The 222,624-nt window shown below is 63.0% G+C and carries 227 protein-coding genes, 2 pseudogenes and 2 riboswitches (1 of these 231 running past the window's edge); of the genes and pseudogenes, 143 read left to right on the top strand and 86 right to left on the bottom strand.

What is annotated here, in order from left to right; translation table 11 throughout:
- The first annotated feature begins 217 nt into the window (after window positions 1-217).
- The gene (locus IB267_RS03900) at window positions 218-940 is read left to right on the top strand and encodes a hypothetical protein (protein ID WP_192446480.1); all 723 of its coding nucleotides are present in this window, start codon (window positions 218-220) and stop codon (window positions 938-940) included.
- Window positions 941-955: 15 nt separating this feature from the next.
- On the opposite strand, the gene IB267_RS03895 is transcribed toward IB267_RS03900, so the two are convergent.
- The 3 genes from IB267_RS03895 to IB267_RS03885 all read right to left on the bottom strand — a co-directional run bounded on the left by IB267_RS03895 (window position 956) and on the right by IB267_RS03885 (window position 2,098).
- Window positions 956-1,252, bottom strand: a complete 297-nt coding sequence (locus tag IB267_RS03895; RefSeq protein WP_192446479.1) for a hypothetical protein — start codon at window positions 1,250-1,252, stop codon at window positions 956-958.
- Window positions 1,249-1,572 carry a hypothetical protein gene (locus IB267_RS03890; protein ID WP_192446478.1) on the bottom strand — a complete coding sequence of 108 codons (324 nt, stop codon included), beginning with the start codon at window positions 1,570-1,572 and terminating at the stop codon, window positions 1,249-1,251. The genes IB267_RS03895 and IB267_RS03890 overlap by 4 nt, the downstream gene beginning before the upstream one ends.
- A gap of 133 nt (window positions 1,573-1,705) precedes the next feature.
- Window positions 1,706-2,098, bottom strand: a complete 393-nt coding sequence (locus IB267_RS03885) for a hypothetical protein (RefSeq protein WP_192446477.1) — start codon at window positions 2,096-2,098, stop codon at window positions 1,706-1,708.
- A gap of 283 nt (window positions 2,099-2,381) precedes the next feature.
- Between IB267_RS03885 and IB267_RS03880 the strand changes: the two genes are divergently transcribed.
- From IB267_RS03880 to IB267_RS03770, 25 genes and pseudogenes are all read left to right on the top strand, one after another.
- Window positions 2,382-2,618: a hypothetical protein gene (locus IB267_RS03880; RefSeq protein WP_192446476.1), complete on the top strand. Its 237-nt coding sequence runs from the start codon at window positions 2,382-2,384 to the stop codon at window positions 2,616-2,618.
- Between the two features lie 79 nt (window positions 2,619-2,697).
- Entirely contained in the window at window positions 2,698-3,651 is a 954-nt protein-coding gene (locus tag IB267_RS03875; RefSeq protein WP_192446475.1) for a hypothetical protein, read from the top strand.
- A gap of 186 nt (window positions 3,652-3,837) precedes the next feature.
- Window positions 3,838-4,833: a DUF5309 domain-containing protein gene (locus tag IB267_RS03870; RefSeq protein WP_192446474.1), complete on the top strand. Its 996-nt coding sequence runs from the start codon at window positions 3,838-3,840 to the stop codon at window positions 4,831-4,833.
- A 155-nt stretch (window positions 4,834-4,988) separates the two neighbouring features.
- Complete coding sequence (locus IB267_RS03865) at window positions 4,989-5,786, top strand: phage tail tip lysozyme (RefSeq protein ID WP_192446473.1); 798 nt, start codon at window positions 4,989-4,991, stop codon at window positions 5,784-5,786.
- Between the two features lie 195 nt (window positions 5,787-5,981).
- The gene (locus IB267_RS03860) at window positions 5,982-7,097 is read left to right on the top strand and encodes a hypothetical protein (RefSeq protein ID WP_192446472.1); all 1,116 of its coding nucleotides are present in this window, start codon (window positions 5,982-5,984) and stop codon (window positions 7,095-7,097) included.
- A 3-nt stretch (window positions 7,098-7,100) separates the two neighbouring features.
- Window positions 7,101-7,214: pseudogene (locus tag IB267_RS33855) on the top strand (head protein); the annotation flags it as partial.
- 210 nt (window positions 7,215-7,424) lie between these two features.
- The gene (locus IB267_RS03855) at window positions 7,425-7,970 is read left to right on the top strand and encodes a hypothetical protein (RefSeq protein ID WP_192446471.1); all 546 of its coding nucleotides are present in this window, start codon (window positions 7,425-7,427) and stop codon (window positions 7,968-7,970) included.
- Window positions 7,967-8,427: pseudogene (locus IB267_RS03850) on the top strand (DUF5309 family protein); the annotation flags it as partial. The gene IB267_RS03855 and the pseudogene IB267_RS03850, both read left to right, overlap by 4 nt.
- Window positions 8,428-8,705: 278 nt before the next feature.
- Window positions 8,706-9,887, top strand: coding sequence for a hypothetical protein (locus tag IB267_RS03845; RefSeq protein WP_192446470.1), 1,182 nt, complete (start codon window positions 8,706-8,708; stop codon window positions 9,885-9,887).
- Between the two features lie 162 nt (window positions 9,888-10,049).
- The gene (locus IB267_RS03840; protein ID WP_192446469.1) at window positions 10,050-10,667 is read left to right on the top strand and encodes a hypothetical protein; all 618 of its coding nucleotides are present in this window, start codon (window positions 10,050-10,052) and stop codon (window positions 10,665-10,667) included.
- A gap of 16 nt (window positions 10,668-10,683) precedes the next feature.
- On the top strand, window positions 10,684-11,868 hold the full coding sequence (locus tag IB267_RS03835; protein WP_192446468.1) for a hypothetical protein: 1,185 nt from the start codon (window positions 10,684-10,686) through the stop codon (window positions 11,866-11,868).
- A 312-nt stretch (window positions 11,869-12,180) separates the two neighbouring features.
- Window positions 12,181-12,348, top strand: a complete 168-nt coding sequence (locus tag IB267_RS03830) for a hypothetical protein (RefSeq protein ID WP_192446467.1) — start codon at window positions 12,181-12,183, stop codon at window positions 12,346-12,348.
- A gap of 3 nt (window positions 12,349-12,351) precedes the next feature.
- A complete protein-coding gene (locus IB267_RS03825; protein ID WP_192446466.1) occupies window positions 12,352-12,675 on the top strand; it encodes a hypothetical protein in 324 nt (107 codons plus the stop codon).
- Window positions 12,672-13,271 (top strand): hypothetical protein, encoded by a 600-nt coding sequence (locus IB267_RS03820; protein ID WP_192446465.1) that lies wholly within the window; start codon window positions 12,672-12,674, stop codon window positions 13,269-13,271. The genes IB267_RS03825 and IB267_RS03820 overlap by 4 nt, the downstream gene beginning before the upstream one ends.
- The gene (locus tag IB267_RS03815; RefSeq protein ID WP_192446464.1) at window positions 13,268-13,870 is read left to right on the top strand and encodes a hypothetical protein; all 603 of its coding nucleotides are present in this window, start codon (window positions 13,268-13,270) and stop codon (window positions 13,868-13,870) included. The genes IB267_RS03820 and IB267_RS03815 overlap by 4 nt, the downstream gene beginning before the upstream one ends.
- Entirely contained in the window at window positions 13,867-15,483 is a 1,617-nt protein-coding gene (locus tag IB267_RS03810) for a hypothetical protein (protein ID WP_192446463.1), read from the top strand. The genes IB267_RS03815 and IB267_RS03810 overlap by 4 nt, the downstream gene beginning before the upstream one ends.
- Window positions 15,480-15,926: a GNAT family N-acetyltransferase gene (locus IB267_RS03805; protein ID WP_192446462.1), complete on the top strand. Its 447-nt coding sequence runs from the start codon at window positions 15,480-15,482 to the stop codon at window positions 15,924-15,926. The genes IB267_RS03810 and IB267_RS03805 overlap by 4 nt, the downstream gene beginning before the upstream one ends.
- 5 nt (window positions 15,927-15,931) lie before the next feature.
- Window positions 15,932-17,458 carry a tail fiber domain-containing protein gene (locus tag IB267_RS03800; protein WP_192446461.1) on the top strand — a complete coding sequence of 509 codons (1,527 nt, stop codon included), beginning with the start codon at window positions 15,932-15,934 and terminating at the stop codon, window positions 17,456-17,458.
- Between the two features lie 111 nt (window positions 17,459-17,569).
- Window positions 17,570-19,228, top strand: a complete 1,659-nt coding sequence (locus tag IB267_RS33210; protein WP_246810537.1) for a hypothetical protein — start codon at window positions 17,570-17,572, stop codon at window positions 19,226-19,228.
- A 54-nt stretch (window positions 19,229-19,282) separates the two neighbouring features.
- A complete protein-coding gene (locus IB267_RS03790) occupies window positions 19,283-19,705 on the top strand; it encodes a hypothetical protein (RefSeq protein ID WP_371742491.1) in 423 nt (140 codons plus the stop codon).
- A gap of 25 nt (window positions 19,706-19,730) precedes the next feature.
- Window positions 19,731-20,567, top strand: coding sequence for a hypothetical protein (locus IB267_RS03785; RefSeq protein WP_192446459.1), 837 nt, complete (start codon window positions 19,731-19,733; stop codon window positions 20,565-20,567).
- Window positions 20,564-20,767, top strand: a complete 204-nt coding sequence (locus IB267_RS03780; protein WP_192446458.1) for a hypothetical protein — start codon at window positions 20,564-20,566, stop codon at window positions 20,765-20,767. Before IB267_RS03785 ends, IB267_RS03780 begins: the two co-directional genes overlap by 4 nt.
- Window positions 20,767-21,009 carry a hypothetical protein gene (locus IB267_RS03775; protein WP_192446457.1) on the top strand — a complete coding sequence of 81 codons (243 nt, stop codon included), beginning with the start codon at window positions 20,767-20,769 and terminating at the stop codon, window positions 21,007-21,009. The genes IB267_RS03780 and IB267_RS03775 overlap by 1 nt, the downstream gene beginning before the upstream one ends.
- Window positions 20,942-21,145: a hypothetical protein gene (locus IB267_RS33205; RefSeq protein WP_246765042.1), complete on the top strand. Its 204-nt coding sequence runs from the start codon at window positions 20,942-20,944 to the stop codon at window positions 21,143-21,145. Before IB267_RS03775 ends, IB267_RS33205 begins: the two co-directional genes overlap by 68 nt.
- Entirely contained in the window at window positions 21,132-21,506 is a 375-nt protein-coding gene (locus IB267_RS03770; protein WP_043621993.1) for a DUF1515 family protein, read from the top strand. Before IB267_RS33205 ends, IB267_RS03770 begins: the two co-directional genes overlap by 14 nt.
- A 109-nt stretch (window positions 21,507-21,615) precedes the next feature.
- Here IB267_RS03770 and IB267_RS03765 read toward each other — a convergent pair whose 3' ends face one another.
- Window positions 21,616-22,644: a GlxA family transcriptional regulator gene (locus tag IB267_RS03765; protein ID WP_371742490.1), complete on the bottom strand. Its 1,029-nt coding sequence runs from the start codon at window positions 22,642-22,644 to the stop codon at window positions 21,616-21,618.
- A gap of 118 nt (window positions 22,645-22,762) precedes the next feature.
- Between IB267_RS03765 and IB267_RS03760 the strand changes: the two genes are divergently transcribed.
- Window positions 22,763-23,779, top strand: a complete 1,017-nt coding sequence (locus IB267_RS03760) for an alpha/beta fold hydrolase (RefSeq protein ID WP_192446455.1) — start codon at window positions 22,763-22,765, stop codon at window positions 23,777-23,779.
- 74 nt (window positions 23,780-23,853) lie between these two features.
- On the top strand, window positions 23,854-24,819 hold the full coding sequence (locus IB267_RS03755; protein ID WP_192446454.1) for an MBL fold metallo-hydrolase: 966 nt from the start codon (window positions 23,854-23,856) through the stop codon (window positions 24,817-24,819).
- 72 nt (window positions 24,820-24,891) lie between these two features.
- On the opposite strand, the gene IB267_RS03750 is transcribed toward IB267_RS03755, so the two are convergent.
- Window positions 24,892-26,004, bottom strand: a complete 1,113-nt coding sequence (locus IB267_RS03750) for an NADH:flavin oxidoreductase (protein WP_192446453.1) — start codon at window positions 26,002-26,004, stop codon at window positions 24,892-24,894.
- A 1-nt stretch (window position 26,005) separates the two neighbouring features.
- Complete coding sequence (locus IB267_RS03745) at window positions 26,006-26,398, bottom strand: RidA family protein (protein WP_192446452.1); 393 nt, start codon at window positions 26,396-26,398, stop codon at window positions 26,006-26,008.
- A 141-nt stretch (window positions 26,399-26,539) separates the two neighbouring features.
- Between IB267_RS03745 and IB267_RS03740 the strand changes: the two genes are divergently transcribed.
- Entirely contained in the window at window positions 26,540-27,433 is an 894-nt protein-coding gene (locus IB267_RS03740) for a LysR substrate-binding domain-containing protein (RefSeq protein ID WP_192446451.1), read from the top strand.
- Window positions 27,434-27,451: 18 nt separating this feature from the next.
- Here IB267_RS03740 and IB267_RS03735 read toward each other — a convergent pair whose 3' ends face one another.
- Window positions 27,452-27,754, bottom strand: coding sequence for a hypothetical protein (locus IB267_RS03735; RefSeq protein ID WP_043626645.1), 303 nt, complete (start codon window positions 27,752-27,754; stop codon window positions 27,452-27,454).
- A gap of 284 nt (window positions 27,755-28,038) precedes the next feature.
- Here IB267_RS03735 and IB267_RS03730 point away from each other — a divergent pair, with 284 nt between their 5' ends.
- The 4 genes from IB267_RS03730 to IB267_RS03715 all read left to right on the top strand — a co-directional run bounded on the left by IB267_RS03730 (window position 28,039) and on the right by IB267_RS03715 (window position 33,189).
- Window positions 28,039-29,283: an RDD family protein gene (locus IB267_RS03730; protein ID WP_192446450.1), complete on the top strand. Its 1,245-nt coding sequence runs from the start codon at window positions 28,039-28,041 to the stop codon at window positions 29,281-29,283.
- Window positions 29,284-29,368: 85 nt separating this feature from the next.
- Entirely contained in the window at window positions 29,369-30,595 is a 1,227-nt protein-coding gene (locus IB267_RS03725) for an RDD family protein (RefSeq protein WP_192446449.1), read from the top strand.
- A 209-nt stretch (window positions 30,596-30,804) separates the two neighbouring features.
- The gene (locus IB267_RS03720) at window positions 30,805-32,580 is read left to right on the top strand and encodes an SLC13 family permease (protein WP_192446448.1); all 1,776 of its coding nucleotides are present in this window, start codon (window positions 30,805-30,807) and stop codon (window positions 32,578-32,580) included.
- Window positions 32,581-32,709: 129 nt separating this feature from the next.
- Window positions 32,710-33,189 carry an SRPBCC family protein gene (locus tag IB267_RS03715; protein WP_192446447.1) on the top strand — a complete coding sequence of 160 codons (480 nt, stop codon included), beginning with the start codon at window positions 32,710-32,712 and terminating at the stop codon, window positions 33,187-33,189.
- Window positions 33,190-33,362: 173 nt separating this feature from the next.
- Here IB267_RS03715 and IB267_RS03710 read toward each other — a convergent pair whose 3' ends face one another.
- From IB267_RS03710 to aspT, 3 genes are all read right to left on the bottom strand, one after another.
- A complete protein-coding gene (locus IB267_RS03710; RefSeq protein ID WP_192446446.1) occupies window positions 33,363-35,042 on the bottom strand; it encodes an aspartate-alanine antiporter in 1,680 nt (559 codons plus the stop codon).
- A gap of 176 nt (window positions 35,043-35,218) precedes the next feature.
- A complete protein-coding gene (locus IB267_RS03705; protein WP_192446445.1) occupies window positions 35,219-36,871 on the bottom strand; it encodes a bifunctional aspartate transaminase/aspartate 4-decarboxylase in 1,653 nt (550 codons plus the stop codon).
- Between the two features lie 57 nt (window positions 36,872-36,928).
- Window positions 36,929-38,617, bottom strand: a complete 1,689-nt coding sequence (gene aspT / locus IB267_RS03700) for an aspartate-alanine antiporter (RefSeq protein ID WP_371742489.1) — start codon at window positions 38,615-38,617, stop codon at window positions 36,929-36,931.
- A 487-nt stretch (window positions 38,618-39,104) separates the two neighbouring features.
- On the opposite strand from aspT, the gene IB267_RS03695 reads away from it, so the two are divergent.
- The 11 genes from IB267_RS03695 to IB267_RS03645 all read left to right on the top strand — a co-directional run bounded on the left by IB267_RS03695 (window position 39,105) and on the right by IB267_RS03645 (window position 52,078).
- The gene (locus tag IB267_RS03695; protein WP_197067167.1) at window positions 39,105-39,581 is read left to right on the top strand and encodes a RidA family protein; all 477 of its coding nucleotides are present in this window, start codon (window positions 39,105-39,107) and stop codon (window positions 39,579-39,581) included.
- A gap of 184 nt (window positions 39,582-39,765) precedes the next feature.
- A riboswitch (cobalamin riboswitch) is annotated at window positions 39,766-39,982 on the top strand.
- A gap of 104 nt (window positions 39,983-40,086) precedes the next feature.
- On the top strand, window positions 40,087-40,500 hold the full coding sequence (locus tag IB267_RS03690) for a DUF1636 domain-containing protein (protein WP_043619724.1): 414 nt from the start codon (window positions 40,087-40,089) through the stop codon (window positions 40,498-40,500).
- 22 nt (window positions 40,501-40,522) lie between these two features.
- Window positions 40,523-41,326 (top strand): ABC transporter ATP-binding protein, encoded by an 804-nt coding sequence (locus tag IB267_RS03685; protein ID WP_192446444.1) that lies wholly within the window; start codon window positions 40,523-40,525, stop codon window positions 41,324-41,326.
- Window positions 41,323-42,276: an ABC transporter substrate-binding protein gene (locus IB267_RS03680; RefSeq protein WP_192446443.1), complete on the top strand. Its 954-nt coding sequence runs from the start codon at window positions 41,323-41,325 to the stop codon at window positions 42,274-42,276. The genes IB267_RS03685 and IB267_RS03680 overlap by 4 nt, the downstream gene beginning before the upstream one ends.
- A gap of 3 nt (window positions 42,277-42,279) precedes the next feature.
- Complete coding sequence (locus IB267_RS03675) at window positions 42,280-43,347, top strand: iron ABC transporter permease (RefSeq protein ID WP_192446442.1); 1,068 nt, start codon at window positions 42,280-42,282, stop codon at window positions 43,345-43,347.
- Between the two features lie 92 nt (window positions 43,348-43,439).
- The gene (locus IB267_RS03670; RefSeq protein ID WP_192446441.1) at window positions 43,440-44,000 is read left to right on the top strand and encodes a DUF924 family protein; all 561 of its coding nucleotides are present in this window, start codon (window positions 43,440-43,442) and stop codon (window positions 43,998-44,000) included.
- Between the two features lie 126 nt (window positions 44,001-44,126).
- Window positions 44,127-46,934 (top strand): mechanosensitive ion channel family protein, encoded by a 2,808-nt coding sequence (locus IB267_RS03665; protein WP_192446440.1) that lies wholly within the window; start codon window positions 44,127-44,129, stop codon window positions 46,932-46,934.
- A 167-nt stretch (window positions 46,935-47,101) separates the two neighbouring features.
- The gene (locus IB267_RS03660; protein WP_034788099.1) at window positions 47,102-47,380 is read left to right on the top strand and encodes a hypothetical protein; all 279 of its coding nucleotides are present in this window, start codon (window positions 47,102-47,104) and stop codon (window positions 47,378-47,380) included.
- Between the two features lie 308 nt (window positions 47,381-47,688).
- Window positions 47,689-49,245 carry a caspase family protein gene (locus tag IB267_RS03655; protein ID WP_192446439.1) on the top strand — a complete coding sequence of 519 codons (1,557 nt, stop codon included), beginning with the start codon at window positions 47,689-47,691 and terminating at the stop codon, window positions 49,243-49,245.
- A gap of 149 nt (window positions 49,246-49,394) precedes the next feature.
- A complete protein-coding gene (locus IB267_RS03650; protein ID WP_192446438.1) occupies window positions 49,395-50,156 on the top strand; it encodes an MBL fold metallo-hydrolase in 762 nt (253 codons plus the stop codon).
- A 164-nt stretch (window positions 50,157-50,320) separates the two neighbouring features.
- On the top strand, window positions 50,321-52,078 hold the full coding sequence (locus IB267_RS03645; protein ID WP_192446437.1) for an adenylate/guanylate cyclase domain-containing protein: 1,758 nt from the start codon (window positions 50,321-50,323) through the stop codon (window positions 52,076-52,078).
- Window positions 52,079-52,119: 41 nt separating this feature from the next.
- Here the strand turns inward: IB267_RS03645 and IB267_RS03640 are convergent, their stop codons facing one another.
- Window positions 52,120-53,529, bottom strand: a complete 1,410-nt coding sequence (locus IB267_RS03640; protein WP_192446436.1) for an adenylate/guanylate cyclase domain-containing protein — start codon at window positions 53,527-53,529, stop codon at window positions 52,120-52,122.
- 168 nt (window positions 53,530-53,697) lie between these two features.
- On the opposite strand from IB267_RS03640, the gene IB267_RS03635 reads away from it, so the two are divergent.
- From IB267_RS03635 to IB267_RS33850, 7 genes are all read left to right on the top strand, one after another.
- A complete protein-coding gene (locus IB267_RS03635; protein ID WP_192446435.1) occupies window positions 53,698-54,108 on the top strand; it encodes a GFA family protein in 411 nt (136 codons plus the stop codon).
- Between the two features lie 128 nt (window positions 54,109-54,236).
- Window positions 54,237-55,310: a cyclic nucleotide-gated ion channel gene (locus tag IB267_RS03630; RefSeq protein WP_192446434.1), complete on the top strand. Its 1,074-nt coding sequence runs from the start codon at window positions 54,237-54,239 to the stop codon at window positions 55,308-55,310.
- A gap of 185 nt (window positions 55,311-55,495) precedes the next feature.
- Entirely contained in the window at window positions 55,496-56,329 is an 834-nt protein-coding gene (locus IB267_RS03625; protein WP_192446433.1) for a response regulator, read from the top strand.
- Between the two features lie 292 nt (window positions 56,330-56,621).
- The gene (locus tag IB267_RS03620; protein ID WP_371742488.1) at window positions 56,622-57,914 is read left to right on the top strand and encodes a diguanylate cyclase; all 1,293 of its coding nucleotides are present in this window, start codon (window positions 56,622-56,624) and stop codon (window positions 57,912-57,914) included.
- Window positions 57,915-58,026: 112 nt separating this feature from the next.
- Window positions 58,027-58,503, top strand: coding sequence for a VOC family protein (locus IB267_RS03615; protein ID WP_192446431.1), 477 nt, complete (start codon window positions 58,027-58,029; stop codon window positions 58,501-58,503).
- A 134-nt stretch (window positions 58,504-58,637) separates the two neighbouring features.
- Window positions 58,638-59,150: a DUF805 domain-containing protein gene (locus tag IB267_RS03610; RefSeq protein ID WP_192446430.1), complete on the top strand. Its 513-nt coding sequence runs from the start codon at window positions 58,638-58,640 to the stop codon at window positions 59,148-59,150.
- 345 nt (window positions 59,151-59,495) lie between these two features.
- Window positions 59,496-59,933 carry a DUF805 domain-containing protein gene (locus tag IB267_RS33850; RefSeq protein WP_371742514.1) on the top strand — a complete coding sequence of 146 codons (438 nt, stop codon included), beginning with the start codon at window positions 59,496-59,498 and terminating at the stop codon, window positions 59,931-59,933.
- A 2-nt stretch (window positions 59,934-59,935) separates the two neighbouring features.
- Here the strand turns inward: IB267_RS33850 and IB267_RS03600 are convergent, their stop codons facing one another.
- The 5 genes from IB267_RS03600 to IB267_RS03580 all read right to left on the bottom strand — a co-directional run bounded on the left by IB267_RS03600 (window position 59,936) and on the right by IB267_RS03580 (window position 63,665).
- On the bottom strand, window positions 59,936-60,535 hold the full coding sequence (locus tag IB267_RS03600; RefSeq protein ID WP_192446428.1) for a YdeI family protein: 600 nt from the start codon (window positions 60,533-60,535) through the stop codon (window positions 59,936-59,938).
- Between the two features lie 414 nt (window positions 60,536-60,949).
- Complete coding sequence (locus IB267_RS03595; RefSeq protein WP_034788530.1) at window positions 60,950-61,954, bottom strand: GlxA family transcriptional regulator; 1,005 nt, start codon at window positions 61,952-61,954, stop codon at window positions 60,950-60,952.
- Between the two features lie 446 nt (window positions 61,955-62,400).
- On the bottom strand, window positions 62,401-62,712 hold the full coding sequence (locus IB267_RS03590; RefSeq protein WP_192446427.1) for a T6SS immunity protein Tdi1 domain-containing protein: 312 nt from the start codon (window positions 62,710-62,712) through the stop codon (window positions 62,401-62,403).
- Between the two features lie 374 nt (window positions 62,713-63,086).
- A complete protein-coding gene (locus tag IB267_RS03585) occupies window positions 63,087-63,290 on the bottom strand; it encodes a hypothetical protein (RefSeq protein ID WP_043619754.1) in 204 nt (67 codons plus the stop codon).
- A gap of 99 nt (window positions 63,291-63,389) precedes the next feature.
- Window positions 63,390-63,665: a hypothetical protein gene (locus IB267_RS03580; RefSeq protein WP_192446426.1), complete on the bottom strand. Its 276-nt coding sequence runs from the start codon at window positions 63,663-63,665 to the stop codon at window positions 63,390-63,392.
- A 112-nt stretch (window positions 63,666-63,777) separates the two neighbouring features.
- On the opposite strand from IB267_RS03580, the gene IB267_RS03575 reads away from it, so the two are divergent.
- Window positions 63,778-64,668 carry a LysR substrate-binding domain-containing protein gene (locus tag IB267_RS03575; RefSeq protein WP_034788138.1) on the top strand — a complete coding sequence of 297 codons (891 nt, stop codon included), beginning with the start codon at window positions 63,778-63,780 and terminating at the stop codon, window positions 64,666-64,668.
- An 83-nt stretch (window positions 64,669-64,751) separates the two neighbouring features.
- Entirely contained in the window at window positions 64,752-65,396 is a 645-nt protein-coding gene (locus IB267_RS03570) for a VIT1/CCC1 transporter family protein (protein ID WP_192446425.1), read from the top strand.
- A 24-nt stretch (window positions 65,397-65,420) separates the two neighbouring features.
- On the opposite strand, the gene IB267_RS03565 is transcribed toward IB267_RS03570, so the two are convergent.
- Window positions 65,421-66,077, bottom strand: coding sequence for a GntR family transcriptional regulator (locus IB267_RS03565; protein WP_192446424.1), 657 nt, complete (start codon window positions 66,075-66,077; stop codon window positions 65,421-65,423).
- Between the two features lie 293 nt (window positions 66,078-66,370).
- Between IB267_RS03565 and IB267_RS03560 the strand changes: the two genes are divergently transcribed.
- The 5 genes from IB267_RS03560 (at window position 66,371) to IB267_RS03540 (ending at window position 70,970) form a co-directional block, all read left to right on the top strand.
- Entirely contained in the window at window positions 66,371-67,795 is a 1,425-nt protein-coding gene (locus IB267_RS03560) for a M20 family metallopeptidase (RefSeq protein WP_192446423.1), read from the top strand.
- A gap of 32 nt (window positions 67,796-67,827) precedes the next feature.
- Window positions 67,828-68,547 (top strand): ABC transporter permease, encoded by a 720-nt coding sequence (locus IB267_RS03555; RefSeq protein WP_192446422.1) that lies wholly within the window; start codon window positions 67,828-67,830, stop codon window positions 68,545-68,547.
- A complete protein-coding gene (locus tag IB267_RS03550; RefSeq protein ID WP_192446421.1) occupies window positions 68,547-69,269 on the top strand; it encodes an ABC transporter permease in 723 nt (240 codons plus the stop codon). The genes IB267_RS03555 and IB267_RS03550 overlap by 1 nt, the downstream gene beginning before the upstream one ends.
- A gap of 2 nt (window positions 69,270-69,271) precedes the next feature.
- Window positions 69,272-70,048: an ABC transporter ATP-binding protein gene (locus IB267_RS03545; protein ID WP_192447166.1), complete on the top strand. Its 777-nt coding sequence runs from the start codon at window positions 69,272-69,274 to the stop codon at window positions 70,046-70,048.
- Between the two features lie 64 nt (window positions 70,049-70,112).
- Window positions 70,113-70,970: a transporter substrate-binding domain-containing protein gene (locus tag IB267_RS03540; protein WP_192446420.1), complete on the top strand. Its 858-nt coding sequence runs from the start codon at window positions 70,113-70,115 to the stop codon at window positions 70,968-70,970.
- Between the two features lie 336 nt (window positions 70,971-71,306).
- On the opposite strand, the gene acpP is transcribed toward IB267_RS03540, so the two are convergent.
- From acpP to IB267_RS03470, 15 genes are all read right to left on the bottom strand, one after another.
- Window positions 71,307-71,561, bottom strand: coding sequence for an acyl carrier protein (acpP, locus tag IB267_RS03535; protein WP_192446419.1), 255 nt, complete (start codon window positions 71,559-71,561; stop codon window positions 71,307-71,309).
- 312 nt (window positions 71,562-71,873) lie between these two features.
- Window positions 71,874-72,191, bottom strand: a complete 318-nt coding sequence (locus IB267_RS03530) for a hypothetical protein (RefSeq protein WP_034788160.1) — start codon at window positions 72,189-72,191, stop codon at window positions 71,874-71,876.
- Window positions 72,192-72,390: 199 nt separating this feature from the next.
- Window positions 72,391-72,594, bottom strand: coding sequence for a hypothetical protein (locus IB267_RS03525; protein WP_192446418.1), 204 nt, complete (start codon window positions 72,592-72,594; stop codon window positions 72,391-72,393).
- A 135-nt stretch (window positions 72,595-72,729) separates the two neighbouring features.
- A complete protein-coding gene (locus tag IB267_RS03520) occupies window positions 72,730-74,802 on the bottom strand; it encodes an ASKHA domain-containing protein (protein ID WP_192447165.1) in 2,073 nt (690 codons plus the stop codon).
- A 189-nt stretch (window positions 74,803-74,991) separates the two neighbouring features.
- Complete coding sequence (locus IB267_RS03515; protein WP_043619775.1) at window positions 74,992-75,330, bottom strand: hypothetical protein; 339 nt, start codon at window positions 75,328-75,330, stop codon at window positions 74,992-74,994.
- A 159-nt stretch (window positions 75,331-75,489) separates the two neighbouring features.
- A complete protein-coding gene (locus IB267_RS03510; protein ID WP_192446417.1) occupies window positions 75,490-76,455 on the bottom strand; it encodes a methyltetrahydrofolate cobalamin methyltransferase in 966 nt (321 codons plus the stop codon).
- A 95-nt stretch (window positions 76,456-76,550) separates the two neighbouring features.
- Window positions 76,551-77,642, bottom strand: a complete 1,092-nt coding sequence (locus tag IB267_RS03505) for a methylenetetrahydrofolate reductase (RefSeq protein WP_192446416.1) — start codon at window positions 77,640-77,642, stop codon at window positions 76,551-76,553.
- Window positions 77,639-78,241: a methylenetetrahydrofolate reductase C-terminal domain-containing protein gene (locus tag IB267_RS03500; RefSeq protein ID WP_246764998.1), complete on the bottom strand. Its 603-nt coding sequence runs from the start codon at window positions 78,239-78,241 to the stop codon at window positions 77,639-77,641. Before IB267_RS03500 ends, IB267_RS03505 begins: the two co-directional genes overlap by 4 nt.
- On the bottom strand, window positions 78,234-78,536 hold the full coding sequence (locus IB267_RS03495) for a virulence factor (RefSeq protein WP_060520592.1): 303 nt from the start codon (window positions 78,534-78,536) through the stop codon (window positions 78,234-78,236). The genes IB267_RS03500 and IB267_RS03495 overlap by 8 nt, the downstream gene beginning before the upstream one ends.
- A gap of 340 nt (window positions 78,537-78,876) precedes the next feature.
- Window positions 78,877-79,680: a formyl transferase gene (locus IB267_RS03490; RefSeq protein WP_192446415.1), complete on the bottom strand. Its 804-nt coding sequence runs from the start codon at window positions 79,678-79,680 to the stop codon at window positions 78,877-78,879.
- A gap of 45 nt (window positions 79,681-79,725) precedes the next feature.
- On the bottom strand, window positions 79,726-79,905 hold the full coding sequence (locus IB267_RS03485) for a hypothetical protein (RefSeq protein WP_060601062.1): 180 nt from the start codon (window positions 79,903-79,905) through the stop codon (window positions 79,726-79,728).
- A gap of 193 nt (window positions 79,906-80,098) precedes the next feature.
- Window positions 80,099-80,872 carry a pyrroline-5-carboxylate reductase gene (locus IB267_RS03480; protein ID WP_192446414.1) on the bottom strand — a complete coding sequence of 258 codons (774 nt, stop codon included), beginning with the start codon at window positions 80,870-80,872 and terminating at the stop codon, window positions 80,099-80,101.
- Window positions 80,873-81,147: 275 nt separating this feature from the next.
- Window positions 81,148-81,411 (bottom strand): DUF1488 domain-containing protein, encoded by a 264-nt coding sequence (locus tag IB267_RS03475; RefSeq protein ID WP_192446413.1) that lies wholly within the window; start codon window positions 81,409-81,411, stop codon window positions 81,148-81,150.
- A gap of 47 nt (window positions 81,412-81,458) precedes the next feature.
- Window positions 81,459-81,581, bottom strand: a complete 123-nt coding sequence (locus IB267_RS33665; protein WP_034788190.1) for a hypothetical protein — start codon at window positions 81,579-81,581, stop codon at window positions 81,459-81,461.
- A gap of 42 nt (window positions 81,582-81,623) precedes the next feature.
- Complete coding sequence (locus tag IB267_RS03470; protein WP_192446412.1) at window positions 81,624-81,929, bottom strand: hypothetical protein; 306 nt, start codon at window positions 81,927-81,929, stop codon at window positions 81,624-81,626.
- Between the two features lie 414 nt (window positions 81,930-82,343).
- On the opposite strand from IB267_RS03470, the gene IB267_RS03465 reads away from it, so the two are divergent.
- Entirely contained in the window at window positions 82,344-82,517 is a 174-nt protein-coding gene (locus tag IB267_RS03465; RefSeq protein ID WP_156552966.1) for a hypothetical protein, read from the top strand.
- A 43-nt stretch (window positions 82,518-82,560) separates the two neighbouring features.
- Window positions 82,561-82,719 carry a hypothetical protein gene (locus IB267_RS03460; RefSeq protein ID WP_192446411.1) on the top strand — a complete coding sequence of 53 codons (159 nt, stop codon included), beginning with the start codon at window positions 82,561-82,563 and terminating at the stop codon, window positions 82,717-82,719.
- A gap of 8 nt (window positions 82,720-82,727) precedes the next feature.
- Here IB267_RS03460 and IB267_RS03455 read toward each other — a convergent pair whose 3' ends face one another.
- From IB267_RS03455 to IB267_RS03430, 6 genes are all read right to left on the bottom strand, one after another.
- Window positions 82,728-82,955, bottom strand: coding sequence for a hypothetical protein (locus IB267_RS03455; RefSeq protein WP_192446410.1), 228 nt, complete (start codon window positions 82,953-82,955; stop codon window positions 82,728-82,730).
- Window positions 82,956-82,964: 9 nt separating this feature from the next.
- Window positions 82,965-83,267 carry a hypothetical protein gene (locus IB267_RS03450; RefSeq protein WP_192446409.1) on the bottom strand — a complete coding sequence of 101 codons (303 nt, stop codon included), beginning with the start codon at window positions 83,265-83,267 and terminating at the stop codon, window positions 82,965-82,967.
- A 116-nt stretch (window positions 83,268-83,383) separates the two neighbouring features.
- Complete coding sequence (locus IB267_RS03445) at window positions 83,384-83,617, bottom strand: hypothetical protein (RefSeq protein ID WP_192446408.1); 234 nt, start codon at window positions 83,615-83,617, stop codon at window positions 83,384-83,386.
- Window positions 83,618-84,001: 384 nt separating this feature from the next.
- Window positions 84,002-84,277: a metal/formaldehyde-sensitive transcriptional repressor gene (locus IB267_RS03440; protein ID WP_192446407.1), complete on the bottom strand. Its 276-nt coding sequence runs from the start codon at window positions 84,275-84,277 to the stop codon at window positions 84,002-84,004.
- 21 nt (window positions 84,278-84,298) lie between these two features.
- Window positions 84,299-85,222 carry a CDF family Co(II)/Ni(II) efflux transporter DmeF gene (gene dmeF / locus IB267_RS03435; protein WP_246810581.1) on the bottom strand — a complete coding sequence of 308 codons (924 nt, stop codon included), beginning with the start codon at window positions 85,220-85,222 and terminating at the stop codon, window positions 84,299-84,301.
- Window positions 85,223-85,390: 168 nt separating this feature from the next.
- On the bottom strand, window positions 85,391-86,011 hold the full coding sequence (locus IB267_RS03430) for a DUF1638 domain-containing protein (RefSeq protein ID WP_192446405.1): 621 nt from the start codon (window positions 86,009-86,011) through the stop codon (window positions 85,391-85,393).
- A gap of 39 nt (window positions 86,012-86,050) precedes the next feature.
- On the opposite strand from IB267_RS03430, the gene IB267_RS03425 reads away from it, so the two are divergent.
- Window positions 86,051-86,209, top strand: coding sequence for a hypothetical protein (locus IB267_RS03425; RefSeq protein WP_034788206.1), 159 nt, complete (start codon window positions 86,051-86,053; stop codon window positions 86,207-86,209).
- A 96-nt stretch (window positions 86,210-86,305) separates the two neighbouring features.
- Here the strand turns inward: IB267_RS03425 and IB267_RS03420 are convergent, their stop codons facing one another.
- On the bottom strand, window positions 86,306-87,001 hold the full coding sequence (locus tag IB267_RS03420) for a B12-binding domain-containing protein (protein ID WP_034788208.1): 696 nt from the start codon (window positions 86,999-87,001) through the stop codon (window positions 86,306-86,308).
- Between the two features lie 334 nt (window positions 87,002-87,335).
- Between IB267_RS03420 and IB267_RS03415 the strand changes: the two genes are divergently transcribed.
- From IB267_RS03415 to IB267_RS03390, 6 genes are all read left to right on the top strand, one after another.
- Window positions 87,336-88,910, top strand: a complete 1,575-nt coding sequence (locus tag IB267_RS03415; RefSeq protein ID WP_192446404.1) for a trimethylamine methyltransferase family protein — start codon at window positions 87,336-87,338, stop codon at window positions 88,908-88,910.
- A 107-nt stretch (window positions 88,911-89,017) separates the two neighbouring features.
- Window positions 89,018-89,722, top strand: a complete 705-nt coding sequence (locus tag IB267_RS03410) for a 4Fe-4S dicluster domain-containing protein (protein ID WP_192446403.1) — start codon at window positions 89,018-89,020, stop codon at window positions 89,720-89,722.
- A gap of 153 nt (window positions 89,723-89,875) precedes the next feature.
- Window positions 89,876-90,403, top strand: a complete 528-nt coding sequence (locus IB267_RS03405) for a hypothetical protein (RefSeq protein ID WP_192446402.1) — start codon at window positions 89,876-89,878, stop codon at window positions 90,401-90,403.
- Window positions 90,404-90,494: 91 nt separating this feature from the next.
- Complete coding sequence (locus IB267_RS03400) at window positions 90,495-91,244, top strand: phosphodiester glycosidase family protein (RefSeq protein WP_192446401.1); 750 nt, start codon at window positions 90,495-90,497, stop codon at window positions 91,242-91,244.
- A 102-nt stretch (window positions 91,245-91,346) separates the two neighbouring features.
- Window positions 91,347-91,874 (top strand): RNA polymerase sigma factor, encoded by a 528-nt coding sequence (locus tag IB267_RS03395; RefSeq protein ID WP_192446400.1) that lies wholly within the window; start codon window positions 91,347-91,349, stop codon window positions 91,872-91,874.
- A 2-nt stretch (window positions 91,875-91,876) separates the two neighbouring features.
- The gene (locus IB267_RS03390; protein ID WP_210335739.1) at window positions 91,877-94,039 is read left to right on the top strand and encodes a VWA domain-containing protein; all 2,163 of its coding nucleotides are present in this window, start codon (window positions 91,877-91,879) and stop codon (window positions 94,037-94,039) included.
- Between the two features lie 337 nt (window positions 94,040-94,376).
- Here the strand turns inward: IB267_RS03390 and IB267_RS03385 are convergent, their stop codons facing one another.
- Window positions 94,377-94,724: a hypothetical protein gene (locus tag IB267_RS03385; protein WP_192446398.1), complete on the bottom strand. Its 348-nt coding sequence runs from the start codon at window positions 94,722-94,724 to the stop codon at window positions 94,377-94,379.
- Window positions 94,725-94,958: 234 nt separating this feature from the next.
- On the opposite strand from IB267_RS03385, the gene IB267_RS03380 reads away from it, so the two are divergent.
- The 3 genes from IB267_RS03380 to IB267_RS03370 all read left to right on the top strand — a co-directional run bounded on the left by IB267_RS03380 (window position 94,959) and on the right by IB267_RS03370 (window position 98,967).
- On the top strand, window positions 94,959-95,594 hold the full coding sequence (locus IB267_RS03380; protein ID WP_192446397.1) for a transcriptional regulator: 636 nt from the start codon (window positions 94,959-94,961) through the stop codon (window positions 95,592-95,594).
- Window positions 95,595-95,699: 105 nt separating this feature from the next.
- Entirely contained in the window at window positions 95,700-96,830 is a 1,131-nt protein-coding gene (locus IB267_RS03375; RefSeq protein ID WP_192446396.1) for an aminotransferase class I/II-fold pyridoxal phosphate-dependent enzyme, read from the top strand.
- A 169-nt stretch (window positions 96,831-96,999) separates the two neighbouring features.
- Complete coding sequence (locus tag IB267_RS03370) at window positions 97,000-98,967, top strand: acyltransferase family protein (RefSeq protein ID WP_192446395.1); 1,968 nt, start codon at window positions 97,000-97,002, stop codon at window positions 98,965-98,967.
- Between the two features lie 90 nt (window positions 98,968-99,057).
- Here IB267_RS03370 and bmt read toward each other — a convergent pair whose 3' ends face one another.
- Together bmt and IB267_RS03360 are read right to left on the bottom strand one after the other, a co-directional pair.
- Complete coding sequence (gene bmt / locus IB267_RS03365; protein ID WP_192446394.1) at window positions 99,058-100,074, bottom strand: betaine--homocysteine S-methyltransferase; 1,017 nt, start codon at window positions 100,072-100,074, stop codon at window positions 99,058-99,060.
- Between the two features lie 139 nt (window positions 100,075-100,213).
- Window positions 100,214-101,569: an O-antigen ligase gene (locus IB267_RS03360; protein ID WP_192446393.1), complete on the bottom strand. Its 1,356-nt coding sequence runs from the start codon at window positions 101,567-101,569 to the stop codon at window positions 100,214-100,216.
- A 381-nt stretch (window positions 101,570-101,950) separates the two neighbouring features.
- On the opposite strand from IB267_RS03360, the gene IB267_RS03355 reads away from it, so the two are divergent.
- Together IB267_RS03355 and IB267_RS03350 are read left to right on the top strand one after the other, a co-directional pair.
- Complete coding sequence (locus IB267_RS03355) at window positions 101,951-102,802, top strand: D-alanyl-D-alanine carboxypeptidase family protein (RefSeq protein WP_371742513.1); 852 nt, start codon at window positions 101,951-101,953, stop codon at window positions 102,800-102,802.
- Between the two features lie 237 nt (window positions 102,803-103,039).
- Window positions 103,040-103,270, top strand: a complete 231-nt coding sequence (locus tag IB267_RS03350) for a hypothetical protein (protein WP_192446391.1) — start codon at window positions 103,040-103,042, stop codon at window positions 103,268-103,270.
- 111 nt (window positions 103,271-103,381) lie between these two features.
- Here the strand turns inward: IB267_RS03350 and IB267_RS03345 are convergent, their stop codons facing one another.
- The 4 genes from IB267_RS03345 to IB267_RS03330 form a co-directional block, all read right to left on the bottom strand.
- Entirely contained in the window at window positions 103,382-104,428 is a 1,047-nt protein-coding gene (locus IB267_RS03345) for a glycine betaine/L-proline ABC transporter ATP-binding protein (protein ID WP_192446390.1), read from the bottom strand.
- Window positions 104,421-105,329: a proline/glycine betaine ABC transporter permease gene (locus IB267_RS03340; RefSeq protein ID WP_192446389.1), complete on the bottom strand. Its 909-nt coding sequence runs from the start codon at window positions 105,327-105,329 to the stop codon at window positions 104,421-104,423. Before IB267_RS03340 ends, IB267_RS03345 begins: the two co-directional genes overlap by 8 nt.
- A gap of 292 nt (window positions 105,330-105,621) precedes the next feature.
- Entirely contained in the window at window positions 105,622-106,620 is a 999-nt protein-coding gene (locus IB267_RS03335; RefSeq protein WP_192446388.1) for an ABC transporter substrate-binding protein, read from the bottom strand.
- A gap of 785 nt (window positions 106,621-107,405) precedes the next feature.
- On the bottom strand, window positions 107,406-107,549 hold the full coding sequence (locus IB267_RS03330; RefSeq protein WP_089044242.1) for a hypothetical protein: 144 nt from the start codon (window positions 107,547-107,549) through the stop codon (window positions 107,406-107,408).
- Window positions 107,550-107,799: 250 nt separating this feature from the next.
- On the opposite strand from IB267_RS03330, the gene IB267_RS03325 reads away from it, so the two are divergent.
- Window positions 107,800-109,257 (top strand): cobyric acid synthase, encoded by a 1,458-nt coding sequence (locus IB267_RS03325; RefSeq protein WP_192447163.1) that lies wholly within the window; start codon window positions 107,800-107,802, stop codon window positions 109,255-109,257.
- A 157-nt stretch (window positions 109,258-109,414) separates the two neighbouring features.
- A complete protein-coding gene (locus IB267_RS03320; RefSeq protein ID WP_192446387.1) occupies window positions 109,415-110,035 on the top strand; it encodes a trans-aconitate 2-methyltransferase in 621 nt (206 codons plus the stop codon).
- Window positions 110,036-110,060: 25 nt separating this feature from the next.
- Here the strand turns inward: IB267_RS03320 and IB267_RS33845 are convergent, their stop codons facing one another.
- Entirely contained in the window at window positions 110,061-110,576 is a 516-nt protein-coding gene (locus tag IB267_RS33845; RefSeq protein ID WP_192446386.1) for a CGNR zinc finger domain-containing protein, read from the bottom strand.
- A 116-nt stretch (window positions 110,577-110,692) separates the two neighbouring features.
- On the opposite strand from IB267_RS33845, the gene IB267_RS03310 reads away from it, so the two are divergent.
- From IB267_RS03310 to IB267_RS03275, 8 genes are all read left to right on the top strand, one after another.
- The gene (locus IB267_RS03310; protein WP_192446385.1) at window positions 110,693-111,865 is read left to right on the top strand and encodes an MFS transporter; all 1,173 of its coding nucleotides are present in this window, start codon (window positions 110,693-110,695) and stop codon (window positions 111,863-111,865) included.
- Window positions 111,866-112,195: 330 nt separating this feature from the next.
- Window positions 112,196-112,650: riboswitch (cobalamin riboswitch) on the top strand.
- Window positions 112,651-112,784: 134 nt separating this feature from the next.
- Window positions 112,785-113,309: a bifunctional adenosylcobinamide kinase/adenosylcobinamide-phosphate guanylyltransferase gene (gene cobU, locus IB267_RS03305; protein WP_192446384.1), complete on the top strand. Its 525-nt coding sequence runs from the start codon at window positions 112,785-112,787 to the stop codon at window positions 113,307-113,309.
- Between the two features lie 3 nt (window positions 113,310-113,312).
- Entirely contained in the window at window positions 113,313-114,377 is a 1,065-nt protein-coding gene (gene cobW, locus IB267_RS03300; RefSeq protein ID WP_192446383.1) for a cobalamin biosynthesis protein CobW, read from the top strand.
- Between the two features lie 103 nt (window positions 114,378-114,480).
- Window positions 114,481-118,263, top strand: coding sequence for a cobaltochelatase subunit CobN (gene cobN, locus IB267_RS03295; RefSeq protein WP_192446382.1), 3,783 nt, complete (start codon window positions 114,481-114,483; stop codon window positions 118,261-118,263).
- A 136-nt stretch (window positions 118,264-118,399) separates the two neighbouring features.
- Window positions 118,400-119,044, top strand: a complete 645-nt coding sequence (gene cobO, locus IB267_RS03290; protein WP_043617391.1) for a cob(I)yrinic acid a,c-diamide adenosyltransferase — start codon at window positions 118,400-118,402, stop codon at window positions 119,042-119,044.
- Window positions 119,044-119,469: an EamA family transporter gene (locus IB267_RS03285; RefSeq protein ID WP_192446381.1), complete on the top strand. Its 426-nt coding sequence runs from the start codon at window positions 119,044-119,046 to the stop codon at window positions 119,467-119,469. The genes cobO and IB267_RS03285 overlap by 1 nt, the downstream gene beginning before the upstream one ends.
- Before the next feature lie 100 nt (window positions 119,470-119,569).
- Window positions 119,570-121,030, top strand: coding sequence for a hypothetical protein (locus tag IB267_RS03280; RefSeq protein WP_192446380.1), 1,461 nt, complete (start codon window positions 119,570-119,572; stop codon window positions 121,028-121,030).
- An 81-nt stretch (window positions 121,031-121,111) separates the two neighbouring features.
- On the top strand, window positions 121,112-122,572 hold the full coding sequence (locus tag IB267_RS03275) for a hypothetical protein (RefSeq protein ID WP_192446379.1): 1,461 nt from the start codon (window positions 121,112-121,114) through the stop codon (window positions 122,570-122,572).
- Window positions 122,573-122,590: 18 nt separating this feature from the next.
- On the opposite strand, the gene IB267_RS03270 is transcribed toward IB267_RS03275, so the two are convergent.
- The gene (locus IB267_RS03270; RefSeq protein ID WP_246810536.1) at window positions 122,591-123,211 is read right to left on the bottom strand and encodes an isoprenylcysteine carboxylmethyltransferase family protein; all 621 of its coding nucleotides are present in this window, start codon (window positions 123,209-123,211) and stop codon (window positions 122,591-122,593) included.
- Between the two features lie 729 nt (window positions 123,212-123,940).
- On the opposite strand from IB267_RS03270, the gene IB267_RS03265 reads away from it, so the two are divergent.
- Complete coding sequence (locus tag IB267_RS03265; protein WP_246810579.1) at window positions 123,941-124,468, top strand: HD domain-containing protein; 528 nt, start codon at window positions 123,941-123,943, stop codon at window positions 124,466-124,468.
- A gap of 181 nt (window positions 124,469-124,649) precedes the next feature.
- On the opposite strand, the gene IB267_RS03260 is transcribed toward IB267_RS03265, so the two are convergent.
- Window positions 124,650-125,435, bottom strand: a complete 786-nt coding sequence (locus IB267_RS03260; RefSeq protein WP_192446377.1) for a TSUP family transporter — start codon at window positions 125,433-125,435, stop codon at window positions 124,650-124,652.
- A 460-nt stretch (window positions 125,436-125,895) separates the two neighbouring features.
- Here IB267_RS03260 and IB267_RS03255 point away from each other — a divergent pair, with 460 nt between their 5' ends.
- The 6 genes from IB267_RS03255 to IB267_RS03230 all read left to right on the top strand — a co-directional run bounded on the left by IB267_RS03255 (window position 125,896) and on the right by IB267_RS03230 (window position 131,160).
- Entirely contained in the window at window positions 125,896-126,360 is a 465-nt protein-coding gene (locus tag IB267_RS03255; protein ID WP_192446376.1) for a cobalamin biosynthesis protein, read from the top strand.
- Window positions 126,361-126,490: 130 nt separating this feature from the next.
- Entirely contained in the window at window positions 126,491-127,330 is an 840-nt protein-coding gene (cobA, locus tag IB267_RS03250; protein WP_371258872.1) for a uroporphyrinogen-III C-methyltransferase, read from the top strand.
- Window positions 127,327-128,631 (top strand): cobyrinate a,c-diamide synthase, encoded by a 1,305-nt coding sequence (locus tag IB267_RS03245; RefSeq protein ID WP_192446375.1) that lies wholly within the window; start codon window positions 127,327-127,329, stop codon window positions 128,629-128,631. Before cobA ends, IB267_RS03245 begins: the two co-directional genes overlap by 4 nt.
- Window positions 128,628-129,629 (top strand): threonine-phosphate decarboxylase CobD, encoded by a 1,002-nt coding sequence (gene cobD, locus IB267_RS03240; RefSeq protein WP_192446374.1) that lies wholly within the window; start codon window positions 128,628-128,630, stop codon window positions 129,627-129,629. The genes IB267_RS03245 and cobD overlap by 4 nt, the downstream gene beginning before the upstream one ends.
- A gap of 1 nt (window position 129,630) precedes the next feature.
- Window positions 129,631-130,602: an adenosylcobinamide-phosphate synthase CbiB gene (gene cbiB / locus IB267_RS03235; protein WP_192446373.1), complete on the top strand. Its 972-nt coding sequence runs from the start codon at window positions 129,631-129,633 to the stop codon at window positions 130,600-130,602.
- 129 nt (window positions 130,603-130,731) lie between these two features.
- Window positions 130,732-131,160, top strand: coding sequence for a L,D-transpeptidase (locus IB267_RS03230; protein ID WP_192446372.1), 429 nt, complete (start codon window positions 130,732-130,734; stop codon window positions 131,158-131,160).
- A 294-nt stretch (window positions 131,161-131,454) separates the two neighbouring features.
- Here the strand turns inward: IB267_RS03230 and IB267_RS03225 are convergent, their stop codons facing one another.
- Entirely contained in the window at window positions 131,455-132,192 is a 738-nt protein-coding gene (locus IB267_RS03225; protein ID WP_052201805.1) for a Crp/Fnr family transcriptional regulator, read from the bottom strand.
- A 216-nt stretch (window positions 132,193-132,408) separates the two neighbouring features.
- Between IB267_RS03225 and hemN the strand changes: the two genes are divergently transcribed.
- The 8 genes from hemN (at window position 132,409) to IB267_RS03185 (ending at window position 140,589) form a co-directional block, all read left to right on the top strand.
- Window positions 132,409-133,758, top strand: a complete 1,350-nt coding sequence (gene hemN, locus IB267_RS03220) for an oxygen-independent coproporphyrinogen III oxidase (protein ID WP_192446371.1) — start codon at window positions 132,409-132,411, stop codon at window positions 133,756-133,758.
- A gap of 118 nt (window positions 133,759-133,876) precedes the next feature.
- Complete coding sequence (locus IB267_RS03215) at window positions 133,877-134,161, top strand: acyl carrier protein (protein WP_089044188.1); 285 nt, start codon at window positions 133,877-133,879, stop codon at window positions 134,159-134,161.
- A gap of 115 nt (window positions 134,162-134,276) precedes the next feature.
- Window positions 134,277-134,762, top strand: coding sequence for a 3-hydroxyacyl-ACP dehydratase FabZ family protein (locus IB267_RS03210; protein WP_192446370.1), 486 nt, complete (start codon window positions 134,277-134,279; stop codon window positions 134,760-134,762).
- 1 nt (window position 134,763) lies between these two features.
- Window positions 134,764-135,966, top strand: a complete 1,203-nt coding sequence (locus IB267_RS03205) for a beta-ketoacyl-ACP synthase (RefSeq protein WP_192446369.1) — start codon at window positions 134,764-134,766, stop codon at window positions 135,964-135,966.
- Window positions 135,967-135,978: 12 nt separating this feature from the next.
- Entirely contained in the window at window positions 135,979-137,262 is a 1,284-nt protein-coding gene (locus IB267_RS03200; RefSeq protein WP_043617343.1) for a beta-ketoacyl-ACP synthase, read from the top strand.
- A gap of 275 nt (window positions 137,263-137,537) precedes the next feature.
- Window positions 137,538-138,566 (top strand): zinc-binding dehydrogenase, encoded by a 1,029-nt coding sequence (locus tag IB267_RS03195; RefSeq protein WP_043617339.1) that lies wholly within the window; start codon window positions 137,538-137,540, stop codon window positions 138,564-138,566.
- A 12-nt stretch (window positions 138,567-138,578) separates the two neighbouring features.
- Entirely contained in the window at window positions 138,579-139,508 is a 930-nt protein-coding gene (locus IB267_RS03190) for a lipid A biosynthesis lauroyl acyltransferase (protein WP_043617336.1), read from the top strand.
- Window positions 139,509-139,878: 370 nt separating this feature from the next.
- Entirely contained in the window at window positions 139,879-140,589 is a 711-nt protein-coding gene (locus IB267_RS03185) for a PAS domain-containing protein (RefSeq protein ID WP_192446368.1), read from the top strand.
- Window positions 140,590-140,691: 102 nt separating this feature from the next.
- On the opposite strand, the gene IB267_RS03180 is transcribed toward IB267_RS03185, so the two are convergent.
- Window positions 140,692-141,126 carry a hemerythrin domain-containing protein gene (locus tag IB267_RS03180; protein ID WP_371258871.1) on the bottom strand — a complete coding sequence of 145 codons (435 nt, stop codon included), beginning with the start codon at window positions 141,124-141,126 and terminating at the stop codon, window positions 140,692-140,694.
- A 253-nt stretch (window positions 141,127-141,379) separates the two neighbouring features.
- Between IB267_RS03180 and ccoN the strand changes: the two genes are divergently transcribed.
- From ccoN to ccoP, 4 genes are read left to right on the top strand one after another with little or no spacing between them, the layout of a single operon-like run.
- Window positions 141,380-143,008: a cytochrome-c oxidase, cbb3-type subunit I gene (ccoN, locus tag IB267_RS03175; protein WP_043617330.1), complete on the top strand. Its 1,629-nt coding sequence runs from the start codon at window positions 141,380-141,382 to the stop codon at window positions 143,006-143,008.
- A gap of 13 nt (window positions 143,009-143,021) precedes the next feature.
- Complete coding sequence (ccoO, locus tag IB267_RS03170) at window positions 143,022-143,753, top strand: cytochrome-c oxidase, cbb3-type subunit II (RefSeq protein ID WP_034788367.1); 732 nt, start codon at window positions 143,022-143,024, stop codon at window positions 143,751-143,753.
- 12 nt (window positions 143,754-143,765) lie between these two features.
- Window positions 143,766-143,918, top strand: coding sequence for a CcoQ/FixQ family Cbb3-type cytochrome c oxidase assembly chaperone (locus IB267_RS03165; protein WP_034788377.1), 153 nt, complete (start codon window positions 143,766-143,768; stop codon window positions 143,916-143,918).
- Window positions 143,919-143,922: 4 nt separating this feature from the next.
- Window positions 143,923-144,786: a cytochrome-c oxidase, cbb3-type subunit III gene (gene ccoP / locus IB267_RS03160; protein ID WP_192446367.1), complete on the top strand. Its 864-nt coding sequence runs from the start codon at window positions 143,923-143,925 to the stop codon at window positions 144,784-144,786.
- A gap of 356 nt (window positions 144,787-145,142) precedes the next feature.
- Here the strand turns inward: ccoP and IB267_RS03155 are convergent, their stop codons facing one another.
- A complete protein-coding gene (locus IB267_RS03155; protein WP_192447161.1) occupies window positions 145,143-146,702 on the bottom strand; it encodes an MFS transporter in 1,560 nt (519 codons plus the stop codon).
- Window positions 146,703-146,812: 110 nt separating this feature from the next.
- Here IB267_RS03155 and IB267_RS03150 point away from each other — a divergent pair, with 110 nt between their 5' ends.
- Complete coding sequence (locus IB267_RS03150; RefSeq protein ID WP_192446366.1) at window positions 146,813-147,625, top strand: helix-turn-helix domain-containing protein; 813 nt, start codon at window positions 146,813-146,815, stop codon at window positions 147,623-147,625.
- Between the two features lie 28 nt (window positions 147,626-147,653).
- On the opposite strand, the gene IB267_RS03145 is transcribed toward IB267_RS03150, so the two are convergent.
- From IB267_RS03145 to IB267_RS03125, 5 genes are all read right to left on the bottom strand, one after another.
- Window positions 147,654-148,550: a hypothetical protein gene (locus IB267_RS03145; protein WP_192446365.1), complete on the bottom strand. Its 897-nt coding sequence runs from the start codon at window positions 148,548-148,550 to the stop codon at window positions 147,654-147,656.
- 319 nt (window positions 148,551-148,869) lie between these two features.
- Entirely contained in the window at window positions 148,870-149,223 is a 354-nt protein-coding gene (locus IB267_RS03140; RefSeq protein WP_192446364.1) for a VOC family protein, read from the bottom strand.
- 1 nt (window position 149,224) lies between these two features.
- Complete coding sequence (locus tag IB267_RS03135; RefSeq protein ID WP_192446363.1) at window positions 149,225-149,635, bottom strand: SRPBCC family protein; 411 nt, start codon at window positions 149,633-149,635, stop codon at window positions 149,225-149,227.
- A gap of 64 nt (window positions 149,636-149,699) precedes the next feature.
- Window positions 149,700-150,530 (bottom strand): helix-turn-helix domain-containing protein, encoded by an 831-nt coding sequence (locus IB267_RS03130; RefSeq protein WP_192446362.1) that lies wholly within the window; start codon window positions 150,528-150,530, stop codon window positions 149,700-149,702.
- The gene (locus IB267_RS03125) at window positions 150,506-151,984 is read right to left on the bottom strand and encodes a sodium:alanine symporter family protein (protein WP_192446361.1); all 1,479 of its coding nucleotides are present in this window, start codon (window positions 151,982-151,984) and stop codon (window positions 150,506-150,508) included. Before IB267_RS03125 ends, IB267_RS03130 begins: the two co-directional genes overlap by 25 nt.
- A 225-nt stretch (window positions 151,985-152,209) precedes the next feature.
- Between IB267_RS03125 and ccoG the strand changes: the two genes are divergently transcribed.
- From ccoG to gndA, 5 genes are all read left to right on the top strand, one after another.
- A complete protein-coding gene (ccoG, locus tag IB267_RS03120) occupies window positions 152,210-153,784 on the top strand; it encodes a cytochrome c oxidase accessory protein CcoG (RefSeq protein ID WP_043615050.1) in 1,575 nt (524 codons plus the stop codon).
- The gene (locus IB267_RS03115; RefSeq protein WP_192446360.1) at window positions 153,781-154,293 is read left to right on the top strand and encodes a FixH family protein; all 513 of its coding nucleotides are present in this window, start codon (window positions 153,781-153,783) and stop codon (window positions 154,291-154,293) included. Before ccoG ends, IB267_RS03115 begins: the two co-directional genes overlap by 4 nt.
- Entirely contained in the window at window positions 154,290-156,578 is a 2,289-nt protein-coding gene (locus tag IB267_RS03110) for a cation-translocating P-type ATPase (protein WP_192446359.1), read from the top strand. The genes IB267_RS03115 and IB267_RS03110 overlap by 4 nt, the downstream gene beginning before the upstream one ends.
- Complete coding sequence (gene ccoS / locus IB267_RS03105) at window positions 156,575-156,733, top strand: cbb3-type cytochrome oxidase assembly protein CcoS (protein WP_043615060.1); 159 nt, start codon at window positions 156,575-156,577, stop codon at window positions 156,731-156,733. Before IB267_RS03110 ends, ccoS begins: the two co-directional genes overlap by 4 nt.
- 179 nt (window positions 156,734-156,912) lie before the next feature.
- Window positions 156,913-158,343, top strand: a complete 1,431-nt coding sequence (gene gndA, locus IB267_RS03100) for an NADP-dependent phosphogluconate dehydrogenase (protein ID WP_192446358.1) — start codon at window positions 156,913-156,915, stop codon at window positions 158,341-158,343.
- A gap of 82 nt (window positions 158,344-158,425) precedes the next feature.
- Here the strand turns inward: gndA and IB267_RS03095 are convergent, their stop codons facing one another.
- The 4 genes from IB267_RS03095 to IB267_RS03080 all read right to left on the bottom strand — a co-directional run bounded on the left by IB267_RS03095 (window position 158,426) and on the right by IB267_RS03080 (window position 162,273).
- Window positions 158,426-158,623, bottom strand: coding sequence for a hypothetical protein (locus IB267_RS03095; RefSeq protein ID WP_192446357.1), 198 nt, complete (start codon window positions 158,621-158,623; stop codon window positions 158,426-158,428).
- Window positions 158,624-158,793: 170 nt separating this feature from the next.
- Window positions 158,794-159,147 (bottom strand): hypothetical protein, encoded by a 354-nt coding sequence (locus IB267_RS03090; RefSeq protein WP_192446356.1) that lies wholly within the window; start codon window positions 159,145-159,147, stop codon window positions 158,794-158,796.
- 335 nt (window positions 159,148-159,482) lie between these two features.
- Window positions 159,483-161,105, bottom strand: coding sequence for an ABC-F family ATP-binding cassette domain-containing protein (locus IB267_RS03085; protein WP_192446355.1), 1,623 nt, complete (start codon window positions 161,103-161,105; stop codon window positions 159,483-159,485).
- Between the two features lie 112 nt (window positions 161,106-161,217).
- A complete protein-coding gene (locus tag IB267_RS03080; protein ID WP_192446354.1) occupies window positions 161,218-162,273 on the bottom strand; it encodes a LacI family transcriptional regulator in 1,056 nt (351 codons plus the stop codon).
- Between the two features lie 520 nt (window positions 162,274-162,793).
- Here IB267_RS03080 and IB267_RS03075 point away from each other — a divergent pair.
- From IB267_RS03075 to IB267_RS03025, 11 genes are all read left to right on the top strand, one after another.
- Window positions 162,794-164,029 carry an ABC transporter substrate-binding protein gene (locus tag IB267_RS03075; RefSeq protein WP_192446353.1) on the top strand — a complete coding sequence of 412 codons (1,236 nt, stop codon included), beginning with the start codon at window positions 162,794-162,796 and terminating at the stop codon, window positions 164,027-164,029.
- Between the two features lie 195 nt (window positions 164,030-164,224).
- On the top strand, window positions 164,225-165,133 hold the full coding sequence (locus IB267_RS03070) for a carbohydrate ABC transporter permease (RefSeq protein ID WP_192446352.1): 909 nt from the start codon (window positions 164,225-164,227) through the stop codon (window positions 165,131-165,133).
- On the top strand, window positions 165,126-166,076 hold the full coding sequence (locus tag IB267_RS03065) for a carbohydrate ABC transporter permease (RefSeq protein WP_192446351.1): 951 nt from the start codon (window positions 165,126-165,128) through the stop codon (window positions 166,074-166,076). Before IB267_RS03070 ends, IB267_RS03065 begins: the two co-directional genes overlap by 8 nt.
- Before the next feature lie 4 nt (window positions 166,077-166,080).
- Window positions 166,081-167,175: an ABC transporter ATP-binding protein gene (locus tag IB267_RS03060; RefSeq protein WP_192446350.1), complete on the top strand. Its 1,095-nt coding sequence runs from the start codon at window positions 166,081-166,083 to the stop codon at window positions 167,173-167,175.
- A 90-nt stretch (window positions 167,176-167,265) separates the two neighbouring features.
- Window positions 167,266-169,740, top strand: coding sequence for a glycoside hydrolase family 2 protein (locus tag IB267_RS03055; RefSeq protein WP_192446349.1), 2,475 nt, complete (start codon window positions 167,266-167,268; stop codon window positions 169,738-169,740).
- A 5-nt stretch (window positions 169,741-169,745) separates the two neighbouring features.
- On the top strand, window positions 169,746-170,435 hold the full coding sequence (locus tag IB267_RS03050) for a D-lyxose/D-mannose family sugar isomerase (RefSeq protein ID WP_192446348.1): 690 nt from the start codon (window positions 169,746-169,748) through the stop codon (window positions 170,433-170,435).
- Window positions 170,436-170,504: 69 nt separating this feature from the next.
- Window positions 170,505-171,266 carry a sugar phosphate isomerase/epimerase gene (locus IB267_RS03045; protein WP_192446347.1) on the top strand — a complete coding sequence of 254 codons (762 nt, stop codon included), beginning with the start codon at window positions 170,505-170,507 and terminating at the stop codon, window positions 171,264-171,266.
- Between the two features lie 14 nt (window positions 171,267-171,280).
- Complete coding sequence (locus tag IB267_RS03040; RefSeq protein WP_192446346.1) at window positions 171,281-172,459, top strand: Gfo/Idh/MocA family protein; 1,179 nt, start codon at window positions 171,281-171,283, stop codon at window positions 172,457-172,459.
- A 129-nt stretch (window positions 172,460-172,588) separates the two neighbouring features.
- A complete protein-coding gene (mgrA, locus tag IB267_RS03035; RefSeq protein ID WP_043625145.1) occupies window positions 172,589-173,617 on the top strand; it encodes an L-glyceraldehyde 3-phosphate reductase in 1,029 nt (342 codons plus the stop codon).
- Between the two features lie 278 nt (window positions 173,618-173,895).
- A complete protein-coding gene (locus IB267_RS03030) occupies window positions 173,896-175,002 on the top strand; it encodes a TRAP transporter substrate-binding protein (RefSeq protein WP_192446345.1) in 1,107 nt (368 codons plus the stop codon).
- Between the two features lie 143 nt (window positions 175,003-175,145).
- Window positions 175,146-175,559 (top strand): cupin domain-containing protein, encoded by a 414-nt coding sequence (locus IB267_RS03025; RefSeq protein WP_192446344.1) that lies wholly within the window; start codon window positions 175,146-175,148, stop codon window positions 175,557-175,559.
- A gap of 314 nt (window positions 175,560-175,873) precedes the next feature.
- On the opposite strand, the gene IB267_RS03020 is transcribed toward IB267_RS03025, so the two are convergent.
- Both IB267_RS03020 and IB267_RS03015 read right to left on the bottom strand, forming a co-directional pair.
- Complete coding sequence (locus IB267_RS03020) at window positions 175,874-177,718, bottom strand: TRAP transporter large permease subunit (RefSeq protein ID WP_192446343.1); 1,845 nt, start codon at window positions 177,716-177,718, stop codon at window positions 175,874-175,876.
- The gene (locus tag IB267_RS03015; RefSeq protein ID WP_192446342.1) at window positions 177,715-178,290 is read right to left on the bottom strand and encodes a TRAP transporter small permease subunit; all 576 of its coding nucleotides are present in this window, start codon (window positions 178,288-178,290) and stop codon (window positions 177,715-177,717) included. The genes IB267_RS03020 and IB267_RS03015 overlap by 4 nt, the downstream gene beginning before the upstream one ends.
- 345 nt (window positions 178,291-178,635) lie before the next feature.
- Between IB267_RS03015 and IB267_RS03010 the strand changes: the two genes are divergently transcribed.
- Together IB267_RS03010 and IB267_RS03005 are read left to right on the top strand one after the other, a co-directional pair.
- Complete coding sequence (locus tag IB267_RS03010; protein ID WP_192446341.1) at window positions 178,636-180,264, top strand: glycoside hydrolase family 43 protein; 1,629 nt, start codon at window positions 178,636-178,638, stop codon at window positions 180,262-180,264.
- A gap of 124 nt (window positions 180,265-180,388) precedes the next feature.
- Window positions 180,389-180,790: an RcnB family protein gene (locus IB267_RS03005; RefSeq protein ID WP_034788451.1), complete on the top strand. Its 402-nt coding sequence runs from the start codon at window positions 180,389-180,391 to the stop codon at window positions 180,788-180,790.
- A gap of 34 nt (window positions 180,791-180,824) precedes the next feature.
- On the opposite strand, the gene IB267_RS03000 is transcribed toward IB267_RS03005, so the two are convergent.
- The 3 genes from IB267_RS03000 to znuA all read right to left on the bottom strand — a co-directional run bounded on the left by IB267_RS03000 (window position 180,825) and on the right by znuA (window position 183,513).
- Entirely contained in the window at window positions 180,825-181,037 is a 213-nt protein-coding gene (locus IB267_RS03000) for a hypothetical protein (protein WP_192446340.1), read from the bottom strand.
- Window positions 181,037-182,239 carry a GTP-binding protein gene (locus IB267_RS02995; protein ID WP_192446339.1) on the bottom strand — a complete coding sequence of 401 codons (1,203 nt, stop codon included), beginning with the start codon at window positions 182,237-182,239 and terminating at the stop codon, window positions 181,037-181,039. The genes IB267_RS03000 and IB267_RS02995 overlap by 1 nt, the downstream gene beginning before the upstream one ends.
- Before the next feature lie 287 nt (window positions 182,240-182,526).
- On the bottom strand, window positions 182,527-183,513 hold the full coding sequence (gene znuA, locus IB267_RS02990; protein WP_192446338.1) for a zinc ABC transporter substrate-binding protein ZnuA: 987 nt from the start codon (window positions 183,511-183,513) through the stop codon (window positions 182,527-182,529).
- A 185-nt stretch (window positions 183,514-183,698) separates the two neighbouring features.
- Here znuA and IB267_RS02985 point away from each other — a divergent pair, with 185 nt between their 5' ends.
- Genes IB267_RS02985 through IB267_RS02975 form a run of 3 tightly spaced genes read left to right on the top strand, consistent with a single transcriptional unit; the run spans window position 183,699 to window position 185,822 of the window.
- On the top strand, window positions 183,699-184,604 hold the full coding sequence (locus IB267_RS02985; RefSeq protein WP_192446337.1) for a metal ABC transporter ATP-binding protein: 906 nt from the start codon (window positions 183,699-183,701) through the stop codon (window positions 184,602-184,604).
- A complete protein-coding gene (gene znuB / locus IB267_RS02980; protein WP_192446336.1) occupies window positions 184,597-185,427 on the top strand; it encodes a zinc ABC transporter permease subunit ZnuB in 831 nt (276 codons plus the stop codon). The genes IB267_RS02985 and znuB overlap by 8 nt, the downstream gene beginning before the upstream one ends.
- Complete coding sequence (locus tag IB267_RS02975; protein ID WP_192446335.1) at window positions 185,427-185,822, top strand: Fur family transcriptional regulator; 396 nt, start codon at window positions 185,427-185,429, stop codon at window positions 185,820-185,822. The genes znuB and IB267_RS02975 overlap by 1 nt, the downstream gene beginning before the upstream one ends.
- A gap of 50 nt (window positions 185,823-185,872) precedes the next feature.
- Here the strand turns inward: IB267_RS02975 and IB267_RS02970 are convergent, their stop codons facing one another.
- The 7 genes from IB267_RS02970 to IB267_RS33660 all read right to left on the bottom strand — a co-directional run bounded on the left by IB267_RS02970 (window position 185,873) and on the right by IB267_RS33660 (window position 189,436).
- Window positions 185,873-186,403: a gamma carbonic anhydrase family protein gene (locus IB267_RS02970; RefSeq protein WP_192446334.1), complete on the bottom strand. Its 531-nt coding sequence runs from the start codon at window positions 186,401-186,403 to the stop codon at window positions 185,873-185,875.
- Window positions 186,404-186,478: 75 nt separating this feature from the next.
- The gene (locus IB267_RS02965; protein WP_192446333.1) at window positions 186,479-187,165 is read right to left on the bottom strand and encodes a fumarylacetoacetate hydrolase family protein; all 687 of its coding nucleotides are present in this window, start codon (window positions 187,163-187,165) and stop codon (window positions 186,479-186,481) included.
- A gap of 254 nt (window positions 187,166-187,419) precedes the next feature.
- Window positions 187,420-187,626, bottom strand: coding sequence for a hypothetical protein (locus tag IB267_RS02960; protein WP_034788476.1), 207 nt, complete (start codon window positions 187,624-187,626; stop codon window positions 187,420-187,422).
- Window positions 187,627-187,952: 326 nt separating this feature from the next.
- Window positions 187,953-188,189 carry a DUF982 domain-containing protein gene (locus IB267_RS02955; RefSeq protein ID WP_192446332.1) on the bottom strand — a complete coding sequence of 79 codons (237 nt, stop codon included), beginning with the start codon at window positions 188,187-188,189 and terminating at the stop codon, window positions 187,953-187,955.
- A gap of 196 nt (window positions 188,190-188,385) precedes the next feature.
- Complete coding sequence (locus IB267_RS02950) at window positions 188,386-188,622, bottom strand: hypothetical protein (RefSeq protein WP_246765000.1); 237 nt, start codon at window positions 188,620-188,622, stop codon at window positions 188,386-188,388.
- Window positions 188,623-188,732: 110 nt separating this feature from the next.
- Window positions 188,733-189,125, bottom strand: a complete 393-nt coding sequence (locus IB267_RS02945; RefSeq protein ID WP_192446331.1) for a hypothetical protein — start codon at window positions 189,123-189,125, stop codon at window positions 188,733-188,735.
- 188 nt (window positions 189,126-189,313) lie between these two features.
- The gene (locus IB267_RS33660) at window positions 189,314-189,436 is read right to left on the bottom strand and encodes a hypothetical protein (protein ID WP_256364300.1); all 123 of its coding nucleotides are present in this window, start codon (window positions 189,434-189,436) and stop codon (window positions 189,314-189,316) included.
- On the opposite strand from IB267_RS33660, the gene IB267_RS02940 reads away from it, so the two are divergent.
- Together IB267_RS02940 and IB267_RS02935 are read left to right on the top strand one after the other, a co-directional pair.
- The gene (locus tag IB267_RS02940) at window positions 189,435-189,668 is read left to right on the top strand and encodes a hypothetical protein (protein WP_192446330.1); all 234 of its coding nucleotides are present in this window, start codon (window positions 189,435-189,437) and stop codon (window positions 189,666-189,668) included. The genes IB267_RS33660 and IB267_RS02940 overlap by 2 nt on opposite strands.
- A gap of 163 nt (window positions 189,669-189,831) precedes the next feature.
- Entirely contained in the window at window positions 189,832-190,632 is an 801-nt protein-coding gene (locus IB267_RS02935) for a glycosyltransferase family 25 protein (protein WP_192446329.1), read from the top strand.
- Between the two features lie 115 nt (window positions 190,633-190,747).
- Here the strand turns inward: IB267_RS02935 and IB267_RS02930 are convergent, their stop codons facing one another.
- Complete coding sequence (locus tag IB267_RS02930) at window positions 190,748-191,503, bottom strand: galactosyltransferase Lgt5 (protein ID WP_192446328.1); 756 nt, start codon at window positions 191,501-191,503, stop codon at window positions 190,748-190,750.
- A 383-nt stretch (window positions 191,504-191,886) separates the two neighbouring features.
- Between IB267_RS02930 and dusA the strand changes: the two genes are divergently transcribed.
- Both dusA and IB267_RS02920 read left to right on the top strand, forming a co-directional pair.
- Window positions 191,887-192,984 carry a tRNA dihydrouridine(20/20a) synthase DusA gene (dusA, locus tag IB267_RS02925; protein WP_192446327.1) on the top strand — a complete coding sequence of 366 codons (1,098 nt, stop codon included), beginning with the start codon at window positions 191,887-191,889 and terminating at the stop codon, window positions 192,982-192,984.
- 24 nt (window positions 192,985-193,008) lie between these two features.
- Entirely contained in the window at window positions 193,009-193,326 is a 318-nt protein-coding gene (locus IB267_RS02920; RefSeq protein ID WP_192446326.1) for a hypothetical protein, read from the top strand.
- Between the two features lie 109 nt (window positions 193,327-193,435).
- On the opposite strand, the gene IB267_RS02915 is transcribed toward IB267_RS02920, so the two are convergent.
- A complete protein-coding gene (locus IB267_RS02915; protein WP_034788487.1) occupies window positions 193,436-193,648 on the bottom strand; it encodes a cold-shock protein in 213 nt (70 codons plus the stop codon).
- A gap of 622 nt (window positions 193,649-194,270) precedes the next feature.
- On the opposite strand from IB267_RS02915, the gene IB267_RS02910 reads away from it, so the two are divergent.
- The gene (locus tag IB267_RS02910; protein ID WP_192446325.1) at window positions 194,271-194,858 is read left to right on the top strand and encodes a J domain-containing protein; all 588 of its coding nucleotides are present in this window, start codon (window positions 194,271-194,273) and stop codon (window positions 194,856-194,858) included.
- Window positions 194,859-195,134: 276 nt separating this feature from the next.
- On the opposite strand, the gene IB267_RS02905 is transcribed toward IB267_RS02910, so the two are convergent.
- On the bottom strand, window positions 195,135-196,016 hold the full coding sequence (locus tag IB267_RS02905) for an NAD(P)-dependent oxidoreductase (RefSeq protein ID WP_192446324.1): 882 nt from the start codon (window positions 196,014-196,016) through the stop codon (window positions 195,135-195,137).
- A 162-nt stretch (window positions 196,017-196,178) separates the two neighbouring features.
- Between IB267_RS02905 and IB267_RS02900 the strand changes: the two genes are divergently transcribed.
- Complete coding sequence (locus IB267_RS02900; RefSeq protein WP_192446323.1) at window positions 196,179-196,526, top strand: helix-turn-helix domain-containing protein; 348 nt, start codon at window positions 196,179-196,181, stop codon at window positions 196,524-196,526.
- Between the two features lie 597 nt (window positions 196,527-197,123).
- Here the strand turns inward: IB267_RS02900 and tyrS are convergent.
- The 4 genes from tyrS to uvrB form a co-directional block, all read right to left on the bottom strand.
- The gene (gene tyrS, locus IB267_RS02895; protein WP_192446322.1) at window positions 197,124-198,383 is read right to left on the bottom strand and encodes a tyrosine--tRNA ligase; all 1,260 of its coding nucleotides are present in this window, start codon (window positions 198,381-198,383) and stop codon (window positions 197,124-197,126) included.
- A gap of 280 nt (window positions 198,384-198,663) precedes the next feature.
- Complete coding sequence (locus IB267_RS02890) at window positions 198,664-199,611, bottom strand: retron St85 family RNA-directed DNA polymerase (protein WP_192446321.1); 948 nt, start codon at window positions 199,609-199,611, stop codon at window positions 198,664-198,666.
- Between the two features lie 2 nt (window positions 199,612-199,613).
- Window positions 199,614-200,567, bottom strand: coding sequence for a retron St85 family effector protein (locus tag IB267_RS02885; RefSeq protein ID WP_192446320.1), 954 nt, complete (start codon window positions 200,565-200,567; stop codon window positions 199,614-199,616).
- Between the two features lie 289 nt (window positions 200,568-200,856).
- Window positions 200,857-203,811, bottom strand: a complete 2,955-nt coding sequence (uvrB, locus tag IB267_RS02880; RefSeq protein WP_192446319.1) for an excinuclease ABC subunit UvrB — start codon at window positions 203,809-203,811, stop codon at window positions 200,857-200,859.
- A gap of 145 nt (window positions 203,812-203,956) precedes the next feature.
- Here uvrB and IB267_RS02875 point away from each other — a divergent pair, with 145 nt between their 5' ends.
- The 3 genes from IB267_RS02875 (at window position 203,957) to IB267_RS02865 (ending at window position 206,638) form a co-directional block, all read left to right on the top strand.
- On the top strand, window positions 203,957-205,018 hold the full coding sequence (locus IB267_RS02875; protein ID WP_192446318.1) for a hypothetical protein: 1,062 nt from the start codon (window positions 203,957-203,959) through the stop codon (window positions 205,016-205,018).
- Window positions 205,019-205,069: 51 nt separating this feature from the next.
- Window positions 205,070-205,348, top strand: coding sequence for a hypothetical protein (locus tag IB267_RS02870; protein ID WP_192446317.1), 279 nt, complete (start codon window positions 205,070-205,072; stop codon window positions 205,346-205,348).
- A 282-nt stretch (window positions 205,349-205,630) separates the two neighbouring features.
- On the top strand, window positions 205,631-206,638 hold the full coding sequence (locus tag IB267_RS02865) for a FecR domain-containing protein (protein ID WP_192446316.1): 1,008 nt from the start codon (window positions 205,631-205,633) through the stop codon (window positions 206,636-206,638).
- 158 nt (window positions 206,639-206,796) lie between these two features.
- Here IB267_RS02865 and IB267_RS02860 read toward each other — a convergent pair whose 3' ends face one another.
- Together IB267_RS02860 and IB267_RS02855 are read right to left on the bottom strand one after the other, a co-directional pair.
- Window positions 206,797-208,968, bottom strand: coding sequence for a CHASE2 domain-containing protein (locus IB267_RS02860; RefSeq protein WP_192446315.1), 2,172 nt, complete (start codon window positions 208,966-208,968; stop codon window positions 206,797-206,799).
- Between the two features lie 6 nt (window positions 208,969-208,974).
- Window positions 208,975-210,729, bottom strand: coding sequence for an adenylate/guanylate cyclase domain-containing protein (locus tag IB267_RS02855; protein WP_192446314.1), 1,755 nt, complete (start codon window positions 210,727-210,729; stop codon window positions 208,975-208,977).
- A gap of 255 nt (window positions 210,730-210,984) precedes the next feature.
- Between IB267_RS02855 and IB267_RS02850 the strand changes: the two genes are divergently transcribed.
- The gene (locus IB267_RS02850; RefSeq protein ID WP_192446313.1) at window positions 210,985-211,482 is read left to right on the top strand and encodes a GNAT family N-acetyltransferase; all 498 of its coding nucleotides are present in this window, start codon (window positions 210,985-210,987) and stop codon (window positions 211,480-211,482) included.
- A gap of 72 nt (window positions 211,483-211,554) precedes the next feature.
- Window positions 211,555-212,070, top strand: a complete 516-nt coding sequence (locus IB267_RS02845; protein WP_192446312.1) for a GNAT family N-acetyltransferase — start codon at window positions 211,555-211,557, stop codon at window positions 212,068-212,070.
- Window positions 212,071-212,136: 66 nt separating this feature from the next.
- On the opposite strand, the gene IB267_RS02840 is transcribed toward IB267_RS02845, so the two are convergent.
- Window positions 212,137-212,580, bottom strand: a complete 444-nt coding sequence (locus IB267_RS02840; RefSeq protein ID WP_192446311.1) for a TIGR02594 family protein — start codon at window positions 212,578-212,580, stop codon at window positions 212,137-212,139.
- Window positions 212,581-213,065: 485 nt separating this feature from the next.
- Here IB267_RS02840 and IB267_RS02835 point away from each other — a divergent pair, with 485 nt between their 5' ends.
- Window positions 213,066-213,419 (top strand): DMT family protein, encoded by a 354-nt coding sequence (locus tag IB267_RS02835; protein ID WP_192446310.1) that lies wholly within the window; start codon window positions 213,066-213,068, stop codon window positions 213,417-213,419.
- 102 nt (window positions 213,420-213,521) lie between these two features.
- On the opposite strand, the gene IB267_RS02830 is transcribed toward IB267_RS02835, so the two are convergent.
- From IB267_RS02830 to IB267_RS02820, 3 genes are all read right to left on the bottom strand, one after another.
- A complete protein-coding gene (locus tag IB267_RS02830) occupies window positions 213,522-214,157 on the bottom strand; it encodes a TerC family protein (RefSeq protein ID WP_192446309.1) in 636 nt (211 codons plus the stop codon).
- 120 nt (window positions 214,158-214,277) lie between these two features.
- A complete protein-coding gene (locus IB267_RS02825; RefSeq protein WP_192446308.1) occupies window positions 214,278-214,868 on the bottom strand; it encodes a hypothetical protein in 591 nt (196 codons plus the stop codon).
- Window positions 214,869-214,879: 11 nt separating this feature from the next.
- Window positions 214,880-215,269: an acyl-CoA thioesterase gene (locus IB267_RS02820; RefSeq protein ID WP_192446307.1), complete on the bottom strand. Its 390-nt coding sequence runs from the start codon at window positions 215,267-215,269 to the stop codon at window positions 214,880-214,882.
- Between the two features lie 273 nt (window positions 215,270-215,542).
- Here IB267_RS02820 and IB267_RS02815 point away from each other — a divergent pair, with 273 nt between their 5' ends.
- The 8 genes from IB267_RS02815 to IB267_RS02780 all read left to right on the top strand — a co-directional run.
- A complete protein-coding gene (locus IB267_RS02815) occupies window positions 215,543-217,357 on the top strand; it encodes a methyl-accepting chemotaxis protein (protein WP_192446306.1) in 1,815 nt (604 codons plus the stop codon).
- 238 nt (window positions 217,358-217,595) lie between these two features.
- Complete coding sequence (locus tag IB267_RS02810; RefSeq protein WP_192446305.1) at window positions 217,596-218,147, top strand: Kazal-type serine protease inhibitor domain-containing protein; 552 nt, start codon at window positions 217,596-217,598, stop codon at window positions 218,145-218,147.
- A gap of 322 nt (window positions 218,148-218,469) precedes the next feature.
- Complete coding sequence (locus IB267_RS02805) at window positions 218,470-219,708, top strand: extensin family protein (RefSeq protein WP_192447160.1); 1,239 nt, start codon at window positions 218,470-218,472, stop codon at window positions 219,706-219,708.
- 616 nt (window positions 219,709-220,324) lie between these two features.
- Window positions 220,325-220,657 carry a metalloregulator ArsR/SmtB family transcription factor gene (locus IB267_RS02800; RefSeq protein WP_043626019.1) on the top strand — a complete coding sequence of 111 codons (333 nt, stop codon included), beginning with the start codon at window positions 220,325-220,327 and terminating at the stop codon, window positions 220,655-220,657.
- A complete protein-coding gene (locus IB267_RS02795) occupies window positions 220,654-221,061 on the top strand; it encodes a YeeE/YedE family protein (protein ID WP_192446304.1) in 408 nt (135 codons plus the stop codon). The genes IB267_RS02800 and IB267_RS02795 overlap by 4 nt, the downstream gene beginning before the upstream one ends.
- Window positions 221,058-221,543: a YeeE/YedE family protein gene (locus IB267_RS02790; RefSeq protein WP_192446303.1), complete on the top strand. Its 486-nt coding sequence runs from the start codon at window positions 221,058-221,060 to the stop codon at window positions 221,541-221,543. Before IB267_RS02795 ends, IB267_RS02790 begins: the two co-directional genes overlap by 4 nt.
- 106 nt (window positions 221,544-221,649) lie before the next feature.
- Entirely contained in the window at window positions 221,650-222,576 is a 927-nt protein-coding gene (locus IB267_RS02785; protein WP_192446302.1) for an ABC transporter ATP-binding protein, read from the top strand.
- On the top strand, window positions 222,573-222,624 hold the beginning of the coding sequence (locus tag IB267_RS02780; RefSeq protein WP_192446301.1) for an ABC transporter permease. It continues 710 nt past the right edge of the window; only the first 52 of its 762 coding nucleotides appear in the window; the start codon lies at window positions 222,573-222,575; the stop codon falls past the right edge of the window. Before IB267_RS02785 ends, IB267_RS02780 begins: the two co-directional genes overlap by 4 nt.

The following is a 222,624-nucleotide window of genomic DNA, read 5'->3' as shown; positions in this document are numbered from 1 at the left end:
TGGCCTGGCAATCTGACCCACAGGAGCGTTCGATACGGATCCGCAGTGCCGGGCGTGGCGACACAGATCGGACGCGTGCAGCCACGGCCTATTCTCGCGCATAGATCTCACTAGCGGAACGACGTTTTTGAGGCTTCACCCGTGGGGGCGGAAACCAGGAGATGCTCCGATCGGGAATTAACACTCAACCTTAATCCAGCAACAGGAAATTTGGACGATGTATCGTAGAAAGCAGGGTTTTGTGGGTCTGGACGACGAATACGTCTCTCCGGCCCGTCGAGCTGCACAGCCATATGACTTGCGCGCGCTTGTCGAGCCGCCCCGCGAGGTTATCGATTGGGATGACCGCAGCAATCTCGGAGCGTCCCGACCACCGAGCGAGTTGCGCAGTCTCAATCTGACGACCCGTCAGCGGCTGGCGCAGACACTGCGAGGTGATCAAAAGGCGACGTCTCCCTGGGGCCAATTCGTCGAGGATCTCACTGGTTCGTCCGGACTTGGAGAGAGCAAATTCGGGCTCATCGATATGGTCCCGTTTGCTAGTCAAGGGCTCGCGGCAGAAGAAGCGCTCGATGATGTCATACACGGCGATTACTTGGGCGCTATCGAAGGCGCTGCTGGCCTCATTCCTTGGGGAAAGGCCTTTAAAATGATCCGCAAAGGTCGAGCAGGTGGAGCGGGTAAGGCTAGGGCGCCCGATGGTTTCGGAACTTCAAGTCCTGCTCGCGACATGAAGTCGCCGAAGGACTATCCTCGGCGCATGACACTTCGTGAAGCGACTGATGATCCAAGCGTTCTGCCGCCGCATCAACAGCTTCTCTCCAAGGAAGACGATCTCAAACAGCTATATGGAATTAGCCGACAAGAATATGAGCGCAACAATATCCCAGGTCGAATTGATCGCGAGCGCCTCAATCGACCTCCGTTTTACGGCATGTAGCCGGCGCGTTTACCGCTAAAACCCGCGGGTGACCGCGAGGTAAGCGACGAGGCACAGAACCCAGAAAAGCGCGGCTGCGACCATGCTCATGTCGGAATTCAGGAGGAAGCGTCCGTCCTCTTGGCGCTTCAGGCCCAGCCAGTTGAAGCCGCTGCCCGAGGCATAGATATCTTCGACCTGTACCCGACCGAAGCTGAACAGTGGCACGATGAAACGTGCCACGCGGTGCAGCAAAAAGCCGACGACGATGATATCGAGAATATTGAAGGCGACCCCGGCGATCGCGTCCAATGCAACGCCTACTTTTTTCACGCTCCAAATCCCCTAACGGTAAAGCCGATGGCGGCGAGGCACAGTGCCCAGAAGCAGAGGGCCACGATCTTTGCGGCGTCTGCGCTCATCAACAGACGTCCACCCGCCTCACGTTTCAGACCGAACCGACTAAATCCGGGCTGATTGTCGTAGAAACCTTCGATGACAAGCCGGCCGAAGCTGAAAAGGCGAACAATGAGGCGGGTAGTTCCATAAAGGAAAAACTCGGCAACCAGCCAACCGATGTTGTCCATCGTCAGCCAGAAGGCGCTATCGAGCGCGAGCATTTCGAACCATCGCTTCTTGCTTTGCTTTTCCATCGCGAACTCCTGCTGGAAAAATCTTCAGGGCCTCACGGTTATGCCCGGTTAAGTGGCGTCTCTTCTTCGGCTTCGCATAACGGTAGCGCGGAACAAAAGCAGAATCAATCCCTCGCGCAGGCGGTCGTTCTGGCTAATGGAGGCTTTCGAGCGCGATGTAGAGTGTGCCGAGTTTCAGGCGGCCGGTGTCTGTCTTGTAATAGAGCGCTTCGCCATGAGGGCGGCCGCTTGCGACGGAGGTCTCGTAAGCTCCATCCGCGAAGAAGCAGCAGGGATTGTCGCCATCCCACGACGACGCAACACGCAGGCGGTAGCTTTCGTAGCCCATGAAGAAGCGCAAGCCGATTTCATAATCGCCGACCGTGAGGGTGCAGATGCTTTCATTGCCGCACCAGTTCGTCGCGTGATCGAAGGTCTTGTCGTCCTTGAGCAGGAAGGCCTTGACGAGGTAGCGCGGTTTGCCGAACTGGCCGTCCGCCGATGCGGGCGAAATCGCGGCGGCGAGAAACAGGGCTGACAATACCAAGCTCGATCGTCTTCTCATGGTTCCTCGTTCGATAGACGCGCACGTCTGTGACTGGTGCCGGCCATCCGCTCCGATCACCACTTGCGCCGGGACCGGCATCCGGACAGAGGCGTTTGATGCTGAAACGGCTGGGAAGGCATGTTCGTTTGGTTATTGCAATGTGACCTGGAGTGGCAAACTGCTCCAGCTCGCACAGCGGTGGCGCGGAACAAAAGCAGAATCAAGGCAGCGTTCGACGAAAATTTCGATCGAAAGCGACGGCTCTCCAACCGAGGTCAAAAGCATGAAACCAGAGGAACGGGCGGCGGCTGCGCGCGCCATTCTCGACGTGCGCTTTTTCGACGACATCATGAACGAGCTGGAATGGGCGGCGATCAACGGCTGCATCCATGCCGGCCTTACCGACGACACCGGCCGGGCGGCCTATGCCGCCGAGGCCCGCGCCATCCGAAACTTCCGGGCCAAGCTCAAGTTCCTGACGGAACAAGCCAAGGCCGACGGCAAGGGCGCACCCGCCTGACGGGCAAGCGCTTTTATTGGGCATTCCTAAGCGGAAGCAACCGCGTGCGAATGTCTTTTTTACTCAAGAAGGTCACGCCATGACGAACGATAGTGCCAACCTGCCATTTGGCGGGAGCAAAACCGTTGATCCCGCAACCGGGCTTGACGATGCCGACCTCGATTTCTGGGAGCCCGAAGACGACGAGGCCAACCTGGAGCAGGGAGAGCTGAACGAGTACGGAGCGGACGACATTCGCGGCGAAGGCCACGACGACCCGCAATATTCCGACGACGAGCCGAGCGAGCCTGACGAGGACGCGGCGGCCAACGACGCCGCGGATTTTCTGGTCGTGCTCAAGGGCGGCGAGGAGGTGCCGTTTTCCGAGTTGAAGCTCGGTTACATGCGGGACCGCGACTATCGCCACAAGACGCAGGACATCGCCAATCGCGGGCGGGCGCTCGAAGGCATGGCAAGCCGGGTGGCGCAATCGGCCAATGCCTTTGCCAATCTCATTGCCAGCCAGATCCCGCCGGAGCCGCCGGAACATATGGCGGCACTCGACCCGGACGGTTATCGCCGGCAATGGGCGCTGCACCAGGCGGGGCTCGACAGGATCGACGAGATCCTCTCGATTGCCGAGGCGCCGGCGACGGTGGTTGAGGCGCTGGCGGATGCGGCGAGCGACGAACAGCTCGAGGCGGAAAACGCCAAGCTGATCGAAGCGTTTCCCGAAACGGCCGATGGGGAGGGGCGGCTTTCCTTCTTCGCCGGCGCCTTCGACGTGGCCGAAGCGCTCGGCTTTTCCGAAGCCGAGGTGCGCGAGGTCACCGACCATCGCCTGTTCAAGCTCGCCCACTATGCCCGTCTCGGCCTTGCGGCCGAGCAGGCCAAGAAACGGGCGATGAGCAAGCTGCAGAGGGCGGCAGCGCCAGTGGCGCGGCCAAGGCCGGCCGGCAAGGCCGAGCGGGCGCCGGGGCGGAGCCGGGAAGCGATGAAGCGGCTCACAAAAAGCGGCTCGATCCGCGACGCGATGGGCGTCGACTTCGACTGATCCCCGTGAGGTCCTGCTGGAAATCCGTCACAAGCAGAGTCCGGAAACCGTTCCATCTCTTTGTTTTTGCTGACTTCTGTCGGTCGCCTTCTGCCAAAAATCTCCTGTCAAAATCGATCTGGCAGTGCGCGCGTCCTTTCCGGCGCGGGCGGTGCCGACCTATCTCAATCAATTAAGGACACTAGCATGGCTGTCGTAGCAAACACCTTCACGACCTCCCAGGCCGTCGGCAACCGCGAGGAGCTCTCGGACGTCGTTTCCCGCATCACGCCCGAGGATACGCCGATCTATTCGCTGATCGAAAAGGGCAAGTGCAACACGCACCACCCGGAATGGGAGACGGATGAACTGGCCGCTCCCGGCGAAAACATCCGCCAGGAAGGCGACGAATACACCTTCGGCGCCATCATCGCGCCGACCAGGCTCGGCAACTACACCCAGATTCTGCGCAAGGACTGGATCATCTCCGCGACCCAGGAGGTGGTGGCCGAAGCCGGCAACGTGCAGAAGCGGAAGTACCAGAAGCTGAAGAAGGGCGTGGAGATCCGCAAGGACCTCGAATATGCGATCGCCGACACCAATGCTTCGGTCTCCAGCGCCACCCGCGAGTTCGGCTCGCTGCCGACGTGGTTGACCACCAACGTTTCGCGCGGGGCAGGCGGCGCCAATGGCGGCTACAACCCGACGACGGGGCTGACGGTGGCCCCGACCGACGGCACGCAGCGACCGTTCACCAAGGCGATCCTCGACCAGGTGATGCAGACGGGCTACCAGAACGGCGCCAACTTCCGCCACGTCTCGGTCTCGCCTTACGTCAAGAGCGTGTTCGTCACCTTCATGTCCGACGCCAACGTGGCGCCGTTCCGCTACGCTGTTTCGCAAGGCGGCGAGCGCAACACGATCGTGGCGACCGCCGACTATTACGAAGGCCCGTTCGGCACCGTGATGATCCACCCGAACCGGGTGCAGGCGGGCAGTGCGAAACTCGCGCGCAACGCCTACTTCCTCGACACCGACATGCTCTCCTTCCTCTGGCTGCGCGGCATCCAGGAGGACAAGGCGGTGGCCAAGACCGGCGACGCCGACAAGGGCGTGATCATCGGCGAGGGCACGCTGAAGGTGCACAACGAAAAGGGGCTGGGCGTTGCGGCCGACCTGTTCGGCTTGAGTGCTGCGAGCTGATCGAAGAGCCCTCTCCCTCGCAGGCGTGAACCCGACCGCGGTGTTGGCAGCTTGAGCGGCTTCAAGGAGCCGCTCTTGTTCGTCGGCGCCTTTGCGGGCCACGCTCGCAATTGAAGGGACGCGTAAAAACGAAACCGAGCTATGAGAGGTACAATGTGACCAAGCAGGACAAACCGCTGAATTCGATGGGGCTACCCGTCAGAATCCAATCCGTTCGAGAGGCGATGGGGTACTTCGACGAGAACCCGATACTGACGGGCAACAAGACTTTTGCCGAAGTGGAGGCGCCGCGCGGTGAGAAAGCACGCTTCAAGCATCCGCCGCCTAGCGAACTTATGAGCGGTGATTTTCGCAAGGCGCCGATTCCCTATCGCGGTACGCTGACGGATACGACGAGGTTCCACAACAACGATCGAGTGTTGCCAGCCGACCGCCTCAAACCGACCGGTGCTCGCGACAAGCTCTCGGACAACATTGCCGAACGTTTGAAGCGTGATCTTCAGCAGAGGTTGAAGCTCAGTGAATATCAAGCGGCTGCCATCGTCGGAAACCTTGATCACGAAAGTGGCGGGTTTCGATACCACCAGGAGGTCGGTGTGGGCGACAGAGGCGGCGCCGGCTGGGGTCAGTGGACCGGGGATAGGCGCGACGCGTTCAAAAAATATAGCAAAGACCTCGATCCGAAATCTTATGAGGCCAATTACGGTTATCTGGAGAAGGAACTCACGGACGAAAACTGGGGTGAGTTCATGAATGCGCTCTATCAGACTGATGATCTTGAATCGGCAACGAAACTCGTGTCGGACAAATTTCTCGCTCCGAACAAGGATAAGGCGCACGCAGACAGGCGGCAGTATGCGGCTGCAAACGCGATGAAGCTGCCCGACCACGAAAACGACGTGCCCTACGATCATCGCCCTTGGAAGACACCGATACCCCGGGCGCGCCCATGACGCGATCGGTCGGGCGTTGCCCTTGATGGTTGTGGACGCCTGCGATGGGAAAGCTTGCGTGTGTTCGCTAAATGTTCTATTTTCCGGAAGTTGAATTTTGTCGATTGTCCCACTGCTTCAGGTGGCGTTTCTTCGCAGCGGACCAAGCGAAAGAGCTTGCCGGACCGAGATGCAGATAGTGTCCGAGGAGGGGCCTTGTTCAGATCTCTGTTGGCGGCTTTGGCCGTTTTCACCGCAATCGGCTTTACGTCACCCGTCGCGGCCTCGCCCGAGGCGGAGCGGATACTTGAAGCATTCCTGAGCTGCAAGCCGACGTTCTTTGACGTGCTGAAGAGCGAGCGCGCAGCATTTGGGCCTGTGAAGATCGAGGTGTTCGATGATACGGGTACGACGGCGCTTCACCCGGATCGAGGCAAGCTCACCTATGAACGCGTGACCTTTGGCCGGCCGCTTAAGGTCGGACCTTTCACGTTGCTGCGTTACGATCAGGATCGGTTCGTGGAAAACGCACAGCCGAGCCTAACTGAATGGGGCTTTGGGGTGGCGGAGGCTCCGGAAGCGGTGGCGCAACTCATCAATGCGCGGCTTGGAACTCGCTACGAGCAGGAAGAGGGATTGGAGACATGGCTCGATCAGTCGCTGGCCGAGCCATTCTCTGTGAGTGGTCTGCGGATCGAAGCCGACTATCGGACAGGCGCTCGCCAGGCTCTTGTTTTCTGCGAGATGCGGACGGATGACGCCCGTCGCATTTCCATGCCGGTGCCGATGGAGCTTTTCGGGCCGCCGCAGATCGGCGGTCCACCGCTGGTCGATCAGGATCGGCTCATGAAGGCGTTTCTCGCTTGCAGCGATGATTTCTTCGAGGCGCTGAAGGTCGAGAAAGCTGCCTTCGGCCCCGTCAAGGCGACCACCCGGAAGGTCAGAGACAACACGCCAGGATCTGGAGGAACGGTTGTGCGCGTAGATTTCCCCTGGATCGTTCACGCTTGGGGCATGCGGCTTAAAGGCTACGAGCGGCGTATCGGCCAACGGGCGCGCAAAGGGACGACCACATGGAGCCTTCACGTAGAGGAGAGCCCACGTGTGGTGGCATTTGTCATAGAAGGCAGGACAGAAAGTGTGAACGTCGACGGCCAATGGATCGTCAACCTGAACGAGGAGGAGAACGGTGGATATGCACCCGCAAAGACTTTCGCCGTTGCCGACGATAAGCCGGACGGTAGCGTTCTTTCCTGCTCTCGCCGCGATGCCTTGGACGATGCTGCAGGCGAAATGTCCGATCCCCACAGGCTTTTCAACGTAGTGCCTTAAGGTTCGATCTTCGTCACCTGCATGCCCCACGCCAACGTGGCGCCGCTCCGCTACGCCGTCTCGCAAGGCGGTGAGCGCAACACCATCGTGGCCGCCGCCGGCTACTATGAAAGGCCGGTTCTACGACTGATGCGTGCGATTTCGGTCTGCAAACACGCAGGCGGCATTGTTGAGGCGCTGTGCAATACAGCTTGGATTGTAGCGAAGGGCGCTCGGCGTCGGTGGGAGGAAACGTTGCTTCAAGTGATAGTGACGGCTTTGGTTGTCCTGTGGTTAACGGGTTTTGCGTCACCGGCCGCCGCTTGAGCAGAGCGAGCCGTTGAAGCCTTGCTTGCCTGCGACACCAATTTCTTCCAGGTGTTGAGCCGCGAGCGGGCGGCCTTTCGCTCTCGGGAAGTCAGGACAATCTTTTCAGAGAATCAGCGCATCGACATTGTTAAGTTGGATCCGCCAGTGGAGGTGCTTGGCCTTCGCCTTACCGGCTACCGGCAGCAGACAGGCTTTTGCTATGGCCCGCGGCCGACCTCTTTTGAATGGGGGTTTCAGGTTGATGAAACGCCTGCGGGCACTGTGCTCGCCCTTCGGGACCATTTTCCCGAAGGCTTTGAAGGCAGCGATGAGTCGCTGAGGGCGTTAAAGTTCCCGGTGCAAACCCAGAAAAACTTCTATGTTTCCAAGCCGCTGCCGGCCGGGGAAACCGGCGCCGATTTGCACTGCTCTGTGTCGCGAGCGAACCTCGACAACATCTGGGCGCTGCCGGAGGTCGTCAACCCGTTTTCCGAGGAATGGGACACCAAGGGCCGATGGTGGGCGCGGATCTTTGACTGGTTTCTCGTCCGAGGACGCGAGATTCAGGATCTCGTCGCTGGGTGATGCAGACGGGCTACCAGAACGGCGCCAACTTCCGCCACGTCTCGGTTTCTCGCTTCAAGTGAAATCGGTCTTCGTCACCTTCATGTCCGACGCCAACGTGGCGCCGTTCCGCTATGCCGTCTCGCAAGGCGGCGAGCGCAACACGATCGTGGCGACTGCCGACTACTATGAGGGCCCGTTCGGCACTGTGATGATCCACCCGAACCGGGTGCAGGCGGGCAGTGCCAAGCTCGCGCGCAACGCCTCCTTCCTCTGGCTGCGCGGCATCCAGGAGGACAAGGCGGTGGCCAAGACTGGCGACGTCGACAAGGGCGTGATCATCGGCGAGGGCACGCTGAAGGTGCGCAACGAAAAGGGCCTCGGCGTTGCGGCGGGCCTGTTCGGCTTAATGCTGCACGCTGATTGGAGGACACTCTCCCTCGCAGGCGTGATCCCGGCCGCAGTGTTGGCAGCGTGAGCGGCTTCAAGGAGCCGCTCTTGTTCGACGGCGCTCCCGTGGCCCCGCAAGTGGCACATAGAGCGCTGCCCCAGTGGTGGCGGTGGACGCCTGCGATTGATCGAGGCAGCTGCGTACGTCCGCTAAATGTTCTCCGGTGACGAGAGCCCATTCGCGCAGGTCATGACCCTGCGAGCCAGAACCTTCAGCTTGCAGATACTCGGCGCGGGCCGGGCAGAAACGTCAAACGACGGACTTCGGTCCGAACGTAATCGAAACATCTAACGGAGGAGCCCCTGATGGCCGAGCCGACTTCAAAGTTTCAGCCGGAGTCGCTGGATTTCATCGCCCGCAACGCGCGCGTCGCGGACCATGTAACAAAGATACTGGGTGTATCTCCGAGGGCGGTTTCAGGCGCACTTGCGAACGAGTACGACACCCGCCACAACAACAGCTTGCTCGCGAGCTGGTCTGGAGCGCCCGTGCAGTGGCTAGGGGATGTCTTCGCCAAGAGAAATTACTTTGGTGGCGTTGACCATGAAGCGCTCGAGGAGAGCTACCTTCGAACGAAAGATCTGCCCCTTCCGGAAGGTGAAGCCGGCAAGTTCTGGGACAAATTTAGTCACACCTACAGTCCCAGTGAAATTGATGTTGGCCCCGGAAACATCGACCTTAATACCGCTATCGATCTCTTGCAGGATTACTCAACGGAAAATCCCGACGATGACCCGCTCCGCTTAAAGCGCTACGTTGGACATTATGATCGATTACGTGACGATTTGCTCGACAACGAAAAGCCAGAGGCGAGCGTCGCGATCGCCGGATTGAAAATACGTAACGCCGATCGCTATTTTGCCAGCGAGGACGAGGCGGCCTGGAACCGCCTATCTCCCGACGAGCAGGATGCACTGCGCGTCATGTACTACAAGATGAGACCGGACAGCCTCTCAAGGAACATTGCCGCAAGCAAAGCCAAAGCAAAGGCGGAGGGGCGGCAGTTTAACTTCAACCCGTACGGGGATGGCGGCGAGCAGCATCTGAACAACGTCGATGGGATCAAGAATGCGATGAACGTGGGGCGCATCCAGGGCGAAAATGTTGTGCCTTACATTCCCGAGGACGAACTGGTAAAAACGCCTTCGATGAGAGGACCGGTCGTCCTGCGAGGCGCCTGGCAAGGGCCGGAGAGACCAAATCCGGAATTTACCTACGATGGACGCGCAGCCGTTTCCACGGCGCGCGGTGAACTGGCTCCCTACCGCGGCTTCGATACTCCCAAGGAACGGCAGGCGTTGGAACGAAAGGCGCCGCCGCCTTCTTTGGAACGCCTTCATGACAAGCGAGACGCGCTGCAAATGTGGCCGACCAGACGGGCGCCATCTATGACAGCGCCGCCAGTTTCAGGTCTCCAACGATATTGGCAGGACAGGATGCCGACTCGAGGTAGCCTTTTCGACGCGGTGCGGAATTGGTTTGAGTGATTTCGTCAAAGGCGTTGCGGCCGTGTTTGCGTCGCGTTACGCCCCTGTTTGAAGATTCATGCGAAGCCGGCGTGTCTCTTGCGCGTGTTCTTGTAATGTTCTACAAGCAAAACGGGAAACGCTGTGTGGGCACAATTCTTTTCATGGCGCCGCGGAGCGGTTTTGAACGGTGCATGGGGGTACTGGCTGATGTTAATTCGTTGTTTCGCAATCGGTCTGGCCATGGCTGGCGCCATGGCGCATGCGATGCCGGCACTGGCGAGCGGTGAGGGTCTTGGCGCGCAGAAGGCTTTCGACGCCTTCCTGGGCTGCAAGCCGGAGTTCTTCGCCGTGCTGCGGACCGAGAGGGCAGCATTCGGCGCAAGCGAGGTCGTTTCACCCGCGCCCGATCTTGCTGTCGAGGGTATGATGGAAACGGCCAGGGTAAGCTTTGCCGCACCGGTCGACATCAATGGAATTCGTCTTCTGAAGTACACACAGATGAAAGCCAGCGGTGAACCGGAGGCCTGGTGGTGGGGGTTCGTCACCGACCGAGCGCCGAGAGACCTCATCGACGCCATTCGTGGTCGGGAGCCGACGGCAGAGTTCATCGTTCAGGAGAACATGATCTTCCGCGTGATCGAAGAGGGAAATGTCCCGGGGGGCACGGCATCGGCGCGGACGATGATGATCAATGCGACGGAAAATCCGAATGAATCTCTCGTCTTGTGCATCGTCACGTCAGACCTGATGGATGGCTTGAAGACGCTGCCCGATGCCGCAGATCTGTTCAGGCAATAGGCTCCAGGAGCGGAAAGTGAAAGCGCAGGTCTTCAGCTTTGTCAGTTTCATACGCATTCTGACGCTCTGTACCTTGATCGGGTCCGCACCCGCTGCCGCAGAGGCTCAGCGCGCGAAGGTCGAGGAGGTGTTCGATGCCTTTCTGACCTGCAAGGTCGAATTCTTCAATCTCCTGGCCGGCGCTCACATGGACTTTCCGGCGAAGGAGTTCCGAGTGCATGAGGATTATGTAGGCCCTGTCTGGCAGGACCTGCGCGGCGTAACCTTTTCCGCCCAGGTAAATGTCGATGGCGTGCCTCTCACGGGCTACATGCAGCGACATACCGAGGCTGCGGGCGGCCCTGGCCTGACCTGGGGATTCGTCGCGAACCGGAAAGCGGCTGATGTCGCCAAGATGATCGAGGCGCGCCTTTCCGGCGCTCGGTTTGAGAACGGCGTACGTGGTTTTGAGCTGCGCCTCGAGCCTGGCTCTTCCGAGCCAAAGTCCGGGACACGAGCCGGGGAAGGCTATCGCAGCCTGTTTGTTCTCCAGGATGACCGGCCTGACCGTAGCCTGGTCCTGTGCAGCGCGAGCGAAGACATGATGCCGGAGCTGAAGACCGACGACAGGACCGGCCGGAAGCGGCTTCCGCCCACTACGAGCCTCTTCGTCTTGCCGAATACGGTGAACGAGGAGGATGTGCTTGAGGCGTTCTCCCGCTGCGATGCACAGTTTTTTGCGGTGCTCGGGCAGGCCAAGGCCCGTTTTGGACGGGTGAAGATCGAGCCGCTTTCGGTGACCGCGCCGGATGGTCGGACGGGCGAGGTATCGGGAAGTACCGTGACCTTTGCCGAGCCGATCAGAGCTTACGGGCTGGATCTGGCCGGGTACACCCAGATGCTGCACACGAGCGACGGCGAGCCTGTCGCCTTCTGGTGGGGGTTCCGTGCGCAGGAAGATGCGCGGCTTGCCGTCCATTGGCTCTCGACACGCGCCGAGATTCTCGGCCAGGCGCAGCGCACAGGTTGGGGCGAATGGGCGCTGGAGACGCGCGCTCGCGCGAAGGCGGAAGGCGCCGCGGCGGAGGAACTCTCCTATCGCGTCTTCAAGGTGGAACGGTCGAACATGCCCCTGCTCAGCAATGTGCTTTGTGGCGCAACGGCCGACATGATGGGCGATATGACGGTCTTTCCCGATCCCGAAGACCTGTTCAGGCAGTGAGAACAGAGCGTAAGGTCGGGGTGTAACTGTCCCGCTGTTCGCCCACATGCTCCAGTTTGCGACGGGTCACCATGCCGGCCGGCACCGTCGATCGGCGCGGTTCTCTTCCCTTGAGCGAGAACGCACATGCGAGCGGCAGCTTTCGCATCAGCTGTGACCGACACAGCCTGGCCCCATGCGGCCGAAGCACCAATGAACCCTTAGTGTTCGTGGATCTGGCGGCGCCACCGAGTTGGCGGCTGCCCTCTCCTGATATGCACAATTCTTGCCAAGGCGGCTCTTCGGAGCTGCCTCTTTTTTATGGAGACATCGATGTCCGAAGCAAAGAAACCCGTACCCGTCCGGCTCGTTTACGACGTTTGGTTCCGGGACGACGAACGTACGCCCGCCGGTGCTGTTGTTCCCGTCAGCCTCGATGAGGCCAAAGCGTTGATTTCAGCCGGCAAGGCCGAGCGCGCCGACCCGTTGCCGGGGGAATGAACCATGGTGATCCGTGATGGAGCCTGGACGCTCTACGATCATGACAGGGTGACTGGGCGCTCCGTCTGGCACCTCTTCGACGGGGAGAAGGACGTCTACCGCGTCGACTATCCCGTCGACAATCTTCTGAGCGAGAACCAGGCGGTGCGCAACAGCGCCGAGAAAGCCTGGCGCGGCGACTGGCATCGCGTCGCCTCGGTTCCGCTCAACGTTGCCCATGCCACGGGCCTGGTGAAGGCCCATTCCGACGGTGACGACCGCTTCGTCAAACGCTTCCTCAATGATGGCGACAACCGTGCCTGGCGCACCAAGGAGGGCAGGCTATGAGCATTGCCGATTACGCCGCATTGCTGGTCGACGCGGGTGAATACAGCGGGCGCAACGACATCGCCCATCTGTTTCCCCGGTTCGTCGGTCTTGCTGAATTGAAGCTCAACCGGATGCTGCGTGTCAGCGAGATGGAAGCGACGACAGCGCTCTCTGTCGTCGAGGGCGATGCGCCGCTGCCTGCGGACTATCTCGAGGCGCGGCAGGTTCTAACCGCAAGCGGCCGGCCGATCCGCGCCATGGCATTGCAGCAGCTGGCCGGGAACGGCTCTGCCGGCGCCGGCGCGCCGCTCGGTTATGCGGTTGTCGGCAATCGGATCAGAGCTTTTCCGCCCGGCAATTACGGCCTGACGATGATCCACTACGCCCGAATCCCGTCGCTTTCAGCCGCAAGCCCGACCAACTGGCTGCTGCAGAAGGCGCCGGATGTCTATCTCTATGGGCTCGTCGAGGAGATCGCCATCTGGGAGCGCGATGCCGGCAAGGCCGGGGCCGCGCAGCAACTGAAGATGGCGGCGCTTGGTGGTCTCGGCGTAGCCGACGAACGTGCCCGATGGGGCGATGCCCAAATGACCGTTGGAGGCATGACCCCATGACTTTGCTTTCCGCAATCAACGAGGTCTGCGACATCGTCGCGCTCGACCGCTTCGACAGCATTTACGGCTCGATCGATCCGAATGCACAGACCATGGTGGCGCTGGCACAGGAAAGCGGCGAGGAGATTTCCCGTCGCGGCGACTGGCGGCGCCTGTTGAAGCAGCAGGCGGCGATCATTTCGCCGATGACGTTGCCAGCGGACTACCAACGGCTGACACCGGGCGGCGCCGTCCGGGCCGGATCCGGCGAAAGCTTCCGGCCGATCACCAACGGTTCGCAATGGGCCGTCATCACGGCACAAGCGTCGGCGCAGCCGTTTTTCTTTCTGCGTGGCAACCAGCTGCTGTTTTCGCCGGCGTCGGCGGGCGTGGGCGCCGTCATCGACTACGTTTCCAGGAACTGGGTGCTTGGTGATCCCTATGAAGAACGCGACACGCTGACCGCGGATGACGATCGGACACTGTTTCCGGAGCGTCTGCTCGCCAAGGGTATTCTCTGGCGATGGAAACGGCAGAAGGGGCTGCCCTTCGACGACAGCCTCGCCGAATTCGAAGCCGATCTTCTTCAGGAAATCAATGCCGACCGGGGGGCCTCATGACGGTTGAACTGAAGCCCGGAAGAATCGGGCAGAGCAATCGTGGCGCCGTCAGCGTCGGCAGGGCTCAGACCTCGCAACCCATTACCTTTCCGGCGCCGAGGAGCGGTCTGGTGACGACAGCCGACATGGCCTCGCAACAGCCCGGCTCGGCGACCGTCCTTCGCAATTTTCTCCCGACGCTCGTTGGTTGCCGCATTCGCGGCGGCTCGCAGAAACGCGGACGCGCGGCAGATGGCGGCACGATCCGCAGTGCCTTCAAATACAAGTACGGTTCGTTCGAAAAGCTGTTCATGGCGACGGATACGGCGATCTACGATATGACATCGCCAGCCGCACCCCCGGCCGCGACGGCCGCCGCTGTCGCGGGGCTTTCCGGTGGCGACTGGTGCACCTTCCAGCACACCAATGCAGGCGGTTCGTTTCTCGTCTGCCTCAACGGCGCCGATCCGCGGCGGGTGTACAACGGCAGTACCTGGACGACAGCGCCGGAGATCACCTTTACCGACGAAACGACGATGGCGCAGCTGAACTACGGATGGCTGTTCAAGAACCGGCAGTTCGTCCTGAAGAACGCCACGCTCGACGCCTACTATCTGCCGGTCAATTTGGTCGGCGGCGCAGCCAAGCTGTTTCCACTCGGCGGGGTGATGAAAAAAGGCGGCTCGCTGCTCACGGGTTTTTCCTGGTCGCTCGAAAGCGGCGACGGGCTTTCCGATCTCTGCGTTTTCGTCTCGACTGAGGGAGAGGTTGCTGTCTATGCCGGATCTGACCCCGGCGACGCCAACAGCTTTGCACTGAAGGGTGTCTATCAGATCGGCCGGCCGCTTGGCAAAAACGCCTGGATCCGCGCCGGCGGCGATATCTTGATCGCCACCAGCGACGGGTTGACGCCGATCTCCCAAGTGTTTCAGCGTGATCGCCAGGCGTTGAGCCAGGTTTCGATTTCGCGGCCGATCGAAGACGACTGGCGGCGGGCGGCGAATGCGACCGGCGGGGGCTGGGTGGTGAAACAGTGGCCGGAGCAGAACCTCGTCTTCATCGCCTTTCCGGCCAACAGCGTCATTGTCGACACGACTTTTGTGCTCAACGTGCTCAGCGGTCGATGGTCGACGATCAGCAACTGGGAGGCAAGCTGCTACGAGACCCTGCAGGGCGGGCTGTTCTTCGGCTCGACCGGTGGCTTTTGCTGGCAGGGCGACACCACCGGGACCGATGACGGGCTTGCCTTTACCGCCGCCTATCTCTCGCAGTTTACGCCGGCGACGCAGTTTGGGCAGCGGGCGCGGGCCACGCTCGCCCACATGTTCTTCCGAGCGAAGAGCAAGCCGAAGGTGCGGCTCTTTGCCCGTGCCGATTTCGACAGGACGATCCCGCCATCCGACCAGGTCACGATCGGCGATGCGGCTGCATCGGAATGGGATGTCGGCCTATGGGACAGGGCGGTGTGGGATGCTCTGACGCAGCAGCTTCGCTACAGCTTTCGCCAGAATGTGCGGGCGGCGGGCGACATGCTGGCGGTTGGCTGCGCCGTCACTTCGGGCGGTGAGGTGAGGCTCGATCTCGAAGTGGACCTTGCCACATTGCAGGTGCAAGCCGGGGAGGCGAGCGCATGAGGATCGCCTGGGGTGGCGCCGCTAACCCCGAGGCGAACCGGACGATCGCCGATTTCGTCGCCAGCCACATTGCCGGCTGCGAGCGCGGCTTTGCCGATTTCACCACCATGGGCGTGCGGGAAAACGATGCGCTCGTCGCCGGCGTGGTGTTTCACAACTATGCGCCGGAGGCGGGCGTCATCGAGCTTTCGGCGGCCTCGACCAGCAAACGCTGGCTGACACGCCCGGTGCTCCGGGCGATGTTCGGCTACCCCTTCGATGAGATCGGCTGCCAGATGGTGGTTCTCAGGGTCTCCGAGCGCAATGCCGGCATGATCGCGATCGCCGAACGCTTCGGCTTTTCGCCGCATCGAATTCCGCGCCTTCGCGGGCGCGCGGAAGCGGAAATCATCTTCACACTCACGGACAACGACTGGCGGGCCCATCCCGCGAACCAGAGGTAGGCACCATGGGAAAGCCCAAAGCTCCGAAGCCGCCGGACCCGCGCGAAACCGCGTCGGCCCAGACTGCGACCAACATCGGGACCGCAATTGCGAATGGCACACTCGGCAACATCAACCAGGTGACGCCGGACGGGAGCCTGACCTATAGCCAAACAGGGTCGACCAAGTGGACCGACCCGATGAACGGCAAGGTCTACGATTTGCCGAACTGGACGGCAACGCAAACACTTTCGCCGGCGCAGCAGGCGATCAAGGACCAGACGGACGCCGCCGAAAAGAACATGGCGACGCTCGCCAACAACCAGTCGGCGCGGCTGAACGATCTTCTGGGGCGCCCGATCGACCTTTCCGGGGCGCCGGCCGCCGGCAATCCCAGTGCGATCAACCTACCGCAGTACCAGCAATATGGCCCTGGCCCGACGCTGCAGACGACGCTGCCCAACACTGGAAACGTGCAAGGGGCAGTTGCAAACTCCGGCGCAATCCAGACGTCGCTCGGCAATGCGGGGGAGGTCAAGCGAAACTACGAGACCAATTTCGACACCAAGCGCTACGAGGACGCGCTGATGGCGCGCATGAACCCGCAGCTCGACCGGGACCGCGCAGCCCTGGAGACGCAGCTTGCCAACCAGGGCCTGCAACCGGGCTCCGAGGCCTATAACCGGGCGATCGACCAGGCGAACCGCCAGGCGAACGACGCGCGCTTCGGCGCAATCCTCAACGCAGGGCAGGAGCAATCCCGTCTCGCCGGGCTCGCGCAGCAGGCGGCTTCCTTCGAGAACGCGGCGCAACAACAGGCCTATGGCCAGATGCTGCAGAACGGCCAGTTCGCCAACCAGGCGCAAAACCAGCAGTACACCCAGAACGCCAACAACATGCAGCTCGCCAATGCCGCGCAGCAGCAGAACTTCAACCAGGCACTCGCCGCTGCGGGCTTCAGCAACGACGCCCTGCAGCAGATGCACCAGAACAGCCAGTCGACGACGGCAGCCAACAATACGTTGAAGGACCAGACCTTCAACGCCCAGCAGGCCCAGCTCGCCGCTCAAAATGCGGCGCGGGCGCAGTATCTCAATGAGATGTATGCGCAGCGCAATCAGCCGATCAACGAGATCTCAAGCCTGCTTTCCGGCGCGCAGGTAAACAGCCCGAATTTTGTACCGACGCAGGGGCAGAGGATTGAGGCACCGGATTATGCCGGGCTGATTCAACAGGACTATCAGAACCGTGTCGCGGCGTACAATCAGAAGCGGGAAGGGCTATCGAGCATTCTCGGCGGTGTAACCGGCTTTCTTAATGCTCTTCCCTCTGACCGGCGTCTGAAAAAGGACATCAAGAAGGTCGGCAAGTTAGACGGTCACTCACTCTACGAATACCGCTACAAGGACGAACCAAGTCCGCGCCCTAAGCACATCGGCGTAATGGCGCAAGAGGTGGAGAAAACCCGTCCCGACGCCGTCAGTCGCGGCCCGGACGGCATGCGCCGCGTCGATTATGGCCGGTTGTTTTCTGCCGGGCGAAAGAAACGTTAGCGGCGGTCGATACGCGAATTTGTCCAGCCCCGACAGCTGAAGCACCGCCGCCCAGCGGCCCTTCCAATCAAACATTGAGCGCTCAGCGGAACGCTTTCCTGGAGAGATCCAATGCCCCGAACTGGCGGCGTTTATTCGCCCCCCGCCGGCACCAAAGGCGTGCCGAACACCACCATCCAAAGCGTGCCCTACAACACGCTGATCGACGACCTGACGGCAGATGCCAACGCGCCGCGGCCGGTTACGGCCGGCGGCACCGGCGCGACCTCGGCCAGCGGCGCGCGCACCGCTCTCGGCGTGGAGATCGGCTCGAACGTGCAGGCCTACGACGCTGCGTTGCAGTCCATCGCAGGCCAAACAACCGTCGCGAACCAGATCCTCTACACGACGGCGACCGACGCCTATGCGACGACGGCGCTTACCCCGCTCGCGCGCGATCTCGTTGGTGATGCCACCGCTGCCGCGATGAAGACGAGGCTCGGGCTCGCGGCCGTGGCCTCGTCCGGTTCGGCGACGGATCTCACCACGGGGACGCTTCCGGAGGTGCGGCTCCCGAATGTGATCAACGGCGCTAAGACCTGGACCGGGCTTCAAATAGTCTCGGTGGGGGCAGCCACCACGGCAACCGACTACATCCAGTTGAAGCCGATGGACTACGGCCCAGGCAAACCTCTTCTATTCCTCAAGAAAGACGCGGGTGCCAACACTTGGGGGGTCGGCCTTTGGGATGGCTCCGGTTCCGCGGGCATACTCAACGTTGCGGCCGGAACCGTCAATTTTGGCGGTGCCACACTCACGGCCGGCGTTGGCACGTTCTCCGGTAACCTCACTTCCAGCGGTGCAGTTACCGGTAACACCGGCCTCTATTCTTTGAACGGGGATATCGTCAACCGGGGGAGCGGCAACAAGCACATATGGTTCCAGACGCCGGCCGGCGTCGTTCGTGGCCTCTTGTACCACGACAATAACGGCACGATGAATATCAACGTCTACAATACTTCGGGAACGTTCCTCTATACCTTCAACGCTTCCGAAAACGGTTTCGCTGCGTGGACCGGTCAAGTTTTCATTATTGGCGGTGGTAACGGCTCTACGGAAAGCCGCATTTACACGAATGACGGCACCAAGAGCTATCGAACGATCGGGCTTTCCTCCGGCGAAATCCATATTCAGCGGTCAACCGATCGCTTTGTTGGTAACGCCACGTCGTTGCTCTATTTCAATGCCGCCAATGACGGGGTGTTCGCCAGCAACGTATATGGATCGACGTTCCAGGCATCCGCTAACGGCACGGGCGCGGCCTTCAAGGTGGGCGATGACGCTTGGATTGGAGATATCAACCTACCTAACACCATGTCCGTTAAGGGGGTTTCCGATTTCAGTTCCGGGTTTATCCGTTTCGGTGCAGGGATCGCCAGTCTCGGCGTTTTCTCGTGGGCAACCGATCGTCTCTATTATGGTCCCTCGTTCTTCATGCAAACCGACGGCAATATGTATTGCCCCATGTGGGGGGATACGCTCTACAACGTCGTCGGCGGTAAAGCTTCGGTCTACACCGGTGGCGCCCGAGACGAGCTGAATTTCCCGATCGGACATACCATTCTTGTAACGTCGTCATCCGGCTATGATCGCAACAGTGTCCTTACAGTTTACCTTGCGACCAACAATTCCCAATACGGTATGACCCCGAACGGTTCTCCTTTGGGGGGGACGTACAGAGCGCGCGGCGTGCACACAAGCGTCGGCCCTATGGTAGAAAGGACCGCATAAATGCCCCTTTCCCTTAATGAGGTTTATTCGGTTCGGGAGACTCCGGAACCGGGCGTGTTCGTTGTCCAATGCAACATCACCGATGTAGCCGATCGTACCTATGATTGCCCGTATGTATCGCGTCCCGGAGATTCGTTTGGCCTCGCACCGACCGTTCGCCAATGGTTGGAGGACAACCCCGAATTTCCGCAATTGCCCTGGGTACCCCCGACCGCCGACGAGATCCGTGCCAGCATACCGCCGCTTTCGGCGAGACAGCTGCGCCTAGGCCTGCTGAACGCCAATATCTCGCCTTCGACCGTTACGGCGACCATCGCCGCGATGCCGGCGGGTGTCGATCGCGACAAGGCACAAATCGAGTGGGAATTCGCCGCCACTTTCAATCGCACAAGTCCGCTGATCGCGACAGTTGCTGCCGCACTCGGCCTTACTGACGTCCAGATCGACGCCATGTGGGCGGCGGCCGTCAGCCTCTAATCGATCTCCTACAATTAGGTGAAACATGAACAGAGCAGCGTTTCACGCGGCGCTACGCCAGAGCACATGTGGTGTACTCGGAAATTCCTTCTCCAAAGCACAGGTCGAAGGCGTCGAGGTGATTCTCGACGAGGCGAAGCGACGAGGCACGAGCCTTCTGCACCTCGCGGCGATTTTCGCCGCGGCCAGTCACGAGACCGGCGGCGCGATGCAGCCGGTCACCGAAAACCTGAGTTATTCGGCGAAACGGCTGACCCAAGTCTGGCCCGGTCGGTTTCCGACGCTCGCCAGCGCGCAGCCTTTCGCCAATAACCCGCGCAAGCTTGCCAACAGGGTTTACGGCGGCCGGCTCGGCAATACCGACGATAACGACGGCTGGCTCTACCGTGGGCGCGGCCTCGCTCAGATCACTGGTAGAGCAAATTATGCGAAGTTCGGAATTGCTGGCGCGCCTGATAAGGCTTGCAAGACGGACGTCGCCGTCAAGATCCTCTTCGACGGCATGGAACGCGGTCTCTTCACCGGCAAGCGGCTGACCGATTTCGACACGGACGATAGCCGGACGGCGGTCGCGACCGGTTATCGTTATGCGGCCTCGCGCGCGATCATCAACGGCGACATCAGGCAGAACGGTCCGAAAATCGAGGCCTACGGCCGCGCGTTCGAGGCGGCGTTGCGTGCGGCCGGCTATGGGCGCGAGGTTGCTTCGACCGATCCGGCCATCGTTGTGGTCCTACGGCCCGGCGCGGTCGAGAAAACGCCCGGAGCAGAAGCCTTTAACGCGTCGCAAGGGGGCAGATCCAATCGCCTCCGCCGTCTCATCGAGGCGGCTGTCGCGTATCTTGCGCGGTGGGCGAAATGAGTGCCGTCGTCATCCGCATCCTGTTGCGATATGGCGCGGGCCTGCTCGTCGCCAAAGGATTGTTGGCGCCGGACGCAGGCCTGGTGCTTGCCGACGATCCGGACGTGCAGATGCTGATCGAGGTGGGTATCGGCCTTTGTGCGGGCCTTCTCTCCGAGTGCTGGTACGTGCTGGCGCGACGTCTTGGCTGGGCGAAGTGATGTTTGCCTGGCCGAAGCTCCTCATCGCCGGCCTCATCCTCGCAGGTCTCGTCTGGCTTATCCATGAGATCCGCGCGGACGGCGCCCGATCCTACGCCAATGCCATCGAAAGGCAGAACAATGACGCTCAGAGCCGCGCTCGCGAGAAGCGCCTTGATTACGATTCCTGCCTTGATGCTGGCGGGGTGTGGGACTTCACCTCCGGCCAGTGCTCCCGGGCTGCGCGGCGTGGTCGGGACTGATCTTGTCGGCGCGCGCGGAGCGTCGCCGGCCGACCAGCGCCGCATCGACCGCACGGTTGTCGGACTTTGTGCCGCGGATATCTGGACGAAGGCCGAATGCGCGAAGCACGGGGGCGACGATCATGTCGCAGGCTGAAATCGATATCGTCGTTCATCGCCAGTTGGGAGAACTGGTTGCCGGTATGCGCGGCCTGCAGGAATCCATTCATCGGATCGAGGATGGTGCCAGGCGGGCCGAGGACAAATCTTCTGCCAGTCAGGCCAGCGTTCACCGGCGCATGGATCAGCTTGCCGAGCGGGTCAACGAACTCGAAGCATCGGCTTCTGCTATCGGCGCCGAGATCTCGGACATGAAACCCGTGACCGACGATGTCAGGCGGTGGAAGCTCATGGGCATCGGTGCACTCGGGGTGACGGGCATTGCAGCGATGGCGCTCGGTGTGAGCTTTGCCGAAGCGATCCGGCGGGTCGTGTTCGTGATCGCCGGAAAAGCCTAGCGCTCAGGGCTGCTGGTCCCACCCATTTTTTGATCAAAGCGCCGCGCACCCGAAAGGGTGCGCGGCGTCTTTTGCGTTTGGTGCGCTAAAGGGGGCTGCCCGTCGATGATCACACGGCCGGTATCGGGCTTGCCGGAGCGCCCAAGGTGCGTCCGCTCTCCGAAACCGAGAAGCGAAGGCGATACTCCTTCGGTGACAGGCCCAGAATCTTGCGGAAGATCTTGCGGTAGGCGTTGGTGTCGTCATAGCCGCTCTGCCAGGCAACCTGCTCGATCGAGAGATGCGAGCGCTCAAGGAGGTCGCGGGATTTGGCGATCCTCAGCCGCTGGCAATATTCGGTCGGGTTGAAGCCCGTGGCCTTCTGGAAGCGACGCAGGAAAGTGCGGTCGCCGAGGCCGGCGCGCTCGGCCATCATCTGCAGCGTCACGCCCTTGGTGTTGGCGCCGTGCAGCCAGTGCTGGATCTTCAGGATGATGCTGTCGCCGTGGTCGAGCTTCGGCGCGAAGATGCTGTAATAGCTCTGTTCGCGCGCACCGGGATCGATGATCATGTAGCGTGCGGTCGCCAGCATGACGTCGGTTCCCAGAAACCGGTCGACGAGTTTCAGGCCGAGGTCGATCCAGGCCATCATGCCGCCGGCGGTGATGATGTCGCCCTCGTCGATCAGCAGTCTGTCGGTGTCTACGCGGATATCGCGGTAGCGGTCGGCGATCAGGTCCTGGTGCGACCAGTGGGTGGTGATGGTGCGGCCGGCGGCAAGCCCGGATTCCGCCAGCAGATAGGCGCCGCCGCAGACGGAGCAGATCGTCGTGCCGCGCTGATGCTGTTCACGCACGAAGGCGGGCAGGGCGCCGATGCGCTGGCCGACCGGCAGATCGGAGAGCGTCGGCGGCAGGATCAGCGCCACAAGGCTTGATGAGGCCCCCTCGTGGGTGTCGCGCGATTTTGCCACCGAACCGTCTTCCTGAAGCTTCCAATGGCTGATGCGGATCTGCGGCGCGTCCCTGCCGCTCTGTTCGACCGACTGCATGCTCGCTACCTGGAACATGTCAGTCAGCCCATGGATCGCCGACATCAGGGCGCGGGGATAGACGACGATACCGATCTCCGCCGGTTCGCTTGTCGATCGTTTTGTCACTTCTGCCCCCATCGTTGTCAGCTTTGCCGGTCGAGAGGTTAGGCCCGCCGATTTATCAATTCAACCATCGCTTCCACGGTTCGGAAGCCTGGGAACAAAGATCAAAGAGGTGAGGACAATGACACAGGCAAAGGCAATTTCCGCAAGCGTTTCCAACAGCATCTCCCGCCGCACGGTTCTCTCGGCCGCCTTTGGTGCAGCCGCCACGGCAGCCGCGGTCAATGCCATCAACACGCCGGCCAAGGCCGCATCCAACACCGCATCAACCGCCGGCGCGTCCGGCACGAAGGGGGCAAACACCATGGCCAGCCGCATCATCACCCGCGATGGCGTCGAGATCTATTACAAGGACTGGGGCCCGAAGGATGGCCCGGTCGTCGTGCTCAGCCACGGTTGGCCGCTGTCGTCGGACAGTTGGGAGGCGCAGGCCTTTCACCTGGCCAACCACGGCTTCCGCATCGTCACCCATGACCGCCGTGGCCATGGCCGCTCGTCGCAGCCCTGGGACGGAAACGACATGGATCACTATGCCGACGATCTGGCGGACCTGATCAACGCGCTCGATCTGAAGGGCATCTTCCTCGCCGGCTTTTCGACCGGCGGCGGCGAGATCAGCCGCTATATCGGCCGCCACGGCACCGGCCGGGTCGCCAAGGCCGGCCTGATCTCGGCGGTGCCGCCGCTGATGGTCAAGACCGGCAAGAACCCCGGCGGCCTGCCGAAGGAGGTGTTCGACGGCCTGCAGGCGGCAAGTCTCAAGGATCGCTCGAAGCTCTACCGCGACATCGCGTCCGGTCCGTTCTTCGGCTTCAACCGGCCGGGGGCTGTCGCCTCGCAAGGCATGATCGACAGCTTCTGGCTGCAGGGCATGATGGCCGGCCACAAGAATACCTATGACTCGATCGTCGCCTTCTCGCAGACCGACTTTACCGAGGACCTGAAGAAGTTCGACGTGCCGACGCTGATCATCCATGGCGATGACGACCAGATCGTGCCGATCGATGCGGCGGCACGGGCCTCGAAGACGCTGGTGCCGCATGCGGAGCTCAAGGTCTATGCCGGCGCACCGCACGGCATCACCGACACGCACAAGGACCAGCTCAACGCCGACCTGCTCACCTTCGCCAAGGCCTGATGGTTGTTCGCCGGTGCCGCCCAGCAGGCGGCGCCGGCGCCCTTTGTCAAACGCTTCAGCCAAGGATCAGAGACATGACCTCTTCCCACAATCCCACCGATGCTTCCGGCCCAGATCGTCGTGAATTTCTTGCAGGTTCCAGTGCGGTTGCCGCTGCCGCCCTTCTTCCGAAAGGCGCCCATGCCGCAGACATCAAACGTTTCCGGCATGGCGGCTTCGATATCTCGGTTGTCAGCGATGGTTTCATCATGCTGCCGGTCAGCATCGTTCTGCCGGATGCAACGGCGGAAGAGCGGCCGGAGATCATGCGCCGTCTCGGCGGCACGCCGGAACGCGCGCCGTTTCACACCAACATTCCGGTCATTCGCAGCGGCGACGATCTGATCGTGGTCGACGACGGCTCGGGCACTCGGTTTCAGGAAAGTGCCGGTAAGCTTCACGCCAACCTGCTCGCAGCCGGCATTGACCCGAGCGCTGTGACGAAGGTGGTGCTGACACACGCCCATCCCGATCATGCGGGCGGTACCGTTGGCGCCGATGGCAAGCTCACCTTTCCGAATGCGCAGTATTTTGTCTCGGAGGGCGAATGGCAGTTCTGGACCGATCCCAACTTCGAAAAGGTGATGCCGCAGGTGCTCCATGGCTTTGCCAAGGGCGCGCAGCGCGATCTCTTCGCGGTCAAGGACCGGCTGACCCTGGTCAAACCCGGCGACGAAATCGTCAGCGGCATGCGGGTGCTCGACACGCGGGGACACACGCCCGGCCATATCTCGCTTCAGCTTTCCGGCGGTGACGGCGCGGGACATCAGGGGCTGGTGATCACGGGCGATGCGGTCACCAGCAACATCGTCTTCTTCGAGCATCCCGATTGGCATTTCGGTTTCGACACGGATGCGGAGCTGGCCTTGAAAACCCGCAAGGCCCTGATCGACCGGGCGGCATCGGAGCGGCTGGCGCTGCTTGGCTATCACTGGGCCTATCCGGGTATCGGTCGGGCCGAGCGTAACGGGGCGGCCTATCGTTTCGTAGCGGCGGGATGACCGCCTGGATCCGGTCATCGCTGGGACAGTTGACGGGCGCGCCTCCTGCGAGGCGCGCCCGTTTCTTTGCTTTCAGAGAGCCAGTTCGCTGTCCTTGATGTCGCTGATCGGCGCAAGGAAGGACAGCTCGAACGGGCGCAGATCGCTGCGTTTGGCGGTGAGCCGCGGCCAGTCGGGATTGACGAGCGCACCGCGGCCAAGCGCGATCATGTCCGCTCCGGCAGCCATCACCTCCTCGGCGTGGACGAGATCGTGCAGGCTGCCGTTGGCGATGAGGAAGAGGCGCGGCGCGTGGCGGTGGGCCAGCGCGACGAGGGAGGCGTCGCCACCCTCGAAGGCCGGCTGCCAGGCTTCGAACTCTGTCACATGCACGAAGTCCGCCGGGCCTTCGGCGAGCGCCGCGAACACGCGGGCAGCACCTTGTTCGCGTTCTGCCCATTTGTGCCGGAAGTCGTTGACCTTACCCTGAGAGAGCCGAAGACCAAGCGGAACGTCGGGGCCGATCGCAGCGCGCACCGCCTTCAGCACTTCGAGCGACAGGCCGAGACGCTCAACGATATCCCCACCCCAGCGATCCGTCCGCCGGTTCGAAAAGTCGGTGAAGAACTGGTCGAGCAGGTAGCCATTGGCGCCGTGGATCTCGATGCCGTCGAAACCGGCAACCTCGATTGCAAGGCGAGCGGAACTGGCGAAACCCTCGATCGCCTCGGTGATTTCGGCGTCGCTGATCTCGCGCGGCAGGGCATAGGGTCCGTCGCCGTGATAGCCGGTCATCTGGCTGCCCTTTGGGCGCACGGCTGAAGGACCTACTGTCTCGGGCCGGTGCGGATTGCCTTGCGCCAACGCGCCGCCGTGCATGAGTTGCGCGAAGATGCGCCCGCCTTCCGCATGGACCGCCTCGATGATGGGTCGCCAGGCGAGGGCCTGTTCCTGGTCGGTCAGGCCTGGCTGGTCCTTATAGGTCTGGGAATAGGCCTTGTCGGTGTAGATGCCCTCGGTCGTGATCAGGCTGAAGCCCCCGCGGGCGAAGCGCTGGTAATAGCGCCGCATGCGTTCAGTGGGCACGCCGGCCGGAGAGGCGCTGATGCGGGTCATCGGCGCGACCGAGAGGCGATTGGCGAAATCAAGCCCCTTGAGACGAGTGCCGGTAAAGGCGGGGGACGCGATGCCAAATGGTGCGTTCATGTCACTTGCCCCCATCGAGCGCGATCGCTTCGATCTCGATCAGCGCGTCCGGTGAATAAAGCGAGGAGACCTCGATGATGCTGTCGGCCGGATAGGGGGCTGAAAACCACTTGCGGCGCAGTTCGATGATTTTTCCGAAATTTTCCATGGAACGCAGGAAGATCGTGACCTTGACGATCTTGTCGAGCCCGGATCCCGCGGCCTTCAGCGCCCGGTCGAGGTTACGGAAGGCCTGTTCGGCCTGGCGGTCGAAATCACCAACGCCGACCAGATTGCCGTCGTCGCCGATTGCCGCCTGACCGGAGACGAAGACGAAGCCATTGGCCTTGATCGCCTGGGAAAGCAGGAAGGGTGCATAGGGATCCGGCTGGGTGACGACCTGTTCGAGAGACATGGGATGTCCTTTCATGCTTGAGAGTTTCTCAGCTTGGCCCTGTTGCCTTGGCTGTTGATCCCAATATGCTAGTGCGAGCATCGGCTGACAAAGAGTGATTTCTCAGCCAATGGATGAGGTGAATTCATCTATGAGGTTGGAATGAGGAAGTTGCCGCCGCTCGGTGCACTCAGGGTTTTTGAAGCGGCCGCGCGGCGGATGAGCTTCAAGCTGGCGGCCGAGGAACTGAACGTTTCTGCCACTGCTGTCAGCCACCAGATCCGCCAGCTGGAGGAGATTCTGGAGGTCAAGCTCTTCGAGCGCGAGACGCGGCAGGTGCATCTGACGGCTGCCGGCAAGGCGCTGTTTCCGGTGCTGCGTGATGGGCTCGACCGTTTCGAGCAGGCGATTGCCGATGTGCGCCGCGAGCAGGCGGGCAAGGTCGCGCGGCTCACCTCCACTGTCGCCTTCGTCGCCAAGCGGCTGGCGCCGCTCGCCGGGTCGTTTCGTGAGGCCTATCCAGACTGGACCTTGCGGCTTGACGCCTCCAACAGGACGATCGATCTGGAGGCGGATGCGGACGCCGCGATCCGTTTCGGGGGCGGGCACTACCCGGGGCTCGTCACCGAGCCTTTGTTTGCCGATCGTTTTGCCCCGGTCTGCGCGCCGAGACTGGCGCCGGCAAGTGTGGCCGATCTCAAACGGGAAACGCTCATTCATTTCGACTGGGGCCCGTCACGCCGCAATGATCACCGCGCGCCCGTCTGGCGGCATTGGCTGGAGCGGGCGGGCGCGCCCGATGTCGATGCCGGCGCGCAACTCTCCTTTACCGACGAAATCCATGCCGTGCAGTCGGCGATCGCCGGGCAGGGCATTGCCCTCTTGAGCCTCACGCTGGTCGCCGAGGAGCTTGCCTCCGGCATTCTCGTTCAGCCGTTCGACCTGACGCTGGAAAGCGACCGCTACGACCTCGTCTACAGTCCGCGCATGGCGGACCGGCCTGCAACTCGCGTGCTTCGCGATTGGGTGCGCGCGCAGTTTAGCGGCGATGCCTGATCCGTGAGCTGATCTCGCTCAGTCGTCGAAGCCGAGGAAGTCCGGCGCCCAACGGCGGCTGGTGAGGCGCAACGAACGGTCGGGCTCGATGATGTACGTCTCGTAGACTTTGCGGCCGTAGGAATCGATGAACTGGTGCGGCACGATGCTACCGACGGGCGCCTTCTTCAGCTTGGTGCGTGGCTGGCCGCCATAGGTGATGCTGCCGGGGATGGGCTGGAGGTTTGGCGAGTAGCCGTAGGTGAGGTTGGAGGGGCCGGTCGAGGCCGTGCAGCCGCTGAGAAGCAGCACGACGGAGAGGGCGGCAAAAGCGTGTTTCATGTCGGCGATCCTCAGATGGCTATGTCAGGCGCACACCGCGTCGAACGTCAGGCGGAAACGCCTTGGACGATCGTTACCGGTACGGTCCAGCACTCTCTTCTAAAGAGTAGCGCTTAAACGAAAAATTCCAAGTTCTGTCATGCGGAATCCCGCAAGCAATGCTTGCAAATGTTCACGACTTGTACCAGTTGTGGAAAGCGCGATCGCGACAGTTGCGGCCGGTTTGCGTGCAACCTGACGTTCGAATGTTTTTCGAACGGTTTGGGCGCGCTTTGGGAGGTGAAATGGCAGCGTGGCACTATGTGATCGGGTCGGAGCGAAACGGGCCCGTCAGCGACAACAGACTGCTGGCGATGATCGCGCGAGACGAGCTTTCACCGGATGTACTGGTCTGGCGGGATGGGCAGGCGGAATGGATCCCGGCACGCGAAACGCGGGAGATCGGGGCGGCAGTGCGGCGAGTGACGCCGGTGCCGGCCCCACAGGCGGCACCGCCACCGTTGCCTCGTTATCCACTTGCCCGCCCGTGGCCACGCTTTCTGGCGCGCGTCTTCGATCTGCTGCTGCTTTACATACCGGCTATATTCGTCTTGTCCCTAGCGGCGTTTGCACTGCCGGAGGACATCGTCGATCTCAATCCGTTGTTGCTGCGTGCGGCGTCGGGCGATCTCTCATCGGTGTTTTCTCTAATTCTTCTCGTGCAATTGGTAAGCTTCGCCATTCTGGCGCTGATCACGGCCGCCTTCGGAACGTCGCTCGGCAAGCTGATCTTCGGCGTGCGCGTCGCGCCGCTTCTCGGGCAGAAGCGGCTCGGCTTCCACCTCGAGCGTGAATTCACCGTCTGGCTGCGCGGGCTCGCGCTTTCCATCGTCCCGGCCTCGATCGTCACAGCGATCCTTCAGTATCGCCGCGTGTCGGATGGGCAGCCAGCCGGCTACGACGAGCGCAAGGCACGGGTCGAGGGCAAGCCGATCTCCGGTGTGCGGCTTGCCGGCGGCATTGTCGCCACACTGTTGGCACCGATCCTCCTGATTATGTTGTTTACGGTCGTTCTCAACCAGATCCCTATGTCCAAGAAGGACTTGGACGTCCCGGCGTCGACCCGATGGATGAACCCGGAAACGCTGGGCGAAGCCCGCTTCGATCGCCCCTTCAAGGCCGACACGTTCAAAGGCGCCGGAAACGTCAATACCTATTTTGAGGCGCAGGACCTGTCGGTCACCATGCTCTTCGAACACGACATCAATGTCGGCACAGGCGTCGGCTCTGCGGAATATGCCAGGACTTGGGACGCCGACCTGCAGAAATTCTTCACTGTCACATCGCCCTGGCGGCCGCTGACGATCGACGGAAAGCGTGCCTATCGCGCATCGGCCGCGTCGGTGGGCAATGCCGCGGGTGATATCGAGCTGACCTTCGTTTTGACCGACGCAGGGGCCTGGCGAATTGTCGTTTACGCCGGTGCTGCAAAGCTTGCCGATCTCGACATCGAGCGAAACGTGACGGCGCTGTTTGAAACGATCGATTGAAATGGGGCGCCTTGCACGAACGGGCTTGCCGGGTCGCGGCGCATGAATTTATCCGCGCACGGGCGCGTGAGGTTTGGGGGAAGAAATGACGCTCTGGCATTATGCCGTCGGCAGCGAGGAAAAGGGTCCGATTGACGAAACGGAGCTCCTTGCTCTGGTCAGGACGGGCGCTTTGGCGCCTGACACGCTGGTCTGGCGATCGGGCAGGGGCGACTGGATGCGCATCGCCGACACGCCCGAACTCATGGCGGAGCTCGAACCGGAGCAGCCGGCGGGCGAACAGCGGCACGAAACGTTGCCGCCGATCCCGAGCCTGCCGCTGGCGCGGCCCTGGGCGCGATTCTGGGCTACGACGCTGGACCTCGCCCTGCTGTTCTATGCGGCGAACCTCATGCTCACGTTCGCGGTCCTTCTTCTTCTTCCCTGGCCAGTTCTGCAACTCTATTATCAGGAGTGGCGCATCGCCATCCTTGCGGCGGCAGTATTCGCGAGCGCCACGATCGCCGTTGTGCTGCGCGCGTTCATCATGGCGCTGTTCGGGACTTCGCCCGGCAAGGCGCTCTTCGGCATTCGTGTGGTGCAGCTCAACGGGCAGTCCCGTGGGCTGTTCCATCTGACCCGCGAGCTGATGATGTGGCTGAAGGGCCTGGCACTGCATATCTTCCCGCTGTTTTTCGTCACGCTCATCCTGCAATACCGCCGTGTCGCGCACGGCGAGCCTGCCGGTCATGACCGGGGACGGGCCCGGGTGGAAGGGCGCCGGATTTCAGGGACGCGCTTTGCCGCCGGTGTCGTGGTGGCGCTGCTTACTCCGGTCGCATTGGGCAAGGCCATGGACCCGGCGGCGACCTGGATGGTTGCCGCCCTGACCCCGCCGCCACCGATGCAGACCTTCGTCAATCCAGTGACCGGCAGGCAGGCGACGTTCGAGGCGGCCTGGGTCGTCGAGGATCTCTCGCGCGACAACATGCTCTTTGCGATCAGCTCGGACCAGGCAGGCGGCGGCATCTATTTCGGGCACGAGCAAATCCCGGCAACAATGGACGAACGGCAATATGCCGAGGTTCTGGCCGAGCTGCAGGCAAGGGCGGGATACGAGGCGAGCGCAGACTGGGCGCCGGTGATGATCAACGGCCAAGGGGCGATGCGCCTGGCGATGAAGTCGACCAAGGAACCGGACACCACCGCGGAGATCACCATTGCACTGCGTGGGCGAGACGCCTGGCGGATGGTTACCTTTCTGATGGAGGGTAAGAAGCGGGACGAGGCGTTCGCTGCGCTGGAGGCGGCCGTATTCAGGACCATCGAGTAGCGAGGCGGCAGGGCTGCCACCTCGCCGCCGGGCGACGCCGCGCAATCGATGCGCTTCGCACTCATGCCCAGATTTGTCGCTGAGGTGAATTCCGATTTGCCGAAACATGGGTTACGTCTTGTGTGAACTTCTGCGCGGATCGCGCGTTCCGGCTTTTGTCAGCCGCACGTTCCGTCCCGCCCAGTCCCTTCGCTGAACCCGGATATTGCATGACCGCCGATCAGTCCCTCGCGTTTATCGTCATCGGCGCCATGATGGCCTTCTTCATCTGGGGGCGGTTTCGATACGACGTGATCGCCTGTTCGGCGCTGATGCTGGCGGTCGCCGTCGGCATCGTTCCCTACGATCATGCCTTCGATGGTTTCAGTGACGACATCGTCATCATCGTCGGCAGCGCCCTGATCGTCAGCGCGGGGGTGGCGCGCTCGGGCATCGTCGACGCCGCCATCCAGCGGTTCCTGCCGAACATCTCCTCGGTCCGGGCGCAGCTCGCCCTGCTGGTCATCATGGTGACGGTGCTTTCCGCCTTCATCAAGAACATCGGAGCGCTGGCGATCATGCTGCCGGTCGCATTCCAGTTTGCCCGGCGGTCGAATGTTCAGCCTTCCGCCTTCCTGATGCCGATGGCCTTCGGCTCGCTGATCGGCGGGCTCATGACCCAGGTCGGCACGTCGCCGAATATCGTCGTCTCGCGCGTGCGCCAGGAGCTGACCGGCGAGAGCTTCACGATGTTCGACTTCACACCCGTCGGCGCGACGCTGGCGCTGGTCGGCTGCATCTTTCTGCTGTTTGCCTACAAGCTGGTGCCGCAGCGCACCAGCCAGCAGATTTCCGTGCATTCGGCGATCGAGATCACCGATTACACCTCCGAGGCGGTGGTCGCCGCCGGTTCGCCGGCGATCGGCAAGGCGCTCAGCAATCTGGTGAAACTCGGCGACGGCGGAGCCGTCGTCATCGCCATATTTCGCCGCGGCCTGCATCTGGCGCCGCTGCCCGACGTGACGCTCGAGGCCGACGACATCCTGCTTTTTGAAGGCGACCCGGGGGCACTCGATCGCATCGTCTCGCAAGGCAAGCTGAAGATTGCCGGCGACCGCGCACCGCATGGTCGGGAAAAGGCCGGCGACGAAATCGAGGCGATCGAAGCCGTCGTCGGCAGCGGATCGCCGCTCGAGGGCATGTCGGCGCAGCGCCTGGCGCTGTTCAACACCCACAATATCAACCTGCTTGCCGTCAGCCGCCAGGGCGAGAGACTGAAGCAGCGGCTCGGCAGCATTCGCTTGCGGGCAGGCGACATCATCGTGCTGCAGGGCGCGCGGCGCGAACTGACGCTCTTCCTCCAGGACTTCGGCTGTCTGCCGCTGGCGCAGCGCGAGATCCTGCTTGGTACGACGCGAAAGGCGCCGCTGCCGCTTCTGGTTCTTGCGGCCGCCATGGGCTCGACGGCGGTCGGTCTCGTGCCGGTGCCGATCGCCTTCTTTGCGGCGGCTCTTGCCATGGTCGTCTTCCGCATCATCCCCTTGCGCGACTTCTATCGCTCGGTCGATGGGCCGATCCTGGTGATGCTGGCGGCGCTGATCCCGGTCAGCGATTCCTTGCGCACGACCGGGGGAACCGATGTCATAGCGCAGTGGCTCGGCACGGTTGCGGCCGGCCTGCCGCCGGCCGGCGCGCTGACGATCATCCTGCTCGCCGCCATGGCGGTGACGCCTTTCCTCAACAATGCCGCGACCGTGCTGGTCATGGCGCCGATCGCCGCCAGCTTTGCTGGTGCGCTCGGCTACAGGCCGGAAGCCTTTCTGATGGCGGTTGCCATCGGTGCCGGCTGCGATTTCCTGACACCGATCGGTCACCAGTGCAACACGCTGGTCATGGGGCCGGGCGGATACAAGTTCAGCGACTATCCGCGCCTCGGCCTGCCGCTGTCGATCGTGATCGTCATCGTCAGCATCCCGGCGCTGATGCTGGTCTGGCCGCTGCGTTAGGTGCGTGGCGGGGCTGGCTGCTGCGGACACGCGTGCTCTCGCAGAAATAGCCGTTACCGTGTACAGGTAGACGCGCGGTAGTGCCGCCGCAGGCTTGCCTATCCGTGAGGACCAAAGGGAGAAGACGGTATGAGCCCCAAGCCCACCGGCCACGTCAGTGGCAACGACCTGATCCTGACGCGCACGTTTCGTGCCCCCATCGACGATGTCTGGACGAGCGTGACAAGGTCCGAGAGCACCGCGCTGTGGTTCGGGCGCTGGGAAGGCGAGGCCGGTCCCGGCAAGACCGTGCGGCTGCAACTGCTCCATGAGAAAAGCCAGCCATGGACGGATGTCTTGATCGAGGAGTGCGCTGCGCCGCACCGCCTGGTTGTGGTGATGAAGGATGACGCCGGCGCGTGGCGGATCGAGCTGACATTCACGCAGAAGGGCGATGAGACCGAGTTGCAGCTGCTGCAGACGCTGAGCGACCCGAAGCTCGCAGGAGACGTCGGGCCGGGCTGGGAATACTACCTCGACATGCTGGTCGCGGCGCGCGCCGGCAAGCCCCTGCCGTCATTCTCGGACTATTATCCGTCGCAGAAGGCGCATTATCTGGAAGGCGTCTAGACCGAGCAGGCCGCCAATTGGACGGTCGTGTTCCATACACCGTTTGTGGCGTTGCCACTGCGGGCCACGCTGTTGTGTCGTAATGAGCGCGCGCGCCGCGGCAGCGGCGCTGTCCAGGGCGCTCCCTCACGATCGCAATTTGCTCGGAGCGGCACCGCCCCGAACCTCCCCGATTACGCCAGCACGGTGACGAGCACCGCGCCCCAGAGCGCGAGGAGAACGTTGCCGATCGCGTAGCCGAGACCGTAGCCGAGGGTCGGGACCTTGCTTCCGGCCGCCTCCTGCACGGCGGCAAGCGCCGGGGCCGACGTGCCGGCGCCACAGCAGGTGCCGGCGAGCACGCCTTCGTTCATGCGGAAGACCCAGCGGCCAAGCGCGAGCGCCGCGACATGCGAGATCGCGCAGATCAGGAAGCTGGCGATGACCAGTGCCGGGCCGGACTGGACGAGGCCGGCAACGAAGCTCGGGCCGGCGGAGATGCCGACGCAGGCAATGAAGGCGCAGAGCCCGACGCTGTCGAAGAACCAGAGCGTCGCCTCCGGCACGAAGCCGAAGGTGCGCCGCACCGAGCGCAGCCAGCCGGCGCAAAGGCCGGCAATCAGCACGCCGACGGCGACGCCGAGGCCGATTTCGAGCGCCCCGAGCTTCAGGGCGGGGATGCCGATGAGGCCGCCGAGGAAGATGAAGACGCCGACGAAAACCATGTCGGTCGCCGTCGTCTCACGGTCGGCATAGCCCAGAAGCGTGGCCGCTTCCTCGACATGGCGCCTGGCGCCGGCAATCGACATCACATCGCCGCGGCGCACCGTCAGCCCGGGAAAGATCGGGATCGGCTGGCCGGCGCGCAGAATGCTGCGCAGGAACACCGAGCGCGATTCCGGCTGCTGCCGCAGCTGCCACAGGCGTTTTCCGGCGACATCCTTGTTCGTCACCACCACGTCCAGCACTTCGACGGGAATGTCTAGAAGGGGGCGGTCGTCGATTTCGGTGCCGATCCGGCTGGAATATTCGACGAGGAAGCCGCGAAGGCCGGCAACGGCGATGACGTCTCCGGCCTGCAGGCGCTCCTTGGGTGCTGGGGTGATGATCTCCTCGGCCCGGCGGATCTGCTCGATATAGGCCTTCTGGTTTTCGGGGACCTTGGTTTCCGCTTCTGCAACAGTCAGTCCCACCAGGGCGTCGGCAATGACGAAAGCGCGCGCCTCGATCTCGCGGCGCGCGGTATCGCCGCCATTCTGCGGGGCGATCTTGAGCTCGGCTTCGAGCTCGGCGCAGGCGTCCTTCAGGCTGCGGCCGAACATCCGCGGCGCCAGTTGGGACTGGACGAGGATGGCGGTGACGACACCGACGAGATACGCGACCGCGAAGCCCGTCGCCACGGCGGATTCGAACTGGCTTGCCGCCTCCGGCGTCGGTGCCGTCTTGCGGAAGGTGTCGATCGCAACGCCGACGGTCGCCGATTCCGTCGCGCCCCCGGCAAGAACGCCGGCGGCCGTGCCGAGGTCAAAGCCGAAGAGCATGGAAAGCACGATCGCCACGCCGAGGGCGACGACGCAGAGCGTTACGGTCACGGCGATCTGCGGCAGGGCATCGGCGTTGAGGCTCTGGAAGAATTGCGGGCCGGTGCGGTAGCCGATGGCAAAAAGGAAGAGCAGGAAGAAGGCCTGCTTCACGTCGTTTGAAAGCTCGGCCCCGGTCTGGCCGATCAACACGCCGGCGAGCAGGCAGCCGGTGACCGCGCCAATCGTGACCCCGAAGACGGTGATCTTGCCGATCGCGTAGCCGATGCCGAGCGCCAGGAACAGGGCGAGTTCCGGATGCGCGCGCAGAATGCTGAACAGGTGATCGATCACGCGGTGTTTCCTCTCGGTGCCAAGCCGAAGAATTCCGCTTCAGCTGGATAATGCGCTGGTTGCTGGGCCGGCGGAAGACGGTCGCCAGCCGGAAATGCGGAGATGCTTGCAGGCCGAAGGAAACGCTGGCCAGGCGTTGGGGAGGGCGGCCGACGGTTGCCGGCCGCCCTTGGTGGTCAGCTGATTTTCAGGCCTTTCGCCGCCTGGTAGGTCTGGACGTAGCCGCGGGCGACCGAGCGCACGGCGCGACCGATCTGCGAATAGGCGTCGTCATTGAGGTTGGCGAAGGAGACGCGCGCCGACCAGCTCGGCGCGTCGAAGCCCGAACCGTTGAGCAGCACGATGCCGTGGTCCTCGGCAAGCCTGAAGGGGATGTCGAGCGGGTGGATGTTGTCCTTCACCCAGGTGACGACATCCTCACCGACATATTTGCGCAGCCAGAATTCGAAGTCGATGATGCCGTAATAGTAGTCGAAATAGATGCCCGGATTGGACTCGACCCCCATGCCCTCGATCAGGTTCCAGAACCGCTTGGTGCAGATGGCCATGCAGGCCTTCTGGTAGACCTTGTCGACATCCATCAGCTCGACCAGGCTGAAAAGCGACATCATCACCTGTTGCGGCAGCGACAGGCCGGCGGTGTGGTTCAGCGCCACGTCGCGGCTGTCGGCGACGATGCGGTCGATGAACTTCACGTCGCGCGGCTTCGGCGTCATCGCCTTGTAGCGCTTTTCGAGGAGCTTCTGGATCGGCTCGCCATGAGCCTTGATCTTCTCGTCGAAGATGTTGTCCTGCGCCACCGCGATGACGCCGAGGCGCCAGCCGGTGCAGCCAAAATACTTCGAGTAGGAATAGACGCCGATGGTGTTGCGCGGCAGATGGCCGAGCAGCGACTGGAAGCCCGGTACGAAGGTACCGTAGACGTCGTCGGTGAGCACGATCAAGTCAGGGCGCTTCTTGGTAACGAGATCGACGAGGCGCTTGATCGAATCCGGATCCATCGCAACGGCGGACGGGTTGCCGGGGTTGACCAGGAAAAGCGCCTTTACCTTGGGGTTTTCGAGCGCCTTGATGTCTTCGTCGGTGAACTGGAAGCGGTCCTCCTGCTCGGCGCTGACATTGATGGTCTTGAGGTCGTAGTCCTCCAGTTCCGGCATTTCGAGATAAGGCGTGAAGATCGGCGTGCCGAGTGCGATCGTGTCGCCGGCGTTGAGCAGGCGAGCGTTCTTCAGGGCCTTGAAGATGTAGCACATGGCAGCGGTGCCGCCTTCGACAGGGTAGAGATCGAATGTCGCCCTGGGTCGATGGCCGGCGCACATCGCCCACATCAGATATTCATGGGTGATGATCTCGTTGTGGTGCAGCGCGCGGTCGGGCACCGGATAGTTGTCGCCGATGATCGAATCCGTCAGCTCGTGCACAAAGGCGTCCGGATCGAAGTGAAAGGTCTTGATCGCGTAGTTGACGGCGTCGGAGAGCGTCTTTGCCGGCGGAACGCCTTCGTCCTCTTCGTCCCAGTCGGCGGTGCTTTGAAGCAGCTTCTTCGTCCACTTCTCAAAGCGGGCATGGGCTCCGTCCTGCGGCGGCATGCCGGCGACACCGGCCTTCGGATCGTAATAGGCGCGCTTGGCTTCGGTCAGCGCGAACTGGCCGAGAAGGAAGAAGGCTTCGCGGGCGCGCGTCGCCGTCCAGTTCGGGTTGCCGCGGCCGGCATTGAGGAAGGCCTTGGCGGCCTTCTGGGAGCTCGTCTTGGCGAGCTTGATCAGTTCGTCCTTGATTTCGAACGGGCTGAGATCGGAGATGCTGTCGTAGAATTTTCTGTCCAACATGATCCACACTCCCTGTGATCTGTGAATTGTGATCGGTGGTCCCGACTGTCGCCCGCCTCAGGCGAGCATGATGACGATGACGAGGCCGAAGATGGTGAGCAGCGTGTTGCCGATGGCGTAGGGCATGCCGTAGCCAAGGGCGGGAACCTTGCTCTTGGCCGCCTCCTGGATCATGCCGAGCGCTGCCGTCGTCGTCCTGACCCCGGCGCAGGCGCCAAACAGGATCGCCGGGTGGAACTTGAAGACGTAGTGGCCGATGAGCACCGAGGCGATCATCGGGATCGAGGTTGCCACCACGCCCCAGATAAACAGCGATATGCCGACCTCCTGCAGACCCGCGACGAAGCCGGGTCCGGCGCCGATGCCGACGACGGCGATGAAGATGTTGAGGCCGAGCGTGTTCATCAGCCAGAGCGCCGGCGACGGGATCCGCCCGAAGGCGGGGTAGGTGGTGCGCAGCCAGCCGAGCACCAGGCCCGCCAAAAGCGCGCCGCCGGAAGTCGAAAGGCCGATCGGGATTCCGCCGATCGTGATCGTAAGCGCCCCGATCATCGCGCCGATGAAGAGCCCCCAGCCGAGGAAGGCGATATCGGTCGTCTCGACGGGACGGTCGGCAAAACCGAGCGCCTTGATCGCGGCTTCGACATGCTGCTTGGCCCCGCCGATGGTAACGATGTCGCCGCGCTCGACGGTGGTCCCGGGCAAGACCGGGATCTCGACCAGCGAGCGGATGATCTTGCGGGCATAGACGCCACGCGCCCAGTCCATGGTGCTGACTTCCGCAAGCGTCTTGCCGGCGAGCGCCTTGCTGGTCACGTAGACATCGAGGACTTCGGCTTCGGCATTCAGCAGTTCCTTGTCCTCGACCTCGACAAGCTTCGAATCGAGATTCTCGACGAGCAGGGCACGCCGGCCGGAGAAGGCGACGACGTCGCCGGGCTGCAGTACGGTGTTGCCGTCCGCTTCGATGATCTCGCTGCCGCGCCGGACCCGCTCGACATAGACGCGGATGCCGGGAAGCAGGTTCTTGACCGGCGTCCCGGTCAGGCCGCTTGCCGCATCGATCCGGTAGGCCCGAAGACCGAAGTCGTGGTAGGCGCTGGTGATGCCGGGCTCGGCGCTGGATGTGCCGCCGCCGAGCTTGGCCTCGTATTCCCGGCAGGCCGCCGGAAGGTCGATGCCGAGAAGCTTCGGACCGAGTTGGGCGAGGATGATCGCCGAGCCGATCGTGCCCCAGATATACGTGACCGCGTAGGCGATCGGGATCTGGTCGGAGAAGGTCTTGGCCTGTTCCGGTGTCAGCCCCAGCGAGTTGATCTGGTCCGTGGCGACGCCGATAGCCGCCGAAATCGTCTGCGAACCGGCATACATGCCGGCGCCGTAGCCGAGCGGAAGCCCGGCGATTAGCGCGCAGAGATAGGGAACGATGAGGCAGAGCACGAGGACCGAGAGCGCAAAGGCGATCTGTTTCGGCCCGTCGGTGCTTAGGCCCCGCACGAATTGCGGGCCTACGCCGTAGCCTACGGCGAAGAGGAAGATCAGGAACAGCGTTGATTTCAGGTCACCGGAAACCTGGATGCCCAGCTGCCCGATGAGAACGCCCGCAAGCAGCGTGGCGGTGACATTTCCAAGGTTGAACCCCGCGACCTTGATCGGACCGATGAGGAAGCCGATGCCGAGGGCGAGGAAGACGGCGACGGGTGGATAGGTCCGAAGCGTGTCGACGAAAAAATCGATGGGGTTCACTGCTGCTATTCCCTTCAGAAAGTTGAGTTGCCATCACTTCATTTCGGGATCTGCGCGGCTAAGTTGAGCTTGTTTTCGGATCTCGTCGATGCCCAATCTTAATTCCGGCAATTGTTGCCTCGGTCGTCGAAATTCTCAACCGGCATAGGGTTACGTGAGCGTAACGTATGTTACATTTCAGCGGTTTTACTTGGGGTGCGCACTCGCAGGCGCCGCGATGCGTCCGCCGCCTGCGATCGAAAGACGGATGCGCGCGGCCGGATCGCGCCGGAACTTCAACTCTGGTGTTGTAATTCGTAATGTTATCTCGCAACGTGAGGCATGAGGCGTTTTCTCTTGGCTATGCTTGAACATACGGCTGGAGGCGCAAGGAATGATGGGCCTTTCTGCTTGCGATAGGGGCGACAGAACTTCGAAGGGTCGAGATGAAACGCGGCATCGTCTCCGCAAGCGCGGCCGGTTCGTAAGGTGACGAGGAGGGGGAGCAATGATGGATGAGGTTATCCGTAGGCTGGGGGCGCTTGGCGTTCAGCTTCCAACGCCGCCGAAGCCGCTCGGCGCTTATCGCGCGGTGATCGAGGCGGGCGAGATGCTTCATGTCTCGATGCAGGGGCCGCTGCTCGACGGGCGCTTCGTGCATACGGGGCTGCTCGGGCGCGACGTGACGATCGACGAGGGGCGCAAGGCGGCCGAGCTGGCGGTGCTCAACGCGCTGGCGCAGATCCACGAACATCTCGGCCGTTTCGAGCGCATTCGCCAGATCGTCCGGCTGGAGGGGCATGTCGCCTGCACCGAGGATTTCCTCGATCATCCGAAGGTGCTCGACGGCGCCTCCGAGTTTCTGGCTGCCGCCTTTGGCGAAAGGGCCGGCCATATCCGCTCCGTCTGCGGCGTGCGCAACCTGCCGGGCAACGCCGCGGTGGCGGTGACGCTGACGGCCGAGCTCTTTCCGCCGGAGTTCTGAGGCGGCACGGCCGCCTGTCGGCCGCAAGGCGGATTCCGGCCGTGGAGCGTCGGATCGTGTCCGACGCTCAATTTTCGGCTTGCATGATGTAATGTTATTTAATAACGAATTGCGCATGACGATACGCCGCATGTTGATAGATCCTTCCCGCCTGTGCCGTGCGGTTGTCTCCCCCGCCGATTCATGCGAGGAAGGCGGTGATGGTGCTGCGTCCGCGACAATGCGGAGGCGGCTGAAAAGGGAACACGGAACGGACGACCCTGATGGGGCCGAAACCGTGGCTGCCCCCGCAACTGTGAGCGGAAAGCGCATTCACACCATGTCACTGGCGATCAGCCGGGAAGACGTGGATGCGCCACGACCCGCGAGCCAGGAGACCTGCCATCGAACCGATCAACCACAACGGACGGGGTGTTCCGATGGAAAAGAACTGGCTTTCGCACGACGGCTATCCGTCCTTCTGCCGTTTCGCCATCTCTTGCCGTCAGTCCGGCGGAGGGCAGGAATGGCTGAGCCGAATTTCCGACAGCACAAGATAACGGTCTGCACCGATTGCCGCTTCACCGGTGGCCCCTGCGCGCCCGGTGCCGAGCTGATCAAGCGGCTGAACGGCAGCATTGCCGCACTCGGCGCGCCGCTCGATCGTGACTTCTCGATTGCCGGCACGGTGTGCATGGCGGCCTGCACGCGGCCCTGCACCATCGCCTTCCAGGCGACGGGGAAGGCAACCTATCTCTTCGGCGACGTCTCGCCGGACGAAGACATCGACGATCTCGTACGCTTTGCCACAACCTATGCCGAGCGTGGCGATGGCATGACGCGGGCGGCCGAGCGGCCACGCGGGTTGAAAGGCAAGACGCTTGCCCGCATCCCCGCAGCGATGCTCGTTTCCGAAGACCTCGGCGGGCACTTCCAATGAGGGCGCGGGGAGGGATCAACCCATGAGCTGTACGGCGACGGGAGCGGCACTCAAGGTCGAGGGCCTCCACTGGGGGCCGCGCGCGGGGCTGACGCTGGTCAAGGACATCGGCTTTTCGATCGCGGCGGGCAGCCGGCTTGCGATCCTCGGGCCGAACGGTGCCGGCAAGACCTCGCTCCTGCGCTGCCTCTACCGGGCGGTGCAGCCGAACTCCGGCCGTGTTTCGGTCGATGGCATCGATCTCTGGTCGATCTCGGCGCGCGAGGCAGCAAGGACGATCGCCGTCGTCCTTCAGGAAATGCCCGGCGACTTTCCCTTCAGCGTGCGCGACGTCGTGATGATGGGGCGCATTCCGCGGCGGGAAGGCTTGAGCGGCTGGAGCGATTTCGACCGCGATCGGGTACAGCATGCGCTGGCGCATCTCGATCTCGCGCATCTTGCCGGTCGCCAGTTCTCGACGCTTTCGGGCGGTGAGAAGCAGCGGGTGCTGATCGCCCGCGCGCTGGCGCAGGAGCCGCGCATCATCATCCTCGACGAGCCGACCAACCATCTCGACATCCGTCACCAGCTCGAAATCCTCGAGTTGCTGCAGACGCTGAAGCTGACGATCGTCTCGACGCTGCACGACATCAATCTCGCCGCCGAGTTTGCGACCGACGTCGCGATCCTGACTGCCGGGCGGCTGACGGCCTTCGGCACGCCCGAAGAGGTGCTCAGCCCCGGCGAACTTTCGGCCGCCTTCGGCGTCACTGCCACCGTTCACAATGCCGCCGGCGGCGGCGCCCGATTTTCCTTTTCACTTCCTCGACAGGGATCTATTTCATGAAGATCAATATTGCCCCATTTTCCCTTCTTTTCGTGCTGGCCGCCGCCACGCCGGCGCTCGCCTATCCGGTCACGGTCAAGAGCTGCAACCGCGAGGTGACCTTCGACGCGGCGCCGCAGCGCGCGATCGCCAACGACGTCAACCTGGTGGAGATGATGCTGGCGCTGAGGCTGCAGGATCGCATGGTCGGCTATACCGGCGTTTCCGGCTGGAAGACGCTGGACGAGAAGCTGCGCGAAGGCGTCAAGGAACTGCCGGAGCTTTCGGAGAAGTATCCGACCAAGGAAGTGTTGCTCAACGCCGACGCCGACTTCCTCTTTGCCGGCTGGAACTACGGCATGAAGGTCGGCGGCGAGGTCACGCCCGAAACCTTGGCGCCCTTCAAGATCGGCGTCTACGAGCTGACCGAATCCTGCATCCACGTGATGGCCAAGGCAAAGCCGACGATGGACGACATGTTCGTCGATCTTCTCAATCTCGGCCGCATTTTCGGCGTCGAGGATCGCGCCGAGACGCTTGTTGACGGCTACCGCCGCCAGCTTGCCGAAATCACCAAGGCGAATGCCGGCAAGGCACAGCCGACACGGGTCTTTGTCTATGATTCCGGCGAGGAGAAGCCCTTCACCTCCGGCCGCTTCGGCATTCCGACGGCGATGATCGAGGCCGCCGGCGGCGCCAACATCATGGACGATGTCGACAAGAGCTGGGTGGAGATCTCCTGGGAGCCGGTGATCGAGCGCAATCCGGAAGTGGTGGTCATCGTCAACTACGGCGAGGTGAAGGCCGAGGACAAGATAGCCTTCATGAAGACCAATCCGGCATTCAAGAATGTCGATGCCGTCAGGAACGATCGCTTCGTCGTGCTCGACTATGTCGAGGCGACGCCGGGGCCGCGCAACATCGACGCCATCGCCCGTCTCGCCAAGACCTTTCACGGCGAAGGCCTGTAACCGATGCTGGCTGAGGATACGTCGGCTGACACCGTTGCGGTTCCGCGTGCCGCGTCTCAACGGGTGGCCCGCAGCGGTCTCGGCCTTGCCGCGGGCCTGCTGCTGCTCCTCCTGACGGTGACGGCCGCCGTATCGCTCGGCTCGGCGCAGATCCCGGTTGCAACCATCTGGTCGATCATCGCCAGCAAGATTTCGCCCGGTAGCGTCGAGGTCTTCTGGTCGGCGGGCCGCGAGAGCATCGTCTGGGACGTGCGCCTGCCGCGGGTGATGTTGGCAGGCCTCGTCGGGGCCGGACTGGGGCTGACGGGCGCCGTGCTGCAGGCGGTCACGCGCAATCCGCTCGCTGATCCGCATCTGCTCGGCGTTTCCTCCGGTGGAGCGCTTGGCGCGATCGTGGCGCTGCTGCACACCGGCATGATCCTCGGCCTTGCCACGGTGCCGCTCTTTGCCTTTGCCGGCGCGCTGCTCGCAACCGTGCTGGTCGCCTATGTCTCCCGCGTGCTCGGCAGCAGCGCCGACCGCCTGGTGCTCGCCGGGGTCGCGGTCGCCTTCGTCTTAACGTCCGTCGGCAACCTCATGATTTTCCTTGGGGATCCGAGGGCGACCCACACGGTCATCTTCTGGATGCTCGGCGGCCTTGGTCTGGCGCAATGGTCGCAGCTCGTCTATCCCGGCGGGGTGCTTTTCGTCTCGCTCGCCTGGCTGATGATACGGGCGCGCGAGATCAATGCGCTCGCCATGGGCGACGAAACGGCGATGACGCTGGGCATTCCCGTGCGCCGCTTCCGGCTGACGCTGTTCGTCGTCACCGCACTTCTGACCGGGGTGATGGTCGCCTTTTCCGGCGCGATCGGTTTCGTCGGGCTGATGGTGCCGCATTTCGTGCGGCTCCTGGCCGGCAGCGACAACGTCAGGGTCATTCCGCTTTCGGCCTTCTTCGGGGCGCTGACGCTCATCCTTGCGGATCTGACGGCCCGCGTCATCATGGCGCCGGAGGACATGCCGATCGGCGTCGTCACCGGGCTCGTCGGCGGCATCGCCTTCATTGCCATCCTGAAGCGACGCGCGTAAGGCGGGTAGGAACAAGTTATGGACAAGGGGCGGTCCCGGCCTATGTGTTAGCGGGGGCCGAGCGATCGGCCATTGGGCCGCATGAGGAGCATATGGCGAACGAAGCTGACATTTGCACGCCGCAGGACGTTCTGGACTTCTGGTTTGGCGAACTCACCTATGACGACTGGTTCGGGACGAGCCACGAGCTCGACCAGGCCTGCATCCGCCGTTTCCAGGCGTCGCACCTGGCGCTGGCCCGGGGCGTCGACGAGATCTGGCGGGCGAGCCCGGAAAACCGGCTGGCGGCGATCGTGCTTTTGGACCAGATGCCGCGCAACATGTATCGCGGCACGCCGCTCGCCTTTGCCACCGATTGCCTGGCGCTGCACGAGGCGAAGCTTGCCGTCGGCACCGGCGCTGACATGGCGATCAAGCCGGAGTGGCGCGCCTTCGTCTATCTGCCCTTCGAGCATTCGGAAAACCTTACCGACCAGACCATGTCGGTGAAGCTCTTTACCGAGCTCGGCGATGCCGATTATCTCGACTATGCCATCCGGCACCGCGAGGTGATCGAGCAGTTCGGCCGCTTCCCGCATCGCAACGCCTTCCTGGCGCGGCCGTCGACGGAGGCCGAACTTGCCTATCTGGCGCAGCCCGGCGCCGGTTTTTAACGGGAAAGCGGGCACTGACGGGGATTTATCGCCGTTCTTTGCATCTTTCCGCCGTCTTTCGTATTCACATCGAAACGTGAAGACGGCCGGAGCGATTCCGGACCACGGTCTCAATCTGCAAGGATCATGAAATTGCGTTCTGTCGGAAAACTGCCCGCCATTCTCGTCTGCCTGCTGGCGCTTGCCGTGGGCGGCCCGGTCATGGCCCAGAAGGCGGCGCAGCCGACAGCGCAACAAACGGCACAGGCAAACGGGCAGGCGGGCCAGAAATCGGCACAGCCGGCGCAATCGCCGCAAGGGGCACAATCGTCCCAGACCGCCGCCCAGCCTGCTGCCGGCAAGCCGGCGCAGGAGGCGCAGCCAGCGGAGAACGGGGCGACCCCCGGTGTTACCGAACCTGCGGCGACAACCACGCAGCCTGCCCAGAATTCCCAGCCGGCGGCCGATGCCTTGCCGGCTGATGCCACGCCACCGGCCCAGAGCCAGGCGGCCGAGCAGCTGACCAAGGCCGGCGAGGAATTGAAGGGACTGACCGAACGGGTCGAGAAAGCCAAGGACGACGACATCGTGCTTGCCGACCTCAAGGTTCAGGTCGACGCGCTCGCCAAACAGATCATCGGCGTTTCGGTTTCGACCCGCCCGCGCCTCGACGAAATCAAGGCCCGGCTGACCGAACTTGGCGATCCGCCGGCCGAGGGGCAACCGCCCGAAGCCGACATCGTGACTGCCGAGCGCAAGCGGCTGATGGCCGAACGTGGTGCCATCAATGCGCTGACCGGCGAGGCGGAAGGCCTGTCGGTGCAGGCGACGAAGCTGTCCAACGCCATTACCGCGACAAGGCGCGCGCTGTTTTCCAATACGCTTCTGAAGAACACCGAAGTCTCGACCGGAATGTTCGACGACGCGCTGACGGCGACGGCGGACGAGACCCGGGTGCTGTCGCGCAGCGTCGGGAGCTGGCTGAGCTTTGCCTGGAACTACAAGCGCGTGCCGCTCCTGACCGCGCTGTTCCTGTCGCTGCTGGCGGCGCTCGTGTTCCTTTCCGGCAGCCGCAGGCTCTTTCGCCCGCTGATCGAGCATGACATTACCGATGAGGAGCCGAGCTACTTCCGGCGGCTCTCGGTCGCGTTCTGGTCGACGCTGATCCCGACGATCGCTTCGGCCGCCTTCGCGGTATCGAGCTTCCTGTTCCTGCGCGGCTTCAACGTGCTGCGGTCCGACATCGCGCCGATCATCGCCATCACGCTCGGGGTGGCGGTTGTGGTGTTCTTCGTGACGAGGCTCGCCCAGGCGGTGCTTTCGCCACGCGATGCGCGCTGGCGGCTGGTGCGGGTGTCCGATCGCGGCGCCCGGATGCTGATGATCGCCATCTTCGCCATGGCGTTGGTCAACGGTCTCGATTACCTCTTCGGCGGCGTCAGCGAGGCGCTCGGTTCGCCTGTCGTGCTGACCGTCGTCAAGAGCTACATTGCCTCCATCGTCATCGGCCTGATCATCATGGCTTCGGCCTGGATCAAGCCGACGCTCAGGAAGGATGAATCCTTCGACGCCCATGGCCGCGCCTGGCCGCGGGTGGTGTCCTTCGCGCTGCTCGCGACCGGCGCCTTGCTCATCATTGCCGCTGTGTCGGGCTATGTCGGTCTTGCCCGCTTCATCGCCACGCAGATCATCATTACGGGCGCGATCCTCGTCACGATGTATATCGGCATCCTCACCGGCCGGGCGGTTGCCAAGCAGGGCGCCTTTGCCGAGACCGCCGCCGGGCGCTATCTCGAGCGGCGCTATAATCTCGAACAGGTGGCGCTCGACCAGATCGGCCTTGCCGCGGGCCTCAGCATCTACGCGCTGGTCGTGATGTTCTTCATCCCGCTGATCCTCTTGCAGTGGGGCTTCCAGGTCGCCGACATCGAGTCCTGGGCCTACCGGATGGTGACCGAGATCAAGATCGGCTCGATCACGATTTCGCTGGTTGGCATCCTCGCCGGCATCCTGTTCTTCGCGCTCGGCTACGCCGTCACCCGTTTCGTGCAGCGCTGGATCGACGGCAACATCATGGCACGCAGCCGGGTCGATGCGGGCGTGCGCAATTCGATCCGCACCGGCATCGGCTATACCGGCGTCGGGCTTGCGGGGCTGATCGGCCTGTCGGCGGCCGGCATCGACCTCTCCAACCTCGCGCTCGTTGCCGGTGCTCTCTCGCTCGGTGTCGGTTTCGGCCTGCAGAACATCGTCTCGAACTTCGTTTCGGGGCTCATCCTGCTCGTCGAGCGCCCGTTCAAGGTGGGGGACTGGATCGTCAGCGGCACGACCGAAGGTTTCGTCAAGCGCATCTCTGTCCGCGCGACCGAGATCGAGACATTCCAGCACCAGTCGATCATGATGCCGAACTCGCTGCTCATCAACGCCTCGGTCGGCAACTGGACGCACCGCAACAAGCTCGGCCGGTCCGAAATCGCCATCACCGTCACCTATGCCAGCGAGCCGCGCCGGATTATGGAGCTGCTCGCCGAGATCGCGGCCGCCCATCCCATGGTCTTGAAGAACCCGTCGCCGAGCGTCGGCTTCACCGCCTTTGGCGATGACCGCATGACCTTCGAATTGCGCATCTACGTGGCCGACGTCCTGACCGGCGGCGGCGTGCGCAACGACCTGCGCGTCTCGATCTATGAACGGTTCCGCGACGAGGGCATCGGTGCGCCGTTCCCGGTCAAGATCGAGGACGTGCCGGTCGAGGACCAGACCGGCATCGAAAGCCACCACCCGGAAGAGGTCGGCGAGCCGAAGGGCGCCACCTCCGCCGAGGAAAGGGCCGCAGCCAAGTCTACCGCTTCGGACAAGAAAACTACCGCTGCGGCGCCGCTCGACGAGGAGCGCGAAGTGGAGGGGGCAAGCAGCCGCCGGAGCGCCAGCCGCCGGGCAAACCCAAACCGCTGATAAACGGACCGTTCAGCCACTATTCAGCCGGCCTGCCATAAAAAGCATGCAATTCTTCTGGTGACCGACTACGCTGGTCATCGGCTGAAGAGGTGGCCGGCGCAGCGTCGCGAACCGACGGGGCGGCCGGCTCGGCAAGAGGGCGGCGCGTCTGGCGTCGATGGGCGATGAAGAAATTTGTGATTGCTTTGCTTTCCGGTTTGCTGATGGCCGGCGCGCCGATGGCCGGTGCTGCCAGTGCCGCGACTGTCACGAACAAGGACAGCGAGACCGCCGTTCTGATCGTCGTCGAGGGCGAAAGCCGTGTGGAAGTGGCGATCGCATCCGGAGCGACTGAAATGATCTGCCCGAGCGGCTGTTTCGTCACCGCACCGAGTGGTGACCGCATCGGCCTGCAGGGCGACGAAAACGTCGAGATCGTCAACGGCAACGTCGTCGTCAAGTAACCTTCCATTCCGTTCAGGCGGTGCGACCGGCGCGCCGCTGACCGGCGGCTCCATCCTTCATTCGACATTTGCGCAGGCGCCGTAGCTGGTGGCGCCTGAAAGCCCTTGCGAGCGATCGCGGCTGCTCTTGCTAATCCCAAGGGATGGGCGAGGGCGGCGACCGCCTCACTCCTTCGGGCGGGCAGGGCCCGTCAGAGCTGCCGGACACCCTCCTTGCATTGACAGGCCGCATTGCCGGTAGCACGCTTGGGCGTTGGCGTTGGCGCTGACGCGTGGTCGCGATCATCCGCGAATTGCCGGGGGGAACCATGCCATTCCTTCGCATCGCCTTGTCCGTTCTGCTGGTGCTTTTCGCATCGGAGGCGCTGGCCGAAAAGCGCGTGGCGCTGGTCATCGGCAATTCCGCCTATCAGCATGTGGCCACCTTGCCCAATCCCGGCAATGACGCACACGACATGGCGGCAAAGCTCGAAGGTCTGGGCTTCGAGGTGGTGACCGGTGCGGATCTCGACCTTGCCGGGGTGCGCCGTGCGGTGCGCGACTTCGTCGGCCGGCTCGACGGCGCAGATCTCGCCTTGTTTTTCTATGCCGGCCACGGCCTTCAGGTGAACGGCGAAAACTACCTCGCCCCCGTCGATGCCACGCTCGCTTCCTCGGTCGATCTCGAATTCGAGGCGGTGCCGATGAACCTGATCCTGTCGGCGATGGAGCGCAGCACGCGGGTCAACATCATCCTGCTCGACGCCTGCCGCGACAATCCGCTTGCGGTCAATCTCGCCCGTTCGATGGGCACGCGTTCCGCCTCGGTCGGCCGCGGCCTTGCCAAGGTCGGCACCGGCATCGGCACGCTGATCGCCTTTTCCACCCAGCCCGGCAATGTCGCCCTTGACGGATCGGGGCGGAACTCGCCGTTCACATCGGCGCTGTTGAAACACCTCGGCCAGCCGGGCCGCGACATCACCCGCGAGCTGATCGACGTGCGCCGCGACGTGCTGGCGGCAACCGGCGGCAAGCAGGTGCCCTGGGACAATTCTTCGCTCACCGGTGAGGTGGTGCTGAAGCCGGCGATTGACGGCAAGCCGGCGCCGGCCGAGGCGCCCGCGGCGGGTCAGGCCGCCGAGCTTGCCTATTGGGAAACGATCAAGGATGCGACGGACCGCGACCTCTTCGACGCCTATCTGCAGCAATATCCCGACGGTGCGTTCGCTTCGCTCGCCAGGGCAAAGATCAAGATCATCGAGCGGGCTTCAGCACCGTCCTCCGAAGGCGTGCCCGACGGAGCGGGTGGCCAGGCCGTGGCGGCCATCGATCCGGCGCTGGCTGCGCCCAATGCCGATGACACGACATTGGCCCGGTCCGTACAGGTCGAGCTCAACCGGCTTGGCTGTCGCGCCGGCAGCGAAGACGGGGTCTGGGGCGAAGGTAGTCGCAAGGCGCTCGAAGCCTTCTCCAAGTTCGGTAAGGTCGACCTAGCGACGCTCGAACCCTCCAGCGACGTGCTCGATCGCCTGAAGTCGGAGAAGGCGCGGATCTGCCCGCTTGTCTGTGCGCGCAACCAGGAGGCCAGGGACGGCCGCTGCGTCTCGATCCGGCGCGAGGCGAAGCTGCCGCAACCAGGCGAGACGCAAGGCACGATCAAGGCACCGCAGAAAAACACCGGCACCCGTGCGATCAGCCCACCGGCCGAACTGCAGAAAAAGAGCTTTGCCAATTGCCCCGCAAATGCCGATGTTGCGTTCCGGCAGATGTTTGCCCGCGGCTCGGGCCGGGGCCGGATGACGATTTCCGCCACCCATTCCTGCGGCCGGGCCTTTGCCTGTCATCGCACCGCAAGGGGCCAGCCGTGGGATTGCGGCTGGCGGTGAAGCGGACAGCGCATGCTGGCGCCATCGAACGGGGTTGGCGTTAAGGGCGGCGGCGTTATCAACGCGTCATTTCAGGGCTTGATTTCGCTGCCGCATGCGCAAGGATCGCCGCGATGGTCAAGGCCGGTTCCGGCAAGGGAGGACACCCCATGAAGCTCCAGCTTATCCGCAATGCGACACTCAAGCTCGACTATGCCGGTCACACGGTGCTGATCGATCCCTTTCTAGGGCCGAAGGACAGCCTGCCGTCCTTTGCGGGGCGGGCGCCCAATCCGCTGGTCGGGCTGCCGTTCGACACCGATACCATTCTTGCCGGGGTCGAACTCGTCATTATCTCGCATCTGCACGAGGACCATTTCGACGACACTGCCAAGCATCGCTTGCCGAAGGGGCTGCCGATCTTCTGTCAGCCGGGTGACGAGGAGGCGATCCGCGGGGCCGGTTTTCGCGACGTCACGCCGCTCCTCGGCAAGGCGCAGTGGCAGGGCCTGAAGCTTACCCGACGCGACGGCAGCCACGGCCTTGGCCCTGTCGTTCAGGACATGGGGCCGGTCATGGGTTTCAGCCTCGAGGCCAAGGGCGAGCCGACGGTCTACTGGGCCGGCGACACGGTGCTCTATCCGGCCATCGAAAAGACCATCCACGACACGGAGCCGGATGTGATCGTTACCCATTCCTGCGGCGCGCGCTGGGATGGCGCCCTGATCGTGATGGATGCGGCGCAGACGATCGCGGTCTGCGAGGCCTCCAAGAAGAGCATCGTGGTTGCGACGCACATGGAGGCGCTCGACCATGCGACGGTCAGCCGAGGCGACCTGCGCGCCGCCGCCAGCGCCCACGGCATCGCCTTGACCAGGCTGCTCATTCCGGATGATGGCGACGTGCTGACGTTGATACCGCCTGTCGTGTAGGGGCCGGCAGATTGCAGCAGGGCAAGCCTTCACACTGCGGGGCGCGCGTTATTGCTCGGCGGTGGCTGTCATCCGCTCTCGCTTGCCACTGGCATCTGTGAATATTCTAGAATTCGCGCATATTAGGCTCAGCGAAATCCTCCGCCGCAGGAGCGGTCACCGTTGTGGATCGAAAGCTCGCAGCCATCCTTGCGGCCGATGTCGCCGGCTTCAGTCGCCTCGCAGCGCTCGACGAAGAAAACACGCTTCGCGCGCTCGATCGGTGCCGGGGGCGAATTGCCGAATTGGTGGGTGACCATGGCGGCCGCATCTTCGGCAGTGCCGGCGATGGTCTCGTCGCCGAGTTTCCAAGCCCGGTTCAGGCCGTGCGCTGCGCGGTGGAAATCCAGCGCGGTCTTCTCGATATGGAGGATCTGCCCACAGAACGCCGCCTGCAGTTTCGCATCGGCGTCAATCTCGGCGACATCGTCGTATCGGGAGACGATCTGCTCGGCGACGGGGTCAATATCGCCGCGCGCCTGCAGGAGATCGCCGCTCCGTCGGGCATCTGCATTTCCGGGGCGGTGCGCGAACATCTCGACGGCAAGGTGCCCTTCGCGCTGACCAGCCTCGGCGAGCGGAACCTGAAGAACATCCCCCGGCCCATTCTGGTTTTCCGGGTCGACTGGCAAGATGAGGTCGATGTCGGAGGCGGCATCCTCGACGGGGTGCCGCCGGTCGGTCGCAGCAAGGACCAGCCATCGCTCGTGGTCATGCCCTTCGACAATCTGAGCGGTCCGGGCGACGACTACTTCGTCGATGGTGTCGTGGAGGAGATCACTGCGGCGCTCTCGCGCGTCCGCGACTTCTTCGTCATCGCGCGCCAGTCCGCCTTCACCTACAAGGGGCGCTTCGTCGATGTGCGGGACGTCGGCAGGGAGCTCGGCGTCACCTATGTGGTCGAAGGCACCGTGCGACGCGGCGGCGACCGGCTGCGCATTTCCGTGCAACTGGTGGACGCCGAGACCCGGACCCAATCCTGGTCGGATCGCTACGAGGGCGCCGTCGAGGATATTTTCGAATTCCAGGATCGGATCGCCGCGCAGGTGGCGGGCGCCATCCACCCGGCCATCCGCGATGCCGAGATCGAGCTTGCCAAGCGCAAGCCGCCGGCCAGCCTGCGCGCCTATGATTTCGTCATGCGCGCCTTCCCCAATCTCTGGGGGCGCCGCAAGGAAACCAACAACCAGGCGATCGAACTGCTTCGGCAAGCGATCTTGGTCGATCCCGGCTACGGCCGGGCCCATGCGCTTTTGGCCTGGTGCCATGCCTCGAGCGCTTCCTACCTGTGGACCGACCAGCCGGAGCGCGAACTCGACCTGGCACGGGCGGCGATCGAAGGCGCGGGCGCGATCAGCGACGATCCGACGGCTTTGACTGCGGCTGGTGCGACAATGAGCATCTGCGGCGATCAGGAGCGCGCCGCCACCTTTATCGAAAAGGCGCTGGCGCTCGATCCGAACAATGCCTGGGCATGGGCGCGCCTCGGCTGGCTCGGGATTTTCACCGACGATCCCGCGCGTGCGACGGAGCGTTTCCGGCGTGGGATGACGCTGAGCCCGAGGGACCCGCTCGCATTCAACATGAGACTGGGGATGGCCTTTTCCATGGCGATGCAAGGGGCTCTCCCGCAAGCCATCGCGATAGCCCAGGACGTCGTCAACACCTATCCCGATGTGACCTGGTCCTACCGCCACCTCGCGGCCTGGTCGGCGCTAGCAGGGGACATGGAGACCGCCCGATGGGCGGCCCAGAAGCTGCTGGCAGCGGAGGCGGGGTTCACGATCGAGCGGTATCGGGCGCTGCCCTGGTTTCAGAGGATACCGCAGTGGCGGGATCGGATGGCCGAGGGGCTACGGCAATCCGGAGTGCCCGAACGCTGATCGCCCCTTGCGGGACATGCGCGTTGCGTTTCCGGCCCGCTTCACGGGATCGAGAAGATGCTGATCTCGTTGGTGATGCCGCGCAGCGCGACATTGTGCGATTGCGGATTGAGGCCACGATCGCTGAGCAGGCTTGAGGCGCGCGGATCGTCGAGCACCGAACCGGTCGCAAAGATTTCGCGCGAGCTGGCCAGATGCTGGACCCGAGAGGCGATGTTGACCGTCTGGCCGAAATAGTCCTGCCGCTCGTTGAGGCTGACGGCGATGCACGGTCCCTCATGGATGCCGATTTTCAAGAGCAGGTCTTCCGAGCCGCGGTCGTCGTTCAGCTTTCGCATGGCGTCGCGCATGCGCATGGCGGCGGCAACCGCCCGATCCGGCGTCGGGAAGGTGGCCATGACGGCGTCACCGATCGTCTTGACGACTGCGCCTGCTTCCGCCGCGACGATCTCGTTGACGACGCTGAAATGGGTCTTCACCAGATCGAAGGCGGCGAGGTCGCCGACCCGCTCGTAAAGCTCGGTCGAGCCGCGCAGGTCGGAGAATAGGAAGGTGAGGCTGGTGATCTTCAGTCGCTGGTCCACGTCGATCGTGTCGGTGCGGTAGATGTCGCGGAAGGTCTGGTTGGAGAGCAGCCGTTTGGCGGTCAGGAAGGGCCGACGCCGGCCGAGAATGCCGTGCAGCGCGTCGTTGGCGATGCAGACCGAGGGCAAGGTGCGCACATCCGTGTGGTTTTCCACCTGGATGCGCAGGGGACCGGGCTGCATGGTCAGCGCTTCGTCGTGGCGATGGCCGCGGTCGAAGACCAGCGACAGCGTGCGTCGCTCCTTGGTCGGCTCGCCCTTGACGTCGATGAACTGCGCGGCATGGGTCACCGGCTCGAAGATGATGATGAATTCCGCCGGCATCTGCAGCGAGATCACCGCCTTTTCGCCGGGCGGCAGTTCCAGCGCCTCGATCATGAAGTCGTCGACCTGAGCCTCGTAGCCCTCCTCGGGCAATTCGATGCCCGAGCCCCAGTAGATCTGGCGGAAATACTCGAGCGGCGGCAGTTCGTGCGGGCTGTGGGCCTCGATGTGGCGTATGCGCGGGTTCACGGTGAAGGTCACCTCCACCATCTCGTCCAGCGTCGGCTCATAGCCGGCGGCACAGAGCGAGCAGGTATAGGTGTCGCTCTGCACGGTCTTCAGCGAGGTGTTGGCATCGAGCACGCCGCCGCAGCCGGGACAAAGCACGTTCCAGGAAAGCTCGAACAGGCCGAGGCGGGAGGCATGCAGGAAGGCGGCGATCGCCTTTTCCTCGTCGAGCCCGTGCTCGGCGGCAAAGGCGAGTGCGTTGACGCGGCCGAGCTTGCGGTCCGGCGCTTCCCGGACAAATCGCTCCAATACGCCGGCGATTTCAGGCTGCACGGTCTGGCGCAGCATATCGAACAGAGGCTGAGCTTCACTCATGATTGCATCCTACACCCAAAACCGGTCGAGAGGCAGCCGCATTCGTTGGCACGCGCCGCGATGCCGGAACCGAGTGCTGCAGCCTAAACCACGGCGCTGGCGGGAACTTAACACCCGACCACGTCGTTTTTTCGTCGGGCGACAGACGGGGCAGGACAGGAGAGCGTCATGACGAGACTTTCGGGAAACTGCCTCTGCGGCCAGGTCACGCTCTCGGTGCGCGGCGAACCAATCCGGGTCGGCATCTGCCATTGCATGGACTGCCGCAGGGAGAGTGGTTCGGCCTTCACCTTCTACGCCATTTGGCCGGCGGAACAATTTGAATATTCGGGTGAAATCTCGGACTTCCAGGGTCGGTGCTTCTGTCCGCATTGCGGCTCACGCGTCTTTTCGGTCGATGCAAACGAGGCCGAAGTCAAGCTCGGTGTGCTCTCCCAGGCGCCGACGCCGCTGAAGCCGAGCTACGAACTCTGGGTCAAGCGCCGGGAGCCGTGGCTGCCTCCGGTCGAAGGGGCTGCGCAGTACCAGGAAGACCGCGTGCCCGCCGGCAATGACGGGTCGGCCGGCACCCGTTACTAAGGGCGTTTCGCCACAAATTCCAAACCCCTTAAATGAGCATCGATTCATGCAAGGAATTGTGCTTTAGATCAAAGCGTTGCCGCCCATCCGGCCGAGGTGTCGTCGGCGGGCGGACGCTGGGGGAGTGAATGTCGGCACGGCCTTTCTTACGAATTTCCACGCCGCTCAACGGGCTGCTCGCAGCGCTCGGCCTTGCCGCCGTCGCGGCGCTGACGACGCACAATATCGGCGCGACGGCGCGATTGTCGCTGGAGCTGGTGCTTGGCGGCCTCTGGCTTTTCTATGTGCTGCAGCTGGCCGATACGCTTGCCGCCTGGCCCACGGCGGGCCGGCGGGCGCTGATGCCGCATCTCGTCATCGATGCGGTTGCCGTCGTAATTCCGCTGGCCGCCTTCCTGTTCGCTGATCCGCGCGACCAGAGCCTCTATTGCGGCGTCTGGCTCCTGAAGCCCTTGCGCCATTCCACCTTCTTCCGGCTGCTCGGCCGGGTGGTGGCGCGCGCCGCGCCCAATCTCGTCGGCGTCACCTCGCTCTTCGGCATCGTGCTCTTCGGCGCATCGCTGGTCGCCTACCTGATCGAGCGCGACATCCAGCCGGACAAGTTCGGCAGCATTCCGCAGGCCATGTGGTGGGCGGTGGTGACGCTCTCGACCACCGGCTACGGCGACGAGATCCCGCAGTCGCTGGCCGGCCGGGTCCTTGCGGGTCTAGTGATGATGAGCGGCATCGGCATCTTCGCGCTCTGGGCGGGCATTCTTGCCACCGGGTTTTTCGAAGAAGTGCGCCGGCAGGATTTCGTGCGCAACTGGCAGCTGGTCGCTGCGGTGCCGCTGTTCGAAAAGCTCGGCTCGGCCGCCTTCGTCGAGATCGTCCGAGCGTTGCGCTCCCGCGTGGTGCCGGCAGGTAGCATCATCTGCCGCAAGGGCGAGCCGGGCGACCAGATGTACTTCATCGTCGAGGGGCGTGTGACGATCGCAACGCCGTCGCCGACGCCGATCGAGCTCGGTCCCGGCAGCTTCTTCGGCGAGATGGCGCTGATATCGGGCGAGCCGCGCTCTGCGACCGTCACCGCCGCCACCGAGGTCTCCTTGCTGTCGCTCTATTCGGAGGATTTTCAGATGCTGTCGAGCAGCAATCCGGAGATCGCCGAGGTCATCCGCCGGACCGCCGAGACGCGGCGTGGGCGAACCCCGGAGGCATGAGGGATGCAGGCGTTCGGAGCCGTTAGCGTCTCAACCCGGCACGCCCTTCTCATTAATTCGCCGGCCGCCCATTAACACCGAAGAAAGCCTTTCTCCTCTAGCATGGAACCTGCAAGTTACAGCGACTAGGCGGGCATGAAGAACGCGCGGAGCTGTAGGGGGACACTCTTTTACATAGGCGTTCAATGTCATTTTTTGGCGTTTCCGGGATGTATTATTCCGGCGAATCCCTTGCCGAGCACCGCATCGTGCTCGCCGAGGACTCCAACCTCTTTTCCTCGATGGTCTCGAAGCGGCTGAAAGAGCTGTTCGACATCGATGTCATCGTCTGCCGCGACTATGACGATCTGCAGTTCGCCGTTGAAAACGCGACATTCCCGGCTTCGCTCGCCATCTCCAACATCAACCTGCCGGGGGCCGAGAACGGCGAGGCGCTCAACTATCTGATCGAGATGAGCGTGCCGACGGTCGTCTTTACCGGCTCGTTCCAGGAATCGACGCGCGAGAAGATCCTCGCCAAGGAGATCGTCGACTACGTCATCAAGGACAGCGTCTTTGCCGTCGACATGCTGGCGGAATCGGTCTGCCGGTTCCTCACCAACCACAAGCACCACGTGCTGATCGTCGACGACAGCCCGACTGCACGCGCGCTGCTGACGACGCAGCTGAAGCGCTACAACTTCCGCACCAGCTCGGCCGAAAACGGCGCGATGGCGCTGGAGCTTCTGAGGAACAATCCGGATATCGGCCTCGTCATCACCGACTACAACATGCCCGATATCGACGGCTTCGAGCTGACGCGGCGCATCCGCGGTTCCTACGGGCCGCACCAGTTGCGCATCATCGGCGTTTCGTCGTCGACCAACCGGCTTCTGTCGGCGCGGTTCCTCAAAGCCGGCGGCAACGACTTCGTCGTTCGCCCCTTCGTCAACGAGGAGTTCTACTGCCGCGTCAACCAGAATCTGGACACGCTGACGAAGATCCGCACACTCAGTGAAAAAGTTAGGGTTCCTGCTTAACCATCAAAACAAGAAGCGCGAAAACCCCTTAGAATTATCGGGCGCGTGCATCAAAAATGCCGCGCACAGGTTGCCGTATTAACGAAATTGCAATCCGATCGGTCTTCAATCCGCCGCAGCAGGAGCGGGGAGCCCGGTCACACGGATCACGCCGGCCGAAAGGCCAGGCGCGGCAAGTGGCCGGGTTGAAGATATCGGGAGCCAGCGTCACCCCTTGAGGGAAGCACGCCTGCGGCTCGAGAGGGGTTGCAGGGACGTGAGATTGCGCCGCACGCCAGGCCGGGTGAATTCTGTGCAAAAGCACAGCGACAAGCGCATGCTGCTTGTCGAGGACTCCCGGATGTTCGCGACGGCGCTGAAGTACGGGCTCGAATCCGTCCACGGCATTCGCGTTACCCATTGCAGCTCGCTGGCGGCGCTGAGAGAAGCGCTGGAACAGGCGCCTGACAGTTTCTCTCTCGCCGTTCTCGATCTCAATCTTCCGGATGCGCCCAATTGCGAGGCGCTCGACTTCATCCTCGACAACCAGGTTCCGGCGGTCGTCTTCACCGCCGCCTTCAACGACCATACGCGCGAGGAGATCCTCAGGCGCGGCGCGCTCGATTGCGTCATCAAGCACCAGCCGGAATCGATCAATCTTTTGATCGGCGCCGTCGACCGGGCGTTGACCAACGGCAAGACGACGGTGCTGCTTGCCGATTCCGATGCTGCCTCACGCAGCGAACTGGCCGGCATCTTGAGGCGGCAGCGGATTTCCGTCTGCGAGGTCGCGTCCGCCGCCGATGCGCTGCAGGTGCTCGATAGCGGCGAAGCCGTCGATCTCGTCGTCACCGACCTGGATCTCTCCGACATGTCCGGCGCAGCGCTGCTTGCCGAGGTGGAGCGGCGGCGGGGCGACGGCGCGGTGCCGGTCATCGGCCTCTCCGACAGCGGCGACCGGCGCGCCGGCGCGCGCTTCCTGGAAGCAGGCGGTACGGATTTCATCCAGAAGCCCTTCCTCGAAGCGGAGTTCAACGGCCGCATTGCGCAGGCCGCCGGCGTGCAGAAGCGGCTGCAGACGCTGCAGCGGCAGGCGGCCAGCGACTACCTCACCGACCTCTACAACCGGCGCCACTTCTTCGTGGCGGGCCCGCGGGTGGTCGAGCAGTGCCTCAGGCGTGGCGAGCCGACGGCGATCGCCGTGCTCGATATCGATCATTTCAAGCGCCTCAACGACACCTATGGCCACGAGATCGGCGACATCGTGCTGAAGCACGTGGCCAAGCGCCTGTCCGCGCTTGTCGGCGAGGATCATTTGCTTGCCCGCCTCGGCGGCGAGGAGTTCGGCATTCTCTTCAACGGCTGCGACGTGCGGCGCGCCTTCGCCTTTTGTGACGCGCTGAGGCTCGAACTCGCAAAATCCCGGATCGTCGCCGACGACGAGGAACTGACGATCACGGTCTCGATCGGCCTTGCCACCATCGAGAGCTCGGAAGCCTTCGAGAACTACCTGCACGCCGCAGACCAGTTTCTCTACATGGCCAAGCATGCCGGCCGGAACCGGGTGATTTCCGAGCTGGCTCTGCTCGACGCGCTGGCGTCCTAGTTCAAAGCGAAAACCCGACGACAAAAGTCTTCCGCCACCTGTCGGCTGGGAACGAACTCGATCGTCCTTCGGTTACCCGCACATGATCCGCGGCGTAAGGAGGACCCAAATCATGACCAATGTCGTTTCAAATCTCTGGTTTGCGAAGGAGGCGCGCCAAGCGGTCGACTTCTACATTTCGCTCGTTCCCAATTCGGCGATCATCCGCGTCACGACCTTGCCGGCGGAAAGCCCGAGTGGGCCGCCCGGCAGCGTGACGACCATTGAGTTCACGCTCGGGAACCAGGAGTTTCTGGCGCTGGAAGCCGGGCCGCTCGATCCGTTCAACCATGCATTCTCGATCATGATCCAGTGCGACACCCAGGAGGAGATCGACCGGATCTGGAACGCGATCAGCGAAAACGGCGGGCAGATCGAACAATGCGGCTGGATCCGCGACCGCTGGGGGCTGTGCTGGCAGATCGTGCCACGTGTGCTCGGCGACATGGTCGCCCATTCCGACCGTGCGCGCGCCAAGCGCGTGACGGAAGCGATGCTCGGCATGATCAAACTCGACATCGCCGAACTGGAGCGGGTGTTCCACGGCTAGGGGATGGCAGTCTCGTGGGTGCAGGACCCGTGAGCGGCGGGGGCGGCAAGCGGGCTTTGGCCCGCTTCCGACGACGCTCAGGATGTCACGCACAAGCCCGCCATCGGCGCAACCATGGGGCGTTTTTTGTCGTTATGACATCTACCCGTTTGTGCGCGAAGCGTTTACAGGATCACAAGGCTGGCCTGCGCGAGGGCGCTTGGAAGCGCATTGGTTGTTGGGGGGGAAACGACGTGAATTTGCAGATGTTTACGAGTGCTGATGGCCGCATCGGACGTCAGGCCTGGTGGTTGGCGCAGATCGTTATCTGCGTTGCGGCGGTGGTCGCTATGTTCGCGGGCGGGGCGTTGCTGGCGCTTTCGGGCGTCGACAATTATGCCGCGGGCTTCAGCCTTATGCATATGCTTGCCTCCATCATCATCGCCGCGACTCTCTATTTCGGCTTCACGGTCAACACCAAGCGCTGGCACGACCATGGCCGTTCCGGATGGTGGAACCTTGCACTGTTCGTCCCGGTCGTCGGGCCGCTGCTGGGCCTCGTTATGCTGGGCTTTCTCGCAGGCGAGGAGGGTGACAATCGGTTCGGCCCGCTGGCCGTTCGCTTCGCCGGAGACGATGCACAGCGCTTCGGCCGCGCCGGTCAGTGAAGCCGGGCGCTAAGTCAAAAGGCTACGGCGCCGCTTGCGCGTTGCCATCGCGCTGATTTTCACCCCGCACGTGCCGAGCGCGTGGCGGGGCCGGCATGATCCGGCACGACATCGCTGAACTGGAGCGCGACTTCACGGGCAGGATTAGGCAAGGCGCCACTGACAGTCACATTTGGCAGCGAGTTCTTTCCGTGACCGGCAGGTTGTAAACCGTCCTGCAATCAAAAGGCGCATCTGCGCACGCATACGCACCAATGGGTTTATTAACCCGTTCCCTGGAATGGAGGTTCGATAGGGCACGAGCCGGACGAGTCAGGTCTCGGGGGGGATTTGCGGGCTTTGGAGATGATAAGCGGCCGTATGGGGCGCCAACGCTGGTGGCTAATCACGGTCGCGCTTTGGAGCGTCGCGACCGTTCTTCTGCTTTCAGTCGCTGCCCTTCTGGCATTGAGCGAGAGTGGCAATGAATCTGTCCTCGTGTTCATAATAGCGCTGATCGTGCTCGCGCCTTTCGTCTTGGTGCCAGCTTATGTTGTCTGGCTCCTCATCAACATTCGGCGTTGGCACGATCTTGGGCAATCGGGCTGGTGGAACCTCGTTCTCGTCATACCGGGAGGAGCGCTGGTCGGCCTCTTGGTGCTCGGTTTCGTTGCTGGTCACGAGGGCACAAACAGCTTTGGACCCCCGATAGTTGGGCGTCGAACCTCGCCGGTGCCGGATCGGTCTCGGGTTATGCCGATTCGCCAGGGCAAAGGCCGACCTTTCGGTCGCGCCTTGCGATAGCTCTACTTGCCCTTCTGCGGATAGATCGTCTCGCCGCGCTTCAGCATCTCGACGAAGGTCTCGATCTTCTTCTTGCGGCCCGCTTCGGTCTTCATGTTGTGGGTGCGGAAGGCAAGCGCGAAGCGGTTCTGGGCGTTGAGCCTAGCGAGCATGTCTCGGGCTTCGGGTTCAGCGTCGATCGCCGTCTGCAGGTCGTCGGGGATCTTCATCTCCTTGCCGCTCGCATAGGCACGGTCCCAGCGGCCGTCGGCCTTGGCGGCATCCACCTGTTTCAGGCCGTGCTCGGTCATGCGGCCTTCGGCAATCAGCCGCGCGACATTGTCGACATTGATCTTGCTCCAGATGCTCTTCTTGCCACGCGGCGTATAGCGCTGCAGGAAGCTCCTGTCGTCGAACCCCTTGCGCACGCCGTCGATCCAGCCCCAGCAGAGCACCGCGTCGATCGCCTCCTTGGGCGTGATCGAAGCGAGGCCGGAGTTGACCTTGTGCGTCTTGATCCAGACTTCTGTTTCGCTCTGGTGGTGGGCGGCGAGCCAGTCGTAGAAGCTCTGGAAATCCTTGAATTCGTGGACCTTGGCGGGATCGATTTCAACGGGTGCCATGTCGGCTCCTGCTCGTGGTGATGGCGGTTTGGTCTGGTCGCGGCATGTGATGGACATGCCGAATCCCGGTGCGCACCGACATTCCTATCTAAGTTGTGCGGGTGCAAGCTCCGTCACACCGTGAGGGTTGTGGTGTCGCCAAACGGAGCGGAACGGCAAGCAATCAAAGGCAGGCTGTGACCAAACGACAACCTGCGTGATGACCTCTCGATTCGTCATCCTCGGGCTCGACCCGCGAATCCATGCCGAGCGACGGGTTGGTGCCTGGATGCTCGGGCCAAGCCGATGCTCGGGGCAAGCCCGAGCATGGCGGCGAGGAAGGGGAAGCGTCTGCGGGCGAACGCTGCCTGTACGCGAAAGGCAAACGAAAAGGGCGGATCGCTCCGCCCTTTGAGTGTTTCCTTCTATCGGCCGTTACCGCGCCATCTGCAGCGTCAGCTTGCGGTCGGCGCGCTCCTGCTGCGGCGAGCGGTTGTAGAGTTCGCGATAACACTTGGAGAAGTGCGAAGCGGAGACGAAGCCGCAGGCGACCGCCACCTCGACCACCGGCATCGACGACTGGATCAGCAGGTGGCGGGCGCGGTCAAGGCGGATTTCCAGGTAGTAGCGGGCGGGCGAGCGGCCCATTTCCTGGCGGAAGAGGCGTTCGATCTGGCGGCGCGAAAGGTCGGCGCCCTCGGCGATTTCCAAGAGCGACAGCGGCTCGGCGAGGTTTGCCTCCATCAGTTCGATGATCGACAGCACCTTGGCGTTCTGTACGCCGAGGCGGGCGCGCAGCGGCAGGCGCTGGCGGTCATGCGGCCCGCGCACGCGGTCGGTCAGCGCCTGTTCGCAGACGCGGTTGACGAGGCTCTCGCCGAAATCCTGGTCGATCAGGTTCAGCATCATGTCGAGCGAGGCGGTGCCGCCGGCGCAGGTGTAGATGTTGCTGTCGATCTCGTAGAGGTCGGCATAGACGTCGACCTGCGGGAAGCTTTCGGAAAAGCCCGGCAGGTTCTCCCAATGGATGGCGCAGCGCTTGCCGGTCAGAAGACCGGCGGAGGCCAGCACATGGGCGCCGGTACAGAGGCTGCCGACGGCCACGCCGCGGTTGTAGACTTCGCGCAGCCACGCATTGACCGACTTGTTGTTGAAGTCCTCGACATAGATGCCGGAACAGACCAGCACCATCGAGGGGCGGTTTTCGCCGCCCAGGAACTTGCGCTCGTCGGCGAGCGACGAGTTGACCTCGAGCGCGATGCCGCTCGACGACAGGACCTTTTCGCCGTCCGACGAGGCGAGGCGCCAGGAATAGGCCTCGTAGCCGAGCATGCGGTTGGCGATGCGGAGCGTTTCGATCGCCGCCGAAAAGGGCAGCATGGAAAAGTTCGGCACCAGGAAGAAGACGAGAGAACGCTTTTTGGTCAGTGGCTTGTTCATGAGGCTTCCCATGCTTGGCGATGCGGGTATATTCGTCGCTTGGAAGATACTCTTCGGCTTGTCTGTTTGCGACATTCGCATGGATAGCAGCGACCGCAAAGAGATTTCGCATTGCGACATCGCGCGGCAAAAGGCGGTTCGGCCCCGCTTTCCGGCTTTTGTAAGGAAAGCGACAGTTTTTACAGTGCGGTTGACGCTATCGGACAAGAACTGCCAGGGATACGCAACATCTGCAAAGTGCGCGCATGGGTTGTGTTTGCCGATTGCGACTCTTTTCGCGGATACTGCGGGTGTCGGTAAGAGACAAGTCCGGGTACTGCGCGCTGACGATTGCTCCCCGGTTGGGCCCATTGGGAAGCAACGGCTCGAAGCGCATGAATTAAAATCGGCAAAGATGCATCGGGCCATGCCGATCATTGAAACAGCTTGTTGCCGAGCAGGCGGCCTCAGTCGGCTAATTTGATTGCGACGGTGGCCCCATCCGGCAGGTCTTTGGTTTGCGAATATATTGTAGCCGTAAAGCTCAACCACTCCTTCCAGTCGCACATCCAAATGTTGTCGACCTTGTATTCGCCGCCAAACAGAGGAAGTGTGTGGAAGGCGTAGCACTGAGCGGGGCCAGGGACCATTCCTGCCGAGCGGCATCGATCCACCAGTCGGCGTAGCAGCCACCCTTCAGCGTCGTCGATGCAACGTTGACGGAACTCGTCCTCGGAAGCCGCAATCAGCGCGATCGAAGCAGCGGAGACTTCCAGCATGTGGATTGCTCCAGCGGCATCCGCGAGGAACACGTCTCCGAAAAGGTTAGCCCGCAAGATACGGCACGGTACGGGCAGGAGGTCTGACCACGCGTCAAGGTGGACAGCGTCTATCTCACAGGCAAGGAAATCCGAGTGGTTCTGTTGCATCCGGCAATTGTGATGGGTCGGCAGTTTCGCTGCAAGCGCGGGCGCCCCCGATGCACAACTTATGATCACGAGAGAGATCGGTGCAGTTGTCACAGGCAATATGGTGACCAAGGTTGGGGCCATACCCGAACCATCCGCGCAAACGAAAAGGACATCGCCTTGTCGGCGATGCCCTTCGGTTGATCCGGAACGTAACTCTCAGAAGAGACAGGTCACGCCGTCGTTCATTGCTCGGTCTTGTGCACTGCATCGTCCACCGACGGGAAGCCGATGTCCTTCAGCGTGTCATAGGACAGGTTTTCGAGAGCCCGTTCCTGGCGATGACGCTTCCACGCTGCCCAGGCACGAACCTGCAGATTGAAGAGACCCGGAAGGGACGAGTGGGAGGATGCCCGTTCCGAGGCCGATGAAAGATGAGTGTTGGACATTTCATGGCTCCTTCTGAGTGTCTCAGCAGGTCGCGACCATGATGATATTTATGGCCTAACCTGACTTATCATTCCAACGAATATGTTTGATGCCTTCCATCAAACATGGTGATTGATTAGCGGGTCCGCAAACATCACGTCGTCACGGACTCTCTGGGGCAGTTTGGCGAGTTCGCGCCGGGCTTCCACCCGATTTCGCGCGATCTGTTTTTCGCGTCGTTGCCGTGCAACACCGTCGAGGACGGCGATCATCTGGTTGAGGGCGTTGAGGACCATGTCGTTGCTCCTGCTATGCTCCTTTTTTACCACTGCCTGCGGCAGGCGGCTGTTACGGAGGGAACTCTTCGAAGCGGCGATAACAAGCTCGGCGGACATCGGTTTTTCCTTCCTTCGTCGTCCTTGAGCTTGACTATCGGTCATCCCTGATGTTCAATCAAACGAAATGAAGTGAAGCAATCTTTCAATTTTTCTGAATGAGGGTGCCGCCATGAACATGCTGATGCGCCATGCGCTTCCGCTTCTCGAAATGGACGTGCTGAAGACTTTCATCGCGATTGCCGAGACCGGCAACTTCACCACCGCCGCCGAAACCGTCTATCGCACGCCGTCGGCTGTCTCGATGCAGATCAAGAAGCTCGAGGAAATGCTCGGCTGCACGCTGTTCCTGCGTGATGCGCGCTCGGTCACCTTGACGCCCAAGGGCGAGCTGCTGCTCGGCTTTGCCCGCCGGCTCCTCTCGCTCAACAATGAAACGGTGTCGCGCTTCCTGCTGCCGGACATGAACGGCGTCGTGCGGGTCGGCGCGCCTGAGGACGTGGGCGAGCGCATCCTGCCCGAGGTGCTGAAGCGCTTCGCCGAATCCTACCCGAATGTCACTGTCGACGTATCGATCGGCATGAGCAACGCCATGCGCAAGAAGGTCGACGAGCACCGGCTCGATATCGCCATCTTCAACAGCCTGACCGAGGGAACGCCGCGCAACGGAGAAATCCTGATGCAGGAGAAGCTGGTCTGGGCCGGCGCCAAGTGCGGCAGCGCCCATCTGAAGGATCCGCTGCCGGTGTCGATGTGGGAGGACGGCTGCGTCTGGCGGGCGGATGCGGTGGAAAAGCTGGCGCGGGCCGGCCGCAAGTTCCGCATCGCGTTCCTCAGCGCCTATACCACCGGGCAGCGCGCCGCCGTGCTCGCCGGTCTCGCGATCGCGCCGCTGCCGCGTTACCTCGTCCAGGGGGAAATGGTGCAGCTCGGCGAGCGCGACGGCCTGCCGGATCTCGGCCACTACAATATCGGCCTGCAGGTGATCTCGGATGCGCCGGCGCCGGTGCTGGCGGTTGCCGATCATGTGCGCGACGCCTTCGCCGATCTGCAGGTCCAGTAAGGGGAGGTATCGCGGTTGCGCGCGTCCCGGTCGCTGCCCGCCGCCTCCCTGGCGTCCCGGTTACGTTCAGAGAGTGCCCGGGCATGAGCGAGCGGTCGCGCATTCTCGATCCGATCGATCGCCTGTCGGAGATCATCTTCGGGCTCCTGATGGCGCTGTCCTTCACGGGAACGATGAGTTCGGTTGCGGGCGGCGAGGGTGGGGTCAATGCCGTGCTGGTCGCCGCCCTCGGCTGCAACATCGCCTGGGGCATCGTCGACGGCGTCATGTATGTGCTGACGACGGTGGTGGAGCGCGTGCGACGGCGCGGTTTCCTCGATCGCCTCAGGCATGAGCAGCTCGATCGCGCCCGCGAATTGTTTCTCGAAAGCCTGCCCGACGATGTGCGCCGCGTCTCTTCGCCCAAGGAAACGGAAGCGCTGCTTGTCCGGGTGAGGGCGCTTTCCCCCAATCCCAGGCACAGGGTCGTGACCGCGCGCGACCTGAAGGCGGCCGTCGCGATCTTCCTGCTCGTCGTCGCCTCGACGCTGCCGCCAAGCATTCCGTTCCTGCTGACAGACAACGTCGCACTCGCCATGCGCGCCTCCAACGCCATCGCGCTCGCCATGCTCTTCGTCATCGGCGCGCGCCTTGGCCGCTACATGGGCCGCAGCCCCTGGCCAATGGCCTTCGCGATGGCGGCGATCGGCGCCGTGCTTGTGGCCGTGACGATCCTCTTTGGCGGGTAGTCAAGTCCAGGGCGCCGGCAAGGCTCAGGTCTTGATCGGCGCCTGGCGGATATGGATCTCGATCAGCCGTTTCAGTTCGGGCAGGTCCCGGGCTTCCAGCGCGTCGACCATCAAGTGGTGCTCGCGGGCCGACTGCTCGATGCGGGCGCGGGTGCGCCATTGCGACACTGGGGCGGATACGGTGCGCTGGCGGATTTCGGCGACGACGTCGACGAGTTCGGAATTGCCGGCGAGCATGAGAAGCGCGCGGTGGAAGGCGAGGTTGGCGTCGTAATGCTCCATGATGGAGCCGCGAAACGACATCTCGTCGAACTGCCGGGCAAGTTGCCGCAACTCGGCGATCGTGGCGGGCGTTGCATTGGCGACCATGCGGTCGGCGACGCCGGTTTCGAGAATCACGCGGATGTCACTGATTTCCTGCGTGCGCTGGTCGTCGAGTTCATAGACCTGGTAGCCGCGGTTTGGGTTGTGCTGCACCAGCCGGCGCTGTGACAGCCGGTCGAGCGCCCGGCGCACCTCCGGCCGCGTGCAATCGTAGCGGCGCTCCAGGTCGATCTGCTTCAGCCAGGCGCCGGCCGGCAGGGTCCCGGTTAGGATGTCGTGCAGCAGGAGGTCGGTAACGTCCCTCTTGTCGTCGGGCTTTTCCTCGGGCGCCAGCATTTCCGTCAGATCGTCGCTCATTCCTGCCTTGCACTCTCTTTCCGCCTGTCACCGGCCTCTGACGCACGTTGCTGGTGCATGTCCCAGGTCCCCGGCGCGTGCCTCGCGTCGCCCGCCGCAGCGGAATTGGCTCCATTTTTGGAGAAACTATGATGCCGTCCCGAACAATTCAATGCGCGAGAGCGGCGTTGCGAGCCTGCCTCTCGCCGTTGTGCACATTGCGCGAAATGTTTCAGGGCCCTCTTGTGTATCCAAAAATGTTATCATAAATTGGCGCCAATTCTGGTTACTATTGTTGCGGAAGTCAAGAAACGATGAAAAATGCCTGTGACGTCTGGGACCTGCTCGAAGCCAAGCGCGACCGGTTCTTCGTGCTCAGCGACCGGGTCTGGGATACGCCGGAAACCAATTACGAGGAGTTTTCCTCGTCGGCCGAACACGCCGCACTGCTGGAGGCCGAGGGCTTTCGCGTATCGCGCGGCATAGCCGGCATGCCGACGGCTGTCATGGGCGAGGCGGGAGAGGGCGGACCGGTCATCGCCATCCTCGGCGAGTTCGATGCGCTGCCCGGCCTCAGCCAGGAAGCAGGCATTGCCGAGGAGCGGCCGCTGGTCGACGGTGGCAACGGCCATGGCTGCGGCCACAATCTGCTTGGCGCCGGCGCGATGATGGCGGCGACCGCCGTCAAGGATTATCTCGCCGCCAACGGCATCAAGGGGCGGGTGCGCTATTACGGCTGCCCGGCGGAAGAGGGCGGCTCATCCAAGGGTTTCATGGTGCGCGCCGGCGTGTTCGACGATGTCGATATCGCGATCTCCTGGCACCCGGCACCCTTTGCCGGCGTCAACAATCCGATCTCGCTGGCCTGCAATGAGCTCGACTTCCGCTTCAGCGGCCGGGCGTCGCACGCTTCGGCGGCCCCCCATCTCGGCCGCAGCGCGCTCGATGCGCTCGAACTGATGAATGTCGGCGTCAACTATCTGCGCGAGCACATGCCGTCATCGGCGCGCATCCATTATGCGGTGACCGATACGGGCGGCAATGCGCCGAACGTGGTGCAGGCCCGCGCCAAGGCGCGCTATCTCGTGCGCGCCCGCAGCCTGCCGGAACTGCTCGATCTCGTCGAACGCGTCCGGAGCGTCGCCAAGGGTGCCGCGATGATGACCGGCACCACGGTCACCGACGAGATCGTCAGCGGCGACGCCAACCTCATCGGCAACACGCCGCTCGAAGCTTTGATGCATCGCCAGCTCGAGCATCTGGGACCGCCTCAGTTCGACGAGGATGACCGGCGGATGGCGGCGAAGTTCCAGGAGACCTTTACCGGTGAGGATATCGCCTCTGCCTTCGAACGCTTCGGGCTCAAGCTGCGCCGCGGCGTTGCCCTCTGCGATACGATCTTCCCGCCGGAAAACGGCGCCGGCACGCTCGTCGGTTCCACGGATGTCGGAACCGTCAGCTGGGTGGTGCCGACCGTGCAGATGCGCGGCGCGACCTACGCCATCGGTACGCCGGGCCATTCCTGGCAGCTGGTTGCCCAAGGCAAGCTGCCGGCGGCGCACAAGGGCATGGAACACGCGGCCAAGGTGATGGCGAGCACCGCGGTCGAATTGATCCTCGATCCCACGCTCATTGCCGCTGCCAAGGCCGACCATGCGGCACGGCTCGAAGGCACGCCCTTCGTCAATCCCATCCCTGACGATGTCGATCCGCCGATCCCCGGGGGCGTCCATGGTTAAGTCATCGATCACAAGCGAAGGGAGGCGCTGCGATGACTGAGCCTGGTTTCCTTGACATCATCAGCGTCGGGCCGGACGGCTGGGGGCCGGCGCTTGCCGCCGGCGCCTGGATGACGATCCTGATCGCCGTCGCCGGCTTTGTGATCGGCGGCTTCATCGGTACCTTCGGCGCCTGGGCAAAGATCTCCGGCGGCCCGGTCGTTCGCGGTTGCGCCGAGGCCTATACCACCGTCCTTCGCGGTATTCCCGACCTCCTGGTCATCTATCTCTTCTATTTCGGCGGCAGCGCCGTGGTGACAGCCGTCGGCCAATTGTTCGGCGCGGAGGGTTTCGTCAGCTTTCCTGGCTTCATCGCCGGTGCGCTTGCGGTCGGCATCACCTCCGGCGCCCAGCAGACCGAGGTCTATCGCGGCGCCTTCCGCGCCGTGCATCCGGGCGAGCTGGAGGCGGCAACCGCCTGCGGCATGGGCCGGCTCCTCAAGTTCCGCCGGATCACCGCGCCCCTGACGCTGCGTTATGCGCTGCCGGGCCTCGGCAACGTCTGGCAGGTCGTGCTGAAGGAATCCGCACTGGTGTCGGTGACTGGCGTCGTCGAACTCCTGCGCCAGGCGCAGATCGGCGCCGGATCGACCAGCCGTCCCTTCGACTTCTTCTTCATCGCGGCGATGATCTATCTCGCCATTTCCACCGTCTCGGGCCTCATCCTTCAGGTCACCGAGCGTCGGTTCTCGCGCGGCGTCAGGAGAGGCTGATGGATATCAAATTTGCCCTCGAGACCTTCTGGAGCCTGGCGGCGGCCCTGCCGCTGACGCTGGAGCTTGCCGCGACATCGATCGCGCTCGGCTCGGTGCTGGCTCTCGGGCTGGCGCTCGCCCGTCTGTCGGGCATCCTCGCGCTCGACCTCTTTGCCCGCACTTACGTGTTCCTCTTCCGCGGCACACCGCTGCTCGTGCAGATCTTCCTGATCTATTACGGCCTCAGCCAGTTTCCGGCGGTGCGCCACAGCATCTTCTGGCCGCTGCTGCGCGAGCCCTACTGGTGCGCGGTGCTGGCGCTGATGCTGAACACGGCCGCCTATGCGAGCGAAATCATCCGCGGCGGGCTGCTCTCGGTGCCGCACGGCCAGGTGGAGGCCGCAAGGGCCTGCGGCATGGGGCGCCTGATGATCTTCCGCCGCATCGTCATGCCGCAGGCGCTGCGCCAGGCGCTGCCGGGCTATGGCAACGAGATGATCTCCATGGTGAAGGCCACTTCGCTCGCCTCGATCATCACGCTGATGGAGATCACCGGCGTCGCTGCCAAGCTGATCTCGGAGAGCTACCGGGTGATCGAGGTCTTCGTCGTCGCCGGTCTCATCTATCTCGCCATCAACTTCGCGCTGACCCGGCTCGTTGCGTTGGCCGAATACCGGTTCAACCCGCAACTGCGCGCGCCGCTGCCGATTGCCGCCGAACTCAAGGGAGAAACCCATTGAACATGTCCGCCGCCGTTACCACGCCGGTCGCGATCCGCGTGCACGACCTTCACAAGAGTTTCGGCCCGGTCGAGGTGCTGAAGGGCGTGTCGCTCGATGCGCGCGAAGGGGAGGTGATTTCCATCCTCGGATCCTCCGGCTCCGGCAAGTCGACGCTGCTTCGCTGCATCAACATGCTGGAGGTGCCGAATTCGGGCACCATCGAGGTGGCGGGCGAGGTGATCCGGCTGAAGTCGTCGAGTGACGGACGCAGCCGCCCGGCCGACCAGAAGCAGGTGGACCGCATCCGTTCCGAGCTCGGCATGGTGTTCCAGAGCTTCAATCTCTGGTCCCACAAAACCGTGCTCGAAAACGTCATCGAAGCGCCGGTGCATGTGCTGAAGCGGCCGCGGGCGGAAGCGATCGAGGAGGCGGAGGCGCTGCTTGCGAAGGTCGGCATTGCCGACAAGCGTAACCACTATCCCTCGCATCTCTCCGGCGGCCAGCAGCAGCGCGCCGCAATCGCCCGCGCGCTGGCCATGCGCCCGAAGGCGATGCTCTTCGACGAGCCGACCTCGGCGCTCGACCCAGAGCTCGTCGGCGAAGTGCTGCGCGTCATGCGCGGCTTGGCGGAGGAGGGGCGCACCATGCTGGTCGTCACCCACGAGATGGGCTTTGCCCGCGACGTCTCCAGTCGCGTCGTCTTCGTCCACAAGGGCACGATCGAGGAGGAGGGGCCGCCGCACGAGGTCTTCACCCATTCGAAGTCCGAGCGCTTCCGCCAGTTCATCAAGAGTTGAAGCCTGCCGTGATCGGCGGACCGAAAGACAAAGCAATCAACATCCACAAAAGGGGAATGCTGCAATGAAAAAGACCACCGCAATCATGGCATCGGCGCTTGCCGTTGCCGCGGGGCTGATGTCCATGCCGGCGCAGGCCGAAGACAAGAAGTGGACGAAGGTGACGATCGCCACCGAAGGTGCCTTTCCGCCCTATAACCTGACCAAGGCGGACGGCACGCTCGACGGCTACGAGATCGAGCTCAGCAAGATCCTCTGCGACCACATGAAGGTCGAATGCACCGTCATCGCGCAGTCCTTCGATGGCATGATCCCGGCGCTCAACGCTGGCAAGTTCGACGCGATCATGGCAGGCATGTCGGCCACCGAGAAGCGCAAGGAAGTCATCGACTTCTCGATGTCCTATGGCAGCACCGGCCAGGCCTTCGCGACGCTGAAGGGTGGCGACCTCGAAACCCTGCCGATGAAGGGTGAACTCTTCTCGCTCGCCTCCAACGAGGCCGGCGCGCGCAAGGCGGTCGACGAGCTGAAGCCGCTGATTGAAGGCAAGACCATTGGCGTCCAGACCGCCTCGATCGCAGCACGCTTCATCGATGAATATCTGAAGGACGTCGTCGAGGTGCGTGAATACAAGACGACCGAGCAGCACGATCTCGATCTCGTCGCCGGCCGCGTCGATTTCGTCATGGCGTCCATGGGCTACCTGAAGACGACTGTCGAAAAGCCTGCCAACAGCGACATGGTCATCACCGGCCCCCGCTTCCAGGGCGGCTTCCTCGGCGCCGGCAGCTCCGTCGGCCTGCGCAAGACCGACCCGGAACTGAAGGCGCTGTTCGACGATGCGATCGCCGCCGCCAAGGTGGATGGCACCATCAAGCGCCTGTCGGAGAAGTGGTTCGGATTCGACCTGACGCCGCAATAAGCCGGGTCGGTTCGCCCCCTCAACCGAAGCGCCGCGTGTTCCGCCAACGCGCGGCGCTTTTTGTGTTTGGAGTGTCCGGTGCTCGTGTGCTTGCGCGGCGGTTTGGCCGGGCTGCTTTATTTATAGTAACGCGTTGCGCGTGCGGTCATCTTTCGGACACAATCGCTGCGTACAAACCCATCTGTCGACGTTTGCTTATGAGCGCTGAATGTGTTCGCCGCTCGCAACTGTCGCGTCGCTTTAGACTTTTGACCACGGATGTACTGGCACTGGTGTAAGAGCGATGATGAGGAAGGTCGGTGCGGTTTCGCCCCGGCCTTTTTTATTGCCGGATGATCACTTCAGCGTTTTCGACGCCAGCACGAAGTCGACCAGGTCGCCGACGGTGATGAGCTTTTCGGCCGAGTTGTCGGTCAGATAGATCTCGAACTCTTCCTCCACCAACATCGCCAATTGAGACACTTCGAGCGAGTCGGCGCCCAGATCGTCTTCGATCTCGGCATCGTCTGTGACTTCGGACGCCTTGACGCCGAGCAGCTCGACAAGGATCGCCTTTACGCGTTCGGAAACATCAGATCGTGTGGGTGCCATGGATCTTCTCCCTCCCATAAAGCATAACACAGAGGGCGGCGAACGGCTGTCTAGGCCTATAGGGTCATTGGCTGATTTCGTCATGATCCAAATGGGTTAGATCATTTCGGTCAGGGACAGCCCCGGGGTGTTTGCGGGTGCCGAACCTCGGCATTTGCAAACGCGAAGGCACGCACCACCATCGACTATGGCCGGTTCATGGAACGGCCTAAGGAAAAGTCTGCCTCGATCGGGCGGTGAGGAAGGCGCTACCACCGCAGCGCCAAGCCAAATACAGCGGCAAAGCCGCTCCGGTCACCTTGCGACGATGGCCTATTTCGTCGGAGCAGGCGTCGGCCGCACGAGCGAGACCACCCGCGGCTTCGACGGCGCGTCCAGCCATTCGATCCACTTGTCGCGCTCCTCGGTCGTGTCGAAGAACCGCCAGAGCTTGTAGTCTTCTTCGGTGGTCTGCAGCATCTCGCCGATCGAGACGAGTTCCATCGGCAGTTCCACCTCGTTGCCGTCGTAGCGGATGAAGTAGATGCCTTCGGCAGCGAGCCGGATGATCTGGCCGGTGCCATAGGTGCCATCGGGATCGTCGACGGTGAAGTACATGCCGGTGAGAGTGTCGAGAATCTTGTCGTTCATAGGTTTTGGATGCCAGTTCAAGGAATAGGTTTCATCAGACCGTCGCCCGCCGCCGGAATTAAGGCAAGCTGAAATCTCCAGTGTCCACATTCACCAAACAGCATAATAGCCCGATGCGCGACCAAACGAGGACTTTCGCTTGTGCGGTCGGCCGCCACTTTCATGGCGAGAGGGCGGCTGGTGCCGCCCTTCGTTTGCGTCAACCAAAGTACGAGGTTTTGCCGCGCGTGAGGTTGGACCTGCCCGTGCCTGGCGTCGTGTTGGGTTTCCCGCTACCGCCCGCCAACTCTATTGCTCCAATGGCTTTGGCGGTCGGCTGATTTTCAGCGGCCCCCAGCGAACTCGCTGCGAAGGCGGAGCCGGCAAATGCAAGCGATGCCGCGACTACGATGATGATTTTCATTGGTCTCTCCTTGGTTCAAAGCACGCGGAAAAGCGCGCCAACCTCGGCGTAGACCTGCTGTGAGAACGAAGACATACGGCGGTTGTCGTATTTCGACACGGCAGAGACTTGTGAGAGCTCGGAATGGTTACCGGACTACTCCCGGCTTCTCCGCCGCCGCCTGCCGCCGCCTTCGCCATCATCAGCGGTCACCTTGCGCTCCGGCAAAGTCACCACCGTCGAGAGCTTGGGGAAGGTATCGACCTTGTTCGGCATCGCCATGGCGTTGACGAAATGCTCTTGAAACTTTGATTCAAGCGCCGTCTCTATCTTCTCGATTTTGCTGACGGTTTGCTCGATCTCGCGGCGGTGGCCGCGGTTAAGCAGCGCCATCAGCGCGCCGGTGCCGGCGGCGTTGCCGACGGCTTTCACCTCTTCGAGGTCGCAGTCCGGGATGAGTCCCAGGACCATGGCGTATTTCGGGTCGATGAACGAGCCGAACGCGCCGGCGAAGCGGATGGTGTCGACATGGTCGACGCCTTGTTTTTCCATCAAGAGCTTGATGCCGGCATAGAGCGCTGCCTTGGCGAGCTGGATGGCGCGGATGTCGTTCTGCGTCACGGTGATGCGCTGCTCACCCTCGTGCAGGAGGTAGGAGAAGGTGCGGCCGTTCGGGATGATGCGCGGGCTTTTTGCCGCCATTCCGCCATCGACCACTCCATCCTCGGAGATGATGCCGGAGAGATACATTTCGGCGACGATCTCGATGATTGCCGAGCCGCAGATGCCGGTGACGCCGACAGAGGCTGCGGCCTCGGCAAAGCCTTCCTCGTCCGACCACTTTTCGACGCCGATCACGCGGAAGCGCGGCTCGAGCGTTGCCGGGTCGATGCGCACGCGCTCGATCGCGCCGGGGGCGGCGCGCTGGCCCGAGGAGATTTCCGCACCCTCGAAGGCCGGTCCCGTCGGTGAAGAGGCGGCGACGACGCGATCCTTGTTGCCGAGCACGATTTCGGCATTGGTGCCGACATCGACGAGCAGCATCATCTTGTCCTGGCGGTAAGGACCTTCGGCAAGCGTCGCACCCGCAGCATCGGCGCCGACATGGCCGGCGATGCAGGGCAGCATGTAGAGCCGGGCGCCGCGGTTGACGTCGATATCGATCTCATGCGCCCAGTATTGCAGCGCGCCGGACACGGCGAGCGCGAACGGCGCCTGGCCGAGTTCCGTCGGGTCGATGCCGAGGAACAGGTGGTGCATGATCGGGTTGGCGACGAAGACCATATCGAGAATGTCGTGGCGGTCGACTTCGCCCTCGGTGCAGACCTTGCCGATCAGGCCGTTGACGGCCTCGCGCACGGCCTTGGTCATCGCCTCCCGCCCATCCGGGTTCATCATCACATAGGAGACGCGGCTCATCAGGTCTTCGCCGAAGCGGATCTGCGGGTTGGACGTGCCCGAGGAGGCGACGATGCGTCCCGATAGCAGCGACACCAGATGCATGGCGATCGTCGTCGAGCCGATGTCGCAGGCAACGCCATAGGCCTCGTTCTTGAGGCCGGGCCAGAGGCCGACGATGAAGGGGCGCGAACTATCCATGTCGCGGTGGATGGCGGCGGTAACCGCCCAGTTGCCCTTGCGCAGGATGCCCTGCACCTGCGGGATCAGGTGCGGCGCGATCAAGAGATCCTTCCAGCCCCAGTCCTTCTCCAGCATCACCTTCAGGCGGTCGAGATCGCCGAGCGGCTTGTGCATGTCGGGCTCGTCCACCTCGACATAGCAGAGCTGAACGGCGGCATTGCGCTCGATCACCCGGTCGGTCGCGGCCTTGCGCACGACCTGGGCGTTGATGACGGTATCCTGCGGCACGTCGATGACGAGATCGCCGAGGATCTGGGCGGAACAGGAGAGGCGGCGGCCATCGGGAAGCCCGCGGATCTTCTCGTAACGCTCTTCCTTGGCGCCCTTTTCCGAGATGTGCTCCAGCGAGGAAACGATCTTGTGCTTGGCGAAATTGCCTTCCTGCACCTCGATCTGACAGCGCCCGCAGGTGGCGCGCCCACCGCACACGCTTTCGACATAGACGCCGAGCTTGCGCGCCGCGTCGAGAACCGGTGTGCCCACCGGGAAGCGGCCGCGCTTGCCCGAGGGCATGAACAGCACCAGAGGTTCCTTTTGCGCGGCTTCGCTCATGTTGGTCTCGATCTCGGAAGTGCCTTCGATGCGCATGCTCAATGGTCTTTCATCAGGTCCGCGCTCTCCGGGGTGAAGCACCGCTTTGGTGTTTCAGCTCGCGAGCGAAGCACGGGTAAACGGTTTCAGACTGCACCGGAACCCGGTCGGATAGTTGTCCAATCCCGACATGGAGCGATCTCAAAGCATCATTTCGGGAGGCTGTTGCGATGACGGGGAAATTGCTTACGGCTTCTTGCGCTGCAGACGCCGGGCGTTGCTGCGCACCCGCTTGCCATAGGGCCTCAGCGCCGCCGAAGCAATCGCCGTTCCATGGCCCGATGCCGTGGCGCCGGTCATCATCCGTATCGTGTTGTCGAAGGCGGCTTTCCAGAGCGCGACATTGACGGCAACGACGCTTTCGGCGGTCGCCGCGATCTTCTCGGAGATCATGCGCTGAAGCTCGGTCACATCCTGCGACTTGCCCGTCAGCGCCGCCATCTGCATTTCCTGCAGTCGGACGGCGATCACGAAAGGGGCTTCAAACCAGAGGCTGGCGGCATCAAGGCGAAGGCTGCGTGTCATGATGATCTCCAGGTTTGCGTTGCCGGATGAAATCTCGAAATCTGTCGGTGCTGAAGGCTGGCTTCTGAACGGCTAAAGGGAGAAGGACGGCAATGAGGCATGGCTGCCTTTCAACGTCGTTCTCCCTTCCTTGGTTCAGCTCGATGCTGAAAAAAGAACCTATTCGCTTGCAGCCGCGCCGCCGGTGCGGGCCGCGCGGCCACCGCGACGACCGCCGCCGCTGGCGGCCGCCGGCGCGGCAGCAACCACATGGCCACCCTCGGCCGGCTTGTGGTCGCGATAGGTCTTGATCCAGTGAGTGCAGTTCGGGTCGGTACCGTTCAACACGTTTGCCGCACGCACCGCTTCCATTTCTTGCGGGCGGCAGGGATTCATGATCGCCGATGTCATGCCGGCGCCGATGACCATCGGGATGAAGCCGGCATTGATACCGTGGCGGTGCGGCAGGCCGAAGGAAATGTTGGAGAGGCCGCAGGTGGTGTTGACCTTCAGCTCTTCGCGCAGCCGCCGCAGAAGCGCGAAGACCTGCTGGCCGGCGGTGCCCATGGCGCCGATCGGCATGACCAGCGGGTCGACGACTATGTCATGTGGCTTGATGCCGAAGTCGGCGGCGCGCTCGACGATCTTCTTGGCAACGGCAAAGCGCACGTCCGGATCCTCGGAAATGCCGGTTTCGTCGTTGGAGATGGCAACGACCGGCACGTCGTACTTTTTGCAGAGCGGCAGGATCGCTTCGAGCTTCTCTTCCTCGCCGGTGACGGAGTTGACGAGCGGGCGGCCCTTGGCGACGCGCAGCGCCGCCTCGATCGCAGCGGTGACGGAACTGTCGATCGACAGCGGCACGTCGACGAGGCCCTGGACGATTTCGAGCGTCTTGACGAGCAGCGGCGGCTCGGTCTCGTTCGGGTTGACGGCGGTGACCCCGGCGTTGACGTCGAGCATGGTCGCGCCCGCTGCAACCTGCTCCAGTGCGTCCTTGATGACGGTGTCGAAGTTGCCCTCGATCATCTCGGCGGCGAGCTTCTTGCGGCCGGTCGGGTTGATGCGTTCGCCGATGACGCAGAAGGGCTGGTCAAAGCCAATGATGATCTCGCGGGTGGCGGAGGCGACGATTGTGCGGGTCATTAAGGGTCCTTTGTCCTGGCGGTGGGCTATGTAATCACGCCCTGGAGATCGATGATAGGCGTCGGAGACCGGCGCCGGTTTTGTCTGCTGTCTCTTCAGTGCGGATGGTGGGCTGCCGCCTCGGCCATCTGCTGCTGGTTTTCTTCCTTGCCTTCGCGGATCTGCTCCAGACGCTCGGCAACGAGCTGATCGGCCGGCAGCCTCTCGCGCTTCCAGGGCTGGCGGCCCTTCAGCACGCCCGATTCATGCACGATTTCTGCGACATATTCTTCCTGGCGGTAGGCCATCACGTGGATGCCGGAGACGCCCTCGATCTCCTTCACCTCGTTGATGATGTCGATGCAGAGCTGCTTGCCTTCCTTCTTCTGGTCCTGCGCGCCCTCCAGGCGGGTAATGACGCTGTCGGGAATATGGATGCCCGGCACGTTGGAGCGGATCCAGCGGGCGGTCTTGGCCGACGCCATCGGTCCGACGCCAACGAGAATGTAGCACTTCTCGTGCAGGCCGAGGTCGCGCACCTTCTTCATGTATTCGCGGAACATCGGCACGTCGAAGCAGTACTGGCTCTGCACGAACTGGGCGCCCGCCTCGATCTTCTTGGCGAGACGATAGGGGCGGAAATCGTAGGGCGGCGCGAAGGGGTTGATGGCGGCGCCCAGAAACACCTGCGGCGGGGTCGTCAGTTTTCGGCCCGAGAGGAACTTCGAGTTGTCGCGCATGATGCGCACGGTTTCGAGCAGCGACATGCAGTCGAGGTCGAAGACGGGCTTGGCGCCCGGCTGGTCGCCGGCCTGCACGCCGTCACCCGTCAGGCACATGATGTTCTGGACGCCCATGGCAGAGGCGCCGAGCACGTCGCCCTGGATGGCGATGCGGTTCTTGTCGCGGCAGGCGATCTGCATGATCGGCGCATAGCCCATGCGTGTGAGCAGCGCGCAGATGCCGACCGAGGACATGTGGCAGTTGGCGCCTGACGCGTCGACCGCGTTGATGCCGTCGACCCAGCCGTCGAAGATCGCTGCGCGCTCGTAGACGTCCTGCGGGTTGGCGCTGTCGGGCGGGTTGAGCTCGGCGGTGACGGCGAACTCGCCGCGGCGCAAGACCCGTTCAAGCCGGCCGCGGGAGGAATGACCGGGCAGCGGATCGAGCGGCGCGCCGGGATCGTGCGGGTTGTAGTCGGGGCTCATGCCTGGCCTTCCTTGGATGCCGCATCGCGGCGCGCTGCTGCTTCCGCGGTCACGCGTAGCCAGGACGAGGTTTCGCGCAGCGACTGGTTGACCGGCTTCTGCACGTTCATGATGGCGTTGCCCTTCTCCATGTTCTGCGAGCCCTTCCAGGCCTGGACCCAGACGCAGGGCATGTCCGGCTCGACCTCGCAATTGCCGTTGGCGCGCACGCCGCCGCAGGGGCCGTTGCGCAGCTGCTTCGGACAGTTCATCGGGCAGGACATGCCCGTTGAAGACAACGCGCACTGACCGCACATGCGACAGTCGAAGAGGAAGCCTTTGACGTGGCGCTCGACGAAGGTCACGGGACGCTCGACCCGGCCGTAGCCAAGCGCGTTCCAGAGCGGATGAAGCAGCAGGAACAGGTCGGCGAAGCGGTGGTAGAACCATTCGAGGAAGCGCGAGTTGCGGACCGCCCAGAGGCGGACGGTGTATTTGTGGCGCGAGCGGCGGCTGGGCGACACGCCTGACGGTGTGAAGGCGCCGGTCGCGGCCTTGGCGCCCGGTGCGGCGTTGCCCTTCAGGATTTTCTGTTCGCCTGCCGGTTTGGCGTCAGCCATTGTCGCGGCCTCCGGCCTTGACGAGCGCCACCAGACGTTCGCGGTCATAGGCGGCTTCGAGCTCGGCGGCAGCCTGGTCGGCTTCCGTTTCCAGATCGTCGGAGACCGGCACCGGATCGGCCTTGCGCCATTCGGCGAGGTAGTCGTCGGTTTCGGCCGCACCGGTGCGCATGGCGCACATGTCGATCGCCTCGGTGAAGCGCAGCGACAGTTCACGCTTTGCCGTCGTGCGGCCCTTCTTGATGATGACCTGGGCCGGAATGTCGCGCCAGTAGACGATAATGCGATCTGCCATCGGGTGTTGTTCTCCTCCCCCTGCATGTTTCCTTTGATCGGTGCCGATCGAAGGCCGAAAACATGCAGCACTCCTAAGCGCTAAAGCGACCTTTGTGCGTCTCATCAGACGCGCGGCGCTGTAGTGCGACAATGCGCATGTCCCGGCGTCCGGGCTCATCTCGCCACGACGTCGGATATGTCCAAAAACGACGCTCGCGCAGATGCCATATCAGACGTCTTGGCGGTGATGCGCAAGTCGCAGTTGAGCCGCTTGTTGTGGGCAGGAGCCGCGGTCGTGGATTGCCCGCAGTATCAGGCTTTTAGGCTGAAGCTGGCCGATGCAAGCGAAGGGATTTCGCCTACCAGATCCGACGCGTCAGGCCGTTCCATACCCAGGTCCAGATCGGCGGGTGATACCATTGTCGTGACGGACCTGCGACATTGACGGTCCGCAGATTTCCGTCGAGCGCATCTGCGACCGCGGCAATCGCGATTTCCGTTGAGGCGGCCGTCTGCAGCAGCGGATAGGTGTGCATCGTATCGTCAGGGGCAGGCTTCTGCCGTGACTGGTAGAGCACGCCGCCGGTATCGACGCCTGCATCGACCAGATGCACGGTCGCCCCGAAGTTTTCGAGGTCGTTGTTGACCCGCGCCCAGTAGCCGCCCATCAGGCCGCGATAGGCCGGATTGATGCCGGCGTGGAAATTGAGGACCGGACAGGCCATGGCCGCCAGCGTCGCTGCCTTCAGCATGCGGCAACTGATGAGGAAGACGACGTCGGGTTCGAGCGCGCGGATCTGCGTTATGGCGTCGGCGTCATTGACCGAGGCGACGTATTTGACCGGGATTGAGGGGGCGGGTTTTCCCGAGACCTTGTAGGTCGCGAGGATCTCTTCGGCGCGTTTTCGGGTGAAGCGCTTGCCGAAGCGCGAGGCGATCATGGTCGCAAGCTGCCCCAGCGCCGTCAGCCAGCCGAGCTTGCGGGCGCGGCGGCGCAGGAACAGGCCCTTCGATTCCGGTTGCTCCTCCACGACGGCCACCTCAGCAAAGCGGCTTGCGAGCGCGTTGATCATGATCCAAGGGTTTTCGCCGCCCGCCGTCACCACGACGACGCGGCCCGGGCGCTTGCCTGCGGCGTGGTTCTGGCTGGCGATTTCGGTCATGGCGGCCCCGCGGATGAACAGGGCCGAGTTATGAAGGCTTGCCCGTTACCGCCGGCTTAACTGGTTCCAGTACCATTCGGCGACACCGCCGCCGAGCACGACGAGCGCCACGGATTCGACCATCTTCACATCATCCGAAAGGCTGCAGACTGCGCCGACGACCAGCGAAAGCAGCAGCCCGGCGGCGCAGCCGATGGCGTAGGGCAGGTATTCGAGGAATTTCACTGGTGTGCCTCCCGTCCCAAGACGCAGCCGTCGCGCACTGAGATGTAACGCAGGGTAGCGCAGATATGGGGATTAGGAAGAGCTTATTTTTCGTTGCAATTTGCGAAAGTGCTGCAAATCCTCTTCGCCCCGCTTGCGGGGAGAAGGTGGCCGGCAGGCCGGATAAGGGACATTTTTCAGGCGATTCGGATCGTCACGACGCCGCGGTGATCCGCCGGTGTATGGCCCCGAGGCTTTCCCGGAACCGCTCGAACGTGCCGTGCTCCGTCAATTCCCGCAGCACCTGTTCGTTGATGCCGCCGCGGGTGGCGTAGTCCTCGGCCAGATGGGCGAAGCTTGCGTCCGGCGTCGTTGCCGGTGCCTGGCCGAGTGCGCCAAACAGGCTGGCGATATAGTCGCGGCCCTTCGCTTCGTCGACGCCGTTGTCCTTTAGCCAGCTATGGACCGTTTCCAGGTACTTGAAGTAGCTGGCATAGGTGGCGGTCGCCACACTTAGCGCATCGAATTCGCTCTCGCTTGTTACTTCGATCGCCGTGCCGAGCCGGCCGAAAAACGCCGCCATATCCGGATCCGGCGGGAAGATGATCGTCGGCCCCTGACGGATCGCAATCATCGGCATCGGCAAGGCCTTGGTCACGCGCTTCACTTGGCCAACCATGGCGGCGATCTCGGCGCAGGAGAAGGTCGCAATCAGGCTGACGACGTGGTGATCCGGGCGGAAGCGCAAGGCGGGCAGGACATCACGGGCGATCTGCGGCCGGACGCCGAGCATGACCGTGTCTGAGGCGTCGAGCACCGCCTGATTGTCGGCAGCGACAGTCACGTCAGGAAAGCGGGCAGCAAGGCCCGCAGCGATCTCTTCGTTGCGCGGCGAAAGGACGACGGTGGTGATCTCGCCGGGAAGCGTCTTGAGGCCGGTGACGATCGCCGAGGAGAGTGCGCCGGTGCCGATGAATCCAAGTTTCATGAAAGTTCTGTCGCCTGGTGATTTCAGAAGGTCCGTGAATCTGCCGGGTGTGGCATGCACGGGCACGTGTTTGGAATTCGCGGAATAATAATAGCAAAGGCGCCGGCGACAAGCGCTCGCGACAGCGTCGCGCACAGGAGAGCAGGACGCATTTCAACAGTGCGGTTGAGATTGCCACGCCCTTTCGGCCGCTGCGGGGCGTTGCCGCATAAGGCGGAGACCCCTGCTAGGCCAAGGGGTGTTGGTCGAAAGGCTGCTGCGTTTTGGCCCGGGACCTAGCGAAAGTCATCGGCGGTGAGGACATAGATCGTCCGGCGCCCCTTGGCATAGGCTGCCGTCGCGGCCTCGTGGATTGCGTTGCGCGCGGCATCGAAGGCCAGCAAGCAGGCTGCTTCGGTCGTCCGGGTGGTCGCGCCACGGGAGAGGGCGGCCGCCTCAACATAGAAGGGCACTTCGAACATGCCATCGTGGCCAAGGAAACGTACGGCCTTGCGCGCTTCATCGAAGCTTCGGCATGGGTTCGGAAAGGTCAGCGGCATGGTCGTAATCCTTTTGGCGGTAAGCCAGGCCGGCCAGAGACGGGCCGTCACAAGATCCGCCCGAAAAGGATCGTGGTCACGACGACGGCGACCGCCAGCGAAAGGGCGATCCAGGCAAGCAGGCCGCGGTAGTCGAATAGATAGATCTGAGCCGGTATGTGGTACTTCATGATCGCCTCCTGCAGCTGATCTGTTAGGACGATGGTTTGGATCTAAAGGGCGTGCCTGGCCTTGAAGGCCCGTTCGGCCAGGGCCATTCGCTCGTCGGCGGGACGGATCAGTTCGAGATTGCCTTCATCGGTCACGCGCTCATGGCATTCGTCGCTGCTGCGTATGCGGTACTGGAGCGCATTGTCGCGGATGGGGAGCGTGGCGGTTATGCGGTAGGTGTCCCCGATGATCGACTCTCTGGTCAGCGCTCCCTTCGAGCGAACAAGCTGGCCGACCTGGAAGCGGTGAGCCGGCGACTGGTCGCGGGGGCCGCGGATGATGCGTTTCGTAAAAGATAAAGCGTTCATAGTGGTCTCAGTCCTCTTAGGTGTGGGCAGGCACGGTCGGTCGGCTGCGATGAGCCGGTTATCGACCGATCAACCAAGGTTCGGGGAACGAACAGACGTTACAATGCGCGATGTGCTTCGAGGCGAAGCATGGACCAAGCACTGGATCCGAAGCTTGCGTGTCGTTCGAAAATTTAGGAGAATAGGTGCGGTTAGAAATTCTGATACCGCGAAAGCCACATCGGCCAAATTTACTTGGATATACTATTGCGCGTCGATTGAGTTTCAATTGAGGCGCGTGTGTCTGCCGACGCAGATTTAAAGTGTTTTTGGCGCGACGCCGGTGTTCCTCCCGAGTTTCTCGCTGCTCGCGTGATAAAAGCCACGTGCCGATCGAGGATGTGTTAAGCTCGTCGCTTGGAACTGGAGACTGTCATGTCCGAGCCGAACAAACTCTACCAGAGCGAAATCATCACCCTGCACAAGGCGCCGCTGATCGGCACTCTTTGCCTGGAATGCGACGACGGCCAGATCGAGGTCGCGCTGAACCGAGCGGCTGCCGAGACCTTGCAGAAGGTTATTGCGCGCTTTCTTTCCCCAGCCGCGTGACATCCCCAGCCGCGATGGCCTCATTCGATGAAGGAGAGGCGCGATGTCCTCCCGTTTGGTCTTCTCACTGTTTCTGGTCGCCCTGTCTGTTTTTCTTGTCTGGGCCTTCAGGCCACCTCAGGGCAATGCGAGCGATCGCCCCGCCATGCCGCATGTGGCTGAGCAAGGGCAGATGGTTAACCCCGCTTACGGACTGGGCTGATGACAACACTAAGGTACGGTCTCAAGGTCGAAGCCAACAATGTTTGGGCGGTTGTCGATGTCTTCACCGGGCAACCGGTTGTTGTTGACGGTTATCTGATGTCCAACTTGCCGCGCGACGAAGCGGATGATCTTCTCGATATTCTCAATCTCCAAGACCGCATACGCAGGGGCACGATTCAGCTTCCGCCCCGGCCGCCGGAAGATAGGGGTTAGATGGGTGGGCTGGAAACCCACGATGGTGGCTCAGCGGGGCACGCTGCCGGTCTTTCGATCAACAGCAGCCTGTCTGAATTGCTCATAAGGCGCCGGACGGGAAGGGGACCTCGGAAACTCCGCGGCAGTGCCCGGCTCGGCCAGCGCCGCCTCCGGAGTGGCGTGGCTGTCGACGCCGCTTTCGAGTGCCGCAATCAGGAAGCGCGTGGCAGCAAGCCGTCCGCCCGAGTCTGCCGTCGCGGTCGTTCCGTAGTAGCCGGCAGCGGCGAGTACCTCGACCAGAAGGCTGAGGTCGTCGGAGTGAAGACAATGTTCTGGATTGCTGGAAGACATTGCGTCCTCCTTTGGTTGGGGCCCAGGCACGAAGGCCCGTAGGCGACGGCGCCCGCTTCAATCGCCGTCGATGAAGCACCCTGCACGCGTTGTCGCGCCAGCGCAACGAACTTCACTCAACCACCGGGAGGTATGTTTTGGCCGAGCGCGCGTTTTGCTTCGTCGCCCGTCGCTGTCCTGTGCGCATCCATCGCGTTCGCCAGATCGAGCCTGCTCGGGCCGACTTTTGCGAAGATGTCACGCGCCGCCAGCGGTGCCAATTGATAGGCCAGAATGAACTCTTCGAGATCGTAGACCGCATCCCAGGCGTGAAGCAGTCTCTTATTGTCGTTCGTGAAATTCTTGGTCATGGGACGCTCCCGCGTTCTGGCTCCGTGCTTGGCGCAAAGACGGCCAAGTGTCAGGCGGCCGAGGAAGCGTCAGGGATGAGTTACGCCAGCTAAACGGGCTTGCGCGAACATGGTTTCAAATTAAGAGTTCAGACGGCGAAGGAGGGGACCTGGCAAGGGGCCTGGCAATGAGGGGGCCCGGGCGGAAGCCGGATCGTCGGCCTCTGACGGAACGTGATCACCGGCGATCAGGCGGACGACGTGCTGTCGCGGCCGGAAGCGTGCGGCCGGCAGGAATTCGCGGTCAATCTGTGAGCTGGCAGAAAGCATGACCGGTCGCCATCGCCGAGCACAGCATGGTTCTCGGCGGCAACGGTGACCTTGGCAAAGTGCGCGGCAGCGACGCTATTTCAGGTAGGCGCGCACCACATCCACCAGTTCGGCCGCCGCTTCCTCCCGGTCCTTCTGCGACAGCTTGGCTGCGGCGACATGCATTTGGATATGGTCTTCGACCACTTCCGCCATCAGCCCGTTGACCGCGCCGCGTATGCCGGCGATCACCTGCATGACCTCGGCGCAGCCCTTCTCCTCCTCCAGCATCCGCTCGACCGCCTCCATCTGGCCGCGCAAGCGCCGGACCCTGTTGATGAGTTTCTGCTTCTCGCGGATCGTATGGGTCATCGGATACTCCGGTTTCGGGTGCTATGCGGCCCTTGGTTCCACCTCGACGGTCACATGCGACAAATCGTGGATGGCGGCAAGCTTCTCGCGATAATAGGACGGCGCCCGCGGATTGTCGGCGACGATCGAGACGATCGCGCCGTGGTGGCCGGGCCCGAGCTGCCAGATGTGCAGGTCGACGATTTCGGCATCTTCCCCGGCAACGATCTCGCCGATCTCTTCCGGCAGATCCTCGCCTTCGGGGATATAGTCGAGCAAGGTCGCCCCGGTGTCGCGGATGAGGCCGAAGGACCAGCGCGCAATGACAAGCGCGCCGACGATGCCCATGGCGGGATCGAGCCACAGCCAGCCGTAGATCGCGCCGAGGCCAAGGGCGACAATCGCGAGAACCGAGGTCAGCGCGTCGGCGAGAACGTGCAGATAGGCGGCGCGCAGGTTGCGATCCTGGCTGCCTTGATGCCCCAGATGCCCATGATGATGCCCATGGTGATCGTGATGGCCATGATCGTCCTTCAGGAGCCAGGCGCAGACGAGATTGACGATGAGGCCGGCGACGGCAACGAGGATCGCCTCGCGGAAATCGATCGTGACTGGAGAACCGAGGCGGCGCAGGCTTTCCCAGCCGATCAGAAGCGCGATGAGCGCCAGCACGATGGCGCTGGAAAAACCGGCGAGGTCGCCGAGTTTCCCGATGCCGAAGGTGAAGCGGCGATTGTTCGAATGCTTGCGCGCATAGAGATAGGCAAGCGCTGCGATCAGCATCGCGGCGGCATGGGTCGACATGTGCCAGCCGTCGGCGACGAGCGCCATCGACCCGAAGACCTGTCCGGCGGCGATCTCGACCACCATCATCGTTGCGGTGACCGCGATGACGATCCAGGTCCGCCGCTCGTTGCGCTCATGATTGCCGCCAAGGAAGACATGATCGTGGCTGGCCGCGAGCATGCGCGCCTCGTTATGCGCATGCCCTTGGTGAGCGTTGTGGTGATGATGGTCGTGCTCGTGATTGCCCATGTCGATGTCTCCAATATGATATAGGGGGGTACCCTATGTGGAGATCAACGTAAAGTCTCTGTTTCGGGCCTGCGATTTCAAATTGATGATGTCGCTAATTCAAGCTTTCAGAAGCGATGTCGTCAGATCGCCATAACCGGTGAAGCGGTATTCGTATTCGAGGCCCAGGCGCTCGGCCGCCTTCTTGGCCTTCTCCTGCAAGCCTGTGTCTTCCTGCTGCGAGAGATAGACCAGCTTGCGGTAGTGGCCGAAATACATGTCCCGGAGTTCCGGGTGGCGATCGAGGCCCAGCGGTTCGATGACAAAGGCTTCGAACTGGCGGGCGAGGAAGTCGGTAAGGAAGAAGGCGGTGAGGTCGTCGTCCCAACGGCGGGCGAAATCCTCGTTGCCGGCGAAGAAGGAATAACAGTGGGGCCCAGGGATGCGCTCGACCTTTTCCTCCTCAAGGAGACGATCGAGATGGCCCCCGGTGCCGCAATCGGCATAGGCGACGAAGATGCGCTCGAAGCCTTCGGCGCGGGCCTTGGCGATGGCGTCGCGAATGCCCGGGGTGATCTTGTCGGGCGTGTTGTGCCAGATGGCGGGCAGACAATTGAGGTCGATATGGCCAAGCCCGTTCGCCTCGCAGATCGCCAGGATTTCGCGGGCGATGGCGCCGCAACCGATCACGTGAACTTTTTCCGGTTGTGCACGTTCTATTGCGGGCGATACTTTTTCCATCTTGATTCCATGTGGCTATCAGCGGGAAGGACCCTGACCATGACAGTAAAGACCCTTGCAACCGTCGGCGCCGTTCTCGTCGCCCTTTCGACGCTTACCGCCTGCGGCAACACCATCCGCGGGATCGGACAGGATACCGCAAACACGGTCAACGCGACACAGTCGGCCGGCAAGAAGGTGGCAAACTCCGTCAACTAACCCGGCAAACCTGCCAGGCACCCTCGCCAGACATAGGAAAGCCGGCCGCGGATTTCACCCACGCGGCCGGCTTTGTCATTTCGGATTGTCCGAAGCTCAGCCGGCCAGGCGGTTGTGCTTGCGCTTCATGAAGTCCTTGGCGGTTTCGACGGCGATCGCCGCATCGCGGCAATAGGCGTCGGCGCCGACGGCCTTGCCGAATTCCTCGTTCAGCGGCGCGCCGCCGACGAGAACGACGTAGTCGTCGCGCAGCCCCTTTTCCTTCAGCGTGTCGATGACGACCTTCATGTAGGGCATGGTGGTCGTCAGAAGCGCCGACATGCCGAGGATATCCGGCTGCTCGCGCTCGATCGCTTCGAGATAGTTTTCGACCGGGTTGTTGATGCCGAGGTCGACGACGTCGAAGCCCGCACCCTCCATCATCATGCCGACGAGGTTCTTGCCGATGTCGTGAATGTCGCCCTTGACGGTGCCGATCACCATCTTGCCGAGCTTCGGCGCGCCGGTTTCGGCCAGAAGCGGGCGCAGGATGGTCATGCCGGCCTTCATGGCGTTGGCCGAGAGCAGCACTTCCGGCACGAACAGGATGCCGTCGCGGAAGTCGATGCCGACGATGCGCATGCCTTCGACCAGCGCCTGGGTCAGGACATCATAGGGCGTCCAGCCGCGCTTGAGCAGGATGTTGGTCCCGTCCTCGATTTCCTCCTTCAGGCCGTCATAGAGGTCGTCGTGCATCTGCTGCACGAGTTCTTCGTCGGAAAGGTCCTCGAGAATGATTTCATCGTCTGCCATATTGGGGTTCCTCGGTTCCTGGCACGGTCGCGCGAAATTTTCGGACGCGTCCATCAATCCATAGCGGTCGATGTCTAAAAATCTGTTTTCGAAAGCGACGTCGCATATGACAAAAAGCGACGGGAGGGCGGCTTCTTTTGCCGCCTGTATATTCTTAACAAAAACAATATATTCGCGCCACGCGGTTTTTGCGCCCGCTTGTCGCCGCTCGGCAGTGTTCGAGTTGCGCCACGCCTTGGCGCATTGAGACCCGCAAGGCCCCCGATGCTTGGTAGCATTAGGGCAAATTGATGCTTGAAGGCGCAAAAAGTGATGCGCGGGAGAGGAAAAGCGAATGAGCGACGTGACAGAACAGGGCGCGGTTGAAGGCGGCGGTCGCCGCGCACGCGGCGAGGGACGGGGAGCAGCGGCAAGGCGCGCATCGCGCACCGGCGGCGGCCCGGGGCCGTCTTTGCCCTATATCCAGCGCAAAATTCGCGAATACGAGGTCCTCGACGAGGAAGGCCTGCAGCTGATCGAGCGCAATGCCGACACCATCCTCGAGGAAATCGGCATCGAATTCCGTGACGACGCCGAGGCGCTCGAACTCTGGAAGCAGGCCGGCGCCGACGTGCGCGGCCAGCGCGTGCATTTCCCCAAGGGTCTCTGCCGCGAACTCCTGAAGACGGCACCTTCCGAGTTCACCTGGCATGCCCGCAACCCGGAGCGCAGCGCGAAGGTCGGCGGCAAGGCGACGATCTTTGCGCCGGTCTACGGCCCGCCCTTCGTGCGTGACCTTGAAGGCGTCCGGCGCTATGCGACGATCGAGGATTTCCGCAATTTCGTGAAGCTCGCCTATATGGCGCCGTCGATGCATTCGTCCGGCGGCACGGTCTGCGAGCCCGTGGACATTCCGGTGAATAAGCGTCACCTCGATATGGTCTACAGCCATATCAAGTATTCCGACAAACCCTTCATGGGCTCGGTGACGGCGCCGGAACGGGCGGAAGACACGATCGCCATGGCGAAGATCGTCTTCGGCGACGACTTCGTCGAAAACAACTGCGTCACGCTCAACCTCATCAACGCCAACTCGCCGATGGTCTTCGACGAGACCATGGTCGGCGCGCTCAAGGTCTATGCCCGCCACAACCAGGCCTGCGTGCTTTCGCCCTTCATCCTGTCGGGCGCCATGAGCCCGGTAACGGTCGCCGGCACCTTGACGCAGATCCTTGCCGAAGTTCTCGCCGGTGCCTCCTTCACCCAGCTCATCCGCAAGGGCGCGCCGGTGCTCTTCGGCACCTTTGCCGCCTCGATCTCGATGCAGTCGGGTGCGCCGACCTTCGGCACGCCGGAGCCGTCGCTGGTCTCCTATGGCGCGGCCCAGCTTGCCCGTCGCCTGAAGCTTCCCTTCCGTACCGGCGGCTCGCTCTGCGGCTCCAAGGTTCCGGACGCGCAGGCAGCGCACGAATCAGCCAACACGCTCAACATGACGCTGCTTGCCGGCACCAATTTCGTGCTGCATGCGGCAGGCTGGCTCGAAGGCGGTCTGATCTCGTCCTACGAGAAGTTCATGATCGACCAGGACCAGCTCGGCATGATGCAGAAGATGGCCGAAGGCATCGATCTCTCGGAAAACGCCCAGGCGCTCGACGCGATCCGCGAAGTCGGTCCGGGCAGCCACTATCTCGGCTGCGCCCACACCCAGGCCAACTTCCAGACGGCCTTCTACCGTTCGCCGCTGGCCGACAACAACTCCTTCGAACAGTGGGAAGTGGAAGGCGAAAAGCGCATCGAGCAGCGCGCCAATGCGCTCTGCCGCAGCTGGCTGGAACACTACGAGGCGCCTTACCTCGATCCCGAGATCGACGAAAAGCTCAAGGCCTTCATCGATCAGCGCAAGAACTCGATGCCGGACGCTTTCACCTGAAAGGGTCCCGAGCGAGCCAGGGAGCAAGGCGGCGCGGCGCAGGTGGCCGATATGATCCAGAAAGAGGTCTGGCGCCCGCATTATGAACATCAGGGGCCGAAACCGAAATGACGGCGCCTTCCGCAAATGCGGACAAGACAATCGAAACGATCCGTGCGGCGCTCGCGCCGCACGGTCTTTTTTTGCGCGGAACCTTGAACTTCGCCTCCGGTGAGGCTGCACCGCTACTGGCCGATGGCCGTCCGGCGGTAAGCGTGGTGCTGGTTGGCAATATCGGCGGCTCGCTGTGGCAGCCCTTCGATGCTTGGCGCTGCAGCCTGGCTGATCGCGGGGGCACCGACCCGCTCGACAACTGGTCGAAGGCGGTGATCCAGCCGATCGCTGCCGCCTGCGGGGCGACCGCCTACTTCCCATCCGACCCGCCCTGGCAACCCTTCCAGCAATGGGCGATGCGGGCCGAGGGCCTGAAGCCGTCGCCATTGGGCATCCTCATCCATCCGCGCTTCGGGCTTTGGCACGGCTATCGCGCAGCGCTCGGCTTCGACATACCGCTTGGCGACACGGGCGAGCGCGGGACCGACCACCCCTGCGACCGGTGCTCGGAAAAGCCCTGCATTTCCGCCTGTCCGGCCGCAGCGCTCGCCGGCGAGCGCTTCGACGTCGCGCTCTGTCGCAGCCATCTGCGCACGGATGCGGGCAGGGCAGGTTGTCTCACAAGTGGCTGTCTCTCGCGTGACGCCTGTCCCGCCGGCAGCCGGTATCGCTACCCGCCTGAGCAGTTGCGTTTCCATATGTCTGCGCTTGAAGTGTGAGCGCCGGTCTCCACTCTGGCGCGCAAAGATGGTGCAAATCTCCAAAATGACTAAAATTGGAGGTGTCGTGGAAAGGTAATATTATCGAATTTATAACGATCTGGACGGCGTGGCGTTGGAGTCCATCGTATGAGAGGTAGCCCAGTCGTATCCGTGAGCAACTATCCTCCGCACCTGTCGCGCGAGGACGTGCAGGCGCAGATATCTCGGCTTGACAGTATTCACGCGGCCAACAGCCAGGTTCTGGAGGACGCTTTCAAGCGCCTTCTGGCGATCGGCGCCGGCCATGCGGCCGTCATCGCGGCCTGCATCACCGGTTTTGATGCGCTGGTCGATCGCTCGGTTTTCGCCGGCGATCTTCTCCCCGATGCCATCGACATCCTGAGAAAATTTGCGCTTACCGTCAGCGCGCTCGGCCTGTTCCTCACGTTCTGGGCGATCGGCAACAATTACGGCGAGGTCCAGAAAGAAGCGAGGCGCCATGCGGTGAAGGTGGCAACGACGCTCAGAGAGAAGCGGCTGCTTTTGTCGCTGTCGCAGGATGTGCTGAACCGCGATCCCAAATCCTATGTGCTTGCGGGCGTCGGCGGCTTTGCCTGCCTTTGCGCGATCTTCGGCCTTGCAAGTCTCGCCGGCATCGCCGGTCTCGTCACCACCATGGCGGCGATCGTCGGCGGCTAGTCGCCAAACGTATGATTTCGCCTGTGCCCGCGCCAGAATAAGCCGCAATCTCAGGCATGCTTGGCGGCTGATTCGATTGGACCTTTTGACCATGCCGCTGTTTCCAAAACCCTTTCTCGTCGGTGCCGTTCTGTCGGCCGGTCTTGCCGGGCCGGCGCTCGGCGCCTGCCGTGATGTCAGCCATCTCGGCCAGGATTATGTCGCCTGCAGTTTCGACCCGGCGACAAGCGATATACGCCTTTACAACAAGGACCAGGCGGGCGTGCCGTTCCGTTCGTTCCGGGCGCTGTCGCTCGAGCTGCGTCACCGCGATGAGTATATGGGCTTCGCCATGAATGGCGGCATGTATCATGACGACCTGTCGCCGGTCGGCCTGCACATCGAGGAGGGCCAAGAGCAGGCGCCGCTCAACACCAATTCCGGCTGGGGCAATTTCCACCTGCTGCCGAACGGGGTGTTTTTTGTCGATGACGGCAAGGCGGGGGTGATGGCGGCGGACGCCTATCGTGACGCCAGGCTGACACCGCGCTTTGCCACCCAGTCCGGGCCGATGCTGGTGATCGACGGCAAACTGCATCCGCGCTTCCTGCCGGATAGCACCAGCCTGAAAACCCGCAACGGCGTCGGCGTGACGGCTGATGGCGAGGTCGTCTTTGTTGTCTCCAAACGGCCGGTGCGCTTCCATGATTTTGCGACGCTGTTTCGCGATACGCTCGATTGCCCCAATGCACTGTTCCTCGACGGCACGATCTCCAGCGTCTACGCGCCTGATATCAACCGCCACGACCGGCTGTTCCCGATGGGGCCGATGATCGCCGTCGTTGGAAAATTTCCACGCTGATCGGGAAAATTTCGACATTGGTCGAAAAAAATGTGCCTCGCACCCAAGGAATGATCAGCCTGCAACGTCTAAGGTTCAAATGAGGTGAGGGCGGGCACGGATTTGGACGCTGAACTCGTCGAAAAGGCGGTTGCCGGAGACCGGCAGGCTTTCGGCCAGCTGGTCGAACGACACTACGACTTTGTCCACGCGGTCGCGTGGCGCTGGTCGGGCAATGGCTCGGACGCGGAAGACATCGCCCAGGACGTTTGCCTGCGGCTCGGAGCTGCGATCCGCGGTTTTCGCGGCACCAGCCGGTTTCGCACCTGGCTTTACACCCTGACGCTGAACGCCGCGCGCGACCATCGGCGGCGGCAGGTGCGCGACAATAGCCGCATGCAGGCCTATGCCAGCGAGCAGGCGACGGCAGCTCGCCTTGATGATCCCGACGAGGAACAGCGCGACGCGCTCTGGACCGCGGTCCGGGAGCTGCCGGAGAAGCAGTGCGATGCGGTGCTGCTCGTTTATGCCGAAGGCTTGAGCCATGCGGCAGCGGCCGACGTGCTCGGCTGTTCGGAGGCAACGATTTCCTGGCATGTGCACGAGGCGCGCAAGCGCCTGAAGACATTGCTCGGCAAGGAGGCAGTGTGACCATGAGCGACGATTTCGAAAAGCTTGGCCGGATCAATCCGCCGAAGGCTTCGCCGGAAGCGCGCGCCCGTGCGCTAGCCTTGGCCATGCAGGCCTTCGACGAAGCCGAAGAAAATTCGAGTGCCACCCAAGGATCGGTTCGGCCGGTTCGTCAAAGCTCCATCTTCAACCGGATATGGAGCCCCATCATGAACCGGAAACTGCTTGCCGGGTCGGCACTCGCCACTCTTCTGGTCGTGCCCGCCGCCGCCTTTCTGACGCTGGAACTGACGCGCAACGGTTCGCCCTTCGGGGACGGCGCACAAGAGATCGCGCTGAAGGAAAAGCCAAAGCCCCAATCGGCATCGAAGCCGGCCCAGCCTGACGCGGTGCCGGAGGGCAATCTCGGCGGGACGCCGGACGGAAAGGCGTCCGGCGCTGTGGCCGATCAGGTTGCTGCCGCGCAGAGGGCGAGCGCGACCGAACAATCCCGTGCCGCCACGTCGAAGGAAGAAACCAATTCCGACGATATAGCGAATGTGTTGGAACGTCCCGCGCCGGAGATGGCCGAAGCCAAGCGCTTGGCCGCCGAAGGCGAGGCCGCAGCGCCCGCCGCGGAAGGCGACGCGATGGCCAACAGCGTTGCGCGTGACAGTGTTGCCCCGCTTTCTGCCGTTGGCGGCGCGCAGCCGCAGATGACCTATCTGCCGGCGCCCGTCGTGCAGGAGGAAATGCAAACCGTGCCGCCCGAAAACCGCGAGCGCTTCGGGAAGGCCGACAGCAATCCGGTGAAAAGCGTCGCGACTGACCCGGTCTCTACCTTCTCGGTCGACGTCGACACGGCCTCCTACGCCTTCGTGCGCCGTTCGCTGATGGAAGGGCAGATGCCCGAGCGCGATGCCGTACGGGTCGAGGAGATGGTCAACTACTTCCCCTATGACTGGCCGCGGCCTGCGAGCGCTGCCGAGCCCTTCAAGGCGACGGTGACTTTGACGCCGACGCCCTGGAATGGCGGCACGCGGCTGATGCATGTGGCGATCAAGGGTTACGACGTCGTGCCGGCCGAGGCGCCGAAGGCGAACCTCGTCTTCCTGATCGACGTGTCCGGCTCGATGGACGAGCCCGACAAGCTGCCGCTCCTGAAAGGCGCTTTCCGGCTGCTGGTCGAGAAGCTAAAGCCCGAGGATACGGTCTCGATCGTCACCTACGCAGGCAACGCCGGAACCGTGCTGGAGCCGACGGCGGTCAAGGACAAGGCAAAGATCCTCGCTGCCATCGATACCTTGCAGCCCGGCGGCTCGACCGCCGGTGCGGAAGGCATCGACGCGGCCTACGGGCTTGCCGAGAAGGCCTTCGTCAAGGGAGGGGTCAACCGCATCATGCTGGCGACGGATGGTGACTTCAATGTCGGCCCGTCGAGCGACGAGGACCTGAAAGGGCTGATCGAGGACAAGCGCAATAGCGGCATCTTCCTGTCGGTGCTCGGCTTCGGCCGTGGCAACTACAACGACGCTCTGATGCAGACGATCGCCCAGAACGGCAACGGCACGGCCGCCTATATCGACACGCTGGCCGAGGCACAGAAGACGCTGGTGGAGGAGGCTGGGTCTTCGCTCTTCCCGATCGCCAAGGACGTCAAGCTGCAGGTGGAGTTCAATCCGGCTGAAATCGCCGAATACCGGCTGATCGGCTACGAGACACGCGCCTTGAAGCGGGAGGACTTCAACAACGACAAGGTGGATGCCGGCGACATCGGCTCCGGGCACAGCGTGACCGCGATCTACGAGGTGACGCCGAAGGGCAGCCCGGCGGTGCTGAACGACGACTTGCGCTATGCGACGGCTGAGAAGCCGGCGGCTGAAGCGACAGGAAATAGCGGCGAACTTGCCTTCCTGAAGATCCGCTACAAGAAGCCGGATGGCGACAAGAGCGAGCTGATCACTACGCCGGTAACCGAGACGAACGCGGTTCCGTCGCTTGCCGAGGCGTCCAATGATGTCCGCTTCTCGGTGGCCGTGGCGGCCTTCGGGCAGAAGCTTGCAGGGGTGACGGCGCTCGCCGACTATTCCTATGACTCAGTCATCGATCTCGCTGCAGCCGCCAAGGGCGCCGATCCGTTCGGCTATCGCTCCGAGTTCGTCAATCTGGCACGGCTGGCCAAGGGGCTTGGCGGTTCCGGGAAGTGATGTCGAGTGGGGCGGGGCAGTCCTCAACCGCGTGGCGAGGACATACCCGCCACCTATGCGGTGAGGGTTTGCTCCTCAACCGCCTGCCGGCAGCTTCTCCCCGTTATGACGGGGAGAAGCGAACGAGTGGCGACCGTTTCACCCATCGCGAAGGCTGAGATTGTCACTGACGTTGAGGTCTGGCAGCGGAGGGTGCGCCTAGCATCTCTCTCCCGCTTGCGGGTAGAGATGTACGCCAGCACAGTGAGGGGCGTCGGGCGTGAGCGCTGCGTCACGGTCATGCCGGCGCGTGGCAAGAGGGAATGGTCGTTGTCGCGCCGCATTTCGACGCGAACGTTCAGGCCTTCGGAAAGGCCCGATCCAAGCCGCCGGCCTTCGACAGGCCGGCCTTGAACGCCTGGTAGGCCGCATGCTGGCTGGAGCGGCCGGCTTCCATCAGGCGCATCTGCAGGCGTGCCGGTGCGTGGCTGCCGAGCCATTGGCCGAGCTTTTCGAGCTTCAGAGAGTTGAGGAACTTCGCCTCCGAGGCGATGTCGAGGTGGCGGTAGAGCCCGTCCATCAGCCGCTCGTCCTGCTCGGGATTTTCCATCAGCAAACGCAGGAAGGACTGCTCGGCCTCGCCGAAGGCGCCGAATTTTTCGGCGACGGTGTCCCGGTCGGGAAAGGAGGCTGGGCCGGCGTTCATGTCACTGTCTCCCGTCTGCGGCCGCGCGGTGCGTTCTGCGGGACGCAAAGGGCGCTGTGGCACGTTGAGCTGCTGCACGATCTCGTCCTTTGGCGGCGGAAACAGGCAACAGCGAATCTCTCTTCCATCGGGGATAGGCCAGCGGCCACGGGTGTGCAAGCGGCGGCGAATATGCGAAAAATGAACATATAGTCCAATATTGACAAATAATCCAAGTGTGGGCATATGCGACCCATGACCATTGCACCCGCCTTCGCCTCCATCCTTGCGACGCACGCGCCGACCGCGGCTGCAATCAGCGCGCTTCTTTACCCGCATGGGGAAGTGGTGCTGCACGACCTGAAGACCGGTACGATCGCGGGGATCTGGAACTGCTTTTCCGGCCGGGCGGTCGGCGAAGATTCGCTGATCGAAGAGGAGTTTGCAGCCCTCGGCAGCAGTGACCCGGTGCTCGGTCCCTATGAGAAGACTGGTGTGGATGGCCGCCGCTTCAAGTCGATCTCGGCCGTTTTGCGTGACGGCGCGGGAGAGGCGATCGGTCTGCTCTGCATCAATCTCGACATGTCGATGATCGATCAGGCGGTGAAGCTGCTTTCGGCTTTCGCCGGCGTCGGGCAGCCCAAGCCGCAGGCGCTGTTTTCGCGCGACTGGCGCGAGGAGATCAACGCGACGTTGCATGGCTGGCTGAAGGAGCGGGGGCTGGCGCTTTCGGCGCTCAAGCGGGGCGACCGGGTGGCGCTGGTGGCTGCGCTTGACGAACGCGGGCTGTTCCAGACGCGCAACGCCGTCGATCACCTTGCGAGCCTCATCGGCGCCTCGCGCGCCTCGATCTACAATTATCTCGCTGCCGCCCGCGGCGAGGCGCCCTGATTGCAACACGCACTGTTTCCGCACGGAGAGCGGTTTGCGGCTCTCCGGACTTGCCTGACCCATAACCGTTCGCGTGCGCCTCAGCCGCGCGAGGAGGACCTATCGATGACGACCTTGCCCGATTTCCGGCTCGAAACCCATTTCTCCCGCTGGGAGTTCAGCGCCCGCCACCATATGACCGCGAGCGACAGCCAGACGACCAGCATGCGCGATCTTCTGGCGCTTGCCGACGCGGAGGACCGCGCCGCCTGGGACAACATCACGCTCGGCTACACCGAGACCTATGGCGCGCCGGCGTTGAGAGCAGCGATCGCTGCGACCTATGACGGGCTGATGGCTGCCGATATCCTCTGCTTTGCCGGCGCGGAAGAGGGGCTCTACTGCGCCATGCTGGCGCTGCTCGGGGCCGACGACCATGCGATCGTGACGGTGCCGAACTACCAGTCGATGGAGACCTTGCCGGTGACGATCGCCGGCGCGGTCACCGGCGTGCCGCTCCGCCCGGAAAACAACTGGCGGCTCGATATCGCCGACGTGCGCGCCGCGCTGAAGCCCAACACGAAGCTGATCTGCGTCAACTTCCCCAACAACCCGACCGGCGCGATTGCCGATCAGGAGACCTTCGCGGCGCTCGCAACGCTCTGCGCGGAGCGCGGCATCCATCTCTTCAGCGACGAAGTCTATCGCGGTCTGGAGCGCGACGCCTCGCTGCGCCTGCCGCAGGCGGCGGAACTTTTCGAGCGCGGCATCTCGCTCAACGTCATGTCCAAGGCCTATGGTCTTCCGGGTCTCCGGATCGGCTGGATCGCCTGCCGCGACCATGTGCTTCTCGAACGCATGGAGAAGATGAAGCACTATCTGTCGATCTGCAATTCGCGGCCGTCGGAAGTGCTGGCGACAATCGCGCTCAAGGGGCGTGCCGTTATCCTCGATCGCAATCGGGCGCTCGTTGCCGCCAATCTCGAGAGGCTCGGCGCCTTCTTTGCGGAATTCCCGGATCTCTATGAGTGGCGGGCACCTGACGGGGGCTGCGTCGGCTTTGCCCGCTATCTCGGTGCCGATGGCGTCGAGAGCCATTGCCGGGGGCTGGTGGAGGAGGCTGGCGTGCTGCTCTTGCCGTCGAGCCTCTTTGTATCCGACCTGCTGCCGGTCGCCACCGATCGCTTCCGCGTCGGTTTCGGTCGCAAGGATATCGAGATCGGGCTCGACGCCTGGCGCCGGCATATTCGGCGATAGCCCCAGTGTCGCCATCTTCGGCCTGCCTGTTACCGCAGGTCCCCCGCTCCGGGGCACATGCCCCGGAATTTTAGAACGCGCGCATGTGGATACGGACCGCGCGACAATGGTTCCATTGTCAAGATTGTGTTAACGAGCGGCCCCCGCCACCCGAGTGTTTCCTCTGCTGATGCGATACAGACCCGAAATCGATGGACTGCGCGCGCTTGCCGTCGTCCCGGTCCTGCTGTTCCATGCCGGTTTCGGCCTTGTCCCTGGCGGCTTTGCCGGCGTCGATGTCTTCTTCGTCATTAGCGGCTACCTCATCACCGCGATCATCCACCGCGAGATCAGCGACGGGAACTTCAGCATCGTGCGCTTCTACGAGCGGCGTGCCCGTCGCCTTGCGCCGGCGCTGCTCCTGGTCTGCGCGGTCTCTATTCCCTTCGCGCTGATGTGGATGCTGCCGGAGGAGCTCAACAGCTTCGGCAAGAGCCTCTATTCGGTGAACCTGTTCGCCTCGAACTTCTTCTTCTGGGACCAGACCGGCTATTTCGCGCCGAGCACGGCGCTGCTGCCGCTGCTGCACACCTGGTCGCTGGCGGTCGAGGAGCAGTTCTATCTGGTCTTCCCGCTGCTCCTCTTGCTCCTTCACCGCTACTCCCGGGCAACGCTGCTGAAGGTGGTTTCGGCGCTCGTGCTGCTGAGTTTTGCGGCAACGCAGATCTTTGCGAACCTGGACCCGGCCGCGAATTTCTACCTGCTGCCAAGCCGCTTCTGGGAACTTGGCATCGGCGCGCTGCTTGCGCTCGTCGGCATCGAAAAGCTCGATCTTTCGAAAGGCCGCCGCGAGTTGCTCTCAGGTCTCGGCCTGCTGGCGATCGTCGCGAGTTATTTGTTCGTGGTGGAATCGGCCTTCTATCCCGGCTGGACGACCGTGCCGGTGGTGCTGGGCACGGCGCTGGTTCTGGCCTTCGGCCGCAGCGATACCGTCGTCGGTCGGTTGCTCTCGCTGAAGCCGCTGGTCGCAATAGGGCTCATCAGCTACAGCCTCTATCTCTGGCACCAGCCGGTTTTTGCCTTCGCGCGGCTGAGGGCGATCGAGGAAATCCCGGCTCAAGGTTACGCACTGCTGGTCGCGCTCTGCTTCGCGCTTGCCTATCTCAGCTGGCGTTTCGTCGAGCAGCCCTTCCGCAAGCCGGGCCGCTTCAGCCGCCGCGCGGTCTTCAGCGCGACGTTTGCCGCCGGATCGGTCGCGATTGCCTTCGGCTTCACGCTCGACGGTTCCGACGGCCTCGCCGCCAGGAACCGCGCGCTTGCGCAACTCTCGGAGCCGAGCGTCGGCCTCGGCAAGAAATGCGACGCCGTTGCTGATCTGCGCTGCGCCTCAAGTCCAGAACCCGAGGTCGCCGTCTGGGGCGACTCTTTCGCTCGGCACCTGGTCGACGGCATCATCGCGTCGAAGCCGGACGTGCGGCTGGTGCAGCTTGCCAAGAACAATTGCGGGCCGTTTTTGAACCTGTCGCCGATCATGCCGCGGCTAGGTCGCGACTGGTCCGACGATTGCGCCCGCTACAACGAAGAAGTCCGCCGCTTTCTGCTCGCCAACCGGTCGATCCGCTACGTCGTGCTGTCCTCGCAACTCAGCCAGTACCTGAAGGAAGACAAGGTGCTGGTCGACGGTCGCAACGAAGTGACGACCGAGACAAAGCTTCTCATCGACGGCCTGCGGGCAACGTTTGCCTGGCTGCGTTCGAACGGCTTCGAACCCGTCTTCGTCGCGCCGACGCCGCATGATGGCCGCGATACCGGGCTCTGCGTCGCAAGAGCCCGTCTGCTCGGCCTGTCGGACCAGCAATGCGAGCCGGCACTGAAGATCGTGCGCGAATATGACCGCGATGTCCTGAACGTGGTTGCGGATATAGCCGACGAGTATCCTGTCGTCAGCTTCATGGACTATCTCTGCGACGACGACAGCTGCAAGATCGAGGACAAGGGCGTCGCGCTCTTCGAGGATTTTGGGCACTTCTCCAAGGAAGGCTCCCGCCAGATGGGGCGCGCCTTCGATTTCTACCGCGCCTTCATCGGGGCGGCGAAAGGCAGCCCCGTGGCCGAGCGGGCAACGGACGCCAAGGCCTTCGACAACGCCGCCCTTTAAGGACAGCCGCGACATCGACGCACAAACGAAAACGCCCCGGATCTCTCGATCCCGGGGCGTTTGCTTGTTGGTCTGCCGTGCCTGGCTTGATCAGGCGCGGCGGCTGCGGCGCTCGCGGGCGGGTGCCGCCGCCGTTTCGTTGGCGGTCTTGTTGCGCAACGGGCCGATCTTTTCGATGATCAGGTCGAGCGTCGGGCGCTCGCGGCGCATATGTTCGTCGAGCGCCACGCGCATGGCGGCGAGGTGGCCGCAGGTGGTGCCGCAGCAGCCGCCGATGATCTTGGCGCCGGCATCGGCCGCAAGGCGTACATATTCGGCCATCAGCGGCGGCGTGCCGGAATAGTGGATCTCGGAGCCGCGGAATTCCGGAATGCCGCAATTGCCCTTGACGATCACGGTCGCGCCGGGTGCGGCCTCGGTCATGTCGAGCAGCGAGGAGAGAATGTCGGAAGCACCGACGCCGCAATTGGCGCCAACGGCGACCGGGCCGTCACCGAAGTCGGTCGCAACGCCGTGGATGTCCTTCGGATGCAGGCCCATCATCGTCTTGCCGGCAGTGTCGAACGAGCCGGTATAGACGTAGGGAAGGCCGACCTTGGCGGCGGCCTCAGCGGCCGCACGGATTTCGTCCGGCGAGGACATGGTCTCGATCCAGGCGACTTCGGCGCCGCCGGCCTTCAGGCCTTCGATCTGCTCGACGAAAGCGGAAACCGCATCCTCATAGGAAAGCGCGCCGAGCGGGATCAGCAACTCGCCGGTCGGGCCGACGGAGCCGGCGGTGATAACCTTGCGCGATGCCTTGTCGGCAACGGCACGGGCGATCTCGGCGGCGCGCTTGTTCAGCGCGTGCACGCGGTCGTCGGCCTGGTGCAGTTTCAGGCGATGGCGGGTGCCGCCAAAGGTGTTGGTGAGGATAATGTCGGCGCCGGCGTCGACGAAGTCCTGGTGCAGCTTGGTGATGTTCTCCGGCTTCGTCTCGTTCCAGAGTTCCGGCGCTTCGCCGGCCTCGAGGCCCATGGCAAAGAGCGAGGTGCCGGTGGCACCATCGGCGAGAAGCACGCCTTTTTCGGCAAGCAGAGCGGAGAGGGCATTGGAGGCTGCGGTCATCGGTTTTTCCCGGCTGGAACGTGATCGGTTCGAATAAGTCCGAGCGGGACGCGGGCGGAAAACCGCACACACTTTTCCTCGCCCCGCTCGGAATAGATTGCAACAAGATATAAAGATATCTTTATGTCTTGGCAAGCGTTCAGCGATGGGTTTCCGGTTCGGCGCGCATGCTCATGCGGCCGGCGAGCCCGAGGCCGAAGACGGCGAGCGCCGTCAGCAGCCACATCGGATCGGCGCGGTTCAAGAAGAAGCTTTCGAGCATGGCGTTGTAGGTCATGAAGATCACCACCATGACGCAGAAATCGGCAAAGATGCGGCCCTGCGGCCGGCGATAGGCTCGTGCATAGTCGAAGAGCGGTTTGATAAAGAGCAGCGCGGTCATCAGGATGCCGCCGGGCAGGCCGAACATCAGCACCGCGTCGAGATAGCTGTTGTGGCCGGTGACGATGCCGCGCACGTCCCAGCTCGCCTCGAAATTCGCCTCCATGCCCATGATGACCGGCGAGAGCCAGAAGCTCGCATAGCCCTGGCCGAGCCAGGGGCGCTCGGCGATGCTGGCGCTCGCAAATTTCCAGATGTCGTCGCGACCGGTGAAAGTCGCATCGTCGAGCAGCACCTTGGTGATTGAAAGCAGCGTGTCGGAATAGATGGTGCCGAGCGTCAGGCCGAAGACCAGCACCGACATGGCGAGATGGGCGAGGATCATCAGCCCGGGGCTGCGCACCGCACGACCGGCAAGGACGAGGCCGATCGCGATCGGCAGGAAACCGATCGTCGTCTTCGATCCGGTGTGCAGGACGAAATTGGCGGCCAGCAGGGTGATCGCCCAGCCGCGAAGCGGCGCGCCGGCGCGCAGGCAGTAGATGCCGAACATGCAGAGGATGGAGAAGACCGGCGCCGAGACGTTCTTGTGCAGCAGGTGGCCGCGCCAGAAACCGGCGTGCCAGGGCTCGTCGCCGAAGGCCGAATGGATGGCGCGGTCGGGCGCCACGAAGAGAGCGGCATAGTCGATCAGGATCAGAAGCAGGATCGCATTGGCGCCGGCATTGACGAAATCGCGCTCGCTCTTCGGCAGCACCAGCACGCCCGCCACCATGATCATGGCGACGAGGCTGAGCGTCAGGCCGCGGGCCGAAGCCGCCGGGTCGTAGGACTGCAGGCAGGAGTAATAGGCGATGGCGAAGATCGCGATCCAGGCCGGAGAGACGAGGCGGGCGAGCACCCGCCGATCGACGGTCAGGAGCATGGCAAAGAGATAGACGGCACCAAGCACCAGGTAGCCGACCTGGTTGATGATGTTGCCTTCGTTCGCCGCGTTCGGATCCGTCGTCACCGTGCCCTGAAACGGGATCAGGGTGAAGACGATGAGGAACAGGCCAAGGCCCGAGAGCAGCGCGGCAAGGCCGTTGACGAGTTCCGCCAGCCCGGCATCGAACGCCTCCGGCACGCGCTGGCGCGCGGTGGAGGTATCTGCCGTGGCGGTGTTCGGGTGCATTGCGGCTTAAAAACGAATGACTGGGACGCGGTTCGGCATCGGTGATCATGACCCCGGGCCGTGCTGCCGTTCGGACAGGGCCGGCCTTGGGAGACCCGCACCTTGGCGCAATCAGGTTAAACCTCGGTGAAACGGCGGGCGGGCCGCCCGGCCGGGATAGGTCATCGCGGCGTCGCTGGCCCCGTTATTTGCGCGCCGATTGCCGCAGGTGCTTGCCGCCCGGTCGCCGGGCCCTTAAAAGGCTCGGGTATATCGGCCGTGTGGAAAACGCGGCCTTGCCGTATTTCGCGGTCCGTCTTCCATAATTCGATCACGATTTTCGTCCCGAGGTCGTTCGATAGCGTCGAAACGAGAAAACACGATATGCAGTCCCTTATCCGTATGGTCGCGTCCGCCGCGGTCTCCGTGAGCCTGCTGCTTGGCAGCGCATCCTTTGCCGCCGCCGGGCAGGCCCATTTTGTCGTCAACGCCGACACCGGTTCGATCCTCGAGGCCGACAATGCCGACGAACTGAACTTCCCGGCCTCGCTGACGAAGATGATGACGATCTATCTCGCGTTCGAAGCGCTGCGCAACGGCACCCTGCAATGGGACCAGAAGCTGACGGTTTCCGAGCGCGCAAACAGCCTGGAGCCCTTCAAGCTCGCTGTCGGCGCCGGACGCCAGATTACCGTGCGTGAAGCCGTCATGGGCATGGTCGTGCTTTCGGCCAACGATGCTGCCGTCGTCATCGGCGAGCAATTGGCCGGAACGGAAGCGGCCTTCGGCCAGATGATGACGAGCAAGGCCCGGACGCTCGGCATGACCAGCACGGTGTTCAAGAATGCCAACGGCCTTCCGGATCCGGCGCAGGTGACCACGGCGCGCGACATGGCGACGCTCGGCCTCGCGCTGATGCGCGACTTCCCGCAGGAATTCCAGCTCTTCGCCAACAAGACGATCGAGTTCCGCGGCATGAAGCTGCGCGGCCACAACGGCGTTATGAAGCGCTACGAGGGCGTCGACGGCATCAAGACCGGCTATACCGACGCTTCCGGCTACAATCTCGTAACCTCCGCCAAGCGCGGCGACACCCGCCTCGTCGCCGTCGTCATGGGCGGCAAGACGGCACAATCGCGCGACGACGACATGATCGCGCTGCTCGACAAGTTCCTGCCGCCGAAGGAAGACGCGAGCGCTGCCAGCGTCACCGAGCCGGTGGCGGCAACGACGGCGACGACCACGACGAACTGAAGCGCCTCCGGATCGTCGTTCAAAGCCAGATTGGCGTGAGAGTTTGCCCCTCACCCTAACCCTCACCCCGCAGGCGGGGCGAGGGGACGAGGGCTGCCGCTGACCGTCCGTGGCCGGCGTTGTCGCAACGTTCTTGATGTCGAGCGACGTGTTCGCGAGGTTGTCAATCAGCGTCACCTCTTGTTTCGTCAAGAGAATCGACGAATCTGTGATGCAATCTTGCGTCGGAGTTCGCTCATGATGGACATTATTGTCGGGGTGCTTGGCTATACGACAGCCCGGCTGGTCCTGCCGATCATCACACTCGGGAAAGTGCGCGTGCAACCGATATCCTCGTCCGAAAGAGGATTTAACTGGTTGGGACTTAAACGCGCCCGCGATGGCTCACTGATGTGTCATATGGATTTGGCAGGCATGATCGGCGTGTGTCTATGGCTGTTTACAGCCGTAGTTGTCGCAACTGCCTAGTGCCAATGGCTCATCGATGAGAATGGGGGCGCCACGCGTCCCTTCTCCCCGTCAGAACGGGGAGAAGGTGCCGGCAGGCGGATGAGGGGCCGGTTAGCATAAAGCTGTGGCTCAGGCCGCGGCGCGATCCTCGTGGCTGACCGGCGTGACCATCGCGGCGATGACCGTCGAAAGGTCGAGGGCGCCGATCGGGCGGCCGTTTTCATCGACCACATGGGCAACGCCAACGCGGGCGGCGGTCATGGTGCGGGCTGCCGATTCCAGCACCGTTCCGGTTACAAGCGGTACGCCTTCGGCATTGCCCGAGATCGGCCGCATGATCGTCTCGACATTGATCACCCGGCCGCGGTTCACTTCCTTGACGAAGGCGGTGATGTAGTCGTCGGCCGGCGACAGCACGATTTCCTGGCCAGTACCCTGCTGCACCACGCGCCCGTCGCGCAGGATCGCGATCTTGTCGCCGAGGCGCAGCGCCTCGTCGAGGTCGTGGGTGATGAAGACGACGGTCTTCTTCAGTTCCTTCTGCAGGTCGAGCAGCACCGTCTGCATGTCGACGCGGATCAGCGGATCGAGCGCCGAATAGGCTTCGTCCATCAACAGGATGTCGGCATCGTTGGTGAGCGCGCGGGCGAGACCGACGCGCTGCTGCATGCCGCCCGACAGCTGGTTCGGGTAGTGGTTCTCGAAGCCCTTGAGACCGACGCGCTCGATCCAGCCGCGGGCACGCTTCTCGCTCTCCTTGCGATCCACACCCTGGATTTCGAGACCATAGACCGTGTTGTCGAGCACGGTGCGGTGTGGCAGCAGCGCAAACTTCTGGAACACCATCGCCGTCTTGTGGCGGCGGAATTCGCGCAGGTCGTTGTCGTTCATCTTGCAGACGTCGACGCCGTCATAGAGCACTTCGCCGGCGGTCGGGTCGATCAGCCGGTTGATGTGGCGGATCAGCGTCGACTTGCCGGAGCCCGAGAGACCCATGACCACCATGACACTGCCAGCGGGCATGGAGATGTTGATGTCCTGCAGGCCGAGCACGTGGCCGTGCTGCTCGTTGAGCTCGGCCTTGCCCATGCCTTTCTTGACGGCGTCGACGTAATCGACGCCGCGGGGCCCGAAGATCTTGTAGAGGTTCTTCACCTCGATCGCGTGACTAGCCATGGATAACCTCCGAGTGCTTTTGCAGCCGCTTGCCGAAGGCCTGGCTGGTACGGTCGAAAATGATGGCGATACCGACAAGGGCAAAGCCGTTGAGGAAGCCGACGGTGAAGAACTGGTTGTTGATCGCCTGCAGCACGTTCTTGCCAAGGCCGCCGACGCCGATCATCGATGCGACGACGACCATCGCCAGCGACATCATGATCGTCTGGTTGATGCCGGCCATGATGGTCGGCAACGCCAGCGGCATCTGCACGTTCTTCAGTTTCTGCCAGGTCGAGGAGCCGAAGGCGTCGGCCGCTTCCAGCACTTCCTTGTCGACGAGGCGGATGCCGAGATTGGTGAGCCGGATCATCGGCGGCACCGCATAGATGACGACGGCGATGAGGCCCGGCACCTTGCCGATGCCGAAGATCATGACGACCGGGATGAGGTAGACGAAGCTCGGCATCGTCTGCATGACGTCTAGGATCGGATTGACGAAGGCCTGCACCCGGTCCGAGCGCGCCATCAGGATGCCGATCGGAATGCCGACCACGACAGAGATCAGCGTACAGACGGTGACCATGGCGAGTGTGACCATGGTGTCGTTCCAAAGCCCGACGAGGCCGATGGCGATCATCGACAGCGCCGTGCCGATGGTGACGTTGATGTTGCGGCTGCCGAAATAGACGATCGCGACCATCGCCACCAGGATCACGATCCAGGGGGAGCCGACGAACAGACTTTCGAGATAGTTCAGAAACCACTGAAGCGGCTGGACCAGATTGTCGATCCAACCGTTAGCCCGCACGAACGCCCGGAAGCCGTCGTCGACGGTCTTGCGGGCGAGCCTGATAGCGCTCTCGTCAATGGCAGGGAACTTGCAGAGCAACGCTGGCAAGACACTGCAGATGGAGGCCATTTGTTTCCCCTTCTTGGCCGGAAGTTTTTTAAAGCCGGCCGCGTCTCGGCATCGAACGGGTCGATGACGGCGCACACTTGGGTGACCTCTTTGGGTCCCGGCACTTAAACTGTGGCAGCGAAATGTGGCGTGCGCTTACCTGATAGCGACGCGAAGGCCCGTGGTTCGCCGCCTCTGGGACGATGAACGTTCAAACGAAACCCGCAAGGACGCCCCATCGTTCCTTAGTCCCGGCATCAACGCCGGAACGGGCAGGCGGCCGATTCGACGGTCCGCCTGCCGTCACTTTCGATCAGAGCGCTGCCTTGACCTTTTCGGCCACTTCCGGGCTCACCCACTGGGTCCACATATCAGGGAACTCGGCGAGGAAGTGCTTGGCGCCGTCCTCGTTGGTGCCCTGGTTCTGGTCCATCCAGGCAAGAACCTTGTTGACCGTGCCGTTGTCCCACTTGCGCGCCTTGACGTAATCCATGGCGACGCCGGCCTTTTCGGAGAAGGACTTGGTCACGACCGTGAAGACGTCGGAAACCGGATAGGAGTTGACCTTCGGGTTCGGGCAATCCGGCACGGCGGTGCAGGCGTCCCAATCGGCCTTGTCGTGATCGACGCCGAAGGAGAGGCGGGTCATTTCGTATTTGCCGAGGATGGCGGTCGGTGCCCAATAGTAGCCGAGCCAGCCGGTCTTCTTTTCGAACGCATTGGCGATCGAGCCGTCGAGGCCGGCGGCCGAGCCGGTGTCAACCAGCAGGAAGCCGTCCTTCTCGGCGTTCAGCGCGCGATAGAGATTGGCGGTCGAGACCTGGCAGTTCCAGCCCGACGGGCAATTGTGAACGGCGGCCTTCGACGAGTCCTCGGGCGCCGGGAAGAGTTCCGGATGCTTCAGCGCGTCCTGCACTGTCTTGATATCCGGGTGCGCATCGGCGAGGAATTTGGGGATCCACCAGCCCTCGACGCCGCCTTCGCTGAGGATCTTGGCAGCTTCGATGAGGCGGCCTTCCTTGACCGCGGCGTCGAGCGGCGTGCGCACGGCGTTGACCCAGAGTTCCGGTGCCATATCCGGCTGGGCCTTTTCGTTCATCGAGGCAAAGGTCGGCATGGTATCGCCGGTGACCAGCGTGACGGTGCAGCCGTAGCCGTTTTCCAGGATGAACTTGTCCACCTGGGCGGCAACGCCGGCAGAAGCCCAGTTCATTTCGGCGATGCTGACTTCACCGCATTCCGCGGCCTGCGCGGAACCCGCCATGGCGTAAAGGCCAGCGGCGAGAATGGTGGAAGCGAGGAGTTTCTTCATGTTGCAAGACCTCCCAGTCTTATTTTGCAGCCAAGATCCAAACGGGAATCCACGGCGGACGCGACACATCCTCCGTTACCCGAAACAACGATGCAGCCGGGGGGTCGGCATCAAACAAGCCAAGGTTCACCCTTGCTGCGGACGGTGCGGGAGTTCGTTTTCAGCCCTGGCCGCGGAACCCTGTCGCCAGCCAATCTCCTCTTATACCGCAAGCCAAGCCTAAGGTTTCTCGCTGAGAAATCAACCTCTTCAATCGGTTGACCGGGAGGCGCGGGCGCTCTTGCGTTCTGTCTGCGACATCGCGGGAGCGCGCATTTTGTGCGTGAGGGACCCCGAATTTAAGCAATAGCGACAATTCTTGCCGCAAAAAATGGCGCTGGACGCCACGGGTCTCAAAACCCTGTCGAGATCCTGACGTTTCCTGTCGTGATTGCGTCATGCCAAATAGCGCGCATGTCGCGAAAAATTTACAAAAAAGTCCGGAATTCATCTTTGGTTAAATCCTCAATAACCATCCGGTAACGATGTCCAGCTAATTGTTCTTCTCGCGGCGGGGGACTGCCGCCGGTCCGGATCAGGTTTGTGCGTCCCGGACTTTGAGCGAACCTTCGGTGTGTTTTTCCGAAGTGACCAGGCGTATTTTGGCGGCCGCATCCCTCTTGGCGAGGTTGATGCGGCCTTCGCATTTCAGGACCAATGCCGGACATAAAAAAACCGCCCCGGAGGGGCGGTGGAGGAGGCTCTGGGAGGAGAGCTCGAAGGGGCATTCGCCCCGATCGCTGGCCTTAGCCGACGTTCGACGTGCGGATGACGCCGAGCGGACCGAAGGGCGCGTCGACGACGAGGTTGCGCACGCGCGACTGGCTGGACGGAACCTTGGAGTTCCAGGCGATCTGAACGAAATTGGGCTTGCTGAAAATATACAGCATGGACGTGAACCTTGAGAGGCCGGAGGCCTATCCTCCGGGGCGTGTTGCTATGCCGTTGATATAGGTGTGCGCTGCAAAAAATTGAATGCCAAACTCGCCACGCCATGTCGCATTCTGGCTACCGGGCGCGACATTTTCGACAAGCCTTGCGAAAGCGCGAAACAATGCGTGAAAGGGCTTTGTCAATTGCGGCGAAATCGTGTCGAAACAGACCTTTGCCGCTCATCGTTTCAGTGTTACCGATGGCCGCATGACACGCAGGATCATGTTGCAGGGAACCGGCTCGGATGTCGGAAAATCGGTATTGGTGGCGGGGCTCTGCCGGCTTGCCGCCAACCAGGGCCTGAAGGTCCGTCCGTTCAAGCCGCAGAACATGTCGAACAACGCCGCCGTTTCTGACGACGGCGGCGAGATCGGCCGGGCGCAATGGCTGCAGGCGCTGGCGGCACGCGTGCCTTCGTCCGTGCACATGAACCCGGTTCTGTTGAAGCCGCAATCCGATGTCGGCAGCCAGATCGTCGTCCAGGGCAAGGTGGCCGGCCAGGCCAGGGGTCGGGAGTATCAGGCGCTGAAACCCAAGCTGCTCGGCGCCGTGATGGACAGTTTCGAACAAATATCGGCCGGTGCCGATCTCGTGGTGGTCGAGGGCGCGGGCTCGCCGGCCGAAATCAACTTGCGCGCCGGCGACATCGCCAACATGGGCTTTGCCACGCGCGCCGACGTGCCGGTCGTGCTTGTCGGCGACATCGACCGCGGCGGGGTGATCGCCTCGCTGGTCGGCACGCATGCGATCCTGTCCGAGGAAGACCGGCGCATGGTGACCGGCTATCTCATCAACAAGTTTCGCGGCGACGTCACGTTGTTCGACGACGGCATTGCCGCCGTCAACCGCTTCACCGGCTGGCCCTGCTTTGGCGTCGTGCCCTGGCTGAAGGCGGCGGCACGGTTGCCGGCGGAAGATTCCGTCGTGCTGGAGAAGCTGACGCGCGGCGAGGGGCGGGCCCTGAAGGTGGCCGTGCCTGTGCTGTCGCGCATCGCCAATTTCGACGATCTCGATCCGCTCGCGGCCGAGCCGGAGGTCGATCTCGTCTTCGTGCGGCCGGGCAGTCCCATTCCTTCGGATGCCGGCCTCGTCGTCATTCCCGGGTCGAAGTCGACCATCGGCGATCTCATCGATTTCCGCGCTCAAGGGTGGGACCGCGACCTTCAACGCCACGTGCGGCGCGGCGGTCGGGTCATCGGCATCTGCGGCGGCTACCAGATGCTCGGCCGTAGCGTCACCGATCCGCTCGGCATCGAAGGCGGCGAACGGGCGGTCGAGGGCCTCGGGCTGCTCGATGTCGAAACCGAGATGGCGCCGGAAAAGACCGTGCGCAACAGCCGCGCCTGGTCGCTTGAGCATGATGTGGCGCTCGAGGGATATGAAATCCACCTGGGGAAGACGCAAGGTGCCGACTGTGATCGGCCTTCGGTGCGCATCGACAACCGCGCCGATGGCGCGCTTTCGGCCGATGGTCGGGTGATGGGCACCTACCTGCACGGGCTCTTCACCAGCGACGCCTATCGCGGCGCGCTGCTGAAAAGTTTCGGCATCGAGGGCGGCGCCAGCAACTACCGCCAGTCGGTGGATAGCGCGCTCGACGATGTCGCGAGCGAACTGGAGGCGGTACTTGACCGGCGCTGGCTGGATGGGCTGCTCGGTCGTTAGCCGAGAGAACGGTATCGACTGCGGTCGGCGGGGGCTTGCCGGTGTCAGCAAAGGCCCCGACGAAAACCGCCCAACGTTACCGGGCAATCCGCTGTAAAATGGATGGAGGAAGGTGGGAGCGCCCGTCACGGTCGTGCGTTCCCAGGCAGGGAACACGATGCAGGACGAAACCAGACGAGCCCATTGGGACAAGGCCTATCAGTCGAAAGGCGAGGCGGGCGTCAGTTGGTTTGAGGATACGCCTGCCGTCTCCCTCGATCTCATCCGCCGGCATGCGCCGATGGCTTCGACATCGCTGATCGATATCGGCGCCGGCGCTTCGCGGCTGGTCGATGCGCTCATCGCTGCGGGCATGAGCGATATCACCGTGCTCGATTTGTCGCCGGCCGCCCTGGATGCCGCCAAGGCAAGGCTCGGCACCCGCGCCGATGACGTGCACTGGATCGCGGCCGATGTCACCACGTGGATGCCGGACCGCCGTTATGAGCTCTGGCACGACCGCGCCGCCTTTCACTTTCTCACCGATGCCAGCGACCGGGCTGCCTATATCGAGCGGCTCACCGGTGCCGTCGTGCCCGGCGGACACGCCATCATCGCCACCTTCGCCCCCGATGGTCCCGAGCGTTGCAGCGGCCTGCCGGTGGTGCGCTACGACCCGGCAGCCCTTGCCGAGGTGGTCGGGCCGTCCTTCCGCCTGGTCGAGCATTTCGAGCACCAGCACCGTACGCCGGGGAATACGATCCAGTCCTTCCAGTTCAGCGTGTTTGAGCGGGTATAGATCGCGTGGGTTGATCCTGCGCCGTTCAGCCTTTGCGCAAGCGTGCGCGATACTCGACCATCTTCATACGTGCCATGCACGCGTCGGAGCAGTACAGCTTCGACCCGTTTCGCGTCACGTCGATATAGGCGCGGTCACATCCGTTCGCATGGCACCGTCCGAAGCGCCGGCTGCCGAACCTGTCCATGAGCAGCGCCAGGGAAACCACGAACTCGGCTGCCAGCGTCTCGATGATCGTTTCGCCATCTCCATGGAAATGCAGGTGATGGGGTTGGTCGACGTCGGCCACGAGATAGGGACGAGGGGCGTAGCGCTTCATCAGGTGGTTCAGCGTCGCCGCAGCGGTCTCGTCCGTGGCGGCCTCAAACACCGGGCCGAGGTCCGTTGCGACCGACCGCAATCGCGCGCCGCCATCGACGACGGGCAGAACGCGCTTGCTCATCGATGGGTTGAGTTGTTCGGCAAATGCTCGCTTCAGCGCGTCGGCTGTCAAGCCAGCATAGGCGCGGCCGCCGGATTGACCGTCCAGTGCGAGGTTCACCAAAGTCGCCGCCAAGGCGGCCTGGCGTTGTGAGTTACGTGTAAGTTGCATTTGACAGGTAACGGACCGGTTGCGTACTCGTTACTAACTATTCGGATTACGAAGGTAACGCAAGAATGGTCGGTGAGAGCTATGCTGCGGTGCTGCGCGGGGATGGTGTCGTCCGTCTCGTGATCGCGACATCGATAAGTCGAATGACCACGTCGATGCTGAGCCTATCCCTTCTGATCGCGGTGTCGAAAAGCACGGGCTCAGTCGTGGATGCGGGCGCGGTCCTGTTCGCGCACGCCGTTGCCTTGGCCTTGATCGCCCCCGCTGCCGGCCGCCTCGTCGATCGTTTCGGTTCGCGGCGAACTCTTTTTGTGTTCGTCGGGTTTCATACCCTGTCCTATGTGGCGGTGGTCTTCGCGCTCGTCCATCAGTTGTCGGCCGCCTATCTTCTCTTGGCTGCCGCGGCCCTGGGTGCGACGACGCCGCCATCGGGGTCCGTCGTCCGGGCCAGTTGGCCGCATCTCGTGCCCGAGAGCAATCTATCGAGTGCCTATGCGCTCGATACAGTCATCAACTCGAGCACCTTCATACTCGGGCCCATCCTGGTCGGTGCCTTGCTCTATGTGATGCCGCCAAACATGATCGTGGGGTCGTGCGCTGTCGCAAAGGTCGTTGGCGACATGCTGATCGCCAACAGTCCCATGGCATGGAAGGCCACCGAGCGCCGTCCGCGAAAGCTGTTTTCCGTCCTGGCGAACGCTCCGCTGGCGCTGCTTTTGGCGATCGTCGCCCTCGACACCTTTACGATTGGTGCCATGCAGATTGGCGCGGTGGCGAGCGTCACGGCCACCCTGGCAGGTGTTCTTCTCGGTGGATTTGCCGCCGGCGAGGTTTTCGGCGGCATTTTCTATGGCGCGCTGCGCGCGCAACCTTCAGTGAAGCGCGGCATGATTGCCTTTCACCTGGTGACGGCCTGCTTTTTCATCTTGATGAGCATGACCTCAGACCCTTGGCTTCTGTTGCTGCTCTATCTCGGTGCCGGGGTTTTCAGCGGAGCCCGGGATGCGCTCGGCCAGCTCGCTGTCGGGCTGAGTGCCCGACCGGAGGATCGAACCGAGGCGTTTGGCTGGCTTACCAGCTTTATGTGGGCCGGCTACGGGCTCGGCACGCTTTTGTCCGGAAACCTCGGTGAAGGCTGGGGGGCGAGCGCCATTTATCTGGCCGCAGCCGCAGTCTCGACGACAGCGGTGATCGCGACGTGCTGGCTGAAGATCGTCAACCCTCAACCGAAAGAGTAGCGCTCCCGGGGGTCGATTACCGCACGGTCCACAGAACCATGCGGTCGAACGCGCGATCGCCGAACCATTTGCGGATATTGATCATCATGCTGGCGAATTTGCCTCGGAACAGAGGTGCGCCAGAGCTTGAGGGCGCATTGGCGCATTCTGGTAGCGATTTGGCACAAAATGAGAGTGTAAGGGCTCGAGCCACGGGTGGAAGGCAGGCGGATGCGCGACCGTTCTTCGCGGGCCGCGGCCGTCCGTTCGCGGCTCGACAAATCGTCGCGTGGCGCAACTCGGCCGGGGAGGCGTCGCATGCGTCGATTGACTTTGCGCGGTCCGGTTCCTAATCATCGGCTGTTGGATGGTTCCTCCGCGTCGTGGCGACACGGGGGAAAAATTGGGAATGTGACGGATGGACCCAAATCGGGCATCCTTATCGCAGCCGACCCCGCGACTGTAGAACGGTCAGGGTTCGCCATCGGGTTTGGTGCCGGGCTGTCGGCCGGTTGCATGGGCAGCCGGGGCAGATCGGGGATCAAGCCGGAAAAGCCACTGGCGTGGCATCGTGATCAGCCGGGTTGGACGCCTCTTCTTCTACGAATCGTCCGCCTTTCACGAAGCCGCCCGCAGCGCCCGCGCGTCGGAGATGACGTGCAAAAGGTTCGCTGTCGGAAAAACGCCGGGAAGGTGAGGCGGGCCGTTCGGGTCCTGACATCGGAACCTTGCCCTTTAAGGGCGAGGCGATGTTTGGCCCCGTGACGCCGTGAGCCAGGAGACCTGCCATCCGGCATGGGCATTCCGCCCGAGGAGACGTTTGTCTCCAACGCCATCACGGAGGTTGTTTTGGCTCGCAGATGTTTTCAAGAACGCGCCCTTGGCGCGCCCGACGGCCGTTGCCGCATGCCGCTGATCTCGGCGTGTTGAGGCGGCGACGATGAGCAGTCTCAGCGCCGGCCCCGTGCTGGTCCTCGGCGGCGCCCGTTCCGGCAAGTCCGGCTTTTCCGAGCGGCTGGTCGAAGCGTCCGGCCTCACCCGACATTATGTCGCCACGGGACGCGCCTGGGACGACGAAATGCGCGCGCGCATCGACCACCACCGGATAAGCCGCGGCGAAGGCTGGACGACGCATGAGGAGCCGGTCGATCTCGTCGGCGTGCTCAGCCGCATCGACGATCGGGCCAACGTGGTCCTGATCGACTGCCTGACGCTGTGGGTCACCAATCTCATGCTCGAAGAGCGCGACATCGCGGCGGAGTTTGCCGCGCTTGCCGCGTATCTGCCCGATGCGCAGGCGCGTCTCGTATTCGTTTCCAACGAAGTCGGCCTCGGCATCGTGCCCGAGAACCGCATGGCCCGCGAATTCCGCGACCATGCCGGCCGGCTTCACCAGATCGTTGCGGAGAAATCCGCTGAAGTTTACTTTGTCGCGGCCGGTTTGCCGCTGAAAATGAAGGGTTGAAAAATGACCACTGCGAGAGCCAACCAGGGCAAGATCCCGGCGACCGTCATCACCGGCTTCCTTGGCGCCGGCAAGACCACGATGATCCGCAACCTGCTGCAGAATGCCGACGGCAAGCGCATCGCGCTGATCATCAACGAGTTCGGCGATCTCGGCGTCGATGGCGACGTGCTCAAGGGCTGCGGTGCGGAGGCCTGCACCGAGGACGATATCATCGAGCTCACCAATGGCTGCATCTGCTGCACGGTTGCTGACGATTTCATCCCGACCATGACCAAGCTGCTCGAGCGCGAAAACCGTCCCGATCACATCATCATCGAAACCTCGGGTCTCGCTTTGCCGCAGCCGTTGATCGCGGCCTTCAACTGGCCGGATATCCGCAGCGAAGTGACCGTCGATGGCGTTGTCACCGTGGTCGACAGCGCGGCCGTTGCCGCCGGCCGCTTTGCCGACGACCACGACAAGGTCGATGCGCTGCGCGTCGAGGACGACAATCTCGACCATGAAAGCCCGATCGAGGAACTGTTTGAGGACCAACTGACCGCTGCCGACCTCATCGTTCTCAACAAGACCGACCTCATCGACGCCTCCGGCCTCAAGGCCGTGCGCGACGAGGTCTCTTCGCGCACCAGCCGCAAGCCTGCGATGATTGAGGCGAAGAACGGCGAAGTTGCCGCTGCCATCCTGCTCGGCCTCGGCGTCGGCACGGAAAGCGATATCGCCAACCGCAAGTCGCACCACGAGATGGAGCACGAGGCGGGCGAGGAGCACGATCACGACGAATTCGACAGCTTTGTCGTCGAGCTCGGCGCGATCGCCGATCCCTCGGCCTTCATCGATCGCCTGAAGGGCGTGATCGCAGAGCATGACGTGCTGCGCCTCAAGGGCTTTGCCGACGTACCCGGAAAGCCTATGCGCCTCCTGATCCAGGCGGTCGGCGCCCGCGTCGACCAGTATTATGATCGTGCCTGGGCTGCCGGCGAAAAGCGCGGCACGCGGCTCGTCGTCATCGGCCTGCACGACATGGACGAGGCGGCGGTGCGCGCTGCGATCACCGCACTGGTCTAGATCGTTCCTTGAGTGAAATGATCTAACACATTGAAATGATGCAGTTTCGGGCGGAGGCAGCTTTCAGCGTTTCCGTCCGGGATTGCCCGAACGGACAAGACGAATGCATCTGCTTCTCGCCCAGAAAGGAACGATCGCCGACGGCAACGAAGCGATCGACCTTGGGCAAACGCCGGCCGATATCCTGTTCCTGTCTGCCGCCGACACCGAGCTCTCCTCGATCGCCGCAGCCCATGGTCGTCGCGACGGCGGCTTGAGCCTGCGCATCGCCAGCCTCATGAGCCTGATGCACCCGATGTCGGTCGATACCTATGTCGAGCGCACGGCGCGCCATGCCAAGCTGATCGTCGTCCGGCCGCTCGGTGGCGCCAGCTATTTCCGCTATCTGCTCGAAGCCCTGCATGCCGCAGCCGTCACCCACCGGTTCCAGATCGCGGTGCTGCCGGGCGACGACAAGCCGGATCCGGGGCTTGAGCCTTTCTCCACCGTCGCAGCCGACGACCGCCAGCGCCTCTGGGCCTATTTTACCGAAGGCGGCGCCGACAATGCCGGCCTCTTCCTCGACTATGCCGCGGCGCTGGTCACCGGTGCCGAGAAGCCGCAGCCAGCCAAGCCGCTGCTGAAGGCCGGAATCTGGTGGCCGGGTAAGGGCGTGATCGGGGTTTCGGCGTGGTTGCAGGTCGTCGCCGGCTTTGATGCCGACAAGACGGACAGGGTGGAATTCGAACCAACCATCGCCATCTGCTTTTACCGCGCCCTCGTCCAGAGCGGCGAGACACGGCCGGTCGAGGCGCTGATCGACGCGTTGGCGAAACAAGGTGTCCGCGCGCTGCCGGTCTTCGTCTCCAGCCTCAAGGATGCCGTTTCCGTCGGCACGCTGCAAGCGATCTTTGCTGAAGCTGCACCCGACGTGGTGATGAACGCCACCGGTTTTGCCGTCTCGTCGCCCGGGGCCGATCGCCAGCCGACCGTGCTGGAATCGACCGGTGCGCCTGTCCTGCAGGTGATCTTCTCCGGCTCGTCGCGGGCACAGTGGGAAACGTCGCCGCAGGGGCTGATGGCGCGCGATCTCGCCATGAACGTTGCCCTGCCGGAGGTGGACGGCCGTATTCTTGCTCGCGCGGTCTCGTTCAAGGCGGCGTCGATCTACGACGCCAAGGTCGAGGCCAATATCGTCGGGCACGAGCCGCTCGAAGACCGGGTGCGCTTTGCCGCTGATCTTGCGGTCAACTGGGCGAAGCTGCGCCGGGCAGAGCCGCCTGAGCGCCGTATCGCCATCGTCATGGCCAACTATCCGAACCGCGACGGTCGCCTCGGCAATGGTGTCGGGCTTGATACCCCAGCCGGCACCGTCGAAGTGCTGCGTGCGATGGCGAAAGAGGGTTATGCCGTTGCCGATATCCCGGACGACGGTGACGCGCTGATCCGGTATCTCATGGCCGGCCCGACCAATTCGGCAAGCCATGATCGCGAAATCCGCGAGTGCATTTCGCTGAACGATTACAAATCTTTCTTCGATTCGCTTCCGAAACAGATTCAGGATCAAGTCGCGGGCCGCTGGGGTGCGCCGGAAGTCGATCCCTTCTTCCTCGATGGTGCCTTCGCGCTGCCGCTCGCCCGCTTCGGCGAGGTGATCGTCGGCATCCAGCCGGCACGCGGCTACAACATCGATCCGAAGGAAAGCTACCATTCGCCGGACCTCGTGCCGCCGCATGGTTATCTCGCCTTCTATGCTTACCTCCGCCAGCAGTACGGCGCGCAGGCGATCGTGCACATGGGCAAACACGGCAATCTCGAATGGCTGCCGGGCAAGGCGCTGGCGCTGTCGGAGACCTGTTATCCCGAGGCGATTTTCGGTCCACTGCCGCACATCTATCCCTTCATCGTCAACGATCCGGGCGAAGGCACGCAGGCCAAGCGCCGCACCAGCGCCGTGATCATCGACCACCTGACGCCGCCTTTGACGCGCGCCGAGTCCTACGGGCCGCTGAAGGATCTGGAAGCGCTGGTCGACGAGTACTACGACGCCGCCGGCGGCGACCCGCGGCGCCTGCGTCTGCTCAGCCGCCAGATCCTCGACCTCGTGCGCGACATCGGCCTCGACAGCGACGCCGGCATCGACAAGGGCGACAGCGACGACAAGGCGCTGGAAAAACTCGACGCCTATCTCTGCGACCTCAAGGAAATGCAGATCCGCGACGGCCTGCACATCTTCGGCGTGGCGCCGGAAGGGCGGTTGTTGACGGATCTGACCGTGGCGCTCGCACGTGTGCCGCGCGGTCTCGGCGAGGGCGGCGACCAGAGCCTGCAGCGGGCGATCGCAGCGGATGCGGGGCTCGCCCTCGACCCGCTCGACTGCGTCATGTCCGACACCTGGACGGAGCCGAAACCGGCACTCCTCGCCAACCTCTCGGACGCTCCCTGGCGCACCGCCGGCGATACGGTAGAGCGCATCGAGGTTCTGGCCGCACATCTCGTTGCCGGCGAACTGGCCTGCCCGGAAAGCTGGACCAACACCCGCGCCGTGCTCGACGAAATCAAGACCCGCCTCAAGCCCTCGATTTCGGGCTCCGGCGCTGCGGAAATGGCGGGCTTCCTCACCGGCCTCAGCGGCGGCTTTGTCGCCCCCGGTCCCTCCGGGGCGCCGACGCGCGGCCGACCGGACGTGCTGCCGACGGGGCGCAATTTCTATTCCGTCGACAGCCGTGCGGTGCCGACGCCCGCTGCCTACGAGCTCGGCAAGAAATCCGCCGAACTCCTGATCCGCCGCTATCTGCAGGATCATGGCGAGTGGCCATCCTCCTTCGGGCTGACGGCCTGGGGCACGGCGAACATGCGCACCGGCGGCGACGACATCGCCCAGGCTCTGGCGCTGATCGGCACTAAACCCACCTGGGACATGGTCTCGCGCCGGGTGATGGGCTACGAGATCGTGCCGCTTGCGGTGCTCGGCCGCCCGCGCGTCGACGTCACCTTGCGCATTTCCGGATTCTTCCGCGATGCCTTCCCGGATCAGATCGCGCTCTTCGACAAGGCGATCCGCGCCGTCGGCGCGCTGGAAGAGGACGATGCCGACAACATGATCGCGGCGCGCATGCGGGCGGAAAGCCGGCGGCTGGAGGCCGAAGGCGTCGCGGCGGCCGAGGCAGCGCGTCGCGCCTCCTACCGCGTCTTCGGCGCCAAGCCCGGCGCCTATGGTGCCGGCCTCCAGGCATTGATCGACGAGAAGGGCTGGGAAACCAAGGCCGATCTCGCCGAGGCCTATCTCACCTGGGGCGCCTATGCCTATGGCGCCGGCGAAGAGGGCAAGGCCGAGCGCGATTTGTTCGAGGAGCGTCTGCGCACGATCGAGGCGGTGGTGCAGAACCAGGACAACCGCGAGCACGATCTGCTCGACAGCGACGACTATTACCAGTTCGAAGGCGGCATGAGCGCGGCCGCCGAACAGCTCGGCGGACACCGCCCGGCGATCTATCACAACGACCATTCCCGGCCGGAAAAGCCGGTGATCCGCTCGCTCGAAGAGGAGATCGGCCGCGTGGTCAGGGCGCGTGTCGTCAATCCCAAGTGGATCGATGGCGTCATGCGCCATGGCTACAAGGGCGCCTTCGAGATCGCCGCCACGGTCGACTACATGTTCGCCTTTGCGGCGACCACGGGGGCCGTGCGCGACCACCATTTCGAGGCGGCCTATCAGGCATTCGTCGTCGACGAGCGGGTGGCGGATTTCCTGCGCGACAAGAACCCGGCCGCTTTTGCCGAACTGGCCGAACGTTTCCTCGAAGCGATCGACCGCAATCTCTGGACCCCGCGCTCGAACTCGGCGCGATTTGAACTCGCCGGTATCGGCACGGCCGCAACGCGGCGTCGCGCCGGCAACGAATAGAGCGGTTCCGGGCTGGCGGTTTTCCGTCCGGAATTGCTTGGAAACAAAGACCTGGTTCCGTTTCACTGTTCAGTGAAGGAACCGAAGCGGGACAAGGGCAGCTGCCCATCCCGACTTGAGAACCGAGGGAGTGATCATGAGCGACGAGACGACAGTAGGCGGCGAAGCCCCGGCCGAGAAGGATGATGCCCGCCACGCCATGAAGATGGCGAAGAAGAAGGCGGCACGCGAAAAGATCATGGCGACGAAGACCGACGAAAAGGGTCTGATCATCGTCAACACCGGGAAGGGCAAGGGCAAGTCGACCGCCGGCTTCGGCATGATCTTCCGCCATATCGCCCATGGCATGCCCTGCGCCGTCGTGCAGTTCATCAAGGGTGCTATGGCGACCGGGGAGCGTGAGTTGATCGAGAAGCATTTCGGCGACGTCTGCCAGTTCTATACGCTGGGCGAAGGTTTTACCTGGGAAACGCAGGACCGCGCCCGCGACGTGGCAATGGCCGAAAAGGCCTGGGAAAAGGCGAAGGAACTGATCCGCGACGAGCGCAACTCGATGGTGCTGCTCGACGAGATCAACATTGCTCTGCGCTACGACTATATCGACGTCGCCGAGGTCGTGCGCTTCCTGAAAGAAGAGAAGCCGCATATGACCCACGTGGTGCTCACCGGCCGCAACGCCAAGGAAGACCTGATCGAGATCGCCGACCTCGTCACCGAGATGGAGTTGATCAAGCATCCGTTCCGCTCCGGCATCAAGGCGCAGCAGGGCGTCGAATTCTGATGAGCCAGAGCTGGCAGTTCTGGGCACTGCTGTCGGCGGCCTTTGCTGCGCTCACGGCCGTGTTTGCCAAGGTCGGGGTTGCGCAGATCAACTCCGACTTCGCGACGCTGATCCGCACCGTCGTCATCCTCGGCGTGATCGCCGCCATCGTTGCGGCCACCGGACAGTGGCAGAAGCCATCGGAAATCCCCGGGCGCACCTGGCTGTACCTGGCGCTGTCGGGCCTTGCGACCGGCGCCTCCTGGCTTGCCTATTTCCGCGCGCTGAAGCTCGGCGACGCCGCCCGTGTCGCGCCGATCGACAAGCTTTCGATCGTTATGGTCGCGATCTTCGGCGTGTTGTTCCTTGGTGAAAAGCTCAATCTGATGAACTGGCTCGGCGTTGTCTTCATTGCAGTGGGGGCATTGTTGATCGCAGTTTTCTGATTCTCAGCGCGCCTGCCTCCTGTGAATTTGTTCCCGTAATGTTCGCCTCAATCAAGCCGCAATCCTGATACACGAAATGGTTGTGAACTGGGAGAGCTGCATGTGGGATGGTGACGATAGGCGCAAGCGCCTTGAAAGGGACTATCCTTCCTTTGCAGCGTCAGTGACGGTTGCGCTGGCGGTCACCTGGGCTGCCGTCCACCTCGCGACATCGGCTTCGCTCTGCCCCTTTAAGCTCATTGTTCCCCTCCTCAGTATCTTTCCGGCAATGGTTGCGGCGCGGTTGACGATCGCGTTCAGCCGACCGGTTCGCAATACCTGGCAGTTGCTGGCGCTTTCCTGCATCTGTGGTTTCGGCACGGTTGCCGGGTTTGTCGGCGTCTACACTCTGACCACGTATTTTGCGAGTTGGGACCCCGGTGGATATGCGGTGCCTTATGCGGTGCTGGCGCGTTACGGACCGGCGTCCGATCTGCTGGTGTTCTCGGTCGCCGGTGCGCTCATGGCCGGGGCGACCTTGGGGCTGTGGCTGCTGCGAGACGGGCGGGTGCAACGCAATGGCGCTGATGGCGAACCGGGCGGGACGGCCGCTTCGATGCCTTCGGTGGTTGTCGCGCACGAGCCGTACATTCGCAGCCGCCAATCGCGGGCAGACGAACGCTACTTCTGGCTATCGATTTTCATCGGCCCCTTGGTCGTTATCCTGCCGCTGATAATTCTGGAGATGATTTTCTGGCCGCAAAACGCGATCAGCGCAGACAAATTGCCGTGGGCGGTGCTGAGATACTATTTCGGTGGCACTTACGCCGTCGCAATCAGCGCGGTGCTGGTTCTTGCGTTCGTATCCAATCGCTCACGCCGCTCGGCCTGGCTTGCGGCCCTATTTATCGGCTTGCACGTCGGAGCGGTCTTCACGCTTCTGTTTGATTATGCAGACAATACCGCCAGCAATCAGGCGTTTCTGTTGCTGTTCGGCGGCCTTCTCGGCGCTCTTTCGGCTGCCATCTGCGCCGCGATGTGGTTTCCCGATCGGCGTGGCCTTGGTGGGCAGACTGCGGAACAGACAGCGTCAGCGCGGGATCTGATGCGTGGGCTGGTGATCGCCGGCTTTGCGGCACCCACTGTGGCTGCGCTTGTTTGCTGCCTTTTGGCCGTCGCCGCGCAAATGTTTGGCATCGCGCCCCAGGACCTGTTCAACGGTGGCAGGCGGGTTGGCGCGGCAGAGACGTGGGTCTTGAACTATCGGGTCTGGGCGGCTGTGGCCTTGATGACGATGATGCTCGACCAGTTTCTCAAAGACAGGGCCGCCCGGCCGGGCGTCGCCATCGTCATCTTCTCGCTTGCAGCCTTTCTCGTCGGCTGCCTGAGGACGAAGCTCGCGATCCAGCCTACCAGCGGACGCGCCGTTGTCGGCATCCTGGGCCAACCGAAAGGCGACCGGGCGGACAGACGCTTTCATGGACGCGGGCACAGCTCTTCGGGTGTCTTGGGGACCGGCAGTGCGGCTTCGACAATCGCGGCTTGCGAGCGGCGCGAATCTGACCGCGATACCGGCTGCTAAGTACAATGTTCTTGAAATGTTCGTAGATTTACGACAATCCTGCCTGCACGACAGGGTTGAGCGTTGGCGAGGGAAAGCGGCATGGATGTCATGGAGAATTGGCGTGGGCGCCTCGCGCGGGAATATGTTCCGTTTTCGACATGGGTTGCGGCGGCATTCGTGGCGGCCGGCACGGTCGTCGGCTGTTTAGCGGCATCGGAAACTGCCGGTCTTCCGGTTCTAATGTTTGTCGTACCATTTCTCTGCGCCTTGCCTGCGATGAGTTCGGCGTGGCTGACGGTCACCCTCCGGCGGTTTCTCCATGAAAGGTGGCAGCTTCCAGCACTCTCCGCCGCTTGTGCTTTCGTGACGATGGCTGGCTTTGCCCTCGTTTACGTAATTGCGGCTACCGTGGCGAGGTGGGATCCCAGCGAAAATGAACCTTCTTTTGTTTGGCCAGGCGATGCGCGTGCGGCTATCATCGGCTTGCTGCAAGAGGCCGTTTTCTACGTCCTCCTTCCGGCTGGAATTGGCGCGCTGGTGGCAAGTATCAGTGCGGCGCTTTGGTTGTATCGCGAGGGACGAAAGCCACAGGCAGGCGGCATCGAAGCCGCGGATGGAACGATCGCTGTTGCACCAGCGGTCGAGGCGAATGGGCAGACGGGCAAAGCCAATCGTGAAGAGCGCTATTTCTGGCTCACGACCGCATTGGGTCCGGTCATCGTTGTCTTTCCGATAGCCTTTCTCCTGGATGTGCTTTCTTCCCCCGGGAACGCCAACGGAAGGGTGCTGCCATTGCTGTGGTTCGTGCTGAGGCTCTACTACGGCGGGACATTTGCCGCCGCCGTCTCCGCGGTTCTGATGCTCACGCTCGTCTTCAAGCGCTCCCGTTGGTCAGCCTGGCCAGCTGCACTCTGCGTCGGCCTTCATGCCGGCGCGATATTCCTGCTTCTGTTCGCTCCTTCGGAGGGCAATGCTGAAACACAATCGGATCTGCCGCTGATCGGCGGGGCCGCCGGCGCCCTGTCTGCGGCCGCCTGTGCGGCGATATGGTTTCCCGATCGACGCCGGCAAACCTTGGGAGACACGTGGGCAGAGGCGCCGCTGAGGGGATGGGCGTTGGCGCGCCACTTGATCGTCGCCGGTCTCGTCGCACCGCTCATCGCAGCCTTCGCTTATGGCGTCTTCGTCGCTGCCTCGCCGTGGACATTTCCAGATGCCACGTTCATCGGGCGGTTGCGGGCATTCGATCCCGAAATCTGGGCCATCGCTTACAGGATCTGGGCAGTCGTGGCGCTGCAAGCGCTGGCGCTACGCTTCCTGCTTGCGGCAGTTGTGGTGGGGCCAATCGGTTTCATCCCCCTGCTGTTCTTGATGTTCCTGTTTACGGGCAGCCTGGGCCACAGCCTCGACGATTACGTCATGTCGACGCCCATGCCGATTTCGTTCGCGTCCTTCTTCGAGCTTGGTTTGCCTGGCCTCGTGGCTGCGCTTGCGGCCCTCTATTTTATCGACCGTGAGCGACCACGCCGCGCAGTCGAGGTGGGCAATGCTGCCGCCTGAGGCGGCAGCATTCCGAGGTCACACCCACCGGCGGACACGCCTGCAATAGGCATCGTAGGCGTCGCCGAAGGCGCGGGCGAGGTGGGTTTCCTCCATGCGGATCTGGTAGGAAATCGAGATCCAGGCCGAGAGCGCCAGCGCCACCGAGACGACGTTGGGCACCGCCAGCACCGTGCCGATGAGCGCGGTCACCATCCCGACATAGATCGGGTTGCGCGAGAAGGCATAGAGGCCGTTGGTCACAAGCGGCGTATCCTGCTTTTCAGGGATGCCGATCTTCCAGGAATGGCGCATCGCCCATTGCGACAGCATCGTCAGCCCGCCGCCGAGCGTCATCAGCGCCAGCCCGACGGCGTGAAGGAGGGGCGTGTCGAGCGCCGGAATCCTTCCGAGGGCGGCATCGACGGATGCCGGGAGCATGGCGACCGCCAAAAGGTGGATCACCGGCGCCGCGACGATCAGGCGGAAAAGCTTGCCCGCAAACCCCTCGGCATCGTCGCCATAGGTCAGCACGACCGGCGAGCGGCCGGATTGTACGCGGCGGAGGATCGCCAACGCCAGCGTGGACAGTCCGACGACGAGCATCAGCATGGCGGGAAGGGTGGTACATGGAAACCTCTGGAGCGAGCGGAGTGACAAGACAGGCGCGTTCGCCGGGTAGGCTCTCCCTGTGAGCGTCTGCCTGGCGAAGCATTCTGGATTACCTTGAAATCTCTAGTGACTAGAGGTGCAAGTGCCGGGCTTGTCCGACTTTCGTCATGGTTACCGGATCTTTTGCCGAGGTCTGGAGGCTGTCCTCGTCGTCCGCCGTGTCGGAAGGGTGGCAAAATTCGAGGCTTGATGGCCGCTCCTTCTGCCGGGCGATTGTATAGGCAGGAAGCCGCACCCATGTTAGAGCGTCGACAGGCTAAATACGGGTGAACCTTGAAGAATACTCTCAAAGCTGCGCTTGGTGTCGCATCGATCTTGCTGTTCTTGTCATCAGGCGTGGCGGGGCAGGCGCAAACCGTGAAGAGCGGTGCGTCACGGGGCCAGGAAACGTCGGCCAGCCAGAAGGCGAAACCGAAAACCAAAACGACGCGCAAGCAAAGGGCCGCGGATGAAGCCAAGGCCAAGGCGCTCGCCGAAGCGCGCCGCCCACGGCTCTGCAAGACCCGGGACAACGAATGCGGCTATGGCGCAGGTCCGGTCGGAGAACAGTGCTCGTGCTGGTCGAAATCCGGTGCGCCGGATCTTGGCATAACTGTCAGACGTTGATCGCCCGCGACATTCGCGCGGGCCGGCAAGCGCGCCGTTCGAAGCAACCTGACGCGATCGAACGTGCAGGTCGCCTGGTTCGTTCCAAAGGCTTGGAATTGGGTTTGAGTGATGGAAGCCGGCGTTGAACGCAGAAAAATGACCGACCTCGAAAACAGTGCGCTTCAGTTCGCGACCCGAGCACATGGGGAGCAGAAGCGCAAATATGACGGCCGGCCCTATATCGTTCATCCGATTGCGGTGGCGGAGATCGTTCGAAGCGTTCCCCATACGCCCGAAATGATCGCCGCAGCGCTGCTTCACGATACGGTCGAGGATACCGACGCGACGCTGTTGGAGATCAAGGAGGCGTTCGGCCCCAAGGTCACTAGCCTGGTTGCGTGGCTCACCGATATATCCACCCCGTTCCACGGCAACCGACAGGTGCGCAAGGAACTGGATCGCCAGCACCTTGCACTGGCGCCAGCGGCGGCGAAAACCATCAAGCTCGCCGACCTGATCGACAATGCGACAGCGATCAGAACCGACGATCCGAATTTCTGGAAAGTGTTCGGAGCCGAGATGAAGCGCCTACTGGAAGTCTTGGGCGACGGCGACGAAACCCTTCTCGCAAAGGCCCGTGCATTGGCGCCGGATTGAGAGTTCTGCCGTTTATCGGCAAGCCTCTCCGCGCCCTGTCGATCCGGCCCGGCGGTCATCGAGGATTGCAGAACGGACGTGCGCTTGCGGTCTCTGCCCGCCGGTGTGGCTCACGACGCCTCGTAGGCTCGATCCGCGCGCCCATTAGGACGGCGCAGAACTTGGCGACCGCGCCGGCGCCTCAAAGCCCCAGCCAGATCCTCAAGGGATGCGTCGGATCGGCGAGCAGCCGGATCGCGAGCGCGATCGAGACGATGACGAGCAGCGGCTTGATGATCTTGGCGCCCTTGGCCATGGCATAGCGCGAGCCGACCTGGGCGCCGAGGAACTGGCCGAGGCCCATCAGCAGGCCGACCTTCCAGAGGACGGCGCCGAAGAAGAGGAAGACGCCGAAGGCGCCGACGTTGGAACCGAAGTTGAGGAACTTCGTGTGCGCCGTCGCCTTCAACACGCCAAAGCCGGCAAGCGTGACGAAGCCGAGCATGAAGAAGGAGCCGGTGCCGGGGCCGAAGACGCCGTCGTAAAAGCCGATCAATGGCACCAGCGTCAGCGTGAAGACGAAGGGCGTGACGCGCCTGTGCTGGTCGACGTCGCCCATGTTCGGCTTCAGGCCGAAATAAAGCGCAATGGCGATCAGCAGAAAGGGCAGGATCGCCTTCAGCACATCGCCGGGAACGATGGTCGCAAGCAGGGCGCCGAGCACGGCGCCGGCCGCCGACATCAGCGCCATCGGCAGTTGCTCTTTCAGGTTCACATGGCCCCGCCGGGCATAGGACAGCGTCGCCGAGCCGGAGCCGAACAATCCCTGCAGCTTGTTGGTGCCGAGCGTCTGCAAGGGCGGGATACCGGCAATCAGCATGGCCGGAATGGTGATCATGCCGCCGCCGCCAGCGATCGAATCGATGAAGCCGGCAATGAAAGCGGCGACGAACAGGAAGGCGAGCAGGTGGAAGGCGAGATCTTGCACGGCGGGGACTCAAAGGGGGAGATGTCAGGCGGGATTTTCCGCCTTGTGTCAGAGCCCGGCGCGATTTGCAAAGCCTTCTGTCGCGGTGTCGCAGTTCACGCAGGCATCGGAAATGCGAAACCGGCAAAGATTCAAAGCCTTGGTCTGAGTCGTTGTGTTTCTGGATGGGGACCCTCTCGCTCGCATGGGCGCCGACGATGGGCTGTCATTGCAATGGTGCGGGCGGATGGCGATCTTCCTCAAACGCGACATGGCGATGGCGCAATCCGGTTTGACCGGCCTTCCGCGCTCCGGTAAAAATGAAGGATATGCGACGGCGTCCGCTTCGGCGGACTGTAAGAGCGTCCGGTGCGGCCGACCCAGCCAGGGGGCCATCAGCCGGTGCTGTCCAGATCGGCCGGGACCATTCGTCCCAGCCGGCGCTTCGTTAAGGAGAACCGACGAAGGGAGCCGGCCGCCGATGCCATCGGGCCAACACGCTGCACAGACGACAAAGGCAGGAGCCGGGCTGGTGCTTGGCCTCGGCTGCGAGCGTCGCACGCCGGCCGACGAGGTGATCGTCCTTGCCGAGCGCGCGCTTGCCGATGCCGGTGCTGTGGCCAGCGATCTGCGGCTGGTCGCCTCGCTCGATGCCCGCGCCGAGGAACCGGCGATCCTGGCTGCTGCCAGACATTTCGCGGTTCCGGCCGCGTTCTACGATGCCGCCACGCTCGAAGCCGAAGCTTCGCGGCTCGCCAATCCCTCGGAGATCGTCTTTGCCTACACGGGCTGCCATGGCGTCGCCGAAGGGGCAGCGCTCGTCGGCGCCGGCAGCGAAGCCGTGCTGATCGTGGCGAAGATCGTCTCCGCCCATGCGACGGCGGCCCTCGCCGGGCCGGCGACCTTGCGCGCTGAAAAGCGCATTCCGGCGGCGGAGGCTGTCTGATGCGCGCTTATGTTGTTGAATTGAATCAATCTTTTGTCCGGGTTTGCTCAGGAATGGAATCCGGTTCTTTAGAGATCGCGTCAGGCGCGCCGTTGGGCGGCGCCGAAATACAGGTGGGACAGCAGGCATGATCGACAACCTCTTTGCCGGGTTGCCGGCGCTCGAAAAAGGTTCGGTCTGGCTGGTCGGCGCCGGCCCGGGCGATCCCGGCCTGTTGACGCTGCATGCGGCCAATGCGCTGCGCCAGGCGGATGTGATCGTGCACGATGCGCTGGTCAATGAGGATTGCCTCAAGCTCGCGCGGCCGGGTGCCGTGCTGGAGTTTGCGGGCAAGCGCGGCGGCAAGCCATCGCCGAAGCAGCGCGACATCTCGCTTCGCCTCGTCGAGCTCGCGCGCGCCGGCAACCGGGTACTGCGGCTCAAAGGCGGCGATCCCTTCGTCTTCGGCCGCGGTGGCGAGGAGGCGCTGACGCTGGTCGAGCACCAGGTGCCGTTTCGCATCGTGCCCGGCATCACCGCCGGCATCGGCGGCCTTGCCTATGCCGGCATTCCGGTGACCCACCGCGAGGTCAACCACGCCGTCACGTTCCTGACTGGCCATGATTCCTCCGGCCTGGTGCCGGACCGCATCAACTGGCAGGGCATCGCCAGCGGCTCGCCCGTCATCGTCATGTACATGGCGATGAAGCATATCGGCGCCATCACCGCCAATCTCATCGCCGGCGGGCGCTCGCCGGACGAGCCGGTCGCCTTCGTCTGCAACGCGGCGACGCCGGAACAGGCAGTGCTGGAAACGACGCTGTCGCGCGCCGAAGCCGATGTCGCGGCGGCAGGCCTGGAGCCGCCGGCGATCGTCGTCGTCGGCGAGGTGGTGCGACTGCGCGCAGCGCTCGACTGGATCGGCGCGCTCGACGGGCGCAAGCTCGCCGCCGACCCCTTCGCCAATCGTATTCTCAGGAACCCGGCATGAGCGGATTGCTGATTGCCGCCCCATCGTCCGGCTCCGGCAAGACGACGGTGACGCTCGGGCTGATGCGCGCGCTGAAGAAGCGCGGCGTGGCGATCGCGCCCGGCAAGGCAGGGCCGGACTATATCGATCCCGCCTTCCATGCGGCAGCGACCGGTGAGCCCTGCTTCAACTACGACCCCTGGGCGATGCGCCCGGAACTGCTGCTGGCCAATGCGTCGTATGCGGCTGCCGGCGGGCGCACCTTGATCGTCGAGGCGATGATGGGGCTGCACGACGGAGCTGCCGACGGTTCGGGAACGCCCGCTGATCTCGCCGCGACGCTGAACCTTGCGGTCATTCTGGTGGTCGATTGCGCCCGCATGTCCCAGTCGGTTGCCGCACTGGTGCGCGGCTATGCGGATCACCGCGACGATATCCGGGTCGTCGGCGTCATCCTCAACAAGGTCGGCAGCGATCGGCATGAAATGATGCTGCGCGATGCGCTCGCCAAGGTGCGCATGCCTGTGTTCGGCGTGCTCCGCCAGGACAGCGCGCTGCAACTGCCGGAGCGCCATCTCGGCCTGGTGCAGGCGGGCGAACATTCGGCGCTCGAAGGTTTCATCGAGGCGGCGGCCGCGCGCGTCGAGGCTGCCTGCGATCTCGAGGCCATCCGCCTGATCGCGACGATTTTTCCGCAGGTGCCCGCAGCCGCCAGTACCAGGAGGTTGCAGCCGTTCGGCCAGCGCATCGCGGTCGCGCGCGATATCGCCTTTGCCTTCTGTTACGAGCACCTGCTTTACGGCTGGCGGCAAGGCGGCGCGGAGATTTCCTTCTTCTCGCCGCTCGCCGACGAGGCGCCGGATGCAGCGGCCGATGCCGTCTACCTGCCAGGCGGTTATCCGGAGCTGCATGCGGGGCGCTTAAGCGCCGCCGCCGGCTTCCGCTCGGGCATGAATTCGGTTGCCGAACGCGGCGCCCGGATTTTTGGCGAATGCGGCGGCTACATGGTGCTTGGCGAAGGGCTTGTCGCTGCCGATGGCGCACGCTACGACATGCTCGGCCTGCTGCCACTCGTCACCAGTTTTGCCGAGCGCAGGCGGCACCTCGGCTATCGCCGCGTCGTGCCTGTCGACAACGCCTTCTTCGATGGACCCATGACGGCGCACGAATTCCACTATGCGACCATCCTCGCCGAAGGGGCGGCCGATCGGCTGTTTGCCGTCAGCGACGCCGCCGGCGAGGATCTCGGCCAGGCAGGCCTCCGGCGTGGCCCTGTCGCCGGTTCCTTCATGCATCTGATCGATGTCGCAGGTGCTGCATGAGCGCACCGATCGTTCACGGCGGCGGCATCACCGAAGCCGCGGCGCGCTATGGCGGCCGGCTCGAAGACTGGCTGGATCTTTCGACCGGCATCAACCCATGCCCCGTCGCCTTGCCTGAAGTGCCCGAGCGCGCCTGGCACCGGCTGCCGGACCTGCAGACGGTGGATGACGCGCGGCGCGCGGCCGCCGACTACTACCGCACCAACGGCGTGCTCCCGTTGCCAGTGCCGGGCACGCAATCGGTGATCCAGCTGCTGCCGCGTCTTGCTCCGGCAGGCAGGCGCGTCGCGATCTTCGGCCCGACCTATGGCGAATATGCCCGCGTGCTCGAGGCGGCCGGCTTTGCCGTCGATCGCGTCGCGGATGCCGACGCGCTGACGGCCGAACATGGCCTTGTCATCGTCGTCAACCCCAACAACCCGACCGGCCGCGCCTTGACGCCGACGGAGCTTTTGGCGATCGCCGCAAGGCAAAAAGCGAGCGGCGGGCTGCTGCTCGTCGATGAGGCCTTCGGCGATCTCGAGCCGGAGCTGAGCGTCGCCGGCCATGTGCCGGGGCAGGGCAATCTCATCGTCTTCCGCTCCTTCGGCAAGTTCTTCGGCCTTGCGGGTCTGCGCCTCGGTTTCGTCGTTGCGACCGAACCGGTGCTTGCGTCCTTTGCCAACTGGCTCGGCCCCTGGGCCGTCTCCGGTCCGGCGCTGACGATCTCGAAAGCGCTGATGCAGGGCGATACGAAGGCGATCGCAGCCGGCATCCTCGCGCGTCGCGCCGGCCTCGACGCGGCACTCGATGGGGCAGGGCTCGCCCGCATCGGCGGCACGGGGCTTTTCGTGCTGGTCGAGCATCCGAGGGCAGGTCTGCTGCAGGAGCGGCTCTGCAAGGCCCATATCCTCACGCGCAAGTTCGACTATGCGCCGACCTGGCTCAGGATCGGGTTGGCACCTGACGCGGCGGGCGACCGGCGGCTTGCGGACGCGCTTGCCGGCATGGAGCTCTGAGGTGTCGGAGACCATCCTTTTCATCCTCGCGCTGGCGCTGGTGATCGATCGCGTCGTCGGCGATCCGGACTGGCTCTGGGCGCGCGTGCCGCATCCGGTCGTGTTCTTCGGCAAGGCGATCGGCTTTTTCGACGCCCGGCTGAACCGTGAGGATCTGGAGGATGGCGCCCGCAAATTTCGGGGCGTCGTCGCAATCCTGCTGTTGCTTGGCCTCAGCGCCTGGTTCGGCCATCTGCTGCATCGCCTGTTCGCCGTCTTCGGGCCGCTCGGTTTCCTGCTGGAGGCCGTTCTGGTCGCGATCTTTCTGGCGCAGAAGAGCCTTGCCGATCACGTGCGTCGCGTCGCCGAGGGCCTGCGACAGGGTGGGCTTGAAGGCGGACGTGCCGCCGTGTCGATGATCGTCGGTCGCGATCCGAAGACGCTCGACGAGCCGGCGGTCTGCCGCGCGGCGATCGAGAGCCTGGCCGAGAACTTTTCCGATGGCGTCGTGGCGCCGGCCTTCTGGTATGCGGTTGCCGGCCTTCCGGGGCTTCTCGCCTACAAGATGCTGAACACGGCCGATTCGATGATTGGCCACAAGTCGCCGAAATATCTGCACTTCGGCTGGGCTTCGGCCCGGCTCGACGACGTCGCCAACCTTCCGGCTGCCAGGCTCTCGATCCTGTTGATCTCGGCCGGTGCGCTGATCCATCGCGGCGCGCGTGCCGCCAAGGATGCTCTGACGGTGAGCCTTCGCGACCACGGCCTGCACCGCTCGCCGAACTCAGGCTGGCCGGAAGCGGCCATGGCCGGCGCGCTTGACCTGCAGCTTGCGGGTCCGCGCATCTATGGCGGCGTCAAGGTCGGCGAGCCGATGATCAACGGTCCGGGCCGGGCGGTTGCGAAAAGCCAAGACATCGACGCCGGTATTGCTGTCTTTTACGGCGCCTGCACGGTCATGACCGGGCTTGTTCTTGCAATCGCAATGATTTGATCGCGGAAGTTGACCTTCGCATTAAGACTCTGCTTTCCATATGTATTAAGATCGTATCATATTCGATCAGTTATTCTCCTGGAACGTTTGGTTCCACCGGTACGTGTTCGTCTTCCCGGAGAGAGAAGCATGCGCAAAAGCCTTCTGACTGCGCTGATTGCCGCTCTGCTGCAGTTTACCGTTCAACCCGTGAACGCCGCCAATCTGATTGCCGATATCAGCCTGTCGTCGCAGACGATGACCGTCAGCCAGAACGGCATCGTGATGTATCGCTGGAAGGTCTCGACGGCGCGCAAGGGCTATGTGACGCCACGCGGCAGCTGGAGTGCGAAGTGGCTCTCGCGCAACCACCGTTCGCGCAAGTACGACGATGCGCCGATGCCTTACGCCGTGTTCTTCAACGGTGGCTACGCCATCCACGCCACCTACGACATCAAGCGGCTCGGCCGCCCGGCCTCGCACGGCTGCGTGCGGCTGCATCCCAACAATGCGGCGGAGTTTTTCGCCCTTACCAAGGAACACGGGTTGGCGAACACGCGGATCGTCATTACGCGGTGACGCTGCCTCGCGTCGCACGTCCGGCTTGTTGCCTTCTCGATAGATCCACGGCCCATTTCCCTGCCGGGACCTTCTGCGCCTTTTGACGGGGAGAAGGGGAATTGCGGCACGCGGCCGTTTCAATCGCACCGTCGGATTCGCCCGCGAGCTTGCCGAAGATGGCAAGGCTGCAGTCGTCCTCGTTCCCTCTCGCCGCTTGCGCTGAGAGCGGTCGTCCTCGGGTCGAACCCGAGGAGAGGGGCGATACTGTCGAGAAAGTTGCTGCGACTACTGCTTAGCAGCCGCTAACGGCCGTCAGTCGATACCCGCCACATGCATCAGCCGGTCGAGGCTCGGCACGGTGACGTGGCGGCTGTTTTCGATGCGGATGACATTCTCCTTGCGCAGCTTGGTGATCTGGCGGCTGACCGTTTCGATCGTCAGGCCGAGATAGTCTGCGATGTCGGCGCGCGACAGCGGCAGGTCGAACTCGTTCGAGGTGCCGTTTTCCGGGTCGATATGGGTGGCGATGATGTAGAGGAAACTCGCGACCTTTTCCTGCGCGGTCTTGCGGCCGAGCGTCAGCATCCAGTCACGCGCCTCGTCGAGTTCCTTCAGCGCTTGCTCGTGCAGCCGGTGCTCGAGGTTGGGCGCTTCGGAGACCAGGCGATCGATGACGGTGCGCGGGAAACAACAGATGTCGGTATCGACGGCTGCTTCCGCCGTCAGGGCGCTTTCGCGGGTAAAGGGCCGGCCCATGAAATCAGGGGCAAACTGCAGGCCGACGATCTGCTGTCGGCCGTCGGCCAGAACCTTGCTGAGCTTGACGACACCGTTGATGATGTTGGCGTAGCTCTCGGTCGCTTCTCCCTGGCCGATGACCTCGCGGCCGGGCTCGATGCTGCGGCGAGTCGAATGGCGGCTGAGGTCGAGCAGCTGATCCGGGGTGAGCGTGCCGCAAACGCCGCCATGGCGCGCCTCGCAGGCGGCGCAGACGGCTGGAACCTCCGAATTATGGATATCCTTGCGACGATGTTCGTTCACGATCTGCAATTCTTTCTACCTGCATGCCGTTGGTCTCTGGATGACCAAAGAGGATGCGGGTCGTTAAATCAAGAGTTGACAGGTGCTAATTCCGAAAGCGCGAAACAATGTCTCATGCCAGCTTGAGCATTGTCAATTTTAACGTGTTAATTCGGCGACTTGATCAAAATCAAAGGCCTCTTTGCCGATCCGTCCTAAGCCGTCTTCATGACAGCGGAGAGACTTATGGACGACGCGCTCATCCTCAAGCATGCGGCGCCTGTGCCGCGCTACACCAGCTATCCGACCGCACCGCATTTTTCCGAGGCGGTGGGGCCGGTTGACTATCAAGGCTGGCTCGGTGCGATCCGTGCGGGCGAGGCGATCTCGCTCTATGCGCACGTGCCCTATTGCGACAGGCTCTGTTGGTTCTGTGCCTGCCATACGAAGCAGACGCTGCGCTATGATCCGGTGGCAACCTATCTAACCGGCTTGCATCGCGAGGTTGCAGAAATCGGCAGCCGGGTGAGCCGCGAGGCCAGGGTGACGGCGCTGCATTTCGGCGGCGGCTCGCCGACGCTCGTCAGGCCCGACGACATGATCGCGCTGAAACGTGCTTTTGCCGAACACTTCATCTTTGCGCCCGATTGCGAGATCAGCGTCGAGATGGACCCGAACGATCTCGATGAAGCGCGCCATGATGCGCTGGCTAAGATCGGCATGACGCGGGCGAGCTTCGGCATCCAGGATTTCGATCCGGTCGTGCAGAAGGCGATCAACCGCATCCAGACCTTCGAGCAGACGCGCGACGCGATCGAGGCGTCCCGGGCACGGGGCGTACACTCGGTCAATTGCGACGTGCTCTATGGTTTGCCCTACCAAAGCCTTCAGTCGCTGGAGCGGACCATGGAGGCCGTGCTTTCGCTCGCGCCTGATCGCGTCGCACTCTTCGGCTACGCCCATGTGCCGTGGATGAAGACGCACCAGAAGATGATTCCGGACGAAAGCCTGCCCGGCATCGTCGAGCGTTTCGCGCAGATGAGCCGCGCCGCCGAGATGCTGGTTGCGGCCGGCTACGAGGCAATCGGTATCGACCATTTCGCAAAGCCGGACGACAGCCTGGCGCGGGCCAACAGGGAAGGGCGTCTGCGCCGCAATTTCCAGGGCTATACCGACGACGCGGCCGAAACGCTCATTGGTCTCGGCGCCTCGGCGATCGGTCAGTTTCGTCAAGGTTATGTCCAGAACATGCCGGCCACCGGCGAATATCTGCGCCATGTGGAAAACACCGGGCTGGCAGCCGTGCGTGGTTACCGCTTCACACCGGACGACATCCTGAGAGCAAAAGTGATTGCCGACGTCATGTGCCGCTTTGCCTTCTCTTTCGACGAGATCGAGCATGACTTCCCGGCGCTTGCCGGCGCGGTGATCGAGGAGGCGCGGCTCTTCCGGGCGCGCGATGTGGACGGGCTGACGACGATCGAAAGCGGGGTTTTCCGCCTGACCGAACGCGGCAGGCCCTTTGCCCGCTCGGTTGCGGCCACCTTCGATGCCTATCTCGGCAACGGCCGCGGCCGGCATTCGGTGGCGGTCTGAGCCATGCTCTGTCGCAACACCGTTTTCCAATTCGAAAGCCTTCGCCATCAAGGCCATTGGCTTTTGCGGCGCATTTACCTATAGGATCGCCGAGACTCGACTTTAAAATATTAGAGGTATGCGCGTGACAGCTACATTCGACAAGGTTGCCGACATCATCGCGGAAACGAGCGAGATCGATCGCGAGACGATCACGCCGGAAAGCCACACGATCGACGATCTGGGCATCGACAGCCTGGACTTCCTCGACATCGTGTTTGCGATCGACAAGGAATTCGGCATTAAGATTCCGCTCGAGCAGTGGACGCAGGAAGTCAACGAAGGCAAGGTTTCGACCGAAGAATACTTCGTTCTGAAGAACCTCTGCGCCAAGATCGACGAACTGCGGGCTGCCAAGGGCTGATCGGGCTTTCGCCCGAGCCTTGCCACTCGATTTCCAATGCCGCCCGTCGCGCCCCGCGCTTGACAGGCGGCATTGGCGTTTTTACTTGAGCCCGAAACCAACGGGGTGAGCCTCAATGCTCCTTGAATACTTCCAGATGATCGATCGTGTCGAAACGGTCGATCTTTCGGCTGGCCGGCTGACGGCGCGGTCCGTCGTGCCGGAGAAGAGCCCGGTGTTCGAAGGCCATTTTCCAGGCTATCCGCTGGTGCCCGGCGTGCTTCTCATCGAGACCATGGCGCAGGCCTCCGGTTTCCTGGTGCTCGCCGCTACCAATTTCGCCGCCATGCCCTTCCTGATGTCGGTCGACGGCGCCAAGATGCGGACCTTCGTCGAGCCCTCGGCCGAACTCGAGATCGAAGCCTTCCTCGAGCATGAAGGTTCGGGCTTTGCCGTCACCAAGGCGAAGATCACCTCCGCCGGCAAGAAGGTCTGCGACGCCCAGCTGAAGCTGCGGACCATGCCGTTCGATCAGGTTCCGCTCGGCGATATCGTGCGCAAGCGGGCTGGAGAAGTGGGTCTGATGGCGGCGCTTTCAGCGGCAGCCGGTTCGGAGAAGTAAGATGAGCAAATCTGCAAACGACGTTGTCATTACCGGCATCGGTATCGTCACCAGCCAGGGTGTCGGGGTCGAGCCGCATCTGGCAATGCTGACCGCCGGCACGTCGCCGGCCGCGCGCGTCGAGACCGAGAAGTTCAGCCCCTATCCGGTGCATCCGCTGCCGGAAATCGACTGGTCGCAGCAGATCGCCAAGCGTGGCGACCAGCGCCAGATGGAAAACTGGCAGCGCCTCGGCGTTTTTTCCGCGGGCCTGGCGCTGGATGACGCCGGTCTGAAGGACAATCTCGAAGCCTGCGGCAGCATGGACATGATCGTCGCTGCCGGCGGCGGCGAGCGAGACATCAACGTCGATTCGCTGATCGTCGACGAGGCGCTGAAGCGCAACGACCGCGAACAGCTGCTCAACGAAAAGCTGACAACCGAACTGCGACCGACGCTGTTCCTGGCCCAGCTTTCCAACCTGCTCGCCGGCAACATCTCGATCGTGCACAAGGTGACCGGCTCGTCCCGCACCTTCATGGGCGAAGAAGCGGCCGGTATCTCGGCGATCGAAACCGCCTTTGCCCGGATCAAGGCCGGCCAGTCGACGCATACGCTCGTCGGCGGCGCGTTTTCGGCCGAGCGCCTGGACATCATGCTGATGATCGAGGCGATCCAGGGCCAGGCAACCGGTGACTGGCACCCGATCTGGTCGCGCAGCCGCGACAACGGTGGCGGCATGATCCCCGGGTCGGTCGGCGCCTTCCTGGTGCTGGAATCACGCGAGTACGCCGAAGCCCGTGGCGCCCGCATCTATGCGACGATCGACGCGATCGGCAGCGACCGCGGCAGCCGCGCTGACGGCAAGCTCGAAGCACGCCTTGCGGACCTTGCGAAACCGGCTGAAAAGCTCGATCCGGCAAGCACGGTGGTCTTTTCCGGCACGTCCGGTTTTCATGATCTCGTCGCCAGCGAAAAGGCGTTCCTGCAGGCCAATCTGGCCGGCGCGCCTGTGCGTGCCTATGGCGGCATCGTCGGGCACAGCATCGAGGCGCAGTTTCCGGCGGGCTTGGCGCTTGCCGCGCTTACGCTCGGCCACGGCGCCAAGGTGCCGGCCTTCGACGCCAGCTTCGAAAAGCCGATGACGGCTGCTGCCCGGTCGGCGGTCGTGACCACCGTCGGTCATTCACGCGGCGAAGGCGTCGCGGTCCTTTCGGCCGAATAAGAGGAACGATTGATGAGCAACGCTTACAAGGATCACCTCGGCCGCCCGATCGTCGCCGTTACCGGCATGGGCGTCATTACCTCGCTCGGCCAGGGGCTGGAAGACAACTGGTCGGCGCTGACCGGCGGCGTCTCCGGCATCCGCAAGATCACCCGTTTCCCGACGGAGGGTCTTAACACCCGCATCTCCGGCATGGTCGATTTCATCGAGGTGCCGGCGGCCAACTCCGTCGAGCGCTCCTATGCCATGGCGCGCGAGACGACACTGGAAGCGCTGGCGCAGGCCGGGCTTTCCGGCGACTTCAACGGCCCGCTGTTTCTGGCCGCCCCGCCGATCGAGCCGGAATGGAGCGCACGCTTCGAGCTCGCCGATCGTTCGCCGCCTTCCGAACAGCCAGGCGATGCCTATAACCGCTTCCTCGCTGCGATGCGCCAGAAGGCCGATCCGGTGTTCCATGAGGCCGTGCTCTTCGGCTCGATCTCCGAGCGCCTTGCCGATCGCTTCGGCACGCGTGGCCTGCCGGTGACGCTGTCGACCGCCTGCGCTTCCGGCGCGACCGCGATCCAGCTCGGCGTCGAGGCGATCCGCCAGGGCCGCACCGATCGCGCGCTGACGGTTGCGACCGATGGTTCGGTCAGCGCCGAAGCACTGATCCGCTTTGCGCTGCTTTCCGCGCTCTCCACCCAGAACGATCCGCCGGAAAAGGCCTCAAAGCCCTTCACCAAGGACCGTGATGGCTTCGTCATCGCCGAAGGTGCAGCGACGCTGGTGCTGGAATCGCTGGAAGCAGCCGTTGCCCGCGGCGCCCGCGTCTACGGCATCCTCAAGGGTTGCGGCGAGAAGGCCGACCTCTTCCACCGCACGCGCTCCTCGCCGGACGGTGGACCGGCCATCGCGACGATCCGCGCTGCCCTTGCCGACGCCGGCATCGATGAAACCGGCATCGGCTACATCAACGCCCACGGCACCTCGACGCCCGAAAACGACAAGATGGAATATCTGTCGATGTCGGCCGTCTTCGGCGATCGCCTGCCGTCGATCCCGGTCTCGTCCAACAAGTCGATGATCGGTCACACGCTGACGGCCGCCGGTGCGGTCGAGGCGGTGTTCTCTATCCAGACGATGCTGACCGGCACGCTGCCGCCGACGATCAACTACCAGAACCCCGATCCGGCGATCGTGCTCGACGTCGTGCCGAACGTGAAGCGCAGCCAGCAGGTTTCTGCGGTGCTGTCGAACTCCTTCGGCTTCGGCGGCCAGAACGCCAGCCTGGTGATGACGGCCGAGCCGGCCTGAGCCAATTCGAGGGCAATACGATTTGGCGCTGCCCCCTGTGCCCTGCCGGGCATCTCCCGCACGAGGGGAGATCGGGTGTAGCGCTGTCCTGCTCATCAGGGGGCCGAGGCTGAGCCCTCCGTTGAAGCGATAAGCTGTCGCGGGTCGATCGCCCCCTTTTGGGGGAGATGGCCGGCAGGCCAGAGGGGGGTGCTGCGCCACTCTCCCAAAGTGTATATATGCCAGTCAGCACGGCCCAGCCGCTCGACTATGTAAAGAGATCTAAAGGAAGAACCATGCGCGCCCTGCAACTGCTCGATGACCGCAAGCTCGAAATCACCGACATTCCGGAACCGGAAGCACCCGGCCCGGGCGAGGTGACGCTGCGCGTCAAGGCGGTTGCGCTCAACCACATCGACGTCTGGGGTTGGCGCGGCATGGCGTTCGCCAAGCGCAAGATGCCGCTCGTCATCGGTGCGGAAGCCTCCGGCGTCGTCGATCAGATCGGCCCGGGCGTTTCGAGCGTGCTTCCGGGCCAGCTCGTCTCGGTCTACGGCGCGCGCACCTGCGGCCTCTGCCGTCCGTGCAAGGAAGGCCGCGACAACCTCTGCGAACATGTCGGCGGCGTTCACGGCTTCCACCTCGACGGCTTTGCGCAGGAAAAGATCAACCTGCCGGCGCGCCTGCTGGTACCGGCCCCTCCGGGCGTCGATGCGGTTGCCGCCGCCCTTGCTCCGGTGACCTTCGGTACCGTCGAGCACATGCTGTTCGACAACGCCAAGCTCGAGCCCGGTGAAACCATCCTCGTGCATGCCGGCGGCTCCGGCATCGGCTCGGCGGCGATCCAGCTTGCCAAGAAGATCGGCTGCACGGTGATCACCACCGTCGGCTCGGACGACAAGATCGAGAAGGCGAAGGCGCTTGGCGCCGATCACGTCATCAACTACCGCACTGACCGGTTTGAAGGCGTCGTGCGCAAGCTCACCAAGAAGAAGGGCGTCGACGTCGTGTTCGAACACGTCGGCAAGGACACCTGGGCCGGCTCCATGCTCTGCATGAAGCGCGGCGGACGTCTCGTTACCTGCGGCTCCACCTCGGGCGTCTCCACCGACATGAACCTGATGATGCTCTTCCAGCAGCAGCTCAAGCTGCTCGGCTCGTTCGGCTGCCGCATGGAGAACATGGCGAACGCCATGCAGAAGATGGCGCGCGGTCTCGTGCATCCGGTCATCGACACTGAAATCACCCTCGACCAGATCGACCGGGCACTGGAGCGCATGGAGTCGCGCCAGATCTTCGGCAAGATCATCCTGAAGATGGATTGATCGACTGTGCGCATGGTGATCACACGGCTGGTGCTGGCGGCGGATCGTTTCCGCCAATGGCTGATTGCGCAGTTCGTGTTTCTGCTTCTGACGATCCTGAAGATGTTTCCCGCCGACGGCGCGATCAGCTTCATGGATCGCGCCCTGCGGTTCATCGGCCCGAAGACCAGCCGTCAGAAGCTGACGCTGACCAACCTGCGCAACGCATTCCCGGAAAAGAGCGAAGCGGAGATCAATGAGATCGCGCTCGAAAGCTGGGGCAACATGGGTCGCATGGCGGCCGAATACGTGTTCCTCGACCGGCTCTTCGATTTCGATCCGGAGCGCACGACGCCGGGGCGGGTCGAGGTCTCGGGCATTCCCTTGTTCCTCGAGCTTCGCGACAATCCGCGCCCCTTCATCGTCTTTACCGCGCACAGCGGCAATTTCGAGATGCTGCCGGTCGCCGGATCCGCCTTCGGGCTCGACGTGACCGTGCTCTTCCGTCCGCCGAACAATCCTTACGTGGCCGAGAAGGTCTTCAACTTCCGCGCCGAACGCATGGGCAAGCTCGTGCCGTCGCATGCGGGCTCGTCCTTTGCGCTCGCCCGCCAGCTGGAGCGCGGCCAGGGCGTCGGCGTCCTCGTCGACCAGAAGTTCCGCAAGGGGCTGAAGACCAAGTTCTTCGGCCAGGACGTGCAGACCAACCCGCTGCTCGCCAAGCTCGTGCGCCAGTTCAACTGCGAGGTCTATCCGGCCCGCTGCATCCGCTTGCCGGGTGGCCGTTTCCGCCTGGAAATCGAACCGGCGATCGCCATTCCCCGCAAGGCCGACGGCAGCGTCGACGTCACCGCCACGGCGCAGGTGCTGAACGACAAGGTGGAGAGCTGGGTGCGGGAATATCCGGGCCAATGGCTCTGGTATCACGACCGCTGGCACATCAAGCGTTACCTGAAAGACTGATTCTCTTTCGCATCTGAACAGCGCCTGGTTGCGCCTAGCGCAAGCAGGCTTGACGTTACTGCAAGCCCGGCACCCTTGTGTCGGGCTTTGCGTTTTGCCAGCTACGCGGGGACATCAGCGCCGATCCTCCCTCGAAAACGTGCGTAAGCGTTAAGTTTTTCTTTCTGCTGTTGAACGCTATCGCAATGAGTGTAAACTTATGCCTGTCGCGTGAGAAAATGCCTGCAAGCGCTTTGGATGACCCGAGCGGTACGGTTTTACGCGAAAGGGGTGGGGGAAACGTCAAGAACCAGATCAGTGTCCTGAGCATCTACGCCTGTTTTGTAAGTGCATCGAAGCGGCTTTGCCGTGGGGGAATTGGGGTTTCGAATTGAACGCACTGATTGAGCTGTTCTGGTTCAAGTATTCGCAGCTGCAGTATGCCGTACGTACGGCAGACGAGCATTTGATCGGGATTCTGGATCGCGAATTGGATCCGATCTTGAGGTCAGTCTACGACGAGAAGGCGGTGAGCGTCGAAGACGCCCGGCTTCAGTTCCAGTTCTTAATCGACATTCTGCGCGTCGAAGCCGACGACATTTCCTGCGTGCTGCGCCATTCGCAGTTGCTGCAATCGCTGATCAACCGCTATTTCGCCGCGACCGGCGCGGAGAACCTTGCCGACCTGCAGCTGGAGCGCCTGCCGGCGCAACCGAACAAGGGCAGGGCGGACGAAGGATTGCTCAACGAGGCGATCCTCGACAGCTTCCCGGACCGGTTGGCGGTGATCACGCCCGACTACCGCTATCTCTACACCAATCCACGCAATGCCGAGCATCTGGAAAGCCGCCCGATGGACCTGATCGGCCGGCATATCGTCGAGTTCATCGGCATCCAGCGGTTCGAGCTGCGGGTGAAATCCTATCTCGACCGGTGTTTCGCCGGCGAGGTGGTGGACTACACCTTCGCCAAGACGGTCGATGCGCGCACGGTCGTCGTGCGCTGCCGGCTGACGCCGTGCATGTCGAGCACAGGCAAGCTGATCGGCGCCATCCTGGTGATCCAGGAACATGCCGACCGCCGCCGCGCGATCGCGGCCTGAAGCGCCGGCTCCGGCGATACCCGAAAATGCAGAAGGGGATGCGCGGCCGGATAACGGCCACGATACGTGTCCGCATTGCGTCGCGCTGCTCGGGCGGCCGGTCTATCCGACCGGCGCGGTAATGCTGCGCAGACATTCCTGCTCGAAGCCGACGTGCCGCCTGAGGCTGGTGAAGAAGCCGCGCAGCATGTAGCCGGCGGTCTCGGCATTGACCGTCTCGTCGGCGGCGCCGAGGCGCTCCAGCATTTCGGTCAGTTCCTCGGCGAAGCACTCGTCCTCGCAATGCTCGTATTTCAGCCGCTCCAGTGTCGCGCCGAGCGTCGGGTCCGAGCGGTAGGTGCGCTCGATCCAGGGGAAGACCAGGTTTTCTTCACCCGAATGCATCTCGCGGATCAGCGGCTCCAGCACCTTGGCGGCATAGACGCATTTCTGCCGGTCGATGTCGGCCGGCAGGCTGTCGGCGATTTCCTCCAGGCAATTGCAGAGCGCCAGCTGCTCCTCGTGGGCGCGGGCAAGCCAGGCAAACGGCTCGGCCACGGGTTCCCGCCGGGGGGCTGGGTCCAGTCGGCTGCGGATTCGTCCGTCTTCAAAAGTCTTTTTCATCGGCTTCAGACGCCAACTCCCACGGCGCTCCCTATTGTTTGCCGAGGATGATCCAAACGAGGTGGCAAAGCCTTGATCTGAATCAAGGCCGGCTTGCCCCGATTCTGACACTTTCCGGCAAGCTGCGGTGACACCCCTCGTTTCGGGGTGTCATTGCGTGCGTTCGGACCAAGTTGGGGACCCAACCATGAAATACACATTCGAGATGATCCTGCTCGGGGTCGGTGCATTCCTGGCGCTCGTCGGCGCCGGGCTTGCCCAGGACCGGCACTTCGAAGCCCATATGTGGGTGCTGTTCTTCACGCTTCTTGCCGGCACCATCCTTTTGATGCGCCGCATCGAGTTCAGCCCGGCTTCCGCGGGCAGGGCGTCACCGCCGCCACCCCAGTCGGAGTATTTCGACGAGGTGGTCAAATACGGCGTGATCGCCACCGTCTTTTGGGGCGTCGTCGGATTTCTCGTCGGCGTCGTGGTTGCGCTCCAGCTTGCCTTCCCGGACCTCAACATCGAGCCCTGGTTCAACTTCGGCCGCATGCGGCCGCTGCACACCTCGGCGGTCATCTTCGCCTTCGGCGGCAACGCGCTGATCGCGACCTCGTTCTACATCGTCCAGCGCACCAGCCGCGCGCGCCTCTTCGGCGGCAATCTCGGTTGGTTCGTGTTCTGGGGCTATCAGCTCTTCATCATCATGGCCGCAACCGGCTACCTGCTGGGGATCACCCAGTCGAAGGAATATGCGGAGCCGGAATGGTATGTGGACCTGTGGCTGACGATCGTCTGGGTCGCCTATCTCGCCGTCTTCCTCGGCACGCTTCTGACCCGCAAGGAGCCGCATATCTATGTGGCCAACTGGTTCTACCTCGCATTCATCGTCACGATCGCGATGCTGCACATCGTCAACAACCTGGCGGTTCCGGTCTCCTTCCTCGGTTCCAAGAGCTATTCGGCCTTTGCCGGGGTGCAGGACGCGCTGACGCAATGGTGGTACGGGCATAACGCCGTCGGCTTCTTCCTGACGGCCGGCTTCCTCGGCATGATGTATTACTTCATCCCGAAGCAGGCGAACCGTCCTGTTTACTCGTACCGTCTGTCGATCATCCACTTCTGGTCGCTGATCTTCATGTACATCTGGGCGGGTCCTCACCACCTGCACTACACCGCGCTGCCGGATTGGGCGCAGACGCTCGGCATGGTGTTCTCGGTCATGCTCTGGATGCCCTCCTGGGGCGGCATGATCAACGGCCTGATGACGCTTTCGGGCGCCTGGGACAAGATCCGCACCGACCCGATCATCCGCATGATGGTCATGGCCGTTGCCTTCTACGGCATGGCGACCTTCGAAGGCCCGATGATGTCGATCAAGACGGTCAACTCGCTCAGCCACTACACCGACTGGACCATCGGCCACGTGCATTCCGGCGCGCTCGGCTGGAACGGCCTCATCACCTTCGGCGCGATCTACTACCTCGTTCCGAAGCTGTGGAACCGCGAGCGCCTCTACAGCGTGCGCATGGTCAACTGGCACTTCTGGCTCGCCACCCTCGGCATCGTCGTCTATGCGGCGGTCATGTGGGTCGCCGGCATCCAGCAGGGCCTGATGTGGCGCGAATACGACGACCAGGGCTTCCTCGTCTATTCCTTCGCGGAATCGGTCGCGGCCATGGTTCCCTACTACGTGCTGCGTGCCCTTGGCGGCGCACTCTTCCTCGCCGGAGCTCTGCTCATGGCCTTCAACGTAACCATGACCATCCTTGGCCGCGTGCGCGATGAAGCTCCGATCTTCGGTGCGACGCCCGCGCTCAAGGCTGCGGAATAGGAGGGCATAGAGAATGTCCATTCTCGACAAACACGCGACGCTCGAACGCAACGCGACCCTGCTGCTCGTCGGCTCGCTGCTCGTCGTCTCCGTCGGCGGCATCGTGGAAATCGCGCCGCTGTTCTATCTCGAAAACACCATCGAGAAGGTGGAGGGCATGCGTCCCTATTCGCCGCTGGAGCTCGCGGGCCGCGACATCTATGTGCGTGAAGGCTGCTATGTCTGTCACAGCCAGATGATCCGCCCGTTCCGCGACGAAGTGGAGCGCTACGGCCACTACTCGCTGGCGGCGGAATCCATGTACGACCATCCGTTCCAGTGGGGCTCCAAGCGCACCGGGCCGGACCTGGCGCGCGTCGGCGACCGCTACTCCAACGAGTGGCACGTGCAGCACATGATCGAGCCGCGCTCGGTGGTGCCGGAATCTGTCATGCCGAGCTACGCCTTCCTCAAGGCGACCCCGCTCGACGTGAACAACATCGCCGCCAACCTGAAAGCGAACAAGGCGGTCGGCGTTCCCTATACGGACGAGATGATCGACAACGCGCTTGCCGACATCAAGGCGCAGGCCGATCCGAACGCCGACACGTCGGGCGTCGAGGGGCGCTATCCGAAGGCCAAGCTCGGCGACTTCGACGGCGATCCGCAGAAGCTGACGGAGATGGACGCGCTCATCGCCTATCTGCAGATGCTCGGCACGCTGGTCGACTTCTCTACCTACGACGACACCACCGGTTATCGCTAAGGAGATCAGCACATGGAAACCTACACGGCCATGCGCCAGTTCGCCGATAGCTGGGCGCTCCTTGCGATGACGCTCTTCTTCCTCGGCGTCGTTGCCTTCATCTTCCGGCCCGGCGCCAAGAAGGCCGCCGATGATGCCGCAGCCATCCCCCTGAAGGAGGATTAATAGAATGGCGGACAAACACGTCGACGAAATCAGCGGCGTCGAGACCACCGGCCACGAATGGGACGGTATCCGCGAGCTCAACAACCCGATGCCGCGCTGGTGGGTCTATACCTTCTACGCGACCATCGTCTGGGCTGTCGGCTACATGATCGTCTATCCGTCCGTGCCGCTCCTGACTGACGCCACCAAAGGCGTGCTCGGCTATTCGAGCCGCGCCGAGGTGAGTGCGGAGCTTGCGAGCGCCAAGGCGGCGCAGGCCGGCAACCTCGAGAAGATCGCCTCAAGCTCGCTTGCCGACATCCTGGCCGATCCGCAGCTGCAGCACTTTGCCGTATCCGGCGGTGCCTCGGCCTTCAAGGTCAACTGTGCCCAGTGCCACGGCTCGGGTGCGGCCGGTTCTGCCGGCTTCCCGAACCTGAACGACGACGACTGGCTCTGGGGTGGAAAGCCCGAAGAGATCTACCAGACGATCGCCCACGGCATCCGCTACAACGGCGACGACGAGACCCGCGTCTCGGAGATGCCGTCCTTCGCGGAAATCCTCAAGCCCGAGGAGATCAAACAGACGGCAGCCTATGTCGTCAGCCTCACCGGCACGCCGTCGGATGCATCCATGGTGGAGCCGGGCAAGGCGCTGTTCGAGACCAATTGCGCCTCCTGCCACGGTGCCGACGCCAAGGGCAACCGCGAGTTCGGCGCGCCCAACCTTGCCGATGCGCTGTGGCTGAACGGCTCGAGCGAGCAGGCGATCGTCGCCCAGATGAAGGCGCCCAAGCACGGCGTCATGCCCGCGTGGCTGCCGCGCCTCGGCGACACCACGGTCAAGCAGCTCGCCATATTTGTGCATTCGCTGGGTGGCGGCGAGTAAGGCCCGCGACGTCTCGTGACTGAGGGCTGGGGCTGGCTCTCATTCACGCGGTGAGGGTTTGCCCTCGTCCGCGCGGTGAGGTTGCTACTCATCCGCCTGCCGGCACCTTCTCTGCGGCATGCGGTGAGAAGGACGCAGATTGCGCCGGTCTCGGCCAGACCGAAATGCCTTTGCTTTGCGGAGGCAGTGCGCCCAGCGTCTCTCTCCCCGCCTGGCGGCGAGAGAAGTCCGGCAGGACCGTGAGGGGCAGCTCTCATCCATCCATCGAGCAGGCCGCGCCAACGGGCGCGGCCTTTTTTGTTTGGAGACGTTTCGTCATTGACGGGAGATCGCAGCGAAATGGCCGAGCTGTCCTCTCACGACTTGGCTGTTTCGCCGACACGCCTCGGCAACGAAACCACCGCCAGCGTCGCCATGAGAGCGATGGCAACGGCGCACGCGGCGGCAGCTGCGCTAAAGCCGGTCATGAAGGCGGCCTGGGCTTGCTCCAGCGCGCCCCCCGGCAGTTCGGCGGCGACCGACACAGCGCCGGCGAGGCTGTCCGACAGTCTGTCGCCTATGTCGCCTGCAAGCTTTGTCTGCCCGGCCATTTCGGTCCGGTAGACGGCGGTGGTCAGGCTGCCGAGCGTGGCGATGCCGACGGCAAGACCGAGCTCCTGCACCACTTCGGAGAGGGCCGAGGCCGATCCGGCCTTTTCGGCAGGTGCTGCGCTGACGACGAGATCGGTGCCAAGCGCGGCAATGGTACCGAGGCCGAGATAGACGAGCGCGAATGCGGCCGTTACCAGCCCGACACCGTGCGGCGCGTGGTCGAGCAAGGCGAGCAGAAGGTAGCCGACGACCGAGAGCGCCAGCGCCGTTGCGATCACGGGGCCGGGGCCGAAGCGCCGGGCGATGAGCGGTGCGGTGATGCCGGCCAAAAGCATGGCGAGCGCCGAGGGTCCCATTCTCAGGCCCGCCGACAGGGGAGAAAGCCCGACGACGAGCTGCAGATACTGGGTGACGAGCATCATCGTGCCGCCGACGGCCGTCAAGCCGACCAGGAGGATCAGCAGCGCTGTGCGGAAAGCGCGGTCGGAGAAAAGCTCTAGGTCGATCAGCGGGCTTTTCAGCCGGCGTTGCCGCCGGATGAAGAGGAGCGTGGCGACAAGACCGGCGGTTAGGCCGAGGGTAGCGCCGAGCCCGAAGCCATCCTTGGCGATCTGCTTGATGCCGTAGACGATGGGAAGCAGCCCCGCCAGCGACAGCGCCACGCTCGTCATGTCCAGCCGCTCCGATTGCGGCGCACGGTATTCCGGCAGCAGGAACGGCGCGACGATGAGGAGCAGCCCGACGATCGGCAGTGCCACGAGGAAGGCAGCACCCCACCAGTAGCGTTCGAGCAGGATGCCGCCGACGATCGGCCCCGCCGCCATGCCGAGCGCGAACATGGTTGCCCACACCCCGATCGCAAGCGTCCTCTGGTGCGGGTTTAAAAACATGTTGCTGATCAGCGCCAGCGTCGGCGGCATCAGCGTTGCGCCGGCAACGCCGAGGGCTGCGCGCGCGGCGATCAGCATGGTGGCGCTGGTGGAATAGGCCGAAAGGATCGAGGCCACGCCGAAGGCGGCCGCGCCCAGCATCAGCAGCTTGCGGCGACCGATGCGATCGCCGAGCGTCCCCATGGTGATCAGAAAGCCGGCGATCATGAAGCCGTAGGCATCGACGATCCAGAGCGCCTGCGTGCTTGTGGGCTTCAGGTCTGCCGCCAGCGCCGGCAAGGCCAGATGCAGCAGCGTCAGGTCGAGCCCGAGCAGGATGGTGGGGAGTGCGAGGAGGGCAAGGCCGGCCCATTCCCGCAGGCCTGCGCGCGGTTCTGCAGGGTCCGCATGGACGGGAAGTCTCTCGGTGAGGTGGGATGGTCGGTCGCTGAGCATGGTCAAAAGTGATCTCCGTCGTCGCTTGGGCTGGTTGCGGAAACCACATCTTCAGGGCACACTAGTCCTGTTACAATTTAAGTATTTATCCTATTACTGCGAGCAATAGTGTGAACGAACGAAGCCTTGAGCGAAGCAAGAACGAGCTGTCGGAGTTTCTGACGCGGCACCGGGCGAAGCTGACGCCGGCCGATGCTGGGCTCGCGTTCAACGGGCGGCGACGCACCCCCGGCCTCAGGCGCGAGGAGGTGGCAGCGCTCGCCGGCGTCGGGCTCACCTGGTACACCTGGTTCGAGCAGGGGCGCGACATCAAGGTGTCGGAGGCGTTCCTGTTGAATGTGGCACGGGCGCTGAAGCTCGATGACGCCGAATGCAGCCACCTGTTCCTGCTGGCCCACAAGCGGCCGCCGCCGCCGGAGGCGCATCATCGCGTCACCGTTTCGCCTTTGGTCCAGCAGTTGCTGGACGAGCTGACGGCGCGGCCGGCCTATGTGGTCAACCTGCGCTGGGATGTCGTTGCCTGGAATGCGGCGGCGGACGCGCTGTTCGGCTTCAGTGCCCGGAGGCCGGAGCTTGGCAATATTTTGCAGATGGTGTTTGCCGATCCCGAGATGCGGCGGCGTATGCCCGCCTGGCGCGAAGACGCGCCGAAGCTGCTCGCCCAGTTTCGATATGATTTCGCCGTGGGCCCCGATGATCCGTCGATGCTAGCCCTGGTCGAAAGCCTCAAGGACCTTTCGGCCGATTTCAGGCGCTGGTGGGCAGCCCCTGGTGGCGACGAGGCCCGGCGCGGGATCGGATCCCTGATCGATGCTGCAGCCGAGCGCCGGCGTTTCCGCCATGAGACGCTGGTGGTGGACGAACACCGGCATCTGCGCATGGTGGTCTATTTCGCCGAACCGGTGCTCGCCCGAGAGCGATAACCGAAGCGGCCGCCTCTTTTGGTTCGGCCTATTCGAGAGCTGCGGCGATGGTGGCGCCGACGACAACGCTCGACAGCGCCGTGCCGAGAAGCAGCGAGGTGTTGACCGGCCGCTTCACGACCGTGCCGAAGTTGAAGAGGTTCATCGGCAGGAGATGAAAGCCGCCGCTTTCCGGCTTGCTCGACGGCGCTTCCATGAAGCACTCGTCGTCGAACCAGACCCAATCGTCGCGCCAGGTCCAGCAGCCGTGCTGGCGATAGATGTTGGCCACCTGCTCGGCAAAGCCCTTGTCGGCCGGCAGGCGGACGTAGTTTTGCGGCCGGCGGCTGAAATACTGCATGGCGAGCGGCATGGAGCGCTCTGTGCAATAGTTCGACATCCAGAGCTTGAAGCCAATTTCGTCGCGCAGGCGGTCGAGCACCCGGAAGACCTGCACGTGATCCTCGTGGCCATACTCGCCCCAGGGATTGTGGGTGAAGACGTTCATGTCGGGCTTCAAGAGCGGCAGCAGCGTGCGGTAGAGCGTCTCGTAATTGTCGCGGTAAGCCTGCGCGATCGGCCGGGTCGAGTGGCGGAAGCTGCCGGGCATGATCTGCGACAGCGACTTCTTGACGATGCGCTTGGCTTCGCGGCGCGTACCTTCGGTGCCGAACTCCATGCCGAAGGGGCCGGGCTTCGGGTTCGTCCAGTCGGCGCAGTCAAACGAGCCGGTTTCTTCCATTTCGAGGAAGCGCACGTTGCCGCGCGGATAGGCCTTGATCGCAGCGGTGCGCGCGTCGCCCATCTGCGGCTCAGACCAGATGTCGCGATAAAGGATGATCACCTCATCGACCTTGTTGAGGATCGAGGTGAACCACAGCAATTCGTCATCGGGATGGGCGCCGATTATGACGGAGTTCTTCAGAAAATCATGCGTGTCGGCCATGCTCTGCGCGCCCTCGTGTTCGTCGCGCGCAATTCTGACGTGTAGAGATTAAACCGGCGTAAAGCGGGATGGCCTGTCCACAGGTTAGGGGGGGGGGCGGCGACGCGTCGCGGACGTATCGGTTGACTGCCGGTCACGCAAAGAGACACGCCGCGAGCATGGTACGCGCGCTGCCCTCTCTCCCTCCTCCTACGTCATTTCTGTGACGAGCACGGAAATGACGTAGGAGGAAGGAGCGGCCGTTCGCCAGTGTTCAACTATTCACTGAACCCGAATGGTCCTGTCGCCTCTTCCTTCCGGGCCGCGCCTTCTGAACCCTCTACTGCGCCGACCAGACCGCCAGTTCGTAACCATCCGGGTCGGCGAAATGGAAGCGTCTTCCGCCGGGAAAGGTGAAGATCGGCTTGACGATCCTGCCGCCGGCCTTTTCGACGCGGGCGAGCATGTCCTCCAGCGTGTTCGCATAGAGGATGATCAGCGGTCCGCCGCTGCCGACAGGGCCGGTGGTGGTGAAGCCGCCGGTCAGACGGCCGTCCTGGAATTCGCAATATTCCGGGCCGTAATCGGTGAAGGTCCAGCCGAAGGCGCTGCCGTAGAAGGCCTTGGCGGCGGCGATGTCGGAGACGTTGAACTCGACATAGTCGATGCGGCTGTCGTTGCCCTTGTTACCCATTTTATCTGTCTTCTCCGGATTCCATGATTGATTTCAACGTGGCGAGATCCTTCGCCACCCAGCCGGCGTCGCCGGCAAATTGTTCCGCGCTCATGCCCGGCTGGCGCAGCAGCGTGAACATCACCTCCGCGCCGTCGCCGTTCGGAACGACGCGCAACGCATTGTGGACCTCCGTGCCGTCTTCCAGCGTAACGCGATGATCGACAACACCGAAGGCGTTGTCCGGCGCAAAGCGCACGTGGGCATTGCCGAGAGGGCCCGGCGCAAGCCAATGGTCGCCGTCGCGGGTTAGACCCGACGAAAGGCCGGACGCCCAGCGCGGCATGTTCTCGGGCTTAGCCATGAAGGCATAGACCGCGCGCCAGTCGCGGTCGATGGTGGTGTGAACGATCTTTGCTTCCAGTGTTGCCATGCATTGTTCTCCTGAGCGAAGGAGTAGCATGGGCGGCCTGATCGGTCTTGAACGAAACGGCCAGTCAGGCTGCTTGCCGGTCAGCTGCGAGCTGGCGGCGGATTTCGGCGGGTGAGAGCGAGGTGAGTTCCCTGGCCTCGCGCGACAGATGCGCCTGGTCGGCATAGCCGGCGTCGAGCGCGAGCAGGCCGAGCGCCGCCGACGGTTCCCTTTGGCATGCCCCGAGGAAGCGCTGCAGGCGCAGGATGCGGTCGAGTGTCTTGGCGCCGTAGCCGAAATGCTCGTGGCAGCGGCGCCTAAGCGTCCTTTCGCTCGTGCCGGTGGCGGCGGCGAGGGCGCGGATGGGGTTGTCGGACGAGCCATGGCTCTGCCGCAGATGGGCGAGGGTGGCGGCGATATCGCCCGGTGGCGACGAGACGGCCGGCAGGCGTTCAAGCATCGCTTCCGCGAGCATCGCGGCGCGGCGGGCTGCATCGGGCGCGTCCTCAATCCTGGTTTCGAGTTCGCGCGCGGCACGGCCCCAGAAGGCATCGAGCGGAACGACCTCGCCGAGGATCTGCGAAAGCGATGTGCGCAGGAAGGAGGCTGCGATGCCTGGGCGGAACCGCAGGCCGATGATATCGGTGCCGGGCGCAAAGACCGGGAAGGCGGCTACCCGATCGGGCCCGGCAACTGCCAGGCCATGCCGAGACCAGAGGATATCGACGCAGCCGTCGGGCACGACCGCGATGGGTGCGGCCGTCCCATCCAGCAATTGGTGGCGCCAGAGGCATTCGACATGGCGGCCAAGTTCGTCGGGCGCGGCATGCTCTTTATAGATGCCACGCCGTTTGGCCAGCGTCGGTTCTGGCGGAGGCAGCTTCGTCTGTGTCAGCGGCCCGAGGGCGCCGTCCATGCCTTTTCCTCCAAGCTTCGCCCGGTTCCGATCGCCTCTTCGCGCGACCAGATCTCGCCATCGATCTGGCCCTGCAGTTCCGGATAGTCGGCTGCATGGAAGACCGGATCGAGACCCTGCCGGCGCTGGGCGAAATAGTCCTTCGTCAGTTTGGCAATGGTACCGGAGAGGAGCACGATGGCAATGAGGTTGATCGTCGCCATCAAGCCCATGGAGGCATCGGCGGCGTCGAACACTGTGGTGATGCTTTCCGACGCGCCCCAGACGACCATCGCAAGGACCGCGCAGCGCATGATCGTGACGCCGAGGCGGTTGGCACCGCCCAGGTAGGTGAGCGCGTTCTCCGCATAGGAATAGTTGCCGATGATCGAGGTGAAGGCGAAGAAGAAGATCGCGACCGCGATGAAGTAGCTACCGGCCCAGCCGATATGCACATTCATCGCCGCCTGCGTCAGCTGCGTGCCGGTGACGCCGGAGCCGGGTTCCAAGGTGCCCGACAGCAGGATCATCACCGAGGTCGCGGTGCAGATCAGGATGGTATCGATGAAGACGCCGAGCGACTGCACGAAGCCCTGCGATGCCGGGTGATGCGGCACGGGCGTGGCGACGGCCGCGATGTTCGGGGCCGAGCCCATGCCGGCCTCGTTGGAGAAGAGGCCGCGCTTGACGCCGTTCATCATCGCCGCCGTGACGCCGCCGGCAACGCCGCCTGCCGCCTCCTGCAGGCCGAAGGCGCTGGAGATGATCGTCCACAGCACGCTCGGCACGATCGACGCGTTGACGACGAGCACGTAGATCGCCGTCAGCAGATAGGCGATCGCCATGAAGGGCACGACGATTTCGGCGACGCGGGCAATCTGGCGGATGCCGCCGAAGATGACGATGCCGGAGATGGCCGCAACCGCGATGCCGACGGCGATCTTCGGCACGCCGAAGGCACCCTGGACGGCATCGGCGATGGAGTTGGCCTGCACGGCGTTGAAGACGAGGCCGAAGGACAGAATGAGGCAGACGGAGAAGATCGTTGCCGCCCAGGGCGCGTTGAGACCACGCGCAATGTAAAAGGCCGGGCCACCGCGATATTGGCCGTTTTCGTTGCGCACCTTGTAGAGCTGCGCCAAGGCGCTCTCCGCATAGGCCGTCGCCATGCCGACGAGCGCCACCATCCACATCCAGAAGGTCGCACCCGGACCACCGAGATAGAGCGCGACGGCAACGCCCGCGAGGTTGCCGGTGCCGACGCGCGAGGCGAGGCTGACGGTCAGCGCCTGGAACGGGCTGATGCCGGCTGCATCCTTCGAGCCGCCGCTGCTCAAGACCCGGAACATCTCGCCGAAATGCACAATCTGCGGAAAGCCGAGGCGCAGCGTAAAATAGATGCCGACGGCGAGCAGGCCGTAGATCAGCACGTAGCCCCAAAAGATCGTGTTCAGAAAGCCGATGATCGTGTCCATGCGGTTCCTCTTTGGTATTGCAAGGTGTGGTGACGTGGCGAACCGCAATGCGGATCGGATGGGAAAGGCCGTTCACTTCGCTTGAGCCAGGCATCTTGCGAATGCCCGGACCTTTCGCCGCATGCTGGCGCTTTAGCCCGCAAACTTGACACAGATCAACGTTTTCGGGGGCCAAATCAGGCAAAACGTGGTGCAATACATGACATATCCGGGGATTTCCCACAAATGAGCCCACAATCCGCCGCAAATCCTGCCTCTGTCGAACGTCACGAGGCCGAACCGGTCAATGCGGCGCATGTGCGCAAGCCGCTCTACGAAAAGCGCAAGAAGATCTTCCCCAAGCGCGCCGAAGGCAGTTTCCGCCGCTTCAAGTGGCTGGTGATGCTGGTCACGCTCGGCATCTATTATCTGACGCCGTGGATCCGTTGGGATCGCGGTGAGCATGCACCGGATCAGGCGGTGCTCGTCGATATCGCCGCCCGGCGCTTCTACTTCTTTTTCATCGAGATCTGGCCGCAGGAGTTCTTCTTCGTCGCGGGCCTGCTCGTCATGGCCGGCTTCGGCCTGTTCCTGGTGACGTCCGCCGTCGGCCGCGCCTGGTGCGGCTATACCTGTCCGCAGACGGTCTGGGTGGATCTCTTCCTGGTGGTCGAACGCTACATCGAAGGCGATCGCAATGCCCGCATGAAGCTCGATGCCGGTCCCTGGACGTTCGACAAGATCGTCAAGCGGGTGTCGAAGCACTCGATCTGGATCATGATTGGCATCGCCACGGGCGGCGCCTGGATCTTCTATTTCGCCGATGCACCGACGCTTTTGAAAAGCTTCGTTTCGCTGGAAGCGCCCATGGTCGCCTACATGACCGTCGCTATCCTCACGGCGACGACCTATGTCTTCGGCGGGCTGATGCGCGAGCAGGTCTGCACCTATATGTGCCCGTGGCCGCGCATCCAGGCGGCGATGCTTGACGAGAACTCGCTTGTCGTCACCTACAACGACTGGCGCGGCGAGCCGCGCTCGCGCCACCAGAAGAAGGCGGTTGCCGCCGGCGAGGCCGTCGGCGATTGCGTCGATTGCAACGCTTGCGTCGTCGTCTGTCCGATGGGCATCGACATTCGCGATGGCCAGCAGCTCGAATGCATCACCTGCGCGCTCTGCATCGATGCCTGCGACGGCGTCATGGACAAGCTCGGCCGCGAGCGCGGTCTGATCTCCTATGCGACGCTCAACGATTATGCCGCCAACATGGCGCTTGCCACCAATGGCGGTACGGCGGCGATCGATCCGGGCCGGGTGCGCAACGCTGACGGCGCATTTTCCGACAAAGTGCGCCACTTCAACTGGAAGATCGTCTTCCGCCCGCGCGTGCTCGTCTATCTCGGCGTCTGGACGCTCGTTGGCATCGGCTTGCTCTATGCGCTTCTGTCGCGCGACCGGCTGGAGCTCAACGTGCTGCACGACCGCAACCCGCAATTCGTCGTCGAATCCGACGGTTCGGTACGCAACGGCTACATGGTCAAGCTCTTGAACATGATCCCGGAACAACGCACGATCACGCTTGCCATCGACGGCATGCCTTCGGCGACCATGCGCATCGCCGGCCAGGCACCGGGCGACGGACGCACCTTTGCCCTCGGTGTCGATCCGGACAAGGTGACGGCGGTCAAGGTGTTCGTAACGCTGCCGAAGGACAAGCTGACCGAAGCGGCTGACGGTTTCAGCCTCATCGTCGAGGATCCGTCGAGCCACGAGCGCGACGTCTACAAGGCCAACTTCAACAGCCCGGGAGCCGCAAAATGACAACCAACCAGGCAGGGGCAAAACAGGCAAAGGCACCGCGGCCCTTCACCGGCTGGCACATGCTCGGCGTCATGGTGCTCTTCTTCGGCACCATCATCACCGTCAACCTGATCATGGCTTGGAACGCGAGCAACAGCTGGAGCGGGCTGGTGGTGCAGAACACCTATGTCGCGAGCCAGCAGTTCAACGGCAAGGTGAAGGAGGCGAAGGCCTTTGTCGCCGATGGCCTCGACGGCAAGCTCAGCGTCGAAAACGAGGCGCTGCGCTACACGCTGACGCGCCGGGGCAATCCCGAGATGACTGCCGACAAGGTGGTTGCCGTGCTGAAGCGGCCGGTCGAGGAGCATGAGGATGTCACGGTCGAGATGGCGCATCAGGGCGAGGGCGTCTTCGTTGCCGCAACCGCGCTGAAGCGCGGCCAGTGGATCGCCGACATTACCGCGACATCGGGCGACACCGTCGTTTATCGCCAGGCGATCCGCTTCATGGTGCCGGGAGCCGCCCAATGAGCTGCTGCGCCCCCGGAACCGAAATGGCTCTGGAGATCGACAGGGCCGGGCAGGGACTGCCGACCACGGAAGAGCTGTGGTTGATGAGCCGCACGCTCGGCGGCGGCCTGCGCCAGACGGATCTGAGCGTTCCCGGCGTGCATTGCGGCGCCTGCATCACCACGCTTGAAGGCGCTTTGAAGACGCGGCCGGAGGTCGACCGGGCGCGCGTGAACCTTTCGTCGCGGCGCGTGTCGATCGTCTGGAAGGAAGAGGTCAATGGCTCGCGTACCGATCCGCGAGAACTGGCGCGGGCCATCCGGTCGCGCGGCTACGAAACCCATCTTTTCGCACCGGGCGAGGAAGACGGCGACCAGACGCTGAAGAAGCTGGTGCGCGCCGTTGCCGTCTCGGGCTTTGCCTCGGCCAACATCATGCTGCTTTCGGTCTCCGTCTGGTCGGGGGCGGAGGCGGCAACCCGCGATCTCTTTCATTGGATCTCGGCGCTGATTGCCGCGCCGACGCTGATCTATGCCGGACGCTTCTTCTATGCATCCGCCTGGAACGCGTTGAAGCACGGCCGCACCAACATGGACGTGCCGATCGCGCTCGCGATCACGCTCTCCTATTCGATCTCTCTCTACGAGACGATCACCCACGGCACCCATGCCTGGTTCGACGGCACGGTGATGCTGCTTTTCTTCCTGCTGATCGGCCGCACGCTCGACCACATGATGCGCGGGCGCGCCCGCTCGGCGATCAGCGGCCTCGCGCGGCTCTCGCCGCGCGGCGCCATGGTGGTGGATGCTGAGGGCGGACGCGAATATCGTCCTGTCGACGAGATAAAGCCCGGCGAAAAGCTGGCCATCGCTGCCGGCGAGCGGATCCCCGTCGACGGCCGCATTCTCTTGGGCGCCAGCGATCTCGATCGCTCGATCGTCAACGGCGAGAGCGCGCCGGCGCCGGTCAAGGTCGGCGACACCGTCGAGGCGGGAACGCTGAACCTTACCGGACCGCTGACGATCGAAGCGACGGCGGCGGCACGCGACTCGCTGCTTGCCGAGATCATGGGGCTGATGGAAGCCGCCGAAGGAGGCAGGGCGCGCTATCGCCGCATCGCCGACCGCGCGGCGCAATATTACTCGCCGGCGGTGCATCTGCTGGCGCTCTTGAGCTTCATCGGCTGGATGTTCGTCAATGGCGATTTCCACCATGCGATGTTGGTCGCGGTCGCCGTGCTGATCATCACTTGCCCCTGCGCACTGGGGCTTGCGGTGCCGGTCGTGCAGGTGATTGCCGCCGGACGGCTCTTCCAGAACGGCGTCATGGTCAAGGACGGCTCGGCCATGGAGCGATTGGCCGAAATCGATACGGTGCTGATCGACAAGACGGGCACGCTCACGGTGGGCGAGCCGCGTCTCGTCAACGGTCAGGACATTCAACCTTCGATTCTCGCGACGGCGGCGGGGCTTGCGGTGCATTCGCGCCATCCGCTGGCGATGGCCATTCATGATGCGGCGGCGCTCGCGCCCGTCGTCAACGGCGACATCCGCGAAATCCCCGGTGCCGGCATCGAGGCGCAGACAGACGCCGGTGTCTACCGGCTCGGCAGCCGCGCCTTTGCCTGTGGCGATGCCGGCGAGGCGACCGGTCAGTCGGAAGTGATCCTGTCGCTCGACGGCCGCGAACTCGCCTGCTTCCGCTTCGAGGATAGGCTGCGGCCCTTCGCCCGCGAAAGCATCGAGGAACTTGGACGCCTCGGCCTGTCGACCGGCATTCTCTCCGGCGACCGCGAGCCTGTCGTTGCGGCGCTCGCCCGCCGGATCGGCATCGAACGCTACAAGGCGGAACTGACGCCGCGCGGCAAGGTCGACGAATGTGCGGCGGCTGCCGAGGGCGGGCACCGGGTGCTGATGGTCGGCGACGGCATCAACGATGCACCGGCACTCAGGGCGGCTCACGTCTCGATGGCGCCGGCAACGGCGGCCGATGTCGGGCGCCAAGCGGCGGACTTCGTCTTCCTGCACCAGGGGCTGAACGCCGTGCCGATGGCGATCGATACGTCGCGCCGGGCCGGGCGGCTGATCCGCCAGAACTTTGCGCTCGCGATCGGCTACAACGTCATCGCCGTGCCGATCGCGATCCTCGGCTATGCCACGCCGCTGATCGCGGCGGTTGCCATGTCGACCTCGTCGGTGATCGTCGTTGCCAATGCCTTGCGCCTGCGCGCGGCGACCGGCAATGTCACGGCGGCAGCCGAACAGAAGGCAGCCGTCACGCTGCAGCCGGTCGGGAGCGCCTCATGAACACGCTCATCTATCTCATTCCCATCGCGCTGTTTCTCGGTGGGATCGGCCTCGTCGCCTTCCTCTGGGCGTTGAAGAGCGGCCAGTACGAAGACCTCGAAGGGGCCTCCTGGCGGGTGCTGGACGATGGCGACGGCAAGCCCGAAAAGAAGTGATTTCGGCAGTAATCACTTGTCCTTAATCGATTTGAATGCCAAAACAACCTCCGCCGTCGCTTCTCGCGCCCGGGCCTTCGACAGAGCCCCCCGCGACGGGGCGAAGTTCAATTCGAAGAGCCGGCTCTGACGCGCTTATCCCGATCGCGCCCGGCACTTCTGTCCAAGGAGACAATCACGTGTCACAGGCGGAAATCGGCCTAATCGGTCTCGGCGTCATGGGCTCGAACCTGGCGCTCAACATCGCTGAAAAAGGCAACAAGATCGCGGTGTTCAACCGCACCGTCGAGGCCACGCACAAATTCTACGCGGAAGCCGGCGAACTTCAGGGCCAGATCGTGCCCTGCGACACCATTGAAGAATTCGTCGCCGCCATCCGCCCGCCGCGCCCAATCATCATCATGATCAAGGCAGGCGAGCCGGTCGACCAGCAGATGAAGATCCTTGAGCCGTATCTCGCCAAGGGCGACATCATGATCGATGCCGGCAACGCCAACTTCCGCGACACGATGCGTCGCTTCGAGGCGCTGAAGGATTCGGGCCTCACCTTCATCGGCATGGGCGTTTCCGGCGGCGAGGAAGGTGCACGCCACGGTCCGTCGATCATGGTCGGCGGAACGGAAGAGTCCTGGAAGCGCGTCGAGAGCGTGCTGACCTCGATCGCCGCCAAGTATGACAACGTGCCCTGCGTCGCCTGGCTCGGCGAAAACGGTGCCGGTCACTTCGTCAAGACCATCCACAACGGCATCGAATATGCCGACATGCAGATGATCGCCGAAATCTACGGCATCCTGCGCGACGGCCTGAAGATGTCGGCGAGCGAGATCGGCGAAGTCTTCGGCACCTGGAACAAGGGTCGCCTCAATTCCTACCTGATCGAGATCACCGAGAAGGTGCTGAAGGCTGCCGATCCGCTGACCGGCAAGCCGATCGTCGACCTGATCCTCGACAAGGCTGGCCAGAAGGGCACCGGCAAGTGGTCGGTGATCGAGGCGCAGAACATGGGCGTGCCGGCAACCGGCATCGAGGCTGCCGTTGCCGCGCGCAGCATTTCCTCGATGAAGGACGAGCGCGAAGCGGCCGAGAAGATCCTCGGCCTTCCCGCAGTCGGCGAGTTCAAGGTGGCCGACAAGGCGGCCTTCATCAAGGATCTCGAAAGTGCGCTGCTTGCCGCCAAGATCGGCGCCTATGCGCAAGGCTTTGCCGTGATGTCGGCGGCTTCCAAGGAGTTCGACTGGAATCTGCCGATGCCGACGATCGCCAAGATCTGGCGCGCCGGCTGCATCATCCGTTCGCAGTTCCTGGACGAAATCACCACCGCCTTCACCAAGGCGCCTGACGCCGCCAACCTGATCGTCACGCCGGCCTTTGCCGCCATGGTCAAGGACACCGACGGGGCACTGCGCCGCGTCGTCTCGGCGGCCGTTCTCGGCGGCCTGCCGGTGCCGGCGCTTGCCTCGGCACTCGGCTATTTCGACAGCTATCGCCGCGGCCGCGGCACGGCCAACGTCATCCAGGCGCAACGCGACTTCTTCGGCGCCCATGGCTTTGACCGCGTCGACGGCGCCGACAGTCATCATGGCCCGTGGGGCAGCGGCCTCAACGCCTGACCGTTCGGGTAAGCAGATCAATGCGGGGCGGCCTTCGGGTCGCCCCGTTTTCGTTTGGGCCTCGTTTTGCCTGGACGGGGTGCTAGCCTGTCATCGAGACGGGTACAGATCGTTCGGTGGTTCCCCCGCCGCCTGAAGCGCTGGGATTGGAACAGGACTTGATCGGCAGGACGGCGAAAAGCGAGGCAATCATCAGCACAACGATGATCAGCACCAGCCTGTCGGCGAAGGCGGCGCGAAAGATTTGCAGCACGTAGTGTTTCGTCTTCATCGTGCCCACGCGCTTTCATCGCCATCTCATGCTGGATGGCTTGGCTGCACCGTGGACGTCATGCGTCCGTTCATGGGAATGTACGTCAGACGGAAAACGGCCGAAAGGGCCGATTGTTGCGGGCTGAGGCTTGTGCGCCGCGTGACGCCAGTTGTCCCAAAGACCCCTGGCGGGCGCGGCTAGCGCCGAGAAGCGTGGCGGTCGTCGCGGGTTCGGCTGCGTTCGCCAGGGCGCTGCGAACCCCGCATCGTTTCGCGCTCATCCGTGCGACGTGGGAATGGCGCAACCGTGTTTGCCGGTGACGAGCGGCGGCGCCGTTGCCGCAGCCTACCCAGCCTCTTTGGCGGATCGACAAAGATCACCAGCAGAAAGCCGATGGCCATAAGCAGATAGGCCGGGACACCGGTCGTTGCGCTGCCGACGAAGGCGCAAAGCATGGCGAACGCAAGATAGATGCCGATGGTCAAGGGATTGGACAGGAAGGCCCACGCGCGGTTAGTCAGCCTGTCTTTCCATGCAATTCTCGATGTCATGCCGAACATCACCTGTCTGAAGTGATTGGCAGCTTTTTGTTTGCTGCGATGGCGCCCCAGCCCGTGCAATATGTGACCGGTGCATGGCGCGGCAATGACACTCAGACCTTTGGCAGCAAGAGTCGGACCAAAGTCCCATCGATTTCACGGCGCGATAAGTTAGGATCGGTGGGCGTTGCCACGGCAGCGCCACAAGAACCTAGTTTTTTCAGTACCGATTTAGAGCAGGGTCGCGTTATGCGTTTGGGTTCTGCTTGCAGGTCCTCGGTCCCGCCGAGGAAGGCGGTGACTGCGAAATGCTGGGCGCCGGCGCGCGACGCCCAGCTTGCTTTGCTTCAGCTGCGAAGACCCGGCGCTTCCTGGCCGGTCCGCTCGACATATTCCGTGTAACCACCGCCATACTGATGGATGCCCTCGGGCGTCAGCTCCAGCACACGGTTGGAAAGGGCTGCGAGGAAGTGGCGGTCGTGCGAAACGAACAGCATCGTGCCTTCGTAGTCCGCGAGCGCCTTTATCAGCATTTCCTTGGTGTCGAGGTCGAGATGGTTGGTCGGTTCGTCGAGAACAAGCAGATTCGGCGGGTCGAAGAGCATGATCGCCATGACGAGACGCGCCTTCTCGCCGCCGGAAAGCACCCGGCACTTCTTCTCGACATCGTCGCCGGAAAAGCCGAAGCAGCCGGCGAGCGCGCGCAGCGGCGCCTGGCCCGCCTGCGGGAAGGTGTCTTCGAGCTGCTGCAGCACCGTGCGGTCGCCATCGAGCACGTCCATCGCATGCTGGGCGAAGTAACCCATCTTGACGCTGGCGCCGAGCGCGACGTTGCCCTCGTCCGGCTCGGTGGAACCGGCGACGAGCTTCAGAAGCGTCGACTTGCCGGCACCATTGATGCCCATGATGCACCAGCGCTCGCGGCGGCGCACCATGAAGTCGAGACCTTCATAGATGCTGCGGCTGCCGTATTTCTTGTGCACGCCCTTGATGTTGATGACGTCTTCGCCGGAACGCGGCGCCGGGCGGAATTCGAAGTTGACCGTCTGGCGGCGCTTCGGCGGCTCGACCCGGTCTATCTTTTCGAGCTTCTTCACCCGGCTCTGCACCTGGGAGGCGTGCGAGGCGCGCGCCTTGAAGCGCTCGATGAACTTGATTTCCTTGGCGAGCATCGCCTGCTGGCGTTCGAACTGCGCCTGCTGCTGCTTCTCGTTCTGGGCGCGCTGCTGCTCGTAGAAGCCGTAGTCGCCTGAATAGGCATTGAGCTGGCCGCCGTCGATCTCGATGATCTTGGTGATGATGCGGTTCATGAACTCGCGGTCGTGCGAGGTCATCATCAGCGCGCCGTCGTAGTTCTTGAGGAAGTCTTCGAGCCAGATCAGGCTTTCGAGATCGAGATGGTTGCTCGGTTCGTCGAGCAGCATCACGTCGGGGCGCATCAGCAGAATGCGGGCGAGCGCCACGCGCATCTTCCAGCCACCCGAGAGCTTGCCGACGTCGCCATCCATCATCTCCTGGGAAAAGCTCAGGCCCGCCAGCACTTCGCGGGCGCGGCCCTCGAGCGCGTAGCCGTCGAGCTCCTCGTAGCGTGCCTGCACCTCGCCGTAGCGCTCGATGATCGCGTCCATTTCATCGAGGCGATCCGGATCGACCATGGCGGCCTCGAGCTCGCGCAGTTCGGCGGCGACTTCGCTGACAGGCCCGGCACCGTTCATCACTTCGGAAACCGCGCTGTTGCCGGACATCTCGCCGACGTCCTGGTTGAAGTAACCGATGGTGACACCCTTATCGACCGCGACCTGGCCTTCGTCCGGAGTTTCCTCGCCGGTGATCATGCGGAAGAGCGAGGACTTGCCGGCGCCGTTCGGGCCGACAAGGCCGACCTTTTCGCCGCGGTTGAGCGCGGCGGAGGCTTCGATGAAGAGGATGCGGTGGCTGAGCTGCTTGCTGATGTTTTCGATACGGATCATGTCTGCGGTAGCCTGAAGGGAGGAGCGGGGCGCGCACGCGCCCAATTGTTGCCCCGGCCTGTCGCAGGTTTCTGCGTCACAAGCAAGACTTCACGGCTGTTTTCGGCCGTTCCTAGGCCCTGAGACCACGCGTGATCGGTGGCTGGAATTCCGGTTGGCTGAGGCTCTGCAGTGTTTCCGGCGGCTGGCCGTCGATATGACCGATGACCGCCTTTGCCAGTTCGCGACCGGCCACGCGGATGTCCTCGTACATGGTCATCACTTCCGGGCGCAGCCAGCGCAGGAAGTCGCTCGGGGACTTCGAGACCATGTCGCAGTCTTCGCCGAGCTTCTTCTTGGCCATCTCCAGACCGGCGATCAGCGCGATCGCGCCGGAGCCGCTGCCCGAAACGATGCCGTCGGGTGCGTCCTCGGAGCGCATCAGCATCTCGAACGCGTCGCGGATCTCGACCAGTGAATGGTCGATGTTGGTCTGGTGGAAGCCGACCGCATCGGCCTGGAAGTCGCGAAGTCCACGCTCGAAGCCGGCGCGCATGTGCGAATAGAAGGTGAGGTGCGGCGGCGGTTCGAGCAGCACCAGCTTGCGGCGGCCGCGCGCCACCAGCTTGCGCACCGCCTCATAGGCGAAGCGCTCGTTGTCGAAGTCGTGATAGGGATGCACGATGCCCATCTCGGTGCGGCCGTGGGTGACGAAGGGCAGGCCGCGTTCGGTGAGCAACGCCACGCGCGGGTCGTGCGGCTCGGTGCGCGAGATGATCACGCCATCGGCAGCGCCCGTGTCGAGGATATAGCGGATCGGCGCCAGCGCGTCCTTGACGGCGCTATAGGGGGTGACGACCAGGTGATAGGGCGTGCCGGCGAGGATCTCGGTGATGCCGACGACCATCGGGCTGGTGATGCCCATGATCTCTTCTTCCAGCGTCAGGACGAGGCTGATGACATTGGTCTTGCCGGTGCGCAGACGCACGCCGGCGCGGTTCGGCTGATAGCCGATCTGCTTGGCGACGAGGCGCACGCGCTCCTTGGTTTCGGCGCCGATATCGGGCGCGTCCTTCAATGCTCGCGAAACAGTGGTGATGCCGAGCCCGGTCATGAAGGCGATCGTCTTCAGCGTCGGCCGGGCCCCATCCGGCAGTGACTGCGGCCTGTTTTTCGTCTTGTTGTCCATCGCCGTCACCCGCCCACTCTCTTGCCGCACGCCGCCGGTTTGCCCACCAGGCAGCGAAACGCGTCGGTTCAGTCCCGTCCGCCGCGCCGTCGCCCTGTCACTTCCTCGCCTTATATACGAAAAGTCATTGGCGGCTATGCTGCTTTGGACGGATCAATTTGCTTCAAATCTGTAACGATACAGTTCCGATGTCGAGCGTTTTCGTTGCTGCACTGCGAAAGATGGAGCGGGCAGGTTGAATCAGAGCCTTCGACGCATGATTTTCGCACGTGCGAAATGACGATCCCGGCGATGGGGTGCCTTTCTTGGCGAAAATACATGAATTTCAGCATACTATAGGGATTTCCCGTTGGCCGCCAATGGGCTGGCAGGGGGTGCAAAGCGCTTTGGAATGCCGCTGTCATCTGCACGCAATAGGTGTTTTTTAAAATTCTGTTTAAATCGATTGTGGTGGGTGTTGCGTCCTGTAATCGATTGCACTAAGTTTTTTACGGTAACGTTACAGTGAGGGAGGAGACTCATGAAATTACGTTCTTTCGCCGCCATGCTGGCAACCGCCGTGGCTCTACCGCTTGGTGCGGCCAGCGCCGCCGATCTCGAAGTCACGCATTGGTGGACATCAGGCGGTGAAGCCGCCGCAGTCGCCGAACTTGCCAAGGCTTTCGATGCGACGGGCAATCACTGGGTAGACGGCGCGATCGCCGGTTCCGGCGGCACCGCCCGGCCGATCATGATCAGCCGCATCACCGGTGGCGACCCGATGGGCGCCACGCAGTTCAACCACGGCCGTCAGGCGGAAGAGCTGGTCCAGGCCGGGTTGATGCGCGATTTGACCGATGTCGCGACCCGCGAGCACTGGAAGGACATCATCAAGCCGGCGAGCCTGCTCGATTCCTGCACGATCGACGGCAAGATCTATTGCGCCCCGGTCAACATCCACTCCTGGCAGTGGCTGTGGCTGTCGAATGCCGCCTTCAAAACGGCCGGCGTCGAGGTTCCGAAGAACTGGGATGAATTCGTTGCCGCCGCACCGGCGCTCGAAAAGGCAGGCATCGTGCCGCTCGCCGTCGGCGGTCAGCCGTGGCAGGCAGCCGGCGCCTTCGACGTGCTGATGGTGGCGATTGCCGGCAAGGACACCTTCCAGAAGGTCTTCGGCGACAAGGATGAGGAAGTGGCCGCGGGCCCCGAGATCGCCAAGGTCTTCAAGGCTGCCGACGACGCCCGCCGCATGTCGAAAGGTACCAATGTCCAGGACTGGAACCAGGCGACCAACATGGTGATTACCGGCAAGGCCGGCGGCCAGATCATGGGTGACTGGGCGCAAGGCGAATTCGCGCTTGCCGGCCAGAAGGCCGGAACCGACTACACCTGCTTGCCCGGTCTCGGTGTCAACGAGATCATCTCGACCGGTGGCGATGCCTTCTACTTCCCGCTGCTGAAGGATGAGGAGAAGTCGAAGGCCCAGGAGGCGCTTGCCTCGACGCTGCTCGATCCGAAGACGCAGGTGGCCTTCAACCTCAAGAAAGGCTCGCTGCCGGTGCGCGGTGACGTCGATCTTGCGGCTGCCAACGACTGCATGAAGAAGGGCCTGGACATTCTTGCCAAGGGCAACGTGATCCAGGGCACCGACCAGCTGCTTTCGGCCGACAGCCAGAAGCAGAAGGAGGACCTGTTCTCCGAATTCTTCGCCAACCCGTCGATCACGCCGGAAGACGCGCAGAAGCGCTTCGCCGACATCATCGCCGCGGCGGAGTAACCGCAACTGCCTTGACCGGCCTCGCTTTCAAAAGAGGCCGGTCAAAGCCTCCCATCCGGCATGGCGTGACCGTGCCGGCAGTCCGCGCGTGATCGCGTTCGCGGGCCCTTGGGAGTGGTTGTCGCCCTGATGAGGCAAGGCGCAATTGGCGCTGCCCATCGTCCGAAACCCATTGCAGTTCCGGAGGAACAAAACATGGCAGGCTACACTCAGGGTTCGGGCCGACCGAACCAGTGGCTGCGGAACCTGAACGCGAAGATTGCCTCCGTCCCGATGATCCTGACGGCCGTGGTGATCTTCCTCGGCGGTACGATCTGGACGGTCGTCTATTCCTTCACCAATTCCAAGCTGTTGCCGCGGCTGTCCTTTGTCGGCCTCGACCAGTACGAGCGCCTGTGGGCGGCACCGCGCTGGCTGATTTCGGTGCAGAATCTCGCGATCTACGGCATCTTCTCGCTGATCTTCAGCCTCGTTATCGGCTTCGTGCTGGCGGCGCTGATGGACCAGAAGATCCGCTTCGAAAACACCTTCCGCACCATCATGCTCTATCCCTTCGCCCTGTCCTTCATCGTGACGGGCCTGGTCTGGCAGTGGCTGCTCAATCCGGAATTCGGCATCCAGTCGGTGGTGCGTTCGCTCGGCTGGGAAAGCTTCACCTTCGACCCGCTCTATAATGCCGACATCGTCATCTACGGCATCCTGATCGCAGCCCTCTGGCAGGGCACCGGGCTCGTCATGTGCCTGATGCTTGCCGGCTTGCGCGGCATCGACGAGGACATCTGGAAGGCCGCGCGCGTCGACGGCATTCCGATGTGGAAGACCTATATCTTCGTCGTCATCCCGATGATGCGCGGCGTCTTCATCACCACGCTGGTGATCATCGCGAGCGGCATCGTCAAGGTCTACGACCTGGTGGTGGCGCAGACGAGCGGCGGCCCGGGCATCGCGTCGGAAGTGCCGGCAAAATACGTCTACGACTACATGTTCCAGGCTCAGAACCTCGGCCAGGGCTTCGCCGCCTCGACCATGATGCTCATCACCGTCGCCATCATCATCGTGCCTTGGGCCTATCTGGAATTCGGGGGAGGGCGCAAGCGTGTCTGATATCGTTGCTTTCAATTCTGTGGCGGAAGAAGCCGCACCCAAGGCCGAGGCCGCGCGTGTCCTCGCCGGTCCCCGCGGCGCCAAGCCCCGCCGGGCGCTTTCCGGCCGCAACATCATGATCTACGGCACGTTGATCGTCGTCGCGCTCTACTACCTGCTGCCGCTCTACGTGATGGTCATGACCTCGCTCAAGGGCATGCCGGAAATCCGGCTCGGCAACATCTTTGCCCCGCCGGTCGAAATCACCTTCGAGCCCTGGGTCAAGGCCTGGGCCAGCGCCTGCACGGGGCTCAACTGCGACGGGCTTTCGCGTGGCTTCTGGAACTCGGTGCGCATCACCGTTCCCTCGACGATCGTCTCGATCGCGATCGCCTCGGTCAACGGCTATGCGCTTGCCAACTGGCGCTTCAAGGGTGCGGAGCTGTTCTTCACCATCCTGATCGTCGGCGCCTTCATCCCCTATCAGGTGATGATCTATCCGATCGTCATCGTGCTCCGGGAACTGGGCATCTATGGCACGCTGACCGGCCTCATCATCGTGCACACCATCTTCGGCATGCCGATCCTGACGCTACTCTTCCGCAACTATTTCGCCGGTCTGCCGGAGGAACTGTTCAAGGCCGCGCGCGTCGATGGTGCCGGGTTCTGGACAATCTACTTCAAGATCATGCTGCCGATGTCGCTGCCGATCTTCGTCGTGGCGATGATCCTGCAGGTCACCGGCATCTGGAACGACTTCCTGTTCGGCGTCGTGTTCACCCGGCCGGAATATTACCCGATGACGGTTCAGCTCAACAACATCGTCAATTCGGTCCAGGGCGTGAAGGAATACAACGTCAACATGGCAGCGACGATCCTGACCGGGGCGGTTCCGCTCTTCGTCTACTTCGTCTCCGGACGGCTTTTTGTCCGCGGTATCGCCGCCGGCGCAGTGAAAGGGTAACAACATGCAAAACGTCAGCGTATCGGTCAAAGACCTGTCGTTGAGCTTCGGTGCCGTCACTGTGCTCGACACGCTCAACCTCGACATCAAGGATGGCGAGTTCCTGGTGCTGCTCGGCTCGTCGGGCTGCGGCAAGTCGACCCTGCTCAACTGCATCGCCGGGCTGCTCGACGTCAGCGACGGGCAGATCTTCATCAAGAACAAGAACGTCACCTGGGAGGAGCCCAAGGACCGCGGCATCGGCATGGTGTTCCAGTCCTACGCGCTCTATCCGCAGATGTCGGTGGAGAAGAACCTCTCCTTCGGCCTGCAGGTCGCCAAGGTTCCGAAGGAGGAGATCGACAAGCGCGTCAGCCGTGCGGCCGAAATCCTGCAGATCCAGCCGCTGCTGAAGCGCAAGCCCTCCGAACTTTCGGGCGGCCAGCGCCAGCGCGTGGCGATCGGCCGGGCGCTGGTGCGCGATGTCGACGTGTTCCTGTTCGACGAGCCGCTCTCCAACCTCGACGCCAAGCTGCGTTCGGAACTGCGCGTCGAGATCAAGCGGCTGCACCAGTCGCTGAAGAACACGATGATCTACGTCACCCACGACCAGATCGAGGCGCTGACGCTGGCTGACCGTATCGCCGTCATGAAGAGCGGCGTGATCCAGCAGCTTGCCGATCCGATGACGATCTACAACGCCCCGGAAAACCTGTTCGTCGCCGGCTTCATCGGCTCGCCGTCGATGAACTTCTTCCGTGGCGAGCTGCAGCTGCGCGACCAGCGCGCCTATGTGCACGTCAACGGCGTCGATTTCGACGTGTCGGCCTATCCGTCGCGCGCACCCTTCGTGCATGGGCAGAAAGTCGTTCTTGGCCTCAGGCCTGAACACGTACGCGTCGACGAGGCAGCAAGCGGTGCTGCGGCCTCGCACCGGGCGGTGGTCGATATCGAGGAACCGATGGGCGCCGACAACCTCTTGTGGCTGAAGCTCGCGGGCCAGTCGATGTCGGTGCGCATCGCCGGCCAGCGGCGCTATGCCCCGGGCACCGCGGTCACGCTTTCCTTCGACATGGGCGTTGCCTCGATCTTCGATGCAACGAGCGAGAATCGCCTTTAAACAATGAGATGGCGCCGGGCGGAACTGCCACCCGGCCCATCCCGACAATGACTGTGCCGGCACAGCCGGTCGACCCCATGGAATACGACAATGCTCTCTGAGGACTACACCCGCACAGCCATCCGCCTCGACCTTGCGGGGGATTGGCAGCTCTCCTCCGTCGACAACAGCCACACGCTGGCGATCGCGCTGCCGGGCGACGTGCACTCGGCATTGCAGAAGGCCGGCGTGATCGACGATCCCTATGTCGGCCGCAACGAGAACGACGTGCAGTGGGTGGCGCACAAGGACTGGGTAATCGAGCGCACGGTGTCGGTCGCGGCTGCGGACCTCGCTGGCCATTGGTATCTCGACCTCGAATGCCTCGACACGGTCGCGTCCGTCTTCGTCAACGACAAGCCGGTGCTCGAAGCCGAGAATTGCTTTCGCCGCTATCGGCCTGATGTTTCGAAGGCGCTCACCGCCGGTGAAAACCGCATTCGCATCGTGCTGCATTCCTCGATATCAGAGGGCGCGCGCCGTCAGGCGGAGCAGCCCTTCTATGTGCCCTATCATCCCGGCAATTCGCCCATCGCCAACGGCAATATGCTGCGCAAGCCCCAGTGCCACTTCGGCTGGGACTGGAACCTCGCGATCGCGCCGCTTGGCGTCTACGGCGACATCGCCCTTTGCCGGCTGGAGATTGCCCGCATCGAGCATGTGACGACAAAGCAAGTCTGGCTGGAGGATGGCAGCGTCGATCTGGTGGTGACGCTGACGCTCTTTGCCGATGGGCCGGGCATCGTGCCGGTGCATTTCTCCCTCGACGAGGATCGCGAACGGCTCGATTGCGCCGTCGGCAAGGGCGAGACACGCATTACCCACGTCTTCACCGTGACCGAGCCCAGGCTCTGGTGGCCGGCCGGCAGCGGCGAACAATATCTCTCGAAGCTGACGGTCGAGGTGCCGCAAGAGCAGGTAACGCGCCAGATCGGTTTGCGCACCATCGAGCTTCTGACCGACAAGGACGAGGCCGGCAGCCGCTTTGCCTTCCGCGTCAACGGCCGCGAAATCTTCTGCAAGGGCGCCAACTGGATCCCGGCCGATGCGCTGGCGTCGCGGGTAACGCGCGACGGCGTCGAGGATCTTTTGACCTCGGCTGTTGATGCCAACATGAACATGATCCGCGTCTGGGGCGGCGGCTTCTACGAGCCGGACTGGTTCTACGACCTCTGCGACCGGCTCGGGCTCATGGTTTGGCAGGACTTCATGTTTGCCTGCAACCTCTACCCCTCGACACCGGACTTCCTTGAGAATGTTGCGGCCGAAGTGGACTATCAGGCCAAGCGCCTGTCGTCGCATCCGTCGATCGCGGTGTGGTGTGGCGACAACGAGCTTGTCGGCGCGCTTACCTGGTTCGACGAGCCACGCAAGGATCGCGACCGCTATCTCGTGTCCTACGACCGGCTGAACCGCACCATCGAGGTGGCGCTGAAGGCGGCATTGCCCGAGGCGATCTGGTGGCCGTCGAGCCCGGCGTCCGGCTATCTCGATTTCGGCGACGCCTGGCACGCCGATGGCTCCGGCGACATGCATTACTGGTCGGTCTGGCACGAGAACAAGTCGTTCGACAATTATCGCAGCGTGCGTCCACGCTTCTGCTCGGAGTTCGGCTTCCAGTCCTATACGTCGATGCCGGTCATCCGGCAGTTCGCGGCCGAGAAGGATCTCAACATCGCGTCGCCTGTCATCGAGAGCCACCAGAAGAATGTCGGCGGCAACGAGCGCATCGCCGGCACGATGTTCCGCTACTTCCGCTTCCCCAAGGATTTCCCGAGCTTCGTCTACCTGAGCCAGATCCAGCAGGGACTGGCGATCAAAACCGCCGTCGACTACTGGCGCTCGCTGAAGCCCCATTGCATGGGCACGCTCTACTGGCAGCTCAACGACACCTGGCCGGTCGCCTCCTGGTCGAGCCTCGACTACGGCGGCAGCTGGAAGGCGATGCACTACATGGTGCGTCGCTTCTTCCAGCCGGTTTCGGTCGCGGCTATCCCGTCGGCTGACGGCAAGGAGATCGCTTTCTCGATGGTCAACGACACGGCCGAGCCGGTGACCGTCGAGCTGCAGACCTTCCTCGTTTCGCTCGACGGACAGCGCACGCCGCTGGCGGCTGTCGCCGGCACCTGCAGCCCGGACCGGGCGGCAACGCTGGCGACGCTTGCAGCTTTCGACATTCCGGAAGGCGACCTGCTGTTCTGGTCTTTCGAGGCATCGAACGGCATGCGGGGCGAGGGGCACCACGTCAACGGCACCTACAAGGCGCTGGACCTCAAGCCCTCCGGCCTGACGCTCGACGTGGCGCCTGCGGGCGAGGGCGCCTTTGATGTCACGGTCAAGGCGAGCGGCCTGGCGCTGCATGTGATGATCGAGGCGGATGTCGCCGGGCGCTATTCCGACAACGCGTTCGACTTCTTGGCCGGCGAGACCAAGGTCATCCGCTTCACCCCGAAGGTGCCGCTTGGCGCGGGTGAGCGCCCGCGCTTTGTCGCCTTCGATCTCGAATCCTGCCAGGGAAAGGGCTGACCGCCATGAAACGCAGCCACGTCAACGACATCATCGCCGAAAGCGATGCCTTCATGAAGTCGTTCGGCTTCACCCTGCCGCCCTTTGCCTACTGGTCGCCGGAACAGCTTAAGGTGCGTGTCCGGTCCGACAGCCCGACGATCTTCGACGCCCGGCTTGGCTGGGACATCACCGACTATGGCAAGGGCCGCTTCGACCAGTTGGGCCTCGTGCTCTTCACCCTGCGCAACGGCAATGCCGCGAACCTGACCACCGGGCAGGGCATGGTCTATGCCGAAAAGCTGATGATCACCGCCAAGGATCAGGTCAATCCGCTGCATCGTCACGCGGTCAAGACCGAGGATATCATCAACCGTGGTGGCGGCGCGCTGGTGCTGCAGATGTACAACTCCAAGCCCGACGGCTCGGTCGACGAAGAGAGCGACGTGGTTGTCGCCACCGATGCGAGCCTGCGCACGCTCAAAGCCGGCGACCTCCTGAAGCTGAAGGCTGGTGAAAGCGTCACGCTGCTGCCCGGCAACTGGCACGCCTTCTGGGCGGAAGGCGCCGACGTGCTGATGGGCGAAGTCTCGACCGTCAACGACGATCTCACCGACAACTACTTCCGCGAGCCTGTCGGTCGCTTCTCGGCGATCGAGGAGGACGCAAGCCCCACCCATCTCTTGGTGTCGGACTACGACACCTGGCTCAAGTGATCCCCAGGACCCGACAATCCCAAGCCCCTTAGCCCCCCAAGGACCCAAGACGAAATCGAGGAGGATTTCATGAAGGACGTCAGTTTCCAGCTCTATAGCGCCCGCAATTTCCCGCCCTTCGCCAATGTGCTGAAGGCGCTCGGCGATGCCGGCTACAGCCAGGTCGAGGGCTATGGCGCGCTCTATGCGGCACTCAGCGATGCTGAGATCGCGAGCTTCAAGGAAGGTCTCGACGAGAACGGCCTTGCCATGCCGACCGCCCACTTTGGTCTCGACATGCTCGAAAGCGATCCGGCCCGCGTGCTCGAAATCGCCAAGGCGCTAGGCATCAAGGCGATCTATTGCCCCTACCTGATGCCCGACCAGCGCCCGACCGATGCCGCGGGCTGGCGTGCCTTCGGCGAGCGGCTGCAGAAGGCGGGCAAGCCCTATCGCGACGCCGGGCTGATCTTCGGCTGGCACAACCACGATTTCGAGTTCTTTGCCCTTCCTGACGGCAGCATCCCGCAGGACCTGATCTTCGAGGGCGGACCGGATCTCTCGTGGGAAGCCGATATCGCCTGGATCATCCGCGGCGGTGCCGACCCGATCGCCTGGATCAAGAAGTACGGCAACCGCATCACCGCCGTGCATGTGAAGGACATCGCGCCTTCGGGCGAGAAGAAGGACGAGGACGGCTGGGCTGATGTCGGCGAGGGCACCGTCGACTGGAAGGGCCTGTTCCAGGCGCTCTCGGGGACCAAGGCGCGCTATTTCATCGCCGAGCACGACAATCCGAGCGATTTCCAGCGTTTCGCCAAGCGTTCGCTCGCTTCCATCCAATCCTATTGAGAACAGGTTTATCCATGAGCAAGGAACTTGGCGTCGGCATCATCGGATGCGGCAACATCTCCACCACCTACTTCAAGCTTGCCCCGCTCTTTAAGGGCATCAAGGTCGTCGCCTGCGCCGACCTCAACCCGGCAGCTGCCGAGGCACGGGCGACTGAGTACGGCGTCGAGGCCCAGAGCATCGAGGCGCTGCTCACCAATCCTGCTGTCGACATCGTCGTCAACCTGACGATCCCGGATGCGCACTATCCGGTGTCCAAGGCGATCCTCGAAGCGGGCAAGCACGTCTATTCCGAAAAGCCGCTGGTGCTCTCGCTCGAGCAGGGCGAAGAGCTCAGGGCAATCGCCAAGGCCAAGGGCCTTTCGGTCGGCTGCGCCCCCGACACCTTCCTCGGAGGGGCGCATCAGCTTGCCCGCAGCGCGGTCGATGCCGGCAAGATCGGCCGGGTGACCTCGGGCACCTGCCACGTCATGAGCCCGGGCATGGAGATGTGGCACCCGAACCCGGACTTCTTCTTCCTGCCGGGCGGCGGCCCGATCCTCGATCTCGGCCCCTATTACATCGCCAACCTGATCAACCTGATCGGGCCGGTGAAGCGCGTGGCGGCGCTGACGACAATGGCCAATCCGACCCGAACGATCACCAGCGAGCCGCGCAAGGGCGAGGTGATCCCGGTCAAGACCCCCACCAACATCCACGCACTGCTCGAATTCCAGAACGGCGCCACCATCACGCTGTCGGCGAGCTGGGATGTCTGGTCGCACCGCCACGCCAACATGGAGCTCTATGGCACTGAAGGCTCGCTCTACGTGCCCGATCCGAACTTCTTCGGCGGAACCGTGGAGATCAGCGGGCAGGACAAGAACATCCAGCCGCTGGAAGCCTGGGATCATCCCTTCGGCATCGCCAACCAGGAGCACCCGCAGGGACCGATGGCGAACTACCGCACCGCCGGTCTTGCGGACATGGCGCTCGCGATCCTCGAAGGCCGCGATGCCCGCTGCTCGCTCGACCGCGCACTGCACGGCGTTGACGTGATGGTGTCGATCCTGAAATCCGGTGAAGAGGGCCGCTTCATCGAGCTCTCCACCACCTGCACCCAGCCGGCAGCCCTCGGCATCGAGGAGGCGCGGGCGCTGTTGCGTGAGCCGCAGGAAGAAATATCGGGAAATCGCGTCGCTGCGGCTTCATAGCGGCAGCCGACAGGTTTAGACCTTTGTGACTTCAGGTTTCCGCTGCGGCCAGCCGCACCGGAAACCGTTTCATTTTGAGGGTGGCGGAAAGGTTCGCCATCCGGACACGGATCGCGGAGGATTTTTGCGATGACCTGGCTACCGGCGGAAAACCGCTACGACACCATGAAATATAACCGCGTCGGCCGTTCCGGCCTGAAGCTGCCGGCGATCTCGCTGGGGCTCTGGCACAATTTCGGCGGCGACACGCCGCATGACCGCAAGGTCGACATGTGCCGCACCGCGTTCGATCTCGGCATCACTCATTTCGACCTCGCCAACAATTACGGCCCGCCTCCGGGCTCGGCCGAGACCGCCTTCGGCGAGATCATGCGCACGGATTTCGCCCACCTGCGCGACGAGCTGATCATCTCGTCGAAGGCCGGCTACGACATGTGGGCCGGTCCCTATGGCGAATGGGGCAGCCGCAAATACATGATCGCGTCCTGCGACCAGAGCCTGAAGCGCATGGGCCTCGACTATGTCGATATCTTCTATTCGCACCGCTTCGATCCGGAGACGCCGCTTGAGGAAACCTGCGGGGCGCTCGACCATATCGTGCGCTCGGGCCGCGCTCTCTATGTCGGCATCTCCTCCTACAATTCGCAGCGGACCCGCGAAGCGGCCGCGATCCTGAAGGACCTGGGCACGCCTTGCCTCATACACCAGCCGAGCTATTCCATGCTCAACCGCTGGATCGAGGACGACGGGCTGATCCATACGCTCGAAGACCTCGGCATCGGCTCGATCGTGTTTTCGCCGCTGGCCCAGGGCATGCTGACGACCAAATATCTCGGCGGCATCCCTTCCGACAGCCGCGCGGCGCAGAACCACTTCCTGAAGAAGGACTTCATCCGTCCTGAAATCATCGACAATATCCGCAAGCTGAACGGCATTGCCGAAAAGCGCGGCCAGACGCTGGCGCAGATGGCGCTTGCCTGGGTGCTGCGCAATGGCCGCATCACCTCGGCGCTGATCGGCGCCAGCCGTTCGGAGCAGATCGTCGATTGCGTCAAGGCGCTCGAAAACGACACGTTTACGGCCGACGAACTGGCCGAGATCGATCTCTACGCGCGCGAGGCCGACATCAACCTCTGGGCCAAGTCGGCCGAGCTCTGATTTTGACCGAAAATATTGATTTGCCTGCATTTTGGGCAAATCTCATTGCTTTCCGGCGCATTAGACAAAAGTCGAATATGCGCCGGAAAGCGGCTTCTGGACATGGTCAGGTGTTTCTGTAAGGTGCGTCAATGCCTGGCGGTTGCGACGCCTGTTTGCGTCGTCTTCGACGGGTAACGAGGAGGAGAGCCACCCATCGTCCGGGAAGGGGCAGGGTGGATTGATGGGCGGTGGTGCTGAACGCGCCCGCCCTTTTGGCGAGAACTAGGGGAGGAACCATGGATCGCCGTTCATTTATGAAAAACGCAAGCCTTGGCGGCTTGGCCGCAGCCGGTGCCGCAGCACTGGCGACGCCGGCGCTTGCGCAGGCAAACCCGAAGGTGAACTGGCGCCTGGCATCGTCGTTCCCGAAGTCGCTCGACACGATCTATGGCGGCGGCGAAGTGCTGTCGAAATACGTCTCCGAAGCGACCGACGGCGCGTTCCAGATCCAGGTCTTTGCCGCCGGCGAAATCGTGCCGGGCTTGCAGGCTGCTGACGCGGCTGCCGCCGGTACGGTCGAAGCCTGCCACACGGTCGCATACTATTACTGGGGCAAGGACCCGACCTGGGCGCTCGGTGCTGCCGTGCCCTTCGCGCTCAACGCGCGCGGCATGAATGCCTGGCACTATCATGGTGGCGGTATCGACCTCTTCAACGAATTCCTCGGCACCCAGGGCCTCGTCGGCTACCCCGGCGGCAATACCGGCGTGCAGATGGGCGGCTGGTTCCGCAAGGAAATCAAGACGGTCGCCGACATGCAGGGCCTGAAGATGCGCATCGGCGGTTTCGCCGGCAAGGTCGTCGAGAAGCTCGGTGTCGTGCCGCAGCAGATCGCCGGCGGCGACATCTACCCGGCGCTGGAAAAGGGCACCATCGACGCTGCCGAATGGGTCGGCCCCTATGACGACGAGAAGCTCGGCTTCTACAAGGTCGCGCCCTACTACTACTATCCCGGCTGGTGGGAAGGTGGCCCGACGGTCCACGCCATGTTCAACAAGGCGGCCTTCGAAGCGCTGCCGAAGAACTACCAGTCGCTGCTGCGCACCGCCTGCCAGGCGACCGACGCGAACATGCTGCAGAAGTATGACTACCTGAACCCGGCGGCGATCAAGCGCTTGGTGGCTTCCGGTGCCAAGCTCAGCCCGTTCAGCGCCGAAATCCTGTCGGCCTGCTTTGACAAGGCCAACGAAGTCTATGCGGAGATGGAAGCCTCGAACCCGACCTTCAAGAAGATCTGGGACTCGATCAAGGCCTTCCGCGGCGAGTACTATCTCAACGCCCAGATCGCCGAATACAACTACGACACCTTCATGATGATCCAGCAGCGCGGCGGCAAGCTCTAAGCTTTCTCCCTTGCTCATGGAAACGGGCCGCTCGCGATATCCTCGCGCGCGGCCTTTTCTTTGCGGCTCGCACAGCGTGTTGCGCGCCGTCGTTTCCGAATTTCGTGGTATGGTTGCTGCCTCAACAGGACGGAGGAAGAGCCATGCCAAGCGAAGGCCAATCCGTCGTGCTCGGTCCCGACGAGGGGCGGCGCTACGACATGGGCGCGATCCAGGCGGTGTTCAAAGCCGATGGCGCCGAGACCGCCGGGCGCTTCTCGATCTCGGAATGGTGGCTGGAGGCGCGGCATGAGGGGCCGGGCGCCCACAGCCATGACGACAATGACGAGATCTTCTATGTGATCGAGGGTACGGCGAGCGTGCTCGTCGGCGACACCTGGCACCGGAAGCCGAAGGGTTCGCTATTCGTCATCCCGCGCGGGACGATGCATGACTTCAAGAATGAGAGCCGGGCCCGCATGGGGCTGCTCAACGTCTATGTCGGCGGCCCTTTCGAGGAGGCGATGCCCATGATTGTCGACTGGTATCGGGACAATCCGGCCAAGCGGATCGAGTGAGCGAGCTTCGGTGGGCGGGAGTGGCGGCAAATGGCGACCGCCTGAGGGGCTGGTATCGTCCTGGGTCGATCATCTCAAGCTTGGGGAGACTGCGACTTCAAATGCGCCGTCATTCCTGTGCCTCTCACAGGCATCCGGCCGGCCCAAGTCCTTGGGCTGAAATGATTTTTCCGCGCCGCGGACGCGACGCTACTGGATTGCTGTGACGAGCACAGGAATGACGGAGGTCTTGGCAATCATCGCATCCGGTTTTTCGCCAAACGAAAAGGGCGGCCCTTTGCGGGGCCGCCCTTCTGTTTTGCGTGCCGGCCGTCTTACTTGAACGACGGCGGCTGGCTGAGGTCGTTTGACGGTGCCTGTTGCGGCTGAGCACCCGGACTGCCAAACGAAGGCGGCTGGCTGAGGTCGTTAGCAGGCGCCGTCTGCGGCTGCGCGCCGCCCTGGTCTGCCGGCTTCTGGTCGAGCGGGCTGCCGCCTGGAAGCTGCAGGCCGCCGGGAAGGCCGAGGCCGCCGCCATTGTCCGGCAAGGTGAGGCCGCCGCCGGGCGCAAAGCCGGGCACCTCGATCTTGATCGTGTTCGGATCGACCACCGTTCCCGTGCCCTTGTAGTGCATGACCATCTGCGGGAACATGATCGTCAGCGCCACCATCAGGATCTGGATCCCGACGAAGGGCACGGCACCCCAATAGATCTGGCCGGTCGTGACCGGCTGGATGTTCTTGCCGGTGATCTTGTCGACGTAGGGCACCTTGGCCGCGACCGAGCGCAGATAGAAGAGCGCGAAGCCGAAGGGCGGGTGCATGAAGCTCGTCTGCATATTGATGCCGAGCAACACGCCGAACCAGATGAGGTCGATGCCGAGCTTGTCGGCGGCGGGTGCGAGCAGCGGCACGATGATGAAGGCGAGCTCGAAGAAGTCGAGGAAGAACGCCAGGAAGAAGACGAGCAGGTTGACCGCGATCAGGAAGCCGGTTTCGCCGCCCGGCATCGCCGTCAGCAGGTGTTCGACCCAGATATGGCCGTTGACGCCGTAGAAGGTGAGCGAGAAGACCCGAGCACCGATGAGGATGAACAGCACGAAAGCCGACAGGCGCGTCGTTGCCGTCAGCGCGCCGCGCACGACATCCATGTTGAGACGGCCCTTGGCGGCAGCCATGATCAGTGCACCGACCGCGCCCATGGCGCCGCCTTCCGTCGGCGTCGCGATGCCGAGGAAGATGGTGCCGAGCACGAGGAAGATCAGGGCGAGCGGCGGGATCAGCACGATGATGACCTGCTGGGCAAGCCTGGACATCGCGTTGATCTTGAAGCTCTTGTCGATGAGGGCGACGACATAGATGAAGGCGACGCCGGCCGTTGCGCCGAGGATGTCGGCGTTGGCGCCATGGGTCGGGTACAGGTAGACGTGGGCGCCATAGGCGAATGCAGCTGCCACGACGAGGGCCACGGCAAGCGAGGTGACGCCGGAGCCGAGGGTGCGGGCTGAAAGCGGCAATGCCGGCATCGAGTCGCGCCGGATGAAGGTCATGAGGAGGATGTAGCCCATGTAGAGGCCCGTGAGGACCAGGCCCGGGATCAGCGCGCCGGCATACATGTCGCCGACCGAACGGCCGAGCTGGTCGGCAAGAACGATGAGCACGAGCGACGGCGGGATAATCTGGGCGAGCGTGCCTGAAGCCGCAATGACGCCCGAGGCGACCTTGCGGTCATAGCCGTAACGCAGCATGATCGGCAGCGAGATCAGGCCCATGGCGATGACCGAGGCGGCGACGACGCCGGTCGTGGCTGCAAGCAGCGCGCCGACGAAGATGACCGCATAGGCGAGACCGCCGCGGATCGGGCCGAAGAGCTGGCCGATCGTGTCGAGCAGGTCTTCCGCCATGCCCGATTTCTCGAGCACGATCCCCATGAACGTAAAGAAGGGGATGGCAAGCAACGTGTCGTTCGACATCACCCCCCAGAACCGGTCCGGCAGCGCATTGAGCAACGGCCAGGAGAGATTGATCGAATCCGAAAGCGGCGCGAGTTCGACGCCGATGATGAAGAACAGGAGACCATTGGCGGCGAGCGAGAAGGCGACCGGGTATCCCAGGAGCAGGAACACGATCAGCGACACGAACATGATCGGCGCCAGGTTTTCGGCAATGAATTCGATCATGGGCGTGGCTCCGTCGACAGGGCATCGTCAAGCGGCGCATGGGTCGGCACATAGGGTGTCGGGTCGTCCATGTTTCCGGTCATGATCGCGATTTTCTTGATGATCTCGGACACGCCCTGGAAGGCCAGAAGCAGGAAGCCGAAGAGCAGAATGGCCTTGGCGGGCCAGATGATCAGGCCGCCGGCTGATGAGGAGACTTCGCCCGAGACATAGGACATCTTCACATAGGGGAAGAGGTAGTAGAGCACGAGCAGCACGAAGGGCATCAGGAAAAAGACGTGCCCGAAGAGGTCGATCCAGTGCTGCACCCGGCGCGAGAATTGGCCGTAGACCACGTCGATGCGGATGTGTTCGTTCTGGCTCAGCGTATAGGCGGCGGCGAACATGAACGCGGCGCCGAACAGGTACCACTGCGCCTCGAGCCAGGCGTTCGACGACATGTTGAAGATCTTGCGGATGACGGCGTTGCCGGCGCTCACAAGCACGGCCGCCAGGATCAGCCACGCAACATTCTTTCCGATAAATTCCGTGATCGTGTCTATGAGTCGGCTGAAGCCGAGCAAAGCTCTCATCGATTTCCTCCCCGCGATGGCTTTTTTGGTTCTTGTGCCAAGCACAGCAAGAGTGCCGATTTCAAGCGCGCGTTCAAGTCCGGGCCGCGATTTTCCCGTCTAGTTGGGCCACTTCCGACTAAAGTAGAATAGGCTGTTCCGGCGCTCTGCTCATTGTTTGTGCAATCCAGCCGCCGATGCCGGAACATGACGATCGTCAGCCATCTCTAGGGGCAGATCGCAGTCTCGAATCGATGTGGATCGCTGGCCGCAAATAGCGGGGAGAATGCCTTACTGTAACGTTGCAGGCTTGAATTTGTATGATTTTTGGGGTCGGATGGCGCCACCAACGGAGGACGCTTGGAAATGACCGCCATGATCCGAAACCCGATCCTTAAAGGGTTCAACCCGGACCCTTCGATCTGCCGCGTCGGCGACGATTACTACATCGCCACCTCCACATTCGAATGGTATCCGGGCGTGCAGATCCATCACTCGCGCGATCTGGTGAACTGGAAGCTCGTCCGCCGGCCGCTGGAGCGGGCAAGCCAGCTCGACATGCGCGGCAATCCCGACAGCTGCGGGGTGTGGGCGCCGTGCCTTTCCTATAACGACGGCCTGTTCTGGCTGGTCTATACCGACGTCAAGCGCTTCGACGGCAACTTCAAGGACGCGCACAACTACATCGTCACGGCCGAGGCGATCGAGGCGACCTGGTCGGATCCTGTTTATGTCAACTCCTCAGGCTTCGATCCCTCACTCTTCCACGACGATGACGGGCGCAAATGGTTCCTCAACATGCAATGGAACCACCGCACGGAGAGCTTTGGCGGCTCGCCGAAACATCCGGCCTTCGACGGCATCCTGCTGCAGGAGTGGGACGAGCGAACACGCCGTCTCGTCGGTCCTGTCAAGAACATCTTTGCCGGCTCACCGCTCGGCCTCGTCGAGGGGCCGCATCTCTTCAAGAAGAACGGCTGGTACTATCTGACGACGGCCGAAGGCGGCACCGGCTACGACCATGCCGTCACCATGGCGCGCTCACGCACGATCGACGGTCCCTATGAGATGCATCCGGACATCTACCTGATCACGTCGAAGGATCACCCTGAAGCGCCGTTGCAGCGTGCCGGTCATGGCCAATATGTCGAGACGCCGGACGGGCAGGCCTATCACACCCATCTGGCCGGCCGGCCGCTTGCGCCGCAGCGTCGCTCTCCGCTCGGCCGCGAGACGGCGTTGCAGAAATGTGTCTGGCGCGATGATGGCTGGCTCTATCTCGAAAATGGCGGGCCGCTGCCGGAGGTGCTCGTCCCGGCTCCGGGACCTGTGGAGCAGGTGGTGGCACCCGTCGCCGTAGAGACGGAGTTCGACGACGGCGTGCTGCCGATCGACTTCCAGTGGCTGCGCACGCCGCAGCCGGAGCGGATCTTCTCGCTCGACCGGCGTCCGGGCCATCTGCGTCTCATCGGTCGCGAGAGCATCGGCAGCTGGTTCGAGCAGGCGCTGGTGGCGCGGCGGCAGGAACATCATTCCTTCCGCGCCGAGACGACGGTCGAGTTCACGGCAGAAACCTATCAGCAGGTGGCAGGCCTGACGCATTACTACAACCGCTACAAGTTTCATGCGCTCGGGGTCACCTGGCACGAGACGCTGGGACGTACGTTGACGATCCTCTCGTGCCCCGGCGATTTTCCGCATGCGCGGCTGGAGTTTCCCGTCGGCGGTGGCATCGCCGTTCCCGATGGTCCGCTCAAGCTTGCGATGGAGGTCCGCGACAACGACCTGCAGTTCCTCTGGCGGGCGAGCGGCATAGCGGAATGGCAGCCGATCGGCCCGGTTCTCGACGCGGGCGTGGTCTCGGACGAGGGCGGCCGCGGCGAGCACGGATCCTTCACCGGCGCTTTCGCCGGCCTGTTCGCCTTCGACACGTCAGGCGCTGGCAAGGCCGCCGATTTCGATCGCTTCCGCTACGTCAGCCTTGCGGCCGGTTGATCTGCGAACATTAGGAATGCGAAATAAGTGATGGATATGATTACGTATTTGTAATGTAGAGTTTCATATTCGGTTCAGGAAGCGGGGCCTAATTTTCGGGTGCAGACAACGAAAGGACACCCGAATGAAACGTCTCCTGATCGCGCTCGTCGCCAGCTCCGTTCTGATTACGCCGGTCGCAGCCCTTGCCCAGCCGGCAGGATCCTTCGAGGTGGCGCAGAACTATGATCGTTCGCGTCGACCCGTCGATCGCGACTACGATCGTCACATGGACCGCCGCGTCGATCGTCACGTCGACAAGCACGTCACGATCGAAAAGCGGGTCATCGTCAAGAAGAAGGAGCGCTGGGCGCGGGGCCATCGCCTGTCGCCGGCCGAGCGTCGCCACATGGCGCAGGTGCGCGACTACCGTTACTACAAGCTTCGCCAGCCGCCGCGCGGCCAGCAGTGGGTGCGGTCCGGCAACGATTTCCTGCTGATCAGCCTTGCGACCGGCGTCATCGTCGGTCTGGCGGCAGCACGCTGATACCACCCACTGGGTTCAGCGAAGGGGCGGCGTTTCACGCCGCCCCTTCGCCTTTTCGGTGACCGGAGCGTGGGTTTTGCCGGTCGCCAAACAGCAGCAGTTCGATGGCGCCTGCCGCTTGCGGCGCGTCCTCGTCCTCCGGCTCATCGCCCAGAAACGGATCGAACATCGGCACCGGCCGCCCGGCGGCGTTGAGCGCCATGCAGATGAAGCGCGGTCGGCGCGGTGCGCGTGCGGCGTCGGCCATCAGGCGGCCCGTGGCGACCAACTGGCGAAGGGGTCGGCAAGATCGCGCCAGCGTTCCGGACGAAAACGCTCGTCGGCGATCAGGCAGGCATCGAGTTCGGCGCGAAGTTCCGCCTCGTCCATCGGGTCGGCGCCGATGAAGACGATCTCCTGGCGACGATCACCCCAAACCGGGTCCAGGTAGGGACCGACCGCCTTCAGGAAGCCGGGTTCGAGTGGCCATTGCTCCTGCGGCACGGCCGACCACCACAGCCCCATCTTGCCGGTGCGAACGAGCGGGCCGGCCTGGCTGATCTCGCCGACATAATGCGGTCGGGTCGCCAGCCAGAAGAAGCCCTTGGCGCGAAGCACGCCCGGCCAGGAGCGGTTGAGAAAGGCCTGGAAGCGCATGGGATCGAGCGGACGGCGGGCGCGATAGACGAAGGAGCGGATGCCGTATTCCTCGGTCTCCGGGATATGATCCTTAAAGCCGTGCAGTTCCTTATACCAGAGCGGATGTTCTTCGGCCTTGGCGAGATCAAAGCGACCGGTTCCGAGGACCTCGCGCAGGTTCACCTTGCCGAAATCGGTTTCGATCAGCCGCGCATCGGGATTGAGCCCGACGATGATCTTGCGGGCGGCATCCACCTGCTCGGGCGTGGCAGTGCCGACCTTGTTCAGGACGACCACATCGGCGAATTCGATCTGCTCGACCAGGAGGTCGACGAGGGCGCGTGTATCGCCTTCGCCCGCCGTTTCGCCGCGATCGGCGAGGAAATCGAGCGAGGAATAGTCGGCGAGAAGATTTGCCGCGTCGACGACGGTCACCATCGTGTCGAGGCGGGCGACATCGGCCAGGCTTTCACCGTGCTCGTCGCGAAAATCGAAGGTGGTGGCGACGGGCAGGGGCTCGGAAATGCCGCTCGATTCGATCAGCAGATAGTCGAAGCGGTTCTGTTCCGCGAGATTGCGGACCTCCTTCAGGAGATCGTCGCGCAGCGTGCAACAGATGCAGCCATTGGTCATTTCCACCAATTGCTCTTCCGTGCGCGACAGACCGGCGCCGCCGTCACGCACCAGCGCTGCGTCGATATTGACCTCGCTCATGTCGTTGACGATGACGGCGACGCGCAGGCCGTCGCGGTTGGAAAGCACGTGGTTGAGCAGCGTCGTCTTGCCGGCGCCAAGGAAGCCGGAGAGAACGGTGACGGGGAGCTTTTCCATCGATTGGTTCCTGTATGTTATATCGTTGCAGATGCAGTCGTTAAAAAAGGCGAGCGCGATTGCTCGCCTGATCCGCGTGTGAAACCGGCCTCAAGCCGCGGCATGCCTCGGTTCCCGTCTAGGCAGATCTTCGCTTGACGTTTCTGTATTCCCGGTCGGCCGCCAAGCTCGTCATCCTCGGGTCGAGCCTGCGGATGACGGATCAAGCGTGAAAGTGAAGGAGAGGGGTGGGCGCCCCCATAATCGAGCCAGGCGAACGCCCACCGATACCGTCTTGGGAGGACGGGTCAGCTTGCCGAGGTGAGGCAGGTCTTCAGCGAGGTGCCGATCCCTTCCATCATCTGGAAATAGAGATCGGGGCCGGCCTCCAGCGTACCGGCTTCCGGGTCCAGCGTTCCGGATTTCGCCGGCGTTCCCTCGATCACCACATTGATCAGCTTCGGTTCGAACTGCGGCTCGGCGAAGACGCAGGTCGCGCCCAGTTCCTTGATCTTGGCATGGATCTGGGACACCCGCTCCGCACCTGGCAGTACCTCGGGGCTGACGGTGATCGAGCCGGCGACGCGAACCTTGTAGCGGTGCTCGAAATACTGGTAGGCGTCGTGGAAAACGACGAAGGGCTTGTCCTTGATCGGCGCCACCGTCTCCGTGAGCTTGGCGTCGAGTGCGTCCAGGCGCTTGTTCAGCGCGTCCAGATTGGCCTTGTAGGCGCCGGCATTATTGGGATCGGCCTCGGTGAGCGTCTTTTCGATCGCGGCCGCCATCGCCTTGGCATTCATGGGATCGAGCCACATGTGCAGATCGGTATCGCCGTGGCCGTGATCGTGGTCATGCCCATGATCGTGCCCAGCTTCGCCCTCCGCATGCTTGTGGCCCTCCTCACCATGGCCCTCGTCGCCGTGGTCATGCGCCTCGAACGCACCGCCTTCGCGGAACTTCAGTTTCTCGATGCCTGGGGCTTCGCTGAGTTCCACCACCTTTGCGCCGCTTGTTAATGCGTCGAGCGGCTTGTCGAGGAAGGCTTCCAGGCCGGGACCGACCCAGAAGACCACCTTTGCCGCCTGCAAGGCCGACGCGTTCGAAGGCTTCATGTTGTAGGTGTGCGGGGAGGCCGCGCCCTCGACGATCAGCGACGGCTCGCCGACGCCCTGCATGATCGAGGCGACGAGGGAGTGGATCGGCTTGATCGAAACCACCACATTGGGGCTGTCGGCCGCGGCGGGTGCCGCAAGAAGCATGGTGGAGGCAAAGAGCAGGGCGGATGTCGATTTCATCGGGTTCTCCGGGCTTGATTGACGCCCCTGTCCGCATCGGCCAGAGGTACTGTCGGGCATGCAAATCTCTCGCTTCAACAGGCCGTTGATGGCCTTGAAGTCGTAATGTAATGTTATTACATCAATTGCGTTATGCTATAACGTGTGCGATAGCCAGTGGCAACCATGCAATCCGGAATTTTTTCATGCTGAATGTCCGCTCCCCAGAAACGCTGCCGCTGGTCAACCTCAGCAATGCCGGCGTGCGCCGCAACGGCCGCTGGCTGGTGCGTGGCGTCGAATTCTCGATCAGTCCCGGCGAGATCGTCACGCTGATCGGGCCGAACGGTTCGGGCAAATCGACGACGGCGAAGACGGCGATCGGGGTGCTCAAGCCGGACGAGGGCTATGTCGAGCGCAAGCCGGGCCTCAAGGTCGGCTACGTGCCGCAGAAGCTCGCTGTCGACTGGACGCTGCCCCTGACGGTCGAGCGGCTGATGACGCTGACCGGTCCTTTGAAGGGGCGGGAGATCGAAGAGGCGCTGTCGGCGACCGGCGTGCTGCATCTGGCGAAAGCCGAGGTGCAGCATCTCTCCGGCGGCGAGTTCCAGCGCGCGCTGCTCGCTCGCGCCATTGCCCGCAAGCCCGATCTGCTGGTGCTCGACGAGCCGGTGCAGGGGGTCGATTTCAGCGGCGAGATCGCGCTCTACGAACTGATTAAGCAGATCCGCAACCGCACCGGCTGCGGCATTCTCCTGATCTCGCACGACCTGCACATTGTCATGGCCGAGACCGATACGGTCGTTTGTCTCAACGGCCATGTCTGCTGCCGCGGCACGCCGCAGGCGGTCAGCCAGAGCCCGGAATATCAGAAGCTTTTCGGCAGGCGGGCCGCCAATACGCTTGCGGTCTACAGCCACCATCACGACCACACCCATCTGCCCGACGGCCGGGTGTTGCATGCGGACGGTTCGATCACCGAACATTGCTACCCTGGCGACGGCCATCACCACGACGACGAGGAAAATGTGCACGACCACGGCGAGGATTGCGGCTGCGGCCACCATTCACGACTGCATGGCTATGACGTGAAGGAGAAGCGCGATGCTTGACGATTTCTTCGTGCGCGCGCTGATCGCCGGCGTCGGCATTGCCGTCATGGCCGGGCCGCTCGGCTGCTTCGTCATCTGGCGGCGCATGGCCTATTTCGGCGACACCATGGCCCATTCGGCGCTGTTGGGCGTGGCGCTGTCGCTGCTGCTCGAACTCAACCTGATGCTCAGCGTCTTCATCGTTGCGGCCGTCGTCTCGGTGCTGCTGCTCTTCCTGCAGCGGCGCGGGGCGCTGTCGACCGATGCGCTGCTCGGCATCCTCTCACACTCGGCACTGTCCTTTGGCCTTGTCATCGTCGCCTTCATGACCTGGGTGCGCATCGATCTCGTCGGCTTCCTCTTCGGCGATATTCTCGCGGTCTCCGAATCCGACATCGACATCATCTGGGGCGGCGGCATTCTGGTGATCTTCGCCGTCGTCTATCTCTGGCGCCCGCTCCTGGCCTCGACCGTCAATCCGGAACTGGCGGAAGCCGAGGGGCTGAAGCCGGAGCGCACGCGGCTCTTTTTCATGCTGTTGATGGCGCTGGTGATTGCGATCGCCATGAAGATCGTCGGCATCCTCCTCATCACCTCGCTGCTGATCATCCCGGCAGCAACAGCAAGGCGCTTCTCGACCTCGCCGGAAATCATGGCGGTGCTTGCCTCGGTCATCGGCGCGCTCGCCGTCACCGGCGGGCTTTTCGGCTCGCTGCACTGGGATACCCCGTCGGGACCGTCTATCGTCGTTGCCGCGGTTGGGCTTTTCGTTCTGAGTCTGCTACCGATCGGCCGCCGCCCGATCGAGGCGGCGCATCATTCCACGCCTGGAGGGCACCACTAATGGCTACGCCGCAACTGACCAAGAACCAGACGCTGGTGATGGATGCGCTCAGCCATTCCGAAGGGCCGATGAGCGCCTACACCATCCTCGACAAGCTGCGCGATCATGGATTTCGCGCACCGCTGCAGGTTTATCGGGCGCTCGACAAGCTGCTCGAATACGGTCTCGTGCATCGGCTGGAGAGCATCAATGCCTTCGTTGCCTGCACCTGCCCGCACGATCACGAGCACGACCATGGCGTCACCGCCTTTACCATCTGCGAAGGCTGTGGCCAGGTAACCGAATTTCATGACGAGGCAATCGAGCAGCGGCTTTCGACGCTGACGCGGGCGCAGAACTTCAAGACCGAAAAGACGACAATCGAGATTCGCGGCCATTGCCAGAGCTGCGCGTAAGGGCGGTTGCTTCAGGGAGGCCGGAAAGCGCTCCCTGAACTGTCCTGCGGTCAATCCAGCCGCGTGAGATCGGCGGCGTAGCGACGCCAGTTCTTGACGTAATGCGCTCCCGAGCGCTTCAAGCCTTCCACCGCCGCCTCGTCCAGCGTGCGGATCGCCTTGGCCGGCGCGCCGACGATCAGCGAATTATCCGGGAACTCCTTGCCTTCGGTGACCAGTGCATTGGCGCCGACCAGGCAATTGCGGCCGATCTTGGCGCCGTTGAGCACGGTCGCGCCCATGCCGATCAGCGAGTTTTCGCCGATGGTGCAGCCATGGATGATGGCGCCGTGCCCGATGGTGCAGCCTTCGCCGATCGTCACCGGGAAACCGGGATCGACATGGATGACGACGTTTTCCTGGATGTTGGTGCGCGCGCCGAGCCGGATGGGTTCGTTGTCGCCGCGCAGAGTTACGCCGAACCAGATGCCGACCTCGTCGCCGATCTCGACCTGGCCGACGACATTGGCGTCCGGGGCAACCCAGTAGCTACCCTTCGGCGGCGTGTGTGGGCGCAGTGATCCAAGGGCGTAGAGCGGCATCCATTCTGTCCTTTCGCAACATGGCCGATTGCGGCCGGGCGGCAGGCGGCGGACCGCCTGCCGGAAGTGAGCCGGTCAGACGACGCTGACGGCGAGTGCCGCAACGCCATCGACGCCGCAGGTGACCTCGTCGCCGCGCGCGACCGGTCCGACGCCAGAGGGCGTGCCGGTCATGATGACGTCGCCGGGGGCCAGTGTGAAGAGCTTGGAGAGTTCGGCGATGATCTCCGGCACTTTCCAGATCATCTGGTCGAGATCGCCCTGCTGGCGCAGTTCGCCGTTGACCTTCAGCCAGATATTGCCGTTGACCGGATGGCCGATCGTTTCGGCCGATGCGATCGCCGAGAGCGGGGCGGAATGCTCGAACGCCTTGGCGGCGGCCCAGGGCTTGCCAGCCTTCTTCGCCTCCGCCTGCAGGTCACGGCGGGTGAAATCGATGCCGACGGCATAGCCATAGACGCAATCGAGCGCGTCCTCGACGGCGATGTTGCTGCCGCCACGCTTTAGCACCACGACCAGTTCGACCTCGTGATGAACGTCGATGGTCAAGGGCGGGTAGGGGAAGGCGCTACCGGCGGCAAGCAGGTTGTCCGGGTTCTTCTGGAAGAAGAACGGCGGCTCGCGGTCCGGGTCGTGGCCCATTTCGATGGCGTGGGCGGCATAGTTGCGGCCGACGCAATAGACCCGGCGAACCGGAAAGCCGACGAGGCTGCCGGAAATCGGCAGCAGCACGGGAAGCGGTGGGGGGATGATTGTTTCCATGATCGTCCGGTCTTGGGCATCCGTCTGTCGCAACCGACAGGAAGAACACCGCGCGTTTGTTGGGTGCTCGCCGTTGGCCGATTTCGGTTGAGGCGAGGCAAGAGAGAATCCGGACGTTACTGCATAAATCCGCGAATCGGAATCGATCCGCAGAAAAATTAGGAACAAGGATTGGGGACGAAGATTTTGATTAAGGCGCGCCCACCTGGGCGCACGCGATCACGGCATCCGAAAGGATGCCATCATCGGCAAAGTCAGGCGCAATGAGCGTAGGCCTGAAGCTGGTCGCGGGTCAGGAACCGACCGTCCGAACGCGAATTGAGTTCGGGATGGCTGTATTCGAGGCTGGGGACCTGGGGAAGCTCAAGGGCCTGGCGCACGGTCATGATGCCGAGATCACGACGGCCACCTTCACGCTTCACGGTGACTTCAACGATGCGATAGAGATTGCTCTCGCTCATATGTTCTCTCCCGTATATCGTTTTTCTTGAATTCCCTTGCGGGACTAAGGCGCTCCGAAATGGGTTTTTGTGAGGCACCTCAGAATATAGTAGAAAGAAATGAATGCTTCACGACAGAAATCGGGCCATTTCTGGAAAAAACACCCGAGATTGGGCAGTAATGTGCTGAAATGATGCGTTTGACGGGCGAATGCCCGGAGCTTGAACAATCGTAGACGGCCATCAGAGGCCGTGGTTTTCAATCAAAATATCATTATGCCGCTTGTCCGATGGCAAGCGCTCGCCACCTTGACGGCGGCATCTTCCATTCTGCGCCGACTGGCGCGTCAGTGCGTATGCAGCTCGGCTTCTTCGGCGGCCGAGATGAACAGCGATCGGGCTTCCTCGGGGGTGCGACGGCCGTCGATGGCGGCACGGCAGGCACTGCGGGCGGCGACATAGAATGGTCCGCGGCGAGGCCAGTGGTCTGCAAGGCAGGCGAGGGCGTCTGAGGGGCCTTTGACGGTGCGGCAATCGCCGCTAACGAAGTCGAGTTCGATCGGCTGTTTCCAGACTAATTGCATGCGTCTCCTCCTCGAGATCATCTCAATGAACATCGGCATTTGCGACCGCCGGCGTCTGGCTCCTCTCGAGAGCGCCGACAATCGATCTTGCTAATGTAGCGCAGGAGTTAGCTTTTGTAAGCAGCTTTTCGGCTATGGCAGGGCCGGCTGCCAGCGGCGGTGGCGAAGCCATGTCGTGCGAACGTCGCTGGTGGCGTTATCGGGGCATATCACGCTGCAATCTTTCGGCAAATGCGCGACCGGCAATGAGCAGTCGCCCCTCGCTCGTATTGCCTGCGAGATAGTCGTCGATCAGCATCCTGGCATGGCGCCGCGCCGGCTCCCCGTCGCGTGCCCAGCCCTGCTCAATGCAAAGCGCGTCGAAGACACGCTGCAGCCTCGCCATGTCGACCTTCGACAGCGCCAGGCATTGTGTCGCTCGCAATGGGGCCACCCGTCCCTCCCACAAGGTCGCATTCCCGCGTGCACTATGGCAGAAGGCCGGCGAATTGAACCCCTCGGGAATGAGGGGTTATACGGGCACGCCCGTTGCCGTCGGGATTGTCAGGCCGCCGGGACGACGCGGTCGACCTTGGTGCGGCGGCCGCCTTCCTCGATCCGGTAATAGTCGGAACCGATCTGCGCATACTGGTCGCAGCGACGGCCGCCATCCTCGAAGGTTATGCAGACCTCGTCGCCGGTAATCGTGTAGCTGCCGCCGTCGCGCACCTCGTAGTCGCGATAGCCGTAGCGGCCGTCGGCGAAGAAGGTCGAGTTGACGCCGTTGAGATTGTAGCGGAGCGTCTTGCCGACAAGAAAGGCCTGGAGCGCATCGCCCGACAGCGTCGGAACGGACGGGGCGGTCGGCCGGGGCCTTGCGACCTCGGGCGCCTCCAACTCCATCGATTGGCATCCGGCCAAGAGAAGCGTGAGAAGTGCCGCGATCGCGCGTTTCATGCCGTCCGTCCTTATTCCTGTGACCGGTAACGATACAGGAACGCTGCCCTAGTCCTGTCCGCGAGCGCCGTCAAGCCCGTGAGCGGTGGAACGGAGAGGGCGAGGCGGGCCGATCAATCTGCCTTCCTTCCGTTGGCAATCACACGCTCGTCCTCCGTCGTTCAAAGCCGCAAAAAAGTGCCTGTCGCTCAGAAAAGGCTCGTGCCAACCGATGCTGCCACCGTGGCCGCCAGTGCCAGCAGCAGAAATGCGGCGCCGATGACGGTCGCTATTGTCCGCCGGCGCCGTGCGCCGCTCCAATCGTAGCTCATGTTTCGCTCCGATGACGATCCAGTCGATGCGGCACAATCGGTGATTTTGCTTAACAAAATGGAAACCATGCCCGAATGGGCGCGCGCCGGCGCGGCGCTCCCATTGGGGCAGTTTGACGGAACCCAACCGGTAGTCCCGTCAGCCTCGTATCGCGAGGAGCTCGCAGACGTCGTTGTCGCGCAGCAGCTTGTCGCCGCAGGGCTGATCGTTGTGACGCTGGGCGATCCGTGATAGCTCGTCGCGTAGTTGTACGAATCCCGATGATGCGTTCGGTCACCCTGCTGTTGATTTTGGAGCGTTTTTTCGGAGTTCCGGTGTTCCGGCGCGTGCGCCACGCCATGCGGCGTGCGCCTTCGCCCCGCACACGCCAAGATGGAAGGAAACAGGGCTATCCATGCGCTGCCTGGTGATCAATCTCGACCGTTCCCCTGAGCGCCTGATCCATATCGGTAGCCAGTTTTCCACCCTCGGCCTGAATTTCGAGCGCGTCGCTGCCGTTGATGGGCGAGAGCTCGATGACGCCGTTCTGGCGATGCAGCCGGCGTCGAAGCAGTGGAAGAGGATGAACAAGGCCGAGATCGCCTGCTTCATGAGCCATCGGAGTTGCTGGGCCATCATTGCGGAAGGGAACGATGCCTATGGCGCGGTGATCGAGGACGATGTCTTCTTTTCGCCGAGCGCCACCCATGCGCTGTCGTCATCGGATTGGATACCGGCCGAAGTGGGGCTGCTGAAGATCGAGACCTTCCGGCAGAAGGTGTTTCTCAGCCGCGCCCGTGTGCTCGCCGATGCCGCGCGCTCGATCCACGCGTTGCGGGGATGCCATGTCGGCACGGGCGGCTATGTCATCTCTCGGAACTATGCAAAAAGGCTGCTCGAGCTCTCGGAAGCGGCGTTTCCATGCCCCGTCGATCATTTCATGTTCGACGACGAGGTGCCGCGGCCGGAAGACTGCCGCATCCATCAGCTCTATCCGGCCGTCTGCATCCAGGGCATGCTGCTCGACAGTGCCGACCCCGCGCATGGAAGCACGATCCGCAAGCCGGCCGGCGCAACGGTCCGCGTGAAGCCAAAGCTCAGGATACACCAGAAGCTCTGGCGCGAGTGCAAGCGCCTGTCCTTGCAGGCAGCGGCGCTGCCGCCGTTCCTTTTCCGCAGCATTCGCTACCGCTGGACGGCCGTGCCGTTCGGCTAAGCCTGACGCTGTCCACGTTGGCGGCATTATCACTCATTTGCGCTGCGCGTTTTGCGGCCGAAAGGCGGGCAGGGCGATCTTCATCCAGGCCCGCTCTTTCTGACGTCATCCAACGTCACGCATTCAGAATTTCATGCATCGGACTGCCGGCCGGAACGCCACTTGGCTTCAGGCGGGAGTTGCAGAGATGAAGAAAGGACGAGCGGCTGGTCGCCAGGTCGCGAACGGAAAGCCCGGGTTCGTACAGCAGGCCCGTGCATTCGAAATGCAGATTGTAGAAGGCATCTATGCTGGACGCGTGGTTCGTCAGGTTCATCTCGCGCACGTGGTGCGTCAAGAGTTGCGGACCGATGACGCCCCAAGCCTGATCTGCGACATGCACCGGAAACCCGAGCTTTTTCCGCAGTGCCATCTTGTTTCTCTTGCGGGAGGGGATCCAAGGAGGAATGAAGTAGATATCCTCTGAAGCTTTCAAGATATTCTTCAGCAAATGACTCCCAGACGGTATCTTGAGAACCGCATTGCAGATCAGCTTGGAACTTTCCCAGCCAAATACATATTCGTCTTCGAAAAAAGGCTTCAGGCAATACACATCGCAGTCGACGTAGAGGCCCAGGCTCTCCCGTTGGATACGGTAACGATAGATGTCTGAGGCAAAAGCCAACCTGTTTGCTTCTCGAAAAATCTCAACTTCCTGCACGGACATCAGTTTGCTTGCATCGAATAATCTGACGCCCTCAGGCGCATCTTCGGGCATTCCAAAGGCGTGCAGAACGACATCATAGTCGTTGCGGAGAAAGGATCGCAAACAGGCGGCATGGACAGGGCCGAGCTGCTTGCCGATCCAAACTGTGTTGACAATATTCGACATCAATCCCTCATTGCGACGGTCAGCTCTAACTAAACAAAAATTGTGGTTTGTAAACGAGTTAGAGACGTTCGAGCCTGCCGTCATTCTCGCGTCTGCGCCTTCGTGCGCCCGACAAGACTGCTCGGCCTCAGATGTCGGTCGAGCACGCTGGTGAGAGTGGTCGGGGCCTTCAACTCTGTCCGGTCTGCCACGTCTTCTAACCTTGGACTGTTTGCCCTCTCGCATTCTGCGGATCCACGCGGTATATGACCCGGGCCCATTGTGGCGCATTGGCCTGACGATGCTGCCCATGGATTTACGACAAGCCCCGGACCACTTGCTACAATGTAGCAATCGCCCAGCGACGGCGGTCAGAGCAGGGCTCAAGCAAGAGCTGACAAGAGATGATGAAGACAGCGCAAACGGTTGAGAGCGTGGGTGGGTGCAGGTACTTCAGGGGACCTGTCTTTGCCGTTGCCCCCATGATCGACTGGACGGACAGGCATTATCGCCTTTTCGCCCGGCAGCTGTCGCGGCATGCGCTGCTCTATACGGAGATGATCGTCGCTGAGGCGATCCTGCGGGGAGACCGGCAGAGGCTGCTCGGCTTTGATGCATCGGAGCATCCCGTCGCGCTACAGCTCGGCGGCAATGATCCGGCGAAGATGGCGGAGGCGGCACGGATCGCCGAATCCTTCGGCTATGACGAGATCAACATGAATGTCGGCTGCCCGTCGGACCGGGTGCAATCCGGCACGTTTGGCGCCTGCCTGATGCAGGAGCCGGCGACGGTGGCTGCCTGCGTTGCGGCGATGAAGGCGGCGGTAAAAATCCCGGTCACGGTCAAGTGCCGGATCGGCGTCGACGATCAGGATCCGGAAGTGGCGCTGCGCACGCTCGTCGCGCAGGTGGTCGATGCCGGCACGGATGCCGTCTGGGTGCATGCGCGCAAGGCCTGGCTGCAGGGCCTGAGCCCCAGGGAGAACCGCGAGATCCCGCCACTCGATTATGGTCTCGTGCATCGGCTGAAGCAGGAAAACCCCAATATTTTCGTCGGCATCAACGGTGGTCTTCAGACCCTTGATCAGGCGCTTGAACAGCTTCAGCATCTGGACGGTGTCATGCTTGGCCGCGCCGCCTATCACGACAGCGCCATGTTGACGTCGGCGGATCGCCATTTCCCGCATCCGCTGACCGGGGCCGAGTCCATCGTTGAAAACGGTGCCACCTTCTCGGAGCGCGGCCATCGCCTCGATCTCGATTTCTGGGCCCGCGTCCGCGACGCCATGGCGGACTACGCCGCCGCGCATATCGCCAATGGCGGACGGCTGATCCACGTGACCCGGCATATGGTCGGCCTGTTCCAGGGCTGGGCGGGCGCCAGACGCTATCGCCAGATCCTGTCCTCCGATGCGACCCGCCAGGGCGCGGGTCCGGACGTGATCCACGCGGCCTTCGAGGCGGTGTTCGAGGCGACGGCGGCAAAGCAGGCTGCGGAGTAACTGAGAACCGCTGAGAACGATCGAATGAAGCGGTTTGAAATCTACCTCGACGATCAGCTCATTGGGCACACGGCGTTCGAGAACGGCGATGCCGCAATGGGCGTTGCGTTTGGACGGTTTTTGCCGACCAGTGCCTATCGCCGCGACATGATCACCGAAGATAGCGTCATCGTCGTCATGCTCGGGGATACGACGATCCGATCGACCGGCGGCGCGTACATCGAAGACTATTTCGAGGAGATGGGCGAAATCGAGGTCGCGATCCTTGGCGTGGATTGCCCGCCGTATAACGCGTTGTTTCCGGAGCACGAGGCCGCTTACGAGGCGGGGTTTCGGAACTGATGGACAGGATTGTCCGGGGCATGCCCCTGGAATACCGATCCCTCAAAACGAAAACGGCACCCCTTGCGGGGCGCCGTTTCCAAATGAATGTCCGACTGGACGATCCGGCTTAGGCAGCCTGGATGTTGACGGCCTTCGGGCCCTTGCCCATGCGATCCGGCTCGGTGTCGAAGGTGACCTGCTGGCCATCCTTGAGGGTAGCGAGGCCAGCGGCCTGAACGGCGGAGATGTGTACGAACACGTCCTTCGCGCCGCCATCCGGCGTGATGAAGCCGAAGCCCTTGTCCTGGTTGAAGAATTTTACGATGCCCTTGGTGGCCATGGAAGAAGTCCTTTTCCTTCAGTCAATTTGCGTTGCCCGCGCCCCCTGGGGGATGTGGGCATCTCGTCTTCCGCTTGCAAGCGGAAAGGCGTCGAGTGGTCACGATATCGGGGAAAAGACGTCTACGGTGCCGCTGCCGGCGGTCCCGACACAAGGCCGGGCGCAGTTGAAAGTCCAGTCTCCGGGATAGAAATCGCCCGAACGGCGGAAGAAGTGACAGGATTTGCAGAAAAAGGCAAGCGCCTTGTGCGCCGCTGCAAGCCGTCCGGCCTCTGTCTTTGCAGGGCTTTGGCCGGTTCTCCACCGTCGCTTTCCGGGCAGGGAGAAAAATCGGGGACGGCCGGTTTGCGGACACAATTTCGTCCCGACCGCGACCGAACGTGCGCGCCGCCAACGGGCGTTCGCGTCTTGGGGTGGACTGCCGGGGGTAGGCTTGCGCCTCGCTATAAGACTTGCGCATCCCCAGGATAACGCGCAGGTTTTACCGAAGGTTGGTTCCGTCTCGGCCGGCAATGGCTTAGCGATGCCCTGCCGGTCGCGCAAAGCGGGACGGCGTGACGTGCCTGAAGAATGCGCCGACGGCCTTGGCCTGCGGTGGGAGTGACATACGGAGAGGGACAGCGTGATCGACCCTTACGAACTGCTTGGACTGGAACGCGATGCCGACAATCAGGCAATCCGCAACGCCTATCGCAAGGCGGCGAAATCCGCGCATCCGGATTCTGGCGGCGATCCCGAACAGTTTGCCCGGCTGCAAGTGGCCTATGAGCTGCTCAAGGATCCGGTCCGTCGCAAGGTGTATGACGACACCGGCTACGATCCGCAGCTGGCCGACGCACGCGATCTCAAGGGCCTGATGATGCTGGAGACGCTGGTCAACGAGTTCATCCTCGACGAGCGCGAGCCCGGCAGCTTCGATCCCGTCGCCGCCATGCGTCGCAAGCTTTCCGACGATATCGTCAAGAGCCGCTTCCATATCCTCGAGCTGGAGCGTCACCGCGCCCGCGTGCGCAAGCACCTCGACCGCCTCGGTCGCCGGCCGGAGACCGACGTGCTCGGCTCGATGCTGCGCGCCCGCTCGCGCTCGATCGCCGAGGCGATCAAGAATACCGACGAGCAGATCAAGACGATCGAGCAGGCCTATGAAATGCTGGAAGGCTATTCCTACGAGCTGGAGGCGCTGGCGGTGAACGCCCACGCGGCGGAATAGGCGGCGCCGTCTCGACTTCTTCCCTTTGCCAAGCGCGTCGGGGCGGTGGCAACAGCCATGCTCTGCACAGCTCGCGGACGGCCGACGTCAGCCTCGATACCGTACGCAATTGGGTTATCGGCGATCTCAAGAGCGGCGCGGCGGCCGGGAGGCGAGTGCCCGCCGGCGCAAGCGGAACGCGGCCTCGTTTCAAGGGCCTGAAGCGCGAGACCTTGATGCCAAAAGTTGTGGCGCGGGGCGGCGCAGGTGACAGCGCGCGCCCCTTCGCCTTACGCGCTATCGACGCCCCATGAACAGCGACAGCGACGCAAAATCGTCGTGCAGGTGGCCGGCGTCGATGGCACGGCGGAAGATCGCCTCGTAGCCGTCGGTGATGGTGCGGTCGATTCCGCGGGCGGCCATCAGCTCGACCAGATGGTGGAAAGCGCCATAGTGCGGCGAGACCGAGGACAGCGTCTCGCCGTCGGCGGCATAGCGCCCGGCGGCACTGCGCTTGATCAGGTCGCCGACGAGGCCATCGATGACAGGCGCCGTCGCCGACCATTGCTTGCCGAGCGTTTCGAGATCGATCGCCTCGGCGCGGCAGACGGCGATCGATTGCAGCGCACCGAACAGTGCACCCCACATCAGGGCGAGCACGGCGCTGTCGAGTGCGTTGGCAAGGCCCGGATCGGCGCCGATATGCTGGACATTGCCGCCGAGCGCGGCGAGCACCGCGCGGCTTTCCTCAAATGCTGCGGCCGGGCCGGAGACGAGCAGCGTGCCCGCTTCGGTGCCGATGAAATCCGGCGTCGCCAGGATTGCGCCGTCGAGGTAGCGGATGCCATGTCGCCCGGCCCAATCCTGCACCTCGCGCGCGCCATCGGGCGTGCCGGAGGTCAGCTCGACGATCAGCTTGCCCTTGAGGGCACCAGTGACGTCAGGGGCGCGCAGCAGACTTTGCGTCGCCGCGTAGTCGCTGACATTGACGATGACGATGTCGGACGCGGCGACGGCGTTGCGCACACTGGCCGCCACCTCGGCTCCGGCAGCGGCGAGCGGCGCCGCCTTTGCCGGCGTGCGGTTCCATACCGTCGTCGGGTGTCCTGCCTTCAGCAGCGCATGCGCCAGTGCCGATCCCATTCGCCCCATTCCCAAAACGCTGATTGCAGGTTGCATGTCCAGTCTCCATATCCATGGCGCGGGTCGGCGCTGGTGCGCATCCCGCTTCGATTGTTCGACGCGACGGGATTGTCGTCGCGGCTGAGACGTAAGGTGGGGCAACCCGGTCGCAATACGCACCCGCGGGTAAGTGGTTACCCCTGCGTAAGGGAGGAAGACATGACGGATGCGATGGAGAACTGCGGTTTCATGACCGCGCTGCGGGCGATCGAGGGCAAGTGGAAGGTCGATATTCTCTGCGAACTCGGCAAGGCGGCGCGCCGCTTCGGGCGCCTGCGCCAGGCGATGCCCGCCATCAGCGAGAAGATGCTGGCGCAGCAGCTGCGCGAACTGGAGGCCGACGGCCTCGTCAGCCGCACCATCTATGCCGAAACGCCGCCAAAGGTGGTCTATTCGCTGACCAAACGCGGTGCCGCGCTGAACGTGGCGGCGGATGCGCTCTGCAAGTGGGGCGAAGAGTTCGGCGACGCGGGGCAGGTCGAGGCGAGGGCGGTTGCGGCGGGCTGACCGCTGCTACGTCAGCGTGGCCGTGTGCGAGATCGCGTTCGAGCGGCATTGAAGCCACGATGCCGGCCGCAGCAGCTCCTCGATCCGTTGCCGGGTCCGTTGGCGCCGCGATCTTGGCGGCAGCAGCCCTGTCTGCCTCCATCCCTGCTCGTGACAGGGATCACGTGGCCATGCGGCCGCACGGCGGACAGCGGTGGCAGCACGCTGGGGCTTGCATTCTCGGAAATGAGCCCTTCGCGCCGCAGACGCGGCGCTGCTGGATTCCTGTGACAGGCACAGGAATGAGGGCGGTCGGGTATATCCCGGCGCTTTTTCGGCTACGGTGGTGACGCTGCGAGCCGATTTCATGAGAGGGCCGCGCTCCGGTTACCGTCGTCACACCTATGCCGCCACGATCTCTTCGGCTGCGTCCCTCTCCGGTCACAGAGAGCCAGCCGCCGCGCGTCGGCGCGGCTGGAAATGCCGAGCCAACGCACTCAGGCCCGTTGGTTTACCGACGCATCCCGTCGCGCGGCAGATGCGATGCTGGCATCAAGCGACGGGCACAGGAACGGGCGCGGCGGGGGCCTGGGTCGGGCAGCCGCCGCGCGCGCCGGCCTACTTCACCACCACATGGCGCTTCCTGCCGAGCGAGAGCCGGAGCGGCTGGCCGCCGATGGTCACCACCCCGTCCGCATCGACGACCTCACCGTCGATGCGGACACCGCGGCCGGCGATCGCCCGGCGCGCCTCGCTCTTCGACGACGCCAGGCCGGCCAGGACGAGCAGATCGACCAGCACCACGCCGGCCGTGCGTTGGGCGGCGTCGAGTTCGACCGTCGGCAAGCCCGCGGCGGCTTCGCCTTGCCCGAAAGCCTGCCGCGCCGTCTGCTGCGCCCGTTCGGCCGCGTGCCGCCCATGCGCCAGCGCCGTCGCCTCGTTGGCAAGGCGCTCCTTCACCCCATTGAGCGCGGCACCTTCGGCGCGGCCGAGCCTTTCGATCTCGTCGAGCGGCAGGTCGGTGAAGAGTTTCAGGAAGCGCACCACGTCGGCATCCTCGACGTTGCGCCAGAACTGCCAGTAGTCGTAGGGCGACAGGCGGTTGGCATTGACCCAGACGGCGCCGGCCGCTGTCTTGCCCATCTTGACGCCCGAGGCGGTGGTGAGCAGCGGCGTGGTCATGCCGAAGACTTCCTGGCCCTCGATGCGCCGCAGGAGGTCGACGCCGCCGATGATGTTGCCCCACTGGTCGCCGCCGCCGAGCTGGATCCGGCAGCCGGTTCGGCGGAACAGTTCGAGGAAATCGACCGCCTGCAGGATCATGTAGTTGAACTCGAGGAAGCTCAGGTTCTCCTGCTGCTCCAGCCGCGTCCTGACGCTGTCGAAGGAGAGCATGCGGTTGACGGAAAAATGCTTGCCGACATCGCGCAGCATGTCGATCCAGGCCATCTTGTCCAGCCAGTCGGCATTGTTCACCATGACGGCGTCGGTCGGACCGTCGCCAAAGGTCAGCAGCCGCTCGAACACTTTTCTTATGCCCGCGACATTGGCCGCGATCTCGTCCTCTGACAGCATCGGCCGCGCCGCCGAGCGAAAGCTCGGATCGCCGATCCGCGTGGTGCCGCCGCCGATCAGCACGATCGGCCTGTGGCCGGCCTGCTGCAGCCGCCTCAGCGCCATGATCGGCACGAGATGCCCGACATGCAGACTGTCCGCCGTCGCATCGAAACCGGCATAAATGGGCACGATCCCGCCCGCGAAGGCGCGGTCGACGCCCGGCAGATCGGTGACCTGGTTGATGTAACCACGCTCGACCAGCGTTCGGGTTATGGTCGAGCGCGGCTGGAAGGAACCGGCTGGGCTATCGAAAGGTGTCATCGGGTGCTCCATGGCTGATGCCGCCAGGGAGCGCTGAAAATGACAAAGCCGCCTGACGGCGGCTTGTTTCAAGGCATGATCGAAACGCGCCGCTCCCTATGGAGACGTCGCATAATAGATGGCAGTGATGTGCGCGGTGTTGATCATGCCGTGGTTGTAGCGGGAGTTGGGGGAGGTGGCAAGGGTGGGTTCCACAGGCACTGCTATCCCCTGAAGTAGAGATCCGATCTCTTACGGTCTGTGCATTTGGATTATGACGCGATACGCAGCCGTCTGAATTTTATGCGCGCCGTATCGCGACGCTTGCGTCACGCAAGTTCTGCATCATTCCGCTCCCGTACTTCTTGGTTAGTACATCGATGAACTCCGGCTCTACGGAGTTGATGAATGAAATGTATCCATGAAGCCGCTCGATCGAGTCTTCATCAAGTTTACCTAATGTAAACCTATGAACAGAAGCGCGAATCTCCCGTTTCTTGTCTCTTCCAATTGTAACTCTTCCATCGTTGGCGAGGGTCAGTCCTGTAACGCTCCGATGGAATTTCGTGGTTATATAGGTCGTTTTCTCCCGATTTATTCTTAGAGTCGGGAAATCTACGTGATTAATAGCTCTCGATACTGCTCTTTTTACGCCGGTCAGGTGGCCTGTTCTTGGGGCCGAAAACGTGAGATCATCCGCGTACCGCGTGTACAGCACCTTATCTGGTGCAACGAGTTCACTGATGTATCGATCAAATTCAAACAAAAGAACGTTCGATAATGTCGGGGACGACGGCGCCCCAATTGCTAGCCGAAGTTTTGATCCGCCTTTGGGTCTATGAAAAAGCAAGAGTGTCGAAAGTCGTCGCTCTAGAGGATCTTCGAAAAGATTGTTCCTCTGGCAATAGTGCTCCCAATCCCTGTCTGTTATGCACGGAAAGAAGTCCTTAAAATCCATTTTTAGTATGGGCCCAAAACCGGCGTGTCTTTCCGCGTTATCTTTGATAGATGTTTCCGCCCGGTACGCGGTAGCTGCTGGGTGAATTGGAAGTTCTGAGAGGAACTCATCCACAAATGCGCGCTGCAGAATCTTTAGTTCCTTTGCCGGTTGAGCGATCTTTCGCTTCCCTCCATTTCTTTTCGGCACCGAAAATTCCTTGTATCGTCGAGGGGCAGTTGCCAAAATTCGCCGAACTACGAATGGATTGAGACCGCTGGCGGCGACAAGCTTTTCTATTATTTCGCTCATCTTCAGTCCTTTGCGAGCCCTGCGGATTCAGCGATGCAGTTGAACCGCGTTCTATCTTTCTCCTTCCACTGATCTCTGATCGCCGCTTGCCAGCGTACGCGATCTAGCTCCATCCCCGGTTTTGCTTGAAACCGCACAGCCATATTGGGAGCCTTTGCAACATAGAATGTTCTCACGCCTCGCTTTGCGCTGGAGATCCAGCGCGCGAAGTCGGCGCAAACGAGAAAGTTGAGGATTCGATCTCTGGGGCAAGTTATGCCGAGACAGTAAAGCGCTACGTCAATTTCGTCAGGAGTTAGCGCGCCGTACCACTGAATAAGTCCGACAATGAGCTTAATTAAATGCCCATTGTTATCCCTGTTGAAAGTTGAGTGATTCGGTATTGAACGTATTCGTTCCTTTATAGAATGCTCAATTACGTAAGAAAATTCACCTACATCAAGATTCTCAAGCTTATCTATTTTTTCTATGCCTATATCTCTGCGATTTAGAACGCAAACTGAGGTTTCTCCCACAGAATTTTGAAGAGAAAGTAGTGGACCGAGTTTTATAAAAGAATTTTCTTGGAATCTCTTGTCGTCAACTACAACTAAAAGTCTCTGTGATATCTCTGGCAATACAGCAAATGCGCCGAGTTCAGCCGCGCTGCCATAGCTTTCAGAAAACACCAAGATCAAACTAGAGATCTGCGCGATATCGGACTCAAGGGTTAATAAGTCACGATACGTCCCTTGCGGGAAGAACGCGTTGAGATCTTCGGCCAGAACGGGGTTGTATTTGTCGAAAGGCTTGTTGTGCGCAATTCGCATAAATGCTTCGCGCAGCGACGGCGGAGGATGTACTGATGTATCAATAGTGCCGCCGCAAACGAACAATATAGATGTTGGCTGATAGACCCGAATGTTATTCGGGTCTATCAGCGTTAAGATATTCTCTATTTCGAGATTATCTATCACTTACCTAAGGCTCGGAAGGAAATGTGAGCTATCCGAGCGGAGCGACCGATTTATCGGACGGATGGATCGCATATCCTTCCGAGCCGAATAAAAGCGGTCAATCGATTGAGGTCTAGCGAAGCGCCCGACCGAGCAGTAGTGCCCATCGCGTAAGTAATTCATAGTCATTGGTAGCCTGATTCGTGTCAATCGATTTTCATCATTCACACGGCTCAGTGCAAGGCGGTTGCGCTCGGTACTTTGACTACTTGTGGATTAAATTTCGGTTTCGACTTAGGCTGTCGCCGTTCTACCGTCCCGGCCGTCCCGTCTTGCCCTTGGTCCGCCCCTTCTGCCGCTTCTCGTCCGCCGGATCCTCATACGACCCAACACCCGGCTTCGCTCGGGTCAGAATCGGCTTCTCCGGCACATGGCCAGTCACCGGCTTTTCTGTCCGCCCGACGGTCATTTCGTCGAGGGTGTTGCGGCGGAACAGGGATTTGTCCACGCCGGCGGGGGTGGCGACGTCGCGGCCCATGTCGTCAAGGTCGGGTTTCTGGAAGTAGCCCTCGGATGCGGAGGCGGGCGTACCCCCCTCTGTCCTGCCGGACATCTCCCCCACAGGGGGGGAGATCGGGTTGGGCGCGCCCTTGCCGGATTTCCTGCCACCTTCCATTGATTTTGCCTCTTCCCGTGCCATCGGGTCGTCCATCGCAGCCAATTCTGCGGCCTTGAGGCGTTTGATCTCGTCGCGCAGGCGCGCGGCCTTTTCGAAGTCGAGGTCGGCGGCGGCGTCGCGCATCTGTTTTTCCAGCGCGTTGAGGTGCGCCTGCAGGTTGTTGCCGACGAGGTGGCCGCCGTCTGCAAAGCCCTTGCCGGCGACGCCGGATATGTCGGCGCGCACGTGGTCCTTCTCGTACACGCTGTCGAGGATGTCGGAGATTTTCGCCTTCACCGATTCCGGGGTGATGCCGTTGGCCTCGTTATAGGCCATCTGCTTTTCGCGGCGGCGGCTGGTTTCGTCCATCGCGCGCTTCATCGAGCCGGTGATCTGGTCGGCATAGAGGATGACCTTGCCGTCGACGTTACGGGCGGCGCGGCCGATGGTCTGGACCAGGGAGGTCTCGGAGCGCAGGAACCCTTCCTTGTCGGCGTCGAGAATGGCGACGAAGCCGCATTCGGGAATGTCGAGACCTTCGCGCAGAAGGTTGATGCCGACGAGCACGTCGAAGGCGCCGAGGCGCAGGTCGCGGATGATCTCGATGCGCTCCAGCGTGTCGATGTCGGAGTGCATGTAGCGCACGCGAATGCCCTGTTCGTGCAGGTATTCGGTGAGGTCCTCGGCCATGCGCTTGGTGAGCACGGTGACGAGCGTGCGGTAGCCGGCGGCCGCCGTCTCGCGAATTTCGCCGAGTACGTCGTCGACCTGGGTTTTCGCCGAGCGCACTTCGACCGGCGGGTCGATCAGGCCGGTCGGGCGGATGACCTGTTCAGCAAAGACACCGCCGGACTGTTCCAGTTCCCAGGAGCCCGGCGTCGCCGAAACGGCGATCGTGTCCGGGCGCATCGCGTCCCATTCCTCGAAGCGCAGCGGGCGGTTGTCCATGCAGGAGGGCAGGCGGAAGCCGTATTCGGCCAGCGTCGCCTTGCGGCGGAAGTCGCCGCGATACATGCCGCCGATCTGGCTGACGGAGACGTGGCTCTCGTCGATGAAGAGAAGCGCGTTGTCGGGGATGTATTCGAACAGCGTCGGCGGCGGCTCGCCGGGATTGCGGCCGGTGAGATAGCGGGAATAGTTCTCGATGCCGGCGCAGGAGCCGGTCGCCTCCAGCATCTCGATGTCATAGCGGGTGCGCTGCTCCAGTCGCTGCGCTTCCAGCAGGCGGCCGCCCTTTTCCAGCTCGGCCAGCCGATGCACCAGCTCTTCCTTGATCGCCTTGATCGCGCCGTTCAGCGTCGGGCGCGGCGTGACATAGTGCGAGTTGGCGTAGATCTTGACCGACTTCAGGTCGCCGGTCTTCTGGCCGGTGAGCGGATCGAATTCGGTGATGGCGTCGATCTCGTCGCCGAACATGGAGATGCGCCAGGCGGCATCCTCCAAGTGGGCCGGGAAAATTTCAATGGTGTCACCGCGCACGCGAAAAGAGCCGCGCTGGAAATCCATGTCGCGGCGCTTGTACTGCTGCGCCACCAGGTCGGCCAGCAGCTGCCGCTGGTCGAGCCGGTCGCCGACGCTCATCTGGAAGGTCATGGCGGTATAGGTCTCGACCGAGCCGATACCGTAGATGCACGAGACCGAGGCGACGATGATGCAGTCGTCGCGCTCCAAGAGCGAGCGGGTGGCCGAGTGACGCATGCGGTCGATCTGCTCGTTGATCGAGGATTCCTTCTCGATGAAGGTATCCGAACGCGGCACATAGGCTTCCGGCTGGTAATAGTCGTAGTAGGAGACGAAGTACTCGACCGCGTTGTCAGGGAAGAAGTTCTTGAACTCGGAATAAAGCTGGGCGGCGAGCGTCTTGTTCGGCGCGAGGATGACGGCGGGGCGCTGCGTCGCCTCGATCACCTTGGCCATGGTGAAGGTCTTGCCCGAGCCGGTGACGCCGAGCAGAACCTGGCTGCGCTCGCCGGAATTCAGGCCCTCGACCAGATCGGCGATCGCCGTCGGCTGGTCGCCGGCCGGCTGGTACTCCGACGCCATGCGGATTTCGACGCCGCCTTCGGATTTCGGCGGCCGGGCCGGCCGGTGCGGTGTCCAGAGCTTGCCGTCCTTGAACAGCGGGTTGCCGCTTTCGATCAGCGCCGACAGCGCTTCGACCGTCGCGGTAACGCCCGAGGTCGAGGTCAGCTTGGCGGCATCTTCCAGCGACACGTCGAGGCCGGCGACCGGATTGAGGCCGGCGGCGGCGCGGGTCTTCGGGTCGGTCGAGCCGCCCATGGAGGTGCCGCGCGCCGACTTGCTGCCGACGATCTCGACCTTGCCCTTCTTGCCCGCCTTCTTCGGCTGGGCCTCGTCATCGGCGCCCGCTGCCTTGCGCGCCGCCTTGGAGGCGGCGATCTCCACCGTCTTGCGGTGCTTGCCGGCCTTGGAGGCGATCTCGCGCTGGGTTTCGAAGGCGGAGGCTTCCGCATCCACCTCGAGCTGCTTCACCCAATCGGAAACATTGCCGGAAAGCGGCGCGCCGGAAAACGGCGCCTGAGGCGCTTCTTCGAAACCGGACGGAGAGGAGGGCTTCGGCGGTGCATTCTTCGGAGCTTTGGTCATGGCGGGGAATATGGCGAGAGTCCGGTCGAAAGAAAAGGGGCGCAAGAGTACAAAACGGCAACATTTCTCCCGCGTATCGGTTGCGAAATTTCGGCCCGGACGCCACGGTTGTCATGGCCGATTCGGGCGTGGCGGAGGTTAGGCAATGACGCAAGGGAGGGGCGCGGACGGCGATCTGTCGAGGATCCTGCCAGACGAGCAGGCGCTTGCGAAGGTCAGGGCCGTGATCGCCGAACACAATGCGGAGCGCAAGAAGGTCATCGTCGAATTGTGGTGGCGGCGGCTGTGGATCGGCTGTGGATCGGCGGCCGGGGTGCTGCTCTGTGCCTATGCGGGAAGTTTTTTCTCCGGGTCCGACGCGGGGCCATTGATGCTGCTGCCACTGGCGGGCATGGTCTGGGCTTGGTCCAAAATCGGCGAGACGGTCTGGCACCGACTTGAACGCACGCAGGATGTCCTGCTGCCGGCGATCTTCGGTTTCGTCGATGGTTTCCGCTTCAGGCAACGTGGGTGGCCGGACGTTGCGGCTGCGCTCACGCGACTGGATCTCGTGGCGTTCGACGTTGCTGACTATGAAGACCTCATCGACGGCACTGTCGAAGGCGTTTGCTTCTCGCTGTGTGAGGCGCATCTGGGGCTCCAGAAGAGCAGCCGGCGCAGCTCCGTCGTCAATCAGTTTCGCGGGCTCGTGCTCAAGGTCAAGCTCGACACTCCGTTTCCAGGCTGGCTGGTGGCGCGCAAGAAGCGCTTCGGCGGGCTGCTGGACGCAATAGACAAGGGGTTCAGTGCTGCCGACAGCAAGGACCTCATCGCGCTGTCTGCCAATGACGTCAGGGATCTGTGGCAGGCGCAGGGCGCCATTCTGAGTGGCCGTGCGGTGCTCGATGAAAGCCACGAATTCGTGACCGACAATCTGGCCGCCGCGGCCGGCGTGATCGACGATGTGGCCAGGACCATCGCGTTCCTCTCCAGTTCTTTCGACGATGATGTCGTTCGTCTGGCGCTCGACGGCGACAGCTGCATCCTCATGCTGCCGTCCAAGCACGACTTCTTCGAACTGCCGAACATCTATCTGGAGATGACAGAGGCCAAGATCATGCCGATGCTCTCGGACTTCGTGACCTTGCTGGAGATTGCCAAGCTAAGCGCTCGTATCGGAGTGTCGCAGCCAGGTCCCGCGGAATCCGTCGCCGGAGCTCAACGATAACGTCGACCAACGATCCTTGAGCTGGCGATCCAGCTTGTCATCGCAGCACTCGTGGTCCTTTTCACCGTCGATGTTCTCGACGCAATGCGGAGCTATGCCTGCAGCGAACCCGGCTCAGGAGGGGATTGCTTTCCCTGGGGCAGCGAGGGGCCGGTGGCGGGCCTCTGGCGCTACGAAAGCAAAGCTGCCCATATCGGAACAGGGGTGGCATCGATCGTCATGCTGGCGCTGGCCGGCCTTGCACCGTTCAAGGTTCGCCATGCAGGGGTCGGCCTGTGTTTGATGGCGGCCGGTCTTCTTGTCAGCATCGGCATCGCGTCATTTTTGTAAGCGCCAAGCGTCTGACGCAGGTTGCCTGTCCCAGATGCCTGATCGTCGGCCGCCTCCGGCGGGACGCAACGACGTTCTCGGGCCGCAACGCGACCATTGGCGACAGCCGCTGATCGCCATTGAAGTGCGGGGTAACGTCCCACGCCCCATTCCGCTCAACCGCCGTCAGATGAATCTTGCCGCCTAGCCCTTACGGTTGCGCACCTGACGCTGCGTTACCCCGATTGGGCGAGAAGACACCAAAGCCTGCCACGTGATAACAATACTTCTTTGGAGTGCGCCATGTTCTGCTTGCGTGGTGCCGCATTCGTGCTTTGTGCCGTGGTCCTTGGCCCGATGTCTGCGTCTGCCGCCGAACCGGTCGGCAAGGCGGTGGAAATCCGGACGGCCGTCAGCGGTGCGCGCGGTGCGATCGCGGTCAAAGACCCTGTTTACCGGAATGAACGGATCTCGACGTCGAAATCCGGACTCGGGCAGTTTGTCTTCGAGGATGGCACCAAGCTGGCCGTCGGCTGGGGTTCTTCCGTCGTCATCGACAAGTTCGTTTATGACGACAAGAAGTCGGTGAAGAAGCTCACCATCATGGCCGCCAAGGGCACGTTCCGCTGGATCAGCGGCAAATCCGGCCACTCCGCCTATGAGATCGTCACGCCGGCCGGCACCATCGGCGTGCGCGGCACCGCCTTCGATTTCTTCGTCGCCCCGGATGGCACAACTGCCGTGGTGCTGCTCAGCGGTGCTGCCGATTTCTGCGGTGCCGGCGGCTGCCGCCAACTGACGCAGCGTTGCGACTGCGTCGTCGCCAAGCCCGGCCGTCGCGCCACCGCACCGACGCGGGTCAGCCGCACGACGCTCAAGGCGCTCGGCAATGCGCAGGCGCTGCCGTTTCTCTCTGGCGGGCAACGCCTGACCGGCGCGCTTGGTTGGGTAGGGGGCGGCTGCGGCCTGCGCGCGGCCCAGTTCGAGGGCACCACCCGCACCGTCCCGGAGCAGCCGGCCCGCGTCGAAGAAAAGCCGCGCGAACAGAAACCGCCGCCGGAAGAAAAGCCCCGGGATCCGGGCCCGCAGCCGGAGAACCCGGGCGATCCCGGACCGCAGCCGCATAATCCAGGCGATCCGGGGCCGCAGCCGAACAACCCGGGCGACCCCGGTCCGCAAACCGAGCAGCCCGGCGACCCCGGCCCACGCAACGACACCCCCGGCGATCCCGGACCGCAAACGGGCGGTGGCGGCGACCAGCCGAGCCAGGACCAGGGAACGCAGCAGCACGAGGGCGAAAGCCACGATTGATCGGGCGGCCAGGGTTTTGCTGGTCAGCTGATTTCAAAGCCGAACGGGCACGCCTCGCCGTCTTCTCTGGCGAGGCGCTATTCTTGAAAATATCCCTGAATCAGAAAGCTACCGTCGTTTCCGCATGTGTCCGGTGAGCGAGCGGCCGCGGGCAAAGCTCATTCGGCTGGACGCTTGGTGTTCTCGTCGGTCGCTTGGGCGAAGTGGTCGGCGCGGCGGCCGATCCGGGCGTAGAAGCCGGCGAGCGCCGGCGTCAGCGCCGCTGCCTTCAGCTTGGCGGCGTTGACGATGCTGCGGCTTGTCTGCGTGCGGGCGCCGAGCGCGGCGACCAGACGATCGTGCAGGCCGCGCAGATCCGCAAAGGCGGGCGAGGCCGCGAGGTTTTCGTCGCCGGCGACGGCATAGACCCGTGTTCGCGTCGTCTTGCCCTTGAGCGCGAGGGAGCCGGCGTCGAGCATGGCATGGTCCGGCAGAGCCTGGGCGGTCGCCTCGGACACCAGAATGTCGATGTTGACGTCCTTGCAAGCCGCTTCGATGCGCGCGGCGATGTTCACGGTGTCGCCGACGGCGGAATAGTTGAACCGCGTCTCGGCGCCCATGTTGCCGACGCAGGCAAGCCCGGTATGGATGCCGATGCCGATGCGCACCTCCTGGTCGGCGCCGAAGCCGAACGCATTGTCGGCATTGAGCCGCGCCAACGTCTCGCGCATGCCAAGCGCCGCTCGCACTGCCTTTTGCGGATGGTTGGCGACGTCGACCGGCGCATTCCAGAAGGCCATGATCGAATCGCCGATGAACTTGTCGAGCGTGCCCTCGTTGGCCAGCACATGCCGGCTCAGCGCATCGAGCAGCGTATTGAGAAAGGCGACGACCTCGGTCGGCGTCATGCGCTCGCTCATCTCGGTGAAGCTGCGCACGTCGACGAACATCACGGTCAGTTCGCGGTCGTCGCCGCCGAGGCTGAGCGCATTGCGCGTATGCTCGATGCGGTAGAGCAGCGACGGCGAGAGATAGCGGCCGAAGGCCTGCCGCACCTCGCGCCGTTCGCGGTCGGTCACGAGGAAGCGATAGGCGGTGGCCGCGAAATGGGTGATCGAGGCGGCGAGGATCGGCGCCAGCGGATCGAAAAGCCTTCCGCCATAATAGAAGGCGATCCAGGAGGCGACGAGCGCCAGCACCGTCACCGCCAGGCCGCAGACGAGCGCGACCACGGGGCTGACGAAGGTGGTGAGCAGCACCAGCAGCGTTCCGGCGAGCGCGATCGAGAGGATTTCGAGGCCGTTCGCCCAATCCGGGCGCGAAAGATAGCGACCCGACAGGATCTGCTCGACGATCTGCGCGTGGATTGAAACACCAGGCACGTTCTGGCCGAGCGCGGTGGTGCGCACATCCTGCAGTCCGGCCGCAGAGGTGCCGATGAAGACGATGCTGCCTTCGATGCCGGCGCGGATATCCGGCGATGGTTCGCCATCGGCAAGAATGCGGCGGGCGGAGATATAGCGCTCCGTCGTGTCCGGCGTCACATAGAGCCAGACCTCGCCGGTCGACATCAGCGGTACGACGAAGTCGCCGATTTTGACCGCCGTCAGCGTGTTGGCGACGTCGGGTGCGGCGGCCAGCACATAGGTCGAAGCCCCCTGTGCCACCCGCAGGGCCTCCATGGCCAGGCTCGGATAGAACTGCTGGCCGTCGCTCAGGAACAGCGGCGCGGTGCGCACAACCGCCGAGGACGAGCCGGGATTGAGGCTGATATGGCCGAGGCCGGCGGCATTGGCTTCGAGCTGCGGCCTCAGCGGTGTTGCGGCCCGCAGGCGCGGCGGCGCTTCGTTGGCGCTTTCGCCGGTCAGGGCAAAGCCGGCCTTGACCGGGGGCAGGTAGCTGCCTTCGTTGGTCAGCCCGAAGCCGAGCACCACGGGCTTGTCGCGGATCGCCTCGGCGAAGATCTCGTCATTGTCCGGTAGCGCGGCAAGGAAAGAGGGATCGACGCCGCCGACATCGCGCACCACCGTGCGCGGCGACAATCTGTCCGGCTCGGCAAAGAGCACGTCGAAGGCGATTGCGGCGGCCCCCATCTCGCTCAAGCGGTTGGTCAGCTTCGCCAGTCGGTCGCGCGGCCAGGGCCATTGGCCGAGCTCGCGCAGCGACGCCTCATCGATGTCGATAATCTTGACCGGCATGGGCTCGAAGCGGCGCGGCGCAATGCGCTGGTATTCGTCGAAGGTGACGTCGCGCGCCTGGCGCAGCAATTGCGGATCCTGGGCGCGCAGGATGGTGAAGAACGCCACCACCGTCATGCCGATCAGAACCCCGAACAGTTGCGATCGTGTCATGGCGGCCTACGGAACCATGGGTAGGCCCGCCTTGACGAGCCCGTCGTTGAAATGCGCGTGGTCGGCAGGATCGACGTAGGCGGTAAAGAAGCGCCAATAGCGCGGCACGTCGCTCGGTGCGTTGGCGATCGCTTCCGGAAGAAGCTTGCGCGCCTCATCGATGCGGCCGAGCTGGCCGAGACAGGTGATCAGCATCACCAGGTTGAAATAGGTGCGGCGCAAGAGCAGCGCCCGTTCGGCGCAGCGCAGGGCTTCGTCGTAGTTGCCGAGATGGTAGTGGGCGAGCGCCATGCGGTTGAGGAAGAGATAGGTGAGCGGATCGTGCGGGCTCAGCCGCAGCGCCTTGTGCAGCGGGTCCAGCGCCTCGGCGAAGCGGCCGATATAGATGCGCGCCCAGCCGAGCGCCATGTGGGCGAGCGCGAAGTTGGAGTTGATGTCGATCGCCTGTTGCGCTTCCTCGACCGCGGCGTGCGGCCGCTGGGCCGCGAAGTTGGCGAGACACATGACATAGTGACAATAGGGGTCGTGATCGTCGATCACCACCGCGCGCGTGGCCTCCGCCTGCAACTCGGCGCTGTCGCGGTCGATGTCCTTGCTGAAGCCGAAGAAACAACGGGCAAACAGCGAGCGGGCGAGCATCATGTGCGCGCGGCCGAATTCCGGATCGAGGGCGATGGCGCGGCGCTGCCATTCGATCGCCTCGTCGAAATGCGCGGCGGAATCCTGCGCGTTGTGCAGCAGGGTGCCGCGCATGTGGCATTCATAGGCGCCAAGATTGTCGGTGCCCCGCAATTGCGCGCGCCGGTTTTCGCCGATCAGGATCTCCGGCTCGATCGCGGCGACCACATGCTGGGTGATTTCGTCCTGGATGGCGAAGAGGTCTGCGAATTCACGCTCGTAGCGCTGTGCCCAGAGGTGGTTGCCGGTCTCCGCCTCGATCAGCTGGCCGGTGACGCGCACCCGCGAGCCGGAGCGGCGCACGCTGCCTTCGACGATGTAGCGCACTCCCAGATCCCGGCCGATCTGTTTGACGTCGACGGCGCGGCCCTTGTAGGCGAAGGAGGAGTTGCGGGCGATGACGAAGAACCAGCGGTAGAGCGACAGCGCGGTGATGATGTCCTCGGTCAGGCCGTCGGCGAAGAAATCCTGCTCGGGATCGCCGGACATGTTGACGAAGGGCAGCACGGCGATCGACGGCTTGTCGGGCAGCGACAGCGGCATGCCCGGCAGATCCCCGCCGACCGGATCCTCCCGCCAGTCGACACGGTGGACCAGGACCGGGCGCGGAATGTTTTTCAGCGCGCGTTCGCCCAGCCGCTGCATCGGAAACTCGAGCTTGCCTTCGATCTGGTCGTGCAGGGCGCCGGAAATGCAGATGTCGTTCGGCTGTGCAACCTGTTGCAGCCGGGCGGCGACGTTGACGCCGTCGCCGAGCAGATTGCTGCCGTCGACGACGACGTCGCCGAGCGTGAGGCCGATGCGAAACTCCATGCGCCGCTCCGGCGAAAGATCGGCGTTGCGGCGCTGTAGCGTCCGCTGGATTGCAACCGCCGCCCGCACGGCCTGTACGGCGCTCTGGAATTCCGCGACCAGGCTGTCTCCGGCCGCGCCGAAGACGCGCCCTCCGTGCTCCGCAGCCAGGCCGGAAATCGTCTCGCAGTAGGTGGCCAGGGTCGCAAGCGTGCCTTCCTCGTCGATCGCGACGAGGCGACTGTAGCCAGCGACATCGGCAGCAAGGATCACGGCGAGCTTCCGTTCCAAGGCGGCGGGCCCCTCCTGCGGCATCTGGTCAGAAGGAAATTAAGCGTAACTTAAATTAGAAAGTCCGAGAAGCGTAAATCGCCCGGATCGGGCCTGAAGACGCTGCACAATGCGCAAAAATGCTCCGCACTGCTTCTACGACAGATTGTACTCGCGGGTGCTTCCCCGGGGCGGCCGACTGTGCAAGGTTCGCAGCCTACCCGCCGCCGCGCCTCGTTCGGGCCGGCACCTCTTTCGCTCATGGGACCAACAGTGATGGCGCCATTTTCCGTTCGCCGGCTCAACTCCAGGGATGCCGAGGCCTATCGGGCCGTTCGGCTGGACGGGCTGCTGAAGCATCCGGAAGCCTTCGGTGCATCCTACGAGGAAGAGGCCGGCCGGCCGATCGAGGTCACAGCGGAACGCCTTGATAGCGGCTTCGTCCTCGGCGCCTTCGATGGCGATGAATGGCTCATGGGTGTTGCTGGCCTCGCGATCCCGACGGCTGTAAAGGCAAGGCACAAGGGCACGCTCTGGGGTATGTATGTCTTGCCGGAGGCGCGGGGCACCGGGCTTTCGCGGCTGCTGGTCGACGGGATCATTGCGGAGGCGCGAGGCAAGGTGGAGCGGCTGTTGCTGACGGTCGTCTCGTCGAACGCTGCTGCCCTCAACCTCTACCGGAAGGCGGGATTTGTAGAATACGGCCTGGAACAGCGCGCGCTGCGGGTCGACGATGCCTATTTCGACGAGATGTTAATGGCCTTGCCGCTTTAAGCGTCTGACGATCCGCCAGGGAACGCGAAGCGGGGTCGACCTCGCGCCGCGCGGCGGTAGGATGGCGTCATCATGCCCCTGATTCGACCGACACGCGAAAGCGACCTTTCCCTTCTGCCCGATATCGAGCGCTCCTCCGGTGAGGCGTTCCGCACGATCCCTGAGCTTGCCTGGATTGCCGACGACGACGTGCAATCGGCGGAAGCCCATGGCGCGTTCCTGCGAACTGGGCTGTCGGTGGTGATCGTTGATGCCTCCGATCGGCCGATCGGTTTTCTTTGCGCCACCGTTGCCGACGATGCCATGCATATCTGGCAGCTTGCCGTCGAGGCGGAGCGTCAGGGACAGGGGCTCGGGCGCATGCTGATGCTGGCGGCAATCACGCATGCGCGCGTGACATCGCTTGCCGCCGTCACGCTGACGACGTTCCGCGATCTTGCCTGGAACGAACACTTCTATCGCAAGCTCGGCTTCGTGAGGCTCGATGCGGGCGAACTCGATCCGCGTCTTGCCGAAATCCTTGCCAACGAGGCGACGCATGGTCTGCCACCGGAGCGACGCTGCGCTATGCGGCTGAGGCTCGCTTGAAGGCGCACCTCCGCGCTCCGGAAAGCCGGCGCTGAAAGATGATCGTTCGGGCGCGGTGTGGCCGCGCTACCGCCTGATGGCGACCACCTGGCCGCGTGCGAACTGCGAGACCCTGACGCCGCCGGACTGGTTGCCGCCGATCAGTTGGGCCGTCGATTTCGACAGCATGGACAGGATGCCGACGTGATAGCCGCGGCCGGTGCGGACGACGACGACGTCGCCGGGGCGGGCATAGGCGACTTTCACGGGTGCGCCGAAACGCAGCCAGGAACGGGCGATGCCGAAGCTTTGTGGCGGGCTGCGCCCGGCCTTGCGGGCGACCATGCCCATGAAGTGGCCGCACCAGGGTGTGCGGGCCGGGTTGATGCCGAGCGCTGCACGAAGGGTCTTGTTGTTTTTGACCTCGTGCAGGCCCTTGTATTGCTGCGCCTGGGCAAGCATGCCCGCATTGGCGAAATCAGGTGTCAGTAGCGCGACATAGGCAGCCGCAAGAAACGCCAGGACCTTCATGGTCAGGTCTCCTTGACAAGGTGCTTGGTGCGAACGGTTGGGGCGGCCTGGCAATCGCCGGCATGGCACCCGGTTGCTCAACGGTTTCTCATGTTGGGCGGGGAGATATCAGCGGGCGCACGCGTTCAGGCGTCGAAAAGACGCCGCATCGGGCACGTCTGCGAACCGCGCTAAAACGCGGAGCCAGCTTCACGGCAACTGCCGTATCGAAGTGTGGTATTCCCCTGTCTGCCCCGTCGGGCAGCAAAGCTTCATTCACCATGCGCCGGTGCAAAATTGTGGCAAAACCCGTAAAATATTAGGGCAGGGATTGCTTATTGCCGAAATAGCTGATGCGAAACGGCGATTCGCCGGGCCAGACATCAAAAATATAGTGGGCTGGCACCTTTCAAGGCAGGACTTTTTTGCGGGAGAAGCAGCGGCACTTGCGCGCCTACGGGGCAGCGGCGCATCGTCTCAGCGTGATTCGCGCGCCGAGGTTCTTCATGTCGTTCACCCTTGCTCCGGCCTATCTCTGGCCCGTTCTGCTGCTCCTGGTCTCTAACGTCTTCATGACCTTCGCCTGGTATGGGCACCTGAAGTACACGTCGTCGCCGCTCTACATGGCGATCGTCGCAAGCTGGGGCATCGCCTTCTTCGAATATTGCCTGGCGGTGCCGGCAAACCGCATCGGCCACCAGGTCTATTCGGCGGCGCAGTTGAAGACGATGCAGGAGGTGATCACCCTGATCGTCTTTGCAGCCTTCTCCGTTTTCTGGCTGAAGGAGTCGATCGGCTGGAACCATCTGGTCGGCTTCGCGCTGATCGCGGCCGGCGCGTCGTTCATCTTCAAGGGGTGATGACGTCCGTCGCGCTGCAGCGATCGAGTCGTTAGCAAACAAAAAGGCAGGGCCGAGGCCCTGCCTTTTTCATTGTCGACGGCTTCTGTCGGCGCGCCTGTGTCAGACCAGGGCGGCCACGGCTGGCGCGACATGCGGCCAGACCTCGACCCAGCCGCGATAGATCATGTCGAGCGCGACATAGAGGATGATTACGAGACCGATATAGGCGATCCAGTGATAGCGGTTGAGCAGCCGGGCGATGAAGCCGGCGGCGATGCCCATCATGGCGATCGAAAGCGCAAGGCCGATGACCAGGATCGTCGGATGTTCGCGGGCAGCACCCGCGACAGCAAGCACGTTGTCGAGCGACATCGAGACGTCGGCGACGACGATCTGGATAGCCGCCTGCATGAAGGTCTTCCTGGGCGCCTCGGAGCCATGTCCGCTTTCGCCCGCAGCGTTTGCTGCCTGCTGCTCGCGAATTTCGCGCCACATCTTCCAGCAGACCCAAAGCAGCAGGATGCCGCCGGCGAGCAGCAGGCCGATGATTTCGAGCAGTTGCACCGTGACGCTGGCGAGCGCGATGCGCAGTACGGTGGCGGCGATGATGCCGACGAGAATGACCTTCTTGCGTTGGTCCGTCGGTAGGCCGGCGGCAGCGAGACCGATCACGACGGCGTTGTCGCCGGCGAGAACGAGGTCAATGACGATGACTTGAAGGAGCGCCGCCAGGCCGGCAGCGGTAAAGATTTCCATGATGCAACAGTCCCCCGACCTGCATATGCGAGACATAGATATGACTAACGGATAAAGCACTGCCGTGCCGCTGGATCAAGACCGCCGGGCGGAAATCCTCAACGACGGCCTTGCCGGGCCTCAATCGAGAAGATCGAAAGCGCGGTACATCCACACGAGCTGGTAGGCGACGGCCGCGACGACGAAGACCGCGTGAAAGCGCCGGTTCGGCGTCCAGGCGGCGGCAATGCACAGCAGGATGTAGACGGCGTTGCGTGCCGGATACTCAAGGCCGTAGGAGGCGAAATAGGCCTTTCCCTTCAGCGCGGTGTCGACGAGATCGACGGCGAAGGCAAGCGCCAGGGCGCCGAAGAACCAGGCCCGGCGCGACATGAAATAATGTTCGTAGTCGCTGTAGTCGTCGAGCGTCGTTGGAAACAGCATGACGCAGAGAAAGAAGAAGACGCAGCAATAGAGAACGACGAACAGGTAGACGCTGACATCGATCACCGCCAGCGAATGCAGGTGGAACTCCCACCACCAGAAGTGCACGAGGAAGACGAACATGAACAGGACCCAGCCGAGGTGGATCCAGTAGACGCGCGTCTTGCCGGGATGCTGGACGAAGAGTGCAATGCCGCTCAACAGCCGGGCGAGGCTCAGGCTGACGATCATGCCCATGACGACGCGGATATGCGAGAAGATCTCCGGGTCTGTATGGGCAGGCTCCATGCGCCGCGCTCCTATTCTTCCGCCGGCACCGGCTTCGGTTTGCCGTTTTCGTCGAGCGCGACCATGACGAAGATCGCGTCCGTCACCTTTTCCATCAGATGCGAGAGATAACGCTGCGCCCAGGCCTCGACCTTGAGCGTCATCGAGGTACGGCCGACCTTGACCACGTCCGTATAGATGCAGAGCGTGTCGCCGATCTTGACCGGCAGCGCGAACGCCATTTCCTTGACCGCCGCCGTGACGACGCGGCCGCGCGCCCGTTCCGCCGCGCGGATGCCGCAGGACAGGTCCATCTGCGCCATCACCCAGCCGCCGAAGATATCGCCCGCCGCATTGGCATCACCCGGCATGGCGAGCGTGCGCAAGGTGAGTTCGCCGGTCGGTTTCGTCTGTTCGGTCATGCAGCCTGTCTCCCTGTTGGAGACAAGATGTAACCCGAGCGCGCTTCTAGAGGGAAGACCCCGGCGCCGCACAAATGCCGGCGAGGTCCTTGAACTACCGGCTCGTTAGACTTTCGCATAAGCTGATTGAGAATTGTCAAATTTAGGGGGTGCTCGTTAGGAGCTTTGCAAAGACCTCACCCTAACCTGCAGGCTCTGGGAGTGCCTGCAGGCTATGTCGCGGCGGCCAGGATTTGGGCGGCGCGGGGAGCGCCGAGGGGCAGGGGATTGGCAATGAAGAAATTCAGGATTTCGGCGCGTCTCTACGCGCTGGTGGCATTCGCGCTTTTGACCATGGCGGCGGCGCTGACCTTCGGTCTGTTTCAGGCGCAGGAAAAGCTCGTCGGCGAACGCAAGGCAATGCTGGCGGCGATGGACGAGAACGCGATCGCCATGTTCGACGCCTATCACAAGCTGGAAGTGGCCGGCACACTGTCGCGCGAGGAAGCGCAGAAGCGCGCGCTCGAAGCGATCAAGGCGATGCGCTACCAGGGCAGCGGCTATTTCTGGGTCAACGACATGCATCCGACCATGGTGATGCATCCGATCAAGCCGGAGCTCGACGGCAAGGACCTCACCGAGAACAAGGATCCCAACGGCAAGCAGCTCTTCGTCGAGTTCGTCAAGACCGTCGAGAAGAGTGGCCAGGGTTTCGTCGATTACTATTGGCCGAAGCCCGGTGCCGACGCGCCGGTGCTGAAATATTCCCACGTCGCCGGCTTCAAGCCCTGGGGCTGGGTGGTCGGGACCGGCGTCTATGCCGACGATCTGGCGGCGATGTTCCGCGAGCGCGCCTGGCAGGTTGCCGGTATTCTTGCCGCTGCAGCTTTGGCCATCCTGATGGCGGCACTGGCGATCGTGCGCAGCGTCGTCAAGCCCGTCGAAAAGCTGAAGGCCTCGATGCGGGCGATTGCCGACGAGGATCTTTCCTCTGAGGTGCCCGAAACCGACCGTGGCGACGAGATCGGCCAGATGGCCAAGGTCCTCGTTGTCCTGCGTGACTCGGTTCGCGAACGGCTGGAGTTGCGGTCGCGCGAGGCAGAACAGCAGGAGCGACTGAGTTCCGAGCGGCGCGGCAACGAACAGCGCCAGCGGGCGACGGCCGAGGCGCAGGCCGAGACGATGGAAACGGTTGGTGCGGCGCTCGAACTCCTCGCGAGCGGCGACCTCACCGCCGAGATCGGCCACATCGCGCCGGAATACGGCAAGCTGCGGAACGACTTCAACACCGCCGTCGCAGCGCTTCGCGATGTCATCGGCTCGATCTCGCATTCGACCGAGATCGTCACCGCCAGCGCCGGCGACATTTCCGAGGCCGCCAACAATCTGTCCCGCCGCACCGAGCAGCAGGCAGCAGCCCTTGAAGAGACAGCCGCGGCCCTGGACGAAATCACCTCGACGGTTCGCCACGCCTCCGAGCGGGCAAACGAGGCGCGTGCGATGGTCGATCAGACCAAGACCAGCGCCGCAAGGTCCGGCGGCATCGTGCGCAATGCCATCGACGCCATGGGGCGGATCGAAAGCTCCTCCGGCCGTATCGGCCAGATCATCGGTGTCATCGACGAGATCGCCTTCCAGACCAACCTGCTGGCGCTGAATGCTGGCGTCGAGGCGGCGCGTGCCGGTGAGGCGGGCCGCGGCTTTGCCGTCGTCGCCCAGGAAGTGCGCGAGCTGGCGCAGCGTTCGGCCGGTGCCGCCAAGGAGATCAAGGAACTGATCAGCGCCTCGGTGCGCGAGGTCGGCGCCGGCGTCGACCTCGTCCGTTCCACCGGCGAGGCGCTTTCGGAGATCGAGGCGCAGGTCAACCGCGTCAACGAGCAAGTGGCCTCGATCGCGACTGCCGCCCGCGAGCAGGCAACCGGGCTGCAGGAGGTCAATGTCGCCGTCAACAGCATGGACCAGATGACCCAGCAGAACGCCGCGATGGTGGAGGAGACCACGGCAGCGAGCCAGACGCTGGCAGCCGAAAGCCGCGAACTGAAGTCTCTGCTGACGAAGTTCCGGCTGCAGCCTTCAGGCGTCCACGCAGGTTACGGCCGCGCCGCCTGATCCATAGGTTTGTCGATTGCGACCCGCGCGGCACGCCGCGCGGGTTTTTTCATTTGGGTCTGACCGCAATGCTGTCGCAAGGATCGTTGTTTAGGTGCCGCCGTCTTCACGCCGGTTGTCGTGTACGGAGACATTCTCCGTCTTGACCTCAGCACCGCCGGGGATAGATACGCGAGAAGCGGGAGGTGTTCGACGGGGCGTCGCTCCGGTTGCCGGCCGCTGCACCAGAGGGGACACCATGGCACTTCTCAAACTACTTCTGACCCGGCCGATCGCCTTGCTGATGCTGGCGCTCGGGTTTCTTTCCGCCTGTACCGTGGTCGTCGATGAGCCGCGGCCGGGGCCGAGGCCCACGCGCCCGCAGGCCTGCACGATGGAATATGCGCCGGTTTGCGGCGAGCGCGGCAATCGCATGCGCAGCTTCCCGAACTCCTGCCAGGCGCGCGCCGACGGCTTCAACGTGATCCACCGCGGCGAGTGCCGCCCGGACTATCGCCCGCCGGATCGCGAGCCGCAGGCCTGCACGATGGAGTACAACCCGGTGTGCGGCCAGCGCGGCGGTCGCATGCAGACCTTCCCGAATTCCTGCCAGGCTCGTTCCGAGGGCTTCCAGGTGATCGGTCGCGGCGAATGCCGCAGGCAGGACGACCGTCCGTCCGAGGGCCAGTTCTGCACACGCGAATACGCCCCGGTCTGCGGCCAGCGCGGCAGCCGCATCGAAACCTTCTCCAACGCCTGCGAGGCGGGTGGTGCCGGTTTCCAGATCGTCCATCGCGGCGAGTGCCGCTAACCCCTGCGCGATCTGGTCTTGAGCATGCGAGCCCGCGTCCGATGAGGACGCGGGCTCTTTTTTCATCATATAGCGGCCGGCTCTCGCCCAGCGCACCCGATTTTCTGCAAGTGACGCGCAAGCCTTCGTTTACCGTATTTGAATAAAATCCCAGGCAAATCAGCCTTTTTGACCACTGTGCCCGGTTTGCGACACAGGCGAAAGGCAGCAATTGCAGGTGCTGCAGCAACCATTGCGTGCCAATCGAGCGCAAGTTGGCTGCAGGGGCGGCGGGGCGATGACGGTGGTCTTTCTGGCCATCTGGAGGAAGGCGCAGTTCGGTATGGCCTATGTTACTCGTCTCCATCGCCCGCTGACGGCGCTCGTTCTTTCGTTTTCGCTCGTCACCTGCTCGACCGATGACGCGTTGTCGCCGCCCGGCCGCATCGATGGCGGGGCGCGGGTCGGGTCGATCGGGCCGGTTCCTGTCGATGCCGTGCCGGCAGAGGAGGTGGCCGCCTATCCCGCCGCCACGCAACCCTCGACCTTCCAGGCCAATTCGCAGCATGCAGCGCCCCAGCAGACGCGCCGCGCGCTTCCGATGCTTGATAGCGACGAGGCTGTGGCCACGGGCGCGCAACCGGCAGGCGCCGGCTCGAGCCCCATTCCGCAAGAGGGCGTCAACATGGATGCGATGCTCGGCGTCGAGCACCCCTTGGTGGGGCTCGCGGAAGAGCAGAGCAACGACATCGCTGAGGGCAATGCCAGCCAGCCGGTGGTCGGCGGCATTGGTGACGAGAATGTGCGTCAGCTCGGCAGCGCAAACAGCGCAGCACCGGCCGAGGCGAACCTTGGCTATGATCCGGATCTGCCGCCGCTTTCGCCGGACAAGATGGCCGCCGAAGAGGCGCAGCGCGCCCGCGCCATGGAACGGCAGCGCGCCCTTCAGCGCACGCAGGAGCCACAGCAGGTCGCCTTCCTGCCGCGCGCCAACAATCCGATGTCGACGCCCGACGATACCGGCGCGATGCCCGGTTCCGAAATCGCCTGCCGCCAGCGCCTGAAAAAGCTAGGCGTCACCTTTCGCGATATTCCGCGCATCAGCAACGGTCCGTCCTGCGGCATCGACTACCCGATCGAACTCAGCGGACTGTCCGGCGGCATCGGCGTGAAGCCGGCGGTGAAGCTCAATTGCGAGGTGACCGAGGCTTTTGCGAAGTGGGTGAAGTACGAACTCGCGCCGTCGTCGCGCTACCGCTACTGGTCTGGCATCAAGACGATCAAGCCGCTCGGCGGCTACTCCTGCCGCACCATGAACTCGCGTCGCGGCAATCCGATGTCTGAACATGCGCGCGGCAACGCCATCGATGTCGGCAAGTTCGTGCTGAAGAACGGCAAGGAAATCGACGTGCGCAAGCCGGGATTTTTCGCCTTCCGCGAGAAGGCGCTGCTGAAGGCCGTGCGTTCCGACAGCTGCAAGTACTTCAACACCGTGCTCGGCCCGGGCAGCGATCCGTTCCACAAGGACCACTTCCACTTCGACCTGAGAACTCGCAAGACCGGCTATCGGCACTGCGATTAGTGGTTCGGTCGGTCAGCAGCTGTGCTTTTCGAGCCGCCGGCTACCGAAGCTCGGAAGCCGGCAAAAAAAGAGGCCGGCGGGGAGGCCGGCCCAACGACCGGAGCAAAAGGGGGAGGCTCCGGCGTGCAAATCACGAGCGCAAATCAAAGGGCGATTTCGCGGCCCGCGCGTTGCAAACTGATCGAAGAGCGTCACGGTTTCGTGACAGCCGGGCGCAATTGCTGTGGTCGGTCGGGGAAATCTTGCGCCAGCTTTCGTTCGAACGCGTTGCTGGCCGGCTGCCGACGAAGGTCTGCGGACCGCGCCGATTCCCTAATTAAGTAGTATTATACTTTAGGTTTTAGTCCATCTGGATCGTGTTCCGAACGGTTGCCCCAAATATGGCGATTCGCGACTTTTTCGGATCTTGTTATAACTAGCTGAATTTTCTATCTAATTTTCTGCATGCGACAAAACCTCGGAACGCCGGGGCCGTGATGATCTTTCCCTTTCGTCTGGTTTTGTAATAAGTAATACGATATTATATTATTTTCTAATAACAATCTTGGATAGTGTCTGGTTGGCCGCTGCAAGCATTGGGGGGCCTACTCACTCCTTGACGCCACAGGAGGACGAAATGGGAACGGTCATGCAATTTCCGGGAATGCGCAGCGATATGGCTGTGCACGCCGCTGAAGTCTCAAAAATCCTCAGGACACTTGCCAACCGCAATAGGTTGCTGATTGTGAGCGCCTTGCTCGAAGGCGAGCATTCTGTCGCAGCGCTCGAGGAAATGCTGGGCATTCGCCAGCCCACGCTTTCGCAGCAATTGACGGTGTTGCGGGATGCCGGCATTGTCTCGACCCGTCGGCAGGCCAAGCAGGTTTTCTATCGGCTTAGTCACGACAAGGTGGCGCGTCTCGTCGGCGCGCTCTATCAGATCTTCTGTCGGGATGGTTCTAAAGCATGAATGAATACGGGAATGCGCTGGCGGGCGGGCTGTTGATTGGCCTGTCTGCGGCGATCCTGATGGTCGCCAATGGCCGGGTGGCCGGCATCAGCGGCATAGCAGGGCGCCTGCTGCAGGGCGTACAGGCTTCGTCGGGCGCATTGTTCGTGCTGGGGCTGATCGCCGGACCGGTGTTGTACCGCCTCGTCTTCGATGCCTGGCCGTCTGTGACCGTGACGGCCTCCTGGCCGCTTCTCGTGGCTGGCGGCCTGCTGGTGGGTTTCGGCTCGCGCATGGGCTCGGGCTGCACCAGCGGTCATGGCGTGGTCGGGCTTGCGAGACTGTCGCGCCGCTCGATCGCTGCGGTCGCCACCTTCATGGCAGCGGCGGTCGTCACCGTCTTCGTTGCGGATTTCTTCGCATGAACAGCGTCTTGCTCCGCCTTGCCGCGACGCTCGTCTCAGGCGTCGTATTCGGGTTCGGTCTTTCGCTGTCCGGCATGCTCGATCCGGCCCGCGTGCGTGCATTCCTCGACGTCACCGGCAACTGGAACCCCAGCCTTGCCTTCGTGCTCGGCGGGGCCGTCTTCGTTTCGGCGCTCGGCGTTCTCGTGACGCGCCGGCTGAAGCGTCCGCTGTTCGACGAGACCTTTCATCTGCCCAACAACCAGGTCATCGACCGGCGACTGATCGTCGGCTCGGCGATCTTCGGCGTCGGCTGGGGGCTGGTCGGGCTTTGCCCGGGTCCGGCGCTCGCCTCGCTGTCGCTTGGCTTGCCGGCAACGGTGCTCTTCGTGGTGGCAATGCTGGCCGGGATGCTGGTCCATGACCGGCTGGTCGACCGCAAGCTCCCGAGGCAGACAACGGCCGGAGCGGGCACCGATACGCGACTGTCTCAGCCGCGTTGACGCACAGTCATCTTGTTTTTTCATTCCAGCCGGCTGCAAATCGGAATGAATTGTCCCATATAGGGCGGGACCTCAAGACTCTGCCCCTGCTTCCGGATCAGTTTTCATGGCGCCAATCGTTTCCGTTTCCAATCTGTCGAAGACCTATGCCTCCGGCTTCAAGGCGCTGAAGGGCGTCAGCCTCGATATCGAGGAGGGCGAGATCCTGGCGCTGCTCGGGCCGAACGGCGCCGGCAAGACGACGCTGATCTCGATCATCTGCGGCATCGTCAATCCGAGCGGCGGAACGGTGATGGTCGGGGGCCACGATGTGGTGCGCGATTTCCGCGAGACCCGCGCGATGATCGGGCTCGTGCCGCAGGAGTTGACCACCGACGCCTTCGAGACCGTGTGGAACACCGTCTCCTTCTCCCGCGGGCTGCACGGCAAGAAGCCGAACCCCGCCCATATCGAGAAGGTGCTGAAGGACCTGTCGCTCTGGGACAAGAAGGACAACATGCTGCGCGAGCTTTCGGGCGGCATGAAGCGGCGCGTGCTGATTGCCAAGGCGCTGTCGCATGAGCCGCGGATACTCTTCCTCGACGAGCCGACGGCCGGCGTCGACGTCAACCTGCGCAAGAGCATGTGGGACGTGGTCGAGCGGCTGCGCGCCTCGGGCGTGACGATCATCCTGACGACGCACTACATCGAAGAGGCGGAAGAAATCGCCGACCGCATCGGCGTCATCAATGGCGGCGAGATCCTGCTGGTCGAAGACAAGGCTGCGCTGATGTCGAAGCTCGGTCGCAAGCAGTTGCGCATCGATCTCGCCCATCCGCTGGACGGCGTGCCCGAGGTGCTTTCGGGCTACAACCTGACGCTCGAATGCGATGGCCATTGCCTGATCTACGATTACGACACCAGCGCGGAGCGGACCGGGATCACCACCCTGCTTGCCGCCCTGGCCGAGGCCGGCATCAGGCTCAGGGACATTTCCACGCGGCAGAGTTCGCTGGAAGACATTTTCGTCGAAATCGTGGGGGCAGGGCGATGAACATCGAAGCGATCAAGTCGATCTATTTCTTCGAGATGGCCCGCACCC

The sequence above is a fragment of the Ensifer sp. ENS09 genome (assembly GCF_014852425.1).
GTDB lineage: Bacteria > Pseudomonadota > Alphaproteobacteria > Rhizobiales > Rhizobiaceae > Ensifer.
Note: the sequence above shows the minus strand (reverse complement) of the source record. Positions and strands in the feature narration are given on the sequence as shown.

Excerpts from the sequence above, each read along its gene's own strand:
- IB267_RS03080 (WP_192446354.1), bottom strand. The coding sequence starts at position 162,273 with ATGGACAACAAGACGAAAAACAGGCCGCAGTCACTGCCGGATGGGGCC.
- IB267_RS03280 (WP_192446380.1), top strand. The coding sequence starts at position 119,570 with ATGTGGGATGGTGACGATAGGCGCAAGCGCCTTGAAAGGGACTATCCT.
- IB267_RS02995 (WP_192446339.1), bottom strand. The coding sequence starts at position 182,239 with ATGGAAAAGCTCCCCGTCACCGTTCTCTCCGGCTTCCTTGGCGCCGGC.
- IB267_RS03745 (WP_192446452.1), bottom strand. The coding sequence starts at position 26,398 with ATGTCTCTCGAACAGGTCGTCACCCAGCCGGATCCCTATGCACCCTTC.
- IB267_RS03060 (WP_192446350.1), top strand. The coding sequence starts at position 166,081 with ATGCAAAACGTCAGCGTATCGGTCAAAGACCTGTCGTTGAGCTTCGGT.
- IB267_RS03825 (WP_192446466.1), top strand. The coding sequence starts at position 12,352 with ATGGTGATCCGTGATGGAGCCTGGACGCTCTACGATCATGACAGGGTG.
- IB267_RS03085 (WP_192446355.1), bottom strand. The coding sequence starts at position 161,105 with ATGATCCGTATCGAAAACATCAGCAAGCAGCTCAGCCACCGCATCCTC.
- IB267_RS03505 (WP_192446416.1), bottom strand. The coding sequence starts at position 77,642 with ATGAGCCCCGACTACAACCCGCACGATCCCGGCGCGCCGCTCGATCCG.
- IB267_RS03230 (WP_192446372.1), top strand. The coding sequence starts at position 130,732 with ATGCGCAAAAGCCTTCTGACTGCGCTGATTGCCGCTCTGCTGCAGTTT.
- IB267_RS03690 (WP_043619724.1), top strand. The coding sequence starts at position 40,087 with ATGGCTGAGCCGAATTTCCGACAGCACAAGATAACGGTCTGCACCGAT.
- IB267_RS03355 (WP_371742513.1), top strand. The coding sequence starts at position 101,951 with ATGGTCGCGTCCGCCGCGGTCTCCGTGAGCCTGCTGCTTGGCAGCGCA.
- IB267_RS03755 (WP_192446454.1), top strand. The coding sequence starts at position 23,854 with ATGACCTCTTCCCACAATCCCACCGATGCTTCCGGCCCAGATCGTCGT.
- mgrA (WP_043625145.1), top strand. The coding sequence starts at position 172,589 with ATGACCTGGCTACCGGCGGAAAACCGCTACGACACCATGAAATATAAC.
- IB267_RS03370 (WP_192446395.1), top strand. The coding sequence starts at position 97,000 with ATGCGATACAGACCCGAAATCGATGGACTGCGCGCGCTTGCCGTCGTC.
- cobW (WP_192446383.1), top strand. The coding sequence starts at position 113,313 with ATGACCACTGCGAGAGCCAACCAGGGCAAGATCCCGGCGACCGTCATC.
- IB267_RS03800 (WP_192446461.1), top strand. The coding sequence starts at position 15,932 with ATGGGAAAGCCCAAAGCTCCGAAGCCGCCGGACCCGCGCGAAACCGCG.
- IB267_RS03380 (WP_192446397.1), top strand. The coding sequence starts at position 94,959 with ATGACCATTGCACCCGCCTTCGCCTCCATCCTTGCGACGCACGCGCCG.
- IB267_RS02805 (WP_192447160.1), top strand. The coding sequence starts at position 218,470 with ATGGCCTATGTTACTCGTCTCCATCGCCCGCTGACGGCGCTCGTTCTT.
- IB267_RS03695 (WP_197067167.1), top strand. The coding sequence starts at position 39,105 with ATGATGGATGAGGTTATCCGTAGGCTGGGGGCGCTTGGCGTTCAGCTT.
- IB267_RS03350 (WP_192446391.1), top strand. The coding sequence starts at position 103,040 with ATGATGGACATTATTGTCGGGGTGCTTGGCTATACGACAGCCCGGCTG.
- dmeF (WP_246810581.1), bottom strand. The coding sequence starts at position 85,222 with ATGCTCGCGGCCAGCCACGATCATGTCTTCCTTGGCGGCAATCATGAG.
- IB267_RS02985 (WP_192446337.1), top strand. The coding sequence starts at position 183,699 with ATGCTGAATGTCCGCTCCCCAGAAACGCTGCCGCTGGTCAACCTCAGC.
- IB267_RS03275 (WP_192446379.1), top strand. The coding sequence starts at position 121,112 with ATGGATGTCATGGAGAATTGGCGTGGGCGCCTCGCGCGGGAATATGTT.
- cobN (WP_192446382.1), top strand. The coding sequence starts at position 114,481 with ATGCATCTGCTTCTCGCCCAGAAAGGAACGATCGCCGACGGCAACGAA.
- IB267_RS02830 (WP_192446309.1), bottom strand. The coding sequence starts at position 214,157 with ATGGAAATCTTTACCGCTGCCGGCCTGGCGGCGCTCCTTCAAGTCATC.
- IB267_RS02945 (WP_192446331.1), bottom strand. The coding sequence starts at position 189,125 with ATGAAACGCGCGATCGCGGCACTTCTCACGCTTCTCTTGGCCGGATGC.
- IB267_RS02930 (WP_192446328.1), bottom strand. The coding sequence starts at position 191,503 with ATGTCGAATATTGTCAACACAGTTTGGATCGGCAAGCAGCTCGGCCCT.
- IB267_RS03210 (WP_192446370.1), top strand. The coding sequence starts at position 134,277 with ATGCTCCTTGAATACTTCCAGATGATCGATCGTGTCGAAACGGTCGAT.
- IB267_RS03400 (WP_192446401.1), top strand. The coding sequence starts at position 90,495 with ATGCCGCTGTTTCCAAAACCCTTTCTCGTCGGTGCCGTTCTGTCGGCC.
- znuB (WP_192446336.1), top strand. The coding sequence starts at position 184,597 with ATGCTTGACGATTTCTTCGTGCGCGCGCTGATCGCCGGCGTCGGCATT.
- IB267_RS02940 (WP_192446330.1), top strand. The coding sequence starts at position 189,435 with ATGTTTCGCTCCGATGACGATCCAGTCGATGCGGCACAATCGGTGATT.
- IB267_RS03610 (WP_192446430.1), top strand. The coding sequence starts at position 58,638 with ATGACATCTACCCGTTTGTGCGCGAAGCGTTTACAGGATCACAAGGCT.
- IB267_RS03815 (WP_192446464.1), top strand. The coding sequence starts at position 13,268 with ATGACTTTGCTTTCCGCAATCAACGAGGTCTGCGACATCGTCGCGCTC.
- IB267_RS02935 (WP_192446329.1), top strand. The coding sequence starts at position 189,832 with ATGCGCTGCCTGGTGATCAATCTCGACCGTTCCCCTGAGCGCCTGATC.
- IB267_RS03375 (WP_192446396.1), top strand. The coding sequence starts at position 95,700 with ATGACGACCTTGCCCGATTTCCGGCTCGAAACCCATTTCTCCCGCTGG.
- IB267_RS03520 (WP_192447165.1), bottom strand. The coding sequence starts at position 74,802 with ATGCGCATCGAAGGCACTTCCGAGATCGAGACCAACATGAGCGAAGCC.
- hemN (WP_192446371.1), top strand. The coding sequence starts at position 132,409 with ATGGACGACGCGCTCATCCTCAAGCATGCGGCGCCTGTGCCGCGCTAC.
- IB267_RS03320 (WP_192446387.1), top strand. The coding sequence starts at position 109,415 with ATGCAGGACGAAACCAGACGAGCCCATTGGGACAAGGCCTATCAGTCG.
- IB267_RS03750 (WP_192446453.1), bottom strand. The coding sequence starts at position 26,004 with ATGAACGCACCATTTGGCATCGCGTCCCCCGCCTTTACCGGCACTCGT.
- IB267_RS02960 (WP_034788476.1), bottom strand. The coding sequence starts at position 187,626 with ATGAGCGAGAGCAATCTCTATCGCATCGTTGAAGTCACCGTGAAGCGT.
- IB267_RS03495 (WP_060520592.1), bottom strand. The coding sequence starts at position 78,536 with ATGGCAGATCGCATTATCGTCTACTGGCGCGACATTCCGGCCCAGGTC.
- IB267_RS03555 (WP_192446422.1), top strand. The coding sequence starts at position 67,828 with ATGACTGAGCCTGGTTTCCTTGACATCATCAGCGTCGGGCCGGACGGC.
- IB267_RS03390 (WP_210335739.1), top strand. The coding sequence starts at position 91,877 with ATGAGCGACGATTTCGAAAAGCTTGGCCGGATCAATCCGCCGAAGGCT.
- IB267_RS03675 (WP_192446442.1), top strand. The coding sequence starts at position 42,280 with ATGCTGGCTGAGGATACGTCGGCTGACACCGTTGCGGTTCCGCGTGCC.
- IB267_RS02800 (WP_043626019.1), top strand. The coding sequence starts at position 220,325 with ATGGGAACGGTCATGCAATTTCCGGGAATGCGCAGCGATATGGCTGTG.
- IB267_RS03780 (WP_192446458.1), top strand. The coding sequence starts at position 20,564 with ATGAGTGCCGTCGTCATCCGCATCCTGTTGCGATATGGCGCGGGCCTG.
- IB267_RS03030 (WP_192446345.1), top strand. The coding sequence starts at position 173,896 with ATGGATCGCCGTTCATTTATGAAAAACGCAAGCCTTGGCGGCTTGGCC.
- IB267_RS02845 (WP_192446312.1), top strand. The coding sequence starts at position 211,555 with ATGCCCCTGATTCGACCGACACGCGAAAGCGACCTTTCCCTTCTGCCC.
- IB267_RS03070 (WP_192446352.1), top strand. The coding sequence starts at position 164,225 with ATGGCAGGCTACACTCAGGGTTCGGGCCGACCGAACCAGTGGCTGCGG.
- IB267_RS03685 (WP_192446444.1), top strand. The coding sequence starts at position 40,523 with ATGAGCTGTACGGCGACGGGAGCGGCACTCAAGGTCGAGGGCCTCCAC.
- IB267_RS03565 (WP_192446424.1), bottom strand. The coding sequence starts at position 66,077 with ATGAGCGACGATCTGACGGAAATGCTGGCGCCCGAGGAAAAGCCCGAC.
- IB267_RS03345 (WP_192446390.1), bottom strand. The coding sequence starts at position 104,428 with ATGGCTAGTCACGCGATCGAGGTGAAGAACCTCTACAAGATCTTCGGG.
- IB267_RS03050 (WP_192446348.1), top strand. The coding sequence starts at position 169,746 with ATGAAACGCAGCCACGTCAACGACATCATCGCCGAAAGCGATGCCTTC.
- IB267_RS03140 (WP_192446364.1), bottom strand. The coding sequence starts at position 149,223 with ATGGGTAACAAGGGCAACGACAGCCGCATCGACTATGTCGAGTTCAAC.
- IB267_RS03490 (WP_192446415.1), bottom strand. The coding sequence starts at position 79,680 with ATGACCGAAATCGCCAGCCAGAACCACGCCGCAGGCAAGCGCCCGGGC.
- IB267_RS02840 (WP_192446311.1), bottom strand. The coding sequence starts at position 212,580 with ATGAAGGTCCTGGCGTTTCTTGCGGCTGCCTATGTCGCGCTACTGACA.
- IB267_RS03005 (WP_034788451.1), top strand. The coding sequence starts at position 180,389 with ATGAAACGTCTCCTGATCGCGCTCGTCGCCAGCTCCGTTCTGATTACG.
- IB267_RS03045 (WP_192446347.1), top strand. The coding sequence starts at position 170,505 with ATGAAGGACGTCAGTTTCCAGCTCTATAGCGCCCGCAATTTCCCGCCC.
- ccoS (WP_043615060.1), top strand. The coding sequence starts at position 156,575 with ATGAACACGCTCATCTATCTCATTCCCATCGCGCTGTTTCTCGGTGGG.
- IB267_RS03525 (WP_192446418.1), bottom strand. The coding sequence starts at position 72,594 with ATGAAAATCATCATCGTAGTCGCGGCATCGCTTGCATTTGCCGGCTCC.
- IB267_RS03385 (WP_192446398.1), bottom strand. The coding sequence starts at position 94,724 with ATGAACGCCGGCCCAGCCTCCTTTCCCGACCGGGACACCGTCGCCGAA.
- IB267_RS02850 (WP_192446313.1), top strand. The coding sequence starts at position 210,985 with ATGGCGCCATTTTCCGTTCGCCGGCTCAACTCCAGGGATGCCGAGGCC.
- uvrB (WP_192446319.1), bottom strand. The coding sequence starts at position 203,811 with ATGACCAAAGCTCCGAAGAATGCACCGCCGAAGCCCTCCTCTCCGTCC.
- IB267_RS03640 (WP_192446436.1), bottom strand. The coding sequence starts at position 53,529 with ATGAGTGAAGCTCAGCCTCTGTTCGATATGCTGCGCCAGACCGTGCAG.
- IB267_RS02920 (WP_192446326.1), top strand. The coding sequence starts at position 193,009 with ATGAAGCGGTTTGAAATCTACCTCGACGATCAGCTCATTGGGCACACG.
- IB267_RS03595 (WP_034788530.1), bottom strand. The coding sequence starts at position 61,954 with ATGAACAAGCCACTGACCAAAAAGCGTTCTCTCGTCTTCTTCCTGGTG.
- IB267_RS03445 (WP_192446408.1), bottom strand. The coding sequence starts at position 83,617 with ATGACCAAGAATTTCACGAACGACAATAAGAGACTGCTTCACGCCTGG.
- IB267_RS03165 (WP_034788377.1), top strand. The coding sequence starts at position 143,766 with ATGGAAACCTACACGGCCATGCGCCAGTTCGCCGATAGCTGGGCGCTC.
- IB267_RS03770 (WP_043621993.1), top strand. The coding sequence starts at position 21,132 with ATGTCGCAGGCTGAAATCGATATCGTCGTTCATCGCCAGTTGGGAGAA.
- IB267_RS02955 (WP_192446332.1), bottom strand. The coding sequence starts at position 188,189 with ATGCAATTAGTCTGGAAACAGCCGATCGAACTCGACTTCGTTAGCGGC.
- bmt (WP_192446394.1), bottom strand. The coding sequence starts at position 100,074 with ATGACCGCAGCCTCCAATGCCCTCTCCGCTCTGCTTGCCGAAAAAGGC.
- ccoG (WP_043615050.1), top strand. The coding sequence starts at position 152,210 with ATGAGCCCACAATCCGCCGCAAATCCTGCCTCTGTCGAACGTCACGAG.
- IB267_RS03705 (WP_192446445.1), bottom strand. The coding sequence starts at position 36,871 with ATGTTGGACAGAAAATTCTACGACAGCATCTCCGATCTCAGCCCGTTC.
- IB267_RS03465 (WP_156552966.1), top strand. The coding sequence starts at position 82,344 with ATGTCCGAGCCGAACAAACTCTACCAGAGCGAAATCATCACCCTGCAC.
- IB267_RS03515 (WP_043619775.1), bottom strand. The coding sequence starts at position 75,330 with ATGACACGCAGCCTTCGCCTTGATGCCGCCAGCCTCTGGTTTGAAGCC.
- IB267_RS02965 (WP_192446333.1), bottom strand. The coding sequence starts at position 187,165 with ATGGAAACAATCATCCCCCCACCGCTTCCCGTGCTGCTGCCGATTTCC.
- IB267_RS03195 (WP_043617339.1), top strand. The coding sequence starts at position 137,538 with ATGCGCGCCCTGCAACTGCTCGATGACCGCAAGCTCGAAATCACCGAC.
- IB267_RS03115 (WP_192446360.1), top strand. The coding sequence starts at position 153,781 with ATGACAACCAACCAGGCAGGGGCAAAACAGGCAAAGGCACCGCGGCCC.
- IB267_RS03570 (WP_192446425.1), top strand. The coding sequence starts at position 64,752 with ATGAGCGAGCGGTCGCGCATTCTCGATCCGATCGATCGCCTGTCGGAG.
- IB267_RS03000 (WP_192446340.1), bottom strand. The coding sequence starts at position 181,037 with ATGGCCGACGCCGCACGCGCACCGCGCCGACCGCGCTTCATCTGCATG.
- IB267_RS02825 (WP_192446308.1), bottom strand. The coding sequence starts at position 214,868 with ATGGAGCCTGCCCATACAGACCCGGAGATCTTCTCGCATATCCGCGTC.
- IB267_RS03205 (WP_192446369.1), top strand. The coding sequence starts at position 134,764 with ATGAGCAAATCTGCAAACGACGTTGTCATTACCGGCATCGGTATCGTC.
- IB267_RS03510 (WP_192446417.1), bottom strand. The coding sequence starts at position 76,455 with ATGACCCGCACAATCGTCGCCTCCGCCACCCGCGAGATCATCATTGGC.
- IB267_RS03615 (WP_192446431.1), top strand. The coding sequence starts at position 58,027 with ATGACCAATGTCGTTTCAAATCTCTGGTTTGCGAAGGAGGCGCGCCAA.
- IB267_RS03420 (WP_034788208.1), bottom strand. The coding sequence starts at position 87,001 with ATGGCAGACGATGAAATCATTCTCGAGGACCTTTCCGACGAAGAACTC.
- IB267_RS02835 (WP_192446310.1), top strand. The coding sequence starts at position 213,066 with ATGTCGTTCACCCTTGCTCCGGCCTATCTCTGGCCCGTTCTGCTGCTC.
- IB267_RS02975 (WP_192446335.1), top strand. The coding sequence starts at position 185,427 with ATGGCTACGCCGCAACTGACCAAGAACCAGACGCTGGTGATGGATGCG.
- IB267_RS03215 (WP_089044188.1), top strand. The coding sequence starts at position 133,877 with ATGCGCGTGACAGCTACATTCGACAAGGTTGCCGACATCATCGCGGAA.
- IB267_RS02785 (WP_192446302.1), top strand. The coding sequence starts at position 221,650 with ATGGCGCCAATCGTTTCCGTTTCCAATCTGTCGAAGACCTATGCCTCC.
- IB267_RS03110 (WP_192446359.1), top strand. The coding sequence starts at position 154,290 with ATGAGCTGCTGCGCCCCCGGAACCGAAATGGCTCTGGAGATCGACAGG.
- IB267_RS02915 (WP_034788487.1), bottom strand. The coding sequence starts at position 193,648 with ATGGCCACCAAGGGCATCGTAAAATTCTTCAACCAGGACAAGGGCTTC.
- IB267_RS02890 (WP_192446321.1), bottom strand. The coding sequence starts at position 199,611 with ATGAGCGAAATAATAGAAAAGCTTGTCGCCGCCAGCGGTCTCAATCCA.
- IB267_RS03575 (WP_034788138.1), top strand. The coding sequence starts at position 63,778 with ATGAACATGCTGATGCGCCATGCGCTTCCGCTTCTCGAAATGGACGTG.
- IB267_RS03530 (WP_034788160.1), bottom strand. The coding sequence starts at position 72,191 with ATGAACGACAAGATTCTCGACACTCTCACCGGCATGTACTTCACCGTC.
- IB267_RS03360 (WP_192446393.1), bottom strand. The coding sequence starts at position 101,569 with ATGCACCCGAACACCGCCACGGCAGATACCTCCACCGCGCGCCAGCGC.
- ccoN (WP_043617330.1), top strand. The coding sequence starts at position 141,380 with ATGAAATACACATTCGAGATGATCCTGCTCGGGGTCGGTGCATTCCTG.
- IB267_RS03190 (WP_043617336.1), top strand. The coding sequence starts at position 138,579 with ATGGTGATCACACGGCTGGTGCTGGCGGCGGATCGTTTCCGCCAATGG.
- IB267_RS03650 (WP_192446438.1), top strand. The coding sequence starts at position 49,395 with ATGAAGCTCCAGCTTATCCGCAATGCGACACTCAAGCTCGACTATGCC.
- IB267_RS03430 (WP_192446405.1), bottom strand. The coding sequence starts at position 86,011 with ATGGAAAAAGTATCGCCCGCAATAGAACGTGCACAACCGGAAAAAGTT.
- cobD (WP_192446374.1), top strand. The coding sequence starts at position 128,628 with ATGAGCGCACCGATCGTTCACGGCGGCGGCATCACCGAAGCCGCGGCG.
- IB267_RS03590 (WP_192446427.1), bottom strand. The coding sequence starts at position 62,712 with ATGCTGGAAGTCTCCGCTGCTTCGATCGCGCTGATTGCGGCTTCCGAG.
- IB267_RS03500 (WP_246764998.1), bottom strand. The coding sequence starts at position 78,241 with ATGGCTGACGCCAAACCGGCAGGCGAACAGAAAATCCTGAAGGGCAAC.
- IB267_RS02905 (WP_192446324.1), bottom strand. The coding sequence starts at position 196,016 with ATGCAACCTGCAATCAGCGTTTTGGGAATGGGGCGAATGGGATCGGCA.
- IB267_RS02860 (WP_192446315.1), bottom strand. The coding sequence starts at position 208,968 with ATGACACGATCGCAACTGTTCGGGGTTCTGATCGGCATGACGGTGGTG.
- IB267_RS03470 (WP_192446412.1), bottom strand. The coding sequence starts at position 81,929 with ATGAACGCTTTATCTTTTACGAAACGCATCATCCGCGGCCCCCGCGAC.
- IB267_RS02875 (WP_192446318.1), top strand. The coding sequence starts at position 203,957 with ATGACGCAAGGGAGGGGCGCGGACGGCGATCTGTCGAGGATCCTGCCA.
- IB267_RS02820 (WP_192446307.1), bottom strand. The coding sequence starts at position 215,269 with ATGACCGAACAGACGAAACCGACCGGCGAACTCACCTTGCGCACGCTC.
- IB267_RS03440 (WP_192446407.1), bottom strand. The coding sequence starts at position 84,277 with ATGACCCATACGATCCGCGAGAAGCAGAAACTCATCAACAGGGTCCGG.
- IB267_RS03880 (WP_192446476.1), top strand. The coding sequence starts at position 2,382 with ATGAAACCAGAGGAACGGGCGGCGGCTGCGCGCGCCATTCTCGACGTG.
- IB267_RS03680 (WP_192446443.1), top strand. The coding sequence starts at position 41,323 with ATGAAGATCAATATTGCCCCATTTTCCCTTCTTTTCGTGCTGGCCGCC.
- IB267_RS02900 (WP_192446323.1), top strand. The coding sequence starts at position 196,179 with ATGACGGATGCGATGGAGAACTGCGGTTTCATGACCGCGCTGCGGGCG.
- IB267_RS33660 (WP_256364300.1), bottom strand. The coding sequence starts at position 189,436 with ATGAGCTACGATTGGAGCGGCGCACGGCGCCGGCGGACAATAGCGACC.
- IB267_RS03480 (WP_192446414.1), bottom strand. The coding sequence starts at position 80,872 with ATGAAACTTGGATTCATCGGCACCGGCGCACTCTCCTCGGCGATCGTC.
- IB267_RS02865 (WP_192446316.1), top strand. The coding sequence starts at position 205,631 with ATGTTCTGCTTGCGTGGTGCCGCATTCGTGCTTTGTGCCGTGGTCCTT.
- IB267_RS03425 (WP_034788206.1), top strand. The coding sequence starts at position 86,051 with ATGACAGTAAAGACCCTTGCAACCGTCGGCGCCGTTCTCGTCGCCCTT.
- IB267_RS03805 (WP_192446462.1), top strand. The coding sequence starts at position 15,480 with ATGAGGATCGCCTGGGGTGGCGCCGCTAACCCCGAGGCGAACCGGACG.
- IB267_RS33665 (WP_034788190.1), bottom strand. The coding sequence starts at position 81,581 with ATGAAGTACCACATACCGGCTCAGATCTATCTATTCGACTACCGCGGC.
- IB267_RS02815 (WP_192446306.1), top strand. The coding sequence starts at position 215,543 with ATGAAGAAATTCAGGATTTCGGCGCGTCTCTACGCGCTGGTGGCATTC.
- IB267_RS03810 (WP_192446463.1), top strand. The coding sequence starts at position 13,867 with ATGACGGTTGAACTGAAGCCCGGAAGAATCGGGCAGAGCAATCGTGGC.
- IB267_RS03460 (WP_192446411.1), top strand. The coding sequence starts at position 82,561 with ATGTCCTCCCGTTTGGTCTTCTCACTGTTTCTGGTCGCCCTGTCTGTT.
- IB267_RS03550 (WP_192446421.1), top strand. The coding sequence starts at position 68,547 with ATGGATATCAAATTTGCCCTCGAGACCTTCTGGAGCCTGGCGGCGGCC.
- IB267_RS03265 (WP_246810579.1), top strand. The coding sequence starts at position 123,941 with ATGGAAGCCGGCGTTGAACGCAGAAAAATGACCGACCTCGAAAACAGT.
- ccoP (WP_192446367.1), top strand. The coding sequence starts at position 143,923 with ATGGCGGACAAACACGTCGACGAAATCAGCGGCGTCGAGACCACCGGC.
- IB267_RS33210 (WP_246810537.1), top strand. The coding sequence starts at position 17,570 with ATGCCCCGAACTGGCGGCGTTTATTCGCCCCCCGCCGGCACCAAAGGC.
- IB267_RS03760 (WP_192446455.1), top strand. The coding sequence starts at position 22,763 with ATGACACAGGCAAAGGCAATTTCCGCAAGCGTTTCCAACAGCATCTCC.
- IB267_RS03545 (WP_192447166.1), top strand. The coding sequence starts at position 69,272 with ATGTCCGCCGCCGTTACCACGCCGGTCGCGATCCGCGTGCACGACCTT.
- acpP (WP_192446419.1), bottom strand. The coding sequence starts at position 71,561 with ATGGCACCCACACGATCTGATGTTTCCGAACGCGTAAAGGCGATCCTT.
- IB267_RS03090 (WP_192446356.1), bottom strand. The coding sequence starts at position 159,147 with ATGACATCGAGAATTGCATGGAAAGACAGGCTGACTAACCGCGCGTGG.
- IB267_RS33205 (WP_246765042.1), top strand. The coding sequence starts at position 20,942 with ATGCTGGCGGGGTGTGGGACTTCACCTCCGGCCAGTGCTCCCGGGCTG.
- IB267_RS03730 (WP_192446450.1), top strand. The coding sequence starts at position 28,039 with ATGGCAGCGTGGCACTATGTGATCGGGTCGGAGCGAAACGGGCCCGTC.
- IB267_RS02795 (WP_192446304.1), top strand. The coding sequence starts at position 220,654 with ATGAATGAATACGGGAATGCGCTGGCGGGCGGGCTGTTGATTGGCCTG.
- IB267_RS03870 (WP_192446474.1), top strand. The coding sequence starts at position 3,838 with ATGGCTGTCGTAGCAAACACCTTCACGACCTCCCAGGCCGTCGGCAAC.
- IB267_RS03450 (WP_192446409.1), bottom strand. The coding sequence starts at position 83,267 with ATGTCTTCCAGCAATCCAGAACATTGTCTTCACTCCGACGACCTCAGC.
- IB267_RS03660 (WP_034788099.1), top strand. The coding sequence starts at position 47,102 with ATGAAGAAATTTGTGATTGCTTTGCTTTCCGGTTTGCTGATGGCCGGC.
- IB267_RS03845 (WP_192446470.1), top strand. The coding sequence starts at position 8,706 with ATGGCCGAGCCGACTTCAAAGTTTCAGCCGGAGTCGCTGGATTTCATC.
- IB267_RS03540 (WP_192446420.1), top strand. The coding sequence starts at position 70,113 with ATGAAAAAGACCACCGCAATCATGGCATCGGCGCTTGCCGTTGCCGCG.
- IB267_RS03335 (WP_192446388.1), bottom strand. The coding sequence starts at position 106,620 with ATGAAGAAACTCCTCGCTTCCACCATTCTCGCCGCTGGCCTTTACGCC.
- IB267_RS03310 (WP_192446385.1), top strand. The coding sequence starts at position 110,693 with ATGGTCGGTGAGAGCTATGCTGCGGTGCTGCGCGGGGATGGTGTCGTC.
- IB267_RS03785 (WP_192446459.1), top strand. The coding sequence starts at position 19,731 with ATGAACAGAGCAGCGTTTCACGCGGCGCTACGCCAGAGCACATGTGGT.
- IB267_RS03155 (WP_192447161.1), bottom strand. The coding sequence starts at position 146,702 with ATGCTCAGCGACCGACCATCCCACCTCACCGAGAGACTTCCCGTCCAT.
- IB267_RS03625 (WP_192446433.1), top strand. The coding sequence starts at position 55,496 with ATGTCATTTTTTGGCGTTTCCGGGATGTATTATTCCGGCGAATCCCTT.
- IB267_RS33850 (WP_371742514.1), top strand. The coding sequence starts at position 59,496 with ATGATAAGCGGCCGTATGGGGCGCCAACGCTGGTGGCTAATCACGGTC.
- IB267_RS03255 (WP_192446376.1), top strand. The coding sequence starts at position 125,896 with ATGCCATCGGGCCAACACGCTGCACAGACGACAAAGGCAGGAGCCGGG.
- IB267_RS03285 (WP_192446381.1), top strand. The coding sequence starts at position 119,044 with ATGAGCCAGAGCTGGCAGTTCTGGGCACTGCTGTCGGCGGCCTTTGCT.
- IB267_RS03135 (WP_192446363.1), bottom strand. The coding sequence starts at position 149,635 with ATGGCAACACTGGAAGCAAAGATCGTTCACACCACCATCGACCGCGAC.
- IB267_RS03600 (WP_192446428.1), bottom strand. The coding sequence starts at position 60,535 with ATGGCACCCGTTGAAATCGATCCCGCCAAGGTCCACGAATTCAAGGAT.
- IB267_RS03560 (WP_192446423.1), top strand. The coding sequence starts at position 66,371 with ATGAAAAATGCCTGTGACGTCTGGGACCTGCTCGAAGCCAAGCGCGAC.
- IB267_RS03890 (WP_192446478.1), bottom strand. The coding sequence starts at position 1,572 with ATGGAAAAGCAAAGCAAGAAGCGATGGTTCGAAATGCTCGCGCTCGAT.
- IB267_RS03725 (WP_192446449.1), top strand. The coding sequence starts at position 29,369 with ATGACGCTCTGGCATTATGCCGTCGGCAGCGAGGAAAAGGGTCCGATT.
- IB267_RS03670 (WP_192446441.1), top strand. The coding sequence starts at position 43,440 with ATGGCGAACGAAGCTGACATTTGCACGCCGCAGGACGTTCTGGACTTC.
- IB267_RS03015 (WP_192446342.1), bottom strand. The coding sequence starts at position 178,290 with ATGAGAGCTTTGCTCGGCTTCAGCCGACTCATAGACACGATCACGGAA.
- IB267_RS03875 (WP_192446475.1), top strand. The coding sequence starts at position 2,698 with ATGACGAACGATAGTGCCAACCTGCCATTTGGCGGGAGCAAAACCGTT.
- IB267_RS03820 (WP_192446465.1), top strand. The coding sequence starts at position 12,672 with ATGAGCATTGCCGATTACGCCGCATTGCTGGTCGACGCGGGTGAATAC.
- cobU (WP_192446384.1), top strand. The coding sequence starts at position 112,785 with ATGAGCAGTCTCAGCGCCGGCCCCGTGCTGGTCCTCGGCGGCGCCCGT.
- IB267_RS03145 (WP_192446365.1), bottom strand. The coding sequence starts at position 148,550 with ATGGCCGACACGCATGATTTTCTGAAGAACTCCGTCATAATCGGCGCC.
- IB267_RS03010 (WP_192446341.1), top strand. The coding sequence starts at position 178,636 with ATGACCGCCATGATCCGAAACCCGATCCTTAAAGGGTTCAACCCGGAC.
- IB267_RS02970 (WP_192446334.1), bottom strand. The coding sequence starts at position 186,403 with ATGCCGCTCTACGCCCTTGGATCACTGCGCCCACACACGCCGCCGAAG.
- IB267_RS02810 (WP_192446305.1), top strand. The coding sequence starts at position 217,596 with ATGGCACTTCTCAAACTACTTCTGACCCGGCCGATCGCCTTGCTGATG.
- IB267_RS03720 (WP_192446448.1), top strand. The coding sequence starts at position 30,805 with ATGACCGCCGATCAGTCCCTCGCGTTTATCGTCATCGGCGCCATGATG.
- IB267_RS03665 (WP_192446440.1), top strand. The coding sequence starts at position 44,127 with ATGAAATTGCGTTCTGTCGGAAAACTGCCCGCCATTCTCGTCTGCCTG.
- IB267_RS03580 (WP_192446426.1), bottom strand. The coding sequence starts at position 63,665 with ATGTCCGCCGAGCTTGTTATCGCCGCTTCGAAGAGTTCCCTCCGTAAC.
- IB267_RS03125 (WP_192446361.1), bottom strand. The coding sequence starts at position 151,984 with ATGGACACGATCATCGGCTTTCTGAACACGATCTTTTGGGGCTACGTG.
- IB267_RS03025 (WP_192446344.1), top strand. The coding sequence starts at position 175,146 with ATGCCAAGCGAAGGCCAATCCGTCGTGCTCGGTCCCGACGAGGGGCGG.
- IB267_RS03075 (WP_192446353.1), top strand. The coding sequence starts at position 162,794 with ATGAAATTACGTTCTTTCGCCGCCATGCTGGCAACCGCCGTGGCTCTA.
- IB267_RS03245 (WP_192446375.1), top strand. The coding sequence starts at position 127,327 with ATGAGCGGATTGCTGATTGCCGCCCCATCGTCCGGCTCCGGCAAGACG.
- IB267_RS03715 (WP_192446447.1), top strand. The coding sequence starts at position 32,710 with ATGAGCCCCAAGCCCACCGGCCACGTCAGTGGCAACGACCTGATCCTG.
- cobO (WP_043617391.1), top strand. The coding sequence starts at position 118,400 with ATGAGCGACGAGACGACAGTAGGCGGCGAAGCCCCGGCCGAGAAGGAT.
- IB267_RS03415 (WP_192446404.1), top strand. The coding sequence starts at position 87,336 with ATGAGCGACGTGACAGAACAGGGCGCGGTTGAAGGCGGCGGTCGCCGC.
- IB267_RS03775 (WP_192446457.1), top strand. The coding sequence starts at position 20,767 with ATGTTTGCCTGGCCGAAGCTCCTCATCGCCGGCCTCATCCTCGCAGGT.
- IB267_RS03830 (WP_192446467.1), top strand. The coding sequence starts at position 12,181 with ATGTCCGAAGCAAAGAAACCCGTACCCGTCCGGCTCGTTTACGACGTT.
- IB267_RS03655 (WP_192446439.1), top strand. The coding sequence starts at position 47,689 with ATGCCATTCCTTCGCATCGCCTTGTCCGTTCTGCTGGTGCTTTTCGCA.
- tyrS (WP_192446322.1), bottom strand. The coding sequence starts at position 198,383 with ATGACACCTTTCGATAGCCCAGCCGGTTCCTTCCAGCCGCGCTCGACC.
- IB267_RS03475 (WP_192446413.1), bottom strand. The coding sequence starts at position 81,411 with ATGCCGCTGACCTTTCCGAACCCATGCCGAAGCTTCGATGAAGCGCGC.
- IB267_RS03635 (WP_192446435.1), top strand. The coding sequence starts at position 53,698 with ATGACGAGACTTTCGGGAAACTGCCTCTGCGGCCAGGTCACGCTCTCG.
- IB267_RS03040 (WP_192446346.1), top strand. The coding sequence starts at position 171,281 with ATGAGCAAGGAACTTGGCGTCGGCATCATCGGATGCGGCAACATCTCC.
- IB267_RS03325 (WP_192447163.1), top strand. The coding sequence starts at position 107,800 with ATGACACGCAGGATCATGTTGCAGGGAACCGGCTCGGATGTCGGAAAA.
- IB267_RS03130 (WP_192446362.1), bottom strand. The coding sequence starts at position 150,530 with ATGGACGGCGCCCTCGGGCCGCTGACACAGACGAAGCTGCCTCCGCCA.
- znuA (WP_192446338.1), bottom strand. The coding sequence starts at position 183,513 with ATGAAATCGACATCCGCCCTGCTCTTTGCCTCCACCATGCTTCTTGCG.
- IB267_RS03330 (WP_089044242.1), bottom strand. The coding sequence starts at position 107,549 with ATGCTGTATATTTTCAGCAAGCCCAATTTCGTTCAGATCGCCTGGAAC.
- IB267_RS03055 (WP_192446349.1), top strand. The coding sequence starts at position 167,266 with ATGCTCTCTGAGGACTACACCCGCACAGCCATCCGCCTCGACCTTGCG.
- IB267_RS03020 (WP_192446343.1), bottom strand. The coding sequence starts at position 177,718 with ATGATCGAATTCATTGCCGAAAACCTGGCGCCGATCATGTTCGTGTCG.
- IB267_RS03585 (WP_043619754.1), bottom strand. The coding sequence starts at position 63,290 with ATGTCCAACACTCATCTTTCATCGGCCTCGGAACGGGCATCCTCCCAC.
- dusA (WP_192446327.1), top strand. The coding sequence starts at position 191,887 with ATGATGAAGACAGCGCAAACGGTTGAGAGCGTGGGTGGGTGCAGGTAC.
- IB267_RS03410 (WP_192446403.1), top strand. The coding sequence starts at position 89,018 with ATGACGGCGCCTTCCGCAAATGCGGACAAGACAATCGAAACGATCCGT.
- IB267_RS03340 (WP_192446389.1), bottom strand. The coding sequence starts at position 105,329 with ATGGCCTCCATCTGCAGTGTCTTGCCAGCGTTGCTCTGCAAGTTCCCT.
- IB267_RS03200 (WP_043617343.1), top strand. The coding sequence starts at position 135,979 with ATGAGCAACGCTTACAAGGATCACCTCGGCCGCCCGATCGTCGCCGTT.
- IB267_RS03740 (WP_192446451.1), top strand. The coding sequence starts at position 26,540 with ATGAGGAAGTTGCCGCCGCTCGGTGCACTCAGGGTTTTTGAAGCGGCC.
- IB267_RS03735 (WP_043626645.1), bottom strand. The coding sequence starts at position 27,754 with ATGAAACACGCTTTTGCCGCCCTCTCCGTCGTGCTGCTTCTCAGCGGC.
- IB267_RS02790 (WP_192446303.1), top strand. The coding sequence starts at position 221,058 with ATGAACAGCGTCTTGCTCCGCCTTGCCGCGACGCTCGTCTCAGGCGTC.
- IB267_RS03900 (WP_192446480.1), top strand. The coding sequence starts at position 218 with ATGTATCGTAGAAAGCAGGGTTTTGTGGGTCTGGACGACGAATACGTC.
- ccoO (WP_034788367.1), top strand. The coding sequence starts at position 143,022 with ATGTCCATTCTCGACAAACACGCGACGCTCGAACGCAACGCGACCCTG.
- IB267_RS03630 (WP_192446434.1), top strand. The coding sequence starts at position 54,237 with ATGTCGGCACGGCCTTTCTTACGAATTTCCACGCCGCTCAACGGGCTG.